This window comes from Paraburkholderia lacunae (assembly GCF_003353175.1).
GTDB lineage: Bacteria > Pseudomonadota > Gammaproteobacteria > Burkholderiales > Burkholderiaceae > Paraburkholderia > Paraburkholderia lacunae.
Genome location: NZ_QHKS01000015.1, coordinates 1 through 186,437 on the forward strand (window position 1 = coordinate 1; position 186,437 = coordinate 186,437).

Annotated in this window: 160 protein-coding genes, 1 tRNA gene and 9 pseudogenes; 82 read left to right on the forward strand and 88 right to left on the reverse strand. The window is 63.9% G+C overall.

The annotated features are described in order from the left end of the window. Positions 1 to 406: 4Fe-4S dicluster domain-containing protein (locus tag DLM46_RS22415; protein WP_208866314.1), on the forward strand; the 406-nt coding region annotated here is incomplete at its 5' end. 184 nt (positions 407 to 590) lie between these two features. On the opposite strand, the pseudogene DLM46_RS22420 reads toward DLM46_RS22415, so the two are convergent. The 4 genes and pseudogenes from DLM46_RS22420 to DLM46_RS22435 all read right to left on the reverse strand — a co-directional run bounded on the left by DLM46_RS22420 (position 591) and on the right by DLM46_RS22435 (position 5,958). Then, positions 591 to 2,092, reverse strand: a pseudogene (locus tag DLM46_RS22420) (glycosyltransferase family 9 protein). A gap of 52 nt (positions 2,093 to 2,144) precedes the next feature. Further along, positions 2,145 to 3,245, reverse strand: coding sequence for a chorismate synthase (aroC, locus tag DLM46_RS22425; protein WP_115103968.1), 1,101 nt, complete (start codon positions 3,243 to 3,245; stop codon positions 2,145 to 2,147). Between the two features lie 130 nt (positions 3,246 to 3,375). Beyond that, entirely contained in the window at positions 3,376 to 5,313 is a 1,938-nt protein-coding gene (locus DLM46_RS22430) for an MFS transporter (RefSeq protein ID WP_115103970.1), read from the reverse strand. Between the two features lie 183 nt (positions 5,314 to 5,496). Further along, complete coding sequence (locus tag DLM46_RS22435; RefSeq protein ID WP_115103972.1) at positions 5,497 to 5,958, reverse strand: CBS domain-containing protein; 462 nt, start codon at positions 5,956 to 5,958, stop codon at positions 5,497 to 5,499. Positions 5,959 to 6,197: 239 nt separating this feature from the next. Between DLM46_RS22435 and DLM46_RS22440 the strand changes: the two genes are divergently transcribed. The 3 genes from DLM46_RS22440 (at position 6,198) to DLM46_RS22450 (ending at position 8,952) form a co-directional block, all read left to right on the forward strand. Next, positions 6,198 to 7,568 carry an O-acetylhomoserine aminocarboxypropyltransferase gene (locus DLM46_RS22440; protein ID WP_115103974.1) on the forward strand — a complete coding sequence of 457 codons (1,371 nt, stop codon included), beginning with the start codon at positions 6,198 to 6,200 and terminating at the stop codon, positions 7,566 to 7,568. Further along, the gene (locus DLM46_RS22445; protein WP_115103977.1) at positions 7,565 to 8,398 is read left to right on the forward strand and encodes an alpha/beta fold hydrolase; all 834 of its coding nucleotides are present in this window, start codon (positions 7,565 to 7,567) and stop codon (positions 8,396 to 8,398) included. The genes DLM46_RS22440 and DLM46_RS22445 overlap by 4 nt, the downstream gene beginning before the upstream one ends. A 233-nt stretch (positions 8,399 to 8,631) precedes the next feature. Further along, positions 8,632 to 8,952 carry an Mpo1-like protein gene (locus DLM46_RS22450; protein WP_115103979.1) on the forward strand — a complete coding sequence of 107 codons (321 nt, stop codon included), beginning with the start codon at positions 8,632 to 8,634 and terminating at the stop codon, positions 8,950 to 8,952. 50 nt (positions 8,953 to 9,002) lie between these two features. On the opposite strand, the gene DLM46_RS22455 is transcribed toward DLM46_RS22450, so the two are convergent. After that, positions 9,003 to 10,316: a YihY family inner membrane protein gene (locus tag DLM46_RS22455; RefSeq protein ID WP_208866315.1), complete on the reverse strand. Its 1,314-nt coding sequence runs from the start codon at positions 10,314 to 10,316 to the stop codon at positions 9,003 to 9,005. A gap of 120 nt (positions 10,317 to 10,436) precedes the next feature. On the opposite strand from DLM46_RS22455, the gene wrbA reads away from it, so the two are divergent. From wrbA to DLM46_RS22485, 5 genes are all read left to right on the forward strand, one after another. Next, entirely contained in the window at positions 10,437 to 11,039 is a 603-nt protein-coding gene (wrbA, locus tag DLM46_RS22460; protein WP_115103982.1) for an NAD(P)H:quinone oxidoreductase, read from the forward strand. A 158-nt stretch (positions 11,040 to 11,197) separates the two neighbouring features. Next, on the forward strand, positions 11,198 to 11,794 hold the full coding sequence (locus DLM46_RS22465) for a DUF2069 domain-containing protein (RefSeq protein WP_115103983.1): 597 nt from the start codon (positions 11,198 to 11,200) through the stop codon (positions 11,792 to 11,794). Positions 11,795 to 11,844: 50 nt separating this feature from the next. After that, entirely contained in the window at positions 11,845 to 13,263 is a 1,419-nt protein-coding gene (locus tag DLM46_RS22470) for an FAD-binding oxidoreductase (protein WP_115103984.1), read from the forward strand. A 41-nt stretch (positions 13,264 to 13,304) separates the two neighbouring features. Next, entirely contained in the window at positions 13,305 to 14,111 is an 807-nt protein-coding gene (locus DLM46_RS22475; protein ID WP_115103985.1) for a metallophosphoesterase, read from the forward strand. A 220-nt stretch (positions 14,112 to 14,331) separates the two neighbouring features. Next, positions 14,332 to 15,111 carry an SOS response-associated peptidase gene (locus DLM46_RS22485; RefSeq protein WP_115103987.1) on the forward strand — a complete coding sequence of 260 codons (780 nt, stop codon included), beginning with the start codon at positions 14,332 to 14,334 and terminating at the stop codon, positions 15,109 to 15,111. 194 nt (positions 15,112 to 15,305) lie between these two features. Here DLM46_RS22485 and DLM46_RS39580 read toward each other — a convergent pair whose 3' ends face one another. Then, on the reverse strand, positions 15,306 to 15,467 hold the full coding sequence (locus DLM46_RS39580; RefSeq protein ID WP_165848044.1) for a hypothetical protein: 162 nt from the start codon (positions 15,465 to 15,467) through the stop codon (positions 15,306 to 15,308). A gap of 200 nt (positions 15,468 to 15,667) precedes the next feature. After that, positions 15,668 to 16,606, reverse strand: a complete 939-nt coding sequence (locus tag DLM46_RS22490; protein WP_115103988.1) for a LysR family transcriptional regulator — start codon at positions 16,604 to 16,606, stop codon at positions 15,668 to 15,670. Between the two features lie 155 nt (positions 16,607 to 16,761). Here DLM46_RS22490 and DLM46_RS22495 point away from each other — a divergent pair, with 155 nt between their 5' ends. Genes DLM46_RS22495 through DLM46_RS22510 form a run of 4 tightly spaced genes read left to right on the forward strand, consistent with a single transcriptional unit; the run spans position 16,762 to position 21,778 of the window. Further along, complete coding sequence (locus tag DLM46_RS22495; protein WP_115104277.1) at positions 16,762 to 18,492, forward strand: efflux transporter outer membrane subunit; 1,731 nt, start codon at positions 16,762 to 16,764, stop codon at positions 18,490 to 18,492. Positions 18,493 to 18,503: 11 nt separating this feature from the next. Beyond that, positions 18,504 to 20,714, forward strand: a complete 2,211-nt coding sequence (locus DLM46_RS22500; RefSeq protein ID WP_115103989.1) for an FUSC family protein — start codon at positions 18,504 to 18,506, stop codon at positions 20,712 to 20,714. Next, on the forward strand, positions 20,704 to 20,904 hold the full coding sequence (locus DLM46_RS22505; protein WP_115104279.1) for a DUF1656 domain-containing protein: 201 nt from the start codon (positions 20,704 to 20,706) through the stop codon (positions 20,902 to 20,904). The genes DLM46_RS22500 and DLM46_RS22505 overlap by 11 nt, the downstream gene beginning before the upstream one ends. 13 nt (positions 20,905 to 20,917) lie before the next feature. Beyond that, entirely contained in the window at positions 20,918 to 21,778 is an 861-nt protein-coding gene (locus DLM46_RS22510) for an efflux RND transporter periplasmic adaptor subunit (protein WP_115103990.1), read from the forward strand. Between the two features lie 45 nt (positions 21,779 to 21,823). Here DLM46_RS22510 and DLM46_RS22515 read toward each other — a convergent pair whose 3' ends face one another. From DLM46_RS22515 to DLM46_RS22540, 6 genes are all read right to left on the reverse strand, one after another. Further along, complete coding sequence (locus DLM46_RS22515; protein WP_115103991.1) at positions 21,824 to 22,237, reverse strand: group II truncated hemoglobin; 414 nt, start codon at positions 22,235 to 22,237, stop codon at positions 21,824 to 21,826. Positions 22,238 to 22,264: 27 nt separating this feature from the next. Continuing rightward, complete coding sequence (locus DLM46_RS22520; protein WP_115103992.1) at positions 22,265 to 24,841, reverse strand: ABC transporter permease; 2,577 nt, start codon at positions 24,839 to 24,841, stop codon at positions 22,265 to 22,267. Then, the gene (locus tag DLM46_RS22525) at positions 24,838 to 25,449 is read right to left on the reverse strand and encodes a DUF4126 domain-containing protein (protein ID WP_115103993.1); all 612 of its coding nucleotides are present in this window, start codon (positions 25,447 to 25,449) and stop codon (positions 24,838 to 24,840) included. Before DLM46_RS22525 ends, DLM46_RS22520 begins: the two co-directional genes overlap by 4 nt. A gap of 277 nt (positions 25,450 to 25,726) precedes the next feature. After that, complete coding sequence (sugE, locus tag DLM46_RS22530) at positions 25,727 to 26,047, reverse strand: quaternary ammonium compound efflux SMR transporter SugE (protein WP_115103994.1); 321 nt, start codon at positions 26,045 to 26,047, stop codon at positions 25,727 to 25,729. Between the two features lie 144 nt (positions 26,048 to 26,191). After that, entirely contained in the window at positions 26,192 to 26,890 is a 699-nt protein-coding gene (gene kdpE, locus DLM46_RS22535) for a two-component system response regulator KdpE (RefSeq protein ID WP_115103995.1), read from the reverse strand. Further along, entirely contained in the window at positions 26,883 to 29,867 is a 2,985-nt protein-coding gene (locus DLM46_RS22540) for a DUF4118 domain-containing protein (RefSeq protein ID WP_244306330.1), read from the reverse strand. The genes kdpE and DLM46_RS22540 overlap by 8 nt, the downstream gene beginning before the upstream one ends. A 5-nt stretch (positions 29,868 to 29,872) precedes the next feature. On the opposite strand from DLM46_RS22540, the gene DLM46_RS22545 reads away from it, so the two are divergent. Beyond that, positions 29,873 to 30,247: a hypothetical protein gene (locus tag DLM46_RS22545; RefSeq protein ID WP_115103996.1), complete on the forward strand. Its 375-nt coding sequence runs from the start codon at positions 29,873 to 29,875 to the stop codon at positions 30,245 to 30,247. Here DLM46_RS22545 and kdpC read toward each other — a convergent pair. The 8 genes from kdpC to DLM46_RS22585 form a co-directional block, all read right to left on the reverse strand. Next, positions 30,244 to 30,822 (reverse strand): potassium-transporting ATPase subunit KdpC, encoded by a 579-nt coding sequence (gene kdpC, locus DLM46_RS22550; RefSeq protein WP_115103997.1) that lies wholly within the window; start codon positions 30,820 to 30,822, stop codon positions 30,244 to 30,246. The two genes, DLM46_RS22545 and kdpC, sit on opposite strands and share 4 nt — an antisense overlap. A gap of 40 nt (positions 30,823 to 30,862) precedes the next feature. Continuing rightward, a complete protein-coding gene (gene kdpB, locus DLM46_RS22555; protein WP_115103998.1) occupies positions 30,863 to 32,974 on the reverse strand; it encodes a potassium-transporting ATPase subunit KdpB in 2,112 nt (703 codons plus the stop codon). A gap of 67 nt (positions 32,975 to 33,041) precedes the next feature. After that, a complete protein-coding gene (gene kdpA / locus DLM46_RS22560) occupies positions 33,042 to 34,847 on the reverse strand; it encodes a potassium-transporting ATPase subunit KdpA (RefSeq protein ID WP_115103999.1) in 1,806 nt (601 codons plus the stop codon). After that, a complete protein-coding gene (kdpF, locus tag DLM46_RS22565; RefSeq protein ID WP_007583461.1) occupies positions 34,844 to 34,936 on the reverse strand; it encodes a K(+)-transporting ATPase subunit F in 93 nt (30 codons plus the stop codon). Before kdpF ends, kdpA begins: the two co-directional genes overlap by 4 nt. Then, a complete protein-coding gene (locus DLM46_RS22570) occupies positions 34,933 to 35,046 on the reverse strand; it encodes a potassium ABC transporter ATPase (RefSeq protein WP_115104000.1) in 114 nt (37 codons plus the stop codon). The genes kdpF and DLM46_RS22570 overlap by 4 nt, the downstream gene beginning before the upstream one ends. A 262-nt stretch (positions 35,047 to 35,308) precedes the next feature. Then, positions 35,309 to 36,283: a quinone oxidoreductase family protein gene (locus tag DLM46_RS22575; RefSeq protein ID WP_115104001.1), complete on the reverse strand. Its 975-nt coding sequence runs from the start codon at positions 36,281 to 36,283 to the stop codon at positions 35,309 to 35,311. A 67-nt stretch (positions 36,284 to 36,350) separates the two neighbouring features. Beyond that, positions 36,351 to 36,740 carry a methylglyoxal synthase gene (locus tag DLM46_RS22580; RefSeq protein ID WP_115104002.1) on the reverse strand — a complete coding sequence of 130 codons (390 nt, stop codon included), beginning with the start codon at positions 36,738 to 36,740 and terminating at the stop codon, positions 36,351 to 36,353. A gap of 58 nt (positions 36,741 to 36,798) precedes the next feature. Further along, entirely contained in the window at positions 36,799 to 37,578 is a 780-nt protein-coding gene (locus DLM46_RS22585; protein ID WP_115104003.1) for an SDR family oxidoreductase, read from the reverse strand. 232 nt (positions 37,579 to 37,810) lie between these two features. On the opposite strand from DLM46_RS22585, the gene upp reads away from it, so the two are divergent. From upp to rng, 10 genes are all read left to right on the forward strand, one after another. Beyond that, a complete protein-coding gene (gene upp, locus DLM46_RS22590; RefSeq protein ID WP_115104004.1) occupies positions 37,811 to 38,461 on the forward strand; it encodes a uracil phosphoribosyltransferase in 651 nt (216 codons plus the stop codon). 486 nt (positions 38,462 to 38,947) lie between these two features. Continuing rightward, the gene (locus tag DLM46_RS22595; RefSeq protein WP_027776629.1) at positions 38,948 to 39,676 is read left to right on the forward strand and encodes a YebC/PmpR family DNA-binding transcriptional regulator; all 729 of its coding nucleotides are present in this window, start codon (positions 38,948 to 38,950) and stop codon (positions 39,674 to 39,676) included. A 241-nt stretch (positions 39,677 to 39,917) separates the two neighbouring features. After that, positions 39,918 to 41,216, forward strand: coding sequence for a phosphoribosylamine--glycine ligase (purD, locus tag DLM46_RS22600; RefSeq protein ID WP_115104005.1), 1,299 nt, complete (start codon positions 39,918 to 39,920; stop codon positions 41,214 to 41,216). A gap of 302 nt (positions 41,217 to 41,518) precedes the next feature. Continuing rightward, on the forward strand, positions 41,519 to 42,442 hold the full coding sequence (hemF, locus tag DLM46_RS22605; RefSeq protein ID WP_115104006.1) for an oxygen-dependent coproporphyrinogen oxidase: 924 nt from the start codon (positions 41,519 to 41,521) through the stop codon (positions 42,440 to 42,442). 49 nt (positions 42,443 to 42,491) lie between these two features. Then, the gene (locus DLM46_RS22610; protein WP_115104007.1) at positions 42,492 to 43,247 is read left to right on the forward strand and encodes a nicotinate-nucleotide adenylyltransferase; all 756 of its coding nucleotides are present in this window, start codon (positions 42,492 to 42,494) and stop codon (positions 43,245 to 43,247) included. Positions 43,248 to 43,251: 4 nt separating this feature from the next. Continuing rightward, positions 43,252 to 43,704, forward strand: a complete 453-nt coding sequence (rsfS, locus tag DLM46_RS22615) for a ribosome silencing factor (protein ID WP_115104008.1) — start codon at positions 43,252 to 43,254, stop codon at positions 43,702 to 43,704. Between the two features lie 139 nt (positions 43,705 to 43,843). After that, positions 43,844 to 44,314 (forward strand): 23S rRNA (pseudouridine(1915)-N(3))-methyltransferase RlmH, encoded by a 471-nt coding sequence (rlmH, locus tag DLM46_RS22620; protein WP_115104009.1) that lies wholly within the window; start codon positions 43,844 to 43,846, stop codon positions 44,312 to 44,314. A 41-nt stretch (positions 44,315 to 44,355) separates the two neighbouring features. Beyond that, a complete protein-coding gene (locus DLM46_RS40980) occupies positions 44,356 to 44,490 on the forward strand; it encodes a hypothetical protein (protein ID WP_279635214.1) in 135 nt (44 codons plus the stop codon). Positions 44,491 to 44,540: 50 nt separating this feature from the next. Next, on the forward strand, positions 44,541 to 45,167 hold the full coding sequence (locus DLM46_RS22625) for a Maf family protein (protein ID WP_115104281.1): 627 nt from the start codon (positions 44,541 to 44,543) through the stop codon (positions 45,165 to 45,167). A 9-nt stretch (positions 45,168 to 45,176) separates the two neighbouring features. Then, the gene (gene rng / locus DLM46_RS22630) at positions 45,177 to 46,646 is read left to right on the forward strand and encodes a ribonuclease G (protein WP_115104010.1); all 1,470 of its coding nucleotides are present in this window, start codon (positions 45,177 to 45,179) and stop codon (positions 46,644 to 46,646) included. A gap of 100 nt (positions 46,647 to 46,746) precedes the next feature. Here rng and DLM46_RS22635 read toward each other — a convergent pair. The 4 genes and pseudogenes from DLM46_RS22635 to DLM46_RS22645 form a co-directional block, all read right to left on the reverse strand. Then, positions 46,747 to 46,923, reverse strand: a pseudogene (locus DLM46_RS22635) (IS3 family transposase); the annotation flags it as partial. 233 nt (positions 46,924 to 47,156) lie between these two features. Beyond that, positions 47,157 to 47,378: a hypothetical protein gene (locus DLM46_RS22640; protein WP_115104011.1), complete on the reverse strand. Its 222-nt coding sequence runs from the start codon at positions 47,376 to 47,378 to the stop codon at positions 47,157 to 47,159. Positions 47,379 to 47,525: 147 nt separating this feature from the next. After that, positions 47,526 to 47,663, reverse strand: coding sequence for a hypothetical protein (locus DLM46_RS39585; RefSeq protein WP_165848045.1), 138 nt, complete (start codon positions 47,661 to 47,663; stop codon positions 47,526 to 47,528). 126 nt (positions 47,664 to 47,789) lie between these two features. Next, on the reverse strand, positions 47,790 to 48,179 hold the full coding sequence (locus tag DLM46_RS22645; protein ID WP_115104012.1) for a phage portal protein: 390 nt from the start codon (positions 48,177 to 48,179) through the stop codon (positions 47,790 to 47,792). A gap of 482 nt (positions 48,180 to 48,661) precedes the next feature. Between DLM46_RS22645 and DLM46_RS22650 the strand changes: the two genes are divergently transcribed. From DLM46_RS22650 to DLM46_RS22660, 4 genes and pseudogenes are all read left to right on the forward strand, one after another. Then, positions 48,662 to 49,144, forward strand: a complete 483-nt coding sequence (locus tag DLM46_RS22650) for a DUF2778 domain-containing protein (RefSeq protein WP_115104013.1) — start codon at positions 48,662 to 48,664, stop codon at positions 49,142 to 49,144. Then, on the forward strand, positions 49,141 to 49,419 hold the full coding sequence (locus DLM46_RS22655) for a hypothetical protein (RefSeq protein WP_115104014.1): 279 nt from the start codon (positions 49,141 to 49,143) through the stop codon (positions 49,417 to 49,419). Before DLM46_RS22650 ends, DLM46_RS22655 begins: the two co-directional genes overlap by 4 nt. Positions 49,420 to 49,646: 227 nt before the next feature. After that, positions 49,647 to 49,878: pseudogene (locus DLM46_RS41300) on the forward strand (STM2901 family protein); the annotation flags it as partial. Between the two features lie 26 nt (positions 49,879 to 49,904). Next, a pseudogene (locus tag DLM46_RS22660) lies at positions 49,905 to 50,225 on the forward strand (DUF1493 family protein); the annotation flags it as partial. A 168-nt stretch (positions 50,226 to 50,393) separates the two neighbouring features. Here the strand turns inward: DLM46_RS22660 and DLM46_RS22665 are convergent. The 3 genes from DLM46_RS22665 to DLM46_RS22675 form a co-directional block, all read right to left on the reverse strand. Continuing rightward, complete coding sequence (locus DLM46_RS22665; RefSeq protein ID WP_115104015.1) at positions 50,394 to 52,094, reverse strand: putative bifunctional diguanylate cyclase/phosphodiesterase; 1,701 nt, start codon at positions 52,092 to 52,094, stop codon at positions 50,394 to 50,396. Between the two features lie 106 nt (positions 52,095 to 52,200). Then, on the reverse strand, positions 52,201 to 52,710 hold the full coding sequence (locus tag DLM46_RS22670; RefSeq protein ID WP_115104016.1) for a GAF domain-containing protein: 510 nt from the start codon (positions 52,708 to 52,710) through the stop codon (positions 52,201 to 52,203). 219 nt (positions 52,711 to 52,929) lie between these two features. Further along, entirely contained in the window at positions 52,930 to 53,355 is a 426-nt protein-coding gene (locus DLM46_RS22675) for a TOBE domain-containing protein (RefSeq protein ID WP_115104017.1), read from the reverse strand. A 145-nt stretch (positions 53,356 to 53,500) separates the two neighbouring features. Between DLM46_RS22675 and DLM46_RS22680 the strand changes: the two genes are divergently transcribed. From DLM46_RS22680 to DLM46_RS22695, 4 genes and pseudogenes are all read left to right on the forward strand, one after another. Then, a complete protein-coding gene (locus tag DLM46_RS22680) occupies positions 53,501 to 55,150 on the forward strand; it encodes an SH3 domain-containing C40 family peptidase (protein ID WP_115104018.1) in 1,650 nt (549 codons plus the stop codon). A gap of 229 nt (positions 55,151 to 55,379) precedes the next feature. Continuing rightward, positions 55,380 to 55,841: a VOC family protein gene (locus tag DLM46_RS22685; protein ID WP_115104020.1), complete on the forward strand. Its 462-nt coding sequence runs from the start codon at positions 55,380 to 55,382 to the stop codon at positions 55,839 to 55,841. A 21-nt stretch (positions 55,842 to 55,862) separates the two neighbouring features. Continuing rightward, a pseudogene (locus DLM46_RS41140) lies at positions 55,863 to 56,090 on the forward strand (VOC family protein); the annotation flags it as partial. Between the two features lie 90 nt (positions 56,091 to 56,180). Next, positions 56,181 to 57,389 (forward strand): MFS transporter, encoded by a 1,209-nt coding sequence (locus tag DLM46_RS22695; protein ID WP_115104021.1) that lies wholly within the window; start codon positions 56,181 to 56,183, stop codon positions 57,387 to 57,389. A gap of 368 nt (positions 57,390 to 57,757) precedes the next feature. Here DLM46_RS22695 and DLM46_RS22700 read toward each other — a convergent pair whose 3' ends face one another. Further along, on the reverse strand, positions 57,758 to 58,681 hold the full coding sequence (locus DLM46_RS22700; protein ID WP_115104023.1) for a recombination-associated protein RdgC: 924 nt from the start codon (positions 58,679 to 58,681) through the stop codon (positions 57,758 to 57,760). A gap of 222 nt (positions 58,682 to 58,903) precedes the next feature. On the opposite strand from DLM46_RS22700, the pseudogene DLM46_RS40455 reads away from it, so the two are divergent. Together DLM46_RS40455 and DLM46_RS22710 are read left to right on the forward strand one after the other, a co-directional pair. Beyond that, positions 58,904 to 59,059 (forward strand): annotated as a pseudogene (locus tag DLM46_RS40455) (ester cyclase); the annotation flags it as partial. 63 nt (positions 59,060 to 59,122) lie between these two features. Further along, a complete protein-coding gene (locus DLM46_RS22710; protein ID WP_115104028.1) occupies positions 59,123 to 59,443 on the forward strand; it encodes a hypothetical protein in 321 nt (106 codons plus the stop codon). Positions 59,444 to 59,506: 63 nt separating this feature from the next. On the opposite strand, the gene DLM46_RS22715 is transcribed toward DLM46_RS22710, so the two are convergent. The 3 genes from DLM46_RS22715 to DLM46_RS22725 all read right to left on the reverse strand — a co-directional run bounded on the left by DLM46_RS22715 (position 59,507) and on the right by DLM46_RS22725 (position 62,776). Further along, complete coding sequence (locus DLM46_RS22715; protein ID WP_115104031.1) at positions 59,507 to 60,352, reverse strand: glycosyltransferase family 2 protein; 846 nt, start codon at positions 60,350 to 60,352, stop codon at positions 59,507 to 59,509. A gap of 65 nt (positions 60,353 to 60,417) precedes the next feature. Beyond that, positions 60,418 to 61,413: a glycosyltransferase family 2 protein gene (locus DLM46_RS22720; RefSeq protein WP_115104034.1), complete on the reverse strand. Its 996-nt coding sequence runs from the start codon at positions 61,411 to 61,413 to the stop codon at positions 60,418 to 60,420. A 16-nt stretch (positions 61,414 to 61,429) separates the two neighbouring features. Continuing rightward, positions 61,430 to 62,776 carry an O-antigen ligase family protein gene (locus DLM46_RS22725; protein ID WP_115104037.1) on the reverse strand — a complete coding sequence of 449 codons (1,347 nt, stop codon included), beginning with the start codon at positions 62,774 to 62,776 and terminating at the stop codon, positions 61,430 to 61,432. A 316-nt stretch (positions 62,777 to 63,092) separates the two neighbouring features. Between DLM46_RS22725 and DLM46_RS22730 the strand changes: the two genes are divergently transcribed. Further along, the gene (locus DLM46_RS22730) at positions 63,093 to 64,262 is read left to right on the forward strand and encodes a glycosyltransferase family 9 protein (protein ID WP_244306332.1); all 1,170 of its coding nucleotides are present in this window, start codon (positions 63,093 to 63,095) and stop codon (positions 64,260 to 64,262) included. Positions 64,263 to 64,377: 115 nt separating this feature from the next. Here DLM46_RS22730 and msbA read toward each other — a convergent pair whose 3' ends face one another. Beyond that, positions 64,378 to 66,171: a lipid A export permease/ATP-binding protein MsbA gene (msbA, locus tag DLM46_RS22735; protein ID WP_115104039.1), complete on the reverse strand. Its 1,794-nt coding sequence runs from the start codon at positions 66,169 to 66,171 to the stop codon at positions 64,378 to 64,380. A gap of 242 nt (positions 66,172 to 66,413) precedes the next feature. Here msbA and DLM46_RS22740 point away from each other — a divergent pair, with 242 nt between their 5' ends. Then, positions 66,414 to 67,196: a glycosyltransferase family 2 protein gene (locus tag DLM46_RS22740; RefSeq protein WP_115104042.1), complete on the forward strand. Its 783-nt coding sequence runs from the start codon at positions 66,414 to 66,416 to the stop codon at positions 67,194 to 67,196. Here the strand turns inward: DLM46_RS22740 and dnaE are convergent. After that, complete coding sequence (gene dnaE / locus DLM46_RS22745) at positions 67,190 to 70,765, reverse strand: DNA polymerase III subunit alpha (RefSeq protein WP_115104044.1); 3,576 nt, start codon at positions 70,763 to 70,765, stop codon at positions 67,190 to 67,192. The two genes, DLM46_RS22740 and dnaE, sit on opposite strands and share 7 nt — an antisense overlap. 372 nt (positions 70,766 to 71,137) lie before the next feature. Between dnaE and DLM46_RS22750 the strand changes: the two genes are divergently transcribed. After that, positions 71,138 to 72,001 carry a sulfurtransferase gene (locus DLM46_RS22750; protein WP_115104287.1) on the forward strand — a complete coding sequence of 288 codons (864 nt, stop codon included), beginning with the start codon at positions 71,138 to 71,140 and terminating at the stop codon, positions 71,999 to 72,001. A gap of 42 nt (positions 72,002 to 72,043) precedes the next feature. After that, complete coding sequence (gene gluQRS, locus DLM46_RS22755) at positions 72,044 to 72,937, forward strand: tRNA glutamyl-Q(34) synthetase GluQRS (protein WP_115104090.1); 894 nt, start codon at positions 72,044 to 72,046, stop codon at positions 72,935 to 72,937. Positions 72,938 to 73,138: 201 nt separating this feature from the next. Here the strand turns inward: gluQRS and DLM46_RS22760 are convergent, their stop codons facing one another. From DLM46_RS22760 to purT, 6 genes are all read right to left on the reverse strand, one after another. Further along, on the reverse strand, positions 73,139 to 74,599 hold the full coding sequence (locus tag DLM46_RS22760) for a DEAD/DEAH box helicase (RefSeq protein WP_115104092.1): 1,461 nt from the start codon (positions 74,597 to 74,599) through the stop codon (positions 73,139 to 73,141). Between the two features lie 472 nt (positions 74,600 to 75,071). After that, positions 75,072 to 76,508 carry an aldehyde dehydrogenase family protein gene (locus DLM46_RS22770; RefSeq protein WP_115104094.1) on the reverse strand — a complete coding sequence of 479 codons (1,437 nt, stop codon included), beginning with the start codon at positions 76,506 to 76,508 and terminating at the stop codon, positions 75,072 to 75,074. A gap of 131 nt (positions 76,509 to 76,639) precedes the next feature. Beyond that, positions 76,640 to 78,292 (reverse strand): acetolactate synthase large subunit, encoded by a 1,653-nt coding sequence (locus tag DLM46_RS22775; protein ID WP_115104096.1) that lies wholly within the window; start codon positions 78,290 to 78,292, stop codon positions 76,640 to 76,642. A 269-nt stretch (positions 78,293 to 78,561) separates the two neighbouring features. Continuing rightward, positions 78,562 to 78,930: an MliC family protein gene (locus DLM46_RS22780; RefSeq protein ID WP_115104098.1), complete on the reverse strand. Its 369-nt coding sequence runs from the start codon at positions 78,928 to 78,930 to the stop codon at positions 78,562 to 78,564. Between the two features lie 124 nt (positions 78,931 to 79,054). After that, positions 79,055 to 79,267 (reverse strand): DUF6726 family protein, encoded by a 213-nt coding sequence (locus DLM46_RS22785; protein ID WP_115104101.1) that lies wholly within the window; start codon positions 79,265 to 79,267, stop codon positions 79,055 to 79,057. A 102-nt stretch (positions 79,268 to 79,369) separates the two neighbouring features. Next, positions 79,370 to 80,584, reverse strand: coding sequence for a formate-dependent phosphoribosylglycinamide formyltransferase (gene purT / locus DLM46_RS22790; protein ID WP_115104103.1), 1,215 nt, complete (start codon positions 80,582 to 80,584; stop codon positions 79,370 to 79,372). A gap of 484 nt (positions 80,585 to 81,068) precedes the next feature. Between purT and DLM46_RS22795 the strand changes: the two genes are divergently transcribed. Further along, positions 81,069 to 81,596: an META domain-containing protein gene (locus tag DLM46_RS22795; RefSeq protein ID WP_244306339.1), complete on the forward strand. Its 528-nt coding sequence runs from the start codon at positions 81,069 to 81,071 to the stop codon at positions 81,594 to 81,596. Positions 81,597 to 82,037: 441 nt separating this feature from the next. After that, the gene (locus DLM46_RS22800; protein WP_115104105.1) at positions 82,038 to 85,874 is read left to right on the forward strand and encodes an FtsK/SpoIIIE family DNA translocase; all 3,837 of its coding nucleotides are present in this window, start codon (positions 82,038 to 82,040) and stop codon (positions 85,872 to 85,874) included. 147 nt (positions 85,875 to 86,021) lie between these two features. Here the strand turns inward: DLM46_RS22800 and DLM46_RS22805 are convergent, their stop codons facing one another. Beyond that, on the reverse strand, positions 86,022 to 87,311 hold the full coding sequence (locus DLM46_RS22805) for a lactonase family protein (protein WP_115104108.1): 1,290 nt from the start codon (positions 87,309 to 87,311) through the stop codon (positions 86,022 to 86,024). A gap of 224 nt (positions 87,312 to 87,535) precedes the next feature. On the opposite strand from DLM46_RS22805, the gene DLM46_RS22810 reads away from it, so the two are divergent. Then, the gene (locus DLM46_RS22810) at positions 87,536 to 87,688 is read left to right on the forward strand and encodes a DUF3096 domain-containing protein (RefSeq protein WP_115104110.1); all 153 of its coding nucleotides are present in this window, start codon (positions 87,536 to 87,538) and stop codon (positions 87,686 to 87,688) included. A gap of 261 nt (positions 87,689 to 87,949) precedes the next feature. Here DLM46_RS22810 and DLM46_RS22815 read toward each other — a convergent pair whose 3' ends face one another. Beyond that, the gene (locus DLM46_RS22815; protein ID WP_115104113.1) at positions 87,950 to 88,195 is read right to left on the reverse strand and encodes a hypothetical protein; all 246 of its coding nucleotides are present in this window, start codon (positions 88,193 to 88,195) and stop codon (positions 87,950 to 87,952) included. Between the two features lie 230 nt (positions 88,196 to 88,425). On the opposite strand from DLM46_RS22815, the gene DLM46_RS22820 reads away from it, so the two are divergent. Both DLM46_RS22820 and DLM46_RS22825 read left to right on the forward strand, forming a co-directional pair. Beyond that, positions 88,426 to 90,306 (forward strand): glycoside hydrolase family 15 protein, encoded by a 1,881-nt coding sequence (locus DLM46_RS22820; RefSeq protein ID WP_115104115.1) that lies wholly within the window; start codon positions 88,426 to 88,428, stop codon positions 90,304 to 90,306. 183 nt (positions 90,307 to 90,489) lie between these two features. Further along, the gene (locus DLM46_RS22825; RefSeq protein ID WP_115104117.1) at positions 90,490 to 91,767 is read left to right on the forward strand and encodes a polyhydroxyalkanoate depolymerase; all 1,278 of its coding nucleotides are present in this window, start codon (positions 90,490 to 90,492) and stop codon (positions 91,765 to 91,767) included. A gap of 106 nt (positions 91,768 to 91,873) precedes the next feature. On the opposite strand, the gene DLM46_RS22830 is transcribed toward DLM46_RS22825, so the two are convergent. Next, positions 91,874 to 92,506, reverse strand: a complete 633-nt coding sequence (locus DLM46_RS22830) for a TetR/AcrR family transcriptional regulator (protein ID WP_115104119.1) — start codon at positions 92,504 to 92,506, stop codon at positions 91,874 to 91,876. Between the two features lie 352 nt (positions 92,507 to 92,858). On the opposite strand from DLM46_RS22830, the gene rsxB reads away from it, so the two are divergent. From rsxB to DLM46_RS22850, 3 genes are all read left to right on the forward strand, one after another. Continuing rightward, positions 92,859 to 93,686 carry an electron transport complex subunit RsxB gene (rsxB, locus tag DLM46_RS22835; RefSeq protein ID WP_115104289.1) on the forward strand — a complete coding sequence of 276 codons (828 nt, stop codon included), beginning with the start codon at positions 92,859 to 92,861 and terminating at the stop codon, positions 93,684 to 93,686. Positions 93,687 to 93,705: 19 nt separating this feature from the next. Then, positions 93,706 to 94,350, forward strand: coding sequence for an endonuclease III (gene nth / locus DLM46_RS22840; RefSeq protein WP_115104122.1), 645 nt, complete (start codon positions 93,706 to 93,708; stop codon positions 94,348 to 94,350). Positions 94,351 to 94,659: 309 nt separating this feature from the next. Then, positions 94,660 to 95,094, forward strand: a complete 435-nt coding sequence (locus tag DLM46_RS22850; RefSeq protein WP_115104124.1) for a DUF1841 family protein — start codon at positions 94,660 to 94,662, stop codon at positions 95,092 to 95,094. Positions 95,095 to 95,238: 144 nt separating this feature from the next. Here the strand turns inward: DLM46_RS22850 and DLM46_RS22855 are convergent, their stop codons facing one another. Together DLM46_RS22855 and DLM46_RS22860 are read right to left on the reverse strand one after the other, a co-directional pair. After that, complete coding sequence (locus tag DLM46_RS22855) at positions 95,239 to 95,622, reverse strand: c-type cytochrome (protein WP_115104127.1); 384 nt, start codon at positions 95,620 to 95,622, stop codon at positions 95,239 to 95,241. 47 nt (positions 95,623 to 95,669) lie between these two features. After that, positions 95,670 to 96,038, reverse strand: a complete 369-nt coding sequence (locus DLM46_RS22860) for a c-type cytochrome (protein ID WP_115104129.1) — start codon at positions 96,036 to 96,038, stop codon at positions 95,670 to 95,672. Positions 96,039 to 96,451: 413 nt separating this feature from the next. Between DLM46_RS22860 and DLM46_RS22865 the strand changes: the two genes are divergently transcribed. The 5 genes from DLM46_RS22865 to DLM46_RS22885 all read left to right on the forward strand — a co-directional run bounded on the left by DLM46_RS22865 (position 96,452) and on the right by DLM46_RS22885 (position 101,712). Beyond that, positions 96,452 to 97,294: an AAA family ATPase gene (locus DLM46_RS22865; RefSeq protein WP_115104132.1), complete on the forward strand. Its 843-nt coding sequence runs from the start codon at positions 96,452 to 96,454 to the stop codon at positions 97,292 to 97,294. A gap of 81 nt (positions 97,295 to 97,375) precedes the next feature. Further along, the gene (locus DLM46_RS22870; RefSeq protein ID WP_115104134.1) at positions 97,376 to 98,551 is read left to right on the forward strand and encodes a vWA domain-containing protein; all 1,176 of its coding nucleotides are present in this window, start codon (positions 97,376 to 97,378) and stop codon (positions 98,549 to 98,551) included. A gap of 40 nt (positions 98,552 to 98,591) precedes the next feature. Beyond that, positions 98,592 to 99,812 carry a benzoate/H(+) symporter BenE family transporter gene (locus DLM46_RS22875; RefSeq protein WP_115104136.1) on the forward strand — a complete coding sequence of 407 codons (1,221 nt, stop codon included), beginning with the start codon at positions 98,592 to 98,594 and terminating at the stop codon, positions 99,810 to 99,812. A 249-nt stretch (positions 99,813 to 100,061) separates the two neighbouring features. Further along, complete coding sequence (gene tal / locus DLM46_RS22880) at positions 100,062 to 101,015, forward strand: transaldolase (RefSeq protein WP_115104138.1); 954 nt, start codon at positions 100,062 to 100,064, stop codon at positions 101,013 to 101,015. A gap of 280 nt (positions 101,016 to 101,295) precedes the next feature. Beyond that, positions 101,296 to 101,712: a VOC family protein gene (locus tag DLM46_RS22885; RefSeq protein WP_115104141.1), complete on the forward strand. Its 417-nt coding sequence runs from the start codon at positions 101,296 to 101,298 to the stop codon at positions 101,710 to 101,712. A 94-nt stretch (positions 101,713 to 101,806) separates the two neighbouring features. Here DLM46_RS22885 and DLM46_RS22890 read toward each other — a convergent pair whose 3' ends face one another. From DLM46_RS22890 to DLM46_RS22955, 14 genes and pseudogenes are all read right to left on the reverse strand, one after another. Then, positions 101,807 to 102,931: an FUSC family protein gene (locus DLM46_RS22890; protein ID WP_208866316.1), complete on the reverse strand. Its 1,125-nt coding sequence runs from the start codon at positions 102,929 to 102,931 to the stop codon at positions 101,807 to 101,809. A 124-nt stretch (positions 102,932 to 103,055) separates the two neighbouring features. After that, complete coding sequence (gene mctP / locus DLM46_RS22895) at positions 103,056 to 104,606, reverse strand: monocarboxylate uptake permease MctP (protein ID WP_115104145.1); 1,551 nt, start codon at positions 104,604 to 104,606, stop codon at positions 103,056 to 103,058. Continuing rightward, complete coding sequence (locus tag DLM46_RS22900; RefSeq protein WP_115104147.1) at positions 104,606 to 104,845, reverse strand: DUF3311 domain-containing protein; 240 nt, start codon at positions 104,843 to 104,845, stop codon at positions 104,606 to 104,608. Before DLM46_RS22900 ends, mctP begins: the two co-directional genes overlap by 1 nt. A 419-nt stretch (positions 104,846 to 105,264) precedes the next feature. After that, positions 105,265 to 106,179 (reverse strand): class I SAM-dependent methyltransferase, encoded by a 915-nt coding sequence (locus DLM46_RS22905; RefSeq protein WP_115104149.1) that lies wholly within the window; start codon positions 106,177 to 106,179, stop codon positions 105,265 to 105,267. Next, a pseudogene (locus DLM46_RS22910) lies at positions 106,176 to 106,450 on the reverse strand (uracil-DNA glycosylase family protein); the annotation flags it as partial. The gene DLM46_RS22905 and the pseudogene DLM46_RS22910, both read right to left, overlap by 4 nt. A 15-nt stretch (positions 106,451 to 106,465) precedes the next feature. Then, positions 106,466 to 106,963 carry a hypothetical protein gene (locus tag DLM46_RS22915; protein WP_244306334.1) on the reverse strand — a complete coding sequence of 166 codons (498 nt, stop codon included), beginning with the start codon at positions 106,961 to 106,963 and terminating at the stop codon, positions 106,466 to 106,468. 75 nt (positions 106,964 to 107,038) lie between these two features. Continuing rightward, positions 107,039 to 107,536 (reverse strand): Csu type fimbrial protein, encoded by a 498-nt coding sequence (locus DLM46_RS22920; RefSeq protein WP_165848046.1) that lies wholly within the window; start codon positions 107,534 to 107,536, stop codon positions 107,039 to 107,041. Then, on the reverse strand, positions 107,533 to 109,806 hold the full coding sequence (locus tag DLM46_RS22925) for a fimbria/pilus outer membrane usher protein (protein WP_115104291.1): 2,274 nt from the start codon (positions 109,804 to 109,806) through the stop codon (positions 107,533 to 107,535). Before DLM46_RS22925 ends, DLM46_RS22920 begins: the two co-directional genes overlap by 4 nt. A gap of 49 nt (positions 109,807 to 109,855) precedes the next feature. Further along, the gene (locus tag DLM46_RS22930) at positions 109,856 to 110,608 is read right to left on the reverse strand and encodes a fimbrial biogenesis chaperone (protein WP_165848047.1); all 753 of its coding nucleotides are present in this window, start codon (positions 110,606 to 110,608) and stop codon (positions 109,856 to 109,858) included. 134 nt (positions 110,609 to 110,742) lie between these two features. Next, a complete protein-coding gene (locus tag DLM46_RS22935) occupies positions 110,743 to 111,249 on the reverse strand; it encodes a Csu type fimbrial protein (protein ID WP_115104154.1) in 507 nt (168 codons plus the stop codon). An 860-nt stretch (positions 111,250 to 112,109) separates the two neighbouring features. Further along, positions 112,110 to 112,586: a DNA-deoxyinosine glycosylase gene (locus DLM46_RS22940; RefSeq protein ID WP_115104156.1), complete on the reverse strand. Its 477-nt coding sequence runs from the start codon at positions 112,584 to 112,586 to the stop codon at positions 112,110 to 112,112. Beyond that, the gene (locus DLM46_RS22945; protein WP_115104159.1) at positions 112,586 to 113,281 is read right to left on the reverse strand and encodes a chorismate--pyruvate lyase family protein; all 696 of its coding nucleotides are present in this window, start codon (positions 113,279 to 113,281) and stop codon (positions 112,586 to 112,588) included. Before DLM46_RS22945 ends, DLM46_RS22940 begins: the two co-directional genes overlap by 1 nt. Positions 113,282 to 113,437: 156 nt before the next feature. Continuing rightward, positions 113,438 to 115,336: a molecular chaperone HtpG gene (gene htpG / locus DLM46_RS22950; RefSeq protein ID WP_115104161.1), complete on the reverse strand. Its 1,899-nt coding sequence runs from the start codon at positions 115,334 to 115,336 to the stop codon at positions 113,438 to 113,440. A 116-nt stretch (positions 115,337 to 115,452) separates the two neighbouring features. After that, positions 115,453 to 116,907, reverse strand: coding sequence for an aminotransferase-like domain-containing protein (locus DLM46_RS22955; RefSeq protein WP_115104163.1), 1,455 nt, complete (start codon positions 116,905 to 116,907; stop codon positions 115,453 to 115,455). 264 nt (positions 116,908 to 117,171) lie between these two features. On the opposite strand from DLM46_RS22955, the gene DLM46_RS22960 reads away from it, so the two are divergent. From DLM46_RS22960 to DLM46_RS22970, 3 genes are all read left to right on the forward strand, one after another. Then, the gene (locus DLM46_RS22960; protein WP_115104293.1) at positions 117,172 to 117,861 is read left to right on the forward strand and encodes a VOC family protein; all 690 of its coding nucleotides are present in this window, start codon (positions 117,172 to 117,174) and stop codon (positions 117,859 to 117,861) included. Positions 117,862 to 117,936: 75 nt separating this feature from the next. After that, complete coding sequence (locus DLM46_RS22965; protein WP_115104165.1) at positions 117,937 to 119,133, forward strand: aminotransferase-like domain-containing protein; 1,197 nt, start codon at positions 117,937 to 117,939, stop codon at positions 119,131 to 119,133. Positions 119,134 to 119,202: 69 nt separating this feature from the next. Beyond that, complete coding sequence (locus DLM46_RS22970) at positions 119,203 to 119,667, forward strand: RidA family protein (RefSeq protein ID WP_115104168.1); 465 nt, start codon at positions 119,203 to 119,205, stop codon at positions 119,665 to 119,667. A 443-nt stretch (positions 119,668 to 120,110) separates the two neighbouring features. Here the strand turns inward: DLM46_RS22970 and DLM46_RS39590 are convergent, their stop codons facing one another. Next, complete coding sequence (locus DLM46_RS39590) at positions 120,111 to 120,278, reverse strand: hypothetical protein (protein ID WP_165848048.1); 168 nt, start codon at positions 120,276 to 120,278, stop codon at positions 120,111 to 120,113. A 75-nt stretch (positions 120,279 to 120,353) separates the two neighbouring features. On the opposite strand from DLM46_RS39590, the gene DLM46_RS22975 reads away from it, so the two are divergent. Then, positions 120,354 to 122,714 (forward strand): bifunctional diguanylate cyclase/phosphodiesterase, encoded by a 2,361-nt coding sequence (locus DLM46_RS22975; RefSeq protein ID WP_115104171.1) that lies wholly within the window; start codon positions 120,354 to 120,356, stop codon positions 122,712 to 122,714. A gap of 192 nt (positions 122,715 to 122,906) precedes the next feature. Then, positions 122,907 to 124,115, forward strand: coding sequence for a chromate transporter (locus DLM46_RS22980; RefSeq protein WP_115104173.1), 1,209 nt, complete (start codon positions 122,907 to 122,909; stop codon positions 124,113 to 124,115). Positions 124,116 to 124,133: 18 nt separating this feature from the next. Here DLM46_RS22980 and DLM46_RS22985 read toward each other — a convergent pair whose 3' ends face one another. The 5 genes from DLM46_RS22985 to DLM46_RS23005 form a co-directional block, all read right to left on the reverse strand. Continuing rightward, positions 124,134 to 124,592 (reverse strand): CopD family protein, encoded by a 459-nt coding sequence (locus tag DLM46_RS22985; RefSeq protein WP_115104294.1) that lies wholly within the window; start codon positions 124,590 to 124,592, stop codon positions 124,134 to 124,136. A 265-nt stretch (positions 124,593 to 124,857) separates the two neighbouring features. Next, positions 124,858 to 127,182 carry a DNA topoisomerase IV subunit A gene (gene parC, locus DLM46_RS22990; RefSeq protein WP_115104175.1) on the reverse strand — a complete coding sequence of 775 codons (2,325 nt, stop codon included), beginning with the start codon at positions 127,180 to 127,182 and terminating at the stop codon, positions 124,858 to 124,860. Positions 127,183 to 127,242: 60 nt separating this feature from the next. Then, positions 127,243 to 129,228 carry a DNA topoisomerase IV subunit B gene (locus DLM46_RS22995; RefSeq protein ID WP_115104177.1) on the reverse strand — a complete coding sequence of 662 codons (1,986 nt, stop codon included), beginning with the start codon at positions 129,226 to 129,228 and terminating at the stop codon, positions 127,243 to 127,245. Between the two features lie 375 nt (positions 129,229 to 129,603). Continuing rightward, positions 129,604 to 131,532 carry an ATP-binding cassette domain-containing protein gene (locus DLM46_RS23000; protein ID WP_115104179.1) on the reverse strand — a complete coding sequence of 643 codons (1,929 nt, stop codon included), beginning with the start codon at positions 131,530 to 131,532 and terminating at the stop codon, positions 129,604 to 129,606. A gap of 170 nt (positions 131,533 to 131,702) precedes the next feature. Next, on the reverse strand, positions 131,703 to 132,104 hold the full coding sequence (locus DLM46_RS23005; RefSeq protein WP_115104295.1) for a DUF4399 domain-containing protein: 402 nt from the start codon (positions 132,102 to 132,104) through the stop codon (positions 131,703 to 131,705). Positions 132,105 to 132,451: 347 nt separating this feature from the next. On the opposite strand from DLM46_RS23005, the gene DLM46_RS23010 reads away from it, so the two are divergent. Beyond that, positions 132,452 to 132,643, forward strand: a complete 192-nt coding sequence (locus DLM46_RS23010) for a rubredoxin (RefSeq protein WP_115104181.1) — start codon at positions 132,452 to 132,454, stop codon at positions 132,641 to 132,643. Positions 132,644 to 132,831: 188 nt separating this feature from the next. Here DLM46_RS23010 and DLM46_RS23015 read toward each other — a convergent pair. Continuing rightward, positions 132,832 to 133,002, reverse strand: a pseudogene (locus tag DLM46_RS23015) (site-specific integrase); the annotation flags it as partial. Positions 133,003 to 133,207: 205 nt separating this feature from the next. Between DLM46_RS23015 and DLM46_RS23020 the strand changes: the two are divergent. Then, a tRNA-Arg gene (locus DLM46_RS23020) sits at positions 133,208 to 133,282 on the forward strand. 106 nt (positions 133,283 to 133,388) lie between these two features. Here DLM46_RS23020 and DLM46_RS23025 read toward each other — a convergent pair. The 3 genes from DLM46_RS23025 to DLM46_RS23040 form a co-directional block, all read right to left on the reverse strand. Beyond that, positions 133,389 to 133,715 carry a DUF4148 domain-containing protein gene (locus DLM46_RS23025; protein ID WP_115104183.1) on the reverse strand — a complete coding sequence of 109 codons (327 nt, stop codon included), beginning with the start codon at positions 133,713 to 133,715 and terminating at the stop codon, positions 133,389 to 133,391. 478 nt (positions 133,716 to 134,193) lie between these two features. After that, the gene (locus DLM46_RS23035) at positions 134,194 to 134,898 is read right to left on the reverse strand and encodes a glutathione S-transferase C-terminal domain-containing protein (protein WP_115104189.1); all 705 of its coding nucleotides are present in this window, start codon (positions 134,896 to 134,898) and stop codon (positions 134,194 to 134,196) included. 214 nt (positions 134,899 to 135,112) lie between these two features. Next, positions 135,113 to 135,334 (reverse strand): hypothetical protein, encoded by a 222-nt coding sequence (locus tag DLM46_RS23040; RefSeq protein WP_115104191.1) that lies wholly within the window; start codon positions 135,332 to 135,334, stop codon positions 135,113 to 135,115. 232 nt (positions 135,335 to 135,566) lie between these two features. On the opposite strand from DLM46_RS23040, the gene DLM46_RS23045 reads away from it, so the two are divergent. From DLM46_RS23045 to DLM46_RS23065, 5 genes are all read left to right on the forward strand, one after another. Beyond that, positions 135,567 to 135,905, forward strand: a complete 339-nt coding sequence (locus tag DLM46_RS23045; RefSeq protein WP_244306335.1) for a hypothetical protein — start codon at positions 135,567 to 135,569, stop codon at positions 135,903 to 135,905. Between the two features lie 268 nt (positions 135,906 to 136,173). Then, the gene (gene dcm / locus DLM46_RS23050; RefSeq protein WP_115104194.1) at positions 136,174 to 137,457 is read left to right on the forward strand and encodes a DNA (cytosine-5-)-methyltransferase; all 1,284 of its coding nucleotides are present in this window, start codon (positions 136,174 to 136,176) and stop codon (positions 137,455 to 137,457) included. A gap of 38 nt (positions 137,458 to 137,495) precedes the next feature. Next, the gene (locus tag DLM46_RS23055; protein WP_115104196.1) at positions 137,496 to 137,942 is read left to right on the forward strand and encodes a very short patch repair endonuclease; all 447 of its coding nucleotides are present in this window, start codon (positions 137,496 to 137,498) and stop codon (positions 137,940 to 137,942) included. A gap of 162 nt (positions 137,943 to 138,104) precedes the next feature. After that, positions 138,105 to 138,614 carry a YbhB/YbcL family Raf kinase inhibitor-like protein gene (locus DLM46_RS23060; protein WP_115104198.1) on the forward strand — a complete coding sequence of 170 codons (510 nt, stop codon included), beginning with the start codon at positions 138,105 to 138,107 and terminating at the stop codon, positions 138,612 to 138,614. A 156-nt stretch (positions 138,615 to 138,770) separates the two neighbouring features. Then, complete coding sequence (locus DLM46_RS23065) at positions 138,771 to 140,204, forward strand: MFS transporter (RefSeq protein ID WP_115104201.1); 1,434 nt, start codon at positions 138,771 to 138,773, stop codon at positions 140,202 to 140,204. A gap of 45 nt (positions 140,205 to 140,249) precedes the next feature. On the opposite strand, the gene otsA is transcribed toward DLM46_RS23065, so the two are convergent. The 6 genes and pseudogenes from otsA to DLM46_RS23095 all read right to left on the reverse strand — a co-directional run. Then, complete coding sequence (gene otsA / locus DLM46_RS23070; protein ID WP_115104203.1) at positions 140,250 to 141,674, reverse strand: alpha,alpha-trehalose-phosphate synthase (UDP-forming); 1,425 nt, start codon at positions 141,672 to 141,674, stop codon at positions 140,250 to 140,252. 214 nt (positions 141,675 to 141,888) lie between these two features. Next, a complete protein-coding gene (locus tag DLM46_RS23075; protein WP_115104296.1) occupies positions 141,889 to 142,101 on the reverse strand; it encodes a hypothetical protein in 213 nt (70 codons plus the stop codon). Positions 142,102 to 142,255: 154 nt separating this feature from the next. Continuing rightward, the gene (locus DLM46_RS23080; protein WP_115104206.1) at positions 142,256 to 142,483 is read right to left on the reverse strand and encodes a hypothetical protein; all 228 of its coding nucleotides are present in this window, start codon (positions 142,481 to 142,483) and stop codon (positions 142,256 to 142,258) included. Positions 142,484 to 142,617: 134 nt separating this feature from the next. Continuing rightward, a complete protein-coding gene (locus DLM46_RS23085; protein WP_115104208.1) occupies positions 142,618 to 144,021 on the reverse strand; it encodes a sigma-54-dependent transcriptional regulator in 1,404 nt (467 codons plus the stop codon). 306 nt (positions 144,022 to 144,327) lie between these two features. After that, positions 144,328 to 144,594, reverse strand: coding sequence for a hypothetical protein (locus DLM46_RS23090; RefSeq protein ID WP_115104210.1), 267 nt, complete (start codon positions 144,592 to 144,594; stop codon positions 144,328 to 144,330). A gap of 76 nt (positions 144,595 to 144,670) precedes the next feature. Then, positions 144,671 to 144,985, reverse strand: a pseudogene (locus DLM46_RS23095) (ElaB/YgaM/YqjD family protein); the annotation flags it as partial. A gap of 342 nt (positions 144,986 to 145,327) precedes the next feature. Between DLM46_RS23095 and DLM46_RS23100 the strand changes: the two are divergent. From DLM46_RS23100 to DLM46_RS23110, 3 genes are all read left to right on the forward strand, one after another. Continuing rightward, positions 145,328 to 146,386, forward strand: coding sequence for a sigma-54 interaction domain-containing protein (locus DLM46_RS23100; RefSeq protein ID WP_115104213.1), 1,059 nt, complete (start codon positions 145,328 to 145,330; stop codon positions 146,384 to 146,386). A 311-nt stretch (positions 146,387 to 146,697) separates the two neighbouring features. Beyond that, positions 146,698 to 147,276 carry a hypothetical protein gene (locus DLM46_RS23105; RefSeq protein WP_115104215.1) on the forward strand — a complete coding sequence of 193 codons (579 nt, stop codon included), beginning with the start codon at positions 146,698 to 146,700 and terminating at the stop codon, positions 147,274 to 147,276. 110 nt (positions 147,277 to 147,386) lie between these two features. Continuing rightward, the gene (locus DLM46_RS23110) at positions 147,387 to 147,902 is read left to right on the forward strand and encodes a hypothetical protein (protein WP_244306336.1); all 516 of its coding nucleotides are present in this window, start codon (positions 147,387 to 147,389) and stop codon (positions 147,900 to 147,902) included. Positions 147,903 to 147,962: 60 nt separating this feature from the next. On the opposite strand, the gene DLM46_RS23115 is transcribed toward DLM46_RS23110, so the two are convergent. Next, positions 147,963 to 149,309, reverse strand: coding sequence for an ABC transporter ATP-binding protein (locus DLM46_RS23115; protein WP_115104217.1), 1,347 nt, complete (start codon positions 149,307 to 149,309; stop codon positions 147,963 to 147,965). 19 nt (positions 149,310 to 149,328) lie between these two features. Next, positions 149,329 to 151,080 (reverse strand): ABC transporter permease, encoded by a 1,752-nt coding sequence (locus DLM46_RS23120; RefSeq protein ID WP_115104219.1) that lies wholly within the window; start codon positions 151,078 to 151,080, stop codon positions 149,329 to 149,331. A 710-nt stretch (positions 151,081 to 151,790) separates the two neighbouring features. On the opposite strand from DLM46_RS23120, the gene DLM46_RS23125 reads away from it, so the two are divergent. Together DLM46_RS23125 and DLM46_RS23130 are read left to right on the forward strand one after the other, a co-directional pair. After that, positions 151,791 to 153,482 (forward strand): sensor domain-containing diguanylate cyclase, encoded by a 1,692-nt coding sequence (locus tag DLM46_RS23125; RefSeq protein WP_115104222.1) that lies wholly within the window; start codon positions 151,791 to 151,793, stop codon positions 153,480 to 153,482. A gap of 161 nt (positions 153,483 to 153,643) precedes the next feature. Then, a complete protein-coding gene (locus DLM46_RS23130) occupies positions 153,644 to 153,910 on the forward strand; it encodes a hypothetical protein (protein WP_115104224.1) in 267 nt (88 codons plus the stop codon). Positions 153,911 to 153,990: 80 nt separating this feature from the next. Here DLM46_RS23130 and DLM46_RS23135 read toward each other — a convergent pair whose 3' ends face one another. Next, entirely contained in the window at positions 153,991 to 155,307 is a 1,317-nt protein-coding gene (locus DLM46_RS23135) for an ATP-binding protein (protein WP_115104227.1), read from the reverse strand. Further along, positions 155,291 to 156,016: a response regulator gene (locus DLM46_RS23140; protein ID WP_115104229.1), complete on the reverse strand. Its 726-nt coding sequence runs from the start codon at positions 156,014 to 156,016 to the stop codon at positions 155,291 to 155,293. Before DLM46_RS23140 ends, DLM46_RS23135 begins: the two co-directional genes overlap by 17 nt. A 220-nt stretch (positions 156,017 to 156,236) precedes the next feature. Between DLM46_RS23140 and DLM46_RS23145 the strand changes: the two genes are divergently transcribed. Next, on the forward strand, positions 156,237 to 156,764 hold the full coding sequence (locus DLM46_RS23145; protein ID WP_115104230.1) for a Spy/CpxP family protein refolding chaperone: 528 nt from the start codon (positions 156,237 to 156,239) through the stop codon (positions 156,762 to 156,764). Positions 156,765 to 156,982: 218 nt separating this feature from the next. Here DLM46_RS23145 and DLM46_RS23150 read toward each other — a convergent pair whose 3' ends face one another. Continuing rightward, entirely contained in the window at positions 156,983 to 157,693 is a 711-nt protein-coding gene (locus DLM46_RS23150; RefSeq protein ID WP_115104233.1) for a pirin family protein, read from the reverse strand. A gap of 688 nt (positions 157,694 to 158,381) precedes the next feature. Between DLM46_RS23150 and DLM46_RS23155 the strand changes: the two genes are divergently transcribed. The 5 genes from DLM46_RS23155 to DLM46_RS23180 all read left to right on the forward strand — a co-directional run bounded on the left by DLM46_RS23155 (position 158,382) and on the right by DLM46_RS23180 (position 163,390). After that, positions 158,382 to 159,158 (forward strand): ABC transporter substrate-binding protein, encoded by a 777-nt coding sequence (locus DLM46_RS23155; RefSeq protein ID WP_115104235.1) that lies wholly within the window; start codon positions 158,382 to 158,384, stop codon positions 159,156 to 159,158. A gap of 294 nt (positions 159,159 to 159,452) precedes the next feature. Then, positions 159,453 to 160,142 (forward strand): ABC transporter permease, encoded by a 690-nt coding sequence (locus DLM46_RS23160; RefSeq protein WP_115104237.1) that lies wholly within the window; start codon positions 159,453 to 159,455, stop codon positions 160,140 to 160,142. After that, a complete protein-coding gene (locus DLM46_RS23165) occupies positions 160,139 to 160,852 on the forward strand; it encodes an ABC transporter permease (protein WP_115104239.1) in 714 nt (237 codons plus the stop codon). The genes DLM46_RS23160 and DLM46_RS23165 overlap by 4 nt, the downstream gene beginning before the upstream one ends. A 41-nt stretch (positions 160,853 to 160,893) precedes the next feature. Further along, on the forward strand, positions 160,894 to 161,673 hold the full coding sequence (locus DLM46_RS23170) for an ABC transporter ATP-binding protein (RefSeq protein WP_115104241.1): 780 nt from the start codon (positions 160,894 to 160,896) through the stop codon (positions 161,671 to 161,673). A gap of 592 nt (positions 161,674 to 162,265) precedes the next feature. After that, entirely contained in the window at positions 162,266 to 163,390 is a 1,125-nt protein-coding gene (locus tag DLM46_RS23180; RefSeq protein WP_115104299.1) for a porin, read from the forward strand. Positions 163,391 to 163,651: 261 nt separating this feature from the next. Here the strand turns inward: DLM46_RS23180 and glnK are convergent, their stop codons facing one another. After that, complete coding sequence (gene glnK / locus DLM46_RS23185) at positions 163,652 to 163,990, reverse strand: P-II family nitrogen regulator (RefSeq protein WP_006048444.1); 339 nt, start codon at positions 163,988 to 163,990, stop codon at positions 163,652 to 163,654. Positions 163,991 to 164,138: 148 nt separating this feature from the next. Continuing rightward, a complete protein-coding gene (locus DLM46_RS23190) occupies positions 164,139 to 165,827 on the reverse strand; it encodes an NAD+ synthase (RefSeq protein WP_115104245.1) in 1,689 nt (562 codons plus the stop codon). 132 nt (positions 165,828 to 165,959) lie between these two features. Here DLM46_RS23190 and DLM46_RS23195 point away from each other — a divergent pair, with 132 nt between their 5' ends. After that, on the forward strand, positions 165,960 to 167,129 hold the full coding sequence (locus DLM46_RS23195) for a GNAT family N-acetyltransferase (RefSeq protein WP_115104248.1): 1,170 nt from the start codon (positions 165,960 to 165,962) through the stop codon (positions 167,127 to 167,129). Positions 167,130 to 167,138: 9 nt separating this feature from the next. Further along, a complete protein-coding gene (locus tag DLM46_RS23200; protein WP_115104250.1) occupies positions 167,139 to 167,456 on the forward strand; it encodes a GIY-YIG nuclease family protein in 318 nt (105 codons plus the stop codon). Between the two features lie 137 nt (positions 167,457 to 167,593). Here DLM46_RS23200 and DLM46_RS23205 read toward each other — a convergent pair whose 3' ends face one another. Both DLM46_RS23205 and ppa read right to left on the reverse strand, forming a co-directional pair. Beyond that, positions 167,594 to 169,687 (reverse strand): FUSC family protein, encoded by a 2,094-nt coding sequence (locus DLM46_RS23205; protein WP_115104300.1) that lies wholly within the window; start codon positions 169,685 to 169,687, stop codon positions 167,594 to 167,596. Between the two features lie 312 nt (positions 169,688 to 169,999). Further along, positions 170,000 to 170,527, reverse strand: coding sequence for an inorganic diphosphatase (gene ppa / locus DLM46_RS23210; RefSeq protein WP_115104252.1), 528 nt, complete (start codon positions 170,525 to 170,527; stop codon positions 170,000 to 170,002). A gap of 262 nt (positions 170,528 to 170,789) precedes the next feature. On the opposite strand from ppa, the gene DLM46_RS23215 reads away from it, so the two are divergent. The 3 genes from DLM46_RS23215 to DLM46_RS23225 all read left to right on the forward strand — a co-directional run bounded on the left by DLM46_RS23215 (position 170,790) and on the right by DLM46_RS23225 (position 174,711). Next, on the forward strand, positions 170,790 to 172,229 hold the full coding sequence (locus tag DLM46_RS23215; RefSeq protein ID WP_115104255.1) for an aldehyde dehydrogenase family protein: 1,440 nt from the start codon (positions 170,790 to 170,792) through the stop codon (positions 172,227 to 172,229). A 69-nt stretch (positions 172,230 to 172,298) separates the two neighbouring features. Beyond that, positions 172,299 to 173,057: an SDR family oxidoreductase gene (locus tag DLM46_RS23220; RefSeq protein ID WP_115104257.1), complete on the forward strand. Its 759-nt coding sequence runs from the start codon at positions 172,299 to 172,301 to the stop codon at positions 173,055 to 173,057. A gap of 334 nt (positions 173,058 to 173,391) precedes the next feature. Then, positions 173,392 to 174,711, forward strand: a complete 1,320-nt coding sequence (locus DLM46_RS23225) for an MFS transporter (RefSeq protein ID WP_115104259.1) — start codon at positions 173,392 to 173,394, stop codon at positions 174,709 to 174,711. Between the two features lie 167 nt (positions 174,712 to 174,878). On the opposite strand, the gene DLM46_RS23230 is transcribed toward DLM46_RS23225, so the two are convergent. From DLM46_RS23230 to hemC, 3 genes are read right to left on the reverse strand one after another with little or no spacing between them, the layout of a single operon-like run. Further along, positions 174,879 to 176,069, reverse strand: a complete 1,191-nt coding sequence (locus tag DLM46_RS23230) for a heme biosynthesis protein HemY (RefSeq protein ID WP_115104261.1) — start codon at positions 176,067 to 176,069, stop codon at positions 174,879 to 174,881. A 2-nt stretch (positions 176,070 to 176,071) separates the two neighbouring features. Continuing rightward, entirely contained in the window at positions 176,072 to 178,093 is a 2,022-nt protein-coding gene (hemDX, locus tag DLM46_RS23235; RefSeq protein WP_115104263.1) for a fused uroporphyrinogen-III synthase HemD/membrane protein HemX, read from the reverse strand. After that, positions 178,093 to 179,082, reverse strand: a complete 990-nt coding sequence (hemC, locus tag DLM46_RS23240; protein WP_115104266.1) for a hydroxymethylbilane synthase — start codon at positions 179,080 to 179,082, stop codon at positions 178,093 to 178,095. Before hemC ends, hemDX begins: the two co-directional genes overlap by 1 nt. 379 nt (positions 179,083 to 179,461) lie before the next feature. Between hemC and ppc the strand changes: the two genes are divergently transcribed. Next, on the forward strand, positions 179,462 to 182,689 hold the full coding sequence (ppc, locus tag DLM46_RS23245; protein ID WP_115104268.1) for a phosphoenolpyruvate carboxylase: 3,228 nt from the start codon (positions 179,462 to 179,464) through the stop codon (positions 182,687 to 182,689). Between the two features lie 198 nt (positions 182,690 to 182,887). Here the strand turns inward: ppc and DLM46_RS23250 are convergent, their stop codons facing one another. Further along, complete coding sequence (locus tag DLM46_RS23250) at positions 182,888 to 183,640, reverse strand: class I SAM-dependent methyltransferase (RefSeq protein ID WP_115104270.1); 753 nt, start codon at positions 183,638 to 183,640, stop codon at positions 182,888 to 182,890. Positions 183,641 to 183,808: 168 nt separating this feature from the next. Here DLM46_RS23250 and DLM46_RS23255 point away from each other — a divergent pair, with 168 nt between their 5' ends. Together DLM46_RS23255 and argH are read left to right on the forward strand one after the other, a co-directional pair. Beyond that, positions 183,809 to 184,621, forward strand: coding sequence for a helix-turn-helix transcriptional regulator (locus DLM46_RS23255; protein ID WP_115104272.1), 813 nt, complete (start codon positions 183,809 to 183,811; stop codon positions 184,619 to 184,621). 241 nt (positions 184,622 to 184,862) lie between these two features. After that, complete coding sequence (gene argH, locus DLM46_RS23260) at positions 184,863 to 186,269, forward strand: argininosuccinate lyase (RefSeq protein ID WP_115104274.1); 1,407 nt, start codon at positions 184,863 to 184,865, stop codon at positions 186,267 to 186,269. The last annotated feature ends 168 nt before the right edge of the window (positions 186,270 to 186,437 follow it).

The following is a 186,437-nucleotide window of genomic DNA, read 5'->3' on the forward strand; positions in this document are numbered from 1 at the left end:
CCTCGGTACGCTGATGGTCGGCATCGAGCAGAAGGTGCTCGGCGGCAATGTGCCGTGGACGCTGCATCACCAGCATTCCGATCACGAGATGCTCAAGCCCGCGTCGCAGTGCAAGCCGATCACATATCCGAAGCCGGATGGGAAGCTGACGTTTGACCGGCTCTCTTCAGTGTTCATTTCCAACACCAACCATGAAGAGAATCAGCCGGCTCACCTGACGCTCAAAGATCCTTCGGTGCCGGTGAACGTGAACTGGCAGACCTATGCCGGCCCGGAGTCACGCTATTGCCCGGCCGCAGTGTATGAGTTCGTGAAGAACGACGACGGCAGCGAACGCCTCGTGATCAACGCGCAGAACTGCGTGCACTGCAAGACCTGCGATANCCCTAACTATCCGAATATGTGATTCTGTTTTTTCTGCCTGCACGGCGCCGCTGGTTGTATGCCCACGGCGTTGGCTTTTTCTTTTCTTACTGGTGATTGGCGTTGCCCCCTTGCGGAGCTCACGCTAATAAGCCCAATACAAAAAGAAAGGCCAACGCCAAAAAACACAGACAAATGCCGCCGCCCAAGGCAAACGAACCAAACAATCAAACCCCGCCAAGCATCTCAATCCGCCTTCGCACTTCGGCCACAACCGGTGCCCAAACACCGATACCGGGTCTGGCGAAACAGCTCGACCGAATCGTACCAACCCGTGCGCTGCGTCTGATCGCCCCAAAACCAGGCCGACACACGATCGATCATCAAACATGTCGGCACACCCAGCGCCCCTGCCAGATGCGCGGGCCCGCTATCGATGGTGACAATCAGATCGAGATTCACCAGCAACGCAGCAACATCATCGAATCCGGACTCGAAATGATGCGTCAGGTCGACAACATCGGCGCCCCGCGCGCGCCACTGCGCGACCGTCGAGCTCCGCCCGGGCGACAACGCGAAGTACGTCGTTCCCGGCACGCTCACTAACGGCTCGAATTGCTCGACCGGGCACCGAACGACGCATGTCACGGACATGTTTCGGGTTCCCGTTCCACACCAGTCCGACCTTGCGATTGCCTCGTTTGCCGGCGGCATGTGCGCCGGGTTTGCAGGCAGCATGAATACCTATCCGCTCGCGCCACGCCTGAGCAAGCGCCGGCTCCGCGTTCAGGTACGGTGAGCCCCACCCCCTCGCGTCGAAAACGCCAAGCCGCAGCGGCAGGCTCATCAACCCGCAATGAAAATCCGGCCGCGTTTCAAGAGCGGTATCGAGCGGCAAATCCGCGGGCAACATGCGCTCGAACAAATGCCGCAAGGGTCCATCGTGACCGAAGATCACGCGGCCACCTTCACGTCGCGCCCGCTCGGCCAGCAGCGGCAGAAAACGCGCCCCCCACAGGCAGTCGCCATTGCCTTGCTCGCCGTACACCACCAGCGTTTTGCCGGCTAGCGATTCGCCCTGCCAATATGCATTGATCGCAGCCAGCGCATGCTGCGCGTCGTTCAGATCGTCGCCGAACGCCATGCGCGATTCGTAATGCGCCCAGCCCTCGGCTTAGCGCCCCGAGCGGATTTCGAGCTCCGACAGATCGAACAGCGCATGCATGTTATTCGGCGACAGTTCGAGCACCCGCCTGAGCACCCCTTCCGCCTCGCCGAAACGAGCCTGTTCCTTGATGCACAGCGCCAGCTTATGCAACGCCACCGGACTGCCCGGCGCAATGCGCACCGCTTCGCGCAGCAGCTGTTCGGCCAATTTGAAGTCGTCGCACTGCTGCACGGCAGCCGCGCGCCAGATCAGGGCGTCGGCATCGTCGGCGTTCTGTGCGAGAAGTAGCGCGGTGGCAGAGTCGACCAGCGCCCAATCGCGCACGATGAACGCCGTTTATGCAATCGCATGGAGCAGTGACGGATCGCAGGAAGGATCGAGTCGGTAAGCGCGCACCAGAGCGGCGAGCGCCTCGCGTTGACGGATCTTGTCGCGACCGGCGCCTTGCAGCAGCTTTTGCCCGAACGCGAGACAGTCGGCCGCGCCGGCCTGCGGCGCGGCGACACGTGCGTGCAGGCGCGCGAGGCGGCTATCTGCCGGCCCAGCGTTCGAATCTGCCATCGAAACAATGCTGCGCGGGTCGAACGACGGGGTTCAGCGAGCGCACTTCACTTCAAGGCGCGCTTGCCGCGATCTTCGGCGTGGCCACGCGGACGTCGCCACATTGCGCGCGGTGCCGCAGCGCGTGGTCGATCAGCACCAGCGCGAGCATCGATTCGGCGATCGGCGTTGCGCGGATGCCGACGCACGGATCGTGACGCCCGAACGTTTCGACGATCGCCGGCTGACCCGCCTTGTCGATCGAGCGGCGTGGCGTGCGAATACTCGAGGTCGGCTTGATCGCGATCGAGACCGTGATGTCCTGTCCTGTCGAAATGCCGCCGAGCACGCCGCCCGCGTGATTGCCGACGAACCCCTCCGGCGTCAATTCGTCGCCGTGCACCGAGCCGCGTTGCGCGACGCTGGCAAAGCCCGCGCCGATCTCGACTCCCTTCACCGCGTTGATGCCCATCATGGCGTGCGCAATGTCCGCGTCAAGGCGGTCGAACAGCGGCTCACCGAGTCCAACCGGCACCCCGGAAGCCACGACGTTGATGCGCGCGCCGATCGAATCGCCGTCCTTGCGCAGCGCGTCCATGTAGGTTTCGAGTTGCGGCACGATATCCGCGTTCGGCACGAAGAACGGATTCTCGCGCACGTGCGCCCAGTCGACGAACGGCACGTCGATCTCGCCGAGCGCCGCCATATAGCCGCGAATCTCTGTACCGAAATGCTCGCGCAGCCATTTCTTCGCAACTGCGCCGGCCGCCACCGTCGGTGCCGTCAGACGGGCCGACGAACGGCCGCCGCCGCGATAGTCGCGAATGCCGTATTTCTGCCAATAGGCGTAGTCCGCGTGACCCGGGCGGAAAGTTTCGGCGATGTTGCCGTAGTCTTTGCTGCGCTGGTCCGTATTGCGGATCAGCAGCGCGATCGGCGCGCCCGTGGTCCGGCCTTCGAACACGCCGGACAGGATCTCCACCTTGTCTTCTTCCTGACGCTGCGTGACGTGGCGCGACGTGCCGGGTTTGCGGCGGTCGAGCTCGATCTGGATGTCGGCTTCGCTCAGCGCCATGCCCGGCGGACAGCCGTCGATCACGCAGCCGATTGCGGGACCATGCGATTCGCCAAAGGACGTGACAGTGAAAAGCGTACCGAGAGTGTTGCCGGACATGGGCGTCGTCCAAAGGAAAGCGGGGAAAGCGCTATTATGCCAGCCCCACGGGGCAAGGGCTGCGCTGTGCCGAACCCGTTCGCACGGCTGAGCGCCCGCTCCACGTGCGGGCTCCTCGCGCTACTTCTTGCTACTTCCGCGCGCCGCGCAGTTCGGCGACGATCTGCTGCAACACCTCCGGCGTCGCAGCCGCTGGATCGAGCGGTTCGCCGACGGCCAGCGTCAGCCGGCTCATCACGCCTTTCTGGACCGGCCTCGGCCAGCGCGCGTCGTCGGCGCGCGAAAACACGCTGCCCCACAACCCGCGCAGCGCCATCGGCACGACCGGCGCCGGTGTGCGGCGAATGATCTCGGTCACGCCGTGACGGAACGGATTCATCTCGCCGGTCTTCGTCAGCTTGCCCTCTGGAAAGATACAGACCAGATCGCCGTCGGCGAGCGCCTGCGCGCAGCGCTCATAGGCGTGCTTCAGCAATTCCGGATCCTCATGCGCGGGCGCGATCGGAATCGCCTTCGCGTGGCGGAACACCCAGCCGGCGAACGGCGTCCTGAAGATCTGATGATCCATCACGAAGCGGATCGGCCGCGGGCTCTCGGCCATGATGACGATCGCGTCGACAAAGCTCACATGGTTGCACACCAGCACGGCCGCGCCCTCATCCGGAATGCGTTCGGCGTGCACCAGACGAATCCGGTAGAACGTATGCACCAGCACCCACGCGACAAAGCGCAGCAAAAACTCGGGCACGAGAGAATAGATGTAGGCCGCTACCACGATGTTGAGCAGCGCGGTAACGAGGAAAATCGCCGGAATGCCGAAGCCGGCGGCGGTCAGGCCCATCGCCATCAGCGCCGAGACGATCATGAACAGCGAATTCAGAATATTGTTCGCGGCAATGATGCGTGCCCGATGGCTCGGCTGGCTGCGGCTTTGGATCAGCGCATAGAGCGGCACGCTGTAAAAGCCGCCGAACATCGCCAGCAGGAACAGATCGGCCAGCACGCGCCAATGGGCGGGCCGCGCGAGGAACTCGCCGACGCTCAACAGATGACCCGCGGCCGGCAACGCGTGGCTGGCGAAAAACAGATCGATCGCGAACACGCTCATGCCGATCGAGCCGAGCGGCACGAGGCCAATTTCGATACGCCGCTTCGAGAGCTTTTCGCACAGCAGCGAACCGGTGCCGATGCCGATCGAGAAGGTGCCGAGCAGCACGGTCACGACATCCGGATTGGCGGACAGCACGTCTTTCGCGAAACGGAAAAACGACGACAGAAAGGTCGCGCCGACGAACCACAGCCAGGAAATACCCAGCAGGCTCAGAAACACCGTGCGATTTTCGTGCGCCAGTTTCAGGTTGCGCCACGTCTCGCTGACCGGATTCCAGTTGATGCGCAAATCGGGTTGCGGCGCCGGCGTGACCGGCACGAAGCTCGACATGGCTCGCCCGACCAGCGCAATCGCGACACAGGCGCAAGCCAGCAGCACCGCGCCGTGCTCGGCGAAACCCGCCCCCGCACCGCCCACGATCGTCCCGATCAGGATCGCGACGAAGGTGCCCATCTCGACCAGGCCGTTGCCGCCGACCAGTTCCGGCTTCGACAGATGCTGCGGCAGGTACGAATACTTGACCGGCCCGAAGATGGTCGAATGCACGCCCATCAGAAAGGTGCACAGATACAGCAATGGCGCGCTATGCAGCCAGAAGCCCGCGCCGCCGATCAGCATCACGACGATTTCGAAGCTCTTGACGAAGCGGGTCAGCATCGCCTTGTCGTACTTGTCGGCGATCTGACCGGAGGTGGCCGACAGCAGCACGAAGGGCAGGATGAAGATCGCCGAAATCAGGAACGCCGCGGTTTTCGGATCGACGCCGGAAAACCGCGCTGCCTGATACGTGACGAGCGACGTGAAGCCAATCTTGAAGACGTTGTCGTTCATCGCGCCGAGGAACTGGGTCCAGAAAAACGGCGCGAAACGGCGCTGGCCGAGCAGGCGGAACTGGGACTCGTGCGCGTTGTGAGCGCGGGCGGCGCGGCGGGCGGCGGGTAACGGACGATCGCTCATGAAGGTCGGAGAACGGACTAAAAGAGCAACGATGGACAAAGGAACCTGCGCCAACCCGGCGCGCGGCAGAAAACGGCGTTGACGCTAAACCAGACGCAAAAAAGGCGCACGCTTTCGCGCGCGCCTTCGGTGCACCTTCAAGCTCGCGGCAACGGATCGAGCGCCGCTGCGAGCCGTCATGAATCAGCGCGCCGGTTGCTGTTCCTGCTGTTCTTCCGGCCAGTCGCGAATGTACGCCTTGAGCATACGGTTTTCGAAGCCCTGCTCTTCGACCACGGCGCGCGCGACGTCGTAGAACGAGATGATGCCCATCAGCGTGCGGCTTTCCATGACCGGCAAATAGCGCACGTGATGCTCGAGCATCATGCGCCGCACTTCGTTGACGTCCGTTTCCGGCGTGCAGGTGAGCGGGTGATCGTCCATCACCTTGCGGATCGTCGAGGTGCCGACGCTGCCGCCGTTTTTGCTCAACGTCAGGATAATCTCGCGAAACGTCAGCATGCCGACGAGGTCGCCGTATTCCATCACGACCAGCGAGCCGATGTCGTGGTCGGCCATCGTATTGACTGCGTCGTGCAGCGTCGTATCCGGCGTGACCGTGAAAAGGGTGTTGCCTTTGACCTTAAGAATGTCGCTGACTCGCATAATCTGTCTCCGTAACGCCCGCTAAGCTTGCGAAGCATGAATGATTTTCGATCCTAGCGGAAAGACCCATAAAAGGAAAGCGGCCCGCCCGCCAAGGCGCAGCGGGGGTTCGCGCGCCGCGCCGGGCAAAACCCGGACTGCGCCCATCGGGAAAACCGCGCTTGAAGCGATTCGTGCCGGTGATAGGATGGCCGCCACTTTCACCTTTCGCGAGGCCGCCCGTGGCTTCGCCGCCCACGATGTCCGCCAACCGTTTCGATACGCTTGCGCTACACGCCGGCGCAGCGCCCGACCCCGCCACAGGCGCACGCGCCACGCCCATCTACCAGACTACCTCGTTTTCGTTCCGCGATTCGGACCACGCCGCTGCGCTCTTCAATATGGAGCGCGCCGGCCACGTCTACTCGCGAATCTCGAACCCGACCGTGGCCGTGTTCGAAGAGCGCGTCGCCGCGCTGGAAAACGGCGCGGGCGCGATCGGCACCGCCAGCGGCCAGGCGGCGCTGCATCTGGCGATCGCCACGCTGATGGGCGCAGGCTCCCATATCGTCGCCTCCAGCGCGCTGTACGGCGGCTCGCACAACCTGCTGCACTACACGCTGCGGCGCTTCGGCATCGAGACGACTTTCGTCAAACCGGGCGATCTCGACGCGTGGCGCGCGGCGCTGCGCCCTAACACGCGCCTGCTGTTCGGCGAAACGCTCGGCAATCCGGGCCTCGACGTGCTCGATATCGTCAAGGTCGCGCAGATTGCGCATGAGCACCGCGTGCCGCTGCTGGTCGACTCGACGTTCACCACGCCCTACCTGCTCAAACCGTTCGAGCACGGCGCCGACTTCGTCTACCACTCGGCGACCAAATTCCTCGGCGGCCACGGCACGACGATCGGCGGCGTACTGGTGGACGGCGGCACGTTCGACTTCGACGCATCGGGCCGCTTTCCCGAATTCACCGAGCCCTACGAGGGCTTTCACGGCATGGTGTTCGCCGAGGAAAGCACGGTCGCGCCGTTCCTGCTGCGCGCGCGCCGCGAGGGCTTGCGCGACTTCGGCGCCTGCCTGCATCCGCAGGCCGCCTGGCAGCTGCTGCAAGGCATTGAGACGCTACCGCTGCGCATGGAGCGGCACGTCTCGAATACGCGCAAGGTGGTCGACTTCCTCGCCGCCCACGCAGCAGTGGAAAGCGTCGCTTATCCGGATCTGCCGACGCATCCGGACCATGCGCTCGCCCAGCGTCTGCTGCCGCGCGGCGCGGGCGCGGTATTCAGCTTCAATCTGCGCGGCGACCGCGCCGCCGGACGCAGCTTCATCGAAGCGCTGTCGCTGTTCTCGCACCTTGCGAACGTTGGCGACGCGCGCTCGCTGGTGATCCATCCGGCATCGACGACGCACTTCCGCATGGACGCCGCCGCGCTTGCCGCAGCCGGCATCGCCGAAGGCACGATCCGCCTTTCGATCGGCCTGGAAGATCCCGACGATCTGATCGACGACCTCAAACGCGCGCTTAAAGCCGCGCAAAAAGCGAGCGGAGCCACTTCGCCCAAAGCCGGCCCGTCCGGTCAGTCCGCCGCGTCCGCTGCCGGCGGCGCGGCGCGCCCGGAGTCAGCATGATCCTTACCGTTCAAGGCAAACCGGCCTACGCCTATACCGGCGGCAAACTGTTCGACGCCAGCTTGCCGAGCGCCATATTCATTCATGGCGCCGAACACGACCATAGCGTATGGGCGCTGCAAACACGCTACTTCGCGCACCACGGCTTCGGCGTGCTGGCGGTGGATCTGCCCGGGCACTGCCGCAGCGACGGTCCGGCGCTTGTCACTGTTGCGGCCATGGCCGACTGGCTGGCCGCCCTGCTCGACGCCGCCGGCGTGCAACGCGCATTCGTGGCCGGTCACAGCATGGGCTCGCTGGCCGCACTCGACTTCGCCGGCCGCTATCCGGAACGCGCGACGCACCTTGCTCTGCTCGCCACCGCCGTGCCGATGCCCGTCGCCGACGCCTTGCTCGACGCCGCGATGCATCGCGAGCCCGATGCAATCGGCATGGTCAACCAGTGGTCGCATTCGACGCTCGCCGCGAAGCCCTCGTGCCCCGGCCCCGGCTTCTGGCTGCATGGCATGAACCAGCGGCTGATGGAGCGCGTCTCGGCGAGCGGCGAAGCACATCTGTTCCATACCGACTTCACCGCCTGCAACACTTACGCGGACGGCCTCGCGCGTGCCGAGCAGGTACGTTGCCCGACACGGCTGATCGTCGGCAGACGCGATGCGATGACGCCACCGCGCGCGGCCAAAGCGCTCGCCGACGCCCTCGCGCAAGCCGGGGCACACGTCGACACCGTCACGCTCGAAGCCGGTCACGCGCTGATGACCGAGCAACCCGATGCCACACTCGACGCCCTGTTCAACTTCGCCTCAAAGGCGGCAACCGCCGCCCGATAGTTGCCACGCATGCCGCGAGCGGCCTCCGGCAACCATCGCGAGTGGTCACGATAGCCGCGCCGATGGGCGCGCGCCATCGGCCAAATGGCCAGGTTGCGCGCATGGCCCGATAGCCGCACAATGGATTCAAGCCTGTCCACTTTCGAGCGCGCTTTGAGCACGTCGGCGCGCGGCGAAGCATCTTCCGATGCGACAGGCATGGAGTCGACAAGCGTCGAAATTCGGAGGCCGTGATGGCTCAAACCGCGCACACCGATCACTTCGCGAGTTTCGCGGAGTTCTATCCGTTCTACCTGAGCGAGCATCGCAACATGGTCTCCCGCCGGCTGCATTTCGTGGGCTCGCTAGGCGTGATCGGCTGTCTCGCCATGGCGCTCGCCACCGGCGACTGGCTATGGCTGCCGGCCGCCGTCGTCTGCGGATATGGCTTTGCCTGGGTCGGACATTTCTTCTTCGAGAAGAACCGGCCGGCGACTTTCCGGCATCCGCTCTACAGCCTGATGGGCGACTGGGTGATGTTCAAGGACATCTGCATCGGGAAGATTTCGCTGTAGTTTGGTTGTAGTTCCGCTGTCTTTTTGCCGCACGCAGTTCGGCTGCAACGTCAGGCGGCTTGATGCGGCATTGAAGAAGTGCCCCGCTCGTTTTCCTCGGCACGCGCCGCACGCGCGGCGGCGCGCGCCGCCAGCAGCGTGGCGAGCGTCACTTTCAGCTCGTCGTTCTCGAGCGCGGCCAGAAGTGTTGCGCCATCCACGCGCGTCGACTTGAGTCCGAGCTGATATTCGAGCTCCGCGCGATCCACCACGAACAGGTTGAACAAGCGCTCGACGGTGATCTGCGCCGGATTCGCCAACAAAAGAAAATGCGGCCGCATGCCGTCTTCCTGCAAGCACGCGATCCATTCGATCTCCTCGAGCTTTTGCAGCAGATTGATTGTCGTATCCATGTCGCGGCGAAGCATGCGCGAGAGTTCCTGCAACGTGTAGCCGCGCTTGCCCGCATCGCGCGCTTCCGAAAGCCGGGCGAGCAGTTCGAGCGAGTCGAACAGATCGCTGCCTTCGAAAGTGGGCCGGTGGAACTGGCCGATGCGGATCGCCGGTAATGCGGACGCAATCATCGCCCCCGCCAGCGTGATGAACCAGCACAGGTACATCCACAGCAGGAACAGCGGGATCGCGGCAAATGCGCCGTACACCGCAGTGTAGGTGGGAATACGCCGCACGTAGTAACCAAAGCCGCGCTTGGCGAGTTCGAACGCGATTGCAGCAGTGACGCCGCCGATCACCGCGTCGCGCCATTCCACCCGGCAGTTCGGCAGATAGACGTAAAGAATCGTGAAGGCGAGCGCTGTCAACGGTAGCGCAGCGCCGGTGAGCGCCCATTCGATCATCGCCGGGATACGCTGGGTCGCCGTGAACGCCATCGATTGCGTGAACAGATAAGACGAGATCGACAGGCTCACGCCGATCAGAATCGGCCCGAGCGTAATGATCGCCCAATATACCAATATGCGCTGCGCGATCGGCCGCGCCTTGCGCACCCGCCAGATCACGTTGAAGGCGGATTCGACCGTCATCATCGTCATCACCGCGGTGAGGAACAGCACGATCATGCCGATCGTGGTGAGCCCCTTGGCCTTCGACGCGAACTGGTTCAGATACTTGAAAATCTGACTATTGAGTTGCTCGGGCATCAGATGGTCGGCAAGAAAGAACTGCAGCGACTCCTGAAACGAGCTGAATAACGGAAACGCGGTGAACAGCGCAAACGCGACCGTGGCGAGCGGCACGAGCGCAAGCATGCTGGTGAACGTGAGGCTGCCGGCCACCTGCGGAATGCGATCTTCGCTGCTGCGCTTCGCGGCAAACTGCGCGAGCCGTTTGAGCGTATCGAGATCGAGACGCACCCTGGACAACAAACCCACCTCCTCGCTTCATGAACCGGTCTCTCGGGACAGTGCGCCAAGCCTGGCCGAACGGCTATACATGGCCTGTGCAGCGGACCCAACCCCTATAATACCCGTTCACCGATGAGGCCTATGAAAGACATTCTCGTGCTCTATTACAGCCGCCACGGCGCCACGCGCGAGCTCGCGCTGGCGATCGCGCACGGCGTCGACAGCGTCCCGGGCATGCAGGCGCGCGTGCGTACCGTGCCGGCGGTTTCGACCGTCTGCGAAGCGACCCAGCCGGACATCCCCGTCGAAGGTCCACCCTACGTCGAACTGCGCGACCTCGAGGAATGCGCCGGTCTGGCGCTCGGCTCGCCAACCCGCTTCGGCAACATGGCCGCGCCGCTCAAATACTTTCTCGACGGCACCACGCCGCAATGGTTGTCAGGCACCCTGGCTGGCAAACCGGCGTGCGTGTTCACGTCGACCGGCAGTCTGCACGGCGGCCAGGAATCCACGCTGCTGTCGATGATGCTGCCGCTTCTCCATCACGGCATGCTGATCGTCGGCATTCCCTACACTGAAAGCGCGCTGACCACCACGCAAACCGGCGGTACACCGTACGGCGCATCCCATTTCGCACGCGCGGGCAGCGCCGAACAAGGCATCTCCGCCGACGAAAAAACGCTCGCAATCGCGCTGGGCGCACGCGTCGCGCGCACAGCGGCGTCGATGAGCGAACGTCCGTGAGCGGGCCCGATGCCCGAACGTCCGGGAGCGAACCCGATGCTCGAACGTCCATGAGCGGGCCCGATGTCCGAACGTCCGTGAGCGGACCCGATGCTCGAACTTCCATGAGCGGGCCTGATGCCCGAACGTCCGTGAGCGGACCCGATGCTCGAACGTCCATGGGCGGGCTCGATGGCCGAACTTCCGTGCATGGACCGGATGCGGCAGTGGCCGGGGCATCGCCAACAGACGCGACAGCGGCCAACGCATCAGCAACTGCAAGCGCCATACCCCTACAGCAAAACCACTCAAGCGCGCTCGGCGCTACCGCGGCGCTACTCGCGCTGATCGTGTTGTCGGTTGCCTGGGAAGGGTGGCTCGCGCCTCTGCGGCCAGGCGGCTCGGTGCTGGTGCTCAAAGCATTGCCGCTGCTGATCGCGCTGCCGGGCGTCTGGAGGCGCCGGCTTTACACGCAGCAATGGGCGTCGATGCTGATCTTGCTGTATTTCGCCGAGGGCATCGTGCGCGGCTGGAGCGACCACGGTTTGAGCGCGCAGCTCGGCTGGCTGGAAACCGCGCTCTCGGTGGTTTTTTTCGTCTGCACGCTCGCGTATGTCGCGCCGTTCAAGCGCGCGGCAAAACAGGCCGCGAAACAAGCGGCGAAACAAGCGGCGAAACAAGCCACGGAGCAAACCGCGGAACAATCCGCCAAGCACGCCGCAAGGCAGGCCGTGCAGCAGACAACCAGGCAGCAGCCCCCGCCCGGCGCCGAATGAGGACAGCGCTCCCCGCATAACTTATCCGCCGAACACCCTGACCGACCATCATGACCGAAGCCGTATTCCTCACCGCATGCCGCGACGCCATCGGCGCCGCCCACGTGCTGACCGACCCGCACGACACCGCCCCCTACGGCACCGACTGGCGCCGCCGCTACACCGGCGCGGCCTGCGCGGTGCTCTGCCCGGCCACATCTGAAGAAGTCGCGGCGCTCGTGAAGCTCGCCGTCGAACATCGCATCGCGCTGGTGCCGCAGGGCGGCAACACCGGCCTTGCCGGCGGCGCGACGCCGGATGCGAGCGGCGCGCAGGCAGTCGTCAGCCTGCGGCGTCTGAACCGCGTGCGCGACATCGATCCGCACAACAATACGATCACCGTCGAAGCCGGCGTCATCCTCGCCGAGGTGCAGAAGCACGCGGAGGAAGCGGACCGGCTGTTCCCGCTGAGCCTCGCCGCCGAAGGCAGTTGCACGATCGGCGGCAATCTCGCCACCAACGCGGGCGGCACCGGCGTGCTGCGCTACGGCAACACGCGCGAGTTGTGCCTGGGCCTCGAAGTGGTCACGCCGCAAGGCGAACTGTGGGACGGCCTGCGCGGACTGCGCAAGGACAACACGGGCTACGATCTGCGCGACCTGTTCATCGGCGCGGAAGGCACGCTCGGCATCATCACCGCCGCCGTGCTCAAGCTGCATCCGCAGCCGGCCGCTCGCGTCACGGCGGTCGCCGCGCTGGCGTCGCCTCATGCGGCGCTCGATTTCCTGTCGCTGACGCAACGCGTCGCCGGACCGCTGCTGACCGGTTTCGAATTGATGTCGGACTTCTGTCTGCGGCTGGTCGGCCGTCATTTTGCGCAGATGCGCTATCCGTTTGCCGAGCCGCACGCTCAAGTGGTGCTGCTCGAACTGTCGGACAGCGAAAGCGAGGAACACGCGCGCGGCCTGTTTGAGCACCTGATGGAAACCGCGCTGGAAGAAGGTCTGGTGGAAGACGCGGTGGTAGCGGAAAATCTCGCGCAATCCCAGGCTTTCTGGAATCTGCGCGAACACATTCCGCTTGCGCAGGCGGAAGAAGGTCTGAACATCAAGCACGATATCGCGGTGCCGATTTCGCGCATCGGCCACTTCATCGAGGAAACCGACGCGGCGATCGCGCAAGCAGTGCCGGGCGCGCGAATGGTCACGTTCGGCCATCTGGGCGACGGCAACCTGCACTACAACGTACAGGCGCCCGAGGGCGTCGGCGCCAAGGCGTTCCTCGATGAATTCCAGAGCTCGATCAATCAGATCGTGTACGACAGCGTGCACCGCCACCGCGGCAGCATCAGCGCAGAACACGGGCTCGGTCAATTGAAAATCGACGAAGCGATGCATTACAAGCAGAACGTCGAGGTGCAGTTGATGCGCGCCGTCAAACGCGCGCTCGATCCGCTGAACCTGATGAACCCGGGCAAGGTGCTACGCTAACGTTAGAGGCCCCCGCTTCGGGGCCGCCGCAGGAGCCGTTCGTGAAGATTCGAGTGCTGTCCGATCTGCATCTGGAGAACGACGAGCCCGAGCTGATCCCGCATGCGCAGGCGGATCTGATCGTGCTGGCCGGCGACATCCACAATCACGCGGCCGGGCCGCGCTGGGCCGCGCAAACTTTCGACGGCGCCGTGCCGGTGGTCTACGTGCCCGGCAATCACGAGTACTACGACGGCGAATTCGGCGCGCTCGAAACGGCGCTCTACGACGCGGCGGCCTCGGTCGATAACGTGCACGTGCTAAACAACGCCGCGCTGGTCGACCCGGAGGGCCGCTGGCGCGTACTCGGCACGACCTTGTGGACCGACTTCGCGTTATACGGCGCCGACGAAGCCGCGCTCGCCCAATCCATCGAAGCGGCGCGCCAGGTGATGCTCGACTTCCGCGGCCTGATCCAGATGAACTGGCCGCACGACATGCTGGATGCGCCGCGCGATTTCACGCCCGCCGACTCCATCGCGCTGCACAGGCACGCGCGCGCATGGCTCGAGAGCGAGCTGGCCAAACCGTTCGACGGCAAGACGATCGTCGTCACGCATCACGCGCCGCACCGGCTGAGTCTGGCCGAGCGCTACGCGCAAGACCGCGTGTCGGCCGGATTCGTCAATCATTTACCGGAACTGGTGCGCGCGCCCGTCGCGCTGTGGATTCACGGACACACGCATACATCGTTCGATTACACGGTGAACGGCACGCGCGTGGTGTGCAATCCGCGCGGCTATCTCGACCGGCGCACCCGTCAACCGGAAAATCCGCAGTTCGCCTGGGACAAGGTGGTAGAGATCTAGGGCTGGCTCGGGCCGATCTGGGTAGCCAGGCTACGCGGCGCGCACTACGCTGTTGTCATCGGCTGCGGCTGGGGTCGGCCCTGTAGTGACTGACGTGCCGACGCCAGTCGGCTTGATCGGCTTGATCGGCTTGATCGGCTTGATCGGCTTGATCGGCTCGATCGGCTCGATCGGCCGATTCAGTCAGGCAGGTCGAGCCGGTCGCGTCCGGAGGTCGCTCATGTGTGGTCGAATCAGTCAGTACCGCGATCCGCTTCGTTATGCGCAGCATCTCGGCCTCAGCGATCCGCTGATGCTGTTCGACGCCGCCGACCGCCGCCCCGGCTACAACCTGTCGCCCGGCACGCATCCGCTCGCGATTTATCCTGACCAAACGCTGCGTGCGATTCACTGGGGTTACTGCCCAGACTGGGCACGCGTTCAACATCTGCCGCAAACGATCAACGCCCGTGCCGAAACCGCGGCGCACGCCCGCTATTTCAAGGCCCTGTGGAAAACCGGACGGGTATTGGTGCCGGCGGACGGCTGGTTCGAATGGCGCGTAGAGGCGGCGCCCGACACGGATACCGGCGATGACGCGGTACAGAGCGCGGTACAGAGCGCGTTACAGAGCACGACCCGGAGCACGACCCAAGGCACACGCCAGGGTGCGGGAACGATCCGCCAGCCCTACTTCGTGCGCCTGAAAAGCGATGCGCCGATGTACTTTGCCGCGCTATCGAGCGTGCGCGGCACTGCGCCGCAAACGGAGGGTATGGGATTGGTGATTGTGACGGCCACCGCCGACGCTGGCCTGATCGACGTGCATGACCGCCGTCCGCTGGTGTTCGCGCCGGATGCGGCGCGCCGCTGGCTGGACCCGGCGCTGCCGCCGGACGAACTCCAGCAGCTCGCGCGCGGCGCCTGCGTACCCGCCGGGCGCTTTCGCTGGCACCGCGTGAGCCCCGAGGTGGACCGCACGCTCAATGACGAGCCGCGTCTGATTGAAGCGCTGGACTGAAACCGCGGCGCACCGGCCGAAAAAACTCAATAACTAAAGCGTGTAAAGCGTGCCCGCTGAATGGGCCTACTGGATGTGCCAGGTGAATATCCCAGCCAAGGCGGCAATTAAGCGCGGCAATCAAGCTGGTAATTAAGCGGGCAATCAAGCGAAGCGCGACAACCCGGCGTGCCAGCCAGGCACGTCAGCAAAACTCAGCGGTCGCGCCTTTGCGTAGACAAATCCGCCGGACGCTCGACCTTGATCGGCACCAGTTGCGGCTGCTGTTCACGCAGCCGGCGCAGCAAATCGCGCGATGCGGCGATGCCGATCAGTCCCAACATGACGGCCACGCCGATCATCAGATGCGTATCCATGAATCCCTCGTCCTTCCAGTTGTTGCGATTCGCCGAATGGCTGCTGACTGAACGCGTCCGGCTGAAGTCGGCCGCGCGTGAACGACACGTTAGCAAATCGACCGCGGCGCAGAAGTAAGGAAATGTTGCGACGCGACACTTCTGTAACAACGCGTCACGGCCGGCGCGCCCAATCTGTCAACCGGCGCCGCCGCGCCGCATCAGGTGCGCGCAAATTTGCGCAGCTCGGCCTGGTCGACCGCCAGCGTCGCGGGCAGCTCGTCGCGCAGAAATTCGACCCAGGTGCGGATTTTCGCGTCCAGATATTGCCGCGACGGATACAGCGCATACAGATTCATTTCCTGCGATGTGTACTCCGGCAACAGCCACACGAGCTCGCCGCTGCGCAAACCGCTGATCGCCGAATAGATCGGAATCAGGCCGACGCCCATGCCGCTGCATACCGCGACCGCCATCGCTTCCGCCACGTTCACCTGGAACGTCGTCGGTCCTAATGCGATCGTTTCCTCGCCGTTCGGGCCGTCGAAAGTCCATTTATCGGTCGGAAATACCGGCGTGACCATTTGCAGGCAGGTATGCCGCACCAGGTCGGCGGGCGTCTGCGGCACGCCGTGCCGCTCCAGGTAAGCCGGCGAAGCGCACGCAATGCTGAACGCGCTGCCGAGGCGCTGCGACACCAAACCCGAATCCGGCAGACCGGTGGCGAGCGTCAGCGCCACGTCAAATCCTTCGTCGAGCAGATCGGGCAGGCGCTGCGCGAGCGTCAGCTCGATATGCACATCCGGATAACGCTGCTGATAACGGCTGACGGCCGGCACCACATAGTGCTGGCCGAAGCTCGTCATCGCGTGGACCTTGAGTTTGCCGGACGGCCGCGCGTGGGCGTCGCTCGCTTCCGCCTCGGCCTGATCGACGTACGCGAGGATCTGCTCGCAGCGTTGCAGATAGCGCTCGCCGGCCTCGGTCAACGCGATGCGGCGGGTGGTGCGGTTCAAGAGCCGCGTGCGCAGGTGCGCTTCCAGATCGGACACCGCGCGCGACGCGTACGCCGTGGTCGTGTTCAGGTGCTGCGCAGCACCCGTAAAGCTGCCCGCTTCGACGACGCGGACAAATACGCGCATGTTTTGAAGCGTATCCATAGCATTCCTTGAAGATCCGCAGCGATTGTTACACGATTCGCAAAGGCGATTGTCTCATCTTCCGTAAAAATGCCTTGCATCTTTACCGGTTATTCCCCAATCAATCGAAAAATATAATGGCGCACAAGGTTCTATAGCTATTTGTGGAGGAAATCGTGCAGTCTCCGGTACCGAAAGGGATCGCCGCCGTCGCGGTTCTTACGATCCTATTAACAATCGCCGGCTGTGCCAATACCGGAGGCATCGCGCCGCAAGCCAGCGGAATCGAGCCCGCGTCGCTCGATGCGGGCAACGCCATCCGGGCCGCCGATGCCGACGCGCAATGGCCGGCCGCCGACTGGTGGCGCGCTTATAACGACCCGCAGCTCAATGAGTGGATCGACGCCGCGCAGGCGGGCAATCCGACGCTGGCCGTGGCGCAGGCGCGCGTACGCGAAGCCGCGTCGATGGCGGGCGTGGCCCGTTCGGCGCTGTCGCCGCAGGTCAACGGCAGTCTGTCGATCCAGCGTGAGAAATGGGCCGACAACCTGTACTACGGCCCGGGTCCGCTCGCGGGCGAGCAGTCGTGGAACAACACCGGCACGCTGGGGCTCGCGTATCACCTGGATATCTGGGGCAAGGACAGGAACGCAGCCGAACGCGCGCTCGACTCCGCGCATGCAAGCGCCGCCGATGCCCGCGCCGCCCAGCTCGAACTGGAAGGCAATGTGGTGCGCACGTACATCGACATGTCGATGAACTACGCGCTGCTCGACATCGCCAGGGCCACGTTGCAGCAACAGCAGCAGATCGCCGATCTGGCCACGCGCCGTCTGAAGGGCGGCATCGGCACGCAGCTCGAAGTGAGCCAGGCCGAAACGCCGCTGCCGGAATACGAACGGCAGATCGATGCAATCGAAGAACAGATCGCACTCGGCCGCAATCAGCTGGCCGCGCTGGCCGGCAAAGGTCCGGGTGCGGGCGATTCGATCCGCCGTCCGGTACTCGCGCTCGACGCGCCCGCCGGCCTGCCGAGCACGCTGCCCGCTGATCTGATCGGCCATCGGCCAGACGTGGTCGCGGCGCGCTGGACGGTGGCGGCACAGGCGCGCGGCATCGATGTCGCCAAGGCCGATTTCTATCCGGACATCAACCTGCTGGCGTCGATCGGCGGTTATGCGGCGATGGGGCCGCTGTTCCAGTTCCTGAAGAATCCGTCGCATAGCTGGAGCGCCGGGCCGGCGCTGTCGCTGCCGATCCTCGACGGCGGGCGGCTGCGCTCGCAACTCGGCGCGGCGTCGGCGGGCTACGACGAGGCCGTGGATCGCTATAACCAGTCGATCGTCGGCGCGCTGAAGGACATCGCCGACCAGGTGGTGCGGATCCGCTCGCTCGCCGCTCAGGCAGACGACGCCGATCGTTCGGTTGCGGCGGCCCGCAAGAACTACGAATTGTCCCGCGAAGGCTACCGGCGCGGCCTGACCGACTATCTGAACGTGCTGGTCGCGCAAAGCCAGTTGCTGCGCGCGCAGGAAGGCGTCGCGAAGATTCAGGCCGAGCGCCTCGGCGCGCACGCATCGCTGGTCACGGCGTTGGGCGGCGGACTCGACGAACCGGCCAATGGGCCGCAGCAAGACGAAACGCTGCCGGGGCATGGCAAGGGCAAGAGCAAAGCCGCAGCCGATTCGACCGCCGCGGCCGGGCCGTCGGACACGCCGGCGCAAACGGGCTCCACCAGCCGCACAAATAACGCCGCGCAGGTTTCCACCACAGCACAACCGCAGAGCCGGGCCGCCTCGCCGGCAAAACCGACGCGCGCTGCAGCAAAGCGTGCCGACGGCAACGCCCGCCTGAGCGCCGCGACGAGCACCAGCCGCTCGTCCACCAGCGCAAGCGCGGCTGAATGAGGACGTCGACCATGTCAGCCACCCCTTCTCCCTCCTCGCCGCCGGCCTCGTTCGCCGCGCTTTGCACGGCCGTCGCCGACTGGGCGCACACCGACGGCCGCACGTGGGCCTATCTGTTTAAAACGCTCGCCGCCTGTTTTCTCGCGCTCGGCATCGCGATGAAGCTCGACCTGCCGCAACCGCGCACCGCGATGACCACCGTCTTCATCGTGATGCAGCCGCAAAGCGGGATGGTGTTCGCCAAGAGCTTCTACCGGATCTGCGGCACGCTGGTCGGCCTCGTCGTGATGCTCGCGTTCATCGGCCTCTTTGCGCAGCAGCCGGAAATGTTCATTGTCGCGACCGGGATCTGGGTCGGCATCTGCACCGCCGGCGCCGCGCGCAACCGCAATTTCAAGTCGTACGGTTTCGTGCTGGCCGGCTATACCGCCGCGCTGATCGGCATTCCGGCTTCGCAACATCCGGACGGCGCGTTTCTGAGCGCCCTCACGCGGGTCGCCGAAGTGGTGGTCGGCATCGTTTGTGCGGGCGCGGTCAGTGGTCTCGTGTTGCCGCAATACGCCGGCTTGCAGATGCGCAGCACCGTGCGGGCGCGCTTCTCGGCGTTCGTCGAGTACGTGTCCGCGTCGCTGGCGGGCCGCAACGACCGCGCGCAGATCGAGGCGACCAACGCGCACTTTGTCGCCGACATCGTCGGCTTCGAAGCGGCGCGCAGCGTGGCCATGTTCGAAGGTCCCGGCTCGCGGATGCGCGGCGGCCGCCTCGCGCGTCTGAACAGCGAATTCATGACGGCATCGACGCGCTTTCACGCGCTGCATCAACTGATGAACCGGCTGCGCGACGCCCAAACGAGTGGCGCAACCGTTGCGATCGAGGCGCTCGAACCGTACTTCAAGGAGATCGCCCCGCTGCTCGCGAAGTCCGGCGAGCCCGTGCTGAGCGCCGCCGATGCCGCGCACGCCGCCGCGCAGCTCGATACCTACAAGGCTGCCTTGCCCAAGCGTGTGCGCGAGACGCGCGCCGCACTGGAAACGCAGGCGGACACGCCGCTGCTCGACTTCGACACCGGCGCCGAATTGCTGTACCGCTTCGTGGACGATCTGCATGCGTACGCGGCGACTTACGCGTCGCTTGCCGTCGACCGGCACGAGCGCGAGCGCTGGATCGAGCGTTACGAGCCGAGGACCAACTCGATTGCCGCGGGCGTGGCCGGCTTGCGCGCGGCCATCGTGATGATGGTGCTCGGCGCGTTCTGGATCGCGAGCGCGTGGCCGAGCGGCTCGACGCTCGTGCTGACTGCGGCAGCCACCTGCGCGCTGGCGTCGTCGTCGCCGAATCCGATGCGCACCGCGTTCCAGATGGCCGGCGGCACGCTGGCCGCCTCCGTGCTGGGGATGATCGCGGTGTTCGGCGTGTATCCGCACATCGACGGTTTTCCGCTGCTGTGCGCCGCGCTCACGCCGTTCCTGCTGCTCGGCGTATTCATGACGACGCGGCCGTCGCTGGCCGGCTACGGGATCGGCTACTGCATCTTCTTCTGTTTCCTCGCCGGACCGGACAACGTGATTCGCTACGATCCGAGCGGCTTCATCAACGATTCGATCGCGCTGCTGCTGTCGATGCTGGTGACGTCGATTGCCTTCGCGGTATTGCTGCCGCCGTCGGCACCGTGGCTGCGCAATCGTCTGCTGACGGATCTGCGCCGCCAGGTGGTGCTGGCGAGCCGCGCGGGCATGAGCCGGGTGCGTTCGCGTTTCGAGAGCGGCGCGCGCGACCTGATGTTCCAGATCAACGCGCTCGCGCCAGGCGAGCCCGCGCTCAAGCGCGACACCTTGGGCTGGCTGTTCTCGGTGCTCGAAGTGGGCAACGCGATGATCGATCTGCGCGGCGAAGTGGCGGCCCTGCCCGCCGATGCGCGCTACGCGAAGACGATGCCGTGGCGGGTGTCGCTGCGCGCGATGCGCAGCGCGGTGACCGCGCTCTTCGAGCGGCCGCGCGCGGACCGCTTCGACCGCGCGCTGGCGGCGACCATCGACGCCATCGCCGCGGTTCAGCAGATGCTGGCGACCTTCACGCCGCCGCGTGAGGAGCGCCAACGGCTACAAGGCATCCTGAGTCAACTGCATTTCATTCGTACCGCGCTGCTCGATCCGCAATCGCCGCTTGAACCGCTGGTGAGCGGACGTGCCGACGCGTCTGAAGGAGTTCGTCATGCCACGTGATATTGCCGTTTTCGACGCCTACGTGCCGGCCATCGTGCTGCTGTTTATCGCGGGCGCCGCGCTTACCTGGGTGTTGGACCGTGCGATTGCCCATACGGGCTTGTATCGCATGGTGTGGCATCCGTCCCTGTTCCGGGCCAGCTTGCTCGTGTGTGTGTGCGGCGTGCTGGGTCTCGCCGTTTATCGTTGATCAGAGTCGAAACATGACCGTTCGAAATTTTGTGGGCTTCGTCGCGACTGCCGTTGTTTTTATCGTCGCGATTTTGATTGGACGCGTGCTGTGGGTTCATTACATGGATGAACCGTGGACGCGCGATGGGCGCGTGCGCGCCGAGATCGTCAACGTGGCGCCGGACGTGTCGGGTGCGGTGGTCGATTTGCCTGTCAAGGACAACCAGTTGGTGAAGAAAGGCGATCTGCTGATGCAGATCGATCCGTCGCACTATGAGATCGCCGTGGAGCAGGCGCAGGCGGCGGTTGCCGCGCGCAAGGCCGAATTGCAGATGCGGCGCGACGATGCGCAGCGGCGCGCGGATATGGATGCTTTGGTCGTCTCCAAGGAGAGCCGTGAGAACGCGACGCACACTGCGTCGGCTGCTGACGCTGCCTATCAGCAGGCTCTCGCCGCGCTCGATGCGGCCAGGTTGAACCTGGCGCGCACGCGGGTGGTGTCGCCTGTCGACGGTTACGTCACCAATCTCAATGTTTTTCGCGGCGACTATGCAACTGCGGGTTCTGCCAAGCTGGCTATTGTCGATAGCCATTCCTTCTGGGTTTATGGGTACTTCGAGGAGACCAAGCTTCCTCATGTTCGCGTCGGCGACAAGGCTGAAGTTCGGCTGATGAGCGGCGGCACTCTGCAAGGGCATGTCGAGAGCATCTCTCGAGGGATCTACGACCGCGATAATCCCGAAAGCCGCGAGTTGCTGGCGGATGTCAATCCGACTTTCAACTGGGTGAGATTGGCACAGCGCGTGCCCGTCAGGGTGAGGATCGATTCCGTACCCGACGATGTCGTGCTTGCAGCAGGGATTACTTGTACGGTTGTGGTCAAACCCAGCTGATGTGTTTTGCGATGGGGCGGTTTGGCAGTACTCCTTTTAGCTGTATCAGCCATTCCGGTTCCGCATCCAGTCAGCGGTCTCGAAGAACGACCCCAGCAGCCTCTCGCGCAGCGATTCGGCAAGCCCCACGTCCTCCATGGCCCAGGCCATACACCTGAGCCACTGATCCCTCTCGCTGGACGCGATGGCAAACGGCAAATGCCGGGCCCTCAAGCGAGGATGCCCGAAGCGGCTGATGTAATGATCGGGCCCGCCCATCCATCCGCACAGAAACCAGAAAAACTTGTCCCTCGAACCCTCGAGCGACTCCGGATGCAAAGCCCGAATCCCGGCGAACTCGGCCTCGAGATCCATCAAATCGTAAAACCGGTCGACCAGCTCGCGCACGCGAGCTTCGCCGCCCACCAGTTCGAAGGCCGTCGGTCCCGCCGCGGACCCTTCGTCGTCAAGATCGCTCATACCCAGCCACACAACAAAAGAGAAAAATCACGCATCCCGCAGCGATTGCAATGCCGGCCGCGACAGCACATGCCGCAAGCTGAGCCAGCCGCCGACACCGGCGCAAGCAACCCCGGCAGCGACGCCCGCCGGCAACAGCCACGGATCGAAACTCAGATAAAACTCGAACACGCGGGTCGCCAGCACCCACCCGATCGCCTGTGCGCCGAGCGCCGCCATCAGCCCCGCCAGCGCACCCACCGCGACAAACTCGGCAATCTGCACCGCCCGCACCTGGCGATGCGACGCCCCCAGCGCACGCAGCAGCGCGGATTCTCGCATACGCTCATCGCGGGTGCCGGCCAGCGCCGCATACAGCACGAGCACGCCGGCCGCGAGCGTGAACGCAAACAGGAACTGCACCGCGCCGATCACCTGCTGCATCACGCGCTGCACCTGCGCGACAATCGGCCCGGTGTCGATCGCAGTAAGGTTCGGATACGCGGCAATCAGGCCGTCGATCGTCGCCTGCTGCGAAGGCGGCAAATGAAAACTGGTGATGAACGTCGCCGGGAAATCCTGCAACGCGGCCGGCGGCATCAGCACGAAAAAGTTGACCTTGAACGAACCCCAATCGAGCTTGCGCACACTCGTCACGGGCGCGTCGATCTGCAAACCCGTCACGTCGAAGCGCAGCGTGTCGCCAGGCTTTACGTCGATCAGTTTCGCCAGCCCCTGTTCGATCGAAATCTGCGGCGTTTTCGTTTCGCCGTACCACGTGCCCGCGGAAAGACGATTGTCTTCGGGCAGCGTCGTCGTGTAGGACAGATTGAATTCGCGGTCCACGAGCCGCCTTGCATCGTCGCCTTTGAACGCGTCCGGATTCACCGGCTTGCCGTTGATCGCGAGCAAGCGGCCGCGCACCATCGGCGAGAGCACGGTGCCTGGCAGGCCATGCGCGCCCAGATAGTGCGTGACGGCTTCGCGTTGATCGGGCTGGATGTCGATGATGAATTCATTCGGCGCATCCGGCGGCGTCGATTTGCGCCAGCCGGCTACCAGGTCGTTGTGCGTCATCGCGATCAGCAACAGGCACATCAGGCCGATGCCGAGCGCGGTGATCTCCAGCGCGCTCGCGCTGCTGCGCCGCTCCAGCGACGCCAGCGCATACCGCCAGCCGATCCCCGCATTGACGCGCTCGCTGCGCACGACACGCGAAGCGCCCCACAACGCCAGCCGCGCGATGCACGCGAACACCAGCAAGCCGCCCGCAAAGCCGCCCGCGACAATGCCGCCGAGCTTCAGCTCGCCCGCGGCGACGATCAGCAGCGCAGCGAACAGCACGATGCCGAGAGCGTATGCGGCCCACGCGGTGCGCCCCGCCTCGCCCCATTCGCGCCGCAACACCCGCATCGGCGGCACGCGCGTCAACGGCAGGAGCGGCGGCAACGCAAAGCCGAGCAGCAACACGAGACCCGCCGCGATGCCTTCGAGCACCGGCCATCCGCTCGGGTACGGCAACACGACATCGATCAGACTGCCGAGCCACGTCAGCAGCACCAGATGCCCCACATAGCCGAGCGCCACGCCCGCCGCGCCGCCCATCAAACCGAGGCCGGCAAATTCGAGCGTGAAGAGCGCGCGCAGCGTCGCTTGACTGACGCCGAGGCAGCGCATCGCCGCGCAGCTGTCCAGATGCCGGCGCATATAACGGTGCGCGGCCATCGCGATCGCGACAGCCGCGAGCAATGCCGTGAGCAGCGAGACGAGCGTGAGAAAGTGGCTCGCGCGGTCGAGCGTCTGACGCACTTGCGGCTGGCCGTCCTGCAACGACTCGAGCGCGACGCCGCGCATCTTGCCGCCGTCGACCCTGTCATGCGCGAACTGGGCGAACCGCGCGACCGACTCATCCGCGCCCGCTACCAGCAACCTGTACGTCACGCGGCTGCCGAATGTGATGAGGCCGGTCGATTGGACCTCGTCGGCGCGCACCATCAAACGCGGCGAGAAATTGACGAACGAGAAGCCGCGATCCAGTTCGCGCGTGATCACCGCGCCGATCGTGAAGCTGCGGCTGCCGACCTTGACCTCGCCGCCGACATGCAGCTTCAACGCATCGAGCAGTGCCTGATCGACCCAGACGGTGCCCGGCGGCGGAATCGATTGCGCGGGATGATCCGCCGCACCGGGCGCGGGGGCGATCCGCAACGCGCCGCGCAACGGATAACCCGGCGACACCGCCTTGATCGCGGCAAGGCGCGAGACCGGCTGCGCGCCGGTCGAATTGATCATGCTGGGAAAGATGGTGGTGCTGGCCGTATTCAGACCGAGCGCCCTGGCTTGCTGAGAAAACTGCGGATCGACCGGATGATCGGCGCGCACGATGAAATCGGCAGCGATCATCCGGCGCGCGTCGCGCTCGAGCCCCTGGTGCAGCCGGTCCGCCAGAATCCCGACACTCGACAAAGCCGCGACGGCCAACACCAGCGCCAGCAGCAGCATAGTCAGTTCGCCCGCGCGCCAGTCGCGCGCCGTCATGCGCATAGTCTGGCGCAGCAAATCGGCGCCGCTAAACCGGCGCTTCGATACGACGTGCGCGGTCGAACCTCGTACCGTATCGCTCAATCGTGCCTGCTCCTGGCTAAACGCGACACCATGTGCGTCGCCATCCCGCGAAAACCGCCCTGAACCCCGCGCCAGAGCCGCGGCAACGCCCAACTCGCCAGCATCAGGAAGCCCACCATCAGCACCAGAAACACGAGCGGCACGAACAGCGCAAGCAGCACACCGCCGAACACGAGACCGTCTTCAGCGGTCGAGGTCACGATATTGGACACCGGTTCCGGCGACAGATTGATCAGCGCGCGCGTGCCCGCTTTCGCCAGATGCGCCGTGCCCGCCAGCGTGCCGCCCGCAAGCGCGGCGACCATCAGCAGCGCCGGGTCGGCATGGCCGAGCGCGCCAGCGGCCAGCACGGCGCCGGCCGGAATCCGGATAAAGGTATGGATCGCGTCCCACAACGAATCGAAGGCGGGGATTTTGTCGGCGATGAATTCGGCGACCGTCAGCGCGGCTGCGACGCCGATCACCCACGGCGAAGACAGTGCGGACAGCGTGTCGGGGAGATGGATCAGGCCGAGACGTTCGAATACGCCGGCCAGCAGGACCGTCAGATAGAGGCGCAGCCCGCTGCCCCATGAAAGGCCAGCAGCAAGCGAAAGTGATTCAAGCATGGCCGCCTCCAGGCGCGCTGTGCGTGCGGGGCGCTTCGACGGGCAAGGGAAAGGGAGCCGCCGCACCGAAGTCGTCAGACCCGCGCCAAGCCGGCCGCGCCAAACGGGCCGCGGGCAATTTCAGGATGGATTCCACTTCATTATAGCTACGTTAATTCGCAGAACGCAGAGCGGCAAACAATTGGCGCTCGCTCATAGGGCGCGTGCAGCGCACACGGTCGTCGGCGGCAAGTCGGTCGGCGGCGGTCGGCGGCGGTCGGCGGTTGCCAACGACGGCTCAATGCCCCGACGAGAGCTTCAGGCCGATCAAGCCGACTACGATGAGCAATGCGCTCGCCACCCGCGCGGCCGTCAAGGATTCGCCCATCATCACAATGCCGAAGATGAACGCGCCGACCGCGCCGATCCCCGTCCACACGGCGTACGCGGTGCCGAGCGGCAGCTGGCGCATGGCCACGGCGAGCAGGACGAAACTGCCGAGCGCGGTCGCGACCGTGAACACGGACGGCCAGAGCCGGGTGAAACCTTCGGAGGTTTTGAGACCGGCAGCCCATGCGACTTCGAGCAAACCGGCAATTAGTAGAAGCAACCAGGACACGAGACAACTCCATGGTCAGATGGGGCCGTCCCCGTTCGTAGCGGATGCGTAAGGTCGTCCTTACGATCCGCAATTTTACCAAAATGGTGTACTCGGCCGCTGCGGCGTCCTGTCACAAGGGCTGCAGCAGGGCTGCGGACAGCGTCAAACCGCGCCGACCAGGCGATATCCGACACCCGTCTCGGTGACGATATGTTCCGGCTGCGCCGGATCCCGCTCCAGCTTGCCGCGCAAATGAGCCATATAGATCCGCAGATAGTGATGGCTCTCGACATGCGATGGCCCCCATACATCGCGCAGCAGTTGCCGGTGCGTGAGCACGCGGCCGGCGTGGCGCACCAGCGTCGCGAGCAGCCGATATTCGATCGGGGTCAGATGGACCGCGGCGCCATCGCGGCTCACCTGGCGCAAGGCCAGATCGACGGTGACAGTACCGAAACGCACCTGCGGCGATTCGTTGGCGCCGCCTTGATTGCGCCGCCGCATATGCGCGCGGATCCGCGCCAGCAATTCGGAGACGCCGAACGGCTTGGTCAGATAGTCATCCGCGCCGGCGTCGAGCGCGGCGACTTTCTCGGTTTCCTGGGTGCGCGCCGACAGCACGATCACCGGCAATTCGCTCCAGCCGCGCAGTTCGCGGATCACATCGAGGCCGTCGGTGTCGGGCAAGCCGAGGTCGACGATCACCAGATCGGGCTTGCGCGTCGCGGCTTCGACGAGACCTTGCTTGCCGGTTTCGGCGTCGTGCACCGCGATGCCCTCGCCTTCCAGCGCCGTTCGCACGAAGCGGCGGATCTGCTTTTCGTCTTCGATCAGGACGACGGTAATGCTGGGGTCACTCATGGGTCGGCTTGGAAAGCGGGTGTTGAGGTGAATTGAGTTCGAGCGGCGCCTCGGCAGCGTGCTCCCGTGGTTGCGGCGATTGCGCCGCCGGGGCGTCGGGCTCGCCTTGCGCCGTCGTGCCGCCTGGCGTCGCCGATGCCGATGCCGATGCCGATGCCGGTGCCGGTGCCGGTGCCGGTGCCGAATCATCGGGCAACGCGCCGATGTCCTCGTCTTCCAGCACGTCAGGCGCGGCGGGCGGCGTTTCCACCGGCAGCGTGAACCAGAAGCGCGCGCCTTCGACGCGACCAGCCGCCGTCATCCGATTGAGCGCGCCGATTGTCCCGCCGTGCGCCTCGACGATCGCGCGGCAAATCGCGAGGCCGAGCCCGATGCCCGGCTTGGCCGATTCTTTCTCGCCGCGCGTGAACTTCTCGAACACGCGCGCCTCCATGCCGGCGGGCAGGCCCGGCCCGCCATCGTCGACGGTGATGCGCACGAACTGCTTGCCGCCGTCCAGGATCACTTGCGCGCCGATCGTCAGAGGCGTGTCGGCGGCCGTGTACTTGGCCGCGTTCTCGAACAGATTCGAAAAGAGCCGCTCCATCAGCACGGCATCGAGGTGCAACAGCGGCAAATCCGCGGGCAGCTTCACCTGCACCGGATGATTCGCGAGCACACGCCGGCAGGCACGCAAGGCGGCGCCGACCGTCTCTTCGAGCAGGGTCCATTGCCGGTTCAATTGCAAACTGCCCGCCTGCAGGCGCGCCATGTCGAGCAGATTCGTGACGATGCCGGTCATGCGCAGCGCTTCTTCGTGGATCGCCTCCACCAGATCGTCGCGGGGCTGCGCGTCGGGGTGGGCTTCATGCGACTGCGCGAGCATCGACGAGAAGCCGACGATGGTTGTCAACGGCGTGCGCAAGTCGTGCGAGATCGCCGACAGCAGCGAATTGCGCAAGCGCTCCGACTCCATGTTGACCAGCGCATCGCGTGCGATTTCGACGTAATGCACCCGCTCCAACGCCAGCGCGATCTGCGCGGCGAACGCGTCGAGCATGCGTTGCTGTTCGGGCACGTCGAGCTCGCCTTCGTTGCGCATCACGACCGCGAGCACGCCGCGCGTGCGCATCGGCGCCTTGAGCGGCAAGTACAGCGCGGCGGCGGCGGGCAGCGTATCGGTGCCATGTCCGGCCGGTTTCTGCTGATCGTAGACCCACTGGCCGACGTCGATATCGAGCATCTCGCCTTCGAGCGTAATCGCCGCGTCGGGGTCTTCGATCTTCTGCTTCACCTGGTCGACGCTGTCCGGCAACAGGATCGCGACACGCGCGCCGAACACCTCGCTGACGTGCCGGCTGCCGATGCCGACGATCTGCTCGGTCGCCAGCGCCGCGGCCAGTTCGCGCGCCATCGCGTACATCGCGCCGGTGCGCTGTTCGCGGCGCCGCGCGACGCTCGCCTCGCGGCGCAAGCTCGAAGTCAGATGGCTGATCACGAGCGAGGTCAGCAACATGCCGAAGAAGGTCAACAGATACTGCGTATCGGAGACCGACAGCGACATCCGTGGCGGCACGAAAAAGAAATCGAAGGCGGCGACGCTCAGGAACGACAGCACGACACCCGGTCCGCGGCCTAGCTTCACGGCCGTGAAAATTACGCCGAGCAGGTACAGCATCACGAGGTTCGTCAGATCGATATGGTCGATCAACTGGCTCGACAGCAGCGTGATGCCCGCGCAGATCGCCAGCGCGATACCGTAGGCGTGCGGCGGCGACCGGCGCTCGCGCGCCGCGCTCAATGCCTCGCGCCACGCGTTCGCTGTGGTGTTCAGCAAACGGCGATGCTCGGCGCCACCGCGTTCCGACGACGCGCGGATCAGGGTGAGATCGAGGTCGCCCGCGCGTTCGGCGATGCACTCGCCAAGCGGCCGGCGCAGCCGGCGCCGCAAGCCGGTGCGTGACGACGCCCCCGCGACCAGCTTCGACACGTTGCGCGCCTGCGCGTAGCCGATCAATGCGGCGACCGCATCGGTGCCCGCGAGTGTCGCGGTTTCCGCGCCGAGTTCGGCCGCGAGCTTCAAGGCGTTCAGCGTGCGTTCGCGGCGCGCGTCGGGCAAACGCTGCAGCGCCGGCGTTTCGACATACACGGCGATCCAGTCGGCTTTCAAACTGGCCGCGAGACGCGCCGCGGCCCGCACCAGCATCGGCGCTTCCGGGCCGGGACCGACACACACCAGCAGGCGCTCACGCGCCTGCCAGATGCGCTGGATCGAACGGTCCGCGCGATATTCCCGCATCTGCGCGTCGACGCGATCCGCGGTACGGCGCAGCGCGAGTTCACGCAGCGCAATCAGATTGCCCTTGCGGAAGAAGTTGCGCACCGCGCGCTCGGCCTGCTGCGGCATATACACCTTGCCGTCGCGCATCCGGTCGAGCAGTTCCTCGGCGGGCAGGTCGACCAGCGTAACTTCGTCGGCGCGATCGAACACACGGTCGGGCACCGTCTCCCAGACGCGAATGCCGGTGATCTGGCCGACCACGTCGTTCAGGCTTTCGAGGTGCTGGACATTGACCGTCGTATAGACGTCGATGCCCGCGTCGAGCAGTTCGTAGACGTCCTGCCAGCGTTTCAGATGCCGCGCGCCCTGCACGTTCGAGTGCGCGAGTTCGTCGACCAGAATCAGTTGCGGCTTGCGGGCCAGCGCGGCATCGAGATCGAACTCGCCAAGCTTGCGGCCGCGATACTCGATCTGCATGAGCGGCAGCACGTCGAGACCGTCGAGCAGCCTGGCGGTTTCGCCGCGGCCATGCGTCTCCGCAATGCCGACCACCACGTCCGCGCCTTCATCCAGACGGCGGCGCGCGGCCTGCAACATCGCATAGGTCTTGCCGACCCCGGCGGACGCGCCGAAAAAAATCTTCAGCTTCCCCCGCTGACGTTTCGCTTCGTCGCGTTGCAGCTTGTCGAGCAATTCGTCAGGATCGGGGCGGTTCATGCTCAATGGTTTTCATAGTAAAGCGAGCGCTGTTGCAGGCATGGTGGCACGGTTGCGGACAGGCTGCAAACGACGAACCGCCGCGAACGACGGCTACCTTGCTGGCGGCTAGCTTGCTGGCGACCACCGCGTTGGTGGCTACCACGTTGGTGGCTATCGTGCTGGCGGCTATCGTGCTGGTGGCTACCGTGCTGGTGGCTACCGTGCTGGTGGCTACCGTGCAGGTGGCTACCGTGCAGGTGGCTACCGTGCAGGTGGCTACCGTGCTGGTGGCTACCGCATTGGCGGCCACCGCATTGGCAGGCACCGCGAATGCCAGGCGCAACAAATGGCGAAGGCGGCGTCACATGGACGCCGCCGACCCGAACCCCAGCATTTAACCTTGCTTCATCTCATCCAGCGCCAGATTCAGTTGCAGCACATTCACGCGCGGCTCGCCCAGAATGCCGAACTGGCGGCCACTCGTGTAACGCCCGACCAGCGCCTGCACATCGTTCGGCGCGAGCTTACGCGCTTTCGCCACGCGCTCGATCTGATAGGCGGCGGCCGCCGGGCTGATCTCCGGATCGAGACCGCTGCCTGAGGACGTCACCAGATCGACCGGCACCGGCTTCGACATATCGGTGCCGGCGGCCTTCAACGCGTCGATGCGGCCTTTGACTTCATCGGTCAACGCCGGGTTGGTCGGCCCGAGGTTCGAGCCACCCGAGTTCGTCGGGTTGTACGGCATCGGGCTGGTGGCCGACAGGCGTCCCCAGAAATACTGCGGCGCATCGAACTGCTGGCCGATCAGCTTTGAGCCGACCACCTTGCCGTTCTGCTCGAGCATGCTGCCGTTGGCCTGATCGCGGAAGACCGCCTGGCCGACAGCGCTCATCACCGCGGGATAGGCAAGGCCGGTCACGGCGGTGAGTATCGCGAAGATCACGATCAACGGACGGAACAGATTTTTCATGATTGGCAATTCCTTTTAATGGCATCCCGACGCGCGGCTCTCACACCCAGCCGAACGCGGCCAGCACCATATCGATCAGCTTGATGCCGATGAACGGCACGATGATCCCGCCCAAACCGTAAATCAGCAGATTGCGGCGCAACAGGATCGCGGCGCCGAGCGCGCGATAACGCACGCCTTTGAGCGCGAGCGGAATCAGCAGCACGATGATCAGCGCGTTGAAAATCACCGCCGACATGATCGCCGAGGCCGGCGTGGCCAGATGCATCACGTTCAGCGCGTTCAGTGCCGGATAGGTCGTCGCGAACGCGGCCGGAATGATCGCGAAGTACTTGGCGACGTCGTTGGCGATCGAGAAGGTGGTGAGCGAGCCGCGCGTCATCAGCATCTGCTTGCCGATTTCGACGATCTCGATCAGCTTGGTCGGATTCGAATCGAGGTCGACCATGTTGCCGGCTTCCTTCGCCGCCTGCGTGCCGGTGTTCATGGCCACCGCGACGTCGGCCTGCGCGAGCGCCGGAGCGTCGTTGGTGCCGTCGCCGGTCATCGCCACCAGCCGGCCTTCTGCCTGATGCGCACGAATCGTCGCGAGCTTGGCTTCCGGCGTGGCTTCAGCGAGGAAGTCGTCGACCCCCGCTTCAGCAGCAATCGCCGCGGCCGTCAGACGGTTGTCGCCGGTCACCATCACCGTCTTGATGCCCATCTTGCGCAGTTCGGCGAAGCGCTCCTTGATGCCACCCTTCACCACGTCCTTCAGTTCGATCACACCGAGCACGCGTGCGCCCTGCTCGCTTTTCTCCGCGACCACCAGCGGCGTGCTGCCGCGACGTGCGACTTCGGCGACCGCGTTGCTGACTTCGGCCGGGAAACGCCCGCCGTTGGCTTCGACGTAGTGCTTCACCGCATCGGCCGCACCCTTGCGAATCTCGCGGTTCGGCGCCCCGGAGGAAGTCCCCTTGGGGGACAGGTCGACGCCGCTCATCCGCGTTTGCGCGGTGAAGCCGAGGAATACCGCATGCAGCGACGCCATATCGCGCTGGCGGATATTGAAGCGCTGCTTGGCGAGCACGACGATGCTGCGGCCTTCAGGCGTTTCGTCGGCGAGCGACGACAGCTGCGCGGCGTCGGCGAGCGCTTCTTCGGTCAAACCGGGCGCCGGCACGAAGGTCGACGCCTGGCGATTGCCGAGCGTGATCGTGCCGGTCTTGTCGAGCAACAGCACGTCGACGTCGCCGGCGGCTTCCACCGCGCGGCCCGAGGTGGCGATCACGTTCGCCTGCATCATCCGGCTCATGCCGGCCACCCCGATCGCCGACAGCAACCCGCCGATGGTGGTCGGAATCAGACAGACCAGCAGCGCGACCAGCGCGGTGATCGTCACCACGTGTCCCGCTTTTGCGGCTTCGACGGAGAACATCGAAAACGGCAGCAGCGTGGCGGTAGCCAGCAGCATCACGATCGTCAGCGCGACCAGCAGGATCGTCAGCGCGATTTCGTTCGGCGTTTTCTGACGCTTCGCGCCTTCGACCATCGCGATCATGCGGTCGAGGAACGCCTCGCCGGGATTCGCCGTGACCCGCACGACGATCCAGTCCGACAGCACGCGCGTGCCGCCCGTCACCGACGAAAAATCGCCGCCCGATTCACGGATCACCGGCGCGGATTCACCCGTGATCGCCGATTCGTCGACCGACGCGACGCCGTCGATCACTTCGCCGTCGGCCGGAATCACGTCGCCGGTTTCGATCAGCACGACGTCGCCTTTACGCAGATCGGACGCCGTCAGAATGCGGATCGGCGCCTTCGGATGCGGCTCGTTGAGCTTCTTGGCCATCACGTCTTTTTTCGCGCTGCGCAGCGACGCCGCCTGAGCCTTCGAACGGCCTTCGGCCAGCGCCTCCGCGAAGTTCGCGAACAGCACCGTGAACCACAGCCACAGCGTGACCGCGAGAATGAAGCCCGCGGGCGCCTCGGCCTGGCCGCCGAGCGCGGCGATCCACAGAATGGTCGTCAGAATGCTGCCGACATACACGCAGAACATCACCGGATTGCGGAACTGCGTGCGCGGCGTGAGCTTCTTGAAGGAGTCCACGATCGCCGGGCGCAGCAGCGCCGGGTCGAACATGGACCTGGTTGCATTATGTTCAGTCATTGAATCCTCGAATTTCCCGTTATCGCGTGACTTGCGCCTGTTCACTCGTTGGTTCGCGAGGGCTGCCTCAATGGGCGCCCATCATCATCAGATGTTCGACACCAGGACCGAGCGCGAGCGCGGGCACATAAGTCAGCGCACCGACCAGCAGCACCGTGCCGAGCAACAGCACGACGAACAGCGGGCCATGAGTCGGCAGCGTGCCGCCGGTCACGCCGATGCGTTTCTTCGCGGCGAGGGAACCGGCGATCGCCAGCACCGGGATGATCGTGCCGAAGCGGCCGAACCACATCGCGATGGCCGTGAGCCAGTTGTAGAACGGCGTGCTCACAGTCAGGCCCGCAAACGCGCTGCCGTTGTTGTTAGCGGCCGAACTGAACGCGTAAAGGATTTCGGAGAAGCCGTGCGCGCCAGGGTTGGCGATACCCGCCTTGCCCGCCTCGGTCAGCACTGCGATCGAGGTGCCGACGAGAACCAGCAGGGGCGTGAGCAGTACCACGATCGACACCATCTTCATCTCGTACGCTTCGATCTTCTTGCCGACGTATTCCGGCGTGCGGCCGATCATCAGGCCCGCCACGAACACGGCCAGCAGCGCGAACACGAGCATCCCGTACATACCGGAACCCACGCCGCCGAAGATCACTTCGCCGAGTTGCATCAGCAGCATCGGATAGAGGCCGCCGATCGGCGTCAGCGAGTCGTGCGTGTTGGCCACCGCGCCGCACGAAGCCGCCGTGGTCGCCACCGTAAAGATGCCCGACTGCGCGATACCGAAGCGCGCTTCCTTGCCTTCCGCATTACCGCCCGCCTGCAGCGCATTCGCCGATTGATCGACATGCAACGCGGTAAACGCCGGATTGCCCATCTGCTCCGCGCTGATTTCGCCGAACACGCACACGCCGAACGCGATCGTCATCGCCGCGAGCACCGCGACGCCCTGTTTGCGGTCCGCGATCATGCGGCCGAACGCGAGGGCCAACCCCGCCGGAATGATCAGGATCGCGAAGATCTGCAGGAAGTTCGAGAACGGTGTCGGGTTTTCGAACGGATGCGCCGAGTTGCCGTTGAAGAAACCGCCGCCGTTGGTGCCGAGCATCTTGATCGCTTCCTGCGAGGCGACCGGCCCCATCGCGATGGTCTGCGTCTTCACCGGCGTATCGACCGTCACCGGATTGCCCTTCGCATCCTTCACCGGATTGCCTTGCGCATCGAGCTTCGGTGCGGCGTACGTCGTGGTTTGCAGCGTCGGTACGTCCTGATACGCCTTGAAGTTCTGAATCACGCCCTGGCTCATCAACAGAGCCGCGAGGATGGCCGACATCGGCAGCAACACGTAAAGCGTCACACGCGTGAGGTCGACCCAGAAGTTGCCGATGGTTTGCGCCGTGTGACGCGCGAAGCCGCGAATCAGCGCGATCACCACCACGATGCCGGTGGCCGCGGAAAAGAAGTTCTGGACCGTGAAGCCGAGCATCTGCGTCAGATAGCCGACGGTCTGCTCAGGCGTGTAATCCTGCCAGTTCGTGTTGGTCACGAAGCTGACCGCCGTATTGAACGCGGCGTCGACCGTCATCGGGCCGAACTGTTGCGGGTTGCCCGGCAGCCAGCCCTGCACGCGCAACAGCACGTAAAGGAACAGCGCGCCGAGCGCGTTGAACGCGATCGTGGCGATCGCGTAGTGCTTCCAGCCCATTTCCGCCGACGGATCGACGCCGGCGATGCGATACAACACGCGCTCGATCGGGCCGCCCAAGCGCACCACGCGCGAGCTGCCGTCCATCACGCCGCTCAGGTAGCGGGCCATCGGCACCGCGGCGGCCAGCAACACGACGATGAAAAGCCCCGCTTGCAGGACATTGTTCGAGTTCATTCAATGTCCTCCGCGCGCAGCAGCGCATAAACGAGGTAAGCGAACAGCAGCGCGGTGGCCGCGCCCGATAACCAGAGAATCCAGTTCATGAGCGCGCTCCCCGGCCACGGCGGAACACCATCAGCTTTTCGCAGCCGGCGATCAATGCAAAGGTCAGCGCGAAAAACAGCACCAGCCCCCCGACATACAGCACATCCATTTTTTTCTCCCTACACGGACTTTGGATAGATCGAACGTTATGTCGAAGCGCGTAAAGGCCTGGTCAAAGATGTCGGGACGCGTATAAAAATCGCGTAAACGGAAAAGGCCGCGCCACCGTGAAGTGGAACGGCCTTATGTCTGTGGGCCTTGGGATAGCGGGTGTCGACGCGCGTTGCGTGGCCGGCTGCCCGCTGCCGCGCGCGTCAATGCGGCGCGGCTTTTCGTTTCGGCTGCGCTACCGCGCGCTTACTGCATGACGCTCACGGCAGCAGGATCGTCGAGCCCGTCGTGCGGCGGCCCTCGAGATCGGCGTGCGCCTCGCCGACGTCCGCAAGCGCATAGCGCTGGTTGATGCTCGTTTTCACCTTGCCCGACACCAATACGTCGAACAGTTCGGCAGCCATCGCCTCGTAATCGTGGCGCTTGCTGATATAGGTGAAGAGCGTCGGGCGCGTGAAGAACAGCGAACCGCGCCCGGCAAATTCCGACGAATCGATCGGCGGCAACGGCCCCGACGCGTTGCCGAAGCTCACGAACATGCCGAGCGGCGCGAGGCAATCGAGCGAAGCGGTAAACGTGTCTTTACCGATCGAGTCGTACACCACCGGCACGCCTGCGCCGTTGGTGATCTCGCGCACGCGCTTCGTAAAATTCTCGCGCGTGTAGACGATCGCGTGGTCGCAGCCGTGCGCCTTGGCAATCGCGGCTTTTTCGTCGGAGCTGACCGTGCCGATCACCGTTGCGCCGAGCGCCTTCGCCCACTGGCAAACCAGCAAGCCGACGCCGCCCGCCGCGGCCTGGATCAGGATCGTGTCGCCGGCCTTCACCGGATACGTTCGGCGCAGCAGGTATTGCGCGGTCAGCCCTTGCAGCATGACGGACGCCGCCTGCTCGTCGCTCAACGCGTCCGGCACCTTGATGGCCTGCGCCGCCGACAGCACGCGTTCCTGCGTGTACGCGCCAGGCGGCCGCGCGACGTACGCGACCCGGTCGCCGGCCTTGAGATCGCTCACGCCCGCGCCGACCGCCGTCACCACCCCGGCAGCCTCCATGCCGAGGCCGCCCGGCAGCGGCAGCGGATACAAGCCCGTACGGAAATACACGTCGATGTAGTTCAGCCCAACCGCATTCTGCTTGATGCGGATCTCGCCCGCGCCCGGCTCGCCTACTTCGACATCGACCCATTTCATCACTTCCGGGCCACCCGTTTTATCGAATCGAATCGCTTTGACCATCTTGCCTCCGTGGTTCGTCGTTTTAAGCGTGATCTTCGTCTTGATTCCGATCGTGAAGCAAGCGCGTTCAGACCTGCCGCGTCAGGCGCAAAGCCAGCACGTCGAGAATCATCCGCGCAGTCGAAATATTGGTCGCGCACGGGATGTTGTGCACGTCGCACGCGCGCACCAGCGCGTTGATGTCCGGCTCGTGCGGCTGCGGCGTCATCGGGTCGCGCAGAAAAATCACCATGTCCACGCGCCCTTCGGCGAGCTGCGCGCCGATCTGCAAGTCGCCGCCGTGCGGGCCGGACAACATGCGCTCGACCGTCAGCCCGTGGGTGTCGGCGATCCGCGAGCCGGTCGTACCGGTGGCGATGATGTCGCAGCGCCTGAGCGTGTCGACGTATTCGCCGGCCAGTCTGACGATGTCGTCCTTCTTGTGATCGTGCGCGATCAGCGCAATGCGGGTGGTCATGACGTAAGACTCCTGAACCGTGGTGAGTGTCGTTGTTGTAGTGATGAAAGCAGGCGGGTCAGAACGTGCCCGGGTAAGCGCCGCCGTCGATCAGCCAGTTCTGCCCGGTGATGTAGCCGGCATGCACGCTGCACAGGAAGGCGCAGGCGCGGCCGAATTCGTCGCGATTGCCGAAACGGCCGGCTGGAATCGACTTCATGCGCCGCTGGCGCGCTTCTTCGATGGAGATGTTTTGCGCCTTGGCCTGAGCCTCGAAGGTAGTCGCGATGCGGTCGGTGTCGAACAGGCCCGGCAGCAGGTTGTTGATCGTCACGCCGGTCGGCGCCACGCTGCGCGCGAGTCCCGCGACAAAGCCGGTCAGCCCCGAGCGCGCGCCGTTCGACAGGCCCAGCACGTCGATCGGCGCCTTCACCGCCGAACTCGTGATGTTGACGATGCGCCCGTAGCCGCGTGCGCTCATCCCGTCGATGGTCGCGCGCATCAGCTCGATCGGCGCCAGCATGTTGCTTTCGAGCGCGCGGATCCAGTCTTCGTGCGTGAAGTTGCGGAAGTCGCCCGGCGGCGGGCCGCCTGCGTTGTTGACCAGAATGTCCGGTTGCGGACAGGCGGCGAGCGCCGCCGCCCGACCCTCGGGCGTGGTGATGTCGCACGCCACCGCCTTCACTTCCACGCCGCTTTGCTTGCGGATCTCGGCGGCGGTCGCCTCCAGGGTCTCCGCGGTGCGCGCGACGATCGTCAGGTTGACGCCCTCGGCGGCGAGCGCTTCCGCGCAGCCGCGCCCGAGACCCTTGCTGGCCGCGCAAACCAGTGCGGTGCGTCCGGCGATTCCCATGTCCATGTGTGTGTCCTCTTGTCGAAGTCTTGAGCGCTTGTTGCAAGTTTCCCCCCGATTCTAGAAGAATCGGTGCCGGACTGTGCCGCTCGGCTGCAATCTCCGGTATCTTCCGGCGACACTCTTTCGGTAAACTTGCAGGCGTGGCGCGCCCGCCGGCCGGATTTCCGGCCGGCGAGGGCCGCCGAACCGATCTCCGAAACCCGATCTCTCTTGCCGCCGCTTGCGCGCCCCCGCCATGACTCAGGACAGTCGCTTTCCCAATCTCTTCATCCTCGATCACCCGCTGATCCAGCACAAGCTGTCGCACATGCGCGACCGCGACACCTCCACCCGCACGTTCCGCGAACTGCTGCGCGAAATCACGCTGCTGATGGGCTACGAAATCACCCGCAACCTGCCGATGACCACGCGCCGCATCACCACGCCGCTCGTCGAGATCGACGCGCCGGTGATCGCCGGCAAGAAACTGGCGATCGTGCCGGTGCTGCGCGCCGGGATCGGCATGTCGGACGGGCTGCTGGAACTGGTGCCGTCGGCGCGCGTCGGCCACATTGGCGTGTATCGCGCGGAGGATCATCGCCCGGTCGAATACCTGGTGCGCCTGCCGGATCTGGAAGACCGCGTGTTCATTCTGTGCGATCCGATGGTGGCGACCGGCCACTCGGCCGTGCACGCGGTGGACGTGCTCAAGCGCCGCAACGTGGCCGGCGAGCATATTCTGTTCCTCGCGCTGGTGGCCGCCCCGGAAGGGGTGGAGGTGTTCCAGAACGCGCATCCGGACGTCAAGCTGTATGTGGCGTCGCTCGATTCGCATCTGAACGAGCACGCGTACATCGTGCCGGGTCTCGGCGACGCCGGCGACCGCCTGTTCGGCACGAAAAACTGAAAGCGGCTTGAAAAGAACGCGAGCGGCGGGCGGAAAACGCCGCCGCCGCGCACTTTCCGGCATGGCGCCCCTCTGCCGCGCCCCCGCGGCATGATAAAATTCGAATCCGCTCAAGGAGCGGCTCAACTTGCACAACTGCCTGGCGCATCGCGCCTTTCGCGGAGCCCGCCGGGACCGGCGCGGCGTTTTCAGTCCGCTGGCCGTACCGCTCTGTCCCAACAGCGCTCCAACTTCGGTCCCGCCAGCCGGGCGTGACGGGCATACCCGGGATATACCCGAGACATACCCGGGATATAACCCGGACATGCCTGGGACATAACGAGGCGGCCGTAACGGACATACCCGGGCATCACGAGGCCAGGCATGACCAGGCGTTGAGCAAGCTGAAACCGTCTGACATCGAGGCGCGCAAAACGCAGGCGCCCGACATCGCAACGACAATTGCACTATGCGTGCGCCCCGCTGGCGCGCGCGATGGAGAAAGGTATGGCGGGTCATTCGAAATGGGCCAACATCAAGCATAAGAAAGCAGCGGCCGACGCCAAGCGCGGCAAGGTCTGGACGCGGCTCATCAAGGAAATTCAGGTCGCGGCGCGCATGGGCGGCGGCGACATCGACTCGAATCCGCGTCTGCGGCTCGCCGTCGAAAAGGCGTACGACGCCAACATGCCGAAAGATAACGTCAACCGTGCGATCCAGCGCGGCGTAGGCGGCGTCGACGGTGCAAACTACGAAGAAATCCGCTACGAGGGCTACGGCATCGGCGGCGCGGCGGTGATCGTCGACACGATGACCGACAACCGCACGCGTACGGTGGCGGAAGTGCGTCACGCGTTCTCGAAGAACGGCGGCAACATGGGTACGGACGGCTCGGTGTCGTTCATGTTCGATCACGTCGGCCAGTTCCTGTTCGCGCCCGGCACGCCGGAAGACAAGCTGATGGAAGCCGCGCTGGAAGCCGGTGCTGACGACGTCGTCACGAACGAAGACGGCAGTATCGAAGTGCTGTGCCCGCCGAACGATTTCCCGAAGGTGAAGACTGCGCTCGAAGCCGCGGGCTTCAAGGCCGAAGTGGCCGAGGTGACGATGAAACCTCAGACGGAAGTCGAATTTACCGGCGACGACGCGGTGAAAATGCAGAAGCTGCTCGACGCGCTGGAGAATCTGGACGACGTGCAGGAAGTCTATACAAACGCCGCGATCGCCGACGAATGAGCGTGCCCCGGCGGCGCACGGGTTTGCATCGACCCGCTGCCCAAGCCGCCGGCCGGCCCTCGCGTTGCTGCTGAGCGGGCGTTTGCAGCGTTTTCCGTATCGTTGCCGCACCGTTTTCACACGGGTTCGCAATGTGGCTTGCGCCACCGCCAGGCCTTTCGCGCTGTGCGAACCTTGCTGCTATTGCACGGCTGAGCGCGCTGCGTCAGCCGTTTATGGTTTTTAAGTCTCGGGGATTCACATGAAGTTACTCGTCGTCGGTTCCGGCGGTCGCGAACATGCGCTCGCATGGAAGCTCGCGCAATCGCCACGGGTCCAGCTCGTCTATGTTGCTCCCGGCAACGGCGGCACTGCCCAGGACGAGCGTCTGCGCAATATCGACATCAGCGAGCCGGCCGCGCTCGCCGATTTTGTCGAGAAAGAACAGATCGCCTTCACGCTGGTCGGGCCGGAAGGGCCGCTCGCCGCGGGTATCGTCAACCTGTTCCGCTCGCGTGGTCTGAAGATTTTCGGACCGAGCAAGGAAGCCGCACAGCTCGAAAGCTCGAAGGATTTCGCCAAGGCATTCATGAAGCGCCACGCGATCCCGACCGCCGAATACGAAACCTTCGCCGACGTCGCCGCGGCGCACGCGTATCTCGACGCCAAGGGCGCACCGATCGTCATCAAGGCCGACGGCCTCGCCGCCGGCAAGGGCGTGGTGGTCGCGCAAACGCTGGAAGAAGCGCATGCCGCGGTCGACATGATGCTGTCGGACAACAAGCTCGGCGATGCGGGCGCGCGCGTCGTGATCGAGGAATTCCTCGCCGGCGAAGAAGCGAGCTTCATCGTGATGGTGGACGGCAAGCATGTGCTGCCGCTCGCGTCGAGCCAGGATCACAAGCGTCTGCTCGACGGCGACCTGGGCCCGAACACCGGAGGCATGGGCGCTTATTCGCCCGCGCCGATCGTCACGCCGCAACTGCATGCCCGCGTGATGCGCGAAATCATCCTGCCGACCGTGCGCGGCATGGAGAAGGAAGGCATCCGCTTCACCGGTTTCCTGTATGCGGGTCTGATGATCGACGCGCAAGGCAACCCGAAAACGCTCGAATTCAACTGCCGGATGGGCGACCCGGAAACGCAGCCGATCATGGCGCGTCTGAAGGGCGATTTCTCGAAGGTGGTCGAGCAGGCGATCGCCGGCACGCTCGATACGGTCGAACTGGAATGGGACCGCCGTACCGCGCTCGGCGTGGTGCTGGCCGCCCACAACTATCCGGAGACACCGCGCAAGGGCGACCGCATCAGCGACATCCCGGCCGAAGCGGCGGATTCGGTCACGTTCCATGCCGGCACCACGCTCGCCGGCGGCAAGCTGAGCACCTCGGGTGGCCGCGTATTGTGCGTGGTCGGTCTGGCGGATTCGGTGCGCAGCGCGCAGTCGGTCGCGTACGAGACGATCAATCAGATCTCGTTCGACGGCATGCAGTATCGCCGCGACATCGGCTACCGTGCGCTGAACCGCAAGCACGACGCCAAGATCGAAGGTAAGCACTAAGCCACGACCCTGCTCGCCCGTAAGGTGGCGCCATCGGCGCTACACTGCGGGTTTTCAGCGGCTGTTCCGGAGTCCGCCGCATGATGCGGGCGCCCATCAGGTACTGCTCCGGCTACCGCCAAACGGGTTCCAGGCGACACCCAGACGCGACGGCGAGGCGCGAGGGCCGGACGAACAACCGTACAAACAACCGCGCCGACAACCGTACCGCCGCGCTTTCGCCGGACTATCCGAACAAAGCCGGCCGCCCTTCACGAAGAACCCGCGGCGCGACAAGCGTGCCGCACTCAGCATCTGCATTCATGACCGAATCGAGCTATGACGCACAGGCCGTGCGTAGCTGGCTACAAGGCCTGCAAACGCATATCGCGGACACGCTCGGCGCGTTCGACGGTACGCCGTTCGCCACTGACGCATGGCAGCGCGCCCCCGGCGAGAAGCTGCGCGGCGGCGGCTGCACGCGGATTCTCGAAGGCGGCAAGTTCTTCGAGCGCGCCGGCATCGGTTTCTCGGACGTCGCCGGCGACACCTTGCCCGGCTCGGCGAGCGCGGCGCGTCCGCAACTGGCTGGCCGCGGCTTCGAAGCAATGGGCGTCTCGCTCGTGCTGCACCCGCACAATCCGCACTGCCCGACCGTGCATATGAACGTGCGCCTGCTGATCGCGACCAAGGCGGGCGAAGACCCGGTCTTCTGGTTCGGCGGCGGCATGGATCTGACGCCGTACTACGGCTACGAAGAAGACGCGCGATATTTCCATCGGGTCTGCCGCGACGCGTTGCAGCCTTACGGCGCGGACCTCTATCCGAGTTTCAAGCGCTGGTGCGACGAGTATTTCTTCCTCAAGCACCGGAACGAACCGCGCGGCATCGGCGGGATTTTCTTCGACGATTTCTCCGCGCCGGGCTTCGATCAATCGTTCGCGATGCTGAAAAGCGTCGGCGATGCGTTCCTCAAAGCGTATATGCCGATCATCGAAAAGCGCCGCAACATTCCGTACAGCCAGGCCGAGCGCGATTTCCAGGCCTACCGGCGCGGCCGCTACGTCGAGTTCAATCTGGTCTTCGACCGTGGCACACTGTTCGGGCTGCAGAGCGGCGGACGCACCGAATCGATTCTGATGTCGATGCCGCCTGTGGCGAACTGGCGCTACAACTGGCAACCCGAACCGGGCACGCCGGAAGCGCGTCTTTACAGCGATTTTCTCGTGCCGCGCGAGTGGGTGTGAGGCTCGCGCCCGCACCGCACCCGGCATCGTCACGACAAAGGATTTTCACCTGAAGCCGAACGCTCATCCCGTCGCCCTGCCCCGCCGGATCGGACTGCTCGGCGGCACTTTCGATCCGATCCACGACGGCCATCTCGCGCTGGCGCGCCGTTTCGCCGACGTGCTGCAACTGACCGAACTGGTGCTGCTGCCGGCCGGCCAGCCGTGGCAGAAATCGGACGTGTCGGCGGCCGTGCATCGCCTCGCCATGACGCGCGCGGCGGCAAGCGAACTCGTGCTGCCGGGCGTCACAGTACGCGTCGCGACCGACGAGATCGATCACGACGGCCCCACTTACACCATCGACACGCTGCAACGCTGGCGTGAACGCGAAGGTCAGGAGGCATCGATTGCGCTGCTGATCGGCGCGGATCAGCTGGTGCATCTCGACACCTGGCACGACTGGCGGCGTCTGTTCGACTTCGCGCATATCTGCGCGGCCACTCGTCCCGGTTTCGACCTCGCGTCGATTCCGCCGGCGGTCGCGCAAGAAATCGACGCGCGCCGCGCCCGCGCCGAGGTGCTGCAAGCCACGTCGTGCGGCCACTTGCTGATCGATACGACGCTTGCGTTCAACGTCTCGGCCACCGACATTCGCGCGTATCTGCGCGAACAGGTAGCGCAGCGGCTCGCCCAGCATACGGGCGGCGAACGGCGCGGCAAACAGCAGGGCGAGCAGCAGGACCAGAACCAGGCCCGCGCCGCGAGCCATGTCCCCGCTGCGGTGTGGGACTATATTCTTCAACATCATCTGTACCACCGGTAACCCCATGGATATTCGCAAACTGCAACGCGTGATCGTCGACGCTCTCGAAGACGTGAAGGCGCAAGACATCAAGGTGTTCAACACCAGCCACCTGACCGCTCTGTTCGATCGCGTGATCGTCGCGAGCGGCACCTCGAACCGCCAGACCAAAGCGCTCGCCTCCAGCGTGCGCGAGAACGTCAAGGAAGCCGGCGGCGACATCGTCAGCACCGAAGGCGAGGACATCGGCGAATGGGTGCTGGTCGATTGCGGCGACGCGATCGTGCACATCCTGCAACCGGCACTGCGCCAGTACTACAACCTCGAAGAAATCTGGGGCGAGAAGCCGGTGCGCCTCAAGCTGTCGACGCCGAACCCGTTCGGCGGCGCGAGCGCAAGCGAGCCGCTTGACGACGAGGAAGAAGACGAAGCGCCGGCTGCGAAGCCCGCCCGCAAGTCGCCGGCACGCCGCCGCTAAGCGCTTTGGCTCGCCCATCGCCTGATTTGCGACTGTCTTTGCGACTGTCTTTGCGACTGTCTTTGCGACTGTCTTTGCGACTGTCTTTGCGATCGTCTCTGCGATCGAATCCGCGTTCATATCCGCGATTACATCCGTGATGAAGCTGCACATCCTCGCCGTCGGCCACAAGATGCCGGACTGGATCGCTACCGGTTTCGACGAATACGCGAAGCGCATGCCGCCCGAGCTGCGTATCGAGCTGCGCGAGATCAAGCCCGAGCAGCGTTCGTCAGGGCGGCCGGCGGAAAGCGTGATGGCTGCCGAGCGGCAGAAGATCGAGGCCGCGTTGCCGAAGAACGCGCGCATTGTCGCGCTCGATGAACGCGGCAAGGACTGGACCACGATGCAGCTTGCCGCCGCCCTGCCCGGCTGGCAGCAGGACGGCCGCGACGTGGCGTTTCTGATCGGCGGCGCCGACGGGCTCGACCCCGATTTGAAAGCGCGTGCCGACATGCTGCTGCGTGTCTCGAGTCTGACGCTGCCGCACGCGATGGTCCGTGTGCTGCTCGCCGAACAGCTTTACCGCGCGTGGACCATCACGCAAAATCACCCTTATCACCGCGCGTGAGCGAACGAGGCGGCTGACAGATCGCGCGTTTTCCGGTCTCGTTGCCTGCGGCGCCGGTCGACGCGCTGATTGGCGTGCTCATTGACGCGCTAGTTGCCCCGCTCATCGACGAGCGCATCGACACGCTCATTGACGCGCTTGTCGACACGCTCGTCGATGCGCTCGTCGATGCTTGAAAGACAAGCTCATCGCGCGTTCATGCAATCCGCTTCTTCGAAACCTGTTCATGCCAAGCTCCGCCGCGCTGCACCCGTTCGTCTACCTCGCTTCTCAAAGTCCGCGCCGCCAGGAGTTGCTGCAGCAACTCGGCGTGCGCTTCGAACTGCTGCTGCCGCGTCCCGATGAAGACGCCGAAGCGCTCGAGGCCGAGCTGCCCGGCGAGCGAGCGCGCGACTACGTGCAACGCGTCTGCATTGCCAAGGCACATGCCGCACGCGCGCGCCTCGTGGCCGGCGAGCATGCTGTGCAGCCGATCCTGGTTGCGGACACAACCGTCACGATCGACGACGCGATCCTCGGCAAACCCGTCGATGCAGACGACGCGTTCGCGATGCTCACGCGTCTGGCCGGCCGCGATCACGAAGTGCTGACGGCCGTGGCCGTGGTCGACACGGCGGGCACCTTGTTGCCCGCCGCGCTATCGGTGTCCAAGGTGCGCTTTGCTGCACTGCACGCGGATGCGATTCGCCGCTATGCGGCGAGCGGCGAGCCGCTCGGCAAGGCGGGGGCGTATGGCGTGCAAGGACGCGCGGCCGAGTTTATCGAGCATATCGACGGGTCCTATTCAGGTATCATGGGTTTGCCGCTTTTTGAAACCGCTGCCCTCCTGCGTGCAGCGCGCATCGACTTCTAAAACAACACCATGAATGAAGAAATCCTGATCAATGTCACGCCGCAGGAAACGCGCGTCGCGCTCGTCCAGCAAGGCGCCGTCCAGGAACTTCACGTCGAACGAACGCTGTCGCGCGGGCGCGTCGGCAATGTCTATCTCGGCAAGGTCGTCCGCGTGTTGCCGGGCATGCAATCCGCCTTCATCGACATCGGTCTGGAACGCGCCGCGTTTCTCCACGTAGCCGATATCTGGCATCCGCGCATTGCCGGCGAGCCGCAGCATCAGGCGCCGCACCAACCGATCGAAAAGATCGTGTTCGAAGGCCAGACGCTGATGGTGCAGGTCGTCAAGGATCCGATCGGCACCAAGGGCGCGCGGCTGTCCACCCAAGTGAGCATCGCCGGGCGCACGCTGGTGTACCTGCCGCAGGAACCGCATATCGGCATTTCGCAGAAGATCGAAAGCGAAGCCGAACGCGAAGCCGTGCGCGCGCGTTTGACCGCCGTGTTGCCCACTGATGAGAAAGGCGGCTACATCGTGCGTACCATCGCCGAAGACGCCACCAGCGAAGAACTGGCCGGCGACGTCGCCTATCTGCGCAAGACGTGGGCGACGATTCTGTCGCAAGCCCAGCGCATGCCGCCTACCAGCCTCCTGTATCAGGACCTGAATCTCGCGCAACGCGTGCTGCGCGATTTCGTCAATGACGAAACCTCGCGCATTCAGGTCGACTCGCGCGAGACGTATCAGATGCTCGCCGACTTCGCAGCCGAGTTCACACCGGCGGTGTCGTCGAAACTGCATCACTACACCGGCGAGCGGCCGCTCTTCGATCTGTACAACATCGAGGCGGAAATTCAGCGCGCGTTGTCACGCCGCGTCGACCTGAAGTCCGGCGGCTATCTGGTGATCGACCAGACCGAAGCGATGACCACCATCGACGTGAACACCGGCGGTTATGTAGGCGCACGCAACTTCGACGATACGATCTTCAAGACCAACCTCGAAGCCGCGCATACGATCGCGCGGCAATTGCGGCTGCGCAACCTGGGCGGCGTGATCATCATCGACTTCATCGATATGGAAAACGTCGAGCATCGGGAGCAGGTGCTCGGCGAATTGAAGAAGGCGTTGGCGCGCGACCGCACGCGCGTGACGGTCAATGGTTTCTCGCAACTCGGGCTGGTGGAGATGACGCGCAAACGCACGCGAGAGTCGTTGGCGCATGTGCTGTGCGAGCCCTGCCCGGTTTGCCAGGGCAAGGGCCAAGTCAAGACCTCGCGCACGGTGTGCTACGACGTGCTGCGCGAGATACTGCGCGAGTCGCGGCAGTTCAATCCGAAGGAATTTCGCGTGGTGGCGTCGCAGCAGGTGATCGATCTTTTTCTCGAAGAGGAGTCGCAGCATCTGGCGATGCTGATCGATTTCATCGGCAAGCCGGTGTCGTTGCAGGTGGAGTCGAATTTAAGTCAGGAGCAGTACGACATTGTGCTGATGTAAATCGTTAAACCCTTTACAGCAAAGGGTTTCATGCCTTCAATACAATCAGAAATCGCGCGTAGCTACTGAACCGCCCCGGGAATCGTGGAGGCTGGTTGGTTTAAGTTAATGCGGGTTCGGCGACCGGTGTTTCAAGTTGCCGATAGTAGTTTGCCTCAGCTTCAGCAGGCGGGACGTAGCCGAGGGGTTTCATCAATCGATGATGATTGAACCAGGCCACCCATTCCAGCGTTGCCAACTCGACGGACTCCCGTGTTTTCCATCTGCGGCGGATGATTGCCCGGCGAGTGCGCGAAGTAGTAGCGCGTAGAGCGAAGCATCCGAACGTGAATTTCCGTTACATGAGTGAAACATCGCAACAGCCAGTGCGCCGGCCTGAGTTGCAATATCTTCTTCCGTGCCGTTGTTCCATTTGGTCGGCGAGTCGTTTCCTCCAGATAGTCTCCCACTACTGCATCATCTTCCGCTGATCGGCCGCATATCGGGCGGCCGATGAACACCCCTAGCGCTCTATGCGTTGCGCATCTTACAAAGAATCGCCGTTTGGGCCATCAGTATCCCCGCGAGCAGCTCGCCGCAATCCTCGATGCGCGCATCCACCTGGCACGTAACAAGCATGCCATCTTTGACTTCAATGACGATGGCCGGAGCGTTTTCTTGTGGCAAAGGGGGCGACGGCGATGCCTCGTTCCTGACGATGCGCAAGTGCGTCCGCTTCTTTAGTTTGCTCACACGATGCCCCCGTTAGAACTGGCTGCGGCGCACATGCGCTGTATGGCCTACTTTAGGGTGCGCTGCGCGACGGCCATGCCTCGATGAAGGAGTGTATTTCTAGTCAACTCGAGGATTTGGCGGCGGATTGGGGGAGGTTCTCACCTGTCAATCGCCTTCCTTGAACGCGAATGACGCGGCGATCAGAATGAGTCCGCTCCAGAGAAACATCTGGCCGAAAATCCCGCTTGTTCCGAAACCGCCGCCGACCATCGCGGCGCTCAAGTAGTAAAAGAGTTCGCCCATCTTGTTCCCCTAGAGGAACCCCCGGCACATTTTTTCAAACACTATACCGTGTTGCGTCCCGGCTGGCCGTCTTCCGCGTCCGATCATGCCTTGCTTTATGCGTTAAAAAGCCGCCCGAAGGCGGCCTTAGGTCAGCCTGATTCCGTTACGACACGACGACACCTTGCCGCGGTTCGAGCCGCCCTGCAGATCCTGCCAGGAATCGCGGAATTGCTGCTTGGCTTCCTTGCTCGCGAACCCACCTGGGTATTCGATCCATCCGCCGCCGGGCTTCGCATCGTTGGCGAAAAACCTCGTGGAATAGTCCTGCATCGACAGCCCTTCGCCAATTGCTTGGCACGCGAGCGTGATGAGGCTCAGGCCCATATAGCCATCGTCGCTCAGGCTGCGCAAATGCCAGATATCGTGCCGGCTGTAAGTGATGGTCTTGCCGTTCTGATCGATATAGCGATAGCGATACGGTTGAAAATGTTCATTGTCTTGGGGCTCCAAAAAATAGAAGGGCGATGAAGACATGTTGCACGCTTGATGCAAAAAGCCAAGAGGTAAAGTCCGTCACGCTCCTAGAAATTGATGAAACCGAAATCGAGTTGACAGAATCTCTCGGCCGACGCTGGTAGCGTTGCCAACCATTCCCAAAAGCTCACGCGCTTAAGGCCCCATCGATCGAGTCGGCTGGACGAAGCGTTTTCATGCGGCACGGAAGTCGCTGGCGCCCCCTCGTTCCTGACTACGCGCAAGTGGCTCCGCTTCTTTGGTTTGCTCACGATACCCCCATCGGAATCGATTGCGGCGTGCGCCGTAGGGACCACTTTATGCTGTGACGCGCCGCGGCCATGCCGTGATGAGGGAGAGTATTTCTATTCAACTCGATGATGTGGCGGCCTGCCGAAGGTTATCAATTCGCCTGGCATATTCTCGCCTCAACGGACCTCCGTCTGTTGCATAAACCCCGGCATTTGTCATACCTTACTGCATCGCCGCCTCAAAGGTTTGAAATGCCAGCGCAATGCGCATTTGCTCTCAACGGACAAAAACTCTCGACGCTTCTATGTACCGGATTCGGTGGAGTAGCAGCGTTTTCAGGCAATAAAGATCACGTCGACAACCCCGCCGATACCGCCGTCGTTGGTGCCGGCCCTATCCCCAAGGGCCGCTACTACATCATCAAGCGCGAGACAGGCGGACGTCTCGGACGCGTGCGCGACCTCGCCTTGGATATGTGGTCTAACAGTAATCGGGCGAGTTGGTTCGCACTGTATAGCGCCGACGGCAAGATTGATGACTGGACGTTCGTGAACGGCGTAAAACGCGGCAATTTCCGCCTGCATCCGAATGGCCGTTGGGGTATCAGCGATGGCTGTATCACGCTCACGTCGCAGGCGCAGTTCGATCGACTGAGCGCCTATCTGCTGTCTCAACCGGCGGCGGTGTTCCCCGGCACGGACATCCCCTACTACGGTACGGTGGACGTGCGATGAAAGGTATCTTGCGCGTGGGCCTGACGGTCCTGCTGACCCCGCTCGTGTTCATGGGCCTTTCGCGAATCGACCCGCTCGCGCGCTGGGTCGGCAGCGATGCCGCCTGGTCGGCACTGACACCGTTGTTCCACCTGTTTGGCGTTGTCGGAACCGAGGGCGAAGAAAACGTCTTGCTTGCCGTGTTGCTCGCCGCGAGCTTCGTCGTCGCAGCAATCATTGTCTGGATAGCGTCAGCGCTGCTACGTCGCCACAAAGCGCAGAAGGCACCCCGCTGATCAGAACCTGAATGGCATGACATTGGGCCGGCGCAAGAGGCGCGGCACGCCAAGGCACACGCTTGACGGCGCCGTGCGCCAAATCGATCGTTTTGAGATTTGAGCCCCGTTCCGGCGGGGTTTTGCATTTCTAGCGGCGCTCGATCAATGCTTATGGTGAATCAAGTCCCGAAAATGATGCCCTTGGAACCACTGGGTTAGCCGCTCCCGATTGCTCGATGCGGCCCATATCTCGTCGCCTGTTGCCATACGAGTTGAAGCACCGGATTCTGCCGACCGTAACTTCTTTCAAGAGCCTTATCTTGCTGCGGATCAAATTCACCCGGAGTCCTGGTGCGTTCGTTGGCCGGGCGATTCCAGGTGTTGGCCGGGTCATTCTCGCTTCCGATGCGTCTACAATCATCTATCGTTCGGTCAACGCATATAAACGGCCTTGTAAAGCCAGAGGATCGTTTGTGATGGCAGACGTTTGGAATAGGCTGGAAGAGTTCATCGCGGAGGATGCCGGGAAGCCAATCGTTGGCCGGCTTGAACTGACGCGAGACACCGACCTGTACCATGATCTGGACATGAACCCAGATCACATCACTCGGTTGATGAACGAATGGGCCGCGAAGTTTCATGTGGATATGGCCGGATTCGACATCCACCATTACTACCCGTCCGCGAAGCTGGGCATCGGCTCTTTTCTCGCTGCGGTAGTTAAGTCACCGTTCAGCACGGAGGCACGCGAAACGCTAGGTGGGCGATCCTTGACACTTGGCATGTTGGAAGAGGCCATGCAAAAAGGCCGATGGGAAGCGTAACCGCCTTGGCACCGCCTCCAAAAGCGAAACCGTCGCCGTTGATGTTCACATTGCAGACAGTATTGCTGGACTGTGCTGCGCCGCCGGTGATCGTGACACTTGTGGTCGTTCCATGATCTGTCGATGGAGAATCAGCGTGCATCGTGCTGATGTAGAACCATCCCAGCCTCAACCCGCACCCAACGGCTTCAGCAGATTGCCCAGCGCCGCGGCCGTAACCGGGCGCGAGAACCAGAACCCCTGCGCTTCGTCGCAACCGAGCGCCTCCAGCTGCTCGGCCTGCTCGGCCGTCTCGACGCCTTCGGCGGTCACCCGCAGTTTCAGCGCATGCGCCATCGCGATGATCGCGCCCACCAGCGCCGCGCAGTGCGGATCGGTCGTCACGCGCATCACAAAGGAGCGGTCGATTTTCAGGCGATTCAGCGGAAAACGCGTCAGGTACGCGAGACTCGAATAGCCCGTGCCAAAGTCGTCCACCGCGACTTCAACGCCCAATTCACGCAACGCATGCAGCGTTTGCAATGCCTGCTCGGTGTCGTCGAGCAGCACGCCTTCGGTGATTTCCACTTCCAGATACGAAGGGTCGAGCGCGGCTTCTTCCAGCGCCTCGCGAATCGTCGAGAACAGGTCGTGCCGCTGGAACTGCTGCGGCGACACGTTGACCGCCACCCGCGGCAAGGTGCCGGTGAGCCGCAGCAATTTACCCGCATCCCGGCACGCGGTGCGGATCACCCATTCGCCAATGCGCTCGATCAGGCCCGCCTCCTCCGCGACCGGCACGAATTCGACCGGACTGATCAAACCGCGCTGCGGATGATTCCAGCGCAGCAGGGTCTCCACTTGCGCGATGCGGCCGGTTCCGAGCGTCACCTGAGGTTGATACACGAGATGCAGCTGCTGACGCTCGAGCGCGTCGCGCAGCATCGTCTCCAGTTCGAAGCGGCGCGCCGCCTGGCCTTCGAGCGCAGCGGAAAAGCGCCGCACCGCATTGCCGGTCACCGCCGAAGCCGCCGACAACGCCACGCCCGCGCGACGCATCAGCGTCGGCGCGTCGCCGCCATCGACCGGATAAGCGACGATGCCGATGCTCGCGGTGATGTTCAGCGTGGTGCCCGCATAGTCGATCGACTCGGCAATGCGGGCGAGTGCTTCCGCGGCGAATCCATCGGCGGCCGCGCCGCTTTCGGTGATCAGCAGCGCGAACTGAGCGCCGCCGATCGAGGCTATCGTACCGTCGTTGGGAAACAGACCGCGCAACCGTTCACCGACAATCTGCAACACCAGTTCGGCCGCGTGCAAACCGAGCGCGTCGCGCAGTTTGCGCAGGTGGTCGAGCTCGGCGATCAGCAAGGTAAAACCGCCGCCGGTCCGCTGACAGCGCGCGATTGTCAGATCGAGGCGTTCAGTGAATAGCGTCTGATTGGGCAGGCGCGTCACGCCGTCGTGATGCGCGACGTACCACAGTCGAGCCTCGGACTGCGCATAACGCGTCATGTCAATGGCGATGCCGACATAGCGCGGCGCCACAGCGCCGGGAAGGTTCGGTTCGGCAGCCAATGGCGCCAGTGCAAGAACCACGCGCACGGACGTGTTGTTGCGCCGTACGCAGGTCCATTCGCCTTCGTAGCGCGAGGTGACGGCGGCCAGCGCCGGCCATTCGGCACGGCGCCTGGCGAGTTCCGCGGGGTCGTGCAGCGACTCGAGGGTGCGAAGGCCAACCAGCTCTTCGGCGGCAAAACCCGTCAGCCGTTCGAAAGCGGCGTTGACGCTGTCGAACGTGCCGTCCGCGGTGCAGATAAACATGCCGTATGGCGCCGCCGCAAGCGCACCATCGCGCGTGCGCGTTTCGGCGTAGGAGGGATCTTGCATCGCGCCGGCCTTTGATTTTCCTGAGTATGGGAAGCGAATTGAAGCGTTCCTGACGCGGACGGCAAAACGGCGCGGACGTGCCGTCGATCCTGCTTGTCCGCGCTTCTTAAGACGCCGACGGCGCGCGCGGCAACGCGGCTTCGATGAATACCGCGCACAGCGCTTCCATTCCCCTGGCATCTTCCTCGTCGAAGCGTTCGACGATCGGGCTATCGACGTCCCACACGCCGATCAGCGTGCCGTCCGGTGCGACGAGCGGCACGACGATTTCCGATTGCGATGCGCTATCGCAGGCGATATGGCCGGGAAATTCATGCACGTCGCGTACGACTTGTGTCCGGCGAGTCTGCGCGGCCGTACCGCACACGCCCTTGCCGAGCGCGATGCGCACACAGGCAGGTTTGCCCTGAAACGGCCCGACCACGAGTTCGCGGCCGTCGTGGAAGTAAAACCCCGCCCAGTTCAGATCGCTCAACGAATGAAACACGAGCGCCGAAAAGTTCGCGGCATTCGCGACCCAGTCGGTTTCGTCGGCGAGAAGCGCGCGCGCCTGGGCAACCAGTTCTTCGTATTGCGCGGCTTTGGGCAGATGCGAGGCGGAGGAAACTTCGAACATGACGGTGTCCGTGATGAAAGCGGAAAGAGGAACAAACAGGCGTGCAGTGTAAAGCAAGCCGTCATTTCATTCACGGCTCGAGCGGCCGGGCATGCCGGCCTCTTTCCGCCCTGTCTGCTTCAGGCGTTGCGCGGACCGAAACCGTCACGCTTCGCTCGCGCTTCGGTTGCCCTTCAGTCACGCTTCAGTCACGCTGCGCCGCCACGAGCGCTGCCTCGATTACTGATCGACGCCGATGATCACGCTCGACGCCTTGAAGATCGCCGTGGCCGGTTTGCCGTTCGCGAGACCGAGGCGCTCGACGCTTTCGTTGGTGATGATCGCGGCGATCTGTGCGCCGCCCGCGGTGATCGTCACTTCCGAATTCACCGCGCCCTTCGTCACCGCCGACACCGTACCGGCGACGCAATTGCGTGCCGACACCTGGTTCTTCGCCACGTCGACCATCACGATCACCGACGATGCCTTGATCAGCGCGAACGCCGGTTTGCCTGCCGCGAGCCCGAGCGAAGCCGCGCTGCCGTGCGTGATGATCGCCACGATCTCGAAACCGTCCTGAGTGCGCAGCGTGACTTCGTCGTTCACTACACCGCGTTTGACTTCGACCACTTCGCCGGCGAATTGATTGCGTGCGCTGGTTCGCATGATTGATCTCCTGTTGCTGCGGCCTCGATGGACAATTCGAGGTTATCGGTTGAATGTGAAAGCGAGTGTATTGGATCATACGCCGCACGCGACGCCGTATTATCGAGCCCCTAGCCCCCTTTTCCTGACCATTCCCGTCGAATCCATGCCTGCTGCCGTCACCTCCCGCCTTGCAACCGCAACCGTGTTCCCGGCCGCATGGCGTACCGCTCGTGCCAACCTGCTGCGCGCCCTCTCCAGCGTCGCGCTGTGCACGGCCCTCGCCGCCTGCAGCAATCCCGCGCCGACGCGCCAAGCGCACGCGCCAGCCGACCCCGTCACGCTGTTCCCGATCGCCGATTACGACCAGAACGTCGATCACTGGCTCGAGCCGGACAGTCCCGGCTACGACCAGCCGTTCCTGAGTCCCGCCGAACAGCAGGCGCATTTCAAGGTGCTCTCCGCGCGCTACTTCGGCACCGGCACCAACGCGCCGTCGCCGTGGAATTCCGCGTTTGTGAGCATGCGTGTCTATCGCCAGCAAGGCGCCGACATTGCCGCGTTGCAGCAACGCCGGATCGCCAAATATGACAACACAGGCAAGACCGGCGCCGCGCTCGGCTACGGCGAGAATTTCCGGCCGCACGACAAGGCGTGGATCGACGCGATCACGCTCAACATGAACGTCGGCCAGTTCGAGCAGGCGCCCGCCTATCGGCCGGAGCGCCGCGCGATCGCCACGGACAATCTGATGGCGCGCGAGCTGCCGACCATGGACCCGTCCTTCTACGACCATCGCCTCGCAGGAGAAGGCTATCCGTTCGACAACCTGCAAATCTCGGCGGTGCGTCCGGGCTCGCCGTTGTATGTGCTGGGTACGAGCGTCGACGGTGCGTGGGCCTATGTGCAGACGCCCGACGTGCAGGGCTGGGTGCGCAGCGACGGCGTCGGCATGACCGACGACACCTTTGTCGACACCTGGCGCGCAGCCGCCGGCAAGTCGCTGGGCGCGGTGACGCTTGCCTCGGTACCCGTGCGAGACAGCCACGGCGTGTTCCGCTTCGCTGCGCCGGCCGGTACGCTGCTGCCGCTCGCGCCTGAAAACGCCGGGCGACCCGCGGGCAAGAACGCCCATGCGGCCGCAATCAGGAAGGCAATCACGACTGCAAGCGGCAATGCGGACCAGCCCGCCTCCCGCCAGCTGCTGGTGCCCGCCCGCGATGTGGACGGCCATGCGACTATCCGCAGCGCCCAGCTCGACGAAACGCAAATCAGCCCGCTACCGCTCGCCGCCACGCCGCGTCATCTGGCGATACTGATGAAAACGCTGATCGGGCGGCCGTACGGCTGGGGCAATAGCGGGTTCTACAATGACTGCTCGTCGGAACTCCAAAGCATCTTCGCGACGTTCGGCGTGTGGCTGCCGCGCCATTCGTCGACGCAGATGAGCGCCGGGCGCATGGTCGATCTGTCGGCGTCGACGCCGGCGCAACGGCTCGACTATCTCGCGCAGCACGGTGAGCCGATGCGTACGCTGATCTACATCGGCGGCCATGTGATGCTGTACATCGGCAACACCACCCGCAACGGCGTCGCAGTCCCGGTTGCCTATCAGGACGTGTGGGGCTTGCGTACAGCCGACAATAGCCGGCGCGCGGTGATCGGCGGCTCGGTGATTCTGCCGCTGTTCGAACACATTCCGGAAGACGCCGCGCTGCAATCGCTGGCGGCAACCCCGACGTTCCAGATCAGCATCCTCGGCGCACCCGTTAGCGGCGCAGCGACGCCGTCGGACGACGACAACCCGGCCGGCTAACGAGGTCGAGCAAAGGTTGGGCGCAAGAGTTGGACGCCAAGGCTGCGCACGGGTCGAGCGCGGCTCAGGCGCGGATTCAGTGCATTGAAGCGAACGCTTACGCCCGTGCCCGAAAATATTTTTTCCGGAGTGTCGATCCGACCGCGCTTCAGTCGTCATAACGTTGAAGACCCGGCTCGCGCAGCGGGGCTTTCAACTCTCGAACCTGTTACTTCAAGGAGTCGCCGTCATGTCCAGCCCCGTCAAACCGATCCCCGAAGGGATGCACTCGCTCACGCCCTATCTGATTTGCGCCAACGCCGCGGACGCCATCGCGTTCTACACCAAGGCGTTCAATGCTGTCGAACAAATGCGCCTGCCGGGCCCGGACGGCAAGGTCATGCACGCCTCGCTGAAAATCGGCGACTCCGTGCTGATGCTGACCGACGAATGGCCCGAGCATCGCACCGTCGGTCCGAAAGCGCTGGGTGGCTCGCCGGTCACGATTCATCTCTACGTCGAAGATGTCGACGCCAGCTTCAAGCAGGCTGTCGACGCGGGCGCGACCGTCACGATGCCCGTCAGCGACATGTTCTGGGGCGACCGCTATGGCCAGATTCAGGATCCGTTCGGCCACAACTGGTCGCTCGCGACACATAAGCGCGATCTGACGCCGGAGCAGATTCAGCAAGGCATGCGCGACATGAAGTAAGCGGCGCGCCCCGTCCTTCAGAAGGAGGAGATCGACGGTTATTGGGCGAAGCTCGCCGACGGCGGCACGCCGCAGCGATGCGGCTGGATTCAGGACAAGTTCGGCGTTTCCTGGCAGATCGTGCCCGACGTACTGGGCCAGATGCTGCGAGACCCGGATGCCGCCAAGGCGAAACGCGTGATGGCCGCGATGTTGAAAATGGTCAAGCTCGATATCGCGTTGCTCGAACAGGCATATCGCGGAGGATAAGAGGCTCGCATAGGGAGGGCTCACGCCGGGCCGCAAGACCGCGTTCTTTGGTAGGATCATTCCCGGTCCATCAACGGCGGGATATGAACGGTGCGCGTCAACCATCAGGCTTTCTTCTGCTCGTTGTTTGTCGCGCGCCTCGCCGATCAGATCCTGCTGTTTCTCGTGCCGCTCGTCGTGTTTCAGACGACGCACAAGGTCTCGTGGTCCGGCGTCGCGTTCTTTATCGAAACGCTGCCGCGCTATCTGGTGTTTCCGTTCTTCGGCGCGCTGTGCGATCGCATCTCGCCGCTCAAGCTGATGCGCGTGAGTCAGACCGTGCGTGCGCTGGTGTGTTTCGGCGGCGTGCTCGCTTATGCGCTGTTCGGCGGAATCGGCTGGCTGATTGCACTGTCCGCGTTGTGCGGCGTGCTGACGAGCCAAGGGCTGGTCGCCCGCGAAGTGATGCTGCCGCAGATCTTCAGCACGCAGCAGTTTCAGCGCGTGCTGGCTTACTCGCAATTGGCCGATCAACTCGGGTTCGTCCTCGGCCCGATGCTGGCCGCGCTGCTGCTCGGGCTGTGGCGCTGGGAATGGGTGGTCGGCGCCACCGGCGCGCTGTTTCTGTTCGCCGACGGCGCCCTTCTGCTGTGGCAACGCACGAGCGGTTTTCGCGCCGGCACGCCATCGCGCATCGAACCCGGCCACTGGACGCGGCCGCTGCGCACCGCGCTTCGGCATGTGCTGCTTCTGCCGGGCCTGAAGAAAGTCGTGCTGCTCGCCGCGGCCGAAAACCTGGTGATCGGCGTGACGCTCGCGACATCGGCCGCCATGGTGACCGGTATTCACGCGCAATCGAGCCGCTACTATGCCGGCCTGCAGACCGCCGGCGCGGTAGCCACGGTGCTGATCCTCCTGACGATCGCACGCACCTCCTGGCCCGCGCAGATGCTGGGCCGGGTCGCCTTCGTCGCGATCTGTGCGGGCGGCGTGATCGCCGGTGCGAGTGTGGACCATCGCGGCTATGCGCTCGGCTTCCTGCTGATCGTCGGCTTCGACAAGATGTTCAACGTCTACATCCGCAGCGCCCGGCAAAAAATCATCCCGCCGCAGGACTACGGCAAAACCATCGGCGTCATCATCCTGTTGAACAACATGACGCAGCCGCTCGCCGGCTTGCTGGTCGGCGTGTTCTCCGCACGGGCGCAGACCGGCTGGCTGATCGTGGCGCTGTCGCTGGCGATGGGCGGCATCGGCGCGGCGGTGTCGATCGGCGCGGCGCTGCGGCGGCGCAGGCACGCGCTTGCGGTTGGCGAGTGACGCTGGCGGTTCGAGAGCAACGCTGGCGGTTGGAGAGCAACGCTGGCGGTTGGAGAGCAACGCGGGCGGTTGGAGAGCAACGCTGGCGGTTCGAGAGCAACGCTGGCAGTCGGAGAGTGACGCTGGCAGTTGGGGAATGATGTTGGGCGCTTTTTTGTTTGTCTGCTGCGAGGGCCAACAACAAGTGGTTGCGGACTTGTCCACAGAAAATGTTCGCAAATCTGTGCATAACTATCCGGCAAACTCTGCAAGCCATTGAAGCGCCTGCGATTTCGCCCGCGAAGCGCAAGTTATGCACGGCTTCCTCGACGGGCGCGCTGGATTGCCCAACGCGCCGGCATACAGCAGATCAAGACAGCTCAACAAGCTCAGGCAGCCGCGGCTTGCGGCACCGCCTCGCCCTGCTCGCCACCCAACGCGTCGAGCAGATCGGCCAGCATGCGGTCGAGTTCGGCGGTCATCAGCGTGACGTCGGAATCGAAGCGCTCGTCGTCGTTTTGCGCGGTGGGGTCGCTCGCTTCCTTGAGGACGTCGAGCGGCACGACGCGTTTGATCGTCAGCGACGGCGTCAGCACGAACGACACGCGATCTTTCCACGTCATCGCGAGCCGCATGCATTGCTTGCCGGCTTCGATATGACGGCGCATGTCTTCGGCATCCAATGCATGACCGACGTAACGCACCGTCGCGTTGCCTTGCGCGGCCGAGCGCAACTCGGTGTCCTGATCGAGCGTGAAACCCGCGGGGCCCTCGCCTGAGAGCAGCCAGTCGGTCATCGCCGCAACCGGCGATTGAGCGACACGCACCGTGCCGAGCGGCAGTTGGTCGATGGACTTGACCAGCAGGCCGCGCACCTCGTCGGCGACCGCTTGCGAAGCAGCGTCGATCACGAGCCAGCCGTTCGCGGCATCGATCCACACGCGCGTGTCTCGGCGAATGCTGAACGCGCGCGGCAGGAGTTCGTCGGTGACCTGCTCCTTGAGTTCACGCATCTGCTTGCGGCCGGGCTTGAAGCCCTGCTGCTCTTCGAGTTCGACAGCGCGCGCCTTGGTCACCTGAGTGACGACCGAGGCGGGCAGCAGTTTCTTTTCCGCGCGAAACACCAGCAACATCTGGCGGTTCAGCGAATAGACGAGCGAATCGTTATCGCGCGGCGACGCCCAGCCGTGGCTTTGCATCTCGACGCTGTTGCCTGGCGCGAACGCGTGCGGCGCCAGCCACTTCTCCATTTGTTCAGGCGTGATGGACCACGGAGCGGGAAGACGGTGAAGCTGAAGATTTTTGAACCACATGAGCGATGATGTACGGGCAAAGCGCGCCATTCTATATGACGGCGCCGGCCGGCGATGCAACTTGGCCCGCATTGGCCAAAGTTGGGAAAAGTGGGCAGGGATATCCGGGCATGTCGCCGCGCTAGCCGGCGTCGCGATCGGCGCGCGCTTGCCCGCGCTTATCTCGCCTATTTTCAAATAAAACCCGGCAATCCTTTAAGCGACAGACCGATTATCAAATTCAAAGGCAAGGGTCAGATCGTCGACTTCCAGACTTTCGATCTTTATCGCGTGAAGGATGGCCGCATTGCCGGAAACCGGCACCTCGAAGGCAACCTGACGCTGCTCAGGCAGTTGCTTGCAATCAAGCCAAAGTGGTTTTGCCCACTCCGTCTTTGAGCACGTTTTGCGTTCAAATCACCTAGACTTTTTGAGAAACGCGCGACATAGACGGAGGCGGCCATGTCCGACGAAACCGCATCTTGGGAGATAGTGGAGTACGAGGGTTTTGAGATTCACGTGGCGCCGTTTCTCAAGAACGCGCCCGATGAAGCACACCCGTCAGCCCCAGCCGACAACCGTTACACGTATATCGGCTACGTCTGCCATCCGGGCGCCGATCCGGCTATCCCCGGGCATACGATCCCGTTTCATCCCGATGGCGAAGAGAGCTTCATCGGCAAGGACGCGGCGGTGTACGAAGGCGTGCATGTGGGGCGGAGCATCGTCGACGGCACGCATCCGGATTTGACGGTGTTGCCGTTGGTGACCGGCGGCGTGTGATACGTATTGCACGTCTCACACCGGTAAAGCGGGCAGCGCGAGCCTGTCGATTCGCGTCGGCCCTCAGCTGAATGCGCGCTTGATGCGCGACTTGAGCAGCGCGCGCCGCAAGCGGCCGGTCTGCGCGGGGTCGCCTATCGCCAGCCCGCCTTCGACCGGCGTGCCGCGCCGCAGGTAGTAACGATCGAAGGTGGCCTGCGTCATGCCCCACTTGTTCAGGAACTGGCGGCGCCCGTCGTTCTTGACGATCTTGCCGGTGCTCTTCTGCTGGAAGTGATAAACCAGACTGTCGCCGACGCCGAGAAAAACCCGGCAACCTGCGTCCCACAGCTTCATCGAAAAATCGTTGTCGCTGCTCATACCGGGGCTCAATTCGCTGCTATAGCCGCCGACCTTATGCCACCAGTCGCGATGCACGAGCGTGGGCGGCCACGTGGCGCCGCGCCAGTCGGCGCGCACGAGCCTCGGCGAGGCGGCCACCAGTTCGTCCGCGCGAAAATTCTCGACGTCGCGGCCGAAGTTCTGCACGACCACACACGGATTGCCGCTGTCGACCGGCTCGATCATCGTGCCGGACAGCATGAACAGATTGTCCGCCGGCATCTGGGCGAGGCGCTTGACGAGCGCATCGTCCCAGCCGGGGCAACAGTACATGTCGTCGTTCATGTAGACGATGTAATCGCGCGTGGCGCGCGCCGCCGCGATATTGACCGCGTGACAGATGCCGATGTTGCCCGGCGACGCGGTGTGTTCGATGCCCTCCTCGCGCACCCACGCCAAGGTGCCGTCCGAGCCGTCGTTGACGTGCACGATGATCTCGTGCGCGTGCGTCGAATGGCGCCGCAGGCTGTCGATCACGAGACGCAGGTAAGGCAGGTTGTTCCAGGTCGGGATGATGATTGAGAACATCGAAGGTGGATTCCGTTGTGGTTTGCCCATGCGAGCGGACCGAGCCTGATCGGCGGCAGCCTGGATCAGTTGTCGCCGGCCTTTTCGTCGATCTTGTTGATCTTGTTGACCTCGCCGGTCTTGCCGGCTTCGTCCTTGGCCTTCTCCGCGACCTTGTCGCCAAACGGCTTCATGAAGGTGAGCTTCGCGGGAAGATTGGGTTCCCAGCCTTCCAGATCCTCGAACGGATAGCGGCCGAGCGCATAAATCACGCGCTTGAGACGGCTTTTGAACGGCGCACGCGGAACGTTGGCCAGCGTGCCGGTCGCGGCGGACGCCGTCTGCCGGACATAGTTGCGCGTGAAGTCGCGTTGCGAGATGCCCCACTTCATCAGGAACTGCCGGCCGCCGCGATTGCGGCGAATGCGTCCGGTGGATTTGCAGCCGAAATGATAGATGCGGCTCGCGCCGACCGAGCGGAACACGCGGCAACCGACCAGCCACAGCTTCATCAGGAAATCGTCATCGCTGCTCATGCCGGGGCCGAACTCGATACTGTAGCCTCCCACCGTATGCCACAGTTGGCGGCTAACCAGCATCGGCTGCAAGGCAACGCCGTCGCGATCAGGCGCAGTCATCTTCGCGGTGTAGGACAGCAAGCCGGCTTCGTCGAAATTGTCGGGGCCGGTGCCGAAGTTGGCGGCAGTAACGTTTGCATTGCCGGTGTCGGCCGGTTCGATCAGCACCGAAGACAGATACGCCGACGAGTGGCCGAGCGTGCGCAAGCTCGCCTCGAATGCGCGGTCCCAGCCCGGCGTGCAAAACATGTCGTCGTTCAGGAACAGGATCCAGTCCCGCGTGGCGAGCCGCGCGACATCGTTCAGCGCGAGGCAGACACCGACATTGCCGTGGCTCCACGTATGGCGGATGCCTTCGGCGCGGACCCATTCGAGCGTGCCGTCGCTGCCTTCGTTCACATGCACGATGATCTCGTGATCGAACGCCGAATGACGCCGGATGCTGTCGATGCACAGCTTCAGATACGGCAGGTTGTTCCAACTCGGAATCAGGATGCTGAACATGACGTGGTGACGGTCTTCATGGACGGGAATCGCGCGCCGCGCGGGCGGCCTCGCTGTATGCGCCGCTGCCTGCCTGGCGGTTTGCCTCGCGGTTTGCCTTCGTGTCGGCATAAGTCGCGAGCGCGGCCAGGATCGCGATGACGCTGGCGTAGAACGACACGGTCATCTTCAGATCGAACGTCTCGACCGTCAGCCCGAAGATCCAGAACGCCACGACAAACGTCAGCCCCATCAGCGCCGCCCGCCGCCCGGGGTCGACCGGCGCGCTCAGGCGCCGCCAGAAAATCACCCCCGGCACGACGTAGATGGCCAGCAGCGCCAGACCGCCGACGATGCCGTAATCGGTCATGTAGGCGAACATCTGGTTATGCACCTCGCCTCTGCCCAACTGGGCGGCGGCCGGCGTGAGCATGCCCGCGTCGGCAAACGACTGCATGCTGTTGCGGAAACCGTTGCCGCCGAGACCCAGAAGCGGATGGCTCTCGACGATCCGGGCCGCCGCCTCATAGAGCTGCAGACGGATGCCGAGCGGCGTGTCTTTGTCGCCGTGCGTGTACTTCACCACATCCGACGACACGTCGCCGACCCGATCGCGCGCGGTCGGCGAAAACGCGTACACGCCGGCCAGAATCGCAACGATCGTGAGCGGCAGCAACACCTTCCACTTGCGTGACTTGCCGCGGCTGCGAACGTACAGAATCATGACGGCGACCACCGGAATGGCCACCCACCCGCCGCGCGAGCCGGTGATCAGCGACGCGCAGAGTCCGGCGAAAAGCCCGGCCACCTTGATGACGCGCACCAGCAGCCGGTCTTTTCGCCACCAGTTCAGCGACAGGATGGAGAGCACGCCCAACAGCAGCGCAATATCGCCGAAGTGAATCGGATTCAGGAACTGGCTGCTGAGCCGGCCGAAGCCCCAGTCGCGCGGCGCGATCAGCAGAATGCCGAGCGACGCCAGCGCGGCGAGTGCGAACGACAGATCGGCCCACTCGAGCGTGCGCGGCAGGCAGCGGCGCAACACCAGGACGAGCGGTGCGGCGGCGACGAAACGCGACGGCGAATCGAGCGTGCTGGCCACCACGCCGCCGTGCCACGCGCCGCCGACCAGTACCGCGACGACCGGGCATGCGGTGGCAACGCACAGCGCAATATCGACCTGATCCCATTGGATCGACGGCAGGCCGGTCCACGCTCTCGGCGAGGCAAGCAATGCAAGCGAAATAACCGCGGCCGCAATTGACAACGCACTTCCGGCACCGTGAAAGAGCAAGGTGGCCGACGGATACGTGAGCAGGAATAACGCGGGCAGCAGGCTTCGTGAGTTGACGCTCAGGAAAGCATTTTTGGTGGGCGTCGACATGTCTCTGGAATTTGACCAGTTGCGTGCGCGGGCCGGCGCGCGTAACCGGGTAGATTAACCTCTCTATTGTACCGGGTTCCCGCCCTAATCCTGTAATTCAGCGGTGCCCGGTCGCCCCGTCCCCCAGCGACAGCGCGCTCTGGAAGGTTCCTATCGTAGTGCCAGAACATGCTGGAAAACCTCCCAGGAATGTTTCAGTAAGCATGTAGGAGTGTGCTGTACCATACGGACCGCAAACTCTCCCGCACGAGTTGCCGCGTCTTGAGCACTGCAGGCATCGGTAGCCCGAAAAACACGCCATTTCCGACGATCCGAAATGAACCGATTGATGCGCGCGCTTTACTGCATTGCGCCCGCCACCGTGAAAAGAAGCCTAGAGTCGGCCGTCAGCCGCTCCACCCGCATCCCGTATGCGGGCGTCGCGCACGAGCCCGAAGTGTTTCTGCGCAAGACCTCGCGGGCGAAGATCGCCAAAAAATATCTGCACAGATATCTGCTGCTGGCATGGCGTGGCCAGACGCGCCTTGAACTCGGAAACGCCGCCGCGTGCAAACGGCTACTGTGGATCTACACCGGCAAGCGCAATTTCGGCGACGCCACGATGGATATGTCCGGACGAGCGCTGCTGAAAGGCCGTGGCTTCGCGATCGATCTGTTCACGCTGCCGCACCTGCACCCGCTGTTCGCGGAAGACGACGTGTTCCAGCACGTGTTTTCCGATTTACGCGATCTGCAGGGCCGCCATTACGACGCAATCCTGATGTCGGAGTACAACCTGCCGTCGATCAAACTGAAGACGCGGCACTTCAGGGATTTGCCGTTCGCCTGCCTGTTCCAGTATTTCTACGGACCGGACCGCAACCAGACCTGCTTTAGCTACGCAGCGGTCAACAACGTCTTCGCGCTCGGCTACGGCGCTGCCGACGTCGTATCGATGAGCAAGCCCTACCTGGCGACGCAGGCCCAAACCCGCGACTCGGTCCGGCCGTTCGTGCCGGACGGGCGCTATCTGGCACTGGCCATCGGCGGACTCGACGCGAACCGTACCTATCGTCACTGGGCCGGGTTGCTCGAACTCATCGATCAATCGGACAACCGGGAGATACCGAAGCAGATCGTTCTGCTCGGGTCGGACAATGGGCTCGGCATGGCGGAGAGCTTGCTGAAGCTGAAGTTCGGCAAACTGGAGATCAGCTCGTGTGTCGGCAAGCTGAGCTTGCTGCAGTCGCGCGAGATCGTCGCGAGGGCAAGCCTTTTTGTGGGCGCGGATGGCGGCCTGATGCACGTAGCCCACTCGACTCCAACGCCAAGCGTGTCGCTCTTTTCCGACCGCGAACCGCCTTATCTGCGGCTGACTGAAGCATGCCGTTCGATCGGCATTCCGAGTACCGGCGACGTCGACGACATTGCGCCGGCAACGATCATGAGCGCGATCAGCACGCAACTCTCGCGGTTAGCGGCAAAGGAATCAGACGCCGCGGCATGAGCGGCGGCGTAGGCTGGCGTATGTTTCCGCCGCCCGCGCGCTCATATCACGGTTATGTCACGAACGTGCCACGCCCATGGCGCTTATGCCACGTTCTTGCCGCGTCTTGCCGCGTTCATGCCGCGTCCTGCTGGAACTGGATGCGGTGCAAATGCGCGTACAGCCCGTTTTGTGCCAGCAGCTCGCGATGACTGCCGCGCTCCAGGATATGCCCTGCGTCCATCACCAGAATCCGGTCCGCGCGCTCGATAGTCGATAGACGGTGCGCGATCACGAGTGTCGTGCGGCCCTTCATCAGCGTTTCCAGCGCGGCCTGCACGTGGCGCTCGGATTCGGAGTCGAGCGCGGACGTCGCTTCGTCGAGGATCAGGATCGGCGCATCCTTGTAGATCGCGCGGGCGATCGCCAGACGTTGCCGCTGGCCGCCCGACAGCATCATGCCGTTGTCGCCGATCAGCGTTTCGATGCCGTTCGGCATGGCCTCGACGGTATCCCACAGGTTGGCCGCGCGCAGCGCCGCCTTGACCTTGCCCGGATCGGCCTTCTGGCCGTAGGCGACATTTTGCGCCACTGTATCGTTGAACAGCACCACGTCCTGGCTCACCATCGCGATCTGGCTGCGCAGCGCGTGCAGGCCGTATTCCGGCAGCGCGACGCCGTCGACCAGAATCGCGCCGCCCGTCGGATCGAAAAAGCGCGGCAGCAGATTTACCAGCGTGGTCTTGCCGCTGCCCGACGGACCGGCCAGCGCGACCATTTCGCCCGGCGCCACCTTGAACGACACGTGGTCGAGCGTGTGGCGCTTGTGCGTGGCGTTGCTGCCGTACGTGAACGACACGTCGCGGAATTCGACTTCGCCCGATGCGCGATCGAGCGGCTTGCCGCCGCCGGCCGGCTCGGACGGCTCGTCGATCAGGCCGAAGATCAGCTCGGCCGCGGTCATGCCGCGTTGCAGCGGCTGGTTCACGTCCATCAGGTGCTTCAGCGGCGAGATGATCAGCAGCATCGACGTGACGAAGGCGACAAAGCCGCCGACGGTGGTCTGATCCGACGACGACTGCACCACCGCGATCGTAATCACCACTGCGAGCGCAATCGATGCGAGGAATTGCGTCAACGGCTGCGCGAGACCGCCGGAGACCGTCATCCGCATCGAGTAGCCGCGCAAACGCCGGCTCATCGACGTGAAGCGGTCGATCTCATACTGCTCGCCGTTGTGCACCTTGACGACCTTGTAGCCGCCCACCGTCTCTTCGACGATGTACGACAGCTCGTTGGTCAGCAGCTGATGCTCGCGGTTCAGGCGCCGCAGACGGCGGTTGATCTTGCCGACCAGCCAGCCGATCCCCGGCAGCAGGACCGCGACGATCAGCGTGAGACGCCAGTTCAGGTAGAACAGATAGCCGAGCAGGAACAACACGGTCAGCGAATCGCGCACCAGCGTGACCAGCACGCTCAGCAGCACGTTGAGAATCTGGTTCACCTCGAAGACGATCGCATTGATCACCGTGCTCGCGGTTTCGCGCTGGAAAAACGCCACGCTCGAGTGGATCATCCGGTCGAACATTTTCAGGCGCAGTTCGAGCAGGATCTTGTTCGACACGTAGGCAAGCAGATAGCCGGACGCGTATTGCGACACCCCGCGAATCAGGGCAAGGCCGATCACGGCAACCGGCACGAACCATTTGGCGCGGTCGCTGGCATGCGCGCCGAAGCCTTTGTCCAGAAGCGGCTTGAGCAGAGCGGGAATCGCCGCGTCGGTGCTGGCGCTCACGGCCATCGCGACGATCGCGCCGATCATCACCCACAGCAGCGGCTTGATATACGGCCACAAGCGCCGCATGACGACGACGGGCGACGACGCCTCACCTGCACCGATGGGTTTGCTTAACGTTGGCTTCGCGCTCAAGGAATCCTCTGGGAATGCGGGACGGCATCCGCGCGGCGGACGGAATGTCCGCTACGCAAAAAATCAAATACGGCATTGTAAACGGTTGGGGATCGCACGGCCGGTGCTAATGAACCGGCCGGAAGGGATAGGACCGCTGCCGGCGGGCGGGCGTGTCCGGCCGCATGCGCTGCGCCGTACACCGTGCTGTGTATACTTGCGCGACCTATTCCGTCACTCCGCACCCACCACGCAATTCAGGTATGCAAGAAACCACCCTCGGCGTCGCCATCATCACCAGAAACGCGGCGGCTCGGCTGGCCGAATGCCTGCAAGCCGTGGCCTTCGCCGATCAGATCGTCGTGATCGACGGCGGCAGCACCGACGGTACTGTCGAGATCGCCCGCGCACACGGCGCCCGCGTGCTCGAACAAACCGACTGGCCTGGCTTCGGTCCGCAAAAAAACCGCGCGCTCGATCAGCTGTCCACCACCTGGGTACTCTCGATCGACGCCGACGAAATCGTCTCGCCGGAACTTGCGGCGGCAATCCGCGCGGCCCTTGCCGCGCCCACCACCGACGTCTACGCGGTGGATCGCCTGTCGAGCTTTTGCGGCCACTGGATTCGGCACAGCGGCTGGTATCCGGACTGGATTCCGCGTCTGTTCAAGCGCGGCGCGGCGCGTTTTTCTGACGACCTGGTGCACGAGCGCCTGGTGTTCGACACGCCGGCGCAGCGCCTGACCGGCAAGCTGATGCACTACTCGTACGAAGACTTCGAGGGCGTATTGCGCAAGCTCGACACGTATTCGACGGCAGGCGCTCAGCAGCGTCACGCAGCAGGCAAGCGCGGCAGTTTCGGCAAGGCCGTGGGTCGCGGCCTGTGGGCGTTCGTGCGGACTTACCTCTTGCGGCGCGGGTTTCTCGACGGCCGTGCCGGATTCATGATCGCCGTGTTCAATGCGGAAACGGTGTACTACCGGTTCGTGAAGCTGGCGCGACTGGGGGACAAGCCGCGGGCGACTCCGCCCGCCCGGCCTCAATAGACGATTTCGATCGAACTTCCGGCGAACTCGCCGCGCAATGCAGCCAGCAGTTCGTCGGTAGGTTTCACGCGCCATGCGTCGCCCAGACGCATTTCCCCTTGTGCATTCTCGCTGCGATAGACCACTTGCACAGCGAGCCCATTCGGGATCTGGACAGCCTGGCGCTGGCGGCCATCACCACCGCCATAGCCGCCGCCGTTCCGGCCGCCACCACCACCGCCCCGCACTGACGCAGCGGGCGCCGCCGCTGCCTGCGGCTCGTCCTTGCCCGCGCTATGCGCTTCGAGCACACGCCGCAACGCCGAGGCGTCCGCATTGCCGTTCATCTGAACCTTGACGGCTTCCGCGTAACGGCAACGCGCGCGGCCGAGGTCCATCACCGTCTCGACAGTGAAGCGAATGCCGCCCGTGAACGCGTCATTACGCGCCTGGCCCTGCACGACCAGCAGTTCGTCTTCCTTGAACAGCTGCTTGTGCGCTTCGAAGGTCTCGTTGAAGACGGTCACTTCGCATTGGCCGGTGCCGTCGTCGAGCAGCGCGATCAGCATCTTGCCGCGCTGGGTCATCTGCGTGCGCAGCGACGCGATCACGCCCGCCACCAGCTTGTCGCGCCCTTCCTTCAGATCGCCGATTTTCTGGCGCACGAAACGGCGCACTTCGTCCTTGTACGCATCGAACAGATGGCCCGACAGGTAGAAGCCGAGCGCGGCCTTCTCTTCCTGCAACTTCTTCTTTTCCGGCCATTCCGGTTCGTCGAGCAGTTCATGACCTTGCGACGGCGCGTCGCCCATGTCGAACAGACCCGCCTGCATGGCGTTGGCGCTCGCCTGCTCGGCGGCTTCCATTGCCAGCGACACCGATGCGATCAGCTGCGCGCGATTCGCATGCAACGTGTCGAATGCGCCGGCGCGGATCAATGCCTCCACCGTCCGGCGATTGACGATCCGGCGATCGATCCGATTGCAGAAATCGAAGATGTCGATGAACGGACCTTCTTCGCGCGCGCGCAGGATTTCTTCGATCGCGTTCTGGCCGCTGCCCTTGATCGCGCCAAGACCGTAACGGATCGTTTTCGAGCGCTTGCCGTCCGCTTCCGCGACCGGTTCGAAACGGTACGCCGACTGGTTGACGTCCGGCGGCAACACCTTCATCCCGTTCGTGAGGCAGTCTTCGAACAGAATCTTGACCTTGTCCGTGTCGTCCATGGCGAGCGACATATTGGCTGCCATGAATTCGGCCGGATGGTGCGCCTTCAGCCATGCGGTGTGGTACGCGAGCAGCGCGTAGGCAGCCGCGTGCGACTTGTTGAAGCCGTAGCCCGCGAACTTCTCCATCAAGTCGAAGATTTCGTCGGCTTTCTCGGCACTCAGGCCGTTTTTCGCGGCACCTTCGCGGAACAACGCGCGGTGCTCGGCCATTTCCTCGGCCTTCTTCTTACCCATCGCGCGACGCAGCAAGTCTGCGCCGCCGAGCGAGTAGCCGCCGATGATCTGCGCCATCTGCATCACCTGCTCCTGATAGACCATGATGCCGTAGGTCTCTTTCAGGATCGGCTCGACGCGCGGATCGGGATACTCGACCGTTTCGCGGCCGTGCTTACGCGCACAGAAGCTCGGAATCAGGTCCATCGGGCCCGGACGATACAACGCCACCAGCGCGATGATGTCCTCGAAACGGTCAGGCTGGGCGTCTTTCAGCATGCCTTGCATGCCGCGGCTTTCCAGCTGGAACACGGCGACCGTATTCGCTTTCTTCAGGATCGAGAACGACGCCGGATCGTCGAGCGGCACTTGCGCGAGCGACCAGTCCTTCTTCGACGGATCGAGGCGCCGGATATAGCGTTCGGCCCAGTCGAGAATCGTCAGCGTGGTCAGGCCCAGAAAGTCGAACTTCACGAGGCCGACGGCCTCGACGTCATCCTTGTCGTACTGGCTCACGACGCCGCTCTCGTCGCCCTGCGTGTAAAGCGGGCAGAAATCGGTCAGCTTGCCTGGCGCGATCAGCACACCGCCCGCGTGCATGCCGACGTTACGCGTCAGGCCTTCCACACGCTGCGCGAGTTCGAGCAACTGATGCACTTCGTCTTCGTTGTCGAAGCGCTCCTGCAGGAGCGGCTCTTCCTTCATCGCGTCGGCAATGGTGACGTGCTTGCCCGGCTTGAACGGAATCAGCTTGGCGATGCCGTCCGTGAACATATAGCCCAGATCGAGCACGCGGCCGATGTCGCGCACCGCGGCCTTCGCCGCCATCGTACCGAACGTGGCGATCTGCGACACGGCGTCCGCACCGTACTTGTCCTTCACGTACTGAATCACGCGATCGCGGCCGTGCTGGCAAAAGTCGATGTCGAAGTCGGGCATCGAGACCCGCTCCGGATTCAGGAACCGTTCGAACAGCAGGTTGTAGCGCAGCGGATCGAGGTCGGTCACGCCGAGCGCATACGCGACCAGCGAACCCGCGCCCGAACCCCGGCCCGGACCGACCGGCACGCCGTTGTTCTTCGCCCAGTTGATGAAGTCCGCGACGATCAGGAAGTAGCCCGGAAAGCCCATCTTGACGATCGTGCCGCACTCGAATTCGAGGCGTTTGTAGTACGTTTCGCGCTGCGCGTCCCGTTCCGCCTGATCCGGGTACAGCTGCTCGAGCCGCTTCTCCAGACCTTCCTTCGACAGATGCACGAGGTAGTCGTCCAGCGACATGCCGTCGGGCGTCGGAAACAGCGGCAGCTTCGGCTTGCCGAGTTCGAGCGTCAGGTTGCAGCGCCTGGCGATTTCGACGGTATTGGCGAGCGCCGCTGGAATGTCCGCGAACAGCGCAGTCATCTCTTCCTGCGTGTGGAAATGCTGCTCGGCCGTAAAGCGTTTCGAGCGGCGCGGATTCGCCAGAATGTCGCCTTCGGAAATACACACGCGCGCCTCGTGCGCGGTGAAATCGTCCGGCGTCATGAACTGCATCGGGTGTGTGGCGGCCACCGGCAGTTTCAGCGACGCCGCGAGCGCCACCGCCTGCTGCACGTACTGCTCGCCGCCCGGCTGGCCGCAGCGTTGCAACTCGATATAGAAGCCGTTCGGAAACACCTTCGCCCAGTGCTGCGCGTTGCGCTTCGCCGCCTCTTCGTTACCGGCGGCCAACGCCAGACCGATGTCGCCCTGTTGTGCGCCGGACAACGCAAGCAGGCCTTCGCCCAGACCGGACTCGAGCCAGCCGGCTTCGACTTCCGCGCGGCCGCGATACTGGTTCGTGAGCGAAGCCTTGCTGAGCAGTTCGCACAGATTCAGATAGCCGCGCCGGTCTTTGACCAGCAGCAACAGGCGCGAGGGCTTTTCGCGGTCGTCCGGATTGGTGATCCAGACGTCGCAGCCGGCAATGGGTTTGACCCCTTTGCCACGGGCTTCCTTGTAGAAACGGACGAGGCCGAACGCGTTACCGAGATCGGTGAGGGCGAGCGCGCCCTGACCATCTTTGGCGGCGGCCTTGACGATGTCGTCGAGGCGCACGATGCCATCGGCAATCGAGAATTCGGAGTGAACGCGGAGATGAACGAAGCGAGGATCTGACATGGGCGACATTGTAACTCCACCCTCCCGGAGTTTTCAGGCCAAACCCGCGCGTTGGCCGTTCGGCCAGGGACTCAACGCGTGAGCACCGCGCGCCGGCGTCCGGCGGCGGCGAACGGGTGGAACAACGGGGTTGAACACTGGGTTTGAACAACGCGCGCAATCTGTGCGCCTCGATCGCGCGAAGGCGCACGTCGGGCGCCAACGCGGCCCAGATTCGTGCGCGCTTTGCGCTGGCGCAACAGGCTGACCATTCGGCCGAGTCGGTCGAAGCGTCGGCTTGAGGGATAATACGGGTTTCACCCTTTCGACGTGGCCGCGCCACACAGCGGCTCAATGCGCGCCGCTCTCACGCCGCTGGCCGCTTTTTACCGCTGGACAAACATGAGCATCGTCAATCTCGCCGCGTATCACTTCGCGACTATCGAAAACACAGCCGCATGGCGGCCTTTCGTCACCGAGCGCTGCAGCGCGCTCGGCTTGCGCGGCACCGTGCTGCTGGCGCCGGAAGGCATCAATCTGTTCGTCGCCGGCACGCGCGCCGCGGCGGACGCGTTTATCGACTACATCCGCCACGATCCGCTGTTCGAGGGCAAGTTCGCAAATCTGCAGTTCAAGGAAAGCCCGTCGGAAAAGCAGCCGTTTCGCCGCATGCTGGTCAAGCTCAAGCGCGAGATCATCACGATGAAAAAGCCGGCGATCCGGCCGGAACTCGGCCGCGCGCCGTTCGTCGACGCACCCACGCTGAAAACCTGGCTCGACCGCGGCCACGACGACGAAGGCCGGCCGGTCGTGATGCTCGACACGCGCAATGCGTTCGAAGTGGACGTCGGCACCTTCGACGACGCGCTCGACTACCGCATTACGAAATTCAGCGAGTTTCCCGAAGTCATCGAGCAAAACCGTGCCGACCTCCAGGGCAAGACGGTCGTGTCCTTCTGCACCGGCGGGATCCGTTGCGAGAAGGCCGCGATCCATATGAAGGAAGTCGGCATCGAGAACGTGTACCAGCTCGAAGGCGGCATCCTCAAGTATTTCGAGGAAGTGGGCGGCGCGCATTACCACGGCGACTGCTTCGTGTTCGACTATCGCACCGCGCTCAATCCGCAACTGGAACCGACCGCGACCGTGCAATGCTTCGGCTGCCGCGCGGTGGTCACACCGCAAGCGCAGCAATCGCCGTTGTATGTGGCGGGCAAGACGTGTCCGGAATGCCATCCGGACAGCAAGGCTGCACGCGCCGCGTGACGAGCGCCATCCCTAGCGCGCAATAATCCACCCGTCAAACCCATGGCTTATCGCGGACGCTTTGCGCCATCTCCTACAGGGCCGTTGCATTTCGGCTCGCTGGTCAGCGCGCTCGCAAGCTGGCTGGACGCGCGTGCGCATGGCGGCGCATGGCTCGTGCGTATCGAAGACATCGACGCGCCGCGCGCGGTTCCAGGCGCCGCCGAAGACATACTCGCCACGCTCGCGCGTTTCGGCCTGCACGCCGACGAGCCGCCGGTCTGGCAAAGCCGGCGCATCGCACGGTATCAGGAAACACTGGAGCAGCTGAAGGCTACCGGCTTGATCTACCCGTGCGGCTGCACGCGCAAGGAGATTGCCGATTCGTTATTGCATGCGCACGCGCGCAACACCACACTCGCGTACCCCGGCACGTGCCGCGACGGCCTGCACGGCAAGCCTGCGCGCGCATGGCGTCTGCGCGTGCCGGACGGCCAAGCTGCGGTGATGACATTCGAAGACCGTTGGCAGGGCACACAGACACAGAACCTGGCCACCGAGGTCGGTGATTTCGTGCTGAAGCGAGCGGACGGCCAGTGGGCGTATCAACTGGCGGTGGTGGTGGACGACGCCGACGCGGGCGTGACGCACGTCGTACGAGGCGCGGACCTGATGGATTCGACGGCGCGGCAGATTTACCTGCAGCGCTGCCTCGGCGTGCCGACGCCCGAGTACCTGCATGTGCCGGTCGTCACGAACGACCAGGGTGAAAAGCTCAGTAAGCAAAACGGCGCTATCGCGCTGGATGCTGAAACACCGCTCGAAGCGCTTGGCGCAGCCGCACGGTATCTGGGACTGGAGTTAGGGAGCGCCGGGCATACGACGCCAGAAGGCTTTTATGCTGCGGCAACGTCGGCATGGGCACGGCGAATGGGTGTGCGCAAAACGGGGCGCTAGGACACGAGTCGAGCACGGCCAGCGGCTGTAGAAATACCGCTGCGGCGCGCGCAGCCCCGCCGGAAGAATGGCCGCCTCGCCACTAGCACTAGCGCGAAAGACGCGGGAACGCGGACCCGATGTCCCGCTACCATGCCGGCGCGAGAATCCCGCTTAAGACCAAAGAAAGGCCAAGGAAAGCCCAACGAGCAGATACCAGAATCAGGAAGTAGACTTCCTCGGCATCCCGAACCCACCCAGCAGTGCAGCCAGCGGCTGTTTGGACGAAGACTTCTGCGGAGCCGCAGACGCGGCAGCCTCGTCGACTTTCCGAACGGAAGAAGGCGACGGCTCATACGGTTTGAGGAAGAAATCATCCACAGGCTGAGCACGATGATGATGCGGACGATCGAACGAAACCGAAGAAGCGGCCCCGGAACGCCGGCGCCCCGCCCGCTCATCGCGCCCTTCGCGCTCGCGCCGCGGCGCCCGCTCTTCATGGTGATGCCGCACCGGCGTATCGACAGTCAAGCGTTGCACATCCAGCGGCCGCTTGATCAGCTTCTCGATATCGGCGAGCTGCTTACGCTCATTCGGGCTGCACAACGACAAAGCATCGCCGGAAGCGCCAGCACGCCCGGTGCGCCCGATCCGGTGCACATAATCTTCCGCGTTGAACGGCAGATCGAAATTGATAACAGCAGGCAGCTCGGCGATATCCAACCCACGCGCCGCCACGTCAGTAGCGACCAGCGCCTCGATCTCGCCACGCTTGAAAGCGTCCAGAGCCTGCATGCGCTCATTCTGCGTGCGGTCGCCATGAATCGCAGTAGCGACAACGCCATCGCGTTCCAGACTCCGCGCCAGACGGCTTGCACCAATCTTGCTGTTACAGAACACGATCACCTGCTTGAGGCCGCGTTCACGAATCAGTTGCACCACCGCGCCGGTCTTGTCGCCTTCGGGGACCTCATAAACGATCTGCGTCACATTGGTCGCAGTCGAATTGCTGCGCGCGACTTCGATCGTCTGCGGATTGCGCAGGTAAGTGGCCGCGAGCTTCTTGATTTCACCCGAGAACGTGGCCGAAAACAGCAGCGTCTGACGCTCCTTCGGCAGCAGGTTCAGGATGCGCTGCAGATCGGGCAGGAAGCCCATGTCGAGCATCCGGTCGGCTTCGTCGAGCACGAGAATCTGCACCTGGCCGAGGTTGGCGGTTTTCTGTTGCACGTGATCGAGCAAACGGCCCGGTGTGGCGATCAGGATTTCGACGCCGCGGCGAAGTTGCTCGGATTGCGGATTCATATCGACGCCGCCGAACACCACGGCGCTGCGCAGCGCCGTGTGTTTCGCATACGCCTGCACGTTCGCGGCGACCTGATCGGCCAGTTCGCGGGTCGGCGTGAGGATCAGCGCGCGCACCGGATGGCGGGCGGGCGATGCGCTCGTGCTGGCCTGCGGCAGCAAGCGCTGGATGATCGGCAGCGAGAAGCTGGCCGTCTTGCCGGTGCCGGTTTGCGCGGCGCCCATGACGTCACGCCCGGCCAGCACGACGGGAATCGCCTGCTCCTGGATCGGCGTAGGCGTGGTGTAGCCCGATTCTTTGACGGCTTTCAGGATGTCGGGCGCGAGACCGAATTGATCAAAAGTCGCAGTGCTGGGCGTGACGGCTGTGTCGGACATGGTGGCTTTCGCTAAAAATGCGCTTGGCGCGTGCGCGCGGCAGCGGTCGGAACCGCAGAAGGCATCAGGATGAAGGCGGAGCCACGGCGTTCCGCACGGGACCCGTCGGAATTGCGGGAAAAAATGCGGCCGGCTCCGGCCGGCGGAAACACCCGCCGGAAAGGGCGCTATTGTAGCACTTCAGCAAAAACACTCATGGCGCATGTGCCGGCTTTCTGCTTACGCCGGCAAAACCGTCCGGGCGACCCGGTCAACCGGCCGTGCGGGCCGGCTTGGGCCAATCGCAGCCCCGCACGCGGGCGCCTCGCTGGCAGCGTAGTTGGTGCAGACGACAGTTGCGTGACAGCAGCGATGCCGCGCCCGCGCTGTCGCCCGACGGCAGTATCCGGCCCGGGGCCGGATTCCGGCGCACAAACCGCGTCCGCGGGCGCCGAGCGCCAGAAACATCCCCGGCAGCACGCCGCCCCGCCCGTCACCACGTCTCGCGCATCACCATCAGCCGCAGCTCGGTCATATCCTCGATCGCGTAGCGCACACCCTCGCGCCCCAGCCCCGAATCCTTCACACCGCCGTACGGCATGTTGTCGACCCGGAACGAAGGCACGTCGTTGATCACCACGCCGCCCACTTCGAGCAGGTCCCACGCGCGATGCGCATGCGCGAGCGAATCGGTGAACACGCCGGCTTGCAGGCCGAAGTCGCTGTCGTTGACCGTAGTCAGCGCCGCGTCGAAATCATCGAAACGCTCCAGCATCGCCACTGGCCCAAAGGCTTCCTTGCGATACAGATCGGTGTCGCGCTTCACGCCCTCGAGCAGCGTCGCCTCGAACATCGCGCCCTCGACCTTGCCTCCCGCGACGATTGCCGCGCCCGCCTGCTCCGCGCTTTCCATCCAGCCGGCGAGGCGTCTCGCTTCCGACTCGGAGATCATCGGCCCGACAAAGGTCTTTTCGTCTTTCGGATCGCCCATCACCAGCGACTTCGTCTTCGCGATCAGTTTTTCGCGCAGCGCGTCGTAGACCTTCGCATGCACCAGAATCCGCTGCACGCCGATGCAACTCTGCCCTGACTGGTAGAACGCGCCGAACGCAAGCCGGTCGACCACGTAATCGAGCTTGCCGCCCTGATCGCCGTCGACGATCGCCGCCGCGTTGCCGCCCAGCTCCAGAATCACCTTCTTCTTGCCGGCCTTCTTCTTCAGCTCCCAGCCGACCGCCGGCGAGCCGGTGAACGACAGCAGCTTGAATCGCTCGTCGGTAGTAAACAGATCGGCGCCGTCCCGATGCGCGGGAAGGATCGAGAATGCGCCTTTCGGCAAGTCCGTTTCCGCCAGAATCTCGCCCATGATCAGCGCGCCGACCGGCGTGCGGCTCGCGGGCTTCAGCACGAACGGCACGCCCGCGGCGAGCGCCGGCGCAACCTTATGCGCGGTCAGATTCAACGGGAAATTGAACGGCGAGATGAACGAGCACGGACCGATCGGCACGCGCTTCACATAGGCGTGATAGCCCTTCGCGCGCGGCGAGATCTCCAGATTGACGATCTCGCCATCGATGCGCACCGACTCTTCGGCCGCCACCTTGAACGTATCGATTAGCCGCGTGACTTCGCCTTTCGAGTCGTTGATCGGCTTGCCGGCTTCGATACAGAGCGCGAGCGCGAGTTCGTCGTAACGCTCGCGAAAGCGCTTCACGCAATGTTCCAGCACGGCCTGGCGCTTGAAGGGCGGAAACGCGCGCAACGCAGGCAACGCGTCGACGGCATAACCGATCGCCTTGTCGATGGCGGCCGCGTCCGCCATCGCGACGCGGGTCGCTACCTCGCCGCTGAATTTGTCGGTCACTTCGAGATCGGTGTTGGCGGCCACCGCCTGGTTGGCGAGGTAGTACGGGTAAGTCTTCTGCAACATGACGCGTTCTCCTTGATCCGATGCATGGTCAGCAGCGATGCAGCCAGCAGGGGCTATGCCCCGCCACCTCGGGTACGCTTACTACGCCTGCTACGCTAACCCGCGCTGCCCGTCTGCCGCGTGCGTGCCACTCACAATTGCGCGCTCAGCCGCTTGATCTCGCGATTGAGCACACGCTCGTTGTCCGAGTAATCGATCGGCACGTCGATGACGTGCACACCGGGTGTCGCGAAACATTCGCGCAGCAACGGCGCGAAGTCCGCCGCCGACTCCACCCGATGCCCGATCGCTCCATAACTCTGCGCATACGCGACGAAATCGGGGTTGCGCAGCGTCATGCCGTAGTCGGGAAAATTCATGTTCTCCTGCTTCCAGCGGATCATGCCAAACGCGTCGTCGCGCAGGATCAGGATCACCAGATCGAGCTTGAGGCGCACCGCCGTCTCGAGCTCCTGCGAATTCATCATGAAGCCGCCGTCGCCGCAGACGGCCATCACCTTGCGATCCGGGTGCACGATCTTCGTGGCAATCGCGGACGGCAAACCGGCGCCCATCGAAGCCAGCGCATTGTCGAGCAGCAGCGAATTCGGTTCGTGCGCGCGGTAGTAGCGCGCGAACCAGATCTTGTACATGCCGTTGTCCAGACACACGATGCCGTCCGCCGGCGCAGTCTCGTAGACGTCGTTGACGATCCGCACCGGATACATCGGAAAGCGGTCGTCGTGCTGGCCCTTCACCAGGTGCTCTTCGAAGTGCTGCTTGATCTCCTTGAAGCGCGTGAAATCCCAATGCTCCTTACGCTCCTTGAGACTTTCCTTCAGTTGCCACACTGCGTTGGCGATATCGCCGACCACTTCGATTTGCGGGAAATACACCGTATCGACTTCCGCACCCAGGAAGTTCACGTGAATCACAGTCTTCTCACCCGCTTCCCCGCTGCGCATGAAGAAAGGCGGCTTCTCGATCACGTCGTGGCCGACGTTGATGATGCAGTCCGCGTGGTCGATCGCGCGATGCACGAAGTCGCCGTCCGAGAGCGTGGCGTTGCCGAGCCACATCGGATGCGATTCGTCGATCACGCCCTTGCCCATCTGTGTCGTGAAGAACGGAATGCCGATCTGGTCGACGAATTCGCGCAGCATCCGCGTGGTGGTCTTGCGATTGCCGCCCGCGCCGATCATCAGCAACGGGTGCTTCGCGCTGGTGATCGCCTCGACCGCGCGCGCCACCGCTTTTTCCTCGGCGACCGGACGGCGGCTGTAGCTCTTCGGAATCGGCTTGCCGTCGCCCTCTTCGTGCGCGACGTCTTCGGGCAACTCCAGATGCGTGGCGCCGGGCCGCTCTTCCTCGGCCTGGCGGACCGCCTCGCGCACCGCCGCCGGAATGTTGGCGATCGACACGATCTGCCGCGTGTATTTGGTGAGCGGCTCCATCATCCGCACCACGTCGACGATCTGGAAATGCCCCTGCTTGCTCGACTTGATCGGCTTTTGCCCGGTCACCATCAGCATCGGCATGCCGCCCAGCTGCGCGTACGCGGCGGCGGTCACGAAATTGGTCGCGCCGGGACCGAGGGTGGCGAGACAGACGCCGGTGCGTCCGGTGAGACGCCCATAAGTGGCGGCCATGAAACCGGCTGCCTGCTCGTGACGCGTGAGGATCAGACGGATTTTCGAGCGGCGCAGCGATTCGAGCAGATCGAGATTTTCTTCACCGGGGATACCGAACACATACTCGACACCTTCGGCTTCCAGCGATTTGACGAACAGGTCCGATGCTTTCATGGAGGGTCTCGCTTGATGAAACGACGCGGGCCATGAGCCCGCGCGTTGAGGTCCGGGAACGGACGATCGAAGACGGCCGCCGCGCCGGCAACGCGCGGCCTGGCCCGCAGGGCACAGCGGAGCACTGCGAGGCACGGTCGGATAGAGCGAATGCCATGCCGGACAGCTTACTACTCGAACGGAAAAGATGCGCGCAGGCGGGCGATACCGCGAGGCAGAGGTCAGACGAGGCAAGCGGCGGCACGGTAGAGAAAGCCGCCACGTCGTGCTCAGCGATTGAGAGTGATGCAGTCGGACAGCACAGGCGGCGCGTTTTCGCCGTCCATTGCGTCGTACAGTTCGGCGCGCGGGCCTTTGGTCCACCACGTGTAGCTGCCGGCCTGATACTTCGCGCCGGAGGCCGACAGGGTGTTGACGAAGAGCAGTTGCTGGCCCTTCACCGGCACGAGTGCGAAGCTCTGGCCGTTCGCCGTGTTCCAATACGTCACTTGCAGGATCTTGCCGGTCGCGCAGGTGTATTTCTGCGTTTGCCGGTTTTTGGCCTGAATCTCGGCGAGCCGCAATGGCGCGGCCCATGCGTTGCCGTACAGCGCCGCGAAACTCACCGCCGCGGTTACTGCAACAAGCCATTTCTTCATCGAATGCCTCGCTTGTCGTTGCGCATCATGCATAGGCCGGCACGCCGGCGGAGCGCTTGCGGGCCGCCCACGGCCCGCTGATGAATCGCCGATGAATCGCTGACGAATCGCCGATGGGACCGCTCTAAGGATCGATCACGTCGGCGCACGCATCAGTGGGCGCAGCGGCGACGTGGCCGACCAGCGGCACGATCTTCAAACCCGCCGAAGCGACCCGGCACGGCGCGGCGGCAAGGCCGCACCCTGTCATCCCGGCACACAGCGCGAGCAGCACGGCGAGTGCGCCAAGCCGGCCAGGCGTCCCACGTCGCGTATCTTTGCGAGATTCCAGGGCCATACCTACCTCTACTTCAACGATTCAGGATTCGCGCGCTACGGGTTTGCAAAGCGCGCGTGACTTCATTGCATGTCGAGACGGTCCGGCGCGCTTCAGCACGCGTTACTTCGCGGAAACCGGATGCACCGCTGCCGCAGCCTGCTTCGCCCGCGAGCGCGCTTCGTCGATGTTCGCGCCGCTGGCGAGCGCTACGCCCATGCGGCGCTTGACGAAACTCTCCGGCTTGCCGAAGAGGCGCAGATCCGCGTTCGGCACCGCCAACGCCGCCGCGACACCTTCGAAAGCAATGCCCACTTCGTCCAGACCGCCGTAAATCACCGCCGACGCCCCCGGCGCGCGCAACGAAGTATCCACCGGCAAACCGAGGATCGCGCGCGCATGCAACTCGAACTCCGAAAAGCGCTGCGAGCATAGCGTGACGAGACCCGTATCGTGCGGACGCGGGCTGACTTCCGAAAACCATACGTCATCGCCGCGTACAAAAAGTTCCACGCCGAACAGGCCCCTGCCGCCCAACGCCGCTGTCACTTTGTGCGCTACTTCGCGCGATCGTTCGAGCGCGAGCGGGCTCATCGGCTGCGGCTGCCACGACTCGACGTAGTCGCCCGCCACTTGCACGTGGCCAATCGGATCGCAGAAACAGGTGCTGACTTCGCCGCTCGCCGGATCGATCGCGCGCACGGTCAGCTGGGTAATTTCGTATTCGAAGTCGATAAAACCTTCGACGATCACGCGGCCATGATTCACACGGCCGCCGGCCATCGCGTATTGCCACGCGGGTTCGACGTCGGCGTCGCTCTTCAGCACCGATTGCCCCTTGCCCGACGACGACATGACCGGCTTCACCACGCACGGGTAGCCGACCTTGGCGATGCCCGCGCGCAGTTCGTCGAGCGAATCGGCGAATGCGTACGGCGAGGTCGGCAGGCCGAGGTCCTCGGCGGCGAGACGCCGGATGCCTTCGCGGTTCATCGTCAGTTGCGTGGCGCGCGCGGTCGGGATCACCTCGGCGAGACCGTCGGTTTCGATCGCGGCGAGCGCGTCGGTGGCGATCGCTTCGATCTCGGGGACGATCAGATGCGGGCGCTCCTGTTCGACCAGCGCGCGCAACGCGGCGCGGTCGGTCATGTCGATCACGTGCGAGCGGTGCGCGACCTGGTGGCCCGGCGCGTTCGGGTAACGGTCGACCGCAATCACTTCGACGCCCAGCCGTTGCAGCGCGATGATCACTTCCTTGCCGAGCTCGCCGGCGCCGAGCAGCATGACGCGCGTGGCGGATCCAAAAAGGGGGGTGCCGATCCGTTTGCCGATCTGCATGGGGTCTCCAGATAAAAGTCGGATGAGGGTGGGATTGAGTGGAACACGATGTTAACATGCGCACCCCGATACATACCTCGATGCGCACCCCGACATAACCCCTTGCCACGCCTCGCTCGCCGGCCGCAGCGCAGTCTGCGCGCAAGGCGCGCGACAGCGCTGCGGCGCCCTCGGCACGCGGTCGCGCTCGCGTGCGGCGAGCTTAGTGCGTTACCCTTACGCCTTCGCCAGTTTGAAGTGGAACGACGCCATGCTCCAAAGCCCCTCCGCGCGACGTATTGCGCGCTTCATCGCAACGTGTTGTGCGCCGTCGACGGCAGCGCAGCCTGCCACACCGTCGTCCACGTTGTCCGCAGCGTCCCGGGCCACGCCACAAGTCGCGTCACACGTCGCGTCGCAAGTCGCGCCACAAGCCGCGCCGCCTGCACCGCGCGTGGCCGCTGCAGCGACCCGCCGTCGTGCCGTCACGCCGGCTGGTTCGCCGCTGCGCGCTTATCTGCGTACCTGGCTGCATGCTCATGCGCGCACCGCCGTCGCCGCGTTGAGCGTGGCTGCGCTGTGCAGCGCCTGCGCGATGCCGAAACATCCCGACTCGGAAGCCGCGCCGCCCGACCCGTTCAACCCTGCCGCGACGCAGCTGCTCGACGACACCAGCTGGGTGCTCTCGGGCTGGAAGCAGGCCGACGGCACGGCGCGTGCGGTTCCGTCCGCCGCCGAGGGCGCGCCGATCACGCTCGTGCTGTCCACGGACAAAGGCCAGCGCCACGCCAGCGGCTTTTCCGGCTGCAACCGCTACATGGGCTCGTACACGCTGAAAGACGGCAAACTGGGCTTCGGCACGCTGGGCGGCACACGCATGGCGTGCATGACGCCGGGCGGACAGATCGAAGGTGCGTATCTCAACGCGCTCGTACACATCGACCGTACCGGTGTGCAAATGCGCGAGCCGCAGCAGATGCAGCTGGTGCTCGATAACGGCGACACGCTGACGTTCGACCGCCGCGCAAAATGACTGGACCGTGCGGTCTGGGCCACGCGGTCCGGGCCATTCGGTGTGGGCCATTCGGTGTGGGCCATCCGGTTTGAGCCATTCGGTCTGAGCCATTCGGTCTGAGCCATGCGGTCTGAGCCATGCGGTCTGGGCCATTCGGTCTGAGCCATTCGGTCTGAGCCATGCGGTCTGGGCCATGCGGTCTGGGCCATTCGGTCCGGGCCATGCGGTCCGGGCCATGCGGTCCGGGCGGCGCGGCGGCCTCCTTGCCGCCGCGGCTGTCCGCATGACGCGCGCCGGTTGTCGCGGCAGCCGTTGTTTTTCACCGACGGCAGGCCGCGCGCCGGCCTGCTTTCCTACCGGGCGCAAGCAAACTTGCGTCTGCCTTCGAAGCATCGGGCTTCGCCGGTTTAAACTCGACGGATTGCGTTTTTGCGCGTCCGTCATTCGTTGATGTCAAGCATGCACACGGTAGTTTTCGGCTGGTTCGGCGGGTCGGCCGTCTGGTTCATTCCTCTTTTGTGGCGCCTCGTGAAGTCGGCGCTGCCGGGCGGCGCGGGTTTGCGCGGCCCCGGCACGATCCGCCTTTGGCTCGGCTTCGTCTGCGTGATGGTGGCGAGCTGCACGCTGGAGGCGTCGCTGATTGGCGCGGTGGGCTTCAATGGTGCCGGACATGCGCTGGCGGCAGGCTTCGGTCATCTGTTCGGCCATCCCGGCACGCCGCTCGCGGCGCTCGCGCTGCTGGCGATCAGCTTGCCCTGGCTGCTCGAGTTCCGCTGGCGCGACGTCGCGGTATGGGCCGACGGCGCGTTCGGCCTCGGCCTGTCGCGCGGTCTCGCCAAACGCGACGAGGAAGCGCGCCGCCATCGCAGCGTCGATGACGGTTTGCCGTCGCACGTTTCGCCGCCCGCCAATACGATGCCGCCCAAAAACAACGGACGCACCGGACGTTATGCCCGCCCGACCGTCTGGCGGCCGCCGGCGAGCGGGCGCGGCACGCCTGCGGCGGGGGCCGCGAGTGTGACGGGTGTGGCTGCGGCAGGCAAAGACGCGACGGCGCGCGGCGCCGGGGCGAACTGGCGCGCCGGCGGAGTGAAGCCGCGCAGCCAGACACAGCAAACTGAGCCGGCAACGCGGACGCCGTCGGGAACGCCGCCGCGCGAGGCGCCGGTAACGAGGCAAGCCCTGAACCAGGATAGGACCGCGGCGCGCATGCCCGCCGAGCCGGTTACGCCGGCCGGATGGTTGCGCGATCCGGCAGCGGCGCCCCGCGGCCCGGCATCCTCAACGGCATCGGGAGCGGGCTCGCGCGCGACCCCGGCTCGCGATGGCGGCGCGCAGATGGGCCGGCGCCCGGCCGGGGAGCAACGGCCGGCGGGTTCCATCGGCATTGGCTCGGGTGCGGCAGGCCTGGCCGGCGCAGCAGTCGCGCCGGCCGTCGCGGCACCCGCGTCGCAAACGCTGAATGCTGCGCGAACCGTTTCAGGCGCCGCGGCAAATACGGCTGCAAGTTCCACGTCCGGAGTGAGCCTTCCGTCCGCACGGCCGGGCGCTGCAAGCGCCGTGCCTTCAGGCAGCCAGCCCACGTCCGCCGGGCAGACGTTCGCGGCCGCCCCGGGGACGAACCTCGGCGCAACAGCGATTGCGCGCCGTCCGGCCCGGCACGACTCGCCCGCGCCCGGTTACACGCGGCCGATGGCGACGACGCAGCCGGTCACGCCGCCCGCCAGCGTGCAGGAAACCCTTCGCAGCATCGAGGAAAACGCCGCGCGCTGGACCGATCTCGCCGGTGTAAGTCTCGCACGCAGCACCGGTGCGGAAACGGCGACGGTGACGACGGTTTCGCCGGCTCCCGCGTTTGCTCCTGTCGAAGCCTCCACTGCGGCACCGGCGTCAAACCCGCTTCCGCAAACCGAAAGCGCGGAAGCTGCGGCGCTGCAAGCGGGCGCGCCTGCTGCGCCGGGTGAAGACCACCCAGCGCCCGCGTATCGATCGACGAGCCCTGGCGTCGAAACGGCGCAGATGGCGGCCGCGCCCGAAGCGCGCGTGACGGAATCCAGCGAGCCCGTCGTGCAATGGCCTATCGAGTCGCCAGTAACAGTGACAACGTCGAACGTTGCTGCCGCCGCAGCCGAGGATGCCGTCAACGCAGCGCACGCAGGACAGCCTACGTCTGCCGCTTCGCCGCAGATTGGAGCCCCGGGCAACGCAAGCTCCCCGGCAGTGCATATCGAGCGGCGTGAGCCGATCCAGACGCAAGCACCTGCCCTCGCGGCGGCGCCGATCGCCGAAGTCGTCATCGATCAAACCCTCGTGCCTTGGGAAACCAGCATCGAGGCCGTCGTGTCGCTGGGCGCGGCAGCGTCGGCGGGTGCGCAACGCGTGAGCAACACCACCGCGTCGAGCGATACCGCCGCCACGCATCACACCGTGCCATCGCTGCACGTCGTGAACACGAGCGAAGCGGCCGCACAAATCGAAACCGACCCGGTGGACTCCCCCGCCCTGTCAGATATGCCGGAAAAAAAGGACGCGGCTGCTGCCGCATCGCCGCAAAGCGCACCGCACGCGTCGAACGTCGTCCGCTTCCCTGGCTTCGCGGCGCAAGACGAACCGGCAGCAACGGATGATTTCGCCGACGAGCGCACCGGCGGGCCGACGACCGCACCGATCGCTTCATTCGCGCCATCGTCGGCGCCGTTCACCGCCGAACCGACAGCCGAACCTGCTGAACCTGCCGAACCTGCAGCCCCGCGTGCGCCGCTGCGCGGCCACAGCCCGACCAACGGTTTCGAGTTCCACGCGCCCGCCGCGTCGATGGTCGAATTGCCCACGCTGGATCTGCTCGCGCACGCCGACACCGATGTCGAACCGGTGTCCGAAGAAAAGCTCATCGAGACCGGGCTCCTGATCGAACAGCGCCTGCAGGAATTCAAAGTGCCCGTGACGGTGGTCGGCCACTCGGCCGGCCCGGTCATTACGCGCTTCGAAATCGAGCCGGCGCTCGGCGTGCGCGGCAGCCAGATCGTCGGCTTGATGAAGGATCTGTCGCGCGGCCTCGGCCTCACGTCGATCCGCGTCGTCGAGACGATTCCCGGCAAGACCTGCATGGGCCTCGAGTTGCCGAACGCGAAGCGCCAGACGATCCGGTTGTCCGAAATTCTCGAAGCGAGCGTCTACCAGAACTCGCATTCGCAGCTGACGCTGGCGATGGGCAAGGACATCACCGGTCATCCGGTGGTCGCCGATCTGGCGAAGGCGCCGCACATGCTGGTCGCGGGCACGACCGGTTCGGGCAAGTCGGTCGCGATCAACGCGATGATCTGCTCGCTGCTCTTCAAGGCGACGCCCGAAGAAGTGCGCCTGATCATGATCGATCCGAAGATGCTGGAGCTGTCGGTCTACGAAGGCATTCCGCATCTGCTCGCGCCGGTCGTCACCGATATGAAGCTGGCGGCCAACGCGCTGAACTGGTGCGTCGGTGAGATGGAAAAACGCTACCGCCTGATGTCGGCGGTCGGCGTGCGCAATCTGGCCGGTTTCAACCAGAAAATCCGCGACACCGAAGCCAAGGGCAAGAAGCTCGGCAATCCGTTCTCGCTCACGCCCGAAGCGCCCGAGCCGCTCGCGCCGCTGCCGCTCATCGTGGTGGTGATCGACGAGCTGGCCGATCTGATGATGGTTGCCGGCAAGAAGATCGAAGAGCTGATCGCGCGGCTCGCGCAAAAAGCGCGCGCCGCCGGCATCCACCTGATTCTCGCGACGCAGCGGCCGTCGGTGGACGTGATCACAGGCCTCATCAAGGCGAACATTCCAACGCGGGTGGCGTTCCAGGTGTCGTCGAAGATCGACTCGCGCACGATCCTCGATCAGATGGGCGCGGAATCGCTGCTCGGCCAGGGCGACATGCTGTTCCTGCCGCCGGGCACGGGTTACCCGCAGCGCGTGCACGGCGCATTCGTCGCCGACGAGGAAGTGCATCGGATCGTCGAGTATCTGAAGCAGTTCGGCGAGCCGCAATACGAGGAAGGCATTCTCGACGGCCCGGCCACCGATGGCGGTGCGGCGCAGGATCTGTTCGGCGACACGCCGGACGCCGAAGCCGACCCGCTCTACGACGAAGCCGTCGCCTTCGTGGTGCGGACACGGCGCGCGTCGATCTCGTCGGTGCAGCGGCAATTGCGCATCGGCTACAACCGCGCGGCGCGCCTCGTCGAGCAGATGGAGACAGCGGGCCTCGTGTCGGCAATGGGCATCAACGGCAGCCGCGAAGTGCTCGCACCAGGACCGGCTGAATAGACGCAGCAAAGCAAGCCATAAAAGACGGGCCGCTTTGAACCGCGCCCCAAAGGTTGGATGGGTGTCCAACTTTGCGGGGTGCAGTTCGTTCGAGCGGCCCGTCTTTTATTCAACGCGTGTCTTCACATCGCACGCGTCACCCAATCCTCACGACGGCGAAACCAGCTTGAAATCCACCGGCGAGCCGATGTCGAAGCGCTTCGGATTCGCCTCGAGCAAACCAGTCTGCTGATCGCGCCTGAACACGTACACGGTGTCGCTGTTCTGATTGCCGACGATCAGCCAGTTACCGGTCGGGTCGATCGCGAATTCACGCGGCGACTTGCCGAGGCTCGACTGATGCCCGATCTTCTTCAGACGACCGTTGCCCGGGTCGACCGAGAAGATCACGATCTCGTTTGCATCGCCGCGATTGGACGCGTACAGGAAGCGCCCGTCCGGCGACAGATGGATCGCCGCGGCGCCCACCGCCCCCTTGAAACCCGGCTCCGTCAGCGACAGCGTCTGCACTGGCGCAAGCTTGCCGTCGTGGTACTCGAAGGTGCTGACCGTGGCGTTCAGCTCGCTCGTCAGGTACGCATGCTTGCCGTCGACGCCGAACACCAGATGGCGCGGGCCGGTGCCGGCCTTCTCCTGGGTGTAGCGCGAGTCGGTCGGGCCGAACAGGCCGCGGCTGCCGTCGGGCGTGTAGCGATACGAGTACAGCCTGTCGGCGCCGAGATCCTGCGCGAACAGGTAACGGCCGTCAGGCGAGAACACCGTCGAATGCACGTGCGAGTTGTCCTGGCGGCCCTTCACCGGACCGCCGCCTTCGTGATGCACCGTGAGCACCGACGCGCCGACCTGGCCGTCCGCCCGCAACGGGAACACCGCGAAGCTGCCGCCCGGGTCAGCGGCCACCGAGTAGTTCGCGCCCAGCAGATACTTGCCGTCCGGCGACAGGCTCAGATAGCACGGATCGTTGCCGTCCGACGAAACCTTGTTGAGGAAGCTCAGCTGGCCGCTCGCGGCGTCGAAGCGGAATGCGCTGATGCCGCCGCGCTGCGTCGCCGGGCCGTTGTCGCCGGGCAACTCATTGACCACGTACACGAAGCGGCGGTCACGGCTGACCACCAGATACGACGGGTTGACCGTCTGCGCGGCCGATACGCGGGTCGCCTCGCCGGTCTTCGTGTCGAAGCGATAGACGTAGAGTCCCTCGCTCCCGCCACCCGTATAAGTGCCGACCAGCAGGTCATAGACGCCGTCGGCGGGAGCCGGACCGGCATCTTGCGCAAACGCATGCGACGCGACAATCGAGACCATGAGCACGAAACCTTTTATTATCGAGCGGGCGGAGCGCACAGGCGCCGGCCGTCCGGCGAATCCTGGCGTTGACGGTAACGGCAAAGCAGAGCCTGAAACGGCGCGCACCGCGGCCGTGGCACGACGAAGCATACGACCTCCTGGACATCGGTTATTTGATTGAATCGGTTGTAATGTGTCGCTGGTCTGCCGCGCCGTCTGTCGAGCATGAGCATTGTAGTAATCGACGCAAGTATAAAAGCGTTGCGCCGGATCATGCAGCCAATCCGGCTACCGGTTATCGGTGTGCTCGAGCAGCAATCGTTCCCACCTCGCAGATCGTTCTTCTCAATCGAGTCTCACACCACGGAGTCTTCATGAACGTCACACTCAGCCTGGGCCCGCTCGTTTCGTTGATCGCCGGCATTCTGATTCTCGTCATGCCGCGCCTGTTGAACTACATCGTCGCGCTCTATCTGATCATCATCGGCATCATTGGACTCTTCGGCGTGGGGTCGTCGCACTTCTGAGCGGCGGCAGACGGCGGCAAAAGATGAACGGCCGGGCGCGGTGCGGGCCCGGCGATCGCTCCGCATGAGCGCGGCCAGGTATCAGAGGAAAGCGGAAGAAAGCGGAAGGAAGCGAAACGAATGGCACGCGCGGTGACGGTTGCCGTGACGAAGAGCCTGGTAGTGACGCCAGGCGGCAAACCGCGGGCAGCTACGGACAACCGGAGCTGACAAACCGAGCTGACAAACGGCGCGATGCCGAAACCCGTGCCTGCGGGATGATCAGCCGTGCGACAGCTGCTCGAGCCGCAGGCGCCCCTGCAGCGACAGCGCGCCGACGGCATAATGGCCGTCACCTTCGCGGTAATGGCGGAAGCAGGCCCGTTCGCTAAGGAACGCAGCGGCGGCCAGCATCCCGTTGCGGGACAAGCCGAGGCGGCCAGGGTCGAGCGGCAACATCGAATCGTCGGCAAGTTCGCTGGCGGCCGAGAGAATCGTGATGCAATCGGATTTCGACGGGTTCAGCATGGCTTTGGTCCTCCGAGACGGCGTCTGCACGCGCCAGGGGCAAACCCGATGCGCTAGCCGGAAAGCGCGGCGCAGCAGGTTGAAGTCCGATTGTAGGCAGTGATTTGACAATTTACCAACTCGCGTTTTGCCCCATTGCGCGCTGAACCAAAGCGCATCGCGCGAGTCCGGTAGTAACAAGGACACGAGGCGCAGCGGCCATGATCGCGCGCACTAGAGACACGCTCCCCATGCCCGCACTCATCGAAGACTATGCGCTCATCGGCGACGGCCACACGGCTGCGCTCGTCTCCCGCGAAGGTTCCGTCGACTGGCTCTGCTGGCCGCGCTTCGACTCCGGCGCCTGCTTCGCCGCCCTGCTCGGCACGCCCGAGAACGGCCGCTGGCTGATTTCACCGGTCTGCGACACGCCGCCGACAATCACACGCCGTTATCGCGGCGAAACCCTGATCCTCGAAACCGATTTCGACACGCCGGAGGGCGCGGTCACGCTGATCGATTTCATGCCGCCGGCCAACGGCTGGTCGGAGATGGTACGGATCGTGGTGGGCAAACGCGGCGCCTTGCGTATGCGGATGGAACTCGTGCTGCGCTTCGACTACGGCTTTTCGATTCCGTGGGTCGAGCGCCTGAAGCACGACAGCGGCATCAAGGCGATCGCCGGCCCGGACACCGCGGTACTGCGCACGCCGGTCGAACTGCGCGGCGAGAACATGAAGACTGTTGCCGAATTCACCGTCACCGCAGGTGAGCGGGTGCCGTTTTCGCTGGCTTATACCGCCTCGCATCTGCGTATTCCGCCCGCTCGCGATCCGCATACGGCGCTCGCTCGTACCGAGAATCACTGGCTCGAATGGTCGTCGCGCAGCACTGTCGGGGGCAAGTGGGCCGAGCCGATCCGCCGCTCGCTGATCACACTGAAAGCGCTTGCCTACGAACCGACCGGCGGCATCGTCGCCGCGCCCACCACCTCGCTGCCGGAACAGCTCGGCGGCTCGCGCAACTGGGACTACCGCTACTGCTGGCTGCGTGACGCCACCATCACGCTGCTGGCGATGATGCGCGGCGGCTATTACGACGAAGCGCGCGCGTGGCGCGCCTGGCTTGGCCGGGTGATGGCCGGCGCGCCGGATCAGTTGCAGATCATGTACGGCATCGCCGGCGAACGGCGGCTGCCCGAGTTCGAAATCGACTGGCTGCCGGGCTATCAGGACGCAAGACCGGTGCGGATCGGCAATAACGCGGTCGGTCAGCAGCAACTGGACGTCTACGGCGAGGTGATGAACGCGCTGCATCTGGCGCGCGTGGGCGGCCTGCAGGCGGACGACACGGCATGGAACGTGCAACGCGCGCTGCTGCGCCACCTCGACACGATCTGGCAGGAACCGGACGAAGGCATCTGGGAAACGCGCGGCGGACGCCAGCATTTCACCTTCTCGAAGGTGATGGCGTGGGTCGCCTTCGACCGCGCGATCCAGTCGGCGGAAAAGTTCAAGCTGGACGGCCCGCTCGACGATTGGCGCGCGACCCGCGCGAAAATCCACGCCGAGGTGTGTGCGAATAGCTGGAATCCGGCGCTCGACGCGTTTTCGCAGTTCTACGGCAGCGACCAGCTCGACGCGAGCGTGTTGCTGCTGCCGCTGGTCGGGTTCCTGCCGCCGGACGATCCGCGCATCAAAGGCACGGTGGCGGCGATCGAAAAAGATCTGATGCGTGACGGCTTCGTGATGCGCTACCGCACCACGGAATACGACGACGGCCTGCCGCCCGGAGAAGGCACCTTCCTCGCGTGCTCGTTCTGGATGGTGGACAACCTCGCGCTGCAAGGCCGCATCGCTGAAGCCCATGCCATGTACGAACGGCTGCTCGCGCTTTGCAACGATGTCGGGTTGCTCTCCGAGGAGTACGATCCCGCCGCGAAGCGCCTGGTCGGCAATTTCCCGCAGGCGTTTTCGCATGTGGCGCTGGTGCACACCGGTTTAAACCTGATGAAGCACGAGCAGAAGATGGCCGAGGTCATCGGCCAGCCACCCCATAACGGCATCGGGGAGGCACAACTTAAGGCTGCGGCAACCCCTGATAGCGGCGCGGCAGCATCGCCAGTACCATGATTTAATGACGTTTGCGCGTCCCTCGCGCGAAAATTGCTGCATTGCACAAGTACGCTTTGTTCGATATGATCACAGAGACTGTCGGCCGAAAATCATTGCGCCAACACACAACCAATACGGCCAGCCGCAACGCCATAGCGTGTTTGCGAAGCCCCATGCGAACCGCTTAAGTACGGAGCACCCATGCTCTACCAATTTCACGAATTCCAGCGGGCGATATTAAGCCCCCTTACCGCCTGGGCTCAGGCCGCGTCCAAGTCGTTCGCGAATCCGGCCAGCCCTCTCGCCTACGTGCCGGGCGCCACGCGGCTGTCGGCCGGTTACGAACTGCTCTACCGGCTCGGCAAAGACTACGAGAAACCCGAGTTCAACCTTCATCAGATCGTCAAAGACGGCCATAACATCCCGATCATCGAACAAACGATCATCGAAAAGCCGTTTTGCCGCCTGATGCGCTTCAAGCGTTTCGCGGACGACAGCGACGCTGTTACCCAATTGAAAGACGAGCCGATCGTGCTGGTGTGCGCGCCGTTGTCCGGACATCACGCCACGCTGCTGCGCGATACCGTGCGAACGTTGCTGCAGGACCACAAGGTCTATCTGACCGACTGGATCGATGCGCGCATGGTGCCGCTCGAAGAAGGCGAGTTTCACCTCGACGACTACATCGCCTACATCCAGGAATTCATCCGTCACATCGGCGCGAAGAATCTGCACGTGATCTCGGTGTGCCAGCCGACCGTGCCGGTGCTCGCCGCCATCTCATTGATGGCGAGCCGCGGCGAAGAGACGCCGCGCACGATGACGATGATGGGCGGCCCGATCGACGCGCGCAAGAGCCCGACTTCGGTCAACTCGCTGGCTACGCAGCACTCGTACGAATGGTTCGAGAACAACGTGATCTTCACGGTGCCGCCGAACTATCCGGGCGTGGGCCGCAAGGTTTATCCGGGCTTCCTGCAACACACCGGCTTTGTCGCGATGAATCCGGAGCGGCACGCGGCGTCGCACTGGGACTTCTACCAGAGCCTGTTGCGTGGCGACGAAGACGACGCCGAAGCGCATCGCCGCTTCTACGACGAATACAACGCGGTGCTCGATATGGCCGCGGACTATTACCTGGACACGATCCGCGTGGTGTTCCAGGAGTTCAGTCTTGCCGAAGGCACGTGGGACGTCGCCGGAGAGCGGGTGCGTCCACAAGACATCAGGAAGACCGCGCTTCTCACCATTGAAGGCGAGCTGGACGATATCTCCGGCGACGGTCAGACTTTCGCCGCGCACGGGTTGTGCAGCGGTATTCCGGAGCAGCAAAAGCGTCACTTCACCGCGGAGAAATGCGGCCACTACGGCATTTTCTCGGGCCGCCGCTGGCGCACCATCATCTATCCGCAGTTGCGCGACTTCATCCTCGAGCACAACAAGGCGCCGAAGGTGACGAAGGAAAAAGTCGAAGCCTGAGCGTCAAGTAGTCACGCAGACACATAGAACAACGGCCTCTTCGGAGGCCGTTGCCGTTTCTGGAGCTTCTTGCGCTTCTGAAGTTTCTAAGCGCCTGCGATGTGCTCTAACGCCGCAACAGATACGCGAGCAGCAACTCCGTATTCATCTGTACGAGTTCGCTGCGTTCGCTTGCGGTGCTGAAATCGCGGCCGAGTGTCGCTTCGAGCGTGAAGCGGTTCGACACGATGTAGTAGCCCATGCCGGACAGCGTCACGTAAAAGCGCAGCGGGTCGACGTTAGTGCGAAACAGCCCCGCGCGCTGGCCGCGCTCGAGAATGCCGCCGAGCGTCGCGACGATCGGCGAGATCATTTCGCGGATGCGGGTCGACTTCTGCATGTAGCGTGCCTCATGCAGATTCTCGTTATTGACGAGACGCAGCAACTCGGGATGATCGCGGTAGTAATCCCAAACAAAATGCGCGAGGCGCGTGATGGCCTCGACCGGCGCGACGCCGTTCAGTTCGAGCGTGCGCTCCGCTTCGTTGAGCGAGCTGAATGCGTGTTCGAGTACGGCAGTGAAAAGCTGCTCCTTGCTACCGAAGTAGTAGTAGAGCATGCGTTCATTAGTTTCCGCGCGGCGGGCGATTTGATCGACGCGCGCGCCGAACAACCCTCCATTTGCAAACTCTTCGGCTGCCGCAAGCAGAATGCGGCGCCGCGTGCCTTCAGGATCTCTTTTGATTTTCGGCTGATTCATGGTGGCATCGTCTTCGTGAGCCGCGTTATCCGGATCGCGCCGCCGGCCTCTCCTCGGGCCTTGCACCGACAGCGTTGAACGGGCGCGCCATGGTTGGGGGACACCCTTCTGCGGTCTTTCGAAAAAGCGCTTCGATTATGGCACATGGATTGCGGATCGCAATTGGGGAAATCGGCGATAATGTGCTATTTAGTTCAAGCCCGGCGCGAGCGAGCGCTCGCGTGTATTCGCCTGCATCGGCGGGTGTTTGCGCGCTTTCGCCGCGCTTTTGTGTTGCCCAGCCTGCCGTACGCTTTCCCCGAGGCCGCCCTCGGCGCCGCGCGGCCGCGAAGCAAGCCCCAATGTCGTGACTGTGACCGATTCCATAACACTCGCAGATCGCATCGAAGATCTGCTGCCCCAGACGCAATGCACGAAGTGCGGCTATCCGGCGTGCCGTCCGTATGCGCAAGCCGTGGCTAGCGGCGAGGCCAATTACAACCAATGCCCGCCGGGCGGCGCCGAAGGCGTCGCGCGCCTCGCCGCGCTGCTCGGCAAGCCGGTGATTCCGCTCAATTCCGCCAATGGCGTTGAACGGCCGCGTCCTTTGGCGGTTATCGACGAGCAACTTTGCATCGGCTGCACGTTGTGCATGCAGGCTTGCCCCGTCGATGCGATTGTTGGCGCACCGAAACAGATGCATACGGTGATCGCGGAGCTCTGCACCGGTTGCGACCTGTGCGTACCGCCCTGTCCGGTCGACTGCATCGCGATGCCGCCCGTTACCGGCGAAGCAACCGGCTGGAACGCGTGGACCCAGACCCAGGCCGACGCCGCGCGTGAACGCCACGACCGGCGCGAAGCACGTCTTGCGCACGAACGCGAAGCCGCCGAAGCGCGTGCTGCAGCGCGGCGAGCCGCGGGCAGCGGGACTGCGCAAGGCGCTGAAGCCTCGGCTGGCGCAGCGCCAGCCGCGCCGGCAGCGGACGACGCCGAAGCGAAAAAACGCGCGATCATCCAGGCCGCGCTCGAGCGTGCGCGCAAAAAGAAAGAAGAGCTTGCAGCCAAAGGACAAGGTCCGCTGAACACCGAGCATGTCAGTGCCGACGTGCAGGCGCAGATCGACGCAGCCGAAGCGCGCCGCCGCCGTCTGGGACTCGCGGCGGACGACGACACCGACACTCACTCCACGAAGCGCTAACCGCCCCCTCACGCTAGGCATGAACGCGAACAAACGCCGCGCCATCTACGAGACGCTTCAGAGTCTCAACCCGCATCCCACCACCGAACTCGAATACACCACACCGTTCGAACTGCTGATTGCCGTGCTGCTGTCGGCTCAGGCCACCGACGTGTCGGTCAATAAAGCGATGCGCAAGATGTTCCCCGTCGCGAACACGCCGCAGCAGGTCTTCGATCTCGGCGAAGAAGGCGTCGCGGACTACATCAAGACCATCGGGCTCTATCGGACCAAGGCCAGGAACGTTATCGCGACTTGCCGCATCCTGCTCGACCAGTACGGCGGCGAAGTGCCGCAAGATCGCGAAGCGCTCGAGAGTCTGCCCGGCGTCGGCCGAAAAACGGCGAACGTGCTCCTGAACACCGCGTTCGGCCATCCCACCATCGCCGTCGATACCCATATCTTTCGGGTTGCCAATCGAACCGGGCTGGCGCCGGGAAAAGATGTGCGCGCAGTCGAGGTGGCGCTGGAGAAATTCACGCCGGCCGAATTCAAGCAGGATGCGCATCACTGGCTGATCCTGCACGGACGCTACGTTTGCAAGGCGCGCCGGCCGGAATGCTGGCACTGCGTGATCGAGCCGCTGTGCGAGTTCCGGCCGAAGACGCCGCCGCCGGATCTTTGAACGCGACGCGGCGAAGGCGCGCGAGCGCCTCGGTCGCGCCCCCTCCTGCAACATTGCCGTCCAGGCACGCCTGGGGTGCCTGGGGTGCCTGGGGTGCCTGGGGTGCCTGAGGTGCCTGAGGTGCCTGAGGTGCCTGAGGTGCCTGAGGTGCCTGAGGTGCCTGAGGTGCCTGAGGTGCCTGAGGTGCCTGGGATGCCTGGGATGCCTGAGGTGCCTTTAGGTCATTGCAGCACCATCAGCGAGCCCTCCAGCCCCGGCGTAAAATGACGCCCTGCACCTCCGCATCACCCTCAACGCACCGGTCCCACGATGTTCAATCCCAGCCGCGACGAAGTCCGCCTCTTTTTCACCGACACCTGGCGCAAACAGCGTCAAGGCGAGATTCTGACGCCGCTCGAAGCGATCGCCGCCGACTGGATTGTCGAGCATCCCGAGTACCACGCCGATCTGGCCGATAGCGAAGGCGCGGCAACCCAGGACTACTCGCCCGAACGCGGACAGACCAACCCGTTCCTGCATCTGTCGATGCATCTGGCGATCACCGAGCAACTGTCGATCGACCAGCCGCCCGGCATTCGTGCCGCGCACGAGCGCCTCGCCGCACGCCTCGGCTCGACCCATGAGGCGCAACACGCGATCATGGACTGCCTCGGCGAAACCATCTGGGAAGCGCAGCGCACCGGCACTCCGCCGGATACGGACGCGTATTTGCAGCGTATCGAACGGCGCGCCACGCGCGACTGAGGCCACGGCGGGGCCGGACCACGGCGGTCCGCGCGTCACGCAATAACGCAAAGCGTGGCGCCAAAAGCACGACACCCCGCCGAAGCAGGGTGTCGTTCAATCAGCAATAGTGCAAAAAAGCGCGCTTGAAAGAGCGCGGCACGCTTACTTCTTCTGCACCAGATCGCCGTTCAGCGATTCGACATAAGCCGCGATGTCCTTCATGTCGCCTTGCGACAGGCTTTGCACCTGCGCCTGCATGATCGCGTTGTTGCGACCGAGGTGCGGATTGCCGTTGCCCATCTGATACTGGCGCAGCGCCCAGTAGATATAGTCGGCGTGCTGACCGGCGAGCTTCGGATATTCCGGGCTCACCGGCTTGTTCAGGTTGACGCCGTGGCAAGCCGCGCAATTGTGGCTGTCGGCCAGCACCTTGCCGTTGCCGGCGTCGGCGGCGTACGCGACGTTCGCTGCAGCCAGACCGATCACTGCCGCCGACGCGCATGCAGCCTTGAACACCGTGTGGAGTGCCTGTTGGGGCTTATTCATGAATTCTCCTATCCCGCGAATATAAATAACCGAGTGACCGACGCCGATCACTTGTCGGGATTGTTCTTCGAAGAGGAATTTTGCGCTGCGTAGTAGGCAGAGATATCGGCGATGTCCTGATCCGACAGCGACACGGTGATCGCGTGCATCGTTTCGAAATGGCGGTCGCCCTTCTTGTAGCCGTGCAGCGCGTTCTCGAGATATGCCTGATTCTGGCCGCCGAGCATCGGCACGCGGTAGACCTCAGGGTAAGCCGTGCGGTATTCAGGGATGCCGTGGCAGCCAATACACATCGCGACCTTGCCTTGGCCCGCCTTCGCGTTGCCGACGACATCCGCTGCCTGCGCACTGGCCGCATAGCCCGCGAGCACCGACAGCGCTGCGATCACGACGTGTTTGCCGACGAATTTATTCATAGCATGTAACCTGGCTTGAGGGGAAACGGGCGCCCAAAAAGGCAACGGCCCGCGCCGTTATTCTTATAGGGTAGCCACGCAGGCCAAAAAAATCGGGCTAATTGTACCGCGACGCCGCGCCGAACGTCCACCGCGCGGGGCGGCGGCGCATCCTGCTGCCGCGAACCCGCGCCCAGGGCCGCTTTGCTGCGCCGGCAGCAAGCCTGCCTCCCGCAGCGGGCCGGGTGCAGCCGCGTCAGCGCGCGGTCGGCGCGCCGCGGGCCATGCCGCCACCCCGCGCCGACCGCGCGAGAGCCGCCCGACCACCGCCCGCCGGCGTTCGGCAGCGCGGATGACACCATACGCGAGCCCGTTTCGGCCCAACAGGCCTTCTGACTTATACTGGGTTTTTTCTCAAAAAAGACCATCTCGCCATGCGTTTCGAAGGCTCATCGCAATACGTCGCCACCGACGACCTCAAGCTCGCGGTCAACGCCGCGATGACGCTGAAACGCCCGTTGCTGATCAAGGGCGAACCCGGCACCGGCAAAACCATGCTGGCCGAAGAGGTCGCCGCCGCGCTCGGCATGCCGCTCCTGCAGTGGCACATCAAGTCCACCACCAAGGCGCAACAGGGTCTGTACGAGTACGACGCGGTGTCGCGTCTGCGCGATTCGCAGCTGGGCGACGAGCGCGTGAAGGACATCGGCAACTACATCGTCAAGGGCGTGCTGTGGCAGGCGTTCGAGTCGGACCAGCAAACGGTGCTGCTGATCGACGAGATCGACAAGGCCGACATCGAATTCCCGAACGACCTGCTGCGCGAACTCGACCGCATGGAGTTCTACGTGTACGAAACGCACGAGCTGATTCGCGCCAAACAGCGCCCGCTCGTCGTCATCACGTCGAACAATGAAAAAGAACTGCCCGACGCGTTCCTGCGCCGCTGCTTCTTCCACTACATCAAGTTCCCCGATCCGGCAACGATGCAGCAGATCGTCGAGGTGCATTATCCCGGCATCAAAAAGGAACTGCTCGCCGCGGCCATGCAGAGCTTCTTCGAATTGCGCAACGTGTCGGGACTGAAGAAGAAACCGTCCACGTCGGAACTGCTCGACTGGCTGAAACTGCTGCTCGCCGAAGACATCCCGCCCGAGGCGCTGCGCGCGAGCGATCAGAAACAGATCATTCCGCCGCTGCATGGCGCGCTTCTGAAAAACGAACAGGACGTCAGCCTGTTCGAGCGGCTGATCTTCATGAACCGCAACAACCGCTAACACCGTTAATACCGCTATCACCGTCGTCACGACGTGGCTGAGCGCGCAGTATCGCTCACCAGCCGCCGCAGAGGAAACAGCATGCTGATCGACTTCTTTTATTCGCTGCGCGCGGCCAAACTGCCGGTGTCGGTGAAGGAATATCTGACGCTGCTCGAAGCGCTGAAAGCCAACGTGATCGCGCCGTCGCTCGACGACTTCTACTATCTCGCGCGCATCACGCTGGTCAAGGACGAGCAGTATTTCGACAAATTCGACCAGGCGTTCGGCGCGTATTTCAACGGCGTCGCGCAAACTTCGGAGCTCGCCTTCGACGTCCCGCTCGACTGGCTGAAGAAGAAGCTGCAACGCGATCTGTCGCTCGAAGAAAAAGCGCAGATCGAAGCGATGGGCGGTCTCGACAAGCTGATGGAGCGCCTCAAGGAACTGTTCGACGAACAGAAGGAGCGCCACGAAGGCGGCAGCAAATGGATCGGCACGGGCGGCACGTCGCCGTTCGGCAACGGCGGCTACAACCCGGAGGGCGTGCGCATCGGCGGCGATGCGGCGGGCAATCGCACCGCGGTCAAGGTGTGGGAAGCGCGCGCCTACCGCGATTACGACGACCAGGTCGAAATCGGCACGCGCAACATCAAGATCGCGCTACGCCGCTTGCGCCGGTTTGCGCGCGAAGGTGCCGCCGAAGAACTCGATCTGCCCGACACGATCCGCAGCACCGCTGCCAACGCCGGCTGGCTCGATCTGAAGATGGTGCCGGAGCGGCACAACAAGGTGAAAGTATTGATGCTGCTCGACGTGGGCGGCTCGATGGACGATCACATCAAACGCACCGAAGAGCTGTTTTCGGCGGCCAAGGCCGAGTTCAAGCACCTCGAGTTCTATTACTTCCACAACTGCGTGTACGACTTTCTGTGGAAGAACAATCGCCGCCGCCACGCCGAGCGCATGCCCACGTGGGACGTGCTGCACAAGTTCACGCCGGATTACAAACTGATCTTCGTCGGCGATGCGACGATGAGTCCCTACGAAGTGCTGCAGCCGGGCGGTTCGGTCGAATACAACAATCCCGAAGCCGGCGCCGTGTGGCTGCGGCGGCTGGCGGATCATTTTCCGCACTATGCATGGCTGAATCCCGAGCCGGAGGCCCTGTGGCCGTACCGGCAGTCGGTCAGCGCAATCCGCGAAGTGCTCGGCCACCGCATGTATCCGCTCACGCTCGCCGGCCTCGAAACGGCGATGCGCATGCTGAGTAAATAATCCGTTCACGTTCTAACGCCAACTACAAGAAAGCATCTGCATGAGTCCGTCTTCATCGCCCGATTTGTCCCCTGCCATCGCATCGCCCGGGCGTCTCAAACCGTTCGCCGACACCTCGCTGTCAGCCGTCGTTGCCGGCTTCGTCGCGATGATGACCGGCTACACCAGCTCACTGGTGCTGATGTTCCAGGCAGGCCAGGCCGCGCGTCTGACCGATGCGCAGATTTCGTCGTGGATCTGGGCGTTATCGATCGGCATGGCCGTCGGCACGATCGGCCTCTCGCTGCGCTTTCGCGCGCCGATCGTGATCGCATGGTCGACACCGGGCGCGGCGCTGCTGGTGTCGTCGCTGCCGCATGTGGCTTACTCGGAGGCCATCGGCGCGTTTATCGTCTGCGCGTTGCTGCTGACCGTAGTCGGCCTGACCGGCTGGTTCGATACGCTGATGAAAAAAATCCCGGCAGGTATCGCCTCGGCGTTGCTGGCAGGCATTCTGTTCGAAATCGGCAGCGAGATTTTCCGTGCCGCGCAGTTCCAGACCGCGCTCGTGCTGACGATGTTCTTCACCTACCTGATCGTCAAACGCCTCGTGCCGCGCTACGCAATCGTCACGACGCTGATCGTCGGCACGATCGCCGCCGGCGGGCTCGGCCTGCTCGACTTCAGCCGCTTTCACGTCGCGCTCGCGCAACCGATGCTCACCATGCCGGCGTTCTCGGTGGCCGCGGGCATCAGCATCGGCATTCCGCTGTTTGTCGTCGCGATGGCGTCCCAGAACGTGCCGGGCATCGCGGTGCTGCGCGCGGACGGCTACACGACGCCATCCGCGCCGCTGATTTCGGCGACCGGCATCCTCTCCCTGTTGCTCGCGCCGTTCGGCTCGCACGGCATCAATCTTGCGGCGATCACGGCGGCGATCTGCACCGGCCCCGAAGCGCATGAAAACCGCGGCAAGCGTTACACCGCCGCCGTCTGGTGCGGCATTTTCTATCTGATCGCCGGGATTTTCGGCGCCACCATCGCCGCGCTGTTCGCGTCCTTGCCGAAGGCGCTGGTCGTCTCCGTCGCCGCGCTGGCGCTGTTCGGCTCGATCATGAGCGGCCTTGCCAACGCGATGCAAGACATCAAACAGCGCGAAGCGGCGCTGGTGACGTTCATGGTGACAGCCTCGGGCCTCACCCTGCTGTCGATCGGCTCGGCATTCTGGGGACTGGTTGCGGGCATGCTCACGCAACTGGTGCTGAACGCGCGCCGCGTGTGACGGGCTCCGTGACCATGCGGCGCCGGAAATGCGGGGCCTGAAATCCGCGTGAACGGATCGCCGGTGGCAAGTGTCAATGCTGCATCAGGCGATCCGCCATAAAATAGAAGTATCCGGCAGCGTTTCCCGGCAACATGGCGGGCCGACGCTGCAGCGTGACCCGCGGCCGCCAGACTGGTTGTACTTTTTGTCCGGCGGCGACCTCATTTCTCCTGAACCACGGCGCACATACGCCCTGAAGGCTCGAACATGACAACCGCACTCGACCAACTCAAGCAATACACCACCGTCGTTGCCGATACCGGCGACTTCCAGCAGCTCGCCCAGTACAAGCCGCGGGACGCGACCACCAATCCGTCGCTGATTCTGAAGGCCGTGCAGAAGGACGATTACCGTCCGTTGCTCGAAAAGACCGTGAAAGCGCACGCATCGAAGCCGGTCGGCGCAATCATCGACCAGTTGCTGATCGCGTTCGGCACCGAAATCCTGCAGATCATCCCGGGCCGCGTGTCGACCGAAGTGGACGCGCGCCTGTCGTTCGACATCGAACGCTCGATCGCCAAGGGCCGTGAACTGATCGCGCTGTACAAAGAGCACGGCATCGAGCGCGAGCGCGTGCTGATCAAGCTGGCCTCCACGTGGGAAGGCATCCGCGCAGCCGAAGTGCTGCAGAAAGAAGGCATCCGCTGCAACATGACGCTGCTGTTCTCGCTCGCGCAGGCGGCCGCCTGTGCCGAAGCGGGTGCGCAGCTGATTTCGCCGTTCGTCGGCCGCATTTACGACTGGTACAAGAAGAACGCCGGCAGCGCCTGGGACGAAGCGAAAGACGGCGGCGCCAACGATCCGGGCGTCAAATCGGTGCGCCGCATCTACGCGTACTACAAGAAGTTCGGTTACAAGACCGAAGTCATGGGCGCGAGCTTTCGCACGACGAGCCAGATTCTCGAACTGGCCGGCTGCGACCTGCTGACCATCAGTCCGGATCTGCTGCAAAAGCTGCAGGAGAGCCCGGAGAAAGTGGAGCGCAAGCTGTCGCCGGAGATCGTCACGGGCGCGGATATCGAACGCGTGCCGGTCGATGAATCGTCGTTCCGCTTCCTCGTCAACGACGAAGCCATGGCGACGGAAAAACTCGCCGAAGGCATTCGCGCGTTCGCCGCGGACGCCGTCAAGCTGGAAAAGCTGATCGACGCCCTGCGTTAAACCCGCCTCCTCCGCTCAAGCGCGCGGCCCTGAGCCTTCCGGCTCAGGGCCGCGCGCCGTTTCCGGGTCGCTTCCCGGCCGCTTCCGGCTCGCATCCAGCTCGCTTTTGGCCGCGTTTTATCGGGGCTGCGTCGAACGTGCCGCTCTTTCGTCAGATCGTCACAATTACTGCTGCAACGGACGACTACAATCGTCTACACGTCCGCCCGCACCTCAACCTGCGCACGTCTGGAGGTTCGCGGCGACGCGTTTTGCAGACCCAAGACTCCGGGAGACGATCATGTACGTCCAGCCTTACGTTTTTTTCAATGGCCGTTGCGAAGAAGCGCTCAAGTATTACGGCGAGAAGCTCGGCGCGGAGGTGGTATGCCAGATGCGCTACAAGGAAGCTCCGCCTGATGCACAAGGACAGTTGCGCGCCGGCATGGAGGACAAGATCATGCACGCGAGCATCAAGCTCGGTTCGACGGTCTGGATGGCATCCGACGGCCACTGCGACCCCAATGCCGGCCCGATGAACGGCTTCAGCCTGTCGCTGACAGCCGACGATGCGGCGTCGGCCGAAAAATATTTCAATGCACTAGCCGAAGGAGGACGGGTGACGATGCCGTGGCAAGCCACCTTCTGGAGCAAGGGCTTCGGCATGGTGGTGGACCGCTTCGGTCTCGGCTGGATGGTGACGGTACCGGAAGACTGAAGCCGCCGCCTGTGCCCGTCGTAGCGAATACCGCTGCTGCCGTGCCGGCAGCGGCCGCTGCAACGGCGCTCCGGTTTCGGCCGGTTGCCTCACCCTAGCCCTTCAGCAACGTCCGCGCATGCCGTTCGATGTTCCAGTTCGGCTCGGTTTCCAGCAGCAAGGCGCGCAGCCGGTCGACCTGTTCGGCCAGCCGCTGCCCGAGCCAATAGGGACCTTGCAAGTCGGGCGGCAGTTTCAACGCGGCGTCGCTACGCGCCGGCGAAAGCGGCGACGCGGCCGGAATCCTGAATTGCGTCGCGCGGCCAAAGCGCAGACCGCGCGCCGTGGCCAGCAGAATGCTTCGCACCGCGCGCACCCCGATCCCGCCCTCCTGCGCGAAGGCGGCGCGCGCCGCTGCGTCGGCGCGGATCAGCGGCCCGCTCGCCAGCAGTTCCAGCGAACTGAGCACCGAGCGGTGCAAGCGCTGGACCTCCTCGAGCCGGGCCTGCGGCACATCGATCTCCTTGGCCACCGAAGGCATCAGCGAACGCAACTGCACCAGTCGCTTGTTGATCCTTAGAAAGCTCTTGATCTGCTCGTCTTCGCTGATCGTCTCGCCTTGCAGCAGCCGCGCATAGATCCGCGCGCATTCGCGCAGATTGTCGGCGAGGCCGTAGCGCCACGAGTAGGTGGCGTGCAGCGGCAGCGCGAACGAAAACGCCAGCGCGATCACGATGCCGATCAGCACGTTCAGCGTGCGCCACAGGCCGACGTCGATCAGATTGTCGCCGTGGCCCGCGACGATGCACATCGTGATCGCCGTCAACAGACCGATATAGCCGGACGAGCCGATTGCGAACCACGCGCAGATCGCGGCGACGATCGACATCAGCACGTAGGTGAGCGGCAGCGAGCCGATCAGGTTCTGCTGCAGGATCAACACCAGGCCGATCGACGCGCCGAGCAAAGTGCCCGCCGCCCGTTCCGCGGCCTTCTTGCGGATATTGCCGTGATGCTGCAAGCCGCCGATCACCACCAGCAAAGTCACCGACGACCAGATGCCGTGCGGGATATCGATACCGGTCGTGGCGAGAATCGACACCAGCATCGCGAGGCCGACGCGCAGACTGTGCAACACCCTCGCGTGGCGATAGCGGTAATACGGCGACGCGACCGCGCGCACCATGCGGCTGATGGCCGAACGGCGGGCAATCACAGTGGGGGAATCGGCAGAGGCCATGGTGGCGCGACGGACGCTTTGAAGAACGGTTCCGCTATCGTGCACCAGAGTGCGCCGGGAAAACAAACGCCCGCAAACTTTCGTCTGCGGGCGCGGTTCATTGACGCGAGGTAGTGCAGCTTGCTCAGCCTTCGACCGCGTCCCGATAGTCTTCCGGACGGGTACGGTCTTCGGCGCGCTGCATACCCATCACGCGCACCAGAATGCTCACCAGCACCGACACCACCAGGTTCACGACCAGCGACCACACCGCCGCGTAGCCCGGAATCGCGAGACCGAACAGATGGATCGTGAAGATCGAGCCGGCCAGCTTCAGCGAAATCGCCATCCACGTGCCGGTTGCGATGCCGGCCGCCCAGCCGAGCAGCAGGCCGCGGTAGTCGAGCACGCGCGTGTACAGGCCCAGCACGATCGCCGGCAGCGTCTGGATGATCCAGATGCCGCCCAGCAGTTGCAGCTGGATCGCGTACGTGAGCGGCAGGCCGAGAACGAACGCCACCGCGCCGACCTTGACGATCAGCGACACCAGCTTGGCGACGTTGGTCTCCTGTTCGTGCGTCATGTTGCGGTTCACGAACTCCTTGTGGATGTTGCGCGTGTACAGGTTCGCCGCCGCGATCGACATGATCGCCGCCGGCACCAGCGCGCCGATGCCGATCGCCGCGAACGCGACACCGACGAACCACGACGGGAAGAAGTGCAGGAACAGCGCCGGCACCGCGAAGTTCGGCCCGAACGCCTTGAAGTACGGCGCGTATTCCGGCATATCCTTCACGCCCGCTGCGAGCGCCATGAAGCCGAGCAGCGCGAGCAGACCGAGCACCAGCGAGTAAGCCGGCAGCATCGCCATATTGCGGCGGATCGTGTTACCCGAATTCGACGACAGGATGGCGGTGATCGAGTGCGGATACAGGAACAGCGCCAGCGCCGAGCCGACCGCGAGCGTTGCATACGCGCTGTAGCCGTTCAGGCTCGACACATCCGGCGCCTTCAGCAACAGCTTGGCCGGCGGCACCACGCCGAAGATATGGCCGAAGCCGCCCAGTTGCGGCGGAATCACGATGATCGCGGCGAAGATCGTCACGTAGATCAGGATGTCCTTGACGACCGCGATCATGGCCGGCGCGCGCAGGCCCGAGGTGTACGTGTACGCCGCGAGAATCGCGAACGCGATGATCAGCGGCAGATCGCCGACAAAGCCCGAGGTGTCGAAACCCAGCGCGCCGATCACCACTTCGATGCCGACCAGTTGCAGCGCGATGTACGGCATCGTCGCGACGATGCCGGTCAAGGCGACCGCCAGCGCGAGCATGCGGCTGCCATAGCGGGCCGAGACGAAGTCGGCCGATGTCACGTAGCCCTGGCGTTTGGCAATGCTCCACAGTTTCGGGAACACGACGAACGCAAACGGATAGATCAGGATCGTGTACGGCAGCGCGAAGAAGCCGGTGGCGCCCGCGCCGAACACCAGCGCCGGCACGGCGATGAAGGTGTAGGCGGTGTACAGGTCGCCGCCGAGCAGGAACCAGGTGACGATGGTGCCGAAGCGCCGCCCGCCGAGACCCCACTCTTCCAGATGGGCGAGATCGCCGCGCCGCCAGTGGGCCGCGATAAAGCCCAGAATGGTGACGCCGACGAAGAACAGTACGAAGACGAATGTCGCGGTGGCGTTCATTATTGCGCGCCCCCTTGCGGACGGCCCGTCGAAGGGGCCCTGGTTTTGAAGTACACGAGCGCCGTGATGATCGCGCTGATCAGCACCCACAGGAGCTGATACCAGTAGAAGAACGGGAAGTCGAACAGTTGCGGTTCGACCTTGTTATATGACGGCACCCAGACCATTGCGATCCAGGGCAGCAACAGCAACCAGAGCCAGCGCTTGCTGGCTTTGTTCGCGTCGGCGTCGTGAGCCATGACGTCTCCTCCTACCTATTATTGAAATGTTGGCCCGTGTTTTGACGGGTGGCGGATCCCGCAGCGGGGAGCCGCCCCCGCGGATAAGCGACGGGCGCCCCGAAAGCATCGAAAGAGTATAGGAGCCGCGGACATGCGGTCAAGCAGGGGCGACCCGAGGCGGGACGGTGCTGGCGAGGCGGGACGAGCGCGGCTCGGGTATCGGCTCGCGGGTCGGCTCGCGGGTCGGCTCTAATGCCGGCGCTGGCGGCACGGGCTGCGTTCGCTGTGTCTTCCCGCCGGACTCTGCCGGAACGCCGGTCCAGCCGTTCGCGCTCCAGGTGTCCCCGGCTGTTCACGGCCGCATAAACCGTGCGGCGGCGGGCGTTGCGTCTGAGAGCAGTCGAGCCGGCTTGCCCGGCCCGGCTGCCTGTCGATCGTCAGACCGAGAACGAGTTGCCGGTCTGCCCGGTCGATTCCTGCAGACCCTTGATCCACTTGCGCGCCGGCAGGCCGAGTTCGGCTTCGATCAGCCTGGCGCGCGCTTGCAGCGCCGTGAACGGCACGTCGAGCGCCGGGCCCGAGAAGGCGATCGCGATGCGGTTGCCGTCATGCACTTCCGGCAGCGCGACGACGCGGCCGTCGAACGCTTCATTCAGCCGCTTCATGTTGCGCACGAAGCTCGGGTGATCGCCGAACAGGTTCACCGTCACCACGCCCGCGCCGGTCAGACACGCGCGCACGGCACGGTAGAAGGCGACGCTGTCGAGCACCGGGCCGCGCGCGGTCGCATCGTAGACGTCGACTTGCAGCGCGCCGATCGTGCCGTGGTTGGCGCGGTCGTTGACGAAGTCCCACGCGTCGGTTTCGTGCACGGTCAGGCGCGCATCGTCGTGCGGCAGTTCGAACATCGTCCGCGCGGCGACGACGACCGCCGGATTCAACTCGACCGCCTCGACCTTCGCGCGCTTCAGGAAGCGATGGGCGAACTTGGTTAGCGCCGCAGCGCCCAGACCGAGCTGGACGATGCGCTTGGGCGTTTCGATGAACAGCAGCCAGGCCATCATCTGCTGCGCGTATTCGAGTTCGATGTGATCCGGCTTGCGCAGACGCATCGCACCTTGCACCCATTCCGTGCCGAAATGCAGGAAGCGCACGCCGCCCTCTTCCGAGAACGTGACAGGAGCGAAACGCGGCTTGCGCGGTGCTTCGATTTGCGGCGCGTCGTGCAGATCGTCGCCGTGTTGCGCGCGCCTGTTATTGCGCACTGCTTTCTGTTTGCCGCCCGCAGCGTCGGCGTCTTGATGGCGGAAAGCACGCGCTTCAGCCGAAGCGCGCTTGATCAGTTTCGTCATGTGAGGATGTCGCGCCAAAGGCGCAATTTTTGGTCGAACGAGAGCATAGCATTTGCCGGACTCGACGAAGGCAATACGAGGGTGGCGTAGCCGGCCTCGCCGATCACCGGCGCGAAGCGGCCTACCGTCTTGCCGTTGAAGCAGACTGGCAAGCCGCCAGCACGTCCCATACGCCGATGCCATGCGCGAGTACGCGCCTCAGACGTGCTTCGTAAGCGAGCTCGGCAAGCGGTTCGCCGAGCACCGTGCCGAGCAGACCCCAGAACTGGTTGATGTTTTGGCTAATTCAGTTGGGTTGCGCGCTCATTGCAAACGGCCAGGTATAGGTACCATCCTTGACCTTCTTCGCGAGTATGAGGCGGTAAGTGATTTTGAAGTTCGTGTTCAACCCGCTATAGGTCATATTGATCGTGCCGCCGGATGCGGGAAGCACGGCTGTCGTGCCAAGGCCAATGACCTCGATCGAACTGAAAAGCGGCTGGTTTGCCGCGGACACTCGAAACAGCAACGAGTACCCGGCGCGATCGTTGGTCTGCACGGCAAGCTGTGTGCCGTTGAGGTTTGACGTATCGGGAATATCGACGTAGCCCAAATTGACGTCTTTGTTGGTGATCACCAATTGCGCGGGTTGCGTGGCGGCAATCTTCACATAGGGTTGCACCGTAGTGGCTACCGCCAGAGATTTTGTCGTCTGCTTTGCCTCGCTGATCAGCGGGGCGGCAACCATCAAAAGTATGGCCATCGCCACCGCGCCTTTTCTAATCATATGCTCGCTGTAGTTCATAGTTCCACCTGGTTTCATTTGGCGCTAGTACCCATTAACGACCTGCAACCGCATCCCTGAATGGAGATGTCGAGATCAGTAGGTCAACGTGATCGTGATTGAGTCGCTGTATGTTCCCGGCACGACATTCTGGTTACCGGGGATCAGTCCGTACGCCGTCAATGTCGCGGATTTACTGGTTCCAACGGTTACAGGAATGGTATTGGTCGTGCCCCAGACCGAGGTCCTCGCCGCATCGGTATAGAGGTTGTAGCGAAGCGTCTGTCGTACGCCGTGGGTGTCCATGTACCACATCTGCCGGTTGGACTGGTTGGTCGAGTTCCCCGCACTTGCACTCAGCGCGCCGGAGACCTGCGCGGCATTGCAGTTCACTGTGATTGTGACGGCGCCGTTAGTTACCGGGTTTATCGTGTCGTAGAGGCCAAACGCCAACCCCGACGCACTTACCGAGCAGCTGCTAGCCCCCACGGCTGCGTGCGAGAAAAGTACGGCCGCCGCACAAACCGCAAGGTGTGCAAGCGCAATGTCAGTGCTGTGCCCTCGCGGCGCGCGAAGGCGATTGCGATGTTTCATCGTTGAACTCCCTTGCATAAGAACGTGCCCAGATCAGGCAGTGGATCGTCGCCAGGCGCAAAAGGCACGGTGATGTCGCAACTCCGCCCGAGCCATGTGGCGCGCAGTTTGTTACGTTCGGATAGACCTGTGAGATAGACGACACCATCGTGCCCGACGGGAAACTCTTCAGTTTGCCCGGTGACGCTGACGAGCGCGCCAGCCGGCAGGTGAGCGCCGTCTTCCAGATCGATTGTCAACGTCGCACCGTGCGAGCGTGTCACGGGGAATTCGAGCAGTATGCCGCTGCGGTAATACGGCACCGCGTCCATTTTCAAGGTGCCGATCTTCGCGTCAAACGGCAGGTCCGCTTGCTCGATCGAAACCGGGTTCTTTTCGTAAGCACGCAATCTGGGCAGCAACGCCTCACCGTTGGCATCGGTATGTCCGACCAGTTGGTTATCGGCGTAGACGCCTACGTTGGCAAAGCCGGGCACCTTCACGATCGCGAAGCTGTCGGTTATCTCCCTGCTAAGATGCGCGCCGCCATCGAGCAACGCGATACCGCCGGATACATTTGCGCGCGCGCCGGTTTGCCCGTGATACGAAGCCGCTTCGAAGTTATACGTACCGACTTTGTTTTGCAGATCCAGTCTCGCATCTTGCGTTGCTGTGCCTGCCTGCAGCGAATAGCCGTATCCATCGCCCACCGGAAGTCCTCGTTGCAGTTGCGCGACAACTTCGTTTGCACCGGGCTGATGGGTCACCGCAACGGAAGCCGTCATGGTGTTGCCGAGCGGCAGCGTCCAGTTCACGCCCGCTATTGCGCCGGCGCTGCCCTTCAGGGGCTTGCTCACGCCGATATTGAGGAATCCAAGGCGTGGCAGCTGGACGCTATAGCTCAACGATACGATCTGAAGCTTGTTGTTGTCGCGGTTGTCGGCGAAAACGTGTGCGATACCGAAAGATCCGTAGCGACCTGCAACCACGCCGGCGTTGAGACTCGTCAACAATCGAGGAGCGAGCATGCTCGGGTCAAGGCCCAGTTGGGCAAAATGCGGGCTCGCCCATTGCACGTGCGCGCCGACGTTAAAGATGTTCGATTGGCTTTCCAGACCCAGGGTCGCGAGGTTGCCTGTACCGTTGTGGCTATGGCTTGCGGCCACGGACACGTTGACGACGCCGAATGGCGGAGCGAGCAGGACGCCTCCAACGCCGATGTTTTGTTGCGTCGCTTGAACCTCGCTATGCACTTCGGCCGTGAACCAGTCGGTCAGCCCCTTGCGGTGGGTAACCCCGGCGAACCATTGCCCGTAGTCGTTGCTTGCCAGACCGAAATCGCGGCGGACTGTTCCAAGTTCGTACGAGAAATCCTGGAGCCCTTTGGCGAGCAAGTTGGAGCTCGCGTAGAAGGCCTGCGTAATGACCTGCTCGCGACCCATTACGTCGCGCACCACGACGCGCACATCGCCTTCTCCGGTGACGACCGGCACATTGTTGATCGAGAAGGGTCCAGGTGCCACGTCGCGCCTCGACGACAGGTTGTTGTTGACATACACGTCCACAGTCGACGGCAGCACAGCTTGACCGCTGACACCTTGCAGCGGCAGCGTGACGAGACCGGGCTGCGTGAGAAAGTTTGTCGAATATTGAATGCCCCCGAAACGCACCGCGCGCCCCCACATGCCCGCTCGATTGATTCCGTCGCCAATCCGGATGCTCGTGAGCTTGTCCGGCTGATCGACGACCCATGCCGTGTCGAGCCGCGTGAACCGGCGTGTCGAACCCGAGTCATCCACCAGGAAGTTGCCTGTCCCCACACCGAAGCGATTGAAAAAACCAAGTTCGAACAAACCGGACGAGTGCATCTGACCCGATGCGCGCTCGGCGAACAAATCGTAGTTCAGGAAGCCTCCGATCCCAGGTCGTACCGCGACCGGTCTGTCTTTGTGCATCTCGTCAAACGAGGCGCCCATGAACGCTTGTGCGGGGACGGAGATCGCCAGCGTCAGGTTGCGCTCGTCGGCGGCATACGTGAGGCCCATGATCGACTTGAGCGGATAAAACGCTTCGTCTTTATGGCGCAGCGCAGCGACGTCGGGCGTTTTCAGGCGCCAACGCTTCAGATCTTCCCCGGCCGCATAGAGCCCGCCATCACCGGCTTTTAGCAGCAGTGCGGTTTCATCCAGGCCTTGCTGGTTGATATCGATCTGAAACAATAACTCCTCGACATCAACGCTTGCCGACTGGCGCGATGCCGGCGGGGCGATGTGGTCGTCTGCGAGTGTCATACCGGAGTTGATTAAGCTCGAGATCAGCACGATGACAACACGTGTCGCATTACCGGTCGCCCGGCGCCACATTCGAATCGATGTCGCCCGCATCGGAATAACCCGTCAAATGCAACCCGGCCGCAACGGGCGGTGTCGAGCCCGAACTGGGTGTGAATGTCAGCTGGCGGGACTGTCCCGGCAGGATGTAGGCAAATTGACCGTGCGTAGCGACCGGGCGATCATTGCCAGCGGCAGATAACACAAGGTTCGCGACCTGGGCATGGGCGGTTCCGTCGTTCTTCACGATCAGCTTTAACGCTCCGTCGCTCCCCGGCTGTGAGGCGGCTTGCCAATGCAGTACCGGAGCGCTTGCGCTTTTTGGCTTGATGAATACGGGCAAGCTCATTTCCAGCGCAATCTGTACGCCCGCAAAACCTGGTTTGGGCGCGGGCGGAACTTCACGCAAAAAGAGGCGGTAGCTGATCTCCTGCTCGGCGGTTGGCGGGCGCCGCAGCCCGATACGTATCACCTGGGAAGCGCCTGCCGGGATCGTGAAGATCGGGGGCGCCGCAAGCAGGTCCGTCGTCTGAGCGTAGATATCGTCGCCCGTGTCTTGTGACCAGGCCACGGTGCGCAGTTGCACGACCACGGGTTCGTCCGCCGACTCGTTCCGTACCGTAAGGGCAATACTCGGATGCGCGGCCGAAAGCTCGACACGTACCGGAGACACTGTAAAGTTTGCGGCGTGGCTCGCCGCGCAGCCGGTGGCGAGGACAAATCCCGCAGTCCATCTAGCCGCTTTACGCAGGCTCTTTGTCATAGACAGGCTACACATAAGATCTCCAACACGGCTAAGGCCGCTAAGGCCAGACCAAGCAACTGCATCGGGTTGCCGCTTGCGATGTTCACGCACGGGGGGAGCAACCAGAGCGCCAATCGCGCCCCCCCGTCCGGTCAAAACGATACGGTGACCGTTACGGTGTCCGCGTACGCGCCTGGGACTGCGGTGGGCTGGTCCGGAATTTGGCCATAGACCGTTTCGGTGAGCGTGTTCGCGCTCGCCATGCCTGCGCCGGTGCCGGAGAGCGTGTCGGTGCCCACCGTATTGCCCCACACGTTCTGGTGGCCCGAGTCCCGGTACAACGAATAATTGAGCGTGTTCGAACCGTTCTTCATGACGCGATTGGCCACCGTTGCACCCGTGCCGCCGCCGGCATCGAGCCCGACATTGAAGGCAGTGTTGTTCGTGCAGCGGACTTTGATGGCCGACGTGGCAGCCTGGGCGCCGCTGCCCGGAATGAATGCCGAAAATGTCAGCGCATCGGCCGAGTCGATCACGCACGAGGCGCTGACTGTCGCCGAAACGCCAAACGTCGTGGTGGTGGAAGCGGCCGATGCGCCGGCCGCACCCGATAACAGCGCCGCTGCAATCGCGGCATGCATCAGAGCAAGTTTTTTCATTGTCAAACCCCTTTAAGGAATTGAGATTCGTAACCCATCGAGACAACGCCTTCACTGATCTTGTGCAGTCCCGGCGGTCCCTTGCGGGCCACGATGATTAGGAACAACGTTGGAAAAGACGTCTTCTTCGCGGATCACCCCCTTTCAAGTCCATGAAGTAGTTGCGAGCGCAGCCTGCAGGCGCGCGCGAGCCCCGATATGCAGAGCTATCAGAAAATTACGGGAGGGTTCCCGCTGCATGCATGCGTAAGGCGTGCATGTCGAAAGGCGGCCGTTGCATCGAAATGCAGGCGAACCGTCTATCTGTCAGGCAGGAGTGGCAGTCGCGGCGATCATGATGGGTCCCCCGGATTAGAAGCCCTGGTCAAGAGCTCGTTGATTAATTGCTTTTTGCACTATTTGTGATTGCCCGACGTTTTGTCGTTTCGCTGACTCGTATCGACGTCGTGTGCAGTCAATGTGCTGCGACTTCATTTTCTAGTGGCGAACAATGCAATTGGTGTGCCACCCGATCTGCCGCGTGCACCGGCGGGGGCCGTCGTCATTGATTGCGCGTCGGGTGGAGTTGGAGGCCGCAAAAAACGTTTCAGTTACGAGACGCGCAGCGGCACTGTTAGCGCAGCTCCGGACATTCGATTTGATCGCAATCGTCTGCTTCACTAGGCGAGTTTGCATCCGGAGGCTGAGAGCCGGATTGGTTCGACATGTCGCAAGCTTGAGACAAAGCGATAGGGCGGGCAGAGCAAATCACGCGGGTGTGCTCGCGTGCGGCAGGCTCGCCGTTAAGCTAGTGACCGCTCCAACGGCGGTGGTGGGGCCGACAAGCGCTATCCAGCGGCCTTCGCTTTGAGAAGCCGGCCTCAGGAAAGGATCTCTCGCCAGAGCGACAGTTTTTGATCGAACGAAAGCGTCGCATTGGCTGGACTCGAAGAAGGCAATACGAGCGTTTCGTAACCCGCCGCGCCGATCACGTCGGCAAACCGTCCCGCCGTCTTGCCGTTGAAGCAGACCCGCTTTAACTGCGGCGCATGCTCGCGCAACGAATGGAAATCGTTCGGCCTGGCGTTCCGAATCGCCGAATCGAGACTCCCTTCGCGATGGCACGCGGCGAGCACGTCCCAGAGTCCGATCCCGTATTTCAACACACGTTCGAGCCGCACGTCGTAATCGAGATCATGCAACTGCCGCTCATCAAGAACCGCACCCAAAAGCTTCCAGAACTGGTTGCGCGGATGCGCGTAATACTGCGTCGCGGCGAGCGACGCTTCGCCGGGAAAGCTGCCTAGAATCAGCGTATGCGTACCGGCGGCGACGACGGGTGGAAAGCCGCGCAGCATCAGCGGCTCGCCTCGTCTCGCGCACGAACCGCGGGATGCGTGGGATGCGCTCGCGATGCGGTGTGCTCGAGCGGGCGCCCATGTTCGCGCGAGCGCGGATGTGTCGCATGCGGTGCAGGCGCGGACGAGTCGCACGCCGCCGAACCCAGCTGCGCCCACAGCGCGGGCAACATGCATTCGGTCACCATCAGCGGCGCACCGTGGCGCTCGAACACCGAGCGACGCGCGACCAGCGCATGCGGCGGCGCGCCGCCTATCTCATACGCAGCCAGCCGGTACAGAGGATGACGCGCCGTCAGCCTGCGGCTCACCAGCGACGAACGCGCGACGCTGCTATCGCTGTACAGCAACTCGGCGAGCGGACGGGTGCGCAGTCGCCGCGTCGCCTGCCATACGCCGACGCTCGCCGCGAGAGGCGCCACGCTATGCGCGGCGACGAACGGCACGCCGTCGACCGACAACACCACCTCCCGAACCCATGCGGGTGCGCGCGGCGCGAGGCCGAGCGCGGCGTACTCGTCGGCCCACGGCAGCGCAACGGCTTCGCGCGTGACGCGCACCGCGACCGCGCCAAGCGTGCGCAGATGCGCAGTCAGCGAACCACCGCGGGTCAGCCAGTCTTTCTGGGCAGCGCTAAAGCCGGGTAAGGGAGCGACGCGCCAGTGGGCGTCGGCGGCATCGAAACGGATAGACATGGTGTCGGATTATAACGGCGACGCCGTCAGACGATCGCCAGACCTGCCCCTCCTCCCGCCAGGACGAACCGGCGCGAAACCGCCCGCGGAAAAAAAATGCGCTGCCGAAGCAGCGCATTTTTCAACCATGAGCGTCAGCGCGAAGCTGAGTCGAACTCATCCCGCACGCGCGAGCAACAACGCGTTCGTCCGCTTCACGAAGCTCGCCGGATCTTCCAGCGCGCCGCCTTCGGCGAGCAGGGCCTGATCGAACAACAGATGGCACCAGTCGTCGAAGTTCGCGCTGTCCGCATGCAAGCCCTTCACCAGCGCGTGCTCCGGATTCACTTCGAGAATCGGATGGAACGACGGCGCCTGCTGACCCGCGGCCTTCAGCATGCGTTGCAGATAACCGCTCATTTCGCCGTCGTCGGCGACGAGGCAGGACGGCGAATCGGTCAGGCGGAACGTCAGACGCACGTCCTTCGCCTTGTCCTTCAGCGCTTCCTTCATCTTGTCGACCAGAGGCTTGAACTCTTCGCCGACCTTCTCTTGCGCCTCTTTTTCTTCGTCGTTCAGCGCGCCCAGATCGAGATCGCCGCGCGCGACGCTTTGCAGCGGCTTGCCGTCGAATTCGTTCAGGAACGACAGCATCCATTCATCGACGCGATCAGTCAGCAGCAGCACTTCCACGCCCTTCTTGCGGAACACTTCGAGATGCGGGCTGTGAGTCGCAGCCTGCCAGGTGTCCGCGGTCACGTAATAGATCTTGCTCTGCTCGTGCTTCATCCGCGCGACGTAATCGGCGAGCGAAACGGTTTGCTCCGGCGATTCCGTATGCGTCGACGCGAAGCGAACCAACCTGGCGATGCGTTCGCGATTGGCGAAATCCTCGCCGATGCCTTCCTTCAGCACCTGGCCGAACTCCTTCCAGAAACCGGCGTACTTTTCCTTGTCGGCGTCATTCTCCGAGTTGGCCAGTTCTTCGAGCATCGACAGCGCGCGCTTGGTCACGCCTTCGCGGATCGCCTTGACGTCGCGGCTTTCCTGCAGGATTTCACGCGACACGTTTAGCGGCAGATCGCTCGAATCGATCACGCCCTTCACGAAGCGCAGATACGAGGGCAGCAGTTGCTCGGCGTCGTCCATGATGAACACGCGCTTCACGTACAGCTTCAGCCCGGCGCGATGATCGCGGTTGAACAGGTCGAACGGCGCATGCGCGGGCACGTACAGCAGCTGGATGTATTCGCTGCGTCCTTCGACGCGGTTATGCGTCCACGTGAGCGGGTCCTGGTGATCGTGCGACAGATGCTGATAGAACTGCCTGTACTGCTCTTCGGTGATGTCGCTCTTCGCGCGGGTCCACAGCGCGCTCGCCTGGTTGACGGTCTCGTCCTCGTCCTTCGTGACCATCGCGCTCTTTTCCGCGTCCCACTCTTCCTTCTTCATCAGGATCGGCAGCGCGACATGGTCCGAGTACCTCTGGATGATCGACTTCAGACGATGCGACGACAGCAGGTCGTCTTCATCGGCACGCAGATGCAGCGTAATGGTCGTGCCGCGCGCGGCGCGCTCGATCTGCTCGACCGCGAAATCGCCCTCGCCCGCGCTTTGCCAGCGCACGCCCTCGGACGCCGGCAAGCCGGCGCGGCGCGTTTCGACCGTGATCCTGTCCGCGACGATGAAGCCCGAGTAGAAGCCCACGCCGAACTGGCCGATCAGCGCCGCATCTTTCTGCTGGTCGCCGGAGAGCTTGCCGAAGAATTCCTTCGTGCCCGAACGCGCGATCGTGCCGAGGTGGGCGATCGCTTCGTCGCGGCTCATGCCGATGCCGTTGTCGTCGATGGTGACGGTGCGCGCGGCCTTGTCGTACGACACGCGAATCCGCAGATTCGGATCGTTCTCGTACAACGCGCTGTTTTCGATCGCTTCGAAGCGCAGCTTGTCGGCCGCGTCGGATGCGTTCGAAATCAGCTCGCGCAGAAAGATTTCCTTGTTGCTGTACAGCGAATGGATCATCAGGTGCAGAAGTTGTTTCACTTCTGCCTGAAAGCTCATGGTTTCTTGTGCCATGGTCGGACTTCCTCTCTGTTGCGAATAGGGTTCAGCTCAGGCGCGACGCCGCGGCACGGCTCACGCTGCACGCTCGCCCGGAGCGTGCGCCTAGCTGGGGGCGATCCGGCGAGGTTTCAAGAGGCGCGCCGCGCGACGCTGTCGAGATAGCCGCACAGGAACGTCGACAGCGCCGGATCGCCGCAGTTGGCGATATTGAAGCGCATCCACGTGGTCGGCGATTGCTGCGGCGAAAAGAGGCTCCCGGGCGTCAGCAAAAACCCCGCTTCATGGCCGGCGGCCGCCAGCGCGTCCGCGTCGACCCCGGTGTCGGCCCATACAAACATACCCGCCGTCGGTGTCAGGAAGAGCTTCATGCCGGTTTTTTCCAGCATCCGCACGGACTTCTCCCGCACGCCGTCCAGCCGCGCGCGCAGCCGCTCGACATGCCGCCGATAATGGCCTTCGGTGAGAATCTTGTAGAGCACGCGCTCGTTCAGTTCGGGGCTGGTCATGCCGACCAGCATTTTCTGATCGCTGACAGCCTTCGCCACGTCCGGTGCGCAGGCGATGAAACCCACGCGCAGGTTCGGCGCGAGGGTCTTCGAAAAGCTGCTCAGGTAGATCACGCGCTTCAACTGGTCGAGGCTCGCGAGGCGCGTACCCGGATTGCCCGGCGGACATAGATCGCCGTAAATGTCGTCTTCGACGACGATGAAATCGTAGGCTTCGGCGAGGCGCAGGATGCGGAACGCCTGCGCGGCCGTGAGCGAGGTACCGGTGGGGTTCTGCAGCACCGAATTGATCACCAGCATTTTGGGCCGCCACGTCTGCACCAGCGATTCGAGCGCGTCGAGGTCGGGACCGTCCGGCGTATACGGCATGCCGACCAGCCGCGCGCCCTGCGAGGCAAAGCGCCCGAACATCTGGAACCAGGCCGGATCGCCGACGATCACCGCATCGCCCTGCCTTACGTAAATGCGCGAAATCAGGTCGATCGCCTGGGTAATGCCGGAAACCATCACGATCTGCTCCGGCGACGCGCCGATTTCCAGTTCCTCCAGCCGCGTCTGCAGCTGCTGGCGCAGCGGCAAAAAGCCCAGCGGCGTGCCGATCCCGAGCATCTGCGCGCCGCTTTGCCGGCCGAGCGTGCGCAGCGCGTTGGTGATCAGATCGCCGTCGAGCCAGCGGCTCGGCAGGTAGCCCAGCCCCGGGCTGCGCTCGGGGCGCGCGCCCGTGTAGAGCATATTGCGCAGCAACCAGACGACGTCGATCGGCGTCGGCGCGGGCGCGGCTTCGGCGGCCGCCCGGATCTCGCCCGACGCGACGCCGCCGAGCCGCTCGCGCACATAGAAGCCCGAACCGCGCCGCGACTCCAGGTAACCCTGCGCCACCAGCCGTTCGTACGCCTCGACCACCGTGAAGCGCGACACGCCCTTGTCGAGCGCCAGCTTGCGGATCGACGGCATGCGCATACCGGGGCGGAACACGCGCTCCTCGATGCGGCGGCGCGCCCACTGGACGAGCTGCTCGACCAGCGTCAGCAACGCCGTGTCGTGCGGAGCGGGAATCTGGGCAAGCGGGACGGACATAGCGGGCTCCAACTGTACCGAATAGTATCGAAACGATTGTACCGTTACTGTGCCGGTCGCCGCCGCTACATTTGAGACGAGCAGCGGATCATCGAGGCGCCCGACGAGGCGCGCAGCCGCGAATTGACGGTGGCGGCGCAACCGCCGCCACCGTTCGCCTCGCCTGCCGACCCGGTGAACGGTTATGCTTACGACCCCGGCAGCGTTGCCGTCCTACCCGGCGCGCGCTCCGGTTCACCGCAGAAACCGTTGCTTCGATCCGCCATGACCGTTCATTCGCTTCGTCTCGATCACCTCGTGATTTCCGCCCGGACCCTCGACGAGGGCGCGCAGTACGTCGCCGACACGCTCGGTGTCGCACCGGCCGGCGGCGGCGCGCATCCGCTGATGCGCACGCACAACCGCCTGCTGAACCTGTGGGACGGCGTGTATCTGGAGGTGATCGCGATCGATCCGCAAGCCGCCGCGCCAGCGGACGGTGGCACGCCGCGGCCCCGGCTGTTCGCCCTCGACGATCCGGCGACCCATGCGCGGCTCGAAAAAGGGCCATACCTGTCGCACTGGGTCGCGCGCGTCGACCGGCCGAAACGCCTTGCGACGTGGCAAACGCAGTATCCGCAGCGCATCGCGCCGATCGTGCCGATGACGCGCGGCGAATTCACATGGGGCCTGACCGTGCCCGACGACGGCGCGTTCCCCGCCTGGCAAGGCGCCGGCGACGGCGTGCTGCCGTCGCTGATTCAGTGGGACACGCCGCGGCATCCGTCGGCGGTATTGCCGGAGACGGGAATCGCGCTGAAATCGCTGACCGCCGTCCATCCGCAGACCGATGCGATAGCGGCGCAATTGCAATGGCTGGGCGCGGCGCACCTGATTGCGCTGGCGCCGACCGAAGGCGCGGCGGCGCTCAGCGCCGAATTCGAAACGCCCGACGGTCTACGGACCCTTAAATAAGCAGCGCGCGCGGGTCGCCGACTCGCGCGATAATTGAAATTTTGACCGGTTCCAGACACACCAGATGAGGAGACCATGGACCAAAGCGACTTGAAAGCCCCCACGTGGCAATTGTCCGAACGCGCGCGCAAGCTTACGAGCTCTGCGATCCGCGAGATCCTGAAGGTCACGGAGCGGCCGGAAGTCATTTCGTTCGCGGGCGGTTTGCCGTCGCCGGCCACCTTCCCCGCCGAGCGCATGCGCGAAGCGTCGGACCGGATTCTGCGCGACGCGCCCGCCGCGGCCTTGCAATACAGCGCGACTGAAGGCTATCTGCCGCTGCGCGAGTGGATTGCGCAGCGTTATTCGGTGAACGGTGCGCAGATTCGCCCCACCCAGGTACTGATCACAACCGGCTCGCAACAGGCGCTCGACCTCCTCGGCAAAGTGCTGGTATGCCCGGACAGCCCCGTGCTGGTCGAAACGCCGACCTACCTCGGCGCGCTGCAATCGTTCTCGATGTACGAGCCGCGCTATGTGCAGGTGCCGACCGACGAGCAAGGCCTGATTCCCGAAGCGCTCACGCCCGAACTGACGGCCGGCGCGCGCCTCCTGTATGCGCAACCGAACTTCCAGAATCCGACGGGCCGCCGTCTTCCGGTCGAACGCCGCCGCGCTCTTGCGGCGTTTGCAAAGACCGCACCGTTTCCGGTGATCGAAGACGATCCGTACGGCGCGCTGGATTATGCGGGCGAGCCGCTGCCCACCATGCTGTCGATGTCGCCGGATCACATCGTCCATCTGGGCTCGTTCTCGAAGGTGCTGGCGCCGGGCCTGCGGGTCGGCTACATCATCGCGCCCGAGGAGTTGATTTTCAAACTCGTGCAGGCCAAGCAGGCCACCGATCTGCACACGCCGAGCTTCACGCAACGTATCGTGTACGAAGTGGTCAAGGACGGTTTCCTCGACACGCACGTGCCGACCATCCGCGCGCTGTACCGCGATCAATGCGCGGCGATGCTGGCCTCGCTCGAACGCCATATGCCCGAGGGCGTGAGCTGGAACCGTCCGGAAGGCGGCATGTTCGTGTGGGTGCGCTTGCCCGCGCAGATCGACAGCATGAAACTGCTCGAAGAAGCCGTCGCGCAGAATGTCGCATTCGTGCCGGGCGGTCCGTTCTTCGCGAACGAAGCGCAGCACAATACGCTGCGCCTGTCGTTCGTCACGGTGCCGCCCGCCAAGATCGACGAAGGCGTGGCGCGTCTCGCGGCACTGATTCGCGCGAGGGTTTAATCGGTCTTCGCCCGCCGCGCGTCACTCGTTACCCGTCACCGAATTTTCACTACCGACCAAGGACACGACATGTCTCAAACGAATGTTTACGACAAGCTCAAGGAACTGGGCATCGAACTGCCGGGCGCAGGCGCTCCGGCAGCCGCTTATGTGATGAGCGCGCAAAGCGGCAACACGGTGTACCTGTCCGGCCACATCGCGAAGAAGGACGGCAAGGTGTGGGCCGGCAAGCTCGGCGCCACGCTCAACACCGAAGAAGGCAAGGCCGCAGCACGCTCGATCGCGATCGACCTGCTTGCCACGCTGCAAGCGCATGTGGGCGACCTGAATCGCGTCACGCGCATCGTCAAACTGATGAGCCTCGTCAACTCGACGCTCGAGTTCACCGAGCAGCATCTGGTGACCAACGGCGCGTCCGAACTGATCGCCGACGTGTTCGGCGAGCGCGGCAAGCATGCGCGCTCGGCGTTCGGCGTGGCACAGATTCCGCTCGGCGCGTGCGTTGAGATCGAGATGATTGCCGAAGTCGAGTAAGGTCGAGTAACGCGGTGAAATAACGCGGCCGAATCTGCCTGGTTGCCAGTCTGGCCGGCCAGTCGTTCGGAACGCGTACTGAACGCGTCGCGAGGTGTCGATCACCCGCGGCGCGTTTTGCATTTGTGGCGAGGTAGATCGTTCCCTCATCACCAGATAGAATCCGCCAACCATCCCACCCTGCCGGATTCACCAGACCCGCCGATGCGAGCCAACACTGCACATCGCCTTTTCCGGGCGCCCCTAACGGTAAATTGGCGAATTACTGTCCGTATTGTTTCCTTGCATTGTTTCCATGCATCACGCCCAATTTATGCGACACGCATGACGACAGGCCTGTCAGAGGCCTGCCACACCTGAACGCCGGACAGCCGAATCCCGATGAAAACCTCGCAAGCGCCCACCCCGCCTCAGCCTTATGGCCGACCACGTGGTTTGCGAATTCAGCCGGCAGGAATGGCGGTCTGCGCCCGCGTATACCCGATGCGCGAACCCTTCCTTAATCCATTCGCATTAAGTAATATCGAAAGGTATTCAACGATCTGCGGATGGTCAGGCACGACGCCACGCTCCCTTCCTCTGCGCAGCAGTACCGGCACCTTGGTCACCATGCAGCCATCCATGAAATTAGCGCAGTCAATGCTCGCGCAGTTGCAGCCGGCCGGCACCAGGGCTCGGACCGCCAGATGAGCCAATACCGCTTCTCCGTCCAGCGCGAAGCCAAACCTCGCCGCGAGCCCGCCGTGTCGCGCCGGCGCGCTTTGCTCGCGATTCCCGCGCTTGGCGTGCTGGTCCTGATCCTGCTTTGGACAGTGATCTTCGCGCGGCTATCGGTCGAAAAAGAAGCGACTTACCGCGAAGCGATGGCCTCTGCTGCAATTCTTTCCGCGGCGTTGGAGCAGCACACGGTCAAGGCGATTCACCAGGTCGATCAGATCACCCGCTTTGTCAAATACGAGTTCGAGAAAACCCCGAATCACTTCGATCTCGCCAGCACGGTGGAGAAAGGTGTCGTGCAAAGCGAGACGCTGGTGCAGGTGTCGCTGATCGACGAGCACGGCACGCTGATCGCCAACACGGCCGAACTCAACCCGAAGCATATCGACCTGTCCGACCGCGAGCACTTCAGGGTCCACGAACACGAAAACGACGATCAGCTGTTTATCAGCAAGCCCGTGCTCGGCCGTATATCCGGCCACTGGACCTTGCAGATGACGCGGCGCCTGAATCATCCGGACGGCTCGTTTGCGGGCGTCGTGGTGGTGTCCGAAGACCCCAGCTATTTCACCAGCGATTTCTACAATAACGCGGCAATCGGCCGCGAAGGCGTGATCGCAGTGATCTCGGACAGCGGCACCGTGCTCGCACGGCGTACCGGCAGCGCCGAAAACGCCAACGGCGCGTTCTCGGCAAGCGGCTCGTATCCGACCTCCGAGCACGTGTCGGGCACCTATGTCGACTCGCTCGACAACGTCACGCGCATCGTGTCGTACCGGCATATCGACGGCTATCCGCTCGGCGTCCTGGTCGGCCTGTCGCAAGCCGAAGAGTTCGCCGACTACAACCACACGCGCAACGTCTATCTGCTGATGGCGGGCTTCATCTCGCTCGCCATGCTGAGCTTCTTCGCCGTCGCGACCGGTTTGATCGGCAAGCTGCTCGGCCGCGAGCGCGAGATGACGCATCTGGTCGAATACGACCTGCTGACCGGCTTGCGCAATCGCTATGCGACGCTGCAAAGCCTGCGGCACGACGTGGCGCAACCGGCCAATCTCGGGCGCCTTGCGATTCTCTTCATCGATCTCGACAACTTCAAGACTGTCAACGACACGCTCGGCCACAACGCCGGCGACATCGTGCTGCAAATGACCGCGTCGCGCCTCGCCGCGGCAGTCAACGACGGCGGCTCGTTGAGCCGCATCGGCGGCGACGAGTTCGTCGTCATGATCAAGGGCGACAACGTCGAGAAGCGCGCCGTGACGCTGGCCGAAGCATCGGCCGAAGCATTCGACAAGCCTTTCGAGGTCCGCGGCAGCTCCTTCGTGCTGCATGCGAGCATCGGCATTGCGCTCTACTCGGTGGTCAACGAGAGCGAGATCGACCTGCTGAAAAAAGCCGACCTGGCGATGTACAGCGCGAAAGACGCGGGCAAGAACTGCTACCAGTTCTATTCGCCGCAACTGTCGCATCGCGCGGATCATTTGATGAAGTGGGAACAGCAGTTGCGCGTCGCGCTCGCCGAAGGGCAACTCTTTCTCGCCTATCAGCCGAAGATCGATCTGACGCGCCGCTGCATTACCGGTTTCGAAGCGCTGGTGCGCTGGAATCATCCGCAGCATGGCCTGATTCCGGCCAACGAATTCATTCCGGTCGCCGAATCGACCGGCCTGATCGTGCCGATCGGCGACTTCGTGATCGAAACCGCCTGCCGCCAGCTCGCGCTTTGGCAGCAGCAGGGCTACGACACGCTGTCACTGGCGGTGAACATTTCGGCGGTGCAGTTCTGGCGCGGCGATCTGTACGAAACCATCTCGCACGCCATCGAGGAAACCGGCATCTCCGCACGCCGCCTCGAACTCGAAATCACCGAGACGGCGATGATGGAGTACCCCGAACTCGTCTCGGAGAAAATCTTCGCGTTAAAGCGCCTGGGCGTGCGTATCGCGCTCGACGATTTCGGCACCGGCTATTCGTCGCTGTCCTATCTGAATCGCTTCTCGGTCGATACGCTGAAGGTGGACCGTTCGTTCGTCCAGGCGATTCCGGGCGACCGCAGCGTCTGCGTGATGGTCACCGCGATCGTCAACCTGGCGCGCTCGCTCGGACTCACGGTGGTGGTCGAAGGCACCGAGACCGAAGAGCAGATTGCCTGGCTGGCCGCGCTCGGCCATATCGAGGCCCAGGGTTTCCTGTTCTCGCGTCCGGTCCCGGTGGACGCGATTCCGGCGTTGCTCGAACGCTTCGGCGTATGCGGCATGACGGATCGCCACGCTGCGCACGCCGTCGACAGCGCGAGCAGTGTGTCCAGCACGAGCGCCAACGACTGATGCGGGGCCGATCCCGGCCAGATAAACGCCTGACACGAACAGTTACAAGCCTCTCATGTTCATGACAGGCGCACCACCCTAAAACCGGCTACATTCACTCCGTACTACGATATAGCGCGATGCCGGCACGCCGGGCGCGCCAGCATAACAATGATTCCACAGGGCGGGCGCGTACGGGGCGCTCGCAGCGCCATGCAGACCATCACGAGCCAAGAAGCCGCCAGACGAGGAAAACGGGAACCGCTATGGACGCTGTTCAGGGTCGTGTTCGGCCTGTCGGCGCTGTCGTGGGGCGGTCTCGCGCTCATGGCACAACTCGAGAATCACTACGTCGAACGTGAAGGCCGGCTCTCGCGTGTAGCGTTTTCCGATCTGATCGCGCTGGCCTGGATGGTGCCTGGGCCGGTTGGATGCAATGTCGCCGTGCAAGTCGGACATGCGCTCCGCGGACGCGCCGGCGCCTGGGTGGCGGGTGTCGCGAGCGTGCTGCCCTTCTTCACGCTGATGACGCTGTTCGCGATCTTCTACCGCACGCCGGTCATACGCGCCGCAGCTTCGCAGACATTGCTCAATCACTTCAGCGTGGTGCTGGCCACGCTGATCGCGATCACCTGGTATAAACAGACGCGCGCGCTGGTGCGCGGCAAACTCGAATGGCTCGCGGTGGCGCTCGGCTGCGTAGCGCTCTTCTTTGCGCACAGTCCGGCAGCCTATGTGGTCATGCTCGGCACCGCGTTCGGCACCGGCTGGCTGGTCAGCCCGGATCGCAATACGCGAATCATCCTGTCGATCGCGCGTGGCGACTGGCAATTGCTGGCCGCTCTGTGCGTATTGCTGGTGTTGTTTGCGCTGCCGTTGCCGCATCGCTATGAACTGGCGCTGCTGTGGCCGCGCCTGGCGGGCGCGGGCATGACGCTGTTCGGCGGCGGCTTCTCCGCGCTGCCGGTGCTCAAGACGCTGTTCGTCACACCGGCTATCGGCGTGTCGGACAACGAGTTTACTTTAGCGTTTTCGCTATCGCCGTTGTCGCCCGGGCCGCTGTTGAATGTGGTGCCGTTCTTCGGCTATCTGGTGGATGGCTGGCCGGGTGCGCTGATTGCCACGCTCGCGCTGTTCGTGCCGTCAGGTTGTCTCGCGGTGCTGGCGCAGCGGCATCTGCGTCAGTTGAAGACCCATCCGCGTTTCGAGCACGGCATGCGAATCTTGCGTGCGGTGACGACCGCGTTTCTCGTGGTGGCCGTGCTGCGCATTGCGGCTCATGTGCCGCTCGAACCCGCGTATCTGTTGACCGCGCTGTTCTCCGGCATGTGCTTCGCGAAGCTCAAGGTGCCGGTGTACGTGGTGTACGGAACAGTGGCCGTGGTATGCGGGCTGTGGTTTGCTTACGGCACCTTGCCGTAAGCCTCGCCGTTCCGCGCTTCAGAACCCGCGCGACAGCACCGCGACGCCGACCGTCACGACGCCCAGCACGATATTGATGAGCACCAGGCGGCGGATCGTGCCGACAGCCTGCGCGCCGTCCGGCCATTTCTGCGCCTGCACCGCGCGGCGAATGCGCGGGAATACCGCGAAGCGGATATGCCCGAAGATCAGCATCATCACGATGCCGAGGCCGGCCATCGCATGCAACGGCCACGTGGCGTGACCGCCGCCGAATTGCATCAGTAGAAAACCGCCGGTCAGCAGAATCACCAGCACTGCCGCCGCGACCCAATTGAAGAAGCGGCTGAACACCGATTCCCACAACGGCAAGCGCAGTTGCGGCGAAAGATCGGCAATTGCCGGACGCAAACAGAAATGCGCGAACACCATCCCGCCGACCCATACGGCGACGGCAAGCAGATGCAGAAAGAGCGCGAGTTCGATAGCTTTGTTCATGTTGTTTTCCTCTCCCGACGACGCCACACCGCTTATGACGAATGATATTGGCAGCGGCTACTGAGCGCGTTCGACCACGCACTGTACGCGCAGTTCCATGCGCCGGCGCCCTCTTGACATTCTTTGTAGTTGTAATTGCAGCGCGCCCGATACCGCGACGGCTACACCCCGGATTTTTTTGCTACCCACGGCGCGCACTTGAAGTTCGACCAGAACCCGAACGCACGCCGCGTTCCCACCTTTGCTTCCTTGCTTTGATTCCTGGTTAAGCGGCCAACACCGGACGCATACCGTCGAGCTTCATCTTGCTCTCAGGCGCGCGCCCCTTGCGTGCCCGCTTGCCGATATGCGGCGCGAGTGCGGCGCCGCTCAGCTTCTCTTCGTCCACGCGGCCACCGCGGCGCGTACCGATCAACACGACACCCGCGTCGTTGATCGCCAGCGCCTGCACCAGCGTTTCCTTATCGTCTAGCGCCATGAGCGTGACGCCGCGTCCGCCGCCCGACAGCGTCTTCATCTCGTCGAGGCCGAACACCAGCAGACGCCCGCCCGACGACAGACACGCAATGTGCTTCGCATCCGGCAGCATCGGCATCGGCGCGAGCGGCGCGGCGCCCGCGTCGATCGTCATGAACGACTTGCCGGCCTTCACGCGGCTCACCATATCGCCGACCTTGGCGATAAAGCCGAAGCCGTTGCTCGACGCGAGCAGCAGCGCCTGATCCGCGGAGGCCGCGTAGTAATGCATCAGATGGCTGCCCGATTCGAGTTCGATCAACGACGTGACGGGCACGCCGTCACCACGGCCGCCCGGCAGCATCGCCACGGCGACCGAATAGACGCGGCCATTGCTGCCCCACGCGACCAGCGTATCCGGTGTGCGGCACTGGAACGCTGCGTAGAGCCCGTCGCCGGCCTTGAAAGTGAAACCGGCCGTATCCAGCCCGTGACCCTTGAGCGCCCGCACCCAGCCCTTCTGCGACACCACCACCGTGACCGGCTCGTCGACCACGCGCGCTTCGAACGTCGCGCGCTTTTCCTGCTGGATCAGCGTGCGGCGCTCGTCGCCGTATTGCTTCGCGTCGGCTTCGATTTCCTTGATGAGCAGACGCTTCATCGCCGATTCGCTGCCGAGCAGTTCTTCGAGCTTGGCCTTCTCGTCGCGCAATTCGGCCAGTTCCTTCTCGATCTTGATCTTCTCGAGGCGCGCCAACTGACGCAGCCGGATTTCGAGAATGTCTTCGGCCTGGCGATCGGACAGCCCGAACGCCGCGATCAACGCGGCCTTCGGTTCATCCGATTCGCGAATGATGCGGATGACTTCGTCGATATTCAAAAAGACGATCATCCGGCCTTCGAGGATGTGAATCCGGTCGTCGACCCTCTGCAAACGATGACGCGTGCGGCGCGTGACCGTCGCGAAGCGGAACGCGATCCACTCGTGCAGGATTTCGCTCAGGCCTTTCTGACGCGGCCGGCCGTCGCCGCCCACCATCACCAGGTTCAGCGACGCGTTCGATTCGAGGCTCGTATGCGCGAGCAGCGAATTGACGAACTCCGTTTGATCGATGCGGCTCGACTTCGGCTCGAACACGAGGCGCACCGGCGCATCCTTGCCCGATTCGTCGCGCACCGCGTCGAGCAAGGCCAGCATGGTCTGCTTGGTCTGCAACTGTTCGGGTGTGAGCGCCTTCTTGCCGAGCTTGATTTTCGGATTGGTCTGCTCTTCGATTTCTTCGAGCACCTTCTGCGTGGCCGTGTTCGGCGGCAGTTCGGTGATCACCAGTTGCCATTGGCCCCGCGCGAGGTCTTCGATCTTCCAGCGCGCGCGCACCTTCAGGCTGCCGCGGCCGCTTTCGTATGCGGCGGAAATCTCGGCTTCGCTCGAAATGATCTGGCCGCCGCCCGGGAAGTCCGGACCCGGAATATGCTGCATCAGCTCGGCGTGCTGGAGCTTCGGATGGCGGATCATCGCGACCGCCGCGGCCGCGACTTCGCGCAGATTGTGCGACGGGATTTCCGTCGCCAGACCCACGGCGATGCCCGATGCGCCGTTCAGCAGCACGAACGGCAAGCGTGCGGGCAACAGCCTCGGCTCATCGAATTCGCCGTCGTAGTTCTTCATGAAGTCGACCGTGCCCTGGTCGATTTCGTCGAGCAGCAATTTCGCGATCGGCGTGAGGCGCGCTTCCGTGTAGCGCATCGCCGCTGCACCGTCGCCGTCGCGCGAGCCGAAGTTGCCCTGGCCGTCGATCAGCGGATAGCGCATCGAGAAGTCTTGCGCGAGCCGCACGAGTGCGTCGTAGGCGGACTGGTCGCCGTGCGGGTGATATTTACCCAGCACGTCGCCGACCACGCGCGCCGACTTGACGGGCTTGGCGTTGTCGCTCAGACCCATGTCGTTCATCGCGAACAGGATGCGGCGCTGCACCGGCTTCTGGCCGTCGCACACATCCGGCAAAGCACGGCCCTTGACCACGCTTACCGCATAGTCGAGGTACGCGCGTTCCGCGTAATTGCCGAGCGTCAGGAAGTCGCCTTCCGGCGGCGGCGGCTCGGTGAAAAGGTCGAGAGTGTTATCGTCGTCCATCTAGATTCCGTATCCGTATTTGGCGTGAAGTGACTGTGCGATCCGACGCGCTACGCGCGCTCAGATATCCGCTTCCACTTCGTTGCCCTTTTCTTCCAGCCAGCTGCGCCGCGACGCCGCTTCGCCCTTGCCCATCAGCATCGTCATGCGCGCGACCGTGGCGTCGTAGTCGAGTTCGCCGAGCGCCACCGGCGTAAGCCTGCGCGTGTCGGGGTTCATCGTGGTGTCCCACAGCTGCTCCGCGCTCATTTCGCCGAGGCCCTTGAAGCGGCTGATCGACCATTGCGTGTCACGCACGCCGTCCTTGCGCAGCTTGTCGAGAATGGCTTCGAGTTCGCCTTCGTCGAGCGCGTAGAGCTTCTGCGCCGGCTTCTTGCCGCGCGCGGGCGCATCGACGCGGAACAGCGGCGGACGCGCCACGCACACATGACCGCGTTCGATCAGTTGCGGGAAATGCTTGAAGAACAGCGTGAGCAACAGCACCTGGATGTGCGAGCCGTCCACGTCGGCGTCAGACAAGATGCAGATCTTGCCGTAGCGCAGATTCGACAGATCGACCTTATCGTCCGGGCTGTGCGGATCGACGCCGATCGCTACCGAAATGTCGTGCACTTCGTTGTTCGCGAACAGGCGGTCGCGCTCGGTTTCCCACGTGTTCAGCACCTTGCCGCGCAGCGGCAGGATCGCCTGATACTCCTTGTCGCGGCCCATCTTCGCCGAACCGCCCGCCGAGTCGCCCTCGACAAGGAACAGTTCGTTGCGGCCGATTTCCGTCGATTCGCAGTCGGTCAGCTTGCCCGGCAGCACCGCGACGCCCGAGCTCTTGCGCTTCTCTACCTTCTGGCCGGCACGCGTGCGCGCCTGCGCCTGCTTGATGACGAGATCGGCGAGTTTCTTGCCGTGTTCGACGTGCTGATTCAGCCACAACTCCAGCGCCGGACGCGAGAACGACGACACCAGCTTCACCGCGTCGCGGCTATTCAGGCGTTCCTTGATCTGCCCTTGGAACTGCGGATCGAGCACCTTCGCCGACAGCACGAACGACACACGCGCGAATACGTCTTCGGCGAGCAGCTTGACGCCCTTCGGCTGCAGGTTGTGCAATTCGACGAAGCTCTTCACCGCCTGGTACAGACCGTCGCGCAAACCGGATTCATGCGTACCGCCCGCAGGTGTAGGAATCAGATTGACGTACGACTCGCGCATCAGCGTACCTTCTTCGCTCCACGCGACGACCCACGCTGCACCCTCGCCTTCGGCGAAGGTCTCTTCGCTCGTGCGCGCGTTTTCGACGTAGCGATCGCCTTCGAACAGCGGAATCAGCAGATCGCCGCCGTTCATGCCTTCGAGCAGATAGCCGCGCAGGCCGTCTTCGTATTTCCAGCTTTGCTGCTCGCCGGTTTTCTCGTTGATCAGCGTGACTTCGACACCCGGCAGCAGCACCGCTTTCGAGCGCAGCAGGCGTTGCAATTCGCCGAGCGGCAGATTCGGCGAGTCGAAGTATTTCGGATTGGCCCACGCGGTGACGCGCGTGCCGGACTTCTTGTCGCTTTTCGTCGCGGCCCGCACTTCGAGCGGCCTGGCGACGTCGCCGTTGGCAAAGCCCAGTTCGGCGACCTTGCCGTCGCGCCACACGGTGACGTCGAGGCGCGTGGACAGCGCGTTGGTGACCGACACGCCGACGCCGTGCAAGCCGCCCGAGAACGTGTACGCGCCGCCGGCGGCCTTATCGAACTTGCCGCCCGCGTGCAGGCGCGTGAAAACGATCTCGACGACCGGCACGCCTTCTTCCGGATGCAGGCCGAACGGAATGCCGCGGCCATCGTCTTCGACCGAGACGGAATGGTCCGCGTGCAGCGTGACCGTGATTTGCCGGCCGTGGCCGCCAAGGGCCTCGTCCGACGCGTTGTCGATAACTTCCTGAATGATGTGCAGCGGATTCTCGGTGCGGGTGTACATCCCGGGCCGTTGCTTGACCGGCTCCAGGCCCTTCAACACCTTGATCGACGCTTCGCTATACGCGGCGTTTGGCTTTTTCGTAGACATGGTTGACTCGGGTCCGTCGGTTCATCGTTGTCCACAGGTCCTGTGGACAGGTCCGTGGACAATGCGTTGAGTTTTCAAAAAAAGCGAAACGAAACAACGGGGTTAGGTGGGGTGCCCGCAGTGCGGGCAAGCTGCTTTGAAGCTTGCTTCCCCTTGGCGCGCTCGACGGCCGCTCGATGCCGGCTGTACCGCATCTGCGCCGGTGCGAACGCCGGGGAAGCCTGTTCGCGGGGTATTTTACTGATTTCGATACAGGCGGCAATTCACGGAGTGCGAGATTGGCCGTCTGGATAAGGGGCAGCGCTCAGCTTCGGCCTGTTTCGCGACCTGAGAGTGACCCGGCGGCACGATGTGCGATCGCGCCGCCCCCGTGCGTCACTTGCGCCTGTTTTCCAATTCGTCCCAGCGTTCCAGCGAGATCAGCAGTTCCTCGTCGATCGCGGCGTAGCGCTCGGTCAGGCGCGTGCCCTCCTGCGGGTCCTTCGCGAAAATCGACCCGTCTTCGAGTTGCGCGCCGATGGTTTTCTGCTCGGCTTCGAGCGCGGCAATCTTCTCCGGCAGCGCCTCGAGTTCGCGTTGCTCCTTGAACGACAGCTTGGCAGTGCGCTGCGTGTTGCGGCCCGCCCCGCTGTCTTTCGGCGCGGCCTCCTTGCCCGGCTCTTTCTGCGTCTCCTGCTGGGCCGAGAGTCGCTGCGAGCGGTCGCTCTGAATCTGCCAGTCGGTAAAACCGCCGACATACTCGCGCCACTTGCCCCCGCCTTCCGACGCGATCACCGAAGTCGCGACGTTATCGAGGAACGCGCGATCGTGGCTGACCAGCAGCACGGTGCCGTCGTAATCGGTGAGCAGTTCTTCGAGCAGTTCGAGCGTGGGGATGTCGAGGTCGTTGGTCGGTTCGTCGAGCACCAGCACGTTGGCCGGCCGAGCGAACAAACGCGCGAGCAGCAGACGGTTGCGCTCGCCGCCCGAGAGCGACTTGACCGGCGAACGCGCGCGCTCCGGCGCGAACAGGAAGTCGCCCAGATAGCTCATCACGTGCTTGCGCTGGCCGTTGACCTCGACCCACTCGCTGCCCGGGCTGATCGTGTCGGCGAGGCTCTTTTCCAGATCCAGCTGCGCGCGCATCTGGTCGAAGTACGCCACTTGCAGATTGGTGCCGACACGCACCGTGCCCTCGTCCGGCGGCAACTCGCCGAGGATCATTTTCAGCAGCGTGGTCTTGCCCGCGCCGTTCGGACCGACGAAACCGATCTTGTCGCCGCGCATCACCGTGGCCGTGAACCTGTCGACCACCGTGCGCGAACCGTAGCGCTTGGTCACGTCGGTCAGTTCGGCGACGATCTTGCCGGACTTCTCGCCCTGGCCGACATCGAGCTTGACGTTGCCCTGCACGTTGCGGCGCTCGGCGCGCTCGTTGCGCATCTGCACGAGCCGCGCGATCCGGCCGACGCTGCGCGTACGGCGCGCTTCCACGCCTTTGCGAATCCACACTTCTTCCTGTGCCAGCAGCTTGTCGGCCTTTTCGTTTTCGACACGCTCGATTTCCAGCTGCTGCGCCTTGCGCGTCTGATAGGCCGAGAAATTACCCGGATACGACAACAGACGCCCGCGGTCCAGTTCGACGATACGCGTGGCGACACGATCGAGGAACGCGCGGTCATGGGTAATGAAGAGCAGCCCCGCGCGCAGCGACACCAGCAGTTCCTCGAGCCAGCGGATGCCGTCGAAGTCGAGGTGGTTGGTCGGTTCGTCCAGCAGCAGCAGGTCCGGCTGCACGACCAGCGCGCGCGCCAGCGCGACGCGCTTTTGCATCCCGCCCGACAGCGAGCCGACCCGCGCTTCGCCATTCAGGCCGATCTGCTGCAGCGTGGTGGCGACGCGCGTGCTCCAGTTCCAGGCGTCCGCCGTATCGAGCGACGATTGCAGCGTGTTCATCCGCGACATCAGCGCGTCGTGCTCGGGGCCTTCCGGCGCATCGGCGAGCTGATTGGCAACCGCGTCGTATTCATCCAGCAGCGCGCGCGCGTGAGTCAGGCCGGCGGCGACCGCCTCGAACACCGTATCGTCCGTATCGAACTCCGGTTCCTGCGGCACATAAACCGAGGTCAGATTCTGCTGACGCGTGACGAGACCGTCGTCAGGCTTGGTCAGATCGGCGACGATCTTCAGCAGCGACGACTTGCCCGCGCCATTGCGGCCGATCAGCCCGACGCGCTCGCCCGCTTCGAGAGAGAAATCCGCGTGATCGAGCAGCGCGACGTGGCCGAAGGCCAGTTGAGCTCCGGTAATGGTGTAAAGCGACATGGAGAATTGGAGAAGACAGCGATGAGTCGGATCTGCTCATTGTACCGGGCGCACGGGCGGGTGCCTGTATGCCGGACGAGATAGGCCGAATGGCCGGCTTGCAGAGCGGATGTTGAATGCAAAACGCTGCCGGACGGGACTTGCACGTCCGTCAGCGTCGCACGGCAAGATTACTTCACGTGCACTGTAATGGTCTTGCTCATGCCAGGACCGTACGAACGATGCGCGCCGTCGCCGAATTGCAGCGTCAATGTGTGGTCGCCCGGCGGCAGCGTCAGATCCGTTTCGGTCTGGCCTTTGCCGAAGTGCAGCGACTTGTCGTTGGCCGGAATGACTTCGCCCTTGGCGAGAGGCTTGCCGTCGATCAGCAGATGATGATGGCCCGTGCCTTCGGTCCTCGTGCCCGCCGGCGCGATCTTCATGCCGTCGAGGCCGAACGCGACGTGCACCGGATTGCTGACGGTTGCGCCGTCCTTCGGCTGCACGAACGACACGCCTTCGGCCCGCGCCACGCCCGATGCGGCCAGCAACGCGGCCAGCACGGCGCCGGCCAACCATTTGTTTTTAAACATCGTTTTCTCCTTTGAGGAAAGCGGCTTGATGCGCTGCGCGCCGGACGGCCGTGGCGGGACAAACCAACGGACGCCGGCCGCCGCGAAGGACGCCATGCGTCGGGCATGCACGGTGTCGAGATAAGCCGCGGGTCAGAGCATACACCGGGTGCGTGACGCGATTCGCAGCGCGATGCCGGGTGGTTTGCGGCACGTTTGCCGGACGGGTTGCTGGGCGGGTTGCGGCGCTGCGGCATCGTATCCGGAGGTCCGTTCGGCAAATTCCGGTACTATTGCAGATCGCCGCCACTGCCCCAAAAAGGGGCGGAACGGGCGGATTGTTGGATTGAACCTGGAAAGAGTGCGTCGTGAGCGAAGTAATTGAAGTGACCGAATACAAGAGCTGGGTCTGCCTGATTTGCGGCTGGATCTACAACGAGGAAGAAGGCTTGCCCGACGAAGGCATTCCGCCCGGCACGCGCTTCAGCGCGATTCCGGAAGACTGGCGTTGCCCGCTGTGCGACGTGAGCAAGGCGGAGTTTGCAGTGGTGGAGTTCTGAGTCCGCTGGATTGAACTGGTGGCGCACCGTTTTAGTGCGGTGCTTGAACGCGGTACGTCCGGTGGTCTGGACCGCCCGGCGGGCGATGCCTGCCGGGCCGTTTGATTTGCGGAAGAGGCGCCTCGCTGCCCGCCTCCCGTCCGGCGGGTTCGATATACGCTGCGCTCTTCTTACAGGCAGTCAAAGGCTACGCTCGCGGTCGCCACGTCGATGGCGTTCTGCCCCTTGTCGATCTCGACTTCTTTCTCCCGCGCCCAGGCCTCGGCAGCGCCTTTCGTTTTGAACGTTTTTGCTATACTCTGCCCTCGCTTGCGTACCTGAGCACGCCAGCGACTGCCCACCGGCAGGATTGAAGCCATAATTACCCCGTCTCCGAAGCTGTAGCAGCGCCAGATCGCGTATCGTTGCTATGGGGTCGTTTTGTAGTAGAGACGGTGCTAAACCAAGGTTCACAAGGCGTCATGGCGCTTCATTTAGGAAGAAGCAAAAAAGCCGAAAACGCTCACGGGACAAGGCGGAAGCCAATAGCAGCAAGGCTCGGTTCCATCCCATCAAAGCTATCCTCTCCCCGTAGTTCAATGGATAGAACAAGTGCCTCCTAAGCGCTAGATACAGGTTCGATTCCTGTCGGGGGGACCAACTAGCTTCCCAGCATCACCCAAATTTGCAAAAAAAGCCCCGTGCGCCTTGCGCCACGGGGCTTTTTTGTCACTGTCAATTTTGCCTACGGTCGCCACCTACTCGATTAGCGACCGATGTAGACCACCGGCGCCGAATACGAACTCACGGTCGTCTCGGTCCGGCTGCCTGATTGCGCCGACCCGCTTGTAGCCGAACCATAACCGCTCGTTTGCGCGTTACCATTTTGTGCAGCGACCCGTGCTTCAGCGGCCTGGATATCTCCCGGGTAGTACGGATCTTTACCGGCAGCGGGCCGGTAACCGGCCTTTTCGATCTGGACCAGCTCGGCACGAACCTGGGCACGCGTCACAGGCCCGTTCGATTGCGCGAACGATGCGACCGGAGCGGCGAGAACCAGAGCAACAGCAACAGCCTTGATGAGCGATTTCATGATTACTACCTCCAGAGATTGTTTTGTGTGGCGCTACAGACCTGCTTGCCTGCAACCCATGGACGTAGTCTAGGAGGGGCCCAATCTAGGGTAAATACCTAACTCATGAAATCACTGTTGCTGCAAACGCGACAATCGTACGACCTAACCTGCTCAAGACAATGGAACTCTGGATACAACCCTGCGCGCCGTGCGCGGAACTCTACGGACAGCCGTCGACAGTCGAGCCACACGACAACCTGACACTGAACGCCGCCGGAGCAGTGAAGGACGCTCAAGCCGAGCAACACTTCACTTGCATCCGCTGCGGCGCCGCGTTTGCGCGCATCGTCGCGGGCCCCGTCCCTCGACAAGTCTGGTTGCTGCTGAACGCCGGGCAGCATTGACCGAAACGCAGCGCCCTCGCGGATGTGCCCGGGTTGCCAGGAACTGGCTCGCCACGCAGGCGAGCATCGCCGACCCCGGCCACCTCGAAAAATCAGGCGCGCTTCGGAATCTCCAGCCCCTTCGCCACCGCGGGACGCGCGACGAACGCAGCCAGCGCCCGCCGCACATTCGGGAAATCCGCGATCTCGACCAGATCCCCCGCCTCATAGAAACCGATCAGGTTGCGCACCCACGGAAAGGTCGCGATATCGGCGATCGAGTACGTGTCACCCATAATCCAGTCGCGTCCGTCGAGCCGCTGCTCCAGCACGCCGAGCAAACGCTTCGACTCCGCGACATAGCGGTCGCGCGGCCGCTTGTCTTCATAATCCTTGCCGGCGAACTTGTGGAAGAAGCCCAGCTGGCCGAACATCGGGCCGATTCCGCCCATCTGGAACATCACCCATTGGATCGCTTCATAGCGGCCCGCAGCATCCTTCGGAATCAGCCGGCCGCTCTTGTCCGCGAGATAAATCAGGATCGCGCCGGATTCGAACAAGGGCAACGGCTTGCCGTCGGGGCCGTGCGGATCGATGATGGCCGGAATCTTGTTGTTCGGATTCAGCGACATGAACTCGGGCGTCATCTGATCGCTCGTATCGAAACGCACGAGATGCGGTTCATACGGCAAACCGATCTCTTCGAGCATGATCGACACCTTCACGCCATTCGGCGTCGGCAGCGAGTAGAGCTGAAGCCGCTCCGGATGTTCAGCAGGCCACTTCTTCGTGATGGGGAACGCGGATAGTTCGGTCATGGTAGTGATTTAACCCTTGTGCGAGCGCTGCGGCTGGAAATCGGAAATTGGCAATGGGGCCGAACCGCGGGCCGAACTGCGGGCTGGACCGCGGACCGAACAGCTGGCCCCGAAAGCGGGACCGCCAAATATAAACCGACTCAGCACAACGCGTGCGACGCCGCCTCGCAACACCCCACTGCGAGTGTGGCCACGCGAGGCAGCGCTCAAGGGTTCACCACAAATCCTTGGTCGCGGTGCCGGCGCGCAGGTCATATCCTTCGCGCCACAAGGCCGCACCGACGGTCGTCAAGAGCGTCCTCTGCTCGCCGTCGAGTTGTTCCCACGCTGTCGCCAGCCAGGTGGCGAAATTCGCGCAGGTGGCTTCGAGATCGACGGGCGCTTTGCCTTCCAGGTACTGTCGTTCGAACATCGAAAGCGCTTTTTCGGGTGTCATGGCGCACCTCCTGTTGGATGCGCCAAGTCTAAGGGCAGAGCGCGGTACACGGCGCCGAACCCGGGTTACTCCCAGGCGAGCGCGGCCTGCGATCTGCGGCTTGCGGCTTGCGGCTTGCGGCTTGCGGCTTGCGGCTTGCGGCTTGCAACAACGGTTTCCCCCGTTGAAGCTGCCGCGAAAATATTTTTTTAAAAAGGCCTAAAGTCCCGCCGCAACCTGCCGTAACAGCGCTATGGACCGCACACTCATTACGCCGACGGGGTCATCCCAAGCGGCGCTGATCGATCAGGACATCGCGCACATTGCGCGCGTGATGCGGCCTTCGTTACGCGGCGACCTCGGTGGACCGATTTTGCCGTGCGCCTACTGGCGCAAGCGCCTGTATCAGTTGCTCGACGCGGGCAATCTGTCTCACGCCCAGCTGTGCGCAGTCGATAGCCTGTTGCTGCAAATCGATGAGTTCGACTCGTTGGCCACCGAGCCGGCGCGGGAAGCAATGGCGCCGCAGCATGATTTGCCGTCTGCCACCCACGCAGGGAATACATCGTCACCGGCCAGCGGCCAGATCTGAAGTCCGCTCGGCGGCGCCCTCGCCCGCCACCACTTCCAGCACTTCCAGCGCATAAAAAAAGGCCGCGAACAAAGCCGCGGCCACAACACGTCGCAACGCGGGGAATTCGCGTCACGACATAAGCCTATACGGCCAATTGTGACATTTGCCCATTTCCAAAAACCCGCCCGTCGAACGCCGAATATTTTCTGCCCATCGTCCGCGAAAACAGGAAAAATGGGACGACCTTGGGTCATAATGTCCGCAAAAATTCCCAGCAAGGACACCCGTGACCCTCGCCGCACCGCTCGAACTGCTCAAGCAGGCGCGCACCCGCTTCACTCAACGCGAAATCGCCGCGTACGTCGGCAAAGACATCAAGACGGTGCGCCGCTGGGAGAAAGGCGAAACACCGTGTCCAGCCATGCTCGAACCGGCTTTGCGCGACTTGCTGCATACCGGCGCTCGAGCCGGGGCCGGTGCGGCCCACGGCGAACCCAGTTTCCGCTTCATCGATCTGTTCGCCGGCATCGGCGGCATTCGCATGGGTTTCGAGGCGCACGGCGGCGCCTGCGTCTTCACGAGCGAGTGGAACGATTTTTCCACCAGGACCTATCGCGAGAACTACCCCGCCGACGCCGATCACACGCTGATCGGCGACATTGTCTCGTTCCCCGCCGAAAATGTGCCGAGCCACGACGTGCTGCTCGGCGGCTTCCCGTGCCAGCCGTTTTCGATTGCCGGCGTCAGCAAGAAAAACGCGCTCGGCCGGCCGCACGGTTTCGAGTGCACGACACAAGGCACGCTGTTTTTCGACGTCGCGCGGATCATCGCGGCGAAGCGCCCCGCCGCGTTCCTGCTGGAGAACGTGAAAAATCTGCTCTCGCACGACAAGGGCCGCACCTTCGACGTGATCCTGCAAACCCTGCGCGAAGAGCTCGGCTATGAGGTGCATTACCGCGTGGTCGACGGCCAGCACTTCACGCCGCAACATCGCGAGCGGATCATCATCGTCGGCTTTCGCGGCAGGACGTCCTTCTCGTGGGACGATCTGCATCTGCCGGAACACGGCCCGCGTCTGGGCTCGATCCTGCACCGCACCGACGGCAGCGAACCGGACTTGCCGTGGGACCACGATCGTTTCTTCGATCACGCCACCCGGCGCGTTCAACCGAAGTACACGCTCACCCCGAACCTGTGGACCTATCTGCAAAACTACGCGGCGAAACATCGCGCGGCGGGTAACGGCTTCGGCTTCGGCATGGCTTATCCGGACAGCGTCGCGCGCACGCTGTCGGCGCGCTATCACAAGGACGGCTCGGAGATTCTGGTCTATCAAGGCGAGCAGTCGCGCCCACGGCGTCTCACGCCACGCGAGTGCGCGCGGCTGATGGGCTTTCCCGACACGTTCCGGATTCCCGTCAGCGACACGCAGGCTTACCGCCAGTTCGGCAACAGCGTCGTGATGCCGGTGATGCGGGAAGTCGCGCGCATCATGCTGCCGCATGTGCAAACCCTGCTCGCCGAGGGGACACGCCATCAGCGCGGTTCGACTCAAACCCTCTCGCTATAAGCCTAAGCTATCGAGGACAGCAACCCGAGTCTCTTACGATGGTCGATATCGTCGATAGTGCGACGCGCAGCCGGATGATGTCCGGCATCCGCGGCCGCAATACGAAACCCGAAATCCTGATCCGCAGCCTCCTGCACGGTCAGGGTTTTCGCTTCCGGCTCGACGCCCGCGATCTGCCGGGCCGCCCGGACATCGTGCTGCCGCGCTACCGCGCCGTCGTGCTGGTGCACGGCTGTTTTTGGCACGGCCACGACTGCCATCTGTTCAAGTGGCCGCAAACCCGGCCCGAGTTCTGGCGCGACAAGATCGGCCGCAACCGCAGCAACGACGACAAGGTCCAGCAAGCCTTGCTAGCGAGCGGCTGGCGCGTCGCGGTGGTGTGGGAGTGCGCGCTGCGCGGCGCCAATCGCGATATCGAGGGCGTGTTGCAGCGGCTCGTGGAGTGGTTGCGCAGCGACGCACCGAGCTTCGAAGAACGCGGCTGAAAGCCGCTTGTCGCCTGCCGGGCTCGAGCGAATCCGAAGGCCGCCGGTGATACACTCGATTGGCTCACCCGGGGGATTTTTTGCGGGTCGATACGGCGATACGCCGGCAGCATGAAACCGCGCCCCGACCATCTCCAGAACCACCTTGAAGGGAGGCATACGATGGCTGATTTCCGCCTCTGGTCCGACGCGTTCCCCACCAATGGCTTCATGCCGAAAGCCCACGAATTCGACGACAAGGCATTCGGCGTCGACGGCGAAGGCGGGAACATCTCGCCCGCGCTGCAGTGGGAGGCACCGCCGGCCGACACTCAAAGCTTCGCACTCACCGTCCACGATCCCGACGCGCCAACCGGCAGCGGCTTCTGGCACTGGGTCGTCGTCAACATTCCGGCCGACGCCCGTTCGCTGCCGCGCAACGCCGGCAAGGCAGACGGCTCGTTGCTGCCGCAGGGCGCGCTGCAAGTGCGCAACGACTACGGCACGGTCGGCTTCGGCGGCGCCGCACCGCCGCGCGGCGACAGAACGCATCGCTACATCTTCCGCCTGCACGCGCTGAAGGTGCCGCTTCTGCCGATCACCGCAGAGACCACTAACGCGGTCGCCCGCTTCATGACGCATCTGAACGAAATCGACTCGACCACGCATACCGGACTGTACGAACTCAAATAACGCGCGAGACGCGATGCCTGTCTACCTGTTCAGTACCGGCATCGTCGCTGCCGCCGGTGTTCCTCCCGACGTGGCAAGCGACGCGCGTGGCTCATCCTGTGATTAAAGAGCCGCCCCGGAGCCGCCCCGGAGCCACCCCGGCAAATCAAAAGAACGATGCACGCACAACCATCCCGCACGGACGGTGCACTTCCGGCCTCCGCCGCAGAGCCTCCCGCACCCGACGCATTGCCAACTGAACCCGCCGAGCAGGGCTTGCCGGTTCCGCAACGCTACTGGGCGATGCTGGTTATCGCGCTCGCTCTCACGCTGGCGGTCCTCGACAGCGCGATCGCCAACGTGGCCCTTCCCACCATCGCGCGCAATCTGCATGCGAGCGCAGCCGGCTCGATCTGGGTCATCAACGCGTACCAGCTCGCGGTCACGATCTCGCTGCTGCCGCTCGCGTCGCTCGGCGACCGCATCGGCTACCGGCGCGTCTATCTGTTCGGGCTGATCCTGTTCACCGTCTCCTCGCTCGGTTGCGCGCTGTCCGCGTCGCTGCCGGCGCTTGCGCTCGCGCGCGTCGTCCAGGGCTTCGGCGCGGCGGGCATCATGAGCGTCAACACGGCACTCGTGCGCATGATCTATCCGCCCACGCAACTCGGGCGCGGCGTCGCGATCAACGCGATGGTGGTCGCCATATCGTCCGCGGTCGGGCCGACGGTCGCCTCCGGCGTGCTCGCCGTCGCCTCGTGGCCGTGGCTGTTCGCGATCAATGTGCCGATCGGCATCGCGGCGGTTGTCGGCGGATTCAAGGCGCTGCCGCTGAACCCCGGCCACGATTCGCCGTACGACTACCTGAGCGCGGTAATGAACGCGTTCGTGTTCGGCCTGCTGATCTTCGCCGTCGACGGCCTGGGCCACGGCGAGCGCCTCGGCTACGTCGCGTTCGAAGCGTTCGGCGCGCTCGTGATCGGCTACTTCTTCGTGCGCCGTCAGTTGACGCAGGCCGCCCCGCTGCTGCCGATCGATTTGCTGAGGATTCCGGTGTTTGCGCTGTCGATCGGCACGTCGGTCTGTTCGTTCTGCGCGCAGATGCTGGCGTTCGTCTCGCTGCCGTTTCTGTTTCAGGACACACTCGGTTTGTCGCAAGTGCAAACCGGTTTGCTGATGACGCCCTGGCCGCTCGTGATCGTCGTGGCGGCGCCGTTGTCGGGCGTGCTGGCGGACAAGATATCGGCGGGCTGGCTCGGCGGCATCGGGCTCGTTGCGCTGACGGCCGGCCTGCTGCTGCTCGCCACGCTCGGCGCGCACCCCGAACCGGTGCAGATCGCGTGGCGCATGGCGCTGTGCGGCGCGGGCTTCGGCATTTTCCAGTCGCCGAACAACCGGACCATGCTGTCGGCCGCGCCGCGCGAACGCAGCGGCGGTGCGAGCGGCATGCTCGGCACCGCGCGGCTGACAGGACAGACGCTCGGCGCGGCGCTGGTCGCGCTGATTTTCGGCGTCGCGCCGCAGCATGGGCCGATCGTCGCGTTGTATGTCGCCGCGTGCTTCTCGGCAGTCGCCGCCTTGGTCAGCACGTTGCGGGTCGTACAGCGCGCGTGAGCGTGCTGGCGCTTCAGCAAACCCGCGCGGCCGCCCTCGATCCGGCTAGGTTGCCGTCACGTCAGCGAGCTTCACCGCTTTGGCCGTCACCGAAGAAGCGGTTGCGACATTGCGCAAGTCGGCGAGGAAGGTATCGCGCCAGACCGACAGATTGCTCTCGCGCATCGGCGCCATCATGTCGGCGTGACGCGCCTGCCGCTCGGCAAGCGGCATCGACAGCGCGCGCTCCAGCGCCTCGGCCATCTGCGACAGATCGAACGGATTGACGACCAGCGCGCCCGGCAACTGCTCGGCCGCACCCGCGAATTGCGACAGCACCAGCACACCCGGATCGGCCGGATCCTGCGAGGCGACGTATTCCTTGGCGACCAGATTCATCCCGTCGCGCAGCGGCGTCACATAGCCGACCTGCGATTGGCGGAACAGCGCCATCAACAGATTGCGCTCGTACTTGCGGTTCAGGTACTGGATCGGCGTCCAGTCGAGTTGCGCGAAACGGCCGTTGATGCGCCCCGCCTCGCCCTCGAGCGTCTGACGAATCCGCTGGTAGGTCTGCACGTCGGCGCGAGTCGGCGGCGCGATCTGCACCAGCGACACGCGCCCGTGCCAGCCAGGCGCATTCAGCAGCAAGCGCTCGAACGCCTGGAAGCGCTCCACCAGCCCCTTCGAATAATCGAGCCGGTCGACGCTCATGATCAGCTTGCGCCCGCGCATGCCGTCGCGCAGGCTGCGCACCGGCTTGCGGTCGGTGAACTGCTCCGCCGCCCTGGCGATCGCATCGGGGTAGATGCCGATCGGGTAGGCGCCGACTTTGAGGAAGCGGTTATAGGCGTGCACCATGCCGTCTTCGCTCGATGTCCCATGCTGGCCGCGCTCGATATAGTCGACGAACGACTGGCGGTCCGCATCGGTCTGGAAACCTATCACGTCGTAGCTGCACATGGCCTTGAGCAGCTCTTCGTGCGGCGGAATCGTCCGGAGCACTTCGGCCACCGGAAACGGAATATGCAGGAAAAAGCCGATTGGATTCTTCACACCGAGATCGCGCAGACAGCGCGCGAACGGCAGCAGGTGATAGTCGTGCACCCAGATGATGTCGCCTGGCGCCAGCAGCTCATTGAGCTGCCTGGCGAGCGTCGCGTTGACGCGCTGATAGCCCGCGTATTCCTGCCGGTCGTAACGCGACAGGTCATTGCGATAGTGGAACGTCGGCCACAGTGTCGCGTTCGAAAAGCCTCGGTAGTACTGGTCATAATCGCGCTTGGTGAGACCCACCGTTGCGTACGTGACATTGCCCTGCTTTTCGATCACTGGATCGCACGGTTCAGCCACCGTCTCGCCGCTCCAGCCGAACCAGACTCCGCCGGTTTCCTTCAGCGCGTCCAGCACGCCGATCGCGAGCCCGCCCGCTGCGGGACGCCCTTCCTGGGTCGGCGCGACACGATTCGATACCACGACCAGTCTGCTCATTGGTGCTCCACCTCAGTCAGTTGTTTCGTTGCATACGGATAGATGCCAGGCCGGTACACGCAAGTCGCGTGCCGTTTTGAGAGACAACAGAAATCAAAATGTATGCAAATGCGAAGGGCGAGCAAAAACGCGCGACACCATAGCACCGCGAAGAAATTTTTTCTGCTTTGTACGACTAACCCGGAAGCCTGCAACCGCCCGCGTCAGGCGTGCTTCAGGCGTCCTGCTCCGAGCCTAGATCGCGCTGATATTCCAGACCTTCCGAACGCACGCCGCCCTGATTGTGCTCGCCGTCCGGCGGGGCGTTCGGCGCGACGCGGTTCTGCGCGGCCGGATCCGGCGTCGCCGACGGAACACTATTGCTGCTGGACGGCCGGGAATCGCGCTTCGAGTGGCGCGCGGAACGTCGCAGTGCGGGATGTCTCATGATTGCCGCCTCCAAGGGAAGGCCGCCGCCGAAACAACGCGGCATCAATATAGTCTAGGGGTCACGAAGCCAAATTGCCGGTAAAAGATGCGCCGGCTTTGTAACAAGTACATAAAATCGCTGCGCCGGTATGTGGCGTCGCGCACAAAGCCTGTCAGAGTTGCACGCGTTGCTGCCGCAGCCTGGCGGCTTGCGGTGCTTGAGTCGGCTGCGGCGGCGGATCGCCGATCGGCGGTGCAACCGGTTCGAACGGATCTGGAGTCGGCGTGGGGGGCGTGTCGGGCTCATCAGGAGTGAACGGCGGCTCGACCGGCTCGGGACGGTGAGCGTGCTTCGCAAGAGCAAGCGCGGGAAGCACAGGAGCGGCGGCATATTCCGGCATGTCGGTGATCCTCGTTTTCGCGTTCGATTGAATCGCTGCAAGGTCTGTGCCGGAATCGACGCGCTCCTGGCGAGACGGCGCGCACGTCGTACGCGGGCGTGGTGCGTCGGGCGTAGTGCGTTGGGCGTAGCGCTTTAAGCGTCGGCGCCGCCCAAGGCGCGCGCTTCGTCCGTGCCGGCGTCGCCTTCTTCACGCGCGTCGTTGCCGTACTCGACCAGACGGTTGTACAGCGTCTTCAGACTGATGCCGAGAATCTCAGCCGCGCGCGTTTTCACGCCGCCGCATTGTTCGAGGGTCGCGAGTATCAGCTGACGATCCGCTTCGGCGAGCGACGTGCCGAACGGAATCGTGATCGCCGTGCCGGCCGCGGGCTTGGACAACGTGATCTGCAACGGCACCGTTGCAGTGCTGTCCGAATCGGCAGCCGACATGATGTGCGCGCGCTGCACATAGTTCTTCAGTTCGCGCACGTTGCCCGGCCAAGGGTAAGACAACAGCATCTCCTTCACCGCGGCGGGGAAATGCTTCTTCGTAGCGTGATGCTCGTTGAGTTCGTCGAGGAAGGACTGGGCAAGCAGCTCCACGTCCTTGCCCCGGTCGCGCAAAGGCGGCAGGCTAATCGGGAACACGTTCAGGCGATGGTACAGATCCAGACGCAGCTTGCCTTCCAGCACGGCCTGCTCCGGATCGCGATTGGTCGCGGCGATCAGACGCACGTCGGTTTCGATTTCCCTGGTCGTGCCGACGCGCATGAACATGCCGGTTTCCAGCACACGCAGCAGCTTGACCTGCAACTCGATCGGCATTTCGGTGATTTCGTCGAGAAACAGCGTGCCGCCGTTCGCCCGTTCGAAATAACCCTTGTGCTGCCGGTCCGCGCCGGTGAACGAGCCACGCTCGTGGCCGAACATTTCCGACTCGATCAGGTTCGGCGAAATCGCGCCGCAGTTCACCGCGAGGAACGCATGCTTACGGCGCAGGCTGAGCTGGTGCAGCGTCTGCGCGGCGACCTCCTTACCCGTGCCCGACTCGCCCACGAGCATCACCGAGGCCGCCGTCGGCGCGACACGGCCGATCTGGTCGTACACCTCCTGCATGGCCGGCGAATTGCCGAGCATCAGACCGAAGCGGCCCATGCGGCGCAACTCGCCGCGCAGCGTGCCGATTTCCGCCTTGAGATCGCCGGGGCGCGGCAGGCGCGACAGGATCGCCTTCACGCGCTGCATGTTGATCGGCTTCACCAGGTAGTCGGTCGCGCCCATCTTCAGCGCGTTCACCGCCGACTCCACCGTGGCGTGGCCGGTAATCACGATCACCTCGACGCCCGAACGCGGATCGAGGTCTTCGAACAGGTCGACGCCGCTGCCGTCGGGCAGCTTCAGGTCGGTAAACACGACGTCCGGCATCTGCCGGACCAGTTGAATACGCGCCTCGCGCAAATCACCCGCGGTAGCGGTGGTGAGGCCGTCTTCCCCGATGATGGCGGAAAGCGCCTCGCGGGTACCGGAGTCGTCGTCGACAATCAGTACGTGTGGCATCGCGTCTCAAAAGCCCGAAAGCGTGAATGGGGAAACATGCTGAACCGCATGCCCAAAAAAGCCGGCCGGCGCCCTTTCGCCTGGCTGCGACGCGCCCGGATGTGAGCACACGCCAACTTTACGGCAAAAGCGCCAAGCCTTCGACTTAACTCAATATCGCAACAATATATGGAGAGAGCCTAGGCCACAACGCATAATTGTTGTGAATTTGTCTATTATACGGCGTTATCGAGACAAAGCAGCACCGCATCCGACCATCGCACAGCAGGTTGCGGTGCCCCGGCGATGCGGTTCAAGCAGCGGCGTTCAGCTGCGCGGAAATGGCCATGCGCCGCCGTTGCCGTTCGGATGCTCCGAGCCATTGGCGCCATGAGTAGCCGGATTGACACCCTCCGTCTCGACACTGCCGGCCGGGGTAGGCGGGGTGGCCACCGTGCCGCCCTCATCCTCCCAGCGGCTCAATTCGCGCGCCGCCGAAACCTGCGAAGCACGGTTTTTCTTCACATAGCGCAGGGCCAGCCAACCACCGACACCCATCAGCGCGCCAAAAATGGCAATTTTAGGTCGTGCCATCGTGAACTCCTTTTCATCGTGAAGCCTGTCGTGAAGCTCGTAGTGAAGCAGATCGGCCTGGAGCGGCTGGGCCTTGGCGCGCGGCCAGTACGCCGATCAGGAAACCCACCCCCGCGGCGATGCCGACCGACTGCCACGGGTTGTGCCGCACGTATCGCTCGGCGTTGACGGTCGCGGCCCGATAGCCCCGTCGCGCGCTCTGTTGCGCGTCGCCGAGCGCTGACTGCAAACTCTCGACGTGCGTTCCGAGGCGATCGCGCAGCGCGCTGACGCCTTCGCCCGGCACGTTGGCGGCGAGCCGCAGCATTTCCTCCGAGTCCTTCAGCAGCACTTGCAGATCCTGGACGATCCTCTGGCCGCCGAGTGCAAGCTGTTGCGTGGTGTCAGTCATCATTCACTCCCATGTCCGGGTTCTGCGTTCGCGAATCGTGTCCGGCGAGCTGTCAGAGGGCGTCGATAGCCGGCGCAATACGTCGGAAACGGATGCGTGCCAGGCGCCAGTCGCAAACATCGTTCCCGGTAAATTTGCCGCTCGCGAACCGCGTTTCCGCCCGTTCCAGCACTTTCGACCGACCGCTCATCGATGTATTTCACCACCCGCCACGCCGATTGCCGCAAGCGCCGTCGAAGTGGTTAAATCGACTTTTATGAGATATTGACCTTGCGGGCCAATATCTCGTTATAGGCCTGCGCGCCGCAACAACGAACTACATTTGCACAGGGCTCCCCGTTTATGGCGTCAACCGAGCTGGACTCGCCCACCGTCTCCGCCGGCGGCAAGGCTTCGGCACAGGCCAAGCAGCGCGTCGCGGACGGTATCGCGGGACTGAAATCGTATGGGCTGCTGTACGGCTCCTCGCCGGTGATGCTCGATCTGTACGAGCAGATCGCGCGCGTCGCCAGCACCGACGCGACCGCGCTGATCATCGGCGAATCGGGCACCGGCAAGGAGTTGATCGCCCGCACGATTCACGATCAAAGCAGCCGCAAGGAAGCACCGTTCGTCGCGGTCAACTGCGGCGCGATTCCCGATGAGCTGATCGAAGCCGAATTGTTCGGCCACGAGAGAGGCAGTTTCACGGGCGCGGTCCAGGGCCGCGTCGGCTACTTCGAACATGCGAACGGCGGCACACTGTTCCTCGACGAAATTACCGAGCTGGCGCCGGTCCGCCAGGTCAAGCTGCTGCGCGCGCTCGAGACCGGCACGTTCTATCGGGTCGGCGGCAACGAACTGATTCACGGCGACGTGCGCGTGATCGCCGCAACCAATCGCGACCCCGCGGTGGCCGTCAAGGAAAACGGATTGCGTGAAGATCTCATGTACCGTCTCGCCGTTTTTCCGTTGCGCGCGCCGCCGCTGCGCGAGCGCGAAGGCGATCGCGAACTGCTCGCGCAACACTTTCTCGCCTTGCTGAACCAGCAGGAAAGCACGAACAAGAGCTTCAGCAAACGGTCGATCGAAACACTGCGCACGTGGTCGTGGCCGGGCAACGTGCGTGAGTTGAAGAACGCCGTCTATCGGGCATTCATTCTCGCGGAGAAGACGGTCGAGCTGCCGCATCCGCATCTCGCGGCGCGCGTGAAAAAGCCCGTCACCCAGGGCAATGCGATGAGCGTGTGGATCGGCACGCCGCTCGCCGATGCGCAGAAGCAGATCATTCTCGGCACGCTGAAATATTGCGGCGGCGACAAACGGCGTGCGGCCAAGGCGCTCGGCGTCAGTCTGAAAACGCTGTACAACCGCTTGAGCGCCTACGGCGGCGAAGCTGCGGAAGAAGAAACCGAACAATAGGCTGTGGCATCCCGCTCGCGCGCCAGGTTCGCGTGAGCGCGTCTCCGCTGTCCACATCCACGCTCAATTTCCCGGCTTGTCCTCCCGCCAGCAATCCCTTCGCACCACCAGGCAAATTGGCATCCGCTCAACAGAAACCGATTTGACCCGCATCATCTTTTGCAATTGCTTGCACTTTCCCTCTGCCAATTACAAATAGCATCCTGCAAAATGCGGCAGCGCGTATCGCAACGATGAAATCGGCGCGCTGTTCGTTCACCCAGTCGCGTTGAACGTCAATGAAGGGCGCCGGCAGAAGCAGAGACAGAAAAATGCAAACAAGTAGGGTGCGGGCCAACCGGGCAAAACCAACGGGCAAACGCGGGCGCTCCAATGCAGCGGCGCTTGTCGCGCTGGCGATGGCGATCTCGTCGGCGTTGAGCGGCTGTGGGTCGCTCTACTCGGAAGGCGCCACTGCCGGTGCCGGTATCGGCGGCGCCGCGCTCGCGTCGAAGGTCACCCACAATGCGGCGGTCGCCACCGGCATCGGTCTCGGCGCGGTGGCCGCAGCCCGCGCCGGCGTGCAGTACTCGGAGCGGGTGGTCCACAAGAATACCCAGGACGGCATCGCGAAAATCGCCGGGCCGCTCGAAGTCGGCGCCGTCGCGCCGTGGAGCGTGACCCACTCCATGCCGATCGAAGACGACGAACATGGCCGCGTCACTGTCAGCCGCACGATCAGCAGCGGCGCGCTCGACTGCAAGGAAATCGTCTTCTCGGTCGATCAGACCGCCACCCAAAATGTGCCCGCGAGCAGCACGTTCTATGTCGCATCGATCTGCCGCGACGGCGACAACTGGAAGTGGGCGTCGGCTGAACCCGCCACCGAACGCTGGGGCGCGCTGCAATGAAGGCGCTTTCGCGTTCGGTCCCGCGTGTGGTCCCGCGTGTGGTCCCGCGTTTGGTCCCGCGTTTGGTCCCGCGCCTGATTCCACGTTTGATTCCACGTTCGGTGCCTCCTGTGCATTCCGGTACCCGCCTGCGTCTGGCGCTAGCCAGTGCACTCTGTGTGAGCGCCGGCCTGCTGACGAGCGGCTGCTCGTCGGTCGGTGCGGCGAGCGGCGCGGCGGCCGGCGTCGCCTCGGGTCTCGTGACCACCAATCCGGCCGTGGGCATCGGCGTCGGCATCGCCGTGCAGGCCGCCACCGACGAAGCCATCGGCCGCTACATGCGCACCCTGCACACCGATCAGCAGAACATGATCGCCGCCCTGGCGGGCGCGATGCCGGTCGGCGAGACGCGGCCCTGGTCGGTCAAGCACACGCTGCCGATCGAGAACGGCCACGGCAAGGTGCGTGTGACACGCGCATTCGCTTCGGCGCTGACGCTATGCAAGGAGTTCGTGTTTTCGGTCGAGGACGGCGACGGACCGAACGCGCACGAAGCCTGGTACACCGGCAGCGCGTGCCAGCAGGACAAAGGCTGGAAGTGGGCGTCCGCGGAACCGGCGGTCGAACGCTGGGGCAATCTGCAATAAAAAAGCGGCAGGGTCTCCCCTGCCGCTTTGCCTGAAGCGTCTTAATCGCCTTGACCGAACTTAAGACTCCACGTCTTCCAGACTGAAAATTTCGGTCTGGTCGTTGTAAGAGAAGATCTCGCCATAACGGCCCCAGTTGATCACCGCGTCGAGCGTCTCTTCCGCGGCGCTGTCCGACAGGAAATCCTCCAGTTCCTGCTCGAAGCGCACCCGCGGCGCCCGATGCCCCGGCCGTTCGTTCAGCACCTTCTTGATTCGGGCCGCCAGCGGCACGTGCCGCAGCAGATGCTCGGCGAACATCATCTTGCGCTCCTGCGTACCGAACTCGGCGAAGACGCGCGCCGGCGGGGTCAGGAAGATATCGCCTTCGCGCACGTCGGCGAAACCCAGGTGTTGCAGCACTTCCGCGACCGGGAACAGATCGTCCACCTCCAGATGCAGCGAGCGGGCGATTTCCGGCATGTCGGCGCGGCCGTGGTACGGCGCGGCGGCCAGCGTTTCGATCAGACCGGCCATCAGGTTGGTCGACACATGCGGCAGCCAGCTGTGCAGTTCGAGCCCCTTCTTGGTTTTCTCGTCGGTCTGGCGCGCGGTCATCTTCGCGTAGATCTCGTCCACCAGGCGGCGGAACGCCGGGTCGAGACGGTTGCGCGGATGCTTGAACGGCACCTTGATCTCGGCGATCACACGGCCCGGATTCGACGACAGCACCAGGATTCGGTCGCACATGAACACCGCTTCCTCGATGTTGTGCGTGACGATCAGCACCGCTTTGATCGGCATGCGGCCTTGCGTCCACAGATCGAGCAGGTCGGTACGCAGCGTTTCGGCGGTCAGCACGTCGAGCGCGGAGAACGGCTCGTCCATCAGGAGCAGTGTGGGGTCGACCACCAGCGCGCGCGCAAAGCCGACGCGCTGGCGCATGCCGCCCGACAACTCGCGCGGATAGGCGTTTTCGAAACCGTCGAGACCGATCAGGTCGATCGCGGCGAGCGCGCGTTCGCGCCGCTCGCGTGCGGCGACGCCCTGCGCTTCGAGACCCGCCTCCACGTTCTGCAGCACGGTCAGCCACGGGAACAGCGCGAAGGTCTGAAACACCATCGCGACGCCCTTGGCCGGCCCGTCGAGCGGCTTGCCCATGTAGGTGACTTCGCCGTCGGTCGGCTCGATCAGACCGGCGATGATACGCAACAGCGTCGACTTGCCCGAGCCCGAACGGCCCAGCAAACCCACGATCTCGCCCTCGCGCAACGACAGATTCGCATCGTCGAGGACAAGCAGCTCGCCCTGCGACTTGTTGAAACCGCGGCACACGTCCTTGACGCGCAAGATCTCTTCACCGAGGCGCGGCGGCATCGGCGGGGTCTGGATCGGCGCGGCGGTCATAGCAGCTTTAGGATTTTGCATCGCGTTTTGCCTTCATTTCTCAATCGAGCCGGAGCTTGGCTTCGGCGTAGGCGTACATCGGACGCCAAAGCAGGCGGTTGAACAGGGTCACGAACAGGGACATCACAGCGATGCCCAGAATGATCTTCGGATAGTCGCCCGCCGCGGTGGTTTGTGCGATATACGCGCCCAAGCCATGCGCGGCCACCTTCGTGTCGCCCCACTGCACGAACTCCGCGACGATACTCGCGTTCCACGCGCCGCCCGACGCGGTGATCGCGCCCGTCACGTAATAAGGGAAGATGCCCGGCAGCATCGCCTGGCGCCACCATTGCCAGCCGCGGATATGGAAATTCTTGGCAGCCTCGCGGTAGTCGTTCGGATACGAACTGGCGCCGGCAATCACGTTGAACAGGATATACCACTGGGTGCCGAGCACGATCAGCGGCGACAGCCAGATGTCCGGGTTCAGATGAAAGCCCACGATCACGATGACGAACACCGGGAACAGCAAGTTGGCCGGGAACGCGGCAAGGAACTGCGCGAGCGGCTGGATCTTCTCCGCGAGCGCCGGACGCAGCCCGATCAGCACGCCGATCGGCACCCAGACCACCGAGGCGATCGCGATCAGCAGCACCACGCGCAGCAGCGTGATGAGTCCAAGCACGACCACGTGGCCGACTTCGTCGAGCGAGACGCCGGTGCGCACATAGATGAACACGCGGTACACCACATAGACGGTGGCGACCAGCACCAGCGCCGCCCACACGATGTCGCCGATACGCGAGGATTTCTCGCGCTGCGGAATCTGGAAGCGCGGCGCGTGAATCGCCGGCAGCCGGAACGGCATGCGCGCGGCCTTCGCGAACATCCAGCCGAGCGGCACCAGCAAACGGTGAATCAGGCGCGTGCGGCGAATCAGGTCGAGCAGCCACGATTCCGGCGCATTGCCCGAACTGGTGGTTTCCATGCGGAATTTGTCGGCCCATGCGACCAGCGGGCGGAACAGGAACTGGTCGTAGGCGAGAATCACGACGGTCATCGCGAGAATCACCCAGCCGATCGCGTGCAGATTCTTCTCGGAGATCGCCTGCGCCAGAAACGCGCCGATCCCCGGCAGCGTGATCGTGTTGTTGCCGACCGTGATGGCTTCCGAGGCGACCACGAAGAACCAGCCGCCCGACATCGACATCATCATGTTCCAGATGAGCCCGGGCATCGAGAACGGCACTTCGAGCTTCCAGAAACGCTGCCATGACGTCAGATGAAAGCCGCGCGAGACTTCGTCCAGATCGCGCGGCACCGTGCGCAGCGACTGATAGAAGCTGAACGTCATGTTCCACGCCTGGCTCGTGAAGATCGCGAAGATCGCCGCCAGTTCGGCGCCGAGCACGCGGCCCGGGAACAGTGCGATAAAGAACGTGACCGTAAACGAAATGTAGCCGAGCACCGGCACCGATTGCAGGATGTCGAGAATCGGCACCAGCACCATGCCGGCGCGGCGGCTCTTGGCGGCGAGCGTGCCGTACACCAGCGTGAAGATCAGCGACGCGACCATGGCCGCGAGCATGCGCAGCGTAGTGCGCATCGCATATTCAGGCAGGTTCGACGGGTCGAGCGAGATCGCCTGAGTCTTTAGCGTCGCCATCGGCGCCAGCGTCTCGTGAAAGCCGATCGCCGCCATCGCAAGGATGCAGATAATCAGGGGAAAGGCGACGAAGTCCCAGCGATTGGGCAACACCCGCCAGGCGGAAGCATTGGCAGTGCGCTTCAGTTCGAAACTGAAATCCATCAGACGCCCTCCCCGTTGATACAGGTGTTCGAACGCACAAAGGAAGCCGCGCCTTCTGCGCGGCGGTCTGAAGATCGGTCCGGAAAGCGGAAATCAGGCATGGCAAAACGCGTGTGCGCGGTAAATCGTTAGCGTTGGAGACACGTGGACCGGTGACGGACGGGTCCGCGGGCGAGCCGCCCGGGACCGTTACCATGACGCCGGACCCCTGTCGTCGCAGGCGCCGCCCGTAGGCTGGCGAGCTTTCCTTGTTTTGGACGGCACGACACTACACCATCCTATGTTTCAGGCACAACCTTTCGCGGTAAATAGCGGCAAATTCCCGGCAACGAATCTCGCCCGTCACCGGCAAGCCATACCGCGGTCGTTTATCGTCGCGCGCCAGCCACCCCGAGGGCCTGCCGCGGATCCGTGAGGCATCGCCCCGCGTCATCCGGAAAACCCGCGCAACCATTCAGAAACCCGACACGCTGCCGTTAAGAACCTGATGGGCTAGGCGAGCGTGCTTCGCATCCCCGCAATAACGGTGGCGTCTGGTCTCACGACGGTTAAAATCGGGAAACGACGCACATGTTCGTGGCGCATGTTCGTGGTTCATCCCGGGCCGCCACGGCACCCCGCCACCCGATTTTCCACTACGACGAATCAGCGCCTGCGCGCTGCCACGAACGAGCTTGTTGCATGCCACAGCCAGACGGATCAGAGGGTCGATGAACAGGACAACCTTGCGCCAGGCAACCGGACCGGTCAGCTTAGTGTTGATCGTGCTCGTTTGCTGGTTCGTGGCCGGCATGGTCGCGGACCGGATGGTACAGCAAGAGCTGGACGCGGCCTTGCACGTGCAGCGACAAATATCCACGTCGATCGTCGACAACATGGCCGAGGTGATCGCCAGCGACCTCGCGATGTCGCGGGCCCTTCCGGCAACCATGGCCGAGATGGACGTGGTGCAGCACGCGCTGTCAAAATCGCAGAATTATGCCGCGAACGACGCAGCGGCGGAACCCGCCCAGCGCGCCGCGTTGCTAAAAGACCCGCAGATGGCCGCTGTCAGCGACTTTCTGCACGACGCGCAAGGCTTCTCCGGACTCGACCAGATCTGGCTGGTCAACGCCAACGGCATCTGCGTCGCGTCGAGCAACTCGATCCACAACCCGCTTGCCGGAGAGCAATCGTTGGTCGGCGCCGACATGCGCACGCGCAGTTATCTGACCAACGCGCTGCTCGGCGCGTTCTCGGAAGCCTACGGCGTCGGCCGCGTGAGCGGCGAGCCGGGCATCTTCATCGCGGCGCCGGTCTACGCCGATGGCCTGCTGGTCGGGGTGGTAGTCGCCAAGGTGGGGATCGCGCGGTTGCGTCACTGGGTCGCGCACGCCGGCACCTTCGTTGCCGACGAGAACGGCGTCATCATCATGGCGCACAACAGCGCGCTCGAAGGCCACGCGCTACCGGACTCGCGGATCCAGCACATGAGCGCGGCCGAACGCCAGACCACCTATCACCGCGACGCGTTCCCCGACGTACGGATTCAGGTCGCCCCGCAGGTGCGCGAGCAGGCGCCGTGGGTGCCCACCGCAATCGCCGCACAACTGTTCGGCATGACCGAGCGGCCCTTGCCGTCGCTTTACCAGGCGCGCGGCGGATTGAACTCGGGGCTGTCGGCCCATCTGGTGGACCCGCTCGCGGCCTGGCCTGAATTGCTGCGCAATCACACGCGCGATCATCTGCTGGTGTTTCTGACGCTCGCCGGCACGGTCGCGCTGGCGTGGGTGATTACCGTGTCGTATGTGCGCGAGCGGCGCCACCATCGCGCCACGCGCGACCTGGCTGAGCAATTGCAATCGGCCAATACGCTGCTGTCGGCCGAGGCGCGCCACGACGCGCTGACCGGCGCACTGTCGCGGCGCTATTTTCTCGATCTGCTGAGCCGCGAGATCGACCGCGCGCATGCGAACAACGAGCCGCTGTGCATGGCGATCGCCGACCTCGACCACTTCAAGCAGATCAACGACCGCTTCGGCCACGCCGCCGGCGACCGTGCGCTCGAACATTTCGTCGACACCTGCCGCGCCGAATTGCGCGGCGCCGATGCGGTCGGCCGGCTCGGCGGTGAAGAATTCGGCCTGCTGCTGCCGGCCACCGGCCTCGCCGGCGGCCGCGACGTGGTGGAACGGCTGCGCCTGCGCCTGAAGGCGGTTCCTTCGCCGAAGCTGCCTGCCTCGGTGGGCCTGAGCGTCAGCATCGGCATCACCGAACTCTCACCCGACGATTTGCCCGAGCGGATCATGAGCCGCGCCGACCTCGCGCTGTACGCGGCAAAGACCGGCGGCCGCGACCGCACCGAAGCGCTCCCGCCCGACGACACCGCGCCGCCGGCTCGCACTGTCGCCAACGCCTGGTAACAACAAATCGATGCGCAACGGAACGCTTTCGCGCGCGCATCCGGAATCCAGATGACGTAACGCAAGACCCCGCAAGAGCCAGCCTTCGGCATACCGTGACGAAGCAGGTATCATCAACCCTGCTATTGAGGTTGCCGCTACCGCTCTAACGGGAGATTCGCATGAAGGGAAATCTGGTCATCGTGTGCCGCGATCACGATGCTGACGCGTTCGACCACTTGCTGGCCGAATACGGCGCATTTCAGACACGCCTGTCGTCGACCGCGTGGTATCTGAAATTGGACGTCGCGCCGGAACTGATTCAGGAAGAGATACTCGCGCGTCTCGGCAAATACACCACACACTACATCTTCGAAGCCGAAACCGTGACGTGGAACACGGTGGATAACGAGGCGGCGAATGCGCTGAACACACTGTTTTCAGACTAGCGCCACTGCGCTTGCCGAACTGCTCAGGCGCGCGCTCCGACTATACGCAAGGGGCGGGCGCGGCCACCCTCACCCCCGACCTACCACGCACTTTCCGATGCCGCGGCGACACGCGGCGCCGACTCGAACGGAAAGCTCATCAAAATCCGCAAGCCACGTCCCTCGTGGTTGCCGATCTCCCACTCTCCGCCCGCACGCCGCACCAGCCGTTCGACGATCGCCAGCCCCAGACCGCTATGGCCGTTGCCGCCGCGCGCCGGATCGAGCCGCACGAACGGACGGCTCGCGTTGATCAGATCCTGCGCGGCGATGCCGCTGCCGTTGTCGCGCACCGACAGCGTGAAACCCTGAGGCGTGCGCGCCGTGGCGACGACGATCGGCGGCGCACCGTACGCGTGCGCGTTGTCGAGCAGGTTCGACAGAATCCGGTCGAGCGTGGCGGCAGGCAGCAGGAAACCGGGCCCGGCTTCGAGTTCGGTCTGCACGGTCGGCGCACCGGACGCCACCGCGCGATAGCTGCGCACCACGCGCTCGCACTGCGTATCCACCTCGACGGCCTCGCCGCGATCGGCGCCGTCGTGAGCGAACACCAGAAACTGCTCGACGATATGCGTCATCGAATCGACGTCGCGCACCACGCCGTCGCGCATCTTCACCTCGTCCATCATCTCGGCGCGCAGCCGCAAGCGTGCGAGCGGTGTTTTCAGGTCGTGCGCGACGCCGGCCAGCATCACGGCGCGGTCGTTCTCGGTACGGGCGACTTCCTGAACCATCTGGTTGAAGCCATGCGTCAGTTGACGCAATTCGCGCGGGCCGCGCTCGGGCACCGGCGGTACCGGCAGGCCGCGGCCGAACCGCGCCACCGCCTGGGCGAGCGAACGCAACGGCTGCTGCAACGCCCATGCGGCAAATAGCGCCGCCATCACCGCGAAGGAAAAGATGGTCGCGAGCCACAGCACCGTACGGTCGAGCGAACGCGGCGTGCGCAACGGCTGCACCGGCACGACAATCCAGTTGCGATCCGAGACGGCGCGCACCCACAGCGTGGGCGGATGGCCCGGCTGGCCGATCCGCACCAGGGTGCCTGACGGCATGCGGTCACGCACGTCGTCGATGAAACGTTCGAGCGGCGCCGGCAGGTTCGCGGGAGCTGGCGGCACGTCCGGGCTGGCCGGATCGACCAGCCTCACGCGCGACGGCAACGGCTGGTCCGGCGTATGCGCGACGTGCTGGCGCACCGCGTCGACGAGGAAGGTGGCCTCCTCGACCGCGTAGCGCACTTGCAGCTGGCTGCGCTCGAGGCGCATCAGCGCGTACCACGCGAAATGCGACAGCAGCAGCACCGCGACGACTAGCAGCGCCAGCCGTCCGAACAGTGAATCAATGGGTCGGCGCATGCTGTTCGCCGTCCGGCACGAACACGTAGCCGCGCCCGCGCACCGTCTGAATGAAGCGCGGCGTGGACGGATCGGTTTCGAGAATGCGGCGCAAGCGCCACACCTGCACGTCGATACCGCGGTCGGTGCCGTCGTATTCCGGGCCGTGCAGCAGTTCGAGCAGGCGCTCGCGCGTGAGCGTGCGCATGGGGTGATTGACGAAAATCTTCAGCAGCGCGAATTCGCTGCCCGACAGCGTGAGCGGCTTGTCTTCGAGATGCAGCGTGCGCGACTGGAAATCCAGCGTGAAGCGGCCGAAGTTGAACGGTTCGCGCTGCTCCGGCGCCGCCGCCGACGGCAGCGTGCGGCGCCGCCGCAATACCGCCTGCACGCGCGCCAGCAGCTCGCGCGGGTTGAACGGCTTGCCAAGGTAATCGTCCGCGCCGAGCTCCAGACCGACGATACGGTCGACGTCGTCCGCACGCGCGGTGAGCATGATCACGGGAATGTCGTCGCCCGACGCGCGCAGCTTGCGCAGCGCGGTCAGCCCGTCGACACCCGGCATCATCAGATCGAGCACGATCAGATCCGGGCGCTCGCGTTCGAGCCGCCGCTCGAGCGAGCCGGCGTCGTGCAGCACCGAAACCTCGATGCCCTGACGGGCCAGGTAGTCGCGCAGCAGATCGCGCAATTCGACGTCGTCGTCGACAACAAGTATTTGAGTAGCCATGGCTCAAGTTTAACGCGCAGGAGGGTGGGTTTCCGACCCCGGCCGACCCTCAAAGGGTTACCGGGTGTTACGGTGAAAGGCGCACGTAATGCTCCGTAATAGCCGCATCCAGCGGCGTAACACAGCGCCGGGCGCACATCTCTACGCTGTGTCTTACCGAATGCAGGCCGTCTTCTGTTGCCGGTTGCATCGTCGGCTATTCCATTCCAAGGAGCTTTACATGTCCACCAATAAACTGTCGCGCATTCTCGCCGTCGCCGCTACTGCTCTCGCCATCGGCGCGGGCGCCGCCTATGCCGTGCAACCTGCCGATCACGGCGAACACGGCGGCTGGCATGGCCACTTCATGAAGGAACTGACCCAGCTGCATAACCAGTTGAACCTCAACGCGGATCAGGAAAAGCAGTGGCAAGCCGCGCTCGACACCATGAAGCAGAACCACGAAGCGCAGCGCGCCAACCACGAGCAGATCAAGAACCAGTTCAAGGCCGCGCAGCAGCAGCCGATTCTGGACCTGAACGCGATGGCCGCGGCGCATCAGCAAGTCGAGCAGAAGGACGCACAACTGCGTCAGCAAACTTCTGACGCATGGCTCAAGTTCTATAACGGCCTGAACGACCAGCAGAAGACCACCGTCAGCACGGCGCTGAAACAGCGCTTCGCCAAGATGGAAGCACGTCACGAAAAGATGCGCGAGCGCTGGGAGAATCGAAAGGACGCCGCGTCCGCGCCGGCTGCCAATCAGTAAGCGGCACGCGCTGCGGACAGCCGCTTCGGCCGGCCGCCGCGTGAATGCAAAAACGCCACGGAAAGTTTTCCGTGGCGTTTTTGTCTGAGCGCGCGGCGTGCAAGCCGATACGCCAGTCGCGTCGTCAACCATCGGCCATGGGCGCTCAGCCGCCTCACCCGTTCAACCGCGCATCCACTCGCGCGCTCTTCGGGTTAGCCGCTCAGCCGCTCGACCGCCTAGCCGTTCAGCGGACCCAGGTCGAACAGCAGCACTTCGGCGTTATCACCCTTTTCGAGCGTCACCTTGTCGGTGTCGGCGAGCTTCGCCGCGTCGCCGGCATCGAGTGCTTCGCCGTTCACGGTAAGTGCGCCCCTTGCCACATGCACGTAAGCAAGACGACCATTCGGCAAGGCAAACTCAGCCTGCTCCGTACCATCGATCAGCGCCGCGTAGATCGACGCATCCGCGTGAATCGTCACTGAACCGTCGCGGCCGTCGGGCGAAGCGACCACGCGCAGACGGCCGCGCTTGTCGGCATCGTCGAAGCGTTTTTCTTCGTAGCCGGGCTGCTCGCCCGCGCGTTGCGGGATCACCCAGATCTGCAGCAGGTGCAACGGTTCGTCCGGCGATGCATTGAACTCGCTGTGCATCACGCCCGTGCCGGCGCTCATCCGCTGCACGTCGCCGTGACGAATCGTCGAACCATTGCCCATGCTGTCGCGGTGCGAGAGCGCGCCGTCGAGCACGTAGGTGACGATCTCCATGTCGCGATGGCCGTGCGTGCCGAAGCCCTGGCCGCCGGCGATGCGATCCTCGTTGATGACCCGCAGCGGTCCGAAATGCACGTGTTGCGGATCGCGGTAGTCCGCAAACGAGAAGCTGTGATACGAGTCGAGCCAGCCGTGATTGGCATGGCCACGCTCGTCGGAGCGTCGAATCTCGATCATGGGGTACTCCTGGTCGGTAAATAACGATGGCGAGAATGTATGGGCACGACGCGCGCCAGACAATCCGCGTGGGTGCACCGGATCGTTCCACAAATCCACGCAATCGGGCGCGGGTGTGGCGCACGGCCTGACCGGCTTCTGACCTGCCCGCCCGCGGGCGGCCTGATTCCGGCGGGCGGACTCCCCGTCGGCCGCCCCCCCGGATTGCCGCCCCCCCCCCGGATTGCCGGCCCTAGGATGACCGGCACAGGACACGAAAGCCGGCCCATTGTCAGCCACGGCGAATTATCGTGGACCAGGCCACGCACAACGGCGTCGCGCATGCACAACGCATTTGCGCCAGTTGCCCGCCGCCCTGCGGGTTCCACACTGGCGCGCTGCCCCTGTTCGGGTAAAATACCGCCCTTTTCGAGATAAGGTCGGCGCGCGGGCTTGCCGGCGGGCCCGGCATACGGGCGCATGCCCGGGCATGCGGGGGCGCGAAGAGACAGCCGTGGATAGCGGGAGACAACTGCGCGAGAACCACCGCGGGACTCAGCCCTCACGCACCGGCCGCTCGATGCGCCGCTCCGGCGCGGCATCCACACGCGGCGCAACAATTTTGACCGCCTAGAATAGCGACGGCTGGCCACCAGCCGGCGGTCGTCGAGATCGAGCCACAAGACGATCAGTTTGATCCAGGAGAAACATGAAGAAGTTCGCACTGTGCGTGGCGCTCGCCGTCATGACCACGGGCGCCATGGCGAAAGAATGGAAAACCGTGCGCATCGGGGTGGACGCCAGCTACCCGCCGTTCGAATCGAAGGCGGCCAGCGGACAAGTCGTCGGTTTCGACGTGGATCTGACCCGCGCGCTGTGCGCGAAAATGAACGTCAAGTGCGTGTGGGTCGAGCAGGACCTCGACGGCATCATCCCGGCGTTGAAGGCCAGGAAATACGACGCGATCGTGTCGTCGCTGACCATCACGGACAAGCGCCGCGAGCAGATCGACTTCTCCGACAAGCTGTTCGACGCGCCGGCCCGGATGATCGCCAAGGCCGGCTCGCCGCTCCTGCCGATGGCTGAATCGCTGAAGGGCAAACACGTCGGCGTCGAGCAGGGGTCGACCCAGGAAGCCTACGCAAAGGCCTACTGGGAGCCCAAGGGCGTGACCGTAGTGCCCTACCAGAATCAGGATCAGGTGTACGCCGACCTCGCATCGGGGCGTCTCGACGCCGCCCTGCAAGACGAAGTGCAAGCCGACGCCGGCTTTCTGAAGACCCCGCGCGGCAAAGGCTTCGCCTGGGCCGGCCTGGAAGTGAAGGACTCGAAGACGATCGGTGAAGGCACGGCAATCGGCCTGCGCAAGGACGACGCCGAGCTGAAAGCGATGTTCAATCAGGCGTTGGCACAGGTTCACCAGGACGGAACGTTCAGGAAGCTCGCGAAGCAGTACTTCGACTTCGACATCTATCCGGGACGTTGACCCAGTCACCGAGCAGTCGATCCGCAATACGCAACACGCAGTACCCACGAAACTCGGGGCTCGCCCGCATGGGCTTTCCCCCGGCTTCGTAATACAGTCGGCAAGACTCGAAGGGGAGTCGAACCGGGAGTTGAAACGCGCGCTGCAAAGCCGGCAACGGCCGTGCAGTCATGATTTGCACAGCGGTGCGCTGTGCGCCGCAGGTAACAGCGGGCTCAGGCTCGCGGCACAACGCGGCGCATAGCTGGCCGCGTCTTTCGCGGTGCGTCGCAAACGCATCGTCAAGGACCCCATATGTTCCTTCAAGGCTACGGCCCGCTGCTTCTCAACGGCACCTGGCAAACCGTCAAACTGGCGGTGTTGTCATTGGCGTTCGCTTTCGTGCTGGGCCTGCTCGGCGCGGCGGCGAAACTGTCGAAGAGCCGCTTTTCCAATGGTGTCGGCACCGTCTACACGACGCTGATTCGCGGCGTGCCCGATCTGGTGCTGATGCTGCTGCTCTTCTACAGCATCCAGATCTGGCTGAACAACCTCACCGACATGCTCGGCTGGGACCAGATCGACATCGACCCGTTCGTGGCCGGCGTCGCGGTGCTCGGCTTCATCTACGGCGCGTACTTCACCGAGACCTTCCGCGGCGCGTTTCTCGCGGTGCCGCGCGGCCAGCTCGAAGCTGGCGCGGCCTACGGCATGACCGGCTGGCAGGTGTTCTCGCGGGTCATGTTCCCGCAGATGATGCGCTTCGCGCTGCCGGGCATCGGCAATAACTGGCAGGTGATGGTGAAGGCCACTGCGCTGGTGTCGATCATCGGTCTCGCCGACGTCGTCAAGGCCTCGCAGGATGCCGGCAAAGGCACGCTGCGCTTCTTCTTCTTCACCCTGTTCGCGGGGGCGATCTATCTCGTCATCACCACAGTGTCCAACTTCGTGCTGATGTACCTCGAAAAGCGTTACTCGACCGGCGTGCGAAAGGCGGATCTATGATCGAGATCATCCAGGAATATTGGCGCAACTATCTTTATACCGACGGCTACCGGCTCACCGGCGTCGCGATCACACTATGGCTGCTGGTTGTGTCGATCGGGCTCGGTTTCTGCCTGTCGATTCCGCTCGCAGTCGCGCGAGTCTCGAAGAAGAAGTGGCTTGCCAGTCTGGTGTGGCTGTACACATATATATTCCGCGGCACGCCGCTCTACGTGCAACTGCTGCTCTGCTACACCGGCTTGTATAGCCTCGAGATCATCCGCAATCACGATCTGACCAATGCGTTCTTCCGCGACGGCATGCATTGCACGCTGCTCGCGTTCACGCTGAACACCTGCGCGTACACCACCGAAATTTTCGCCGGCGCGATCAAGGCGACGCCATACGGTGAAATCGAAGCGGCTCGTGCGTACGGCATGTCGTCGTTCACGCTGTATCGCCGTGTGATTCTGCCGTCGGCATTGCGCCGCGCGCTGCCGTACTACAGCAACGAAGTGATCCTGATGCTGCACGCCACCACCGTCGCGTTCACCGCGACCGTACCGGACATCCTCAAGATCGCCCGCGACGTGAACTCGGCCACGTACCAGTCGTTCAATGCGTTCGGCCTCGCCGCCCTGCTCTATCTGTTGATTTCTTTCGCGCTCGTGTGGCTGTTCCGCCGCGCCGAGCGCCGCTGGCTCGCTTACCTGCGGCCGCAAGGCAAGTAACCCAGGGCACCGCGCCCCAAGCAAGCCCGCCAAGGATCCTGATGAACACCAAGAAGCAAAAGCTCTTCGTCGACGAACTTCACAAACAGTACGGCGACAACGAAGTCCTCAAGGGCGTATCGCTGAAGGCCAACGCCGGCGACGTGATCAGCGTGATCGGCTCGTCCGGTTCAGGCAAGAGCACGATGCTTCGCTGCATCAACTTCCTCGAGCAGCCGAACTCGGGGCGCATCTTCGTCGACGGCGAAGAAGTCCGCACGCAGATCGGCAAGGCCGGTGCGCTGCGCGTGTCCGATCCGAAGCAGTTGCAGCGCGTGCGTACCAAGTTGTCGATGGTGTTCCAGCACTTCAACCTGTGGGCGCATATGAACGTGCTCGAGAACATCATCGAGGCGCCGATCAATGTGCTGGGTCTGAAGCGCAAGGAAGCCGAAGAGCGCGCGCGCCAGTATCTGGAGAAAGTGGGCCTGGCTCCGCGCCTGGAGAAACAGTATCCGTCGCATCTTTCGGGCGGCCAGCAGCAGCGCGTGGCGATTGCGCGGGCCTTGGCCATGCATCCGGACGTGATGCTGTTCGACGAGCCCACTTCCGCACTCGACCCCGAACTGGTCGGCGAAGTGCTCAAGGTGATGCAGACGCTCGCCGAAGAAGGCCGGACGATGATCGTCGTCACCCACGAGATGGCGTTCGCGCGCAACGTGTCGAATCACGTGATGTTCCTGCATCAGGGCCGCGTCGAGGAAGAAGGCCATCCCGACGAAGTCTTCAGGAACACGAAGAGCGAGCGGCTCAAACAGTTTCTTTCCGGCAGCCTCAAATAGAGGCGCTTGTACGGCCCGCTATCTGGGCTGTAGTCGAAGTAGAATTACAAGGCGCTTACAAGCGCCTTTTTTGTTTCGCTCACCTGTGCATTCCGGCCTTTTGCGCCGCGAAAATGGCTGCCGGCACGCCCGGATTCCCGCCGCGCCCGCCTTACTCCGCTGCATTTGAAGCGTCAATAGTGGCAATCCTTAACGCTGCTCGCTCCGAACCGTGATTCCCTTGTCGTATAAGGGTTTCCGGCCGTTTTTCGGACGTGGCGGCAGTTCCCCGCGCACATTCGTATTGCAATTTGGAGACACCTGCCGAGACAGGTACTAATTTCTTCTCCCAGACAAGGGTATTTTTGATAAATTAGTAACCAAAGTAGCAAAACAAAGTTCATTAAAAGTAGTTTCACTTCAAAACACAGAGGAGAACCGGTCGGCGAGGGATCGGCATGACGCTCAGCATAGCCGCCAAGGCTACTCGTCACGGCAGGAGACCCGATCCACCCGCTAATCTCCCTGGTACCGATTTCTGTTCGGCGCTGCAAGCGTCCGAACACCATTCGCAGTACTGGGTTTCACTTTTTGACAGGGTATGGAGGAGAAGATGAAGAAAGCTTTGCTCGCCGCGGCGCTGATGACAGCTGGTGTAGTTGCGCACGCCCAAAGCAGCGTAACGCTGTACGGCCGCCTTGACGCTGGCCTGGAATACATCAGTGGCCTTCCGAACGCTAATTACACGGGTTCCACGTCGCGCTTCCGCGCTGAAAGCGGTGACTGGGGCACGAGCCTGTGGGGCATGAAGGGTGTCGAAGACATCGGTGGCGGCAACAAGGTCCTGTTCCAGTTGGAAGGCTCGTTCAACACCATGAACGGTCAAGGTCCTGGCGGCGGCGGTCTCTTCAATCGCTGGGCAACGGTCGGTATGTCGAACGACGCGTACGGTACGCTGACGATGGGCCGCATGCTCTTCATCTCGAACGGCGTGTGGGACTTCGACCCGTTTGGTCAATCGAACTGGTCGTCGGCATCGCTGGTGCGTGGCCGCAACTGGCCGCAATCGAGCAACAACATTGCCTACCAGTCGCCGAAGTTCTACGGCTTTGACGTGTACGGTCAGTACGCACTGTCGAACGCAACGAGCTGGAACGGTAACGGCACAACGTCGCAAGGCCGCGAAGCCGGTCTGCAACTCACGTACACCTCGTCGCTGTTCCAGGTGCGCGGTCTGTACGACGAAATCCGCAACAAAAACAACGGCCAGTTCACCGACCCGTTCAACTTCTCGCGTGAATACACGGCGGGTGTCAACGTGTTCCTCGGTCAGTTCAAGATCCAGGGCGTGTACCAGGCGATCCGCACGTCGGCAGCAGCTAGCGCAGCGGGCCAGGCGCCGACCTCGCTCGATCACGAATGGGGTGGTGTGACGTGGCAAGCCACGCCGGCTGCCGCGCTGATCGCAGCGGTCTATCACGTGAATGCGAACAAGGGCGCGGGTAACGCAACGATCTACACGATCGGCGGTTCGTACAACCTGTCCAAGCGCACGCTGCTGGACATCCAGGTGGCCACCGTGCGCAACAGCAAGACGGCTAACTTCGGTCTGGACGCGAACAACGCAGGTAATGGCGGCAACATCACCAATTCGGACGGCACGGTCTCGTACAACGAGAACCCGCTGCCCGGCAAGAGCCAGACCGGCGTGTACGCAGGTATTCAACACTCGTTCTAAGCGAACGGTGTGCCCCAAGGGGATTTCCTTCGGGGCGTAGTCGCAAGATTTTCGAGAGAATCTTTTTCACGCTGCTGCGAGAGGCGCGTATCGGTGCGATGTCCGAAAGGGTATCGCACCGTTTTTTATTTCTGCGCGCGGTTTTACCACTGTGTTTTACGGCCTCCGCGCACCGTGGCGGTGCGTGCGATACGTGCGCTGCACCCGTTGCAATGCCGGCGGCGCTTTATACCGGCGTTTTAATGCTGCAGGCCGCGCCGCTCAAACCGCCGCTTCGTTTTCCTCGCCCGTGCGGATACGGATCACGCGCTCGACGTCCGCGACGAAAATCTTGCCGTCGCCGATCTTGCCGGTGCGCGCTGCGCCGATGATCGCGTCGATCACCTGATCGCACTGATTATCGGCGACCACCACTTCGATCTTCACCTTCGGCAGAAAGTCGACCACATACTCTGCACCACGATAGAGCTCGGTGTGGCCTTTTTGCCGGCCGAAGCCTTTGACTTCGGTAACGGTCAGCCCGGTGAGGCCGACTTCCGCGAGCGCCTCGCGCACTTCGTCGAGTTTGAACGGTTTGATGACTGCAGTGATGCGCTTCATGGCGAACCTCGTCTCGTGATTGGAAGAGTGGAAGGGAAATGGATGATTTTTATTCTACGCCGCGCCGGATGCGTTGCGGCAATCCGGCGCGCGCTTTTGGACACGCTTATGGATGTCCATAAGCGTTCGTTCTAACGCGCGGCCCTGCTCACTCGACCGGTTCGGTATAGCGCGACGTGATCGGATAACGCCAGTCGCGGCCGAACGCGCGGTGCGTGACGCGAATGCCGATCGGCGCCTGGCGGCGCTTGTACTCGTTGATCTTGATGAGGCGCGTGACGCGTTTCACGTCTTCGACCGCATAGCCCGCCGCGATGATTTCGGCGAGCGAGCGATCCTCTTCCATGTACATGCGCATGATCGCGTCGAGTACTTCGTACGGCGGCAAGCTGTCCTGATCGGTCTGATTCTCGCGCAGCTCGGCCGACGGCGCGCGCGTCAGAATCCGCTCGGGGATCACGTTCTGCTTGCCGAACGTGGTGGTCTGGTTGCGGTAATGGCACAGCTTGTAGACCAGCGTCTTGGCAATGTCCTTGATAACCGCGAAGCCGCCGGCCATGTCGCCGTACAGCGTGCAATAGCCGACCGCCATTTCGCTCTTGTTGCCGGTGGTCAGCACGATCGAGCCGAACTTGTTCGACAGCGCCATCAGCAAGGTGCCGCGGATGCGGGCCTGGATGTTTTCTTCCGTGGCGTCTTCGGCGCGGCCGGCGAACTCCGCGGCAAGAGAACTGCGGAACGCGTCGAACATCGGCGCGATCGCGATCTCGTCGTAACGCACGCCGACGCGGCGGGCCATGTCGGCAGCGTCGGTCGTGGAGATGTCCGCGGTGTAGCGCGACGGCATCATCACCGCGCGCACCCGGTCGGCGCCGAGCGCGTCGCACGCCACGGCCAGCACCAGCGCAGAATCCACGCCGCCCGACAGGCCGATCAGCGCGCCCGGGAAGCCGTTCTTGTTGATGTAGTCGCGCACGCCCATCACGAGCGCCGCGTACACCTGCGCTTCGAGCGGGAGCTCCGGCGCGATCGCAGACGGAACCGGCCGCGCGCCGTCGAACTCGACGATCGCGTGGCCTTCCTCGAACTGCGCCATCTTCGCGACCAGTTCGCCTTTGCTGTCGAGCACGAACGAGCCGCCGTCGAACACCAGTTCGTCCTGCGCGCCGACCATGTTCACATAGACCATCGGAAGCCCGGTTTCGCGGATTCGCGCGCGCAGAATGTCGACCCGCACCGCTTCCTTGTTCAGGTGATACGGCGAGCCGTTCGGGATCAGCAGCACTCGCGCGCCCGCCGACTTCGCCATTTGCGCAGCCGACGCATGCCACACGTCTTCGCAGATCACCACGCCGTACTTCACGCCTTCCAGTTCGAACACGAACGGCTTCGGGTCGGATGCGAAGTAGCGCTTCTCGTCGAACACCTCGGTGTTCGGCAGATCCTGCTTGCGATACGTGCCGGCCACTTCCCCGTCGACGATCAGCGACGCCGCGTTGAACGTGTCGACCGGCGGCACGCCGCGCTCGATCGGCGCGTTTGCATTACCATGGCCGTGCGCCGCGTCGCGCAGCGGGTGGCCGACGATCACATGCAGGCCGGCGAACGGCTTGAGTTGCGCGGCGAGATCGGCGAGCGCCGCTGCGCTCGCCGTGTAGAACGCGGGACGCAGCAACAGGTCTTCGGGCGGATAGCCGGAGAGCGCGAGTTCCGGTGCGATCAGCAGCTTCGCACCATCGTTGTGCGCGGCGCGCGCAGCAGCGACAATCTTCGCGACATTGCCGGCGAAATCGCCGACGGTGACATTGATTTGAGCAAGAGCGATTCGGGTCTTCATGGCAGGATCGACAGGCAAGCCACGCGGCTTGCGAGTACCGCGGCTGGATAGCTCGACGGAACGGACAAATCGGATAAACGAACGACGCACCGCTCAAAGCCGCGCGTCGCTCATTGGAAACAGTCACACAGATTGAACCAGGAACGCTTTGATTATCGCACGGGCATTCTGGCGTCGCCCTCCGAGGTGGACGCCGCTGAATGGAATGCCCTGCTTGCGCAGCAGCCGCAGCCCACACCGTTTCTGCGGCACGAGTTTTTGAGCGCGCTCTGCGCGACCCGATGCGCGGTCGCCGACACCGGCTGGGCGCCGCAATTCGTCACGCTGACCGATCCGCGCTCAGGCAGGCTCGCGGCGGCCGCGCCCGTCTATCTCAAGGGGCACTCGTACGGCGAGTACGTGTTCGATTGGGCCTGGGCCGATGCGTACAAGCGCAATGGCTTGCCGTATTACCCGAAGCTGCTGTGCGCGGTGCCGTTCACGCCGGTGCAGGGCAACCGGCTGCTGGCGGCGGATACGCACGCGTTGCGGCATCTGGCCGCGACGCTGATGGCGTTCGCCGAACAGGCCGACGTGTCGTCGCTGCACGTGCTGTTTCCGACCGAAACGGAAGCAAACGCGCTGACCGATCTCGGCATGATGCAGCGCGAAGGCGTGCAATTTCACTGGCTGAACGACGGCTATCGCGACTTCGACGATTTCCTGTCGACGCTCGAACAGAAAAAGCGCAAGAACATTCGCGCCGAGCGCCGAAAGGTACGCGAGGCGGGCGTGACGATGCGCCGGATCCGCGGCGAAGACATTCAGGACGCGGACTGGCGTTTCTTCAGCAAGTGCTACCGGCAAACCTACCGCGAACACTTTTCGAGTCCGTATCTGAACCTCGATTTTTTCCGCATGATCGGCGCGTCGATGCCGGAGAACCTGATGCTGGTGATGGCCGAATACGAAGGCAAGCCGATTGCCAGCTCGCTCGTGGTCTATCAGCGCGACGCGCAAACCGGCGGCACGCTGTACGGCCGCTACTGGGGCGCGCTCGAACATGTGCCCTGCCTGCACTTCGAAACCGCGTATTACCAGCCGCTCGAATTCTGCATCGAAGAGAAGCTCGGCGCGTTCGAAGGCGGCGCGCAGGGCGAGCACAAGATGGCGCGCGGTTTTCTGCCTACCGTGACGCGCTCGGCGCATTGGCTCGCGCATCCGGCCTTCGCCGATGCGGTCGGCCACTTTCTCGACAACGAGAAGAACAGCATCCACGCGTATGTGGACGAGCTGCGCGAACACAATCCGTTCAGGAGCTGAAGCACATTCATGCCGTGGTTTCTGTATCTGCTCGAGTGCTCGGACGGCAGCGTCTATACCGGCATTGCCACCGACGTGCAGGCGCGCTTCGACAAACATGTGAGCGGCGCAGGCGCGCGTTATACGCGTTCGCGCAAGCCGGTGCAGGTGTTGGTGTCGTTCGAGCTGGCGGACCGCTCGAGCGCATCGCGCGCCGAGTATTGGGTCAAGCGTCTGTCGCCGGCTGAGAAGCGGGCGCTGGCCGCGGGGTTGCGGACCCTGGATTCGGTACTGCCCTTGCCCGCGCCCGCAGAAGCGGCGGCGGAGGACGAAGCTGGCGCTGCCTAACGAAGCAGCGCGCACTGCGACCACGACCTCTGCTCTGCTCTGCTCTGCTCTGCTCTGCTCTGCTCTGCTCTGCTCTGCTCTGCTCTGCTCTGCTCTGCTCTGCTCTGCGTGGCTTGATGCATGCGCCTTCACTGCGCCTAAGCTCTCGCCTCGCGCATCCGCTCGGTCAGCAGCCGATGCATGAGGGAAATCTCTCCGACCACATCGGCCTCCAGTGACGACAGCCCGTCTCGCGCGGGAAGGTCGCGCCGGATCGGCCGTAGCGTTCGGTTCAACGCGGCCTCGATGTCGGTGCTCGCCGCCTCGATCCAGGCGCCGAGTTCATCGTGCATGCCGCGCCGGTTCGCACTCAGCCGCAGTTGTGCCGCGGTGCCCGCCATCTTTCGCAGCAGGCTCAGCACCGTCAGGGTGACGGTGTCGGCCATCGAGTCTTCCAGTTTTTCGAGGCGAATCCGGCTAATGGCCTCCTCGGCGTTATTGCTGCTCAATCCGGCGGCTCTGCGCAACCGTTGCATGTCCTTTGCGCTGCGCCCGGGGTACTCCAGGGCGGCCCTGAGATACTCGAGGTTGGCCCGCACCGCTGTCGCGAGAAAGGTCCGATGATTCACCTTTTCCCGGGTTGGCCAGAGATAGAACGTCGCGAGCAGCGCCAGTACGCAACCGAGCACGTTATTGCCGAGCCGCGTGAGCGCGAAAGAAAATTCGTTGGCGCCAGGCGTCGCAAAGTCGGCCACCAGCACGAAGGTAGGCGTCAGGAACAGAACGAAGAGGCTGTAGCTGACGGGACGCAGCGCCATCGTCGCCACCACCAGCGGAAAGACGGCGAATGAAATACCGAGCGGCGAATGAATCGCATAGCCAATGCCGGCCGCCAGTACGCCACCGACGATGCTTCCGGCCGCACGCTCGATACTCCGCGGCCACGTCGCGGCAATGGAGGGCTGCAGGATCAGCAGCGTCGCCATCGTCGCCCAGTAGCCGAAGGGCAGCCCTAGCACCCGTATGACGAGAAATCCCGCCGTCGTCGCGACACCCACGCGGGCGGCGTGGCGCAGACCGACAGACTGACTCGACAGGTTCGCCTTGAACGTCGACCATGTCTGCGCCGCCACTCTGGCGGCGCTGTCCAACCACTCCTCGGTCTGCGCATACGCCGGCGCGAAATCGACCAGTTCGAAACCGGACTTCAGCTTCACGGGTTCCATCAGCTCGGATTCGAGCCGCCGGGCGAGGCGTTGCAAGCGCGGTTGCAGGCTGGCCATGCGCCCCCATTGCCCATCGTTGGCGGCGAGACCAATGCTTCGCAGCACGTCGCCGATTCCGGCCAGCAGCCGAGCTGCCCGGCTCGAGCGCCGCAGGTCGTTCGGCGCCTTTTCGCAGGCGCCGGAGACAGCAATCAGATAGACAAACAGCGATTCACTTTCGGTCAGCAAGGCAAGGAGATTGTCATAGGTTTCCCGGCCACCGGTTCTCGATACCGGCACCTTCGCCAATACCCGGCGCGAGCGCTCCAGCGCGGCTCGCGCATCGGCGCGAAATTTCGCGGCATGCGTGGCCCACTGCCCGGGCGCCGCGCGCTGCTTGAGCAGGCGCGCGTTGTCGAAGGCGATGTCGGCCAGACGCAGATACACGGCACGCAGCGAAGACCGGCTCGCGCCAAACGGATGAATACGCCAGACGGTCAGGCTCAGAACGACGGCAAACAGACATCCGGCGAAGTAGACGCCCAGAAACGCCATGCCCTCCCGAAGGTCGCGCATCGGCCGGTCGACCATGACCACGCATGCGGTCGCGGCCAGAATCGTCACCTGCGACGTGGCCGCGCCCCATATTCTTCCGAAGGCGCCGAGCGTCGTGAAGACCAGCATGGCGAGCGCCGCGAGCGAAGTCCCGACACCGGAGGCGAACGCGGTCACGCCGCCGCCCAGCGTCGACAGAAGCGCGAAGCCCATCATCGAAGCGAAGCGGGCCCGGTTGGAGCCGGCGGCGTCGGCCAGACACGTCCAGAAGGCGCCGATCGCCGCCCATGCGAAGGTCGGATCGTGCAGCAGGTTACCCACCGCCAGCATGGCCGTGGACGCACACGCGGCTCTCAGCCCTTCCGACAGACTCGCCTCGCTCGTCGAAAACGACACCATCCATACCGGCCGTTTGCGGTAAATAGCGTTGACGATCGCGTAGAGCCGGCTCGACCAGCGTTGCGACGATGGATTGGACTTGCGATTCAGCATCCGGACGGTGGGCTCCCAAAAACGCGCGTCGGCGCCGCGTCGGCGCATTCATACACCGACGACAGGAAACGCGCGACAGGCGGCGAATGATAAGGGTTTACACCTAAACAAAAAAATGCCTTCGGTTCATTCAGCCGATGCACTTCGTCTATAAGACTGACAGGCCGGACGCCCGGGCCATGCGGGAATTCAAACGGCATCCGGTCATGCACATCGAACGCTGCATGAGGCTCACGAAAAGCCGGCCCATAAAAAAACCGCGCGGCCCTTGCAGGCTCGCGCGGTTTTTTCCAACCGGGGGGGTAACGCAGCTTACTTCGTGTAGTTCGCCACGCCTTCGCTGATTTCCTTGTGGGCGGCTTCGACGCCCGCCCAGCCCTCGACCTTCACCCACTTGCCCTTTTCGAGCGCTTTGTATTGCTCGAAGAAGTGCTTGATCTGGTCTTTCAGATACGCCGGCACATCGTCGATCGACTTCAGGTCGGCCGTCATCGGGCAGATCTTGTCATGCGGGACGGCGATCAGCTTCGCGTCCACGCCCGATTCGTCGGTCATTTGCAGCATGCCGAGCGCGCGTGCGCGCACCACGGAGCCTGCCAGCAGCGGGAACGGCGTGATCACCAGCACGTCGACCGGGTCGCCGTCGCCCGACAGCGTTTGCGGAATGAAACCGTAGTTGGCCGGATAGCGCATGCCGGTGCCGATGAAACGGTCGACGACGAGCAGGCCCAGATCCTTGTCGGCTTCGTACTTCACCGGATCGCTCTGCGCCGGGATTTCGATGATGACGTTGAAATCTTGCGGAAGGTCTTTGCCTGCGGGGACGTGATTGAAGCTCATGAGCGCTCTCTGATCAGGATGGAATTCGAAACACGGCGTGCGGCGTAGGCCGCGTGTAGGTTCAACAGACGTGCAACCTGTCGAACAACGCGCAGCGGCCGGACAGTGCGGAATGCGCCATTATAGCCAATCGGCCGATGCCACCCTTGGCCGGATCGGCGCGATAATCGTCAGGCGTCTCTCGATTGTGCCTCTCGTTTGTGAACATCAGGTATCTGAACCTCGGGTTTGTGCCTCGGGTTCGCGCCTCACCGGAGCATGCATGGAAGAAGCCAGACACTTCATCGGCGGCGAATGGGCTGCCGCATCGGGCGGCGAGACGATCGCCGTGCTCGATCCCTCGGACGGCCAGCCGTTCACCCAGCTTGCGCGCGGCACCGCGGCGGATATCGACGCCGCCGTCCACGCTGCCCGCCGCGCCTTCGAGGGCGCGTGGGGTGAAGCGAGCGCCGCCGAACGCGGCCGCGTGCTGTACCGGCTGTCGATGCTGGTCGCCGCCCGCCAGGAAGAACTGGCGCAACTCGAAGCCCGCGACACCGGCAAGCCGCTCAAACAGGCGCGCGCCGATTCCGCCGCCCTCGCCCGCTACTTCGAGTTCTATGCCGGCGCCGCCGACAAACTGCACGGCGAAACGCTGCCTTACCAGGCCGGCTACACGGTGCTGACGATCCGCGAGCCGCACGGCGTGACCGGCCATATCGTGCCGTGGAATTACCCGATGCAGATTTTCGGCCGCAGCGTCGGCGCGGCGCTCGCCGCCGGCAACGCGTGCGTCGTCAAACCGGCCGAGGATGCGTGCCTGTCGGTCTTGCGCGTCGCCGAACTGGCCGCTGAGGCGGGTTTGCCGCCGGGCGCGCTGAATATCGTCACCGGCTACGGCTATGAAGCCGGCGCGGCGCTCGCGCGCCATGCGGGTATCGATCACATCTCGTTCACCGGATCGCCGGAAACCGGCAAGCTCGTCACGCAGATGGCCGCCGAGAATCACGTGCCGGTCACGCTGGAACTGGGCGGCAAGTCACCGCAACTCGTGTTCGCGGACGCCGATCTCGATGCGGCGCTCCCCGTACTGATCTCGGCAATCGTGCAAAACGCCGGGCAAACCTGCTCGGCAGGCAGCCGCGTGCTGATCGACAGGACTATCTACGAGCCGTTACTCGAGCGGTTGAGCAGCGCGTTCCACGCGTTACGCGTCGGTCCGTCGCATGCCGATCTCGACTGCGGACCGCTGATCAACGCGAAACAGCAACAACGCGTGTGGGATTTCCTCTCCGACGCGCAACACGACGGCATCCCGATGGCGGCACACGGCGAAGTGATTCCACAAGCGCCGAAAAGCGGTTTCTATCAGGCGCCCACGCTGCTGCGCGACGTACCCCCCACGCATCGCCTCGCGCGCGACGAAGTGTTTGGCCCGGTGCTCGCCGCCATGTCCTTCGCCGACGAGGATGAAGCGCTCGCGCTCGCCAACGGTACACAGTACGGCCTCGTCGCGGGCATCTGGACGCGCGACGGCGCGCGGCAAATGCGCCTTGCGCGGCGCCTGCGCTCGGGCCAGGTGTTCATCAACAATTACGGCGCGGGCGGCGGCGTCGAATTGCCGTTTGGCGGCGTCAAGCATTCGGGCCACGGCCGCGAGAAGGGTTTTGAAGCGCTGTACGGCTTCACGGTGCTGAAGACCATCGCGATCCGGCATGGTTAGGTCGGGCTTAGGTCGCCGTCGGACACTTCGCGTCACGCATCACCATTCACAACCAACAACGGAGACATCATGCGATTGACAGGTAAAACAGCCATCGTCACGGGCGGCGGCTCGGGTTTCGGCGAAGGCATCGCGAAGACCTACGCGCGCGAAGGCGCGAATGTGGTGGTCAACGATCTGAACGGCGCGGCGGCCGAGCGCGTGGCGAGCGAAATCGCGCTGGCCGGCGGCAAGGCGATCGCGGTGGCGGGCAACGTCGCGCAACGCGCAGACTGGCAGCAACTGCGCGAAGCCGCACTCGAAGACTTCGGCAGCGTGCAGATCGTCGTCAACAATGCCGGCACCACACATCGCAACAAGCCGGTGCTGGACGTCACCGAAGCCGAGTTCGACCGCGTGTACGCGGTGAACGTCAAAAGCATCTACTGGAGCGTGCAGGAATTCGTGCCGTATTTTCGCGAGCAGGGCGGCGGCACCTTCATCAATATCGCGTCGACGGCGGGCGTGCGGCCGCGGCCGGGCCTCGTCTGGTACAACGGCAGCAAGGGCGCGGTGATCATCGCGAGCAAGTCGCTCGCCGTCGAACTGGGTCCCGACCGCATTCGCGTGAACTGCGTGAATCCGGTGATGGGCGAAACGGCGCTCTTGTCGGAATTCATGGGCGTCGAAGATACGCCTGAGAATCGCAAGCGCTTTCTCGCCGGGATTCCGCTCGGGCGCTTTTCCACGCCGCAGGACATCGCCAACGCCGCCCTCTACCTGGCCTCGGACGAGGCGGAGTTCGTCACCGGCGTGTGCCTCGAAGTCGACGGCGGACGCTGCGTTTAACCGGCATGGCGGCCGCGCATATGGGCCGCTGGGCGCGGCCCGATGTACGGCCCGATGTACGGCTCGATGTACGACTCGATGTACGACTCGATGGCTGGCTCGATGCATGGCTCGATGTACGGCCCGATGCATGGCTCGATGCGCACCCCGGCACACGGGCCTGCAGGATGCGGCGCCGGCAGGTATCCGTTCGCTGGTCCGGGATGCGGCCCGCCTCGCCGCCTGCTTCGAAGTCAGTGTTTTCCCCCAGTGTCGATTCACCGTGCAGACAACCCCGCGCAGATAGAATCGATTGACGGCGGTACTTCATTCCCACAAGAAAAGAGGAGACACAATGGCTAGTCCCGCAAATCCGCTCCACCACCCCGGCGCGGGAGCGCCGCCTTCCACGTTCGAGGAGGCGACCTACCGCAAGGTCACCTGGCGGCTCGCGCCGTTTCTGATGCTCTGCTACGTGGTCGCGTATCTCGACCGCGTCAACGTCGGCTTCGCGAAGCTGCAAATGAGCGCCGATCTGAATCTCAGCGATGCGGTGTACGGCTTCGGCGCGGGGATTTTCTTCCTCGGCTATTTCATCTTCGAGATTCCCAGCAACGTGATCCTGCACAAGGTGGGCGCGCGCGTGTGGATCGCGCGGATCATGGTGTCGTGGGGCGTGATCTCGATGCTGACCATGTTCATCACCACGCCGACGATGTTCTACGTGATGCGCTTCCTGCTCGGTCTGGCAGAGGCGGGATTCTTCCCCGGCATCATCCTGTACCTCACGTACTGGTATCCGGCGCACCGGCGCGGCCGCATGACCACCTTGTTCATGACGGCGATCGCGTTGTCCGGCGTGATCGGCGGGCCGGTATCCGGCTATATCCTGAAGAGCTTCAACGGCGCGAACGGCTGGCACGGCTGGCAATGGCTGTTTCTGCTCGAAGGGCTGCCGTCGGTGATCGTCGGCATCATGGTGTTCCTGCTGCTGGACGACCGCATCTCGAAGGCAAAGTGGCTGAGCGATGAGGAAAAGCAACTGCTCGAACGCCACGTCGCGGCCGAAGAAGCCACCAAGCACGACATGCCGATCCGCCAGGTGCTGACGAGCGCTCGCGTGCTGATGCTGAGCCTCACGTACTTCTCGTTCGTGATGGGCCTCTATGGCGTGAGCTTCTGGCTGCCGACCATCATCAAGACGACCGGCGTCACCGATGCCTTCATGATCGGCCTGTTGTCCGCGATTCCATTCGCGGCGGCGGTGGTCGCCATGGTGTTCGTATCGCGCAGCGCGGACCGTACGCGCGAGCGCCGCTGGCATATCGCGCTGCCGGCGTTCGCCGGCGCGATCGGGCTGATCCTGTCGGTGGTGTGGGCACACAACACGGTGCTCGCCATGGCCTCGCTCACGCTCGCGACGATGGGCATCCTGACCACCCTGCCGCTGTTCTGGAGTCTGCCGACGGCGATCCTCGCCGGCACCGGTGCCGCAGCCGGCATCGCGATGATCAACTCGATCGGCAACCTCGCGGGCTTCCTGAGTCCGTATGCGGTCGGCTGGCTCAAGCAGGCGACCGCCGCGAACGATTCCGGCATGTACATGCTGGCGGCGTTCATGATTCTCGGCGGGTTGCTGGCGATCAGCGTGCCGGCGAAGATGGTTAGCAAGTAAGCCGATTGACGACGTAGAGCAGGTAGCGCCGTCAAACGTCCTGCGTCGCATGTCAGGCGTAACGCTTCACGCCCCAACGAAAAAGCCCCCGGCATCGCTCGGCGCCGGGGGCTCTTTTATTTCCTTCTACTTCCGCGCCGATTCGAGCACGCGGCAACGCACAACCCTCAAACCACATTCATCGCCAGCGCACTCTCGCGATAATGCTGGCTCGCCTTATCCGCATCGCCGAGCTGCTCATGCAAACGCGCCAGCGCGCGATGCGAGCGAATCTTCAAGGTCTCGTTGTCGGCCAGTTTCAGCGCGTGTTCGAGGAACGACTGCGCCTTGCCCCACAGCTGCTGATGCAGACACAAGCGGCCCAGCGCGAACAGCAGATCCGCATCTTCCGGACGCTCCTGCTGCCACCCTTCGGCCTTCTGGATAAGCGGCAAGGCGTCGCCGGCGGCGGTGTCCGGATAACGACGCAGCAAACGCGCGTCCCAGTTCTGCGCCAGCGCTTCTTCGACGATCTTGCGCGCTTCCTGCGGACGATTCAGCGAGACCAGCAGTTCGGCAGCGAGATCTGCGAGACGCGGCGAATGACGTTCGGTGGCCGATAGCGAATGCCACAGCTCGAGCAGCGCATCGGCATTGTGACGCCGATCACGCAACAGGTTTTCCGCCGCCAGCTGACGCAAACGCACCGCGACCGCCGGATGAATCGCCTCGCGCTTTTCCAGCGTCTTGACGAGCTTGAGCACTTCGCCCCAGTTCTTCAATTGCTGTTGCGCGCGCAACATGATCTGCTGCGCGTGAATCCGCCGCGCACCCTGCGACTGCATTTCGGTCAGCGCGGTGAGCGCGCCGTCCGCGTCGCGGCCGTCGGCGCGCATGTCGGCGGTAGCCATCAGGCGCGCGTCCTGCCAGTCGGCTTCGTCGATCTGCGCGAGCCATTCGTCGCGCCGCGCGTATTCATGCATGCGGTGTGCCGCGGTGGCCGCGATCAAACCGGCTGCGCCCCGGTTGTCGCCCATGGTGAGCGCGTCCTTCGCGGCTTTTTCAGCGCGCGAAAAACGGCCGGCGTACAGATTGCCGATCGCGTCACGCAACGCGGCGTGCGCCTTCGCGACCCGCGAGCGCGCACGATACGCGGCCACACGCTGCGGCATGCGCCAGATATTGCGCACGATGCGCAGGAGCGCATACAGCAGGATGAACAGCACCACCAGGCCGACCACGAACAGATTCAGCGAGATGTCGACGCGGTACGGCGGATAGACCAGCAGCACCTGCCCCGTGTCGAAACGCCCGACCACCGCCAGCACCACGGCGACGGCGAACAGCAACGCAAGCCATAGAAGTCCCCGGATCGCCATGATTAACCTCGGCTCCGGTATTGGCTGACGGCCTGCAGGCTCGTATTCAGATTCGGCACCTCGACTGCCACCGAGCCCGCGTCCACCTGCCTGACCAGATCGATCACGGTCTGCGTCTTCTTCGACGTGTTGTCGAAGTAGCGGCCGAGCGCGGCGTCCGCCGCGTGCAGGTCGGACTTCAGCGTGGTCTGGTTGCGCGAGAGCAGCGCAAGCCGCGCCGACAGCAAGCGCATCTTCAGATTCTCGCGTACGAAGTAGCCTTGATCCGGTGCGACGAGCATGGCGTCGGCGTTGTCGATGCGGCGCACCTGCACGAGGCTGGTCAGTTGCTGGCCGATGCCGCTCGTGACTTCGCGCCACCACACTTTCCAGCGCGGCTCGCCGGTAGCCGCGGCCACCTTCGCCGTGTCGGCCCAGGTGGCCGCCTTGGGCGTGGCATGGGCGATCGGTGCTTCGCCGGAAAGCGGCAAGCTGTCGACCTGGTCGATCGCGTTGTCGAGCTTGATGGCCAGACCCGTGAGATCGGTGGAAGGCGCCGCCTTCAGCTTGTCGATGTCTTGCGCGATAGCCTTGCGCACGGCCACCACCTGCGCGCCGTCCGAAGCGGCGAGGCGGGTGTCCGCGCTTTGCAGCGCGAACAGCGCGAGTTGCGTGTTGCCGGTGAGCTGCAACTGCTGGCTCGCCGCCGAGAGCATCTGGCCGACTTCAGCCAGCGTCCAGTCATCGCGATTGCGCGCGAGATCGGCGTATTGCTGCTGCAATGCCTGCTGCGCGCTTTGCGCATCCGCAAGCTTGCCTTCGAGCTGCGCGACCTGCGAGTCCGACTGATGAACCGTGGCAAGCGCCTGATCGGTCTTGACGCGCAGTTCATTGGTCTGCGCGTCGTTGGCTTGCTGGCGTTGCGCGAGCTGCTGCTCGGCGCGCTCCACCTTGCGATTGAGCGCATAGCCGCCCACGCCAGCCGCACAGGCGATGATCACCACGACAAACCACAGCAGCGGTCCGCTCGCGCTGCGGCGCTTTTGCTGCGCTTCGTAGGGCGTGAAGGGTTGATTCGGCGGCAACGCAGTGGTCGCGGCCGGCTGGGGTGAGGCGTTCGTGGATGCGTTCGTTTCAGTCATGCGTGATTTAGCCGGTGGTTGAGCCGGATTGGACGGTACCGGTTGAACAACGGGAGGCACGGCGGCAAGCAAGGCACGGACAATTCGCTCATCGCCCGCGCCGGACACCGTAATGCTATCAAAACCCAATGCCCGCGCGGTCTGCGCAATGCGGGGATGCGGCGTGACGAGCGTGGCTTGTTTCAGCTGCGCGATCTCGTCGGCGGTGAGATGGTCTTGCGCGAGTTCGTGCAGATTGCGCACGCCTTCGGAACTGGTGAGGAGCCACGCATGCGGTGCGCCTGCCAGCAGCGCGTGCACGCGCGCCCACGCGGCGATCGACGGTTCCGGCACGAGACGCCGATAGGCCGCCACCGTCTCGACTTCGGCGCCCGCTTCGCGCAGACGGTCGGCCAGCCACTCGCGGCCGCCGTCGCCGCGCACGATCAGTACGCGTTTGCCTGCGGGCGTCGCCGCGCCGAGCGCGGTGTCGATGGCGGCAAAGAGGCCTTCGGAATCGAAGCGCGCCGTGTCGTCGTCGGCCACGGCAGGCGGGCTGACGACCTGGTGCGCGGGCGCCGCGACGCCGTGGCGCGCGAGCGCCTGCACGCTGCCGGGGCCGACTACGCCGATCGGCAGCGCATGCGGCCAGATCGCGTTGCTGCGAGCAAACGCGTGGTCGATCGCGTTCGGCGACACGAACACCACCAGCGCATAGCGTTCGAGCGAGGCCAGCGCGGCGCGCAACGGCGCGTCGTCCGCCACAGGCGCGATCTCGATCAGCGGGAACTCCAGCGTGACGATGCCGGCCGCCACGAGCAGCGCAGTCAGTTCGCTCGACTGACCGGCCGGTCGCGTAATCACGGCCGTGAATGCCGCCTCGCCGACGGAAGACGATGCGTTGCCTGGAATAGCGGCCGCCATCACTCGCCGGTCACCGCGCCGGCGGGGCCGCTCGCCGTGCTGAGCGCGCGGACGATTTCCATGGCGCCCTGCTGTTCGAGCGCGTTCGCCACTTGCTGGCCGAGCGCGACCGCGCCTTCGATGCCCGGCGCGGGCGCCGACGCCTGCGCGCTCAACACGCGCCGGCCATCGGGCGTCGCGACGATGCCGCGCAGATGCAGCGCGCCGTCGTGCCAGCTCGCATAAGCCGCGAGCGGCACTTCGCAACTGCCGCCGAGCGCGCGCGACACCATCCGCTCCGCTTCGACGGCGGCGGCCGTGGCTTCGTGATGTAGCGGCGCGAGCCATGCCGCGAGGTCGGCGCGGTCGGCGCGAATCTCGATGCCGAGCGCGCCCTGACCGGCTGCGGGCAGGCTATCTTCGGGATCGAGCAACGCGCGGATGCGTTCGGCCAGACCCAACCGCTTCAGACCGGCAGCAGCCAGAATGATCGCCGCGTAGTCGCCGCGATCGAGTTTCGACAGCCGCGTATCCAGATTGCCGCGCAACGGCCGCACTTCCAGATGCGGATAGCGCATGCGCAGCATCGCTTCGCGGCGCAGGCTGGAGGTGCCGACCACGGCGCCGGCCGGCAGCGCGGCTAGCGAATCGTATTCGTTGGACACCAGCGCATCGCGCGGGTCTTCGCGCTCCATGATGGTGGACAGCGCGAAGCCGGCGGGCAATTCCATCGGCACGTCTTTGAGCGAATGCACGGCCAGATCGGCGCGGCCGTCGGCCAGCGCGCTCTCCAGCTCCTTGACGAAGAGGCCCTTGCCGCCGACCTTCGACAACGTGCGATCGAGAATTTGATCGCCGCGTGTGGTCATCCCGAGGATTTTTACGTCGCAAGATGGATATAATTTGTGCAGCGCACATCGCACATGCTCCGCCTGCCACATGGCCAGGCGGCTTTCTCGCGACGCAATCACAAGCGTGTGGGGTGGCGCGGATAACGTCTCGGTGTTCATTAGCTTGCTGATCGAATGACGGGATGTAATAACAATCAATGTTAGCACGCGCCCTTGTGTCTTCAGGCACGCCGGAGCGCCGTGCTGGCGCGGTATCGATGGAGGAGACGGGCTTTCGCGCGGCGCGCACCTGCCACATCCTTCGCCTGTTCACGCACGGTCGTTCGCGCATCGTGCGGCGGCATGCGCGATGATGCAGTGCGGCGTCTCGTGTATAGCGTGCACGTAGTATGCGTTTCGTGCGCATTGTGCAAAGCGCGCGCGGCCCAATCCCCAGCGCATGTCCATCGACGCGTATCGTTTTCCTGCAGTCCAAGCAGTAGCCACGTAGTAGCAGTCCATCGTTCAATAGACCCTGGCTTCCCTGAGGAAACCCATCGTGACGTCTTCCGGATCGGCGCGCCCTGCTCGCCGCAACACCGCATCGCCCAACGCTTCCGCGGCCGACGCCGCCGTTGCATCCGGCGCTTCCGCCGCTTCTGCTCCCGAGGCCGCGCCGGCCAAACGCACCGCCAAAGTGGCCAAAGCGGCTCAGGCAGCGAATGCCGCCAAAACCCCAAAAGCCGCCAAAGCTTCCATGCCCGTGAAGGCCAGCGCGGCAACGCAAGCCGCCACCGCCGACAAGGCAGCGAAACCGGCCAAGGCCGGATCCACGAAGATCAAGATCAAAGCCGCCGCAGGCGAAACCCTCGCGGCTCCAGACGCGAAGACGGCGAAAACGGCAAAAACCGCAAAAACGCCCAAGCTGCAAGCCGTCTCGAAAGATACGCTCGCGCCGGCGCCGAAAAACGGCGGCCGCACGCGTGAAGACAAGGACCACCCGCTGTTCCAGGACATCCGTTATCTCGGACGGCTGCTCGGCGATGTCCTGCGCGAGCAGGAAGGTGACGCGGTGTTCGACGTCGTGGAAACGATCCGTCAGACCGCTGTGCGCTTTCGCCGCGAAGACGACAGCACAGCCGCGCAGACGCTCGACAAGAAGCTGCGTTCACTGAGTCCGGAGCAAACGGTTAGCGTGGTGCGTGCCTTCAGCTATTTCTCGCACCTCGCGAATATTGCCGAAGACCGTCACCGCAACCGCCGTCACCGCATTCACGAGCTGGCCGGTTCGACCTCGCAGCCGGGCACCGTCGCGCATGCGCTCGAACGGCTGGTCGAAGCGGGCGCCGCCGCGACGCCGGTCTTGCAGCAGTTCTTCAACGAAGCGCTGATCGTGCCGGTGCTGACCGCGCACCCCACCGAAGTGCAGCGCAAGAGCATTCTCGACGCCCAGCACGACATCGCACGCCTGCTCGCCGAACGCGACCAGCCGCTGACCGAACGCGAGCGAGCGCACAACGAAGCGATGCTGCGCGCCCGCGTCACGTCGCTTTGGCAAACCCGGATGCTGCGCGATGCCCGGCTGACGGTCGCCGATGAAATCGAAAACGCGCTGTCGTATTACCGCGCCACCTTCCTCGAAGAAATCCCCGCGCTCTACGCCGACATCGAAGACGCACTCACCGAGCACGGGCTCGCCGCGCGCCTGCCGCCCTTCTTCCAGATGGGCAGCTGGATCGGCGGCGACCGCGACGGCAATCCGAACGTCACGGCGGAAACCCTTGAGCACGCGATCACGCGCCAGGCCGCGGTGATCTTCGAACACTACATGGAGCAGGTGCACAAGCTCGGCGCGGAGTTGTCGGTATCGAACCTGCTGGCCGGCGCGAGCGACGCACTGAAAGAACTCGCCGCCGCCTCGCCCGACCAGTCGCCGCATCGCGTCGACGAGCCGTATCGCCGCGCGCTGATCGGCGTGTACACGCGGCTCGCGGCGAGCGCGCGCGTGCGCCTCGGCGAAGGCAGCGTGCCGGTGCGCAGCGCCGGCCGCGGCGCGGCGCCGGTGCGCGCCAAACCGTACGGCGACGCGAGCGAATTCGTGCGCGACCTGCATGTGCTGATCGATTCGCTCGCCGAGCATCACGGCGCGTCGCTGGCCGCACCGCGCCTGTCGCCGCTCGCTCGCGCTGCCGAAGTGTTCGGTTTTCACCTCGCCAGCATCGACCTGCGTCAAAGCTCCGACATCCATGAAGCCGTGATCGCGGAGTTGCTGAAACGCGCGGGCGTGGAGGCGGACTATGCGGCGCTCTCCGAAGCGGACAAGTTGCACGTGCTGCTCGCGGAACTCGCGCAGCCGCGTCTGCTGCGCTCGCCGTACGTCGAGTATTCCGACCTCGTGAAGAGCGAACTCGGCGTGCTCGAAGAGGCCCGCGTCACGCGCGAGAAGTTCGGCGCGCGCGCGGTGCGCAACTACATCATTTCGCACACGGAGACGGTCAGCGATCTCGTCGAAGTGATGCTGCTGCAGAAAGAAACCGGCCTGCTGCAGGGTCGTCTCGGCGACGCCAACAATCCGGCGAGAGCCGGGCTCATGGTGATTCCGCTGTTCGAGACGATCCCCGACTTGCGCAACGCACCTCACATCATGCGCGATCTGATCGCGCTGCCGGGCGTCGGCGCACTGATCGAACATCAAGGCAACGAGCAGGAAGTGATGCTCGGCTACTCGGACAGCAACAAGGACGGCGGCTTCCTCACGTCGAACTGGGAGCTGTACCGTGCCGAGCTCGCGCTGGTGTCGCTGTTCAACGAGCGCGGCGTGACGCTGCGCCTGTTCCATGGACGCGGAGGCACGGTCGGCCGCGGCGGCGGCCCGACCTATCAGGCGATTCTGTCGCAGCCGCCGGGCACCGTCGACGGCCAGATCCGCTTGACCGAGCAAGGCGAAGTGATCGCGAGCAAGTTCGGCAATCCGGAAATCGGCCGGCGCAACCTCGAAACCGTGGTCGCCGCGACGCTTGAAGCATCGCTGCTGCCGCACGGCAATGCGCCCGAGCAACTACCCGTTTTCGAAGAGACGATGCAGCAATTGTCCGATGCGGCGATGGCGTCTTATCGCGCGCTGGTCTACGAGACACCTGGCTTCAAGGAGTATTTCTTCGAATCGACGCCGATCTCGGAGATCGCCGAACTGAACATCGGCAGCCGTCCGGCTGCGCGTAAATTGCAGGACCCGAAGCAACGCAAGATCGAAGATCTGCGCGCGATTCCGTGGGGCTTCTCATGGGGCCAATGCCGTTTGCTGCTCACCGGCTGGTACGGTTTCGGCAGCGCGGTGGCCGCGCATCTGGACGGCGCGCCGAGCGACGCGGAACGCGTACGCCGTCTCGCGCTGCTCAAGAAGATGTACAAGACGTGGCCGTTCTTCTCGACCCTGCTGTCGAACATGGACATGGTGCTGGCGAAGACCGACCTCGCGGTGGCCTCGCGCTACGCGCAACTGGTGTCCGACAAGAAGCTGCGCAAGCACGTGTTCGAGCGGATCGTCGCGGAATGGGAGCGCACCTCGAAGGTGTTGTCGGAAATCACCGGCAAGAGCGAGCGGCTCGCGGAAAATCCGCTGCTCGCGCGTTCGATCAAGAACCGCTTCCCGTATCTCGACCCGCTCAATCACCTGCAGGTGGAACTGCTCAAGCGTCACCGCGCGGGCGACACCAACGCGCGCGTGCGTCGCGGGATTCATCTGAGCATCAACGGGATCGCCGCGGGCCTGCGTAATACGGGCTGACGCTTCTTGGCGACGTGGCGGGTGTGCGGCTTGCTGCGCCCCGCTATGTTCGAACCGTCCGCTGCACGCGGCGGAATGTCGGTTGCGGCATTCCGCCGTTTTCTTTTTTGCGGCTTTTAGCGCGGCTTATTGCGCTGTCTGTTGCGCTGTCTGTTGCGCTGTCTGTTGCGCTGTTAGTTGCGCGACCTGCTGCGCTGCTTATTGCGCTTCGACCATCAGCGCGTCGAGCTTGAACGAGCCGTCTTCCTGCACGTCGAAATACTGGCGCACTTCATCGGGCGAGCTATTCCACAGCGAGTGGATCGCCACCACACGCGGCTCAGGCGTACGCATGCGTGCCACCCACGATTCGAACTCGATCGCAATCCGCCAACGCTCGCGAATCGTCGCCGTGAATCCGGCTGCTTCGAAGAGCGCAATCCATTCGTCGGCACGATAGTCGCGAATGTGCGAGCCGTCGCGCAGCAATTCCACCGCCTGAATATGCGTGTCGAGCAGCGGATGATCGATGCCGGCAATGTCGATGAACAATACCTTGCCGCCCGGCTTCAGTACGCGGCGCACCTCCGCGAGAGCGCGCGGCACGTCGTGCCAGTGATGCGCGCTCATCCGGCTGATGACCCAGTCGAAAGAATGAGCGTCGAACGGCAGCGTTTCGGCGGCGCCCTGTTGTGTGCGAATGTTGCCGAGGCCGCGCTTGCGCGCCGCGCCTTCGACCGTTGCCAGCATCTGCGGCGCGATGTCGTAGGCGACCACCGCTGCGGCATGCGGCGCCACCGCGAAGCTCGCGTGGCCTGCGCCGCAGCCCATGTCGAGCACCGTCGCGCCCGGGGTCGCCGCGATCGAATCGGCCAGCGTCTGCAGATCGGCGCCGGTGGCATGCGTCTGACTCGTCAAATACGCGGCGGCGGTCGAGCCGAAGGCGTCGGCGACCTGATCGTGATGTTTCATGGGAGGCTCCGGTGACTTGCGTGGGATCGGGTTGGAACGCTGTGTGCCGTTCCAGCCGTTACAATAGAGTCCGCCGTGTACCAGTACAAGTTAAGCAATTATTCTGGTATTGATAACACCCGCCAAGTGCCGCCCGATCTGAACGACTACGCAGAACGACTAAACAGAATGACCACGCCGTCCTCAGCCGACCACCCGCCGCCACTCGACGCAACGCCCGCCCGCGCGCTCGGCGACTTCATCCGCGCGCACCGCGAGCGGCTCTCGCCGCAAGCGGTCGGCCTGCCGCCGGGCCCGCGCCGCCGTACGCCGGGTTTGCGGCGCGAGGAAGTCGCGCAGTTATGCGGCGTCAGCCCGACCTGGTACACATGGATCGAACAGGGACGGCCGGTATCCGCATCGGCCGACGCGCTGGCGCGAATCGCCGTGGCGCTGCAACTGTCGCGCGCCGAGCGTGCGTATCTGTTCGAACTGGCCGCCCAGCGTGATCCGGCCGAGCCCGACCCGGCCGCCGCCGACGCACCCGCCACGCTGCTGCAAACCGTGCAACTGGTGAACGCACCGGCTTATGTGCTCGATCGCCAATGGAATGCCCTGGCCTGGAACGAACGCGCCTCCGACCTCTTCGTCGGCTGGCTGGACGGCGCGCACGACCGCAATCTGCTGCGCTACACCTTCACCGAACCGGCCGCGCGCGAGTTGATCTTCGACTGGGAAACGCGCGCGCGGCGCCTCGCCGCCGAATTTCGCGCCGACTCGATCCGCCATCTGAACGATGCGCCCACGCGCGCGCTGATCGACTCGCTGAGCGCCGCCAGCGACGCGTTCGCGCGCTTCTGGGCGTCGCAAGACGTCGGCGGCCGCGAAGGCGGACGGCGCGAATTCAACCATCCGCGCGACGGCCGCATCGTCTACGACCAGATCACCTTCAAGCCCGCGCATCGCGAGGATCTGAAGCTGGTGGTGCTGGTGCGCGAATAGGCGCCGCTGCGACAACCCCTTGACCGCTGCTCGTGAGCGGACGACCCGCGAACACCCCGCGGACAACCCGCTTGGTCCGCGGTGCCTTGGGATGCTTTTTACCCGAATCACCGCCGCAGGCCGCCGGCGCCATTTGGCAGCCCGCCCCGGTGTTAAAATCACAGTCTTTCTTCGCTTCGGCGGCGCCCGCGTACCTCACGCAAACGCTGTCAGCCTCCTCACCGCTCAACTGCCAAACACCATGACGTCCCAACTGCACAAAAAAGGCGAAGCCTGGTCGGCTCGCTTCTCGGAGCCGATGTCGGAACTCGTCAAACGCTATACGTCGTCGGTTTTCTTCGACAAGCGTCTGGCGCTCGTCGATATCGAAGGGTCGCTCGCGCACGCCTCGATGCTGGCCGCGCAGAAGATCATCGCCGCCGACGACCTGGCCGCGATCCAACGCGGCATGGCGCAGATCAAGGGTGAAATCGAGCGTGGCGAGTTCGAGTGGCAACTCGATCTGGAAGACGTCCACCTGAACATCGAGGCTCGCCTGACCGCGCTGATCGGCGACGCCGGCAAGCGCCTGCATACCGGCCGCTCGCGCAACGACCAGGTCGCGACGGATATCCGCCTGTGGCTGCGCGGCGAAATCGACCGGATCGGCGGCTTGCTGAAGGATCTGCGCAGGGCCCTGCTCGACATGGCCGAGAAGAACGCGTCGACCATCATGCCCGGCTTCACGCACCTGCAAGTCGCGCAGCCGGTCACGTTCGGCCATCACCTGCTGGCCTACGTCGAAATGTTTTCGCGCGACGCCGAGCGCATGATCGATTGCCGCAAGCGCGTGAACCGTCTGCCGCTCGGCGCGGCGGCTTTGGCAGGCACCAGCTATCCGATCGACCGTCACGCAGTGGCGAACACGCTCGGCTTCGACGGCATCTGCGCGAACTCGCTGGATGCGGTGTCCGATCGCGACTTCGCGATCGAATTCACGGCAGCATCGGCGCTGGTGATGACGCACGTGTCGCGCTTCTCGGAAGAGCTGGTGTTGTGGATGAGCCCGCGCGTGGGCTTCATCGATCTGGCCGACCGCTTCTGCACCGGTTCGTCGATCATGCCGCAGAAGAAGAACCCGGATGTGCCGGAACTGGCGCGCGGCAAAACCGGCCGCGTGAACGGCCACCTGATGGCGCTGCTGACGTTGATGAAAGGCCAGCCGCTCGCGTACAACAAGGACAACCAGGAAGACAAGGAGCCGCTATTCGACACCGTCGATACGGTTGCCGATACGCTGCGGATTTTTGCCGAGATGGTGGCCGGCATCACGGTGAAGCCGCAAGCCATGCGCGACGCCGCGTTGCAAGGCTTCTCGACCGCAACCGATCTGGCCGACTATCTGGTCAAGCGCGGACTGCCGTTCCGCGATGCGCACGAAGCGGTCGCGCTGGCGGTGCGGGTGTGCGTCGATCGCGGCTGCGATCTGGCCGACCTGACGCTCGCGGAAATGCGCAGCGAGTTGCCGAACGTCGCGCATCTGATCGGCGAAGACGTCTTCTCGTATCTGACGCTCGAAGGGTCGGTGGCGAGCCGCAATCATGCGGGCGGCACGGCGCCCGAACAGGTTCTTGCCGCCGTCAAGGCTGCACGGGACGCCTTGAAGTAACGCGGCGCGTCAAACAGCGCAGTCCGGCGCTCTCGCGCACGGACATGACCCGTCCTGACATAGGTTGACACCTACGCACCGCTGTTCGCGGTTAGAAACGCCCGATGAACTTCATCGGGCGTTCTGTATTTTAAAGAATGATGCGGTCGTTCCTGGTTGTAGATCTGC

Excerpts from the sequence above, each read along its gene's own strand:
- DLM46_RS22710 (WP_115104028.1), top strand. The coding sequence starts at position 59,123 with ATGTCCGACGAAACCGCATCTTGGGAGATAGTGGAGTACGAGGGTTTT.
- DLM46_RS23150 (WP_115104233.1), bottom strand. The coding sequence starts at position 157,693 with ATGATCGAGATTCGACGCTCCGACGAGCGTGGCCATGCCAATCACGGC.
- DLM46_RS23135 (WP_115104227.1), bottom strand. The coding sequence starts at position 155,307 with ATGCGCCGACCCATTGATTCACTGTTCGGACGGCTGGCGCTGCTAGTC.
- DLM46_RS22760 (WP_115104092.1), bottom strand. The coding sequence starts at position 74,599 with ATGTCCGACACAGCCGTCACGCCCAGCACTGCGACTTTTGATCAATTC.
- DLM46_RS22830 (WP_115104119.1), bottom strand. The coding sequence starts at position 92,506 with ATGAATCAGCCGAAAATCAAAAGAGATCCTGAAGGCACGCGGCGCCGC.
- DLM46_RS23125 (WP_115104222.1), top strand. The coding sequence starts at position 151,791 with ATGAACAGGACAACCTTGCGCCAGGCAACCGGACCGGTCAGCTTAGTG.
- DLM46_RS22985 (WP_115104294.1), bottom strand. The coding sequence starts at position 124,592 with ATGAACAAAGCTATCGAACTCGCGCTCTTTCTGCATCTGCTTGCCGTC.
- DLM46_RS22975 (WP_115104171.1), top strand. The coding sequence starts at position 120,354 with ATGAGCCAATACCGCTTCTCCGTCCAGCGCGAAGCCAAACCTCGCCGC.
- DLM46_RS23230 (WP_115104261.1), bottom strand. The coding sequence starts at position 176,069 with ATGGCGATCCGGGGACTTCTATGGCTTGCGTTGCTGTTCGCCGTCGCC.
- kdpE (WP_115103995.1), bottom strand. The coding sequence starts at position 26,890 with ATGAGTGACCCCAGCATTACCGTCGTCCTGATCGAAGACGAAAAGCAG.
- DLM46_RS22700 (WP_115104023.1), bottom strand. The coding sequence starts at position 58,681 with ATGTGGTTCAAAAATCTTCAGCTTCACCGTCTTCCCGCTCCGTGGTCC.
- argH (WP_115104274.1), top strand. The coding sequence starts at position 184,863 with ATGACGTCCCAACTGCACAAAAAAGGCGAAGCCTGGTCGGCTCGCTTC.
- DLM46_RS22945 (WP_115104159.1), bottom strand. The coding sequence starts at position 113,281 with ATGTCTATCCGTTTCGATGCCGCCGACGCCCACTGGCGCGTCGCTCCC.
- DLM46_RS22450 (WP_115103979.1), top strand. The coding sequence starts at position 8,632 with ATGGCTCAAACCGCGCACACCGATCACTTCGCGAGTTTCGCGGAGTTC.
- DLM46_RS22935 (WP_115104154.1), bottom strand. The coding sequence starts at position 111,249 with ATGAAAAAACTTGCTCTGATGCATGCCGCGATTGCAGCGGCGCTGTTA.
- DLM46_RS23065 (WP_115104201.1), top strand. The coding sequence starts at position 138,771 with ATGCACGCACAACCATCCCGCACGGACGGTGCACTTCCGGCCTCCGCC.
- parC (WP_115104175.1), bottom strand. The coding sequence starts at position 127,182 with ATGGACGACGATAACACTCTCGACCTTTTCACCGAGCCGCCGCCGCCG.
- DLM46_RS22595 (WP_027776629.1), top strand. The coding sequence starts at position 38,948 with ATGGCGGGTCATTCGAAATGGGCCAACATCAAGCATAAGAAAGCAGCG.
- DLM46_RS22915 (WP_244306334.1), bottom strand. The coding sequence starts at position 106,963 with ATGAACTACAGCGAGCATATGATTAGAAAAGGCGCGGTGGCGATGGCC.
- DLM46_RS22570 (WP_115104000.1), bottom strand. The coding sequence starts at position 35,046 with ATGGATGTGCTGTATGTCGGGGGGCTGGTGCTGTTTTTCGCGCTGACC.
- DLM46_RS22995 (WP_115104177.1), bottom strand. The coding sequence starts at position 129,228 with ATGTCTACGAAAAAGCCAAACGCCGCGTATAGCGAAGCGTCGATCAAG.
- DLM46_RS22680 (WP_115104018.1), top strand. The coding sequence starts at position 53,501 with ATGCCTGCTGCCGTCACCTCCCGCCTTGCAACCGCAACCGTGTTCCCG.
- DLM46_RS22505 (WP_115104279.1), top strand. The coding sequence starts at position 20,704 with ATGCCACGTGATATTGCCGTTTTCGACGCCTACGTGCCGGCCATCGTG.
- DLM46_RS22955 (WP_115104163.1), bottom strand. The coding sequence starts at position 116,907 with ATGTCCGTCCCGCTTGCCCAGATTCCCGCTCCGCACGACACGGCGTTG.
- DLM46_RS39585 (WP_165848045.1), bottom strand. The coding sequence starts at position 47,663 with ATGGGCGAACTCTTTTACTACTTGAGCGCCGCGATGGTCGGCGGCGGT.
- DLM46_RS39580 (WP_165848044.1), bottom strand. The coding sequence starts at position 15,467 with ATGGATACGCATCTGATGATCGGCGTGGCCGTCATGTTGGGACTGATC.
- DLM46_RS22650 (WP_115104013.1), top strand. The coding sequence starts at position 48,662 with ATGCCAGCGCAATGCGCATTTGCTCTCAACGGACAAAAACTCTCGACG.
- DLM46_RS23075 (WP_115104296.1), bottom strand. The coding sequence starts at position 142,101 with ATGAGACATCCCGCACTGCGACGTTCCGCGCGCCACTCGAAGCGCGAT.
- DLM46_RS23160 (WP_115104237.1), top strand. The coding sequence starts at position 159,453 with ATGTTCCTTCAAGGCTACGGCCCGCTGCTTCTCAACGGCACCTGGCAA.
- DLM46_RS22720 (WP_115104034.1), bottom strand. The coding sequence starts at position 61,413 with ATGTTCAGCATCCTGATTCCGAGTTGGAACAACCTGCCGTATCTGAAG.
- DLM46_RS23105 (WP_115104215.1), top strand. The coding sequence starts at position 146,698 with ATGCAAACAAGTAGGGTGCGGGCCAACCGGGCAAAACCAACGGGCAAA.
- DLM46_RS23205 (WP_115104300.1), bottom strand. The coding sequence starts at position 169,687 with ATGCTGAATCGCAAGTCCAATCCATCGTCGCAACGCTGGTCGAGCCGG.
- DLM46_RS23115 (WP_115104217.1), bottom strand. The coding sequence starts at position 149,309 with ATGCAAAATCCTAAAGCTGCTATGACCGCCGCGCCGATCCAGACCCCG.
- upp (WP_115104004.1), top strand. The coding sequence starts at position 37,811 with ATGACTCAGGACAGTCGCTTTCCCAATCTCTTCATCCTCGATCACCCG.
- DLM46_RS23165 (WP_115104239.1), top strand. The coding sequence starts at position 160,139 with ATGATCGAGATCATCCAGGAATATTGGCGCAACTATCTTTATACCGAC.
- DLM46_RS22430 (WP_115103970.1), bottom strand. The coding sequence starts at position 5,313 with ATGAGCGATCGTCCGTTACCCGCCGCCCGCCGCGCCGCCCGCGCTCAC.
- DLM46_RS23055 (WP_115104196.1), top strand. The coding sequence starts at position 137,496 with ATGGTCGATATCGTCGATAGTGCGACGCGCAGCCGGATGATGTCCGGC.
- kdpB (WP_115103998.1), bottom strand. The coding sequence starts at position 32,974 with ATGACTGAACATAATGCAACCAGGTCCATGTTCGACCCGGCGCTGCTG.
- DLM46_RS22825 (WP_115104117.1), top strand. The coding sequence starts at position 90,490 with ATGCTCTACCAATTTCACGAATTCCAGCGGGCGATATTAAGCCCCCTT.
- hemC (WP_115104266.1), bottom strand. The coding sequence starts at position 179,082 with ATGAACACCGAGACGTTATCCGCGCCACCCCACACGCTTGTGATTGCG.
- DLM46_RS22575 (WP_115104001.1), bottom strand. The coding sequence starts at position 36,283 with ATGGTCAAAGCGATTCGATTCGATAAAACGGGTGGCCCGGAAGTGATG.
- mctP (WP_115104145.1), bottom strand. The coding sequence starts at position 104,606 with ATGAACGCCACCGCGACATTCGTCTTCGTACTGTTCTTCGTCGGCGTC.
- nth (WP_115104122.1), top strand. The coding sequence starts at position 93,706 with ATGAACGCGAACAAACGCCGCGCCATCTACGAGACGCTTCAGAGTCTC.
- DLM46_RS23005 (WP_115104295.1), bottom strand. The coding sequence starts at position 132,104 with ATGTTTAAAAACAAATGGTTGGCCGGCGCCGTGCTGGCCGCGTTGCTG.
- DLM46_RS22725 (WP_115104037.1), bottom strand. The coding sequence starts at position 62,776 with ATGTCGACGCCCACCAAAAATGCTTTCCTGAGCGTCAACTCACGAAGC.
- glnK (WP_006048444.1), bottom strand. The coding sequence starts at position 163,990 with ATGAAGCGCATCACTGCAGTCATCAAACCGTTCAAACTCGACGAAGTG.
- DLM46_RS23045 (WP_244306335.1), top strand. The coding sequence starts at position 135,567 with ATGGACCGCACACTCATTACGCCGACGGGGTCATCCCAAGCGGCGCTG.
- DLM46_RS22875 (WP_115104136.1), top strand. The coding sequence starts at position 98,592 with ATGAGTCCGTCTTCATCGCCCGATTTGTCCCCTGCCATCGCATCGCCC.
- DLM46_RS22870 (WP_115104134.1), top strand. The coding sequence starts at position 97,376 with ATGCTGATCGACTTCTTTTATTCGCTGCGCGCGGCCAAACTGCCGGTG.
- rsfS (WP_115104008.1), top strand. The coding sequence starts at position 43,252 with ATGGATATTCGCAAACTGCAACGCGTGATCGTCGACGCTCTCGAAGAC.
- DLM46_RS22930 (WP_165848047.1), bottom strand. The coding sequence starts at position 110,608 with ATGACAAAGAGCCTGCGTAAAGCGGCTAGATGGACTGCGGGATTTGTC.
- DLM46_RS22890 (WP_208866316.1), bottom strand. The coding sequence starts at position 102,931 with ATGGCCTCTGCCGATTCCCCCACTGTGATTGCCCGCCGTTCGGCCATC.
- DLM46_RS22775 (WP_115104096.1), bottom strand. The coding sequence starts at position 78,292 with ATGAAAGCATCGGACCTGTTCGTCAAATCGCTGGAAGCCGAAGGTGTC.
- DLM46_RS23250 (WP_115104270.1), bottom strand. The coding sequence starts at position 183,640 with ATGAAACATCACGATCAGGTCGCCGACGCCTTCGGCTCGACCGCCGCC.
- DLM46_RS23200 (WP_115104250.1), top strand. The coding sequence starts at position 167,139 with ATGCCGTGGTTTCTGTATCTGCTCGAGTGCTCGGACGGCAGCGTCTAT.
- ppa (WP_115104252.1), bottom strand. The coding sequence starts at position 170,527 with ATGAGCTTCAATCACGTCCCCGCAGGCAAAGACCTTCCGCAAGATTTC.
- DLM46_RS22965 (WP_115104165.1), top strand. The coding sequence starts at position 117,937 with ATGGACCAAAGCGACTTGAAAGCCCCCACGTGGCAATTGTCCGAACGC.
- DLM46_RS23155 (WP_115104235.1), top strand. The coding sequence starts at position 158,382 with ATGAAGAAGTTCGCACTGTGCGTGGCGCTCGCCGTCATGACCACGGGC.
- DLM46_RS22970 (WP_115104168.1), top strand. The coding sequence starts at position 119,203 with ATGTCTCAAACGAATGTTTACGACAAGCTCAAGGAACTGGGCATCGAA.
- DLM46_RS22490 (WP_115103988.1), bottom strand. The coding sequence starts at position 16,606 with ATGGATACGCTTCAAAACATGCGCGTATTTGTCCGCGTCGTCGAAGCG.
- dnaE (WP_115104044.1), bottom strand. The coding sequence starts at position 70,765 with ATGTCGCCCATGTCAGATCCTCGCTTCGTTCATCTCCGCGTTCACTCC.
- DLM46_RS22465 (WP_115103983.1), top strand. The coding sequence starts at position 11,198 with ATGGGCGGGCTCGATGGCCGAACTTCCGTGCATGGACCGGATGCGGCA.
- DLM46_RS22655 (WP_115104014.1), top strand. The coding sequence starts at position 49,141 with ATGAAAGGTATCTTGCGCGTGGGCCTGACGGTCCTGCTGACCCCGCTC.
- DLM46_RS22940 (WP_115104156.1), bottom strand. The coding sequence starts at position 112,586 with ATGCTGCGCGGCTTTCCACCCGTCGTCGCCGCCGGTACGCATACGCTG.
- DLM46_RS22645 (WP_115104012.1), bottom strand. The coding sequence starts at position 48,179 with ATGTCTTCATCGCCCTTCTATTTTTTGGAGCCCCAAGACAATGAACAT.
- DLM46_RS22805 (WP_115104108.1), bottom strand. The coding sequence starts at position 87,311 with ATGCTTCGTCGTGCCACGGCCGCGGTGCGCGCCGTTTCAGGCTCTGCT.
- DLM46_RS22820 (WP_115104115.1), top strand. The coding sequence starts at position 88,426 with ATGCCCGCACTCATCGAAGACTATGCGCTCATCGGCGACGGCCACACG.
- DLM46_RS22785 (WP_115104101.1), bottom strand. The coding sequence starts at position 79,267 with ATGGCCCTGGAATCTCGCAAAGATACGCGACGTGGGACGCCTGGCCGG.
- DLM46_RS23170 (WP_115104241.1), top strand. The coding sequence starts at position 160,894 with ATGAACACCAAGAAGCAAAAGCTCTTCGTCGACGAACTTCACAAACAG.
- DLM46_RS22740 (WP_115104042.1), top strand. The coding sequence starts at position 66,414 with ATGCAAGAAACCACCCTCGGCGTCGCCATCATCACCAGAAACGCGGCG.
- hemF (WP_115104006.1), top strand. The coding sequence starts at position 41,519 with ATGACCGAATCGAGCTATGACGCACAGGCCGTGCGTAGCTGGCTACAA.
- DLM46_RS22715 (WP_115104031.1), bottom strand. The coding sequence starts at position 60,352 with ATGTTCTCAATCATCATCCCGACCTGGAACAACCTGCCTTACCTGCGT.
- DLM46_RS22670 (WP_115104016.1), bottom strand. The coding sequence starts at position 52,710 with ATGTTCGAAGTTTCCTCCGCCTCGCATCTGCCCAAAGCCGCGCAATAC.
- DLM46_RS22625 (WP_115104281.1), top strand. The coding sequence starts at position 44,541 with ATGCCAAGCTCCGCCGCGCTGCACCCGTTCGTCTACCTCGCTTCTCAA.
- DLM46_RS22730 (WP_244306332.1), top strand. The coding sequence starts at position 63,093 with ATGAACCGATTGATGCGCGCGCTTTACTGCATTGCGCCCGCCACCGTG.
- DLM46_RS23140 (WP_115104229.1), bottom strand. The coding sequence starts at position 156,016 with ATGGCTACTCAAATACTTGTTGTCGACGACGACGTCGAATTGCGCGAT.
- DLM46_RS22850 (WP_115104124.1), top strand. The coding sequence starts at position 94,660 with ATGTTCAATCCCAGCCGCGACGAAGTCCGCCTCTTTTTCACCGACACC.
- rlmH (WP_115104009.1), top strand. The coding sequence starts at position 43,844 with ATGAAGCTGCACATCCTCGCCGTCGGCCACAAGATGCCGGACTGGATC.
- DLM46_RS22885 (WP_115104141.1), top strand. The coding sequence starts at position 101,296 with ATGTACGTCCAGCCTTACGTTTTTTTCAATGGCCGTTGCGAAGAAGCG.
- DLM46_RS39590 (WP_165848048.1), bottom strand. The coding sequence starts at position 120,278 with ATGGTGACCAAGGTGCCGGTACTGCTGCGCAGAGGAAGGGAGCGTGGC.
- DLM46_RS23215 (WP_115104255.1), top strand. The coding sequence starts at position 170,790 with ATGGAAGAAGCCAGACACTTCATCGGCGGCGAATGGGCTGCCGCATCG.
- DLM46_RS23090 (WP_115104210.1), bottom strand. The coding sequence starts at position 144,594 with ATGGCACGACCTAAAATTGCCATTTTTGGCGCGCTGATGGGTGTCGGT.
- DLM46_RS22445 (WP_115103977.1), top strand. The coding sequence starts at position 7,565 with ATGATCCTTACCGTTCAAGGCAAACCGGCCTACGCCTATACCGGCGGC.
- DLM46_RS23255 (WP_115104272.1), top strand. The coding sequence starts at position 183,809 with ATGACCACGCCGTCCTCAGCCGACCACCCGCCGCCACTCGACGCAACG.
- DLM46_RS22865 (WP_115104132.1), top strand. The coding sequence starts at position 96,452 with ATGCGTTTCGAAGGCTCATCGCAATACGTCGCCACCGACGACCTCAAG.
- DLM46_RS23225 (WP_115104259.1), top strand. The coding sequence starts at position 173,392 with ATGGCTAGTCCCGCAAATCCGCTCCACCACCCCGGCGCGGGAGCGCCG.
- purD (WP_115104005.1), top strand. The coding sequence starts at position 39,918 with ATGAAGTTACTCGTCGTCGGTTCCGGCGGTCGCGAACATGCGCTCGCA.
- DLM46_RS22515 (WP_115103991.1), bottom strand. The coding sequence starts at position 22,237 with ATGAGCGATCTTGACGACGAAGGGTCCGCGGCGGGACCGACGGCCTTC.
- otsA (WP_115104203.1), bottom strand. The coding sequence starts at position 141,674 with ATGAGCAGACTGGTCGTGGTATCGAATCGTGTCGCGCCGACCCAGGAA.
- DLM46_RS22435 (WP_115103972.1), bottom strand. The coding sequence starts at position 5,958 with ATGCGAGTCAGCGACATTCTTAAGGTCAAAGGCAACACCCTTTTCACG.
- DLM46_RS22525 (WP_115103993.1), bottom strand. The coding sequence starts at position 25,449 with ATGCTTGAATCACTTTCGCTTGCTGCTGGCCTTTCATGGGGCAGCGGG.
- hemDX (WP_115104263.1), bottom strand. The coding sequence starts at position 178,093 with ATGGCGGCCGCTATTCCAGGCAACGCATCGTCTTCCGTCGGCGAGGCG.
- DLM46_RS22800 (WP_115104105.1), top strand. The coding sequence starts at position 82,038 with ATGCACACGGTAGTTTTCGGCTGGTTCGGCGGGTCGGCCGTCTGGTTC.
- DLM46_RS22920 (WP_165848046.1), bottom strand. The coding sequence starts at position 107,536 with ATGAAACATCGCAATCGCCTTCGCGCGCCGCGAGGGCACAGCACTGAC.
- DLM46_RS22780 (WP_115104098.1), bottom strand. The coding sequence starts at position 78,930 with ATGAAGAAATGGCTTGTTGCAGTAACCGCGGCGGTGAGTTTCGCGGCG.
- DLM46_RS23035 (WP_115104189.1), bottom strand. The coding sequence starts at position 134,898 with ATGACCGAACTATCCGCGTTCCCCATCACGAAGAAGTGGCCTGCTGAA.
- DLM46_RS23040 (WP_115104191.1), bottom strand. The coding sequence starts at position 135,334 with ATGACACCCGAAAAAGCGCTTTCGATGTTCGAACGACAGTACCTGGAA.
- DLM46_RS22855 (WP_115104127.1), bottom strand. The coding sequence starts at position 95,622 with ATGAATAAGCCCCAACAGGCACTCCACACGGTGTTCAAGGCTGCATGC.
- kdpF (WP_007583461.1), bottom strand. The coding sequence starts at position 34,936 with ATGAACTGGATTCTCTGGTTATCGGGCGCGGCCACCGCGCTGCTGTTC.
- DLM46_RS23085 (WP_115104208.1), bottom strand. The coding sequence starts at position 144,021 with ATGCCACACGTACTGATTGTCGACGACGACTCCGGTACCCGCGAGGCG.
- DLM46_RS22810 (WP_115104110.1), top strand. The coding sequence starts at position 87,536 with ATGAACGTCACACTCAGCCTGGGCCCGCTCGTTTCGTTGATCGCCGGC.
- DLM46_RS22750 (WP_115104287.1), top strand. The coding sequence starts at position 71,138 with ATGAGCATCGTCAATCTCGCCGCGTATCACTTCGCGACTATCGAAAAC.
- DLM46_RS22500 (WP_115103989.1), top strand. The coding sequence starts at position 18,504 with ATGTCAGCCACCCCTTCTCCCTCCTCGCCGCCGGCCTCGTTCGCCGCG.
- DLM46_RS22510 (WP_115103990.1), top strand. The coding sequence starts at position 20,918 with ATGACCGTTCGAAATTTTGTGGGCTTCGTCGCGACTGCCGTTGTTTTT.
- DLM46_RS23060 (WP_115104198.1), top strand. The coding sequence starts at position 138,105 with ATGGCTGATTTCCGCCTCTGGTCCGACGCGTTCCCCACCAATGGCTTC.
- DLM46_RS23120 (WP_115104219.1), bottom strand. The coding sequence starts at position 151,080 with ATGGATTTCAGTTTCGAACTGAAGCGCACTGCCAATGCTTCCGCCTGG.
- DLM46_RS22440 (WP_115103974.1), top strand. The coding sequence starts at position 6,198 with ATGTCCGCCAACCGTTTCGATACGCTTGCGCTACACGCCGGCGCAGCG.
- DLM46_RS22925 (WP_115104291.1), bottom strand. The coding sequence starts at position 109,806 with ATGACACTCGCAGACGACCACATCGCCCCGCCGGCATCGCGCCAGTCG.
- kdpC (WP_115103997.1), bottom strand. The coding sequence starts at position 30,822 with ATGAAAAATCTGTTCCGTCCGTTGATCGTGATCTTCGCGATACTCACC.
- DLM46_RS22860 (WP_115104129.1), bottom strand. The coding sequence starts at position 96,038 with ATGAATAAATTCGTCGGCAAACACGTCGTGATCGCAGCGCTGTCGGTG.
- DLM46_RS23025 (WP_115104183.1), bottom strand. The coding sequence starts at position 133,715 with ATGAAATCGCTCATCAAGGCTGTTGCTGTTGCTCTGGTTCTCGCCGCT.
- DLM46_RS22470 (WP_115103984.1), top strand. The coding sequence starts at position 11,845 with ATGACCGAAGCCGTATTCCTCACCGCATGCCGCGACGCCATCGGCGCC.
- rng (WP_115104010.1), top strand. The coding sequence starts at position 45,177 with ATGAATGAAGAAATCCTGATCAATGTCACGCCGCAGGAAACGCGCGTC.
- DLM46_RS23100 (WP_115104213.1), top strand. The coding sequence starts at position 145,328 with ATGGCGTCAACCGAGCTGGACTCGCCCACCGTCTCCGCCGGCGGCAAG.
- wrbA (WP_115103982.1), top strand. The coding sequence starts at position 10,437 with ATGAAAGACATTCTCGTGCTCTATTACAGCCGCCACGGCGCCACGCGC.
- DLM46_RS22900 (WP_115104147.1), bottom strand. The coding sequence starts at position 104,845 with ATGGCTCACGACGCCGACGCGAACAAAGCCAGCAAGCGCTGGCTCTGG.
- DLM46_RS23190 (WP_115104245.1), bottom strand. The coding sequence starts at position 165,827 with ATGAAGACCCGAATCGCTCTTGCTCAAATCAATGTCACCGTCGGCGAT.
- DLM46_RS23180 (WP_115104299.1), top strand. The coding sequence starts at position 162,266 with ATGAAGAAAGCTTTGCTCGCCGCGGCGCTGATGACAGCTGGTGTAGTT.
- DLM46_RS22585 (WP_115104003.1), bottom strand. The coding sequence starts at position 37,578 with ATGGACATGGGAATCGCCGGACGCACCGCACTGGTTTGCGCGGCCAGC.
- DLM46_RS22580 (WP_115104002.1), bottom strand. The coding sequence starts at position 36,740 with ATGACCACCCGCATTGCGCTGATCGCGCACGATCACAAGAAGGACGAC.
- DLM46_RS23220 (WP_115104257.1), top strand. The coding sequence starts at position 172,299 with ATGCGATTGACAGGTAAAACAGCCATCGTCACGGGCGGCGGCTCGGGT.
- kdpA (WP_115103999.1), bottom strand. The coding sequence starts at position 34,847 with ATGAACTCGAACAATGTCCTGCAAGCGGGGCTTTTCATCGTCGTGTTG.
- htpG (WP_115104161.1), bottom strand. The coding sequence starts at position 115,336 with ATGGCACAAGAAACCATGAGCTTTCAGGCAGAAGTGAAACAACTTCTG.
- DLM46_RS22685 (WP_115104020.1), top strand. The coding sequence starts at position 55,380 with ATGTCCAGCCCCGTCAAACCGATCCCCGAAGGGATGCACTCGCTCACG.
- DLM46_RS22960 (WP_115104293.1), top strand. The coding sequence starts at position 117,172 with ATGACCGTTCATTCGCTTCGTCTCGATCACCTCGTGATTTCCGCCCGG.
- DLM46_RS23145 (WP_115104230.1), top strand. The coding sequence starts at position 156,237 with ATGTCCACCAATAAACTGTCGCGCATTCTCGCCGTCGCCGCTACTGCT.
- DLM46_RS23080 (WP_115104206.1), bottom strand. The coding sequence starts at position 142,483 with ATGCCGGAATATGCCGCCGCTCCTGTGCTTCCCGCGCTTGCTCTTGCG.
- DLM46_RS22665 (WP_115104015.1), bottom strand. The coding sequence starts at position 52,094 with ATGCAAGATCCCTCCTACGCCGAAACGCGCACGCGCGATGGTGCGCTT.
- DLM46_RS22815 (WP_115104113.1), bottom strand. The coding sequence starts at position 88,195 with ATGCTGAACCCGTCGAAATCCGATTGCATCACGATTCTCTCGGCCGCC.
- DLM46_RS23130 (WP_115104224.1), top strand. The coding sequence starts at position 153,644 with ATGAAGGGAAATCTGGTCATCGTGTGCCGCGATCACGATGCTGACGCG.
- aroC (WP_115103968.1), bottom strand. The coding sequence starts at position 3,245 with ATGTCCGGCAACACTCTCGGTACGCTTTTCACTGTCACGTCCTTTGGC.
- DLM46_RS22905 (WP_115104149.1), bottom strand. The coding sequence starts at position 106,179 with ATGACGAAACTGATCAAGCGCGCTTCGGCTGAAGCGCGTGCTTTCCGC.
- purT (WP_115104103.1), bottom strand. The coding sequence starts at position 80,584 with ATGCAGATCGGCAAACGGATCGGCACCCCCCTTTTTGGATCCGCCACG.
- DLM46_RS22540 (WP_244306330.1), bottom strand. The coding sequence starts at position 29,867 with ATGAACCGCCCCGATCCTGACGAATTGCTCGACAAGCTGCAACGCGAC.
- DLM46_RS22770 (WP_115104094.1), bottom strand. The coding sequence starts at position 76,508 with ATGTTGCAGAAGACTTACCCGTACTACCTCGCCAACCAGGCGGTGGCC.
- DLM46_RS23000 (WP_115104179.1), bottom strand. The coding sequence starts at position 131,532 with ATGTCGCTTTACACCATTACCGGAGCTCAACTGGCCTTCGGCCACGTC.
- DLM46_RS22485 (WP_115103987.1), top strand. The coding sequence starts at position 14,332 with ATGTGTGGTCGAATCAGTCAGTACCGCGATCCGCTTCGTTATGCGCAG.
- DLM46_RS22675 (WP_115104017.1), bottom strand. The coding sequence starts at position 53,355 with ATGCGAACCAGCGCACGCAATCAATTCGCCGGCGAAGTGGTCGAAGTC.
- gluQRS (WP_115104090.1), top strand. The coding sequence starts at position 72,044 with ATGGCTTATCGCGGACGCTTTGCGCCATCTCCTACAGGGCCGTTGCAT.
- DLM46_RS22980 (WP_115104173.1), top strand. The coding sequence starts at position 122,907 with ATGCAGACCATCACGAGCCAAGAAGCCGCCAGACGAGGAAAACGGGAA.
- DLM46_RS22545 (WP_115103996.1), top strand. The coding sequence starts at position 29,873 with ATGGTTTTCATAGTAAAGCGAGCGCTGTTGCAGGCATGGTGGCACGGT.
- tal (WP_115104138.1), top strand. The coding sequence starts at position 100,062 with ATGACAACCGCACTCGACCAACTCAAGCAATACACCACCGTCGTTGCC.